Origin of the sequence: Nocardia sp. NPDC006630 (assembly GCF_040611495.1) — a bacterium.
GTDB lineage: Bacteria > Actinomycetota > Actinomycetes > Mycobacteriales > Mycobacteriaceae > Nocardia.
Map to the genome: position 1 here is coordinate 286,585 of NZ_JBEXOK010000004.1, position 228,142 is coordinate 514,726.

At 66.8% G+C, this 228,142-nt stretch carries 211 protein-coding genes, 3 tRNA genes and 2 pseudogenes (1 of these 216 cut by a window edge); 124 read left to right on the top strand and 92 right to left on the bottom strand.

Going from position 1 to position 228,142, the window contains the following annotated elements; translation table 11 throughout:
• Together ABZX86_RS13055 and ABZX86_RS13060 are read right to left on the bottom strand one after the other, a co-directional pair.
• Positions 1–668 carry the 5' portion of an ABC-2 family transporter protein gene (locus ABZX86_RS13055; RefSeq protein ID WP_355123085.1) on the bottom strand. Its footprint begins 148 nt before the window's first position, so only the first 668 of its 816 coding nucleotides appear in the window; its start codon is at positions 666–668; its stop codon lies off the left edge, out of view.
• On the bottom strand, positions 661–1,389 hold the full coding sequence (locus ABZX86_RS13060; RefSeq protein WP_355123087.1) for an ABC-2 family transporter protein: 729 nt from the start codon (positions 1,387–1,389) through the stop codon (positions 661–663). The genes ABZX86_RS13055 and ABZX86_RS13060 overlap by 8 nt, the downstream gene beginning before the upstream one ends.
• A 164-nt stretch (positions 1,390–1,553) precedes the next feature.
• Here ABZX86_RS13060 and ABZX86_RS13065 point away from each other — a divergent pair, with 164 nt between their 5' ends.
• The 5 genes from ABZX86_RS13065 to ABZX86_RS13085 all read left to right on the top strand — a co-directional run bounded on the left by ABZX86_RS13065 (position 1,554) and on the right by ABZX86_RS13085 (position 6,417).
• Positions 1,554–2,324 carry a hypothetical protein gene (locus tag ABZX86_RS13065; RefSeq protein WP_355123089.1) on the top strand — a complete coding sequence of 257 codons (771 nt, stop codon included), beginning with the start codon at positions 1,554–1,556 and terminating at the stop codon, positions 2,322–2,324.
• A 179-nt stretch (positions 2,325–2,503) separates the two neighbouring features.
• On the top strand, positions 2,504–3,766 hold the full coding sequence (gene ectB, locus ABZX86_RS13070) for a diaminobutyrate--2-oxoglutarate transaminase (protein ID WP_355123091.1): 1,263 nt from the start codon (positions 2,504–2,506) through the stop codon (positions 3,764–3,766).
• A gap of 283 nt (positions 3,767–4,049) precedes the next feature.
• Positions 4,050–4,967 (top strand): hypothetical protein, encoded by a 918-nt coding sequence (locus ABZX86_RS13075; RefSeq protein ID WP_355123093.1) that lies wholly within the window; start codon positions 4,050–4,052, stop codon positions 4,965–4,967.
• The gene (locus ABZX86_RS13080; RefSeq protein ID WP_355123095.1) at positions 4,951–5,718 is read left to right on the top strand and encodes a hypothetical protein; all 768 of its coding nucleotides are present in this window, start codon (positions 4,951–4,953) and stop codon (positions 5,716–5,718) included. Before ABZX86_RS13075 ends, ABZX86_RS13080 begins: the two co-directional genes overlap by 17 nt.
• Positions 5,719–5,799: 81 nt before the next feature.
• Entirely contained in the window at positions 5,800–6,417 is a 618-nt protein-coding gene (locus ABZX86_RS13085) for a hypothetical protein (RefSeq protein ID WP_355123097.1), read from the top strand.
• Between the two features lie 217 nt (positions 6,418–6,634).
• Here the strand turns inward: ABZX86_RS13085 and ABZX86_RS13090 are convergent, their stop codons facing one another.
• Together ABZX86_RS13090 and ABZX86_RS13095 are read right to left on the bottom strand one after the other, a co-directional pair.
• Positions 6,635–6,952 (bottom strand): DUF222 domain-containing protein, encoded by a 318-nt coding sequence (locus ABZX86_RS13090; protein WP_355123099.1) that lies wholly within the window; start codon positions 6,950–6,952, stop codon positions 6,635–6,637.
• A gap of 236 nt (positions 6,953–7,188) precedes the next feature.
• Positions 7,189–9,246 carry a serine/threonine-protein kinase gene (locus ABZX86_RS13095; protein WP_355123101.1) on the bottom strand — a complete coding sequence of 686 codons (2,058 nt, stop codon included), beginning with the start codon at positions 9,244–9,246 and terminating at the stop codon, positions 7,189–7,191.
• 214 nt (positions 9,247–9,460) lie between these two features.
• On the opposite strand from ABZX86_RS13095, the gene ABZX86_RS13100 reads away from it, so the two are divergent.
• From ABZX86_RS13100 to ABZX86_RS13120, 5 genes are all read left to right on the top strand, one after another.
• Entirely contained in the window at positions 9,461–10,285 is an 825-nt protein-coding gene (locus tag ABZX86_RS13100; protein ID WP_355123103.1) for an ABC transporter permease subunit, read from the top strand.
• Positions 10,258–10,992: an ABC transporter ATP-binding protein gene (locus ABZX86_RS13105; protein WP_355123105.1), complete on the top strand. Its 735-nt coding sequence runs from the start codon at positions 10,258–10,260 to the stop codon at positions 10,990–10,992. The genes ABZX86_RS13100 and ABZX86_RS13105 overlap by 28 nt, the downstream gene beginning before the upstream one ends.
• 1 nt (position 10,993) lies before the next feature.
• Complete coding sequence (locus ABZX86_RS13110; protein WP_355123107.1) at positions 10,994–11,995, top strand: ABC transporter substrate-binding protein; 1,002 nt, start codon at positions 10,994–10,996, stop codon at positions 11,993–11,995.
• A gap of 10 nt (positions 11,996–12,005) precedes the next feature.
• Positions 12,006–13,151, top strand: a complete 1,146-nt coding sequence (locus ABZX86_RS13115) for an LLM class flavin-dependent oxidoreductase (RefSeq protein WP_355123109.1) — start codon at positions 12,006–12,008, stop codon at positions 13,149–13,151.
• 118 nt (positions 13,152–13,269) lie between these two features.
• On the top strand, positions 13,270–14,955 hold the full coding sequence (locus ABZX86_RS13120; RefSeq protein ID WP_355123111.1) for a bifunctional metallophosphatase/5'-nucleotidase: 1,686 nt from the start codon (positions 13,270–13,272) through the stop codon (positions 14,953–14,955).
• A gap of 6 nt (positions 14,956–14,961) precedes the next feature.
• Here the strand turns inward: ABZX86_RS13120 and ABZX86_RS13125 are convergent, their stop codons facing one another.
• Positions 14,962–16,242: an oxygenase MpaB family protein gene (locus ABZX86_RS13125; protein WP_355123113.1), complete on the bottom strand. Its 1,281-nt coding sequence runs from the start codon at positions 16,240–16,242 to the stop codon at positions 14,962–14,964.
• A gap of 62 nt (positions 16,243–16,304) precedes the next feature.
• On the opposite strand from ABZX86_RS13125, the gene ABZX86_RS13130 reads away from it, so the two are divergent.
• The 4 genes from ABZX86_RS13130 to ABZX86_RS13145 all read left to right on the top strand — a co-directional run bounded on the left by ABZX86_RS13130 (position 16,305) and on the right by ABZX86_RS13145 (position 19,138).
• Positions 16,305–16,919: a TetR/AcrR family transcriptional regulator gene (locus ABZX86_RS13130; protein WP_355123115.1), complete on the top strand. Its 615-nt coding sequence runs from the start codon at positions 16,305–16,307 to the stop codon at positions 16,917–16,919.
• Positions 16,920–17,064: 145 nt separating this feature from the next.
• Complete coding sequence (locus ABZX86_RS13135) at positions 17,065–17,607, top strand: HD domain-containing protein (RefSeq protein ID WP_355123813.1); 543 nt, start codon at positions 17,065–17,067, stop codon at positions 17,605–17,607.
• 262 nt (positions 17,608–17,869) lie between these two features.
• Positions 17,870–18,778: a LysR family transcriptional regulator gene (locus ABZX86_RS13140; protein WP_355123117.1), complete on the top strand. Its 909-nt coding sequence runs from the start codon at positions 17,870–17,872 to the stop codon at positions 18,776–18,778.
• A 93-nt stretch (positions 18,779–18,871) separates the two neighbouring features.
• Complete coding sequence (locus ABZX86_RS13145) at positions 18,872–19,138, top strand: hypothetical protein (protein ID WP_355123119.1); 267 nt, start codon at positions 18,872–18,874, stop codon at positions 19,136–19,138.
• A gap of 21 nt (positions 19,139–19,159) precedes the next feature.
• Here ABZX86_RS13145 and ABZX86_RS13150 read toward each other — a convergent pair whose 3' ends face one another.
• A complete protein-coding gene (locus ABZX86_RS13150; RefSeq protein ID WP_355123121.1) occupies positions 19,160–19,732 on the bottom strand; it encodes a hypothetical protein in 573 nt (190 codons plus the stop codon).
• Positions 19,733–20,168: 436 nt separating this feature from the next.
• On the opposite strand from ABZX86_RS13150, the gene ABZX86_RS13155 reads away from it, so the two are divergent.
• From ABZX86_RS13155 to ABZX86_RS13170, 4 genes are all read left to right on the top strand, one after another.
• Positions 20,169–20,567: a hypothetical protein gene (locus ABZX86_RS13155; protein ID WP_355123123.1), complete on the top strand. Its 399-nt coding sequence runs from the start codon at positions 20,169–20,171 to the stop codon at positions 20,565–20,567.
• On the top strand, positions 20,564–21,337 hold the full coding sequence (locus ABZX86_RS13160; protein WP_355123125.1) for an ANTAR domain-containing protein: 774 nt from the start codon (positions 20,564–20,566) through the stop codon (positions 21,335–21,337). The genes ABZX86_RS13155 and ABZX86_RS13160 overlap by 4 nt, the downstream gene beginning before the upstream one ends.
• A gap of 53 nt (positions 21,338–21,390) precedes the next feature.
• On the top strand, positions 21,391–22,128 hold the full coding sequence (locus tag ABZX86_RS13165; protein WP_355123127.1) for a GAF and ANTAR domain-containing protein: 738 nt from the start codon (positions 21,391–21,393) through the stop codon (positions 22,126–22,128).
• Positions 22,129–22,365: 237 nt separating this feature from the next.
• Positions 22,366–22,647: a hypothetical protein gene (locus ABZX86_RS13170; protein WP_355123129.1), complete on the top strand. Its 282-nt coding sequence runs from the start codon at positions 22,366–22,368 to the stop codon at positions 22,645–22,647.
• Positions 22,648–22,671: 24 nt separating this feature from the next.
• Here the strand turns inward: ABZX86_RS13170 and ABZX86_RS13175 are convergent, their stop codons facing one another.
• Positions 22,672–23,028 carry a hypothetical protein gene (locus tag ABZX86_RS13175; RefSeq protein WP_355123131.1) on the bottom strand — a complete coding sequence of 119 codons (357 nt, stop codon included), beginning with the start codon at positions 23,026–23,028 and terminating at the stop codon, positions 22,672–22,674.
• Positions 23,029–23,238: 210 nt separating this feature from the next.
• On the opposite strand from ABZX86_RS13175, the gene ABZX86_RS13180 reads away from it, so the two are divergent.
• A complete protein-coding gene (locus ABZX86_RS13180) occupies positions 23,239–23,871 on the top strand; it encodes a TetR family transcriptional regulator (RefSeq protein ID WP_355123133.1) in 633 nt (210 codons plus the stop codon).
• Positions 23,872–23,876: 5 nt separating this feature from the next.
• Here the strand turns inward: ABZX86_RS13180 and ABZX86_RS13185 are convergent, their stop codons facing one another.
• On the bottom strand, positions 23,877–24,458 hold the full coding sequence (locus tag ABZX86_RS13185) for a TetR/AcrR family transcriptional regulator (protein WP_355123135.1): 582 nt from the start codon (positions 24,456–24,458) through the stop codon (positions 23,877–23,879).
• Positions 24,459–24,574: 116 nt separating this feature from the next.
• Here ABZX86_RS13185 and ABZX86_RS13190 point away from each other — a divergent pair, with 116 nt between their 5' ends.
• Positions 24,575–25,612, top strand: a complete 1,038-nt coding sequence (locus ABZX86_RS13190) for a beta-ketoacyl-ACP synthase III (protein WP_355123137.1) — start codon at positions 24,575–24,577, stop codon at positions 25,610–25,612.
• A 55-nt stretch (positions 25,613–25,667) separates the two neighbouring features.
• Here the strand turns inward: ABZX86_RS13190 and ABZX86_RS13195 are convergent, their stop codons facing one another.
• The 6 genes from ABZX86_RS13195 to ABZX86_RS13220 all read right to left on the bottom strand — a co-directional run bounded on the left by ABZX86_RS13195 (position 25,668) and on the right by ABZX86_RS13220 (position 31,378).
• Entirely contained in the window at positions 25,668–26,282 is a 615-nt protein-coding gene (locus tag ABZX86_RS13195) for a dihydrofolate reductase family protein (RefSeq protein WP_327144354.1), read from the bottom strand.
• A gap of 32 nt (positions 26,283–26,314) precedes the next feature.
• A complete protein-coding gene (locus ABZX86_RS13200; protein ID WP_355123139.1) occupies positions 26,315–27,214 on the bottom strand; it encodes an NmrA family NAD(P)-binding protein in 900 nt (299 codons plus the stop codon).
• A complete protein-coding gene (locus tag ABZX86_RS13205) occupies positions 27,211–27,666 on the bottom strand; it encodes a hypothetical protein (RefSeq protein ID WP_355123141.1) in 456 nt (151 codons plus the stop codon). Before ABZX86_RS13205 ends, ABZX86_RS13200 begins: the two co-directional genes overlap by 4 nt.
• A gap of 81 nt (positions 27,667–27,747) precedes the next feature.
• Positions 27,748–28,272: a MarR family transcriptional regulator gene (locus ABZX86_RS13210; RefSeq protein WP_355123143.1), complete on the bottom strand. Its 525-nt coding sequence runs from the start codon at positions 28,270–28,272 to the stop codon at positions 27,748–27,750.
• A 31-nt stretch (positions 28,273–28,303) separates the two neighbouring features.
• Positions 28,304–29,821, bottom strand: a complete 1,518-nt coding sequence (locus ABZX86_RS13215) for an ammonium transporter (protein ID WP_355123145.1) — start codon at positions 29,819–29,821, stop codon at positions 28,304–28,306.
• An 81-nt stretch (positions 29,822–29,902) separates the two neighbouring features.
• Positions 29,903–31,378 carry an MDR family MFS transporter gene (locus tag ABZX86_RS13220; RefSeq protein ID WP_355123147.1) on the bottom strand — a complete coding sequence of 492 codons (1,476 nt, stop codon included), beginning with the start codon at positions 31,376–31,378 and terminating at the stop codon, positions 29,903–29,905.
• 402 nt (positions 31,379–31,780) lie between these two features.
• Here ABZX86_RS13220 and ABZX86_RS13225 point away from each other — a divergent pair, with 402 nt between their 5' ends.
• Positions 31,781–32,494: a helix-turn-helix domain-containing protein gene (locus ABZX86_RS13225; RefSeq protein ID WP_355123149.1), complete on the top strand. Its 714-nt coding sequence runs from the start codon at positions 31,781–31,783 to the stop codon at positions 32,492–32,494.
• A 51-nt stretch (positions 32,495–32,545) separates the two neighbouring features.
• Here the strand turns inward: ABZX86_RS13225 and ABZX86_RS13230 are convergent, their stop codons facing one another.
• A complete protein-coding gene (locus ABZX86_RS13230) occupies positions 32,546–32,740 on the bottom strand; it encodes a hypothetical protein (protein WP_355123815.1) in 195 nt (64 codons plus the stop codon).
• Between the two features lie 413 nt (positions 32,741–33,153).
• Here ABZX86_RS13230 and ABZX86_RS13235 point away from each other — a divergent pair, with 413 nt between their 5' ends.
• Genes ABZX86_RS13235 through ABZX86_RS13245 form a run of 3 tightly spaced genes read left to right on the top strand, consistent with a single transcriptional unit; the run spans position 33,154 to position 35,833 of the window.
• Positions 33,154–33,972, top strand: coding sequence for a SigB/SigF/SigG family RNA polymerase sigma factor (locus tag ABZX86_RS13235; protein WP_355123151.1), 819 nt, complete (start codon positions 33,154–33,156; stop codon positions 33,970–33,972).
• A gap of 13 nt (positions 33,973–33,985) precedes the next feature.
• Positions 33,986–34,681: a DUF998 domain-containing protein gene (locus ABZX86_RS13240; RefSeq protein ID WP_355123153.1), complete on the top strand. Its 696-nt coding sequence runs from the start codon at positions 33,986–33,988 to the stop codon at positions 34,679–34,681.
• 9 nt (positions 34,682–34,690) lie between these two features.
• A complete protein-coding gene (locus tag ABZX86_RS13245) occupies positions 34,691–35,833 on the top strand; it encodes a N(5)-(carboxyethyl)ornithine synthase (RefSeq protein ID WP_355123155.1) in 1,143 nt (380 codons plus the stop codon).
• A 3-nt stretch (positions 35,834–35,836) separates the two neighbouring features.
• Here ABZX86_RS13245 and ABZX86_RS13250 read toward each other — a convergent pair whose 3' ends face one another.
• Complete coding sequence (locus ABZX86_RS13250; protein ID WP_355123157.1) at positions 35,837–36,802, bottom strand: YafY family protein; 966 nt, start codon at positions 36,800–36,802, stop codon at positions 35,837–35,839.
• A gap of 62 nt (positions 36,803–36,864) precedes the next feature.
• Here ABZX86_RS13250 and ABZX86_RS13255 point away from each other — a divergent pair, with 62 nt between their 5' ends.
• Together ABZX86_RS13255 and ABZX86_RS13260 are read left to right on the top strand one after the other, a co-directional pair.
• Positions 36,865–37,452: a DinB family protein gene (locus tag ABZX86_RS13255; protein WP_355123159.1), complete on the top strand. Its 588-nt coding sequence runs from the start codon at positions 36,865–36,867 to the stop codon at positions 37,450–37,452.
• A complete protein-coding gene (locus ABZX86_RS13260) occupies positions 37,449–37,841 on the top strand; it encodes a RidA family protein (RefSeq protein WP_355123161.1) in 393 nt (130 codons plus the stop codon). Before ABZX86_RS13255 ends, ABZX86_RS13260 begins: the two co-directional genes overlap by 4 nt.
• 157 nt (positions 37,842–37,998) lie before the next feature.
• Here ABZX86_RS13260 and ABZX86_RS13265 read toward each other — a convergent pair.
• Positions 37,999–38,072, bottom strand: a tRNA-Arg gene (locus ABZX86_RS13265).
• A gap of 291 nt (positions 38,073–38,363) precedes the next feature.
• Between ABZX86_RS13265 and ABZX86_RS13270 the strand changes: the two genes are divergently transcribed.
• The 8 genes from ABZX86_RS13270 (at position 38,364) to ABZX86_RS13305 (ending at position 51,650) form a co-directional block, all read left to right on the top strand.
• Positions 38,364–40,316: a cytochrome c oxidase assembly protein gene (locus tag ABZX86_RS13270; RefSeq protein ID WP_355123817.1), complete on the top strand. Its 1,953-nt coding sequence runs from the start codon at positions 38,364–38,366 to the stop codon at positions 40,314–40,316.
• Positions 40,313–41,272, top strand: coding sequence for a threonine/serine dehydratase (locus ABZX86_RS13275; RefSeq protein ID WP_355123163.1), 960 nt, complete (start codon positions 40,313–40,315; stop codon positions 41,270–41,272). Before ABZX86_RS13270 ends, ABZX86_RS13275 begins: the two co-directional genes overlap by 4 nt.
• Positions 41,273–41,388: 116 nt before the next feature.
• Positions 41,389–41,841: a single-stranded DNA-binding protein gene (locus tag ABZX86_RS13280; RefSeq protein ID WP_327144388.1), complete on the top strand. Its 453-nt coding sequence runs from the start codon at positions 41,389–41,391 to the stop codon at positions 41,839–41,841.
• 10 nt (positions 41,842–41,851) lie between these two features.
• Positions 41,852–43,528: an energy-dependent translational throttle protein EttA gene (gene ettA, locus ABZX86_RS13285; protein ID WP_355123165.1), complete on the top strand. Its 1,677-nt coding sequence runs from the start codon at positions 41,852–41,854 to the stop codon at positions 43,526–43,528.
• A gap of 370 nt (positions 43,529–43,898) precedes the next feature.
• A complete protein-coding gene (locus tag ABZX86_RS13290) occupies positions 43,899–48,800 on the top strand; it encodes an NAD-glutamate dehydrogenase (RefSeq protein ID WP_355123167.1) in 4,902 nt (1,633 codons plus the stop codon).
• A 65-nt stretch (positions 48,801–48,865) separates the two neighbouring features.
• Positions 48,866–49,291 (top strand): thioesterase family protein, encoded by a 426-nt coding sequence (locus tag ABZX86_RS13295; protein ID WP_355123819.1) that lies wholly within the window; start codon positions 48,866–48,868, stop codon positions 49,289–49,291.
• A gap of 16 nt (positions 49,292–49,307) precedes the next feature.
• Positions 49,308–49,985: a hypothetical protein gene (locus ABZX86_RS13300; protein ID WP_355123169.1), complete on the top strand. Its 678-nt coding sequence runs from the start codon at positions 49,308–49,310 to the stop codon at positions 49,983–49,985.
• A gap of 138 nt (positions 49,986–50,123) precedes the next feature.
• Positions 50,124–51,650, top strand: a complete 1,527-nt coding sequence (locus ABZX86_RS13305; RefSeq protein ID WP_355123171.1) for an LCP family protein — start codon at positions 50,124–50,126, stop codon at positions 51,648–51,650.
• 41 nt (positions 51,651–51,691) lie between these two features.
• Here ABZX86_RS13305 and ABZX86_RS13310 read toward each other — a convergent pair whose 3' ends face one another.
• Positions 51,692–52,009: an AzlD domain-containing protein gene (locus tag ABZX86_RS13310; RefSeq protein ID WP_355123173.1), complete on the bottom strand. Its 318-nt coding sequence runs from the start codon at positions 52,007–52,009 to the stop codon at positions 51,692–51,694.
• Positions 52,010–52,717 carry an AzlC family ABC transporter permease gene (locus tag ABZX86_RS13315; protein WP_355123175.1) on the bottom strand — a complete coding sequence of 236 codons (708 nt, stop codon included), beginning with the start codon at positions 52,715–52,717 and terminating at the stop codon, positions 52,010–52,012. It abuts the gene before it with no gap.
• Between the two features lie 75 nt (positions 52,718–52,792).
• Between ABZX86_RS13315 and ABZX86_RS13320 the strand changes: the two genes are divergently transcribed.
• Positions 52,793–53,365 carry an XRE family transcriptional regulator gene (locus tag ABZX86_RS13320; RefSeq protein ID WP_355123177.1) on the top strand — a complete coding sequence of 191 codons (573 nt, stop codon included), beginning with the start codon at positions 52,793–52,795 and terminating at the stop codon, positions 53,363–53,365.
• 15 nt (positions 53,366–53,380) lie between these two features.
• Here ABZX86_RS13320 and ABZX86_RS13325 read toward each other — a convergent pair whose 3' ends face one another.
• Entirely contained in the window at positions 53,381–53,902 is a 522-nt protein-coding gene (locus tag ABZX86_RS13325; protein WP_355123821.1) for an HNH endonuclease, read from the bottom strand.
• Positions 53,903–54,261: 359 nt separating this feature from the next.
• Here ABZX86_RS13325 and ABZX86_RS13330 point away from each other — a divergent pair, with 359 nt between their 5' ends.
• The 5 genes from ABZX86_RS13330 to ABZX86_RS13350 all read left to right on the top strand — a co-directional run bounded on the left by ABZX86_RS13330 (position 54,262) and on the right by ABZX86_RS13350 (position 57,795).
• On the top strand, positions 54,262–54,675 hold the full coding sequence (locus ABZX86_RS13330) for a globin (RefSeq protein WP_327144398.1): 414 nt from the start codon (positions 54,262–54,264) through the stop codon (positions 54,673–54,675).
• 166 nt (positions 54,676–54,841) lie between these two features.
• Entirely contained in the window at positions 54,842–56,452 is a 1,611-nt protein-coding gene (locus ABZX86_RS13335; RefSeq protein ID WP_355123823.1) for a glycoside hydrolase family 13 protein, read from the top strand.
• Between the two features lie 74 nt (positions 56,453–56,526).
• A complete protein-coding gene (locus ABZX86_RS13340; protein WP_327144399.1) occupies positions 56,527–56,805 on the top strand; it encodes a hypothetical protein in 279 nt (92 codons plus the stop codon).
• Complete coding sequence (locus ABZX86_RS13345; protein WP_355123180.1) at positions 56,792–57,259, top strand: DUF5130 domain-containing protein; 468 nt, start codon at positions 56,792–56,794, stop codon at positions 57,257–57,259. The genes ABZX86_RS13340 and ABZX86_RS13345 overlap by 14 nt, the downstream gene beginning before the upstream one ends.
• A gap of 89 nt (positions 57,260–57,348) precedes the next feature.
• Positions 57,349–57,795, top strand: a complete 447-nt coding sequence (locus ABZX86_RS13350; RefSeq protein ID WP_355123182.1) for a helix-turn-helix transcriptional regulator — start codon at positions 57,349–57,351, stop codon at positions 57,793–57,795.
• A 44-nt stretch (positions 57,796–57,839) separates the two neighbouring features.
• Here the strand turns inward: ABZX86_RS13350 and ABZX86_RS13355 are convergent, their stop codons facing one another.
• The 3 genes from ABZX86_RS13355 to pepN form a co-directional block, all read right to left on the bottom strand.
• Positions 57,840–58,430: an ATP-dependent Clp protease proteolytic subunit gene (locus tag ABZX86_RS13355; RefSeq protein ID WP_355123184.1), complete on the bottom strand. Its 591-nt coding sequence runs from the start codon at positions 58,428–58,430 to the stop codon at positions 57,840–57,842.
• Positions 58,427–59,032, bottom strand: a complete 606-nt coding sequence (locus ABZX86_RS13360) for an ATP-dependent Clp protease proteolytic subunit (RefSeq protein ID WP_355123186.1) — start codon at positions 59,030–59,032, stop codon at positions 58,427–58,429. The genes ABZX86_RS13355 and ABZX86_RS13360 overlap by 4 nt, the downstream gene beginning before the upstream one ends.
• 461 nt (positions 59,033–59,493) lie before the next feature.
• The gene (pepN, locus tag ABZX86_RS13365; RefSeq protein ID WP_355123188.1) at positions 59,494–62,085 is read right to left on the bottom strand and encodes an aminopeptidase N; all 2,592 of its coding nucleotides are present in this window, start codon (positions 62,083–62,085) and stop codon (positions 59,494–59,496) included.
• A 270-nt stretch (positions 62,086–62,355) separates the two neighbouring features.
• On the opposite strand from pepN, the gene ABZX86_RS13370 reads away from it, so the two are divergent.
• Positions 62,356–63,192 (top strand): phosphoribosylaminoimidazolesuccinocarboxamide synthase, encoded by an 837-nt coding sequence (locus ABZX86_RS13370; RefSeq protein WP_355123190.1) that lies wholly within the window; start codon positions 62,356–62,358, stop codon positions 63,190–63,192.
• Between the two features lie 175 nt (positions 63,193–63,367).
• On the opposite strand, the gene ABZX86_RS13375 is transcribed toward ABZX86_RS13370, so the two are convergent.
• The gene (locus tag ABZX86_RS13375) at positions 63,368–64,045 is read right to left on the bottom strand and encodes an NAD(P)H oxidoreductase (protein ID WP_355123192.1); all 678 of its coding nucleotides are present in this window, start codon (positions 64,043–64,045) and stop codon (positions 63,368–63,370) included.
• A 114-nt stretch (positions 64,046–64,159) separates the two neighbouring features.
• Here ABZX86_RS13375 and ABZX86_RS13380 point away from each other — a divergent pair, with 114 nt between their 5' ends.
• Entirely contained in the window at positions 64,160–65,125 is a 966-nt protein-coding gene (locus tag ABZX86_RS13380) for an AraC family transcriptional regulator (protein ID WP_355123194.1), read from the top strand.
• Here ABZX86_RS13380 and ABZX86_RS13385 read toward each other — a convergent pair.
• The 4 genes from ABZX86_RS13385 to ABZX86_RS13400 form a co-directional block, all read right to left on the bottom strand.
• A complete protein-coding gene (locus tag ABZX86_RS13385) occupies positions 65,100–67,361 on the bottom strand; it encodes a molybdopterin guanine dinucleotide-containing S/N-oxide reductase (protein ID WP_355123196.1) in 2,262 nt (753 codons plus the stop codon). The genes ABZX86_RS13380 and ABZX86_RS13385 overlap by 26 nt on opposite strands.
• A gap of 31 nt (positions 67,362–67,392) precedes the next feature.
• Complete coding sequence (locus ABZX86_RS13390) at positions 67,393–68,661, bottom strand: sigma-70 family RNA polymerase sigma factor (RefSeq protein ID WP_355123198.1); 1,269 nt, start codon at positions 68,659–68,661, stop codon at positions 67,393–67,395.
• 29 nt (positions 68,662–68,690) lie between these two features.
• A complete protein-coding gene (locus ABZX86_RS13395; RefSeq protein WP_355123200.1) occupies positions 68,691–69,092 on the bottom strand; it encodes a YciI family protein in 402 nt (133 codons plus the stop codon).
• 105 nt (positions 69,093–69,197) lie between these two features.
• On the bottom strand, positions 69,198–70,418 hold the full coding sequence (locus tag ABZX86_RS13400) for an FAD-dependent oxidoreductase (RefSeq protein WP_355123202.1): 1,221 nt from the start codon (positions 70,416–70,418) through the stop codon (positions 69,198–69,200).
• A 163-nt stretch (positions 70,419–70,581) separates the two neighbouring features.
• Between ABZX86_RS13400 and ABZX86_RS13405 the strand changes: the two genes are divergently transcribed.
• Positions 70,582–71,217 carry a DsbA family protein gene (locus ABZX86_RS13405; protein WP_355123204.1) on the top strand — a complete coding sequence of 212 codons (636 nt, stop codon included), beginning with the start codon at positions 70,582–70,584 and terminating at the stop codon, positions 71,215–71,217.
• A 76-nt stretch (positions 71,218–71,293) separates the two neighbouring features.
• Here the strand turns inward: ABZX86_RS13405 and ABZX86_RS13410 are convergent, their stop codons facing one another.
• Positions 71,294–72,328, bottom strand: a complete 1,035-nt coding sequence (locus tag ABZX86_RS13410) for a M48 family metallopeptidase (protein ID WP_355123825.1) — start codon at positions 72,326–72,328, stop codon at positions 71,294–71,296.
• Positions 72,329–72,492: 164 nt separating this feature from the next.
• Here ABZX86_RS13410 and ABZX86_RS13415 point away from each other — a divergent pair, with 164 nt between their 5' ends.
• Both ABZX86_RS13415 and ABZX86_RS13420 read left to right on the top strand, forming a co-directional pair.
• Positions 72,493–72,963, top strand: coding sequence for a ribose-5-phosphate isomerase (locus ABZX86_RS13415; RefSeq protein WP_355123206.1), 471 nt, complete (start codon positions 72,493–72,495; stop codon positions 72,961–72,963).
• A gap of 3 nt (positions 72,964–72,966) precedes the next feature.
• A complete protein-coding gene (locus tag ABZX86_RS13420) occupies positions 72,967–73,779 on the top strand; it encodes a DNA-formamidopyrimidine glycosylase family protein (protein WP_355123208.1) in 813 nt (270 codons plus the stop codon).
• Between the two features lie 28 nt (positions 73,780–73,807).
• Here ABZX86_RS13420 and ABZX86_RS13425 read toward each other — a convergent pair whose 3' ends face one another.
• Entirely contained in the window at positions 73,808–75,085 is a 1,278-nt protein-coding gene (locus ABZX86_RS13425) for a PQQ-binding-like beta-propeller repeat protein (RefSeq protein ID WP_355123210.1), read from the bottom strand.
• A gap of 314 nt (positions 75,086–75,399) precedes the next feature.
• Between ABZX86_RS13425 and ABZX86_RS13430 the strand changes: the two genes are divergently transcribed.
• The 3 genes from ABZX86_RS13430 (at position 75,400) to ABZX86_RS13440 (ending at position 77,015) form a co-directional block, all read left to right on the top strand.
• Positions 75,400–75,615, top strand: a complete 216-nt coding sequence (locus ABZX86_RS13430; protein WP_153806104.1) for a hypothetical protein — start codon at positions 75,400–75,402, stop codon at positions 75,613–75,615.
• Positions 75,616–76,041 (top strand): PIN domain-containing protein, encoded by a 426-nt coding sequence (locus ABZX86_RS13435; protein ID WP_355123212.1) that lies wholly within the window; start codon positions 75,616–75,618, stop codon positions 76,039–76,041.
• 455 nt (positions 76,042–76,496) lie between these two features.
• Complete coding sequence (locus ABZX86_RS13440) at positions 76,497–77,015, top strand: hypothetical protein (protein ID WP_355123214.1); 519 nt, start codon at positions 76,497–76,499, stop codon at positions 77,013–77,015.
• A 110-nt stretch (positions 77,016–77,125) separates the two neighbouring features.
• Here the strand turns inward: ABZX86_RS13440 and ABZX86_RS13445 are convergent, their stop codons facing one another.
• The gene (locus ABZX86_RS13445) at positions 77,126–78,628 is read right to left on the bottom strand and encodes an MFS transporter (RefSeq protein WP_355123216.1); all 1,503 of its coding nucleotides are present in this window, start codon (positions 78,626–78,628) and stop codon (positions 77,126–77,128) included.
• Positions 78,629–78,718: 90 nt separating this feature from the next.
• Here ABZX86_RS13445 and ABZX86_RS13450 point away from each other — a divergent pair, with 90 nt between their 5' ends.
• Complete coding sequence (locus tag ABZX86_RS13450; RefSeq protein ID WP_355123218.1) at positions 78,719–79,375, top strand: TetR/AcrR family transcriptional regulator; 657 nt, start codon at positions 78,719–78,721, stop codon at positions 79,373–79,375.
• A 172-nt stretch (positions 79,376–79,547) separates the two neighbouring features.
• On the opposite strand, the gene ABZX86_RS13455 is transcribed toward ABZX86_RS13450, so the two are convergent.
• The 5 genes from ABZX86_RS13455 to ABZX86_RS13475 all read right to left on the bottom strand — a co-directional run bounded on the left by ABZX86_RS13455 (position 79,548) and on the right by ABZX86_RS13475 (position 84,544).
• Complete coding sequence (locus ABZX86_RS13455; protein WP_355123220.1) at positions 79,548–80,918, bottom strand: 2OG-Fe(II) oxygenase; 1,371 nt, start codon at positions 80,916–80,918, stop codon at positions 79,548–79,550.
• A gap of 61 nt (positions 80,919–80,979) precedes the next feature.
• Positions 80,980–81,840 (bottom strand): metal ABC transporter permease, encoded by an 861-nt coding sequence (locus ABZX86_RS13460; protein WP_355123222.1) that lies wholly within the window; start codon positions 81,838–81,840, stop codon positions 80,980–80,982.
• Positions 81,837–82,733, bottom strand: coding sequence for a metal ABC transporter permease (locus ABZX86_RS13465; protein ID WP_355123224.1), 897 nt, complete (start codon positions 82,731–82,733; stop codon positions 81,837–81,839). Before ABZX86_RS13465 ends, ABZX86_RS13460 begins: the two co-directional genes overlap by 4 nt.
• Positions 82,730–83,557 carry an ATP-binding cassette domain-containing protein gene (locus tag ABZX86_RS13470; RefSeq protein ID WP_355123226.1) on the bottom strand — a complete coding sequence of 276 codons (828 nt, stop codon included), beginning with the start codon at positions 83,555–83,557 and terminating at the stop codon, positions 82,730–82,732. The genes ABZX86_RS13465 and ABZX86_RS13470 overlap by 4 nt, the downstream gene beginning before the upstream one ends.
• Before the next feature lie 48 nt (positions 83,558–83,605).
• The gene (locus tag ABZX86_RS13475; RefSeq protein ID WP_355123228.1) at positions 83,606–84,544 is read right to left on the bottom strand and encodes a zinc ABC transporter substrate-binding protein; all 939 of its coding nucleotides are present in this window, start codon (positions 84,542–84,544) and stop codon (positions 83,606–83,608) included.
• A gap of 111 nt (positions 84,545–84,655) precedes the next feature.
• Here ABZX86_RS13475 and ABZX86_RS13480 point away from each other — a divergent pair, with 111 nt between their 5' ends.
• From ABZX86_RS13480 to ABZX86_RS13490, 3 genes are all read left to right on the top strand, one after another.
• Positions 84,656–85,420: a hypothetical protein gene (locus ABZX86_RS13480; protein ID WP_355123230.1), complete on the top strand. Its 765-nt coding sequence runs from the start codon at positions 84,656–84,658 to the stop codon at positions 85,418–85,420.
• 110 nt (positions 85,421–85,530) lie between these two features.
• Positions 85,531–86,346: an alpha/beta hydrolase gene (locus ABZX86_RS13485; protein ID WP_355123232.1), complete on the top strand. Its 816-nt coding sequence runs from the start codon at positions 85,531–85,533 to the stop codon at positions 86,344–86,346.
• Positions 86,347–86,452: 106 nt separating this feature from the next.
• Positions 86,453–86,827, top strand: coding sequence for a DUF427 domain-containing protein (locus tag ABZX86_RS13490; RefSeq protein ID WP_355123234.1), 375 nt, complete (start codon positions 86,453–86,455; stop codon positions 86,825–86,827).
• Here ABZX86_RS13490 and ABZX86_RS13495 read toward each other — a convergent pair.
• The 3 genes from ABZX86_RS13495 to ABZX86_RS13505 form a co-directional block, all read right to left on the bottom strand.
• The gene (locus ABZX86_RS13495) at positions 86,791–87,981 is read right to left on the bottom strand and encodes a glycosyltransferase 87 family protein (RefSeq protein ID WP_355123236.1); all 1,191 of its coding nucleotides are present in this window, start codon (positions 87,979–87,981) and stop codon (positions 86,791–86,793) included. The genes ABZX86_RS13490 and ABZX86_RS13495 overlap by 37 nt on opposite strands.
• 115 nt (positions 87,982–88,096) lie before the next feature.
• Positions 88,097–89,398 (bottom strand): phosphatase PAP2 family protein, encoded by a 1,302-nt coding sequence (locus tag ABZX86_RS13500; protein ID WP_355123827.1) that lies wholly within the window; start codon positions 89,396–89,398, stop codon positions 88,097–88,099.
• Positions 89,399–89,774: 376 nt separating this feature from the next.
• Positions 89,775–90,773, bottom strand: a complete 999-nt coding sequence (locus ABZX86_RS13505) for a GGDEF domain-containing protein (protein ID WP_355123238.1) — start codon at positions 90,771–90,773, stop codon at positions 89,775–89,777.
• A 418-nt stretch (positions 90,774–91,191) separates the two neighbouring features.
• Between ABZX86_RS13505 and ABZX86_RS13510 the strand changes: the two genes are divergently transcribed.
• The 3 genes from ABZX86_RS13510 (at position 91,192) to ABZX86_RS13520 (ending at position 92,429) form a co-directional block, all read left to right on the top strand.
• A tRNA-Gly gene (locus ABZX86_RS13510) sits at positions 91,192–91,262 on the top strand.
• A gap of 41 nt (positions 91,263–91,303) precedes the next feature.
• A tRNA-Pro gene (locus ABZX86_RS13515) sits at positions 91,304–91,380 on the top strand.
• 218 nt (positions 91,381–91,598) lie between these two features.
• Positions 91,599–92,429 carry a hypothetical protein gene (locus tag ABZX86_RS13520; protein WP_355123240.1) on the top strand — a complete coding sequence of 277 codons (831 nt, stop codon included), beginning with the start codon at positions 91,599–91,601 and terminating at the stop codon, positions 92,427–92,429.
• On the opposite strand, the gene ABZX86_RS13525 is transcribed toward ABZX86_RS13520, so the two are convergent.
• Positions 92,426–93,112, bottom strand: coding sequence for a GntR family transcriptional regulator (locus tag ABZX86_RS13525; RefSeq protein WP_355123242.1), 687 nt, complete (start codon positions 93,110–93,112; stop codon positions 92,426–92,428). The two genes, ABZX86_RS13520 and ABZX86_RS13525, sit on opposite strands and share 4 nt — an antisense overlap.
• Positions 93,113–93,243: 131 nt before the next feature.
• Here ABZX86_RS13525 and ABZX86_RS13530 point away from each other — a divergent pair, with 131 nt between their 5' ends.
• A complete protein-coding gene (locus ABZX86_RS13530; protein WP_355123244.1) occupies positions 93,244–93,585 on the top strand; it encodes a hypothetical protein in 342 nt (113 codons plus the stop codon).
• A 233-nt stretch (positions 93,586–93,818) separates the two neighbouring features.
• Here ABZX86_RS13530 and ABZX86_RS13535 read toward each other — a convergent pair whose 3' ends face one another.
• Positions 93,819–94,649, bottom strand: coding sequence for a hypothetical protein (locus tag ABZX86_RS13535; RefSeq protein WP_355123246.1), 831 nt, complete (start codon positions 94,647–94,649; stop codon positions 93,819–93,821).
• A gap of 210 nt (positions 94,650–94,859) precedes the next feature.
• Between ABZX86_RS13535 and ABZX86_RS13540 the strand changes: the two genes are divergently transcribed.
• Entirely contained in the window at positions 94,860–95,339 is a 480-nt protein-coding gene (locus ABZX86_RS13540) for an NUDIX domain-containing protein (RefSeq protein WP_355123248.1), read from the top strand.
• Positions 95,340–95,442: 103 nt separating this feature from the next.
• Positions 95,443–97,386: a glycosyltransferase family 39 protein gene (locus ABZX86_RS13545; RefSeq protein WP_355123250.1), complete on the top strand. Its 1,944-nt coding sequence runs from the start codon at positions 95,443–95,445 to the stop codon at positions 97,384–97,386.
• A gap of 72 nt (positions 97,387–97,458) precedes the next feature.
• Here the strand turns inward: ABZX86_RS13545 and ABZX86_RS13550 are convergent, their stop codons facing one another.
• Positions 97,459–100,038 carry a polynucleotide kinase-phosphatase gene (locus tag ABZX86_RS13550; protein WP_355123252.1) on the bottom strand — a complete coding sequence of 860 codons (2,580 nt, stop codon included), beginning with the start codon at positions 100,036–100,038 and terminating at the stop codon, positions 97,459–97,461.
• Complete coding sequence (locus ABZX86_RS13555; protein ID WP_355123254.1) at positions 100,038–101,549, bottom strand: 3' terminal RNA ribose 2'-O-methyltransferase Hen1; 1,512 nt, start codon at positions 101,547–101,549, stop codon at positions 100,038–100,040. Before ABZX86_RS13555 ends, ABZX86_RS13550 begins: the two co-directional genes overlap by 1 nt.
• A gap of 185 nt (positions 101,550–101,734) precedes the next feature.
• On the opposite strand from ABZX86_RS13555, the gene ABZX86_RS13560 reads away from it, so the two are divergent.
• The 5 genes from ABZX86_RS13560 (at position 101,735) to clpX (ending at position 106,970) form a co-directional block, all read left to right on the top strand.
• Positions 101,735–102,298 (top strand): FKBP-type peptidyl-prolyl cis-trans isomerase, encoded by a 564-nt coding sequence (locus ABZX86_RS13560; protein WP_355123256.1) that lies wholly within the window; start codon positions 101,735–101,737, stop codon positions 102,296–102,298.
• Between the two features lie 166 nt (positions 102,299–102,464).
• On the top strand, positions 102,465–103,868 hold the full coding sequence (gene tig / locus ABZX86_RS13565) for a trigger factor (RefSeq protein ID WP_355123258.1): 1,404 nt from the start codon (positions 102,465–102,467) through the stop codon (positions 103,866–103,868).
• Between the two features lie 254 nt (positions 103,869–104,122).
• Positions 104,123–104,707: an ATP-dependent Clp protease proteolytic subunit gene (locus ABZX86_RS13570; protein WP_297617686.1), complete on the top strand. Its 585-nt coding sequence runs from the start codon at positions 104,123–104,125 to the stop codon at positions 104,705–104,707.
• Between the two features lie 34 nt (positions 104,708–104,741).
• A complete protein-coding gene (locus ABZX86_RS13575) occupies positions 104,742–105,413 on the top strand; it encodes an ATP-dependent Clp protease proteolytic subunit (protein WP_327144449.1) in 672 nt (223 codons plus the stop codon).
• A gap of 276 nt (positions 105,414–105,689) precedes the next feature.
• A complete protein-coding gene (gene clpX, locus ABZX86_RS13580) occupies positions 105,690–106,970 on the top strand; it encodes an ATP-dependent Clp protease ATP-binding subunit ClpX (RefSeq protein WP_355123260.1) in 1,281 nt (426 codons plus the stop codon).
• A 68-nt stretch (positions 106,971–107,038) separates the two neighbouring features.
• On the opposite strand, the gene ABZX86_RS13585 is transcribed toward clpX, so the two are convergent.
• From ABZX86_RS13585 to ABZX86_RS13620, 8 genes are all read right to left on the bottom strand, one after another.
• Entirely contained in the window at positions 107,039–107,611 is a 573-nt protein-coding gene (locus ABZX86_RS13585; protein ID WP_355123262.1) for a carboxymuconolactone decarboxylase family protein, read from the bottom strand.
• A gap of 87 nt (positions 107,612–107,698) precedes the next feature.
• Positions 107,699–108,313: a dihydrofolate reductase family protein gene (locus ABZX86_RS13590; RefSeq protein ID WP_355123264.1), complete on the bottom strand. Its 615-nt coding sequence runs from the start codon at positions 108,311–108,313 to the stop codon at positions 107,699–107,701.
• Between the two features lie 281 nt (positions 108,314–108,594).
• Positions 108,595–109,149, bottom strand: a complete 555-nt coding sequence (locus ABZX86_RS13595) for a hypothetical protein (protein WP_355123266.1) — start codon at positions 109,147–109,149, stop codon at positions 108,595–108,597.
• An 81-nt stretch (positions 109,150–109,230) separates the two neighbouring features.
• Positions 109,231–109,608, bottom strand: coding sequence for a nuclear transport factor 2 family protein (locus ABZX86_RS13600; RefSeq protein WP_355123267.1), 378 nt, complete (start codon positions 109,606–109,608; stop codon positions 109,231–109,233).
• 98 nt (positions 109,609–109,706) lie between these two features.
• The gene (locus tag ABZX86_RS13605; protein WP_355123269.1) at positions 109,707–110,510 is read right to left on the bottom strand and encodes a type II CAAX endopeptidase family protein; all 804 of its coding nucleotides are present in this window, start codon (positions 110,508–110,510) and stop codon (positions 109,707–109,709) included.
• 93 nt (positions 110,511–110,603) lie between these two features.
• Positions 110,604–111,416, bottom strand: coding sequence for a formate dehydrogenase accessory sulfurtransferase FdhD (gene fdhD, locus ABZX86_RS13610; protein WP_355123271.1), 813 nt, complete (start codon positions 111,414–111,416; stop codon positions 110,604–110,606).
• Positions 111,413–113,716, bottom strand: coding sequence for an FdhF/YdeP family oxidoreductase (locus tag ABZX86_RS13615; protein WP_355123273.1), 2,304 nt, complete (start codon positions 113,714–113,716; stop codon positions 111,413–111,415). The genes fdhD and ABZX86_RS13615 overlap by 4 nt, the downstream gene beginning before the upstream one ends.
• Before the next feature lie 141 nt (positions 113,717–113,857).
• Positions 113,858–115,198: an FHA domain-containing protein gene (locus ABZX86_RS13620; protein ID WP_355123275.1), complete on the bottom strand. Its 1,341-nt coding sequence runs from the start codon at positions 115,196–115,198 to the stop codon at positions 113,858–113,860.
• Between the two features lie 217 nt (positions 115,199–115,415).
• On the opposite strand from ABZX86_RS13620, the gene ABZX86_RS13625 reads away from it, so the two are divergent.
• Positions 115,416–115,838, top strand: a complete 423-nt coding sequence (locus ABZX86_RS13625; RefSeq protein ID WP_355123277.1) for a hypothetical protein — start codon at positions 115,416–115,418, stop codon at positions 115,836–115,838.
• 198 nt (positions 115,839–116,036) lie between these two features.
• Here ABZX86_RS13625 and ABZX86_RS13630 read toward each other — a convergent pair whose 3' ends face one another.
• Positions 116,037–117,593 (bottom strand): glycerol-3-phosphate dehydrogenase/oxidase, encoded by a 1,557-nt coding sequence (locus tag ABZX86_RS13630; RefSeq protein ID WP_355123279.1) that lies wholly within the window; start codon positions 117,591–117,593, stop codon positions 116,037–116,039.
• Positions 117,590–118,201 (bottom strand): TetR/AcrR family transcriptional regulator, encoded by a 612-nt coding sequence (locus tag ABZX86_RS13635; protein WP_355123281.1) that lies wholly within the window; start codon positions 118,199–118,201, stop codon positions 117,590–117,592. The genes ABZX86_RS13630 and ABZX86_RS13635 overlap by 4 nt, the downstream gene beginning before the upstream one ends.
• Positions 118,202–118,329: 128 nt before the next feature.
• Between ABZX86_RS13635 and ABZX86_RS13640 the strand changes: the two genes are divergently transcribed.
• On the top strand, positions 118,330–119,907 hold the full coding sequence (locus ABZX86_RS13640) for an FAD-binding oxidoreductase (RefSeq protein WP_355123829.1): 1,578 nt from the start codon (positions 118,330–118,332) through the stop codon (positions 119,905–119,907).
• Positions 119,904–120,830: a YegS/Rv2252/BmrU family lipid kinase gene (locus tag ABZX86_RS13645; protein WP_355123283.1), complete on the top strand. Its 927-nt coding sequence runs from the start codon at positions 119,904–119,906 to the stop codon at positions 120,828–120,830. The genes ABZX86_RS13640 and ABZX86_RS13645 overlap by 4 nt, the downstream gene beginning before the upstream one ends.
• Before the next feature lie 158 nt (positions 120,831–120,988).
• On the opposite strand, the gene ABZX86_RS13650 is transcribed toward ABZX86_RS13645, so the two are convergent.
• Both ABZX86_RS13650 and ABZX86_RS13655 read right to left on the bottom strand, forming a co-directional pair.
• Positions 120,989–122,278: a DegT/DnrJ/EryC1/StrS family aminotransferase gene (locus ABZX86_RS13650; protein WP_355123284.1), complete on the bottom strand. Its 1,290-nt coding sequence runs from the start codon at positions 122,276–122,278 to the stop codon at positions 120,989–120,991.
• Between the two features lie 25 nt (positions 122,279–122,303).
• Positions 122,304–123,464: a 2-deoxy-scyllo-inosose synthase gene (locus tag ABZX86_RS13655; RefSeq protein WP_355123286.1), complete on the bottom strand. Its 1,161-nt coding sequence runs from the start codon at positions 123,462–123,464 to the stop codon at positions 122,304–122,306.
• Positions 123,465–123,749: 285 nt separating this feature from the next.
• Between ABZX86_RS13655 and ABZX86_RS13660 the strand changes: the two genes are divergently transcribed.
• A complete protein-coding gene (locus ABZX86_RS13660) occupies positions 123,750–124,547 on the top strand; it encodes a helix-turn-helix domain-containing protein (protein ID WP_355123288.1) in 798 nt (265 codons plus the stop codon).
• On the opposite strand, the gene ABZX86_RS13665 is transcribed toward ABZX86_RS13660, so the two are convergent.
• Positions 124,548–125,339: an alpha/beta hydrolase gene (locus tag ABZX86_RS13665; protein WP_355123290.1), complete on the bottom strand. Its 792-nt coding sequence runs from the start codon at positions 125,337–125,339 to the stop codon at positions 124,548–124,550. It abuts the gene before it with no gap.
• Positions 125,340–125,708: 369 nt separating this feature from the next.
• On the opposite strand from ABZX86_RS13665, the gene ABZX86_RS13670 reads away from it, so the two are divergent.
• From ABZX86_RS13670 to proB, 9 genes are all read left to right on the top strand, one after another.
• Positions 125,709–128,426: a valine--tRNA ligase gene (locus ABZX86_RS13670; protein WP_355123292.1), complete on the top strand. Its 2,718-nt coding sequence runs from the start codon at positions 125,709–125,711 to the stop codon at positions 128,424–128,426.
• On the top strand, positions 128,423–129,865 hold the full coding sequence (locus ABZX86_RS13675) for a folylpolyglutamate synthase/dihydrofolate synthase family protein (protein ID WP_355123294.1): 1,443 nt from the start codon (positions 128,423–128,425) through the stop codon (positions 129,863–129,865). The genes ABZX86_RS13670 and ABZX86_RS13675 overlap by 4 nt, the downstream gene beginning before the upstream one ends.
• On the top strand, positions 129,862–130,278 hold the full coding sequence (locus ABZX86_RS13680; RefSeq protein ID WP_355123296.1) for a DUF4233 domain-containing protein: 417 nt from the start codon (positions 129,862–129,864) through the stop codon (positions 130,276–130,278). Before ABZX86_RS13675 ends, ABZX86_RS13680 begins: the two co-directional genes overlap by 4 nt.
• Positions 130,279–130,362: 84 nt before the next feature.
• Positions 130,363–130,779: a nucleoside-diphosphate kinase gene (gene ndk / locus ABZX86_RS13685; protein ID WP_355123298.1), complete on the top strand. Its 417-nt coding sequence runs from the start codon at positions 130,363–130,365 to the stop codon at positions 130,777–130,779.
• A 501-nt stretch (positions 130,780–131,280) separates the two neighbouring features.
• The gene (locus tag ABZX86_RS13690) at positions 131,281–134,472 is read left to right on the top strand and encodes a translation initiation factor IF-2 N-terminal domain-containing protein (protein WP_355123831.1); all 3,192 of its coding nucleotides are present in this window, start codon (positions 131,281–131,283) and stop codon (positions 134,470–134,472) included.
• 362 nt (positions 134,473–134,834) lie between these two features.
• The gene (rplU, locus tag ABZX86_RS13695) at positions 134,835–135,146 is read left to right on the top strand and encodes a 50S ribosomal protein L21 (protein ID WP_067568881.1); all 312 of its coding nucleotides are present in this window, start codon (positions 134,835–134,837) and stop codon (positions 135,144–135,146) included.
• A gap of 114 nt (positions 135,147–135,260) precedes the next feature.
• Entirely contained in the window at positions 135,261–135,527 is a 267-nt protein-coding gene (gene rpmA, locus ABZX86_RS13700) for a 50S ribosomal protein L27 (protein WP_327144477.1), read from the top strand.
• A gap of 162 nt (positions 135,528–135,689) precedes the next feature.
• A complete protein-coding gene (gene obgE, locus ABZX86_RS13705; protein ID WP_327144478.1) occupies positions 135,690–137,144 on the top strand; it encodes a GTPase ObgE in 1,455 nt (484 codons plus the stop codon).
• A gap of 21 nt (positions 137,145–137,165) precedes the next feature.
• Positions 137,166–138,299 (top strand): glutamate 5-kinase, encoded by a 1,134-nt coding sequence (gene proB, locus ABZX86_RS13710; RefSeq protein ID WP_355123301.1) that lies wholly within the window; start codon positions 137,166–137,168, stop codon positions 138,297–138,299.
• Here proB and ABZX86_RS13715 read toward each other — a convergent pair.
• Positions 138,289–140,682: a DUF6585 family protein gene (locus ABZX86_RS13715; RefSeq protein ID WP_355123303.1), complete on the bottom strand. Its 2,394-nt coding sequence runs from the start codon at positions 140,680–140,682 to the stop codon at positions 138,289–138,291. The two genes, proB and ABZX86_RS13715, sit on opposite strands and share 11 nt — an antisense overlap.
• A 362-nt stretch (positions 140,683–141,044) precedes the next feature.
• Between ABZX86_RS13715 and ABZX86_RS13720 the strand changes: the two genes are divergently transcribed.
• The gene (locus ABZX86_RS13720; RefSeq protein WP_355123305.1) at positions 141,045–141,563 is read left to right on the top strand and encodes a DUF4254 domain-containing protein; all 519 of its coding nucleotides are present in this window, start codon (positions 141,045–141,047) and stop codon (positions 141,561–141,563) included.
• 254 nt (positions 141,564–141,817) lie between these two features.
• Here ABZX86_RS13720 and ABZX86_RS13725 read toward each other — a convergent pair whose 3' ends face one another.
• From ABZX86_RS13725 to ABZX86_RS13740, 4 genes are all read right to left on the bottom strand, one after another.
• Positions 141,818–142,909, bottom strand: coding sequence for a methyltransferase (locus ABZX86_RS13725; RefSeq protein WP_355123307.1), 1,092 nt, complete (start codon positions 142,907–142,909; stop codon positions 141,818–141,820).
• 73 nt (positions 142,910–142,982) lie between these two features.
• A complete protein-coding gene (locus ABZX86_RS13730; RefSeq protein ID WP_355123309.1) occupies positions 142,983–143,390 on the bottom strand; it encodes a MarR family winged helix-turn-helix transcriptional regulator in 408 nt (135 codons plus the stop codon).
• Positions 143,391–143,405: 15 nt separating this feature from the next.
• On the bottom strand, positions 143,406–144,803 hold the full coding sequence (locus ABZX86_RS13735; protein WP_355123311.1) for an MFS transporter: 1,398 nt from the start codon (positions 144,801–144,803) through the stop codon (positions 143,406–143,408).
• A 44-nt stretch (positions 144,804–144,847) separates the two neighbouring features.
• The gene (locus ABZX86_RS13740) at positions 144,848–145,693 is read right to left on the bottom strand and encodes an NAD(P)H-binding protein (protein WP_355123313.1); all 846 of its coding nucleotides are present in this window, start codon (positions 145,691–145,693) and stop codon (positions 144,848–144,850) included.
• Between the two features lie 111 nt (positions 145,694–145,804).
• Here ABZX86_RS13740 and ABZX86_RS13745 point away from each other — a divergent pair, with 111 nt between their 5' ends.
• Complete coding sequence (locus ABZX86_RS13745) at positions 145,805–146,293, top strand: MarR family winged helix-turn-helix transcriptional regulator (RefSeq protein ID WP_355123317.1); 489 nt, start codon at positions 145,805–145,807, stop codon at positions 146,291–146,293.
• 155 nt (positions 146,294–146,448) lie between these two features.
• Here the strand turns inward: ABZX86_RS13745 and ABZX86_RS13750 are convergent, their stop codons facing one another.
• Complete coding sequence (locus ABZX86_RS13750) at positions 146,449–148,560, bottom strand: RecQ family ATP-dependent DNA helicase (protein ID WP_355123319.1); 2,112 nt, start codon at positions 148,558–148,560, stop codon at positions 146,449–146,451.
• Between the two features lie 261 nt (positions 148,561–148,821).
• Positions 148,822–149,424: a TetR/AcrR family transcriptional regulator gene (locus ABZX86_RS13755; RefSeq protein ID WP_355123321.1), complete on the bottom strand. Its 603-nt coding sequence runs from the start codon at positions 149,422–149,424 to the stop codon at positions 148,822–148,824.
• 70 nt (positions 149,425–149,494) lie between these two features.
• Between ABZX86_RS13755 and ABZX86_RS13760 the strand changes: the two genes are divergently transcribed.
• Together ABZX86_RS13760 and ABZX86_RS13765 are read left to right on the top strand one after the other, a co-directional pair.
• The gene (locus ABZX86_RS13760; RefSeq protein WP_355123323.1) at positions 149,495–150,241 is read left to right on the top strand and encodes an MBL fold metallo-hydrolase; all 747 of its coding nucleotides are present in this window, start codon (positions 149,495–149,497) and stop codon (positions 150,239–150,241) included.
• A 138-nt stretch (positions 150,242–150,379) separates the two neighbouring features.
• A complete protein-coding gene (locus ABZX86_RS13765) occupies positions 150,380–150,862 on the top strand; it encodes a hypothetical protein (protein WP_355123325.1) in 483 nt (160 codons plus the stop codon).
• A gap of 53 nt (positions 150,863–150,915) precedes the next feature.
• Here ABZX86_RS13765 and ABZX86_RS13770 read toward each other — a convergent pair.
• The 3 genes and pseudogenes from ABZX86_RS13770 to ABZX86_RS13780 all read right to left on the bottom strand — a co-directional run.
• Positions 150,916–151,185 (bottom strand): annotated as a pseudogene (locus ABZX86_RS13770) (RtcB family protein); the annotation flags it as partial.
• A gap of 42 nt (positions 151,186–151,227) precedes the next feature.
• Positions 151,228–152,079 carry a hypothetical protein gene (locus ABZX86_RS13775; RefSeq protein ID WP_355123327.1) on the bottom strand — a complete coding sequence of 284 codons (852 nt, stop codon included), beginning with the start codon at positions 152,077–152,079 and terminating at the stop codon, positions 151,228–151,230.
• A gap of 106 nt (positions 152,080–152,185) precedes the next feature.
• Entirely contained in the window at positions 152,186–152,740 is a 555-nt protein-coding gene (locus ABZX86_RS13780; RefSeq protein WP_355123329.1) for a helix-turn-helix domain-containing protein, read from the bottom strand.
• 84 nt (positions 152,741–152,824) lie between these two features.
• Here ABZX86_RS13780 and ABZX86_RS13785 point away from each other — a divergent pair, with 84 nt between their 5' ends.
• The 3 genes from ABZX86_RS13785 (at position 152,825) to ABZX86_RS13795 (ending at position 154,183) form a co-directional block, all read left to right on the top strand.
• Positions 152,825–153,253: a nuclear transport factor 2 family protein gene (locus ABZX86_RS13785; protein ID WP_355123331.1), complete on the top strand. Its 429-nt coding sequence runs from the start codon at positions 152,825–152,827 to the stop codon at positions 153,251–153,253.
• 97 nt (positions 153,254–153,350) lie between these two features.
• Positions 153,351–153,815: a MarR family transcriptional regulator gene (locus ABZX86_RS13790; RefSeq protein ID WP_355123833.1), complete on the top strand. Its 465-nt coding sequence runs from the start codon at positions 153,351–153,353 to the stop codon at positions 153,813–153,815.
• Positions 153,815–154,183, top strand: coding sequence for a DUF5313 family protein (locus ABZX86_RS13795; protein ID WP_355123333.1), 369 nt, complete (start codon positions 153,815–153,817; stop codon positions 154,181–154,183). Before ABZX86_RS13790 ends, ABZX86_RS13795 begins: the two co-directional genes overlap by 1 nt.
• A 6-nt stretch (positions 154,184–154,189) precedes the next feature.
• Here the strand turns inward: ABZX86_RS13795 and ABZX86_RS13800 are convergent, their stop codons facing one another.
• The 4 genes from ABZX86_RS13800 to ABZX86_RS13815 form a co-directional block, all read right to left on the bottom strand.
• Positions 154,190–154,606 carry a DUF4189 domain-containing protein gene (locus tag ABZX86_RS13800; RefSeq protein WP_355123335.1) on the bottom strand — a complete coding sequence of 139 codons (417 nt, stop codon included), beginning with the start codon at positions 154,604–154,606 and terminating at the stop codon, positions 154,190–154,192.
• Between the two features lie 92 nt (positions 154,607–154,698).
• Entirely contained in the window at positions 154,699–155,652 is a 954-nt protein-coding gene (locus ABZX86_RS13805) for an alpha/beta hydrolase (protein ID WP_355123337.1), read from the bottom strand.
• Between the two features lie 116 nt (positions 155,653–155,768).
• Positions 155,769–156,521 carry a glucose 1-dehydrogenase gene (locus tag ABZX86_RS13810; RefSeq protein WP_355123339.1) on the bottom strand — a complete coding sequence of 251 codons (753 nt, stop codon included), beginning with the start codon at positions 156,519–156,521 and terminating at the stop codon, positions 155,769–155,771.
• A 40-nt stretch (positions 156,522–156,561) separates the two neighbouring features.
• Complete coding sequence (locus ABZX86_RS13815; RefSeq protein WP_355123341.1) at positions 156,562–157,713, bottom strand: LLM class flavin-dependent oxidoreductase; 1,152 nt, start codon at positions 157,711–157,713, stop codon at positions 156,562–156,564.
• Between the two features lie 169 nt (positions 157,714–157,882).
• Between ABZX86_RS13815 and ABZX86_RS13820 the strand changes: the two genes are divergently transcribed.
• Genes ABZX86_RS13820 through ABZX86_RS13835 form a run of 4 tightly spaced genes read left to right on the top strand, consistent with a single transcriptional unit; the run spans position 157,883 to position 162,001 of the window.
• Entirely contained in the window at positions 157,883–158,638 is a 756-nt protein-coding gene (locus tag ABZX86_RS13820) for a glucose 1-dehydrogenase (protein WP_355123343.1), read from the top strand.
• 13 nt (positions 158,639–158,651) lie between these two features.
• A complete protein-coding gene (kstD, locus tag ABZX86_RS13825; protein WP_355123345.1) occupies positions 158,652–160,400 on the top strand; it encodes a 3-oxosteroid 1-dehydrogenase in 1,749 nt (582 codons plus the stop codon).
• A 9-nt stretch (positions 160,401–160,409) separates the two neighbouring features.
• A complete protein-coding gene (locus tag ABZX86_RS13830; protein ID WP_355123347.1) occupies positions 160,410–161,141 on the top strand; it encodes a glucose 1-dehydrogenase in 732 nt (243 codons plus the stop codon).
• A gap of 44 nt (positions 161,142–161,185) precedes the next feature.
• Positions 161,186–162,001, top strand: coding sequence for an SDR family NAD(P)-dependent oxidoreductase (locus tag ABZX86_RS13835; protein WP_355123349.1), 816 nt, complete (start codon positions 161,186–161,188; stop codon positions 161,999–162,001).
• Positions 162,002–162,108: 107 nt separating this feature from the next.
• Here the strand turns inward: ABZX86_RS13835 and ABZX86_RS13840 are convergent, their stop codons facing one another.
• Positions 162,109–163,725 (bottom strand): FadD3 family acyl-CoA ligase, encoded by a 1,617-nt coding sequence (locus ABZX86_RS13840; RefSeq protein WP_355123351.1) that lies wholly within the window; start codon positions 163,723–163,725, stop codon positions 162,109–162,111.
• 380 nt (positions 163,726–164,105) lie between these two features.
• Here ABZX86_RS13840 and ABZX86_RS13845 point away from each other — a divergent pair, with 380 nt between their 5' ends.
• Together ABZX86_RS13845 and ABZX86_RS13850 are read left to right on the top strand one after the other, a co-directional pair.
• Positions 164,106–166,268: a pyruvate, phosphate dikinase gene (locus ABZX86_RS13845; RefSeq protein ID WP_355123353.1), complete on the top strand. Its 2,163-nt coding sequence runs from the start codon at positions 164,106–164,108 to the stop codon at positions 166,266–166,268.
• Positions 166,258–167,058 (top strand): tyrosine-protein phosphatase, encoded by an 801-nt coding sequence (locus ABZX86_RS13850; RefSeq protein WP_355123355.1) that lies wholly within the window; start codon positions 166,258–166,260, stop codon positions 167,056–167,058. The genes ABZX86_RS13845 and ABZX86_RS13850 overlap by 11 nt, the downstream gene beginning before the upstream one ends.
• Before the next feature lie 62 nt (positions 167,059–167,120).
• On the opposite strand, the gene trpS is transcribed toward ABZX86_RS13850, so the two are convergent.
• A complete protein-coding gene (trpS, locus tag ABZX86_RS13855) occupies positions 167,121–168,161 on the bottom strand; it encodes a tryptophan--tRNA ligase (RefSeq protein ID WP_355123357.1) in 1,041 nt (346 codons plus the stop codon).
• A 244-nt stretch (positions 168,162–168,405) separates the two neighbouring features.
• Positions 168,406–169,497, bottom strand: coding sequence for a winged helix DNA-binding domain-containing protein (locus ABZX86_RS13860; protein ID WP_355123359.1), 1,092 nt, complete (start codon positions 169,495–169,497; stop codon positions 168,406–168,408).
• A 119-nt stretch (positions 169,498–169,616) separates the two neighbouring features.
• Here ABZX86_RS13860 and ABZX86_RS13865 point away from each other — a divergent pair, with 119 nt between their 5' ends.
• From ABZX86_RS13865 to ABZX86_RS13880, 4 genes are all read left to right on the top strand, one after another.
• Positions 169,617–170,459, top strand: a complete 843-nt coding sequence (locus ABZX86_RS13865) for a glycosyl hydrolase family 32 (protein ID WP_355123361.1) — start codon at positions 169,617–169,619, stop codon at positions 170,457–170,459.
• 92 nt (positions 170,460–170,551) lie between these two features.
• The gene (locus ABZX86_RS13870; RefSeq protein ID WP_355123363.1) at positions 170,552–171,970 is read left to right on the top strand and encodes an L-fucose/L-arabinose isomerase family protein; all 1,419 of its coding nucleotides are present in this window, start codon (positions 170,552–170,554) and stop codon (positions 171,968–171,970) included.
• A 1-nt stretch (position 171,971) separates the two neighbouring features.
• Positions 171,972–173,453 carry an FGGY-family carbohydrate kinase gene (locus tag ABZX86_RS13875; protein ID WP_355123365.1) on the top strand — a complete coding sequence of 494 codons (1,482 nt, stop codon included), beginning with the start codon at positions 171,972–171,974 and terminating at the stop codon, positions 173,451–173,453.
• Between the two features lie 208 nt (positions 173,454–173,661).
• Entirely contained in the window at positions 173,662–173,832 is a 171-nt protein-coding gene (locus ABZX86_RS13880; protein ID WP_327144512.1) for a hypothetical protein, read from the top strand.
• Here ABZX86_RS13880 and xylB read toward each other — a convergent pair.
• The 5 genes from xylB to ABZX86_RS13905 form a co-directional block, all read right to left on the bottom strand.
• Positions 173,823–175,211 carry a xylulokinase gene (gene xylB / locus ABZX86_RS13885; protein ID WP_355123367.1) on the bottom strand — a complete coding sequence of 463 codons (1,389 nt, stop codon included), beginning with the start codon at positions 175,209–175,211 and terminating at the stop codon, positions 173,823–173,825. The two genes, ABZX86_RS13880 and xylB, sit on opposite strands and share 10 nt — an antisense overlap.
• A 14-nt stretch (positions 175,212–175,225) precedes the next feature.
• Complete coding sequence (locus tag ABZX86_RS13890; protein ID WP_355123369.1) at positions 175,226–176,236, bottom strand: zinc-dependent alcohol dehydrogenase family protein; 1,011 nt, start codon at positions 176,234–176,236, stop codon at positions 175,226–175,228.
• Positions 176,237–176,330: 94 nt separating this feature from the next.
• A complete protein-coding gene (locus ABZX86_RS13895) occupies positions 176,331–177,356 on the bottom strand; it encodes a glycoside hydrolase family 172 protein (protein WP_355123371.1) in 1,026 nt (341 codons plus the stop codon).
• 156 nt (positions 177,357–177,512) lie between these two features.
• Positions 177,513–178,463: a tyrosine-protein phosphatase gene (locus ABZX86_RS13900; RefSeq protein ID WP_355123373.1), complete on the bottom strand. Its 951-nt coding sequence runs from the start codon at positions 178,461–178,463 to the stop codon at positions 177,513–177,515.
• A gap of 190 nt (positions 178,464–178,653) precedes the next feature.
• Positions 178,654–181,047: a PEP-utilizing enzyme gene (locus ABZX86_RS13905; RefSeq protein ID WP_355123375.1), complete on the bottom strand. Its 2,394-nt coding sequence runs from the start codon at positions 181,045–181,047 to the stop codon at positions 178,654–178,656.
• Positions 181,048–181,212: 165 nt separating this feature from the next.
• Between ABZX86_RS13905 and ABZX86_RS13910 the strand changes: the two genes are divergently transcribed.
• The 6 genes from ABZX86_RS13910 (at position 181,213) to ABZX86_RS13935 (ending at position 188,747) form a co-directional block, all read left to right on the top strand.
• Positions 181,213–182,721 carry an FAD-dependent oxidoreductase gene (locus ABZX86_RS13910; RefSeq protein ID WP_355123377.1) on the top strand — a complete coding sequence of 503 codons (1,509 nt, stop codon included), beginning with the start codon at positions 181,213–181,215 and terminating at the stop codon, positions 182,719–182,721.
• A 353-nt stretch (positions 182,722–183,074) separates the two neighbouring features.
• A complete protein-coding gene (locus ABZX86_RS13915) occupies positions 183,075–184,832 on the top strand; it encodes an alpha/beta hydrolase (protein ID WP_355123379.1) in 1,758 nt (585 codons plus the stop codon).
• A gap of 218 nt (positions 184,833–185,050) precedes the next feature.
• Positions 185,051–186,211: a 3-hydroxy-9,10-secoandrosta-1,3,5(10)-triene-9,17-dione monooxygenase oxygenase subunit gene (gene hsaA / locus ABZX86_RS13920; protein ID WP_355123381.1), complete on the top strand. Its 1,161-nt coding sequence runs from the start codon at positions 185,051–185,053 to the stop codon at positions 186,209–186,211.
• Positions 186,212–187,066: an alpha/beta fold hydrolase gene (locus ABZX86_RS13925; protein ID WP_355123383.1), complete on the top strand. Its 855-nt coding sequence runs from the start codon at positions 186,212–186,214 to the stop codon at positions 187,064–187,066.
• A 111-nt stretch (positions 187,067–187,177) separates the two neighbouring features.
• Positions 187,178–187,702, top strand: coding sequence for a DinB family protein (locus ABZX86_RS13930; RefSeq protein ID WP_355123385.1), 525 nt, complete (start codon positions 187,178–187,180; stop codon positions 187,700–187,702).
• Positions 187,703–187,754: 52 nt separating this feature from the next.
• Positions 187,755–188,747 carry a 2-dehydropantoate 2-reductase N-terminal domain-containing protein gene (locus tag ABZX86_RS13935; RefSeq protein WP_355123387.1) on the top strand — a complete coding sequence of 331 codons (993 nt, stop codon included), beginning with the start codon at positions 187,755–187,757 and terminating at the stop codon, positions 188,745–188,747.
• 17 nt (positions 188,748–188,764) lie between these two features.
• Here ABZX86_RS13935 and ABZX86_RS13940 read toward each other — a convergent pair whose 3' ends face one another.
• A complete protein-coding gene (locus ABZX86_RS13940) occupies positions 188,765–191,068 on the bottom strand; it encodes a LuxR C-terminal-related transcriptional regulator (RefSeq protein WP_355123389.1) in 2,304 nt (767 codons plus the stop codon).
• Between the two features lie 200 nt (positions 191,069–191,268).
• On the opposite strand from ABZX86_RS13940, the gene ABZX86_RS13945 reads away from it, so the two are divergent.
• Positions 191,269–191,685 carry a hypothetical protein gene (locus ABZX86_RS13945; RefSeq protein WP_355123391.1) on the top strand — a complete coding sequence of 139 codons (417 nt, stop codon included), beginning with the start codon at positions 191,269–191,271 and terminating at the stop codon, positions 191,683–191,685.
• Between the two features lie 9 nt (positions 191,686–191,694).
• Here the strand turns inward: ABZX86_RS13945 and ABZX86_RS13950 are convergent, their stop codons facing one another.
• The 6 genes from ABZX86_RS13950 to ABZX86_RS13975 form a co-directional block, all read right to left on the bottom strand.
• Entirely contained in the window at positions 191,695–192,663 is a 969-nt protein-coding gene (locus ABZX86_RS13950; RefSeq protein ID WP_355123393.1) for an alpha/beta hydrolase, read from the bottom strand.
• Between the two features lie 31 nt (positions 192,664–192,694).
• Complete coding sequence (locus tag ABZX86_RS13955; protein ID WP_355123395.1) at positions 192,695–193,417, bottom strand: hypothetical protein; 723 nt, start codon at positions 193,415–193,417, stop codon at positions 192,695–192,697.
• Between the two features lie 32 nt (positions 193,418–193,449).
• On the bottom strand, positions 193,450–194,670 hold the full coding sequence (locus tag ABZX86_RS13960; protein WP_355123397.1) for a bifunctional 3,4-dihydroxy-2-butanone-4-phosphate synthase/GTP cyclohydrolase II: 1,221 nt from the start codon (positions 194,668–194,670) through the stop codon (positions 193,450–193,452).
• Between the two features lie 142 nt (positions 194,671–194,812).
• Positions 194,813–196,537, bottom strand: coding sequence for an MFS transporter (locus tag ABZX86_RS13965; protein ID WP_355123399.1), 1,725 nt, complete (start codon positions 196,535–196,537; stop codon positions 194,813–194,815).
• Between the two features lie 73 nt (positions 196,538–196,610).
• On the bottom strand, positions 196,611–197,267 hold the full coding sequence (locus ABZX86_RS13970; protein WP_355123401.1) for a PadR family transcriptional regulator: 657 nt from the start codon (positions 197,265–197,267) through the stop codon (positions 196,611–196,613).
• 58 nt (positions 197,268–197,325) lie between these two features.
• Positions 197,326–198,162: an IclR family transcriptional regulator gene (locus ABZX86_RS13975; protein ID WP_355123403.1), complete on the bottom strand. Its 837-nt coding sequence runs from the start codon at positions 198,160–198,162 to the stop codon at positions 197,326–197,328.
• A 246-nt stretch (positions 198,163–198,408) separates the two neighbouring features.
• Between ABZX86_RS13975 and ABZX86_RS13980 the strand changes: the two genes are divergently transcribed.
• The 7 genes from ABZX86_RS13980 to ABZX86_RS14010 all read left to right on the top strand — a co-directional run bounded on the left by ABZX86_RS13980 (position 198,409) and on the right by ABZX86_RS14010 (position 204,882).
• A complete protein-coding gene (locus ABZX86_RS13980) occupies positions 198,409–198,921 on the top strand; it encodes a flavin reductase family protein (protein ID WP_327144533.1) in 513 nt (170 codons plus the stop codon).
• An 85-nt stretch (positions 198,922–199,006) separates the two neighbouring features.
• Positions 199,007–200,173: a Rieske 2Fe-2S domain-containing protein gene (locus ABZX86_RS13985; RefSeq protein WP_355123406.1), complete on the top strand. Its 1,167-nt coding sequence runs from the start codon at positions 199,007–199,009 to the stop codon at positions 200,171–200,173.
• A gap of 11 nt (positions 200,174–200,184) precedes the next feature.
• A complete protein-coding gene (locus ABZX86_RS13990; protein WP_355123408.1) occupies positions 200,185–200,430 on the top strand; it encodes a hypothetical protein in 246 nt (81 codons plus the stop codon).
• A gap of 57 nt (positions 200,431–200,487) precedes the next feature.
• Entirely contained in the window at positions 200,488–201,615 is a 1,128-nt protein-coding gene (locus tag ABZX86_RS13995; protein ID WP_355123410.1) for a ferredoxin--NADP reductase, read from the top strand.
• 18 nt (positions 201,616–201,633) lie between these two features.
• Complete coding sequence (locus ABZX86_RS14000) at positions 201,634–202,512, top strand: VOC family protein (RefSeq protein WP_355123412.1); 879 nt, start codon at positions 201,634–201,636, stop codon at positions 202,510–202,512.
• 122 nt (positions 202,513–202,634) lie between these two features.
• On the top strand, positions 202,635–203,849 hold the full coding sequence (locus ABZX86_RS14005; RefSeq protein ID WP_355123414.1) for an LLM class flavin-dependent oxidoreductase: 1,215 nt from the start codon (positions 202,635–202,637) through the stop codon (positions 203,847–203,849).
• Between the two features lies 1 nt (position 203,850).
• Positions 203,851–204,882, top strand: a complete 1,032-nt coding sequence (locus ABZX86_RS14010) for a zinc-binding dehydrogenase (RefSeq protein ID WP_355123416.1) — start codon at positions 203,851–203,853, stop codon at positions 204,880–204,882.
• Between the two features lie 73 nt (positions 204,883–204,955).
• Here the strand turns inward: ABZX86_RS14010 and ABZX86_RS14015 are convergent, their stop codons facing one another.
• The 3 genes and pseudogenes from ABZX86_RS14015 to ABZX86_RS14025 all read right to left on the bottom strand — a co-directional run.
• Positions 204,956–205,846, bottom strand: coding sequence for an SAM-dependent methyltransferase (locus ABZX86_RS14015; protein ID WP_355123418.1), 891 nt, complete (start codon positions 205,844–205,846; stop codon positions 204,956–204,958).
• 137 nt (positions 205,847–205,983) lie between these two features.
• A complete protein-coding gene (locus tag ABZX86_RS14020) occupies positions 205,984–206,364 on the bottom strand; it encodes a nitroreductase family deazaflavin-dependent oxidoreductase (RefSeq protein ID WP_355123835.1) in 381 nt (126 codons plus the stop codon).
• Positions 206,365–206,715: 351 nt separating this feature from the next.
• Positions 206,716–207,684 (bottom strand): annotated as a pseudogene (locus ABZX86_RS14025) (NADH:flavin oxidoreductase/NADH oxidase family protein); the annotation flags it as partial.
• A gap of 119 nt (positions 207,685–207,803) precedes the next feature.
• On the opposite strand from ABZX86_RS14025, the gene ABZX86_RS14030 reads away from it, so the two are divergent.
• Entirely contained in the window at positions 207,804–208,376 is a 573-nt protein-coding gene (locus ABZX86_RS14030) for a TetR/AcrR family transcriptional regulator (RefSeq protein WP_355123420.1), read from the top strand.
• A gap of 18 nt (positions 208,377–208,394) precedes the next feature.
• Here the strand turns inward: ABZX86_RS14030 and ABZX86_RS14035 are convergent, their stop codons facing one another.
• Positions 208,395–209,252: a ribokinase gene (locus ABZX86_RS14035; protein ID WP_355123422.1), complete on the bottom strand. Its 858-nt coding sequence runs from the start codon at positions 209,250–209,252 to the stop codon at positions 208,395–208,397.
• Positions 209,253–209,329: 77 nt separating this feature from the next.
• Positions 209,330–210,865: an MFS transporter gene (locus ABZX86_RS14040; protein WP_355123424.1), complete on the bottom strand. Its 1,536-nt coding sequence runs from the start codon at positions 210,863–210,865 to the stop codon at positions 209,330–209,332.
• A gap of 174 nt (positions 210,866–211,039) precedes the next feature.
• Here ABZX86_RS14040 and ABZX86_RS14045 point away from each other — a divergent pair, with 174 nt between their 5' ends.
• From ABZX86_RS14045 to holA, 13 genes are all read left to right on the top strand, one after another.
• On the top strand, positions 211,040–212,308 hold the full coding sequence (locus tag ABZX86_RS14045) for a glutamate-5-semialdehyde dehydrogenase (RefSeq protein WP_355123426.1): 1,269 nt from the start codon (positions 211,040–211,042) through the stop codon (positions 212,306–212,308).
• A gap of 25 nt (positions 212,309–212,333) precedes the next feature.
• Complete coding sequence (locus ABZX86_RS14050) at positions 212,334–213,218, top strand: MoxR family ATPase (protein ID WP_297627443.1); 885 nt, start codon at positions 212,334–212,336, stop codon at positions 213,216–213,218.
• Positions 213,219–213,222: 4 nt separating this feature from the next.
• On the top strand, positions 213,223–214,722 hold the full coding sequence (locus tag ABZX86_RS14055; RefSeq protein ID WP_355123429.1) for a VWA domain-containing protein: 1,500 nt from the start codon (positions 213,223–213,225) through the stop codon (positions 214,720–214,722).
• A gap of 10 nt (positions 214,723–214,732) precedes the next feature.
• Complete coding sequence (locus ABZX86_RS14060; protein WP_355123431.1) at positions 214,733–215,086, top strand: MmcQ/YjbR family DNA-binding protein; 354 nt, start codon at positions 214,733–214,735, stop codon at positions 215,084–215,086.
• Between the two features lie 111 nt (positions 215,087–215,197).
• Complete coding sequence (locus tag ABZX86_RS14065; RefSeq protein WP_355123433.1) at positions 215,198–215,380, top strand: hypothetical protein; 183 nt, start codon at positions 215,198–215,200, stop codon at positions 215,378–215,380.
• Between the two features lie 33 nt (positions 215,381–215,413).
• The gene (nadD, locus tag ABZX86_RS14070; RefSeq protein WP_355123434.1) at positions 215,414–216,055 is read left to right on the top strand and encodes a nicotinate-nucleotide adenylyltransferase; all 642 of its coding nucleotides are present in this window, start codon (positions 215,414–215,416) and stop codon (positions 216,053–216,055) included.
• Positions 216,052–216,486 (top strand): ribosome silencing factor, encoded by a 435-nt coding sequence (gene rsfS, locus ABZX86_RS14075; RefSeq protein ID WP_355123436.1) that lies wholly within the window; start codon positions 216,052–216,054, stop codon positions 216,484–216,486. The genes nadD and rsfS overlap by 4 nt, the downstream gene beginning before the upstream one ends.
• Positions 216,486–217,145 carry a histidine phosphatase family protein gene (locus tag ABZX86_RS14080; RefSeq protein WP_355123438.1) on the top strand — a complete coding sequence of 220 codons (660 nt, stop codon included), beginning with the start codon at positions 216,486–216,488 and terminating at the stop codon, positions 217,143–217,145. The genes rsfS and ABZX86_RS14080 overlap by 1 nt, the downstream gene beginning before the upstream one ends.
• Positions 217,135–218,007, top strand: a complete 873-nt coding sequence (gene octT / locus ABZX86_RS14085; protein WP_355123440.1) for a diglucosylglycerate octanoyltransferase — start codon at positions 217,135–217,137, stop codon at positions 218,005–218,007. The genes ABZX86_RS14080 and octT overlap by 11 nt, the downstream gene beginning before the upstream one ends.
• Before the next feature lie 31 nt (positions 218,008–218,038).
• Positions 218,039–218,881 (top strand): DegV family protein, encoded by an 843-nt coding sequence (locus tag ABZX86_RS14090; RefSeq protein WP_355123442.1) that lies wholly within the window; start codon positions 218,039–218,041, stop codon positions 218,879–218,881.
• Between the two features lie 150 nt (positions 218,882–219,031).
• Positions 219,032–220,237, top strand: a complete 1,206-nt coding sequence (locus ABZX86_RS14095) for a helix-hairpin-helix domain-containing protein (protein ID WP_355123444.1) — start codon at positions 219,032–219,034, stop codon at positions 220,235–220,237.
• 209 nt (positions 220,238–220,446) lie between these two features.
• Positions 220,447–221,904 (top strand): ComEC/Rec2 family competence protein, encoded by a 1,458-nt coding sequence (locus ABZX86_RS14100; RefSeq protein ID WP_355123446.1) that lies wholly within the window; start codon positions 220,447–220,449, stop codon positions 221,902–221,904.
• A 270-nt stretch (positions 221,905–222,174) separates the two neighbouring features.
• Positions 222,175–223,146, top strand: a complete 972-nt coding sequence (holA, locus tag ABZX86_RS14105) for a DNA polymerase III subunit delta (RefSeq protein ID WP_355123448.1) — start codon at positions 222,175–222,177, stop codon at positions 223,144–223,146.
• On the opposite strand, the gene ABZX86_RS14110 is transcribed toward holA, so the two are convergent.
• Both ABZX86_RS14110 and rpsT read right to left on the bottom strand, forming a co-directional pair.
• On the bottom strand, positions 223,143–223,871 hold the full coding sequence (locus tag ABZX86_RS14110) for a hypothetical protein (protein ID WP_355123450.1): 729 nt from the start codon (positions 223,869–223,871) through the stop codon (positions 223,143–223,145). The genes holA and ABZX86_RS14110 overlap by 4 nt on opposite strands.
• A gap of 248 nt (positions 223,872–224,119) precedes the next feature.
• Positions 224,120–224,383 carry a 30S ribosomal protein S20 gene (gene rpsT, locus ABZX86_RS14115; protein ID WP_327144554.1) on the bottom strand — a complete coding sequence of 88 codons (264 nt, stop codon included), beginning with the start codon at positions 224,381–224,383 and terminating at the stop codon, positions 224,120–224,122.
• Positions 224,384–224,721: 338 nt separating this feature from the next.
• Here rpsT and ABZX86_RS14120 point away from each other — a divergent pair, with 338 nt between their 5' ends.
• From ABZX86_RS14120 to ABZX86_RS14130, 3 genes are read left to right on the top strand one after another with little or no spacing between them, the layout of a single operon-like run.
• Positions 224,722–226,224 (top strand): circularly permuted type 2 ATP-grasp protein, encoded by a 1,503-nt coding sequence (locus ABZX86_RS14120; RefSeq protein WP_355123836.1) that lies wholly within the window; start codon positions 224,722–224,724, stop codon positions 226,222–226,224.
• A gap of 47 nt (positions 226,225–226,271) precedes the next feature.
• Positions 226,272–227,240 (top strand): alpha-E domain-containing protein, encoded by a 969-nt coding sequence (locus tag ABZX86_RS14125; RefSeq protein WP_355123452.1) that lies wholly within the window; start codon positions 226,272–226,274, stop codon positions 227,238–227,240.
• A complete protein-coding gene (locus ABZX86_RS14130; RefSeq protein ID WP_355123454.1) occupies positions 227,237–228,079 on the top strand; it encodes a transglutaminase family protein in 843 nt (280 codons plus the stop codon). Before ABZX86_RS14125 ends, ABZX86_RS14130 begins: the two co-directional genes overlap by 4 nt.
• Positions 228,080–228,142: the final 63 nt, after the last annotated feature.

Below are 228,142 nucleotides of genomic sequence, written 5' to 3' on the forward strand. Positions count from 1 at the left end.
GGCAGATAGGAGGTGAAGGCGACCGGAACGAGAAATCCGAAGATCAGCTTCATCGGTGCCGGGAACACCGAGGCGGGTTGCATGGAGGCGTAGGAGCCGCCGTAGGTGAAGGCATTGGTGAGCTCCGATCCGTCGATGAGGAAGAACTGCACCCCGGCCGCCGCGACGAAGAGTCCGGCGAAAATGGCGATGCCCGAGGTCAGCGTGAGTGCGAAGAGCGCCAGATGGGTTGCGGTCCAATCGATGTCATTGCGGGCCAGGCCGAACCCGAGCACAGTGGCGGCCACGCCGATGCGCGCCACCCGGCGCAGTGCGATATCGCTCGTCATGAGTTGCAGGAGCAGCGGTTGCGGCCGCAGATAGAACGCGTCCAGCTTGCCCATCCGGATATACGTGGGCAGCGTATCGGCGTGCCCGACCAGCATGTCGGCAATGCTGAAGGAGGTATTGCTCATTCCGAACACCAGCAGCATGGCGTTCAGATTCAGCCCGCCCAGCTGCGGCACATTGCGGAAGATCACCCACATTTCGGCGAACTCCACCAGCCCGATGAGGAAGGCGCTGAACACATCGGTGGCGAAGGACAGCGGATACGCCCGCTGCGCGCGCAATCGGGAGGCCAGTACCGCGCGATAGGGCGCCATGCGGGAGGGCCGGGTCTCAACCACCCTGCACCTCCAGCTTGCGGCGTCCCGCCCGCAGCAGCAGCTGGCCCAGCGCTGTCAGGACGGCCAGCCAGAAACATTGCACCGCCACCAGTCCCGCCGCCGCAAGCCCGGCGGTGCGCCCGGAGATCACATCGACCGGCCACTGCAGCATGGCCGGAAACGGGGTGGCGTACGCGATGGTCTGCAGCCAGCCCGGGAACAGATGCACCGGTGCGAACAGGCCGGCCAGGAAGGTGCCGCAGATCATGTGCAGCGCCCGCAGTCCGCGCGTCTCCACCAGCCAGAATCCGGACAGGCACACCGCGAACATGGACAGGAACGAGAGCGCGATGGCCAGGGCCAGGCTGATCACCCCCAGCACATAGGGTCCCGCTGAATTCGGCAGCGCCAGGCCGAAGGTGAGCGCGCCGATCGCCACGCTGGGCACACTGCGCGGCAGCAGGGTGCAGGTCGCCCGGCCGAGATATTCGGCGAGATGGGCGAATTGGACATCGATGGGCCGCAGGAAGTCGATGGCCACATCGCCGGTGCGAATGCGCTCGACGATATCGGGCAGGGTCCAGAAGGCGATGGCGCCCAGCAGCCCCTGCGACAGCCAGGTGTACGCGCCGATGGTCCCGCGGTCGTATCCGCCGAATCCGCTGTTGGCATGCACGGCGGCCATCAGCACCGAGGAGCGCACGAACCCGAAAACGACATTGGTGATCAGGCCCGCGACCATGGCGAGCCGATAATGTGACTGTCTGCGAAATCCGGCTCTGACAAGCTGCCAGTAGATCCCCGCGTCGGCACGCACAAGAGATTGACCCTACGTGCGAACGGGTGTGCGCGGCAAGGAAATTGCTTCACAGCGGTTTCTCAGCGGCTGTTTGGCACAGTGCCCTTGTGACAAAGCCTGCGACAGCAGCGGTTTCGCGCACGCGCCCGCTGCTTGCCAAAGTCCCCGAGATCACCGCCCTGTTCTGGGTGGTCAAAGTCCTTTCCACCGGCATGGGGGAGACCTTCTCCGATTTCCTGGTGGGCGGTTCGCAGCCCGAGATCGCCGTGCTCGGCGCGGGTGTGCTGCTTGTTGTGAGTCTGATCGCCCAGTTCCGGAGTCCGCGGTACGTGGCGTGGATCTACTGGTTCGCGGTGGTGATGGTGAGCATCTTCGGCACCATGGTCGCGGATATCGTCGATTTCGTCATCGGGATTCCGCTGGCGGTGTCGACGGCCGGATTCGCCGCGGCGCTCGCCGGGGTGTTCGCGCTCTGGTATCGCACCGAGGGGACGCTGTCGGTGCACAGCATCACCACGCGCCGGCGGGAAGCGTTCTACTGGGCGACGGTCATGGTGACGTTCGCGCTGGGGACCGTGGCCGGCGATCTGACCGCCACCACACTGCATCTCGGATATCTCCCATCGATTCTGTTATTTGCGATTGCTATTGCCGTGCCCGCCATGGCGTATCGGTGGGCGGGGCTGAGTGCGATCGGCGCGTTCTGGGCGTCGTATGTCGTCACCCGTCCGCTGGGCGCCTCCGCTACCGACTGGCTGGCCTCGCATCGGGCCGATGGTCTGGGGCTGGGCACCGGCTGGGTGAGCCTCGCGGTGACGATTCCGATGGTCGCGGGCATCGCGGTGCTGGCGCGGCGGAGGGAAAAGGTTGCTGCCTGAAGGGTGTGGTCCGGTCGGTTCGCTTCGGGTTATGCTTCCGGCGTTCCGGCCGAGATGCGCATCACGTCGTCTCACCTGACGGGAGTCTTTCGCGAGTTTCGCCGAAAACGTTCCGCTACCGCATCGGTCAATGGTAGAAACATCTTCGTTTCACTTTGCTCCGACGCTAGGACCCACCGATGACCATGGCCGAGACGACCGTTTTCGAGGCGCTCGAATCCAATGTGCGCGGTTACTGTCGGTCCTGGCCGACGGTGTTCGACACCGCGCGCGGCGCCTGGCTCACCGATGAGAACGGTAAGGACTACCTCGATTTCTTCGCCGGTGCGGGCTCGCTGAACTACGGGCACAACAATCCCGTTCTCAAGCAGGCCCTGATCGACTACCTGGTGGGCGACGGCATCACGCACGGGCTGGATATGTCCACCGTCGCCAAACGCCGTCTGCTGGAGACCATTCGCGATGTGCTGCTGATCCCGCGCGGGCTGGACTACAAGGTGCAGTTCCCCGGGCCCACCGGAGCGAACGCCGTCGAGGCCGCACTCAAGCTGGCGCGCAAGGTGACCGGCCGCACCACCATCCTGAACTTCACCAATGCCTTCCACGGTATGACGCTGGGCGCGCTGTCGGTCACCGGCAATGCGGCCAAGCGGGCCGGTGCGGGTGTGCCGCTGGTGCATGCGACTCCGATGCCGTACGACGGTTATCTCGAAGGCATGGACGAGCTTTCGTGGATGCGCCGGGTGCTGGACGACAGCTCCTCGGGCGTGGACAAGCCCGCCGCGGTGATCGTCGAAACGGTGCAGGGTGAGGGTGGCGTGAACGTGGCGCGCGCGGAATGGCTGCGCGCACTCGCCGAAATGTGCTCCGCGCGTGGCATTCTGCTCATTGTCGACGATGTCCAGATGGGCTGCGGCCGCACCGGCCCGTTCTTCTCCTTCGAGACCGCCGGCATCACCCCCGATATCGTGACACTGTCGAAATCCATTGGCGGCTACGGTCTTCCCATGGCTCTGGTGCTCATGAAGCCGGAACTGGACCAGTGGGCTCCGGGCGAGCACAACGGCACCTTCCGCGGCAACAACGCCGCCTTCATCACCGCCGAACTCGCCCTGCGCCACTACTGGTCCGACGATCGCATGGAACTGGCCACCCTCGCCAAGGGCGAGCGCATCCGCCGGCACCTGACCCTGCTCACCGAGGACTTCCACGGCCTGACAACCCGCGGCCGTGGTCTCGTTCAAGGCCTGGTCTTCGACGACGCCTCCCAGGCCGCCAAGGTCTGCCGCACCGCCTTCGAACTGGGCCTGCTCGTCGAAACCTCCGGCTCCACAGACGAAGTCGTCAAACTCCTCCCCCCACTGACCGTCACCGACGCCGAAATCTCCCACGGCCTGAGCATCCTCACCCGCTCCGTCGAAATCGTCCGCGGCGGTCACTGACCCCCAGATCTGTGCTCCTTCGGAGCACCCAAGCTGTCGTCACCGCCCACACCGGTGCCGACACGGTGCCGGGCTCCCAGCTGCGGAGGGAGCCCGGCACAACCTATTCCGCGTTCGGATCCGGAATTTGCTAGCGGGTGGGGTCGGGAGGGACGCTGTTCCCACGCCACCGAGGACTGCGAATGACGGGGACCGCTTGATGCACACCACGGAAGCCTGCATCGAAGACGCGAGCGCGGACGAACCGTGGAGCCGCATCGACCCCGGCCGGGTTCCCGTCCGCGTGCACGGCGTCGGCGTGTTCTACCGTCGCTTTTTCGACCTCGGTGCCGACCACTTCGGGCGGATTCGCGCGGAGCATGAATTCCAGTCCCTGACCGAGTCCACCAAGCCCGGGACAGCTCATCGCAGCGGAATCTATTTGACGCCTGTCACGCGCAGTGGCGATGAACTGCGTTTCCGCCTGCTCCGCTGCTCCACGAACCTCTCGGGGCCGACCGAGAATTTCCGCCCGACCGATACGAGCATTGTCGAGGCTCTGAATCGCGAGGCTGCCAGCATCTTCCGTGGCCAAGCACCGCTCAACCACGTTCTCGCCCAGATCTATCACAACACCCATGCCACGGCCGAGCGGAAGCAGTCCAAGGCCAAGATCTCGGCGCACGCCGATAAAACCAAGGACATGCCGGTCAACGGCATCATGGCCTTCTGCACCTTCTATGACGGGCTCGACAAGCTGCGGCCGCTGACCGAAGACGCTTTCGACTACGGCGTGAAGAATGTCAGCGGGCTGACCAAACTTCGCTTCCGCCTGAAGGATTCGGTCGAAGGGAACGCCGGGGGAGCACTCCCCGCGCAGTTCAGCCTGACCCTCTATCCCGGCTCCGTCTTCTTCATGCCGCTGTCCACGAACCGCCTGTACACCCATGAAATCCAGCCCTCGATGCTGGACGCCGAGTTGCTGCCGACCCGCCTGGGATATGTGGTGCGGTGCTCGAGCGCCGAAGCCGTACACAAGAACGGCCAGACGTTCCTTGTCAGGGCCGGAGACCTGGTGAAGCTGGGGCCGCCCACACCGGAGGGCATGGACGAGCTGCGCAAGCTGTACGCCGAGGAGAACAGAACCTCGTCCTTCATCGACTACGGCGACCGATTCCGCTTCAGCATGAACACGGGAGACTACGTTGCCCCCCGACCCTAGGATCTCGGGCGAGATCCTTTCGTACACACTGCCTTCCGAGCAAGACCTCTTCGCGGAGCTCTCCGCGTCGGCGCTCTTGGAAGACGTGGGTAAAGGCCGGCGCGGGGCCGCGCTCACCGAGACCGATGAGCTGGGCCGTGTCCCTCTCGTCCGCACCACCACTCGATACGGCAGCCCGGCGCAGCACTTCCGAGCGGTACACGACCGCCTGGCACGGCAGATTCAAACAGTCGTGGGTCTCCCGGTCGCCTTCAACAACGCTCTCATCGAGACCTACACAAACGCCTACGCCACCATGGGCAGCCACTCGGACCAAGCCCTCGACCTGGCCGACGAGTCATTCATCGCCATCTTCTCCTGCTACCGGCACCCCGAACCGATCCCGCCGCGGAAGCTCATCTTCACCCCGAAGGATTCCACCGAGAATTTCGAAATCCCCCTCGCCCACAACAGCATCGTCGCATTCTCCCTCGCCGCGAATCGTCGCCTCAAACACAAAATCATGCTGGACACCCCCGCCCCCGCACCGGAAAATCAATGGCTGGGCATGACCTTCCGAACGTCAAAAACCCTCCTCCACTTCCGAGAAGGCCACGCCCACCTCCCAGAAGGCGCGCCCCTCACCGTGGCCGACGAAGCCCAACAGCGCGAGTTCTACCAATTACGCCGCCGCGAAAACAACGAAACAAACTTCGCCTACCCGGCGCTGACATACACAATCAGCGAAAGCGACCTGATGCCACCCGCCTGACCCTGAGTGCCTAGCAATGGCCGTCGCTGTCTGCGATACACCCAACTCGATTCGTGGCCCTGTGGAAGTACCGTGAGCGGGGTGGAGGATGCCGAATCGCTCATCGCCGAATGGGAATCACGTGTCGACGTGTCGTGGGTGGCCTTCTGGGACCAGCTGAGTCCGATATGGCGACAGGTCCTCTCGGGCTCCACATCCGGTGTCGCACCTGCCGCGGGACCTATCCTTCGTCGTCGTCGGCTCACCACCGATTTGGCGTGGGTCGGGTATTTCGAGCCGGTGAAGTGTCTGCCGGCGGTGCGTGAAGCACTGCTGTGGGATGAGAACAGCATGGATCTCGGCCCGCTGACATTGACTCTGGAAGGTCACACTCGCTCTTGGGATCAGCTCCTGCTGGGGGGACCTGCTCGTGTAGATCTCGGGCAACTACGCGGTACGCCGATCCGGCACCTCGTTCTGTCCGTGGTGGATGTCGAGCAGGTCGACGCACTCGGTGAGATTCCTGGGCTCGAATCCCTCACGCTCGATCTTTACGGCGATTCGATAACGCTCCCAACGCTTTCCACCCTGACCGAGCTGAAACTGTACTCGGATACAGACATCGATAGCGCTGGTACACGAGCAAACCCGGCCCTGCAGATCACCCGGATCGCCAGTCCGTACTGGCCGCCGCCATTCGGACCGAACGACATTAATTGACGGTGCGTCCCCGAACGAGAGGATCACTCGCGCGTGCATCGCCCGGTCTCGGATCGCCACGGCTACCCGTCGCCGTCGATCCGGATCGAATTGGCTTGCGACCAATGCCCGTCTTGGCAGATCAGTACGTTCGTCCGGTCGAGATGAGCTCGGCTCGTTGATCTTTCAGTCCTGCCGCAGGGCCGCTCCGAACGGAGGTCGAGGCGGCTGGCTCGGTTCAGCTCGCCGGCGCCAGCACCCTCCATACCTTTCTGGAACGCGAGCGGACCTGCGGAGCCGCGTATTCGATTCGGCGGCGCGCTTCGTGGGTGCTGATCCGCAGCAGATCAGTCAATAGTTCGACGGTGTCCCCGTAGCCGGTGTCCGCGGCGAGGCCGCGACGCTCGGCTTCGGCGACGGCGGCGCGCATGGCGGCGTCAAGTCGCCTCCGGCGGCGTTCGGTTTCTACGAGGGTGCGCAGCAAATCGACATCGGCCAGATCCGGCCATCCCCGTGCTGGCGCATTCGGCGCCGGCGCGGTCGAATGTGTATTCACGCGAGCAGTGTAGCGCAGATATCGAACATATGTTCGACTATTCAACTTGTCGGACATGTCCGAGTCTCGGGCGCAATCGTGGTCTGCGCGGGCCGGTGATCCTCCGGTGGAGTTGGGGCTGATCAGGCGCGGTCGCGGAGCGTGGGAGCCGGGCTCTGCTGTGCGGGGTTGAGTCGTGGAAAAGGTTGCGGCGCAGTGATTTTGCCGCGCTCGTCGAGTGGTTGAAAACTACCGGTTCAAGAGGCGAATTCCTGTTGGAACCAGGTCAGGAGGGTGGCGTCGGTTTTGGGGCCGGTTTCTGGGCTGTCGGTGGGGAGGGCGCAGATATCGACTAGGAGGTGGAGGTCGTCGTGGACGGCTAGGAGGCAGGGCATGGGAGGGGTGGAGGTGGTGTCGGTGAAGCAGAAGTAGCGGCCTACTACTGTGCCGTTGGCTTTGCGCCAGACGTCGTCGGATCCGGCGGTACCGCCGCAGGATCGGCCGGGGAATTGGCCTAGGTCGGCCTGGTAGAGGACGTCTGCGGTGTGGTGGTCGGGGAGGCCGATGAAGCTGACGGCGGGGGCGCCCAGTTTGGTGGAGCAGTCGACAATGGAGGTTGCCAGGCTGCCGGGGGGATCGCTGTGGCGGCAGTTGACGGCTCGGTAGCCGTCGCCGGTGTGTGCCAGCAGGTCGCGGTCGGCGGGGGTGAATTGGTCGGGGTCCTGGGCGTTGTCGGGGGAGCGGAACTGTCCGCCGTTTACTTTCGCGCGGTAGTCCCGGAAGGGGGTGTCGGCGGGGGTGTCCCAGATGTAGACGGCCATGGCGGTGGCGGCGTCATTGGTCAGGATCAGGGTGGGCTTCGGCGCGTTCGGGGTTTCGGCCTTGTTCGCGAGGCAGGTTTTGCGGCCCGCTTCCTTGCCGTCGATCATGGCGGGCGCGTCGACGCCGGGCGGATCGCCGGGGCAGGCGGTGCCGTGCAGGCTGCCCAGCGCGATGGTCTTGTAGTAGTCGTGCAGCGCATCGGTGCTGCGGAAGCGCCAGAAGCGCGCTGCGGGAGCGGCGGCCGAGGGATTCGCGTCGCAGTAGAAGACGGCGGTCGAGTTGGCGTCCGGGTTCTCGTGCCGACAGTTGTGGCGTTTGTAGGCTGCCCCGTTGAGCAGGGAAAGCAATGCCACATCGGGTGCCTGCAGGGCGGTGTCGTTCGCGACCGCCACGCCCTTCCGCTCGCCCGAAAGTGCGGCCCATCCCGCGAAACCCAATGCGGCAGCCACTAATACGAGCACACCTGCCAGCGCTGCGAAACGACGTACTCGACCACTGCGTTTCGCGGAGCCCGTCGTACCGCTCCCACCGGTCCGGTCCGTCGGGTCGTCCGACCCCGTCGGCGCGACCGGTGCGTTCGAACCCGCGGGTTCGGACACTTGTGTAACCTGCTGCGGCCCAGTACTTGTCGGGACAGTCGCTGCCGCGGAGCCGGTGGGCTCTAGCGCGCTGCGGGCCGCGGTGGCCAACTCGCCCGCACTGAGATAGCGCTCCGCGGGATTCTTCGCCAAACCACGGGCGATCACCGGATTGAAGGTGGCCGGAACCGTGGAGCGCACCCGGCTCGGCTGCGGAATCGGATCGAACAGGTGCGCCCGCATGATCTGCGCATCCGTATCACCGGTGAAAGGCCTGCTGCCGGTGAGACATTCGAAGAGCACACAGGCCAGGGCGTATACATCGGTGGTGGGTGTCAGTTCACGGGAGCCGAAGCGTTCGGGCGCCATGTAGTAGAACGAGCCGACCGCGGAGCCGTCCCTGGTCAGCGAGGGGTCGGTGACGGATTGGGCGATGCCGAAGTCCACCAGATAGGCGAAGCCATCATGGGTGAGCAGAATATTGTCCGGCTTGATATCGCGGTGCAGCAGGCCGTCGGCGTGTGCCGCGTCCAAGGCGGCGGCAATCTGCTCGACGAGCGCCACCGAGCGCTCCGGTGAGCTCGGCCCGGCATTGCGCAGCAGCGCGCGCAGACTGTCGCCGTCGACCAGCCGCATATCGATGTAGAGATGGCCGTCGATCTCGCCGTAATCGTGAATAGGAATGACATGCGCCTCGCGCAACCGGGCCGCCGCATGCGATTCCCGCTGAAAACGCTGCCGGTACACCGGATCCTGGGCCAGGCGTTCGGGAAGCACCTTGATGGCAACAGTCCGGTCCTTGACGGTGTCGTAGGCCTGATAGACCTCGCCCATCCCGCCGCGCCCGATCAACCTATCCAGCCGATACGGCCCGAACCGGGACCCGACGCCGATCGGGTGATGCGGACTGCTCATAGCGCCCCCGGCTGTCTCATAGCGACCCCCGGCTGTTTCATAGCGGCCCGGGCTGTTCGTCGCGGCTCCATTGTGGCAGTCGCGGCTTGGAGTAGATCAAGAATCACACGGATTTCAAGGGGTGACGACCGGTGGACATCCCGGCAGGCTCGAACGAGGCGGTCGAGGGCTCGGCCGCCGTCGGTCCCCGTCCCCAACGCCCGAGGTGTTTGCCGTGTCTTCAGTTGCCGTGCAGGCCAGGCCTATCCCGGCCCGCCTGCGCTTCGCACGCTTACCGAGTGTGCCCATAGCCTGGGCGCGGCTCATCAGTCCACTGGTGTTGATCGCGCTCTGGCAGCTCGCCAGTGCCACCGGCGTGCTGTCCGAACGCAAGCTGGCCTCTCCGATGACGGTGGTCCACACGACCCGTGATCTCATTTCCGACGGCACGCTGACCACCGCGCTCACGGTGTCGCTGCAGCGGGCGGCGATCGGCTTTGTCATCGGCGCCGTCATCGGCCTGGCGCTGGCACTGGTCGCCGGGCTGAGCCGAGTGGGCGAGTACCTGGTGGATCCGCCCATGCAGATGCTGCGGACGCTGCCGTTCTACGGTCTGATCCCGCTGTTCATCCTCTGGTTCGGCATCGGGGAGCTGCCGAAGATCGTGCTTGTCGCCTTCGGCGTGGCGATTCCGCTGTACCTCAATACCTTTGCCGGCATCCGGAGCGTCGACGGCAAGCTCGCCGAGCTGGCACAGGTCCAGCAGCTCGGCCGCTTCGGCCTGGTCCGGCACATTGTGCTGCCGGGTGCGCTGCCGCAGGCGCTGGTCGGATTGCGCCAGTCCCTGGGTATCGCGTGGCTGGCACTGATCGTCGCCGAACAGGTGAATGCCGATGCGGGACTGGGCTTCATGATCAACAATGCCCGCGAATTCCTGCGCACCGATGTGATCGTGGTCGGCCTGCTGGTCTACAGCCTGCTGGGCCTGGTCACCGATTCGGCGGTCCGGTTGATCGAGCGGAAGGCACTGTCATGGCGACGCAGCTTCCTGGGAACGTAGTCGGTGCGGCCCGAGTTCGCGGGCTGGTCAAGGAGTTCGGCGATCGCCGGGTGCTGCACGGTCTCGATCTCGATATCCAGCGCGGCGAATTCGTAGCGCTGCTCGGGCGCAGCGGATCCGGAAAGTCCACGCTGCTCAGGGCATTGGCGGGCCTGGACCGGGAAACCGGGGGTGATCTGTCGGTGCCCGGTGAAGTGGCCGTCGCCTTCCAGGAGCCGCGCCTGGTGCCCTGGAAACGGGTGGCCGCCAATATCACTCTCGGTCTGCGACACCAGGATCCGAAGGCCGCCGGAAAGGCCGCGCTCGCCGAGGTCGGTCTCACCGGCCGCGCCGACGCCTGGCCGCTGACCCTCTCCGGCGGTGAGGCGCAGCGGGCTTCGCTGGCCCGAGCCCTGGTGCGCGACCCGGATCTGCTGCTGCTGGACGAACCCTTCAGTGCACTGGATGCCCTGACCCGCATCACAATTCACAATCTGGTGCTGGAGCTGTGGGCTCGGCATCGGCCCGGCGTACTGCTGGTCACCCACGATGTCGACGAGGCGCTGCTGCTCGCGGACCGGGCCCTGGTGCTGGCCGACGGGCGTATCGCCCGCGAACTGCGCATCGATCTGCCGCGCCCGCGCCGCCGCGACCACCCCGACTTCCTCGCACTGCGCACAAGCTTGCTCGCCGAACTCGGCGTGACTCCGGAAGGAACTGATCACTGACATGAACACCGTCACCAGACGCCTGTTCGCCGCCGTTGCGGTCACCGCTGCCCTCGTCACCGCGGCGTGCGGCTCGAGCGACAGCAACAACAAGGGTGTGAATGCGGACGGCTCGGTTGATCTGTCACAGGTCACGCTGCGGGTCGCCGATCAGAAGGGCATCGGACTGCAGGCCCTGCTCGAGGTCGCGGGCCAGACGAAGGACCTGCCGTACAAGCTCAACTGGTCCACCTTCACCGCCGGGCCGCCGATTCTGGAGGCCATCAATGCCGGGTCCGTGGATATCGGCGGCGTCGGCAATGCCCCGCCGGTATTCGCGGCGGCCGCGAAATCGCAGATCAAGATTGTCGCCTCGTACTCGTCCGGAGTGAAGGGGCAGGCCATCCTGGTGCCCAAGGACTCCACGCTGAAGGATCCGAAAGATCTGCGCGGCAAGAAGATCGCGGTCACCCAGGGCAGTTCGGCGCACTACCAGCTGCTCTCGGTGCTCTCCAAGAACGGTCTGAGCTTCTCCGATATCCAGCCGCAGTATCTGCAGCCCGCCGATGCGCTGGCCGCGCTGTCCACCGGTGCGGTGGATGCCTGGGCGGTCTGGGATCCGTATGTGGCTCAGGCACAGGCCGCCGGCAGCCGGGTGCTGGTGGACGGTGAAGGCTACGTACGCGGCGACAGCTTCTTCGTCGCCGGAACCAAGGCGCTGGACAACAAGGCCAGTTCGGCGGCGCTGCGGGATCTGCTGGTGCGCATCCAGAAGGCGCACGCGTGGATCAAGGCCAATCCCGAGCAGTGGGCCAAGCAGTCCTCCACCCTCACCGGCCTCACCTACGACGTCAGTCTGGTGGCCGTGCAGCGCGGGGTCTACGAGCACCATCCGCTCGACGCCCCGACGATTGCCGAGGAGCAGTCCGTGGCCGATGCCTTCAGCGCCGCGAAACTCATTCCGGGCAAGGTGAATATCAACGACTACGTGGACACCCGCTTCAACGACCGCTTCAACTCGTGAGGATTCTTCGATGAGCCTGACCTTCCACTGGTTCCTGCCCACCTCCGGTGACTCCCGCGGCCTGGTGGTCGGCGGGCACGGAACGCCCATGTCGGGTGATCGCCCGGCCTCGCTGCACTACCTCAATCAGGTTGCGGCAGCGGCCGAGACGAACGGTTTCGAGGGTGTGCTCACCCCGACCGGCTCGTGGTGCGAGGACGCCTGGCTGACCACCGCCATGCTGGCCGGCACCACCGATACGCTGAAGTTCCTGGTCGCGCTGCGCCCGGGGCTCATGAGCCCCACCCTCGCGGCGCAGATGGCGGGCACCTTCCAGCGGCATTCGGACGGGCGGCTGCTCATCAATGTGGTGACCGGTGGTGAACCGGCCGATCAGCGGGCCTACGGCGATTTCGCCGACAAGGAGACGCGCTACGCCCGCACCGGGGAATTCCTGCACGTGGTCAAATCGCTCTGGGAATCGCAGGAGCCGTTCTCGTTCACGGGCGAGCACTATCGGGTCGAGAACGCACTGCTGAGCAATCGGCCGAATCCGGTGCCGCCGGTGTTCTTCGGCGGCTCGTCCGCCCCCGCCGGTCCGGTCGCGGCCCGCTATGCCGACACCTACCTCACCTGGGGTGAGCCGGTGCTCGCCGTGAGCCGCAAGCTGGAGTGGATTCGCGGACTGGCGGTGGATCACGGCCGAAAGCTGGACTACGGCCTGCGGATTCACGTGATCTCCCGCGACACCTCCGAGGAAGCCTGGGGCGTCGCCGACAAGCTCCTGGCCGGCATCGATCCCGCCGATATCGCACGGGTGCAGGCCAGCCTCGCGAGCAGCGAATCCGAGGGTCAGCGCCGCATGGTGGAGCTGCACGGCGGCAGCCTGGATCGGCTGGAGATCGCGCCGAATCTGTGGGCGGGCGTCGGCCTGGTCCGCGGCGGCGCGGGCACCGCGCTGGTCGGCTCGCACGAAGAGGTCGCCGAGCGGCTGGTGGAGTACTCGAAGGTCGGCATCAACCACTTCGTGCTCTCCGGTTATCCGCATCTGGAGGAGGCGTACTGGTTCGGCGAGGGCGTGCTGCCGATCCTGGAGCGAAAGGGGCTGTGGCAGCACCCGAATCGCCGCCCGTACATTCCCGCCGTCACCCCGTTCGCCGGAGCGTCCAGCAGCTAGCGTCGCGCACCGGCTGCCGGCCCGCGCCGCAATTGCTTGCGCGGCGCGTCCGCGGGGTGCTGAGGAATTCACCGGGTCGTCGCGCGGAAGCCAACAGGGTCTGTCAGAGTCGAGCTCCATGAGCGGTCGACGGATCCTGGGGATGTGCGCGGCACTGCTGAGCGTGGCGCTGGTGGCCGGCTGCGGCTCCGGCGACAATGCCGCGCCGGGCGGTAAGCCCGGTGCGGTACCGCTGATTTCGACGAATGACCTGCCCGCGGCCCAGCCGGGTGAGGTGCATCTGTTCGCCATCAACGATCTGCACGGGAATCTGCAGCCGCCGAGCGGAAGCAATGGCACGATCGGCGATTACCAGGCCGGCGGCGCTGCGTATCTCGCGGCGCACCTGGCCAAGCTGAAGGCCGCGTATCCGGCCGACGCGATTCTGTCGGCCGGTGACAATGTCGGCGCCAGTCCGCTCATCTCGGCGCTGTTCCACGATGAGCCGACCATCGAGTTCATGAATACCGTCGGCGTGGCCGCCTCGTCGGTGGGCAATCACGAATTCGACCACGGCGTACAGGAATTGCGGCGGTTGCAGCAGGGCGGGTGCGCGGACGACGGCTGCTCGCCGGGAGATCCGTTCTCCGGAGCCAAGTTTCCGTATCTGGCCGCCAATGTCACCGACGGCAACGGTCAGCTGCCGCCGGGGCTGAAGGCGTGGACCATGCTCGATATCGGCGGGCACAAGATCGGTGTGGTGGGTACGGTCACGCCCGATACCGCGCATATCGTGATGCCCGAGGGGATTCGGGGCTACACCTTCGGTGACGAGCCCGATGCCATCAACAAGTACGTGCCGGAAATCAAGGCCGCAGGTGCGGAGACCGTGATCGCGCTGCTGCACGACGGCGGCGCACAGCACAGCGAGGACGGCGCGCAGATCGATTACAACGGTTGCACCGGAATAGATCCCGGTGTCACGGATCTGGCGAAGCGCACCGATGCGGCGGTCAAGGTCATGCTCACCGCGCACAGTCATCAGGCCTACAACTGCACCATCAACGGCAAGGTGGTCACGCAGGCCTCGTCCTTCGGCCGTCTCATCACCGATGTCACGCTGCGCTTCCATGACGGGACGGTCGATGCGAAAGCGGTGAACCGGGTTGTCACCCGCGATATCGCGCCCGATCCGGCAGCCACCAAGCTGGTCGATTTCTTTGCCGCACAGGTGAAATCGCGTGCCGATCGAGTCATCGGCAGTGCCACCGCACCGCTGCCCAGCGCCCCGGACCCGGCCGGGGATTCCCCGCTCGGTGATGTCATCGCCGACTCCATGCTGGCGGCGATGGCGCCGCAGCAGGTGGTGGCCGCCTTCATGAATCCCGGTGGGGTGCGGGCGGGTTTGACCGGCGGCGCCATCACCTACGCGCAGGCGTACACCGTGCAGCCGTTCGGGAATCAGGTCGTCGCCGTCGCGCTCACCGGCCAGCAGATCCTGAGTCTGCTGGAACAGCAGTGGGACAATGTCAGCAAGCCCGGCGTGCTGTCGGTGGCGGGCATTACCTACGCCTACTCCGATACCGCGCCCAAGGGGCGCAAGGTGATCGCCGACAGCGTCCATATCGGCGGCCAGCCGCTGAATCCCGTTGCCCTGTACCGAGTATCCACCAATAACTTCCTCGCCTCCGGCGGCGACGGCTTCTCGGTCTTCACTCAGAGCCGCGATACCCAGGTCGGCCCCATCGATCTGGACGCGATGGAGTCGTATCTGAAGAGCCGCGGCACCGTCGAACCGCCACCCGCCCGCATCGAGAAGCGCTGATCCGCGCTAGCGGCGGAACTCCTCCACCGGTGTGAATTCGGCATCCCGGTCGCCGACTTCATTGCGATACCACTGTTCTCGGCGGTGGCGCTGCACCCGGTCGGCGACCGCATCGAGACCGGGAACGGTGCGGCGCAGCGTTTCCGCGCCGAAGACCAGAGGCGCCTGCATGATCGGATGCAGCACCCACGGGAACCGGCGCGGCATATGGTGGCGCGCGTAGGTGGCCGGCGGTAGCCAGAACGCGGTGTATCCGATCTGGACCCGGTAGTTGAACTCGTCGCGAATCCGTTTGGGCCACGGCGTATTCGGCTTCGGCTCGAAGGCCGGAAGATAGGACTCGACCAACTCCTCGCCATCCGCGCCCGCGGTGTACGCGCGCTTGACGAAGGCCGCGAACATGAGCTGCACCGACTCCCGGAAGTTCTGCGGATACCACGCGGGCTGCACGCCGAGCAGATGACCCACATAGCGCCAGAAGTGCAGTGTCGCTTCGATTTCCCGGATCGTGGTCTGATGCCCGATGCTCCACAGCGCCAGGCCCGGCACCACACTGCCGCCCATGAGGGTGAGCGTCGCATCGCCGATGCTGATCGGCACACCCCAGGCGGCGGTATCCCATTCGGGGCGCTGCATGAGCTTGCGGCGAATGAAGACGTGCATGATCCGGACCCGCATGGCGGTCTGCCGGCCGCGGGCGCCCGGGGCGAGGCCGCCGGGTTCGGACACATCGATCCAGAAGCGGACGGTCTCCAGCTGGCGTTTGTGCGCCTTGTCCCCGGCGTAGCCGCCCGCGTACGAGAGCGGTTTGGTGATGGAGCTCTCCGAGTACATCTCCAGGGTGCTGGTGGTCGCGAAGCTGAAAACCGAAGTGCCCCAGCGGCGGAACACCGTGGCGCCCCGTGCGACGAGGTCCGGGTCCAGCCACGCCGGGGCGGATTCGAACTCCTCGAACAGGCGGATGAGCGTCGGCGGTGCGTCCGGCACCGAGTCGATGCCGTGCGCCAGGGCCCGATCCAGCAGGGCGCGGCCCGCTTTCGGCCCGATGTCGCTGAGATAGACCTCGTCGACAAACGCCTCCGCCACCGGATCGGCCTGGTAGTAGGCCTCGCCGAAGGCGCGCACCAGCTCGTCGGACGGCTGGGGATCGAAGCGGAACACACGGCGCCAGGCGCGGCGGGCCCGCTGTATCCGCGGATCGTCGCGCCGCTCCCAGTATCGGAATTCGGTCGGAATCGTGCCTGCCGCAGCGACTTCCATGGTCGCCGGAACCTTAGCGCTGGTCATCTCCGAAGAGTAAGGTGAGTAGATGCTCACTTCCTACTCACTTTTGCGGCGGCGGGCTGCTCATGGCTGAAACACCCGCTGTCCGGCGCAAGAAGCCGAGCCAGGAGCGCGCACGGGAGACCCGGGAGCGGATTCTCGACTCGGCCGCTCAGCTTTTCGCCGAGTACGGAATTGCCGAAACCTCCACCAATCGCATCGCCGCGCACGCGCATATGAGCATCGGATCGCTCTACCGCTACTTCGACGACAAGGCCGCCATCGTCGAGATACTGCGCGGGCGGCTGCTCACCGAATTGGAGGAGTGCTTCACAGAGGCGGTACTCGGCAGTCTGGGTCTGCCGCTGCGTGAATCGGTCGCCGGCAGCCTGCGCGCGATCATGCGCGCACTCACCGAGCGGCAACGATTGGTGCGCGCGCTCGCCGCCGAGGCCACCGTCGCGTGCATCGGCTTCGGCGGACTGGAACGCCGTCTCCTGCTCCTCACCCGTGCCTACCTGCTGCAGCAACTCGGGCCGCGCCCCGACGACGAACTCGATACCCGCGCCTTCGTCATGGTGAACGCGGGCCTGGCCGCGAGCCTGCGCATCGCCCTGCAACCACCGCAGGGCCTCGACCCCGACCGCCTCATCGACGAAACCGCGAATATGTTCGCCGACTGGCTCAGCGCGGGAGCCTGAGCGGGCCGTCCGCAGGGTGGGCGGGTGCACCGCACGAAGACGGGCGCGCCGCACGAATCGGGTCGAAAGTGTGCCGCAGATGGCCTGACGCGCGGCTGTCATGCGCTGTTCACGATCGTCCCCGACAGTGGATCGGGTGACGACTATGACGACCGTCGAGGACCTCATGACCCTGCTGGCCGACTGCGAGGACGCCTGGGACATGCCCGACCGTAGCGGCGACCCGGTCGATATTCTCGACCACGACCGCCAGTGCGCCGAACTGCTGCGTCAGCAGTTTCCGGACGATGAGGAACTGCAGGTCGCCGGGCTGGTTCACGATATCGGCCACGTGCTGGTCCCCGGCGACGATGCCGGGCACGGCCGCCACGGCGCGAACGCCGTGCGCGGCCTCCTCGGCCCCCGGGTCGCCCGACTCGTCGAACTGCACGTCACCGCCAAGCGCTATCTGGCGGCCACCGATGCGGTGCACACCGCCACCCTGTCGGAATCGAGTCAGCGCACCCTCATCGCGCAGGGCGGCCCGATGACCTCCGAGGAGATCGCGACCTTCGAATCCGGCCCCGACTTCACCGCCGCCCTGGCCCTGCGCCGCGCCGACGATGCCGGCAAGGTCATCGGCCTGACGGTGCACTCGCTCGATTCATGGCAGCCGGTAATCGCCCGGGTCGCAGCAAGGGTGGGATAGCTGCCGATCCCTGAGCTGTCCCCGCTGGGATCGACCTTCCCTGCTGCATTGCGGGCGTGGAACCCGGGCAGATGTTTCATGATTGCGGGGCGACAGCCTGCTTGACGGTGTGAATCGACAACACTTCCTGCCGCACTGTGGGCGGCGAACTCGGGCGGAGCATGCGTGATGCGGATGCGCCACCGTTCGACGGGTGCGGCCCGGACGTGTCAGTCGTGGCGTGGTGGTGGGCGGTCGTGGCGCCGGCACATAGAGTTGATCTATGTCGCTATCACCCCGGGTGCCTGATCTTGCCGCGCTGGATCTGCTGCTCTCGGTGATCGAGCTGGGGAGTTTGGGGCGGGCGGCGAAGGCGCACGGGATCAGTCAGCCGTCGGCCAGTTCGCGGATCAGGTATCTGGAGCAATTGGTGGGTATGCCGGTGCTGGAGCGGACCACGCTGGGGTCGCGGCCCACTGCGGCGGGGGCGCTCATCGCGGAGTGGGCGCGGGATGTGGTCGATGCGGCCGCCCGGTTGGATGCGGGCATCGATACCCTGCGGACGCAACGGGATTCACGGCTGCGCGTGGCGGCCAGTCAGACCATTGCCGAATACCTCTTCCCGAAATGGCTGATGGCCCTGCGCACTCGAATGCCGGACACCTCCATTGCCCTGGAATCCGGGAATTCGGCAGAGGTGGCGCGGGCGGTGCTGGACGGTCGCGCCGGAATCGGTTTTGTGGAGAGCCCGCAGGTGCCTGCTGAGCTGGAGAGTCATCTGGTCGCGCGCGATCGTCTGGTGGTCGTGGTGGCCGCCGGACATCGCTGGGCGCGCGGCGGTGCGGTCACCGCGGAGGAGCTGGCGGGTACGGCGCTCATCTACCGCGAACCCGGTTCCGGCACCCGAATCTCGTTCGAGCGAGCCATGACTCGCGTTATTCCGGGGTGGGAACCCACCGTGGCACTGGAGCTGTCCTCCACCCAGGCCATCAAGACCGCTGTCGCCGAGGGTATGGCTCCGGCGGTGCTCAGCTCGCTGGCGGTGGCACGGGAACTGGCCGAGGGCGTGCTGGTATCGCCCGAAGTGACCGGTTTGGACCTGCATCGGGACCTGCGGGCGGTGTGGCCCAGGGGGCAGCGCCCCACCGGTCCCGCCCGTGATCTCTACGCGATCGCGAGCCGTCCGGTCTGACTTCTTTTACCTCCGCTCCAGAGCTTGCGCACAGCGAAGGCTCAAGTGCGCCAACGGCTCCCGCCCGGGTCACGGAGGGGTTATGGTCACGATATGGTGCGAACAGCCGTCGCCGCCGCCGACCCGGACGAGCCCGACTCTCCGATGTCGGCTCAGCGTCCTCATTTGGAGGTTGTTCCGGGAGAGGCCGAGGCAGAGCCGCCGGAACCACTGCCGCTCGGTGCGAATCCGCTGGCAGCGGTGGACCTCGAGCGGCTGTCCGCGGCGGCCCGGCATCGAATCGCGGCTTTCATTCATCTCCAGATCGCCGCCCTGGAGGAAATGCCCGACCCACTGCCGGGCGGCGACGTCAATCCCTAACCGCCCCAGCGCGGTTGCGATTCAGGCGCAGAAGTAGCAGGTGCCGCCCACGGGTAGCTGAATGAAGCACTGCGAGCAGACCGGCGCGCGCACCGGCTCCGGCGGGGCTTCGGGGGCCACCGTGGTCATGGTCATGCGGCGCTTGGCGGCAACCTTCGGCGTGAGCGGCGGCACACCACCGTCGGCCGGAATCGCGGCGCCGTAGAACTGGTAGCACTGCCAACGGGCATAGGCGGCATGCAGTTCGAGATCCTCCGGAATCGGCAGTCCGGCCAGCTCGAGAACGTACTTGTAGGCGTCCCCGACGGTGTGGTTCTGCCGCACGCACAGCGACGGCAGCGGCGGCTCGCCCGCACGGTGGCAGCGCCGGGCCACCTTGCGCAGGATGGCATCCATCCAGGTGCGGGTGGGCGCCTCGGTGTGTACGCCGGACACCTCCTGCACGCGCTCGGCCAACTCGTTCACAGTGACGAAATGTCCATACCCGGTTGCGGTTTCGGCCAGTTCGGTATGCGCGGCCAGCGCCCATGCCACCGTCGCCTCACGGAACGGCACCGCGGTCCCGTCACCTGCACGCCATGCTCCAACCGTCACAGCTACGGAATCGTTCATCACCTGTCCAAGTTATCGCGTTGCGTGCCGCACAAGCCAATAGCCTCCCGCGACGACCGGACCGGGTGCGGCGGTGACCCGAGCGGACCCGAGTGGGGAAGTCGAAACCGCATACCGACCGGTGTGTGGTGAGTTTAACTGTGCGACAACGAGTTTTACATCGGTGTTCAGACTACAGCGATAGAATAAACGAGGTTCGGCCTCGCACCTACTCGTAATTTTTCAGCGATCCGGGTGGGCTGAATTACTTCCGCTCCAGACCCCGGCGGTTCGATCGTCACTCGAACCTGCGCAAGGGGGCGTGATGTACAGCACCGAAAACAGCGGTGTCCCTACGAGATCGGGCGAGCATGCAACCAGAGTGCTGGCGTGCGACCCGTCACAGCCGCCTGCGGCGAGCGGTCTCACCGCCGGTGCCATGCGCGCTGATCAGGCCGATGATGATGCCATCGGCGGTGATGCCTTCCGGCAATGGACGGTGGTGGCCGTGGTCGTCGATGCCGACCGCGTCGGTCTGCTGCCCATCGGGATGGTGATGGCCGCCGATCTCGAATTGGCCGCGGACCAGGTCTGTGAACGGCTGCCCGCACCGGACGGGGGCGCCGGCGCGCGCTATCTGGTCGCGTCCCCGTGCACGCTCGAGGTGGATCTGCGCATGTGCCGCGTTGTCACCGTGCCGCAATTGACCTGGGTCAATCGCATGCACTGGTGCGATGACGCCTGGGCGCTGGACGAATGGGTGCCCGCCGAGGGCGGCCTGCGCATGCTGGACCCACAGCGCTGGCGCGCCTCGCAGCGCCGTAGCGCGGAATCGTGAGGATCGCGCATACCGCGGTCGCCCAATTCCTGTCCACCCTGCGGGAGCTCGACGCCGGCCCCGATGCCGCGCTGATGCACGGTGATCGTTTGAGCGCGGCCTGTGTGCGCGTACTTCTGGCGGACGAAGCGACGCTGGCCCTGTCCATGCCGGGAAACCGCTGGGAGGTGCTCGGCGCGGCAGGCGATACGGCCGCGCGATTGGCCGACGCCGAGGCCGCGACCGGTGAGGGACCCGGACCCGACGCGCACACCGGCGGTGCTCCGGTCCGCGTGCCGGACTTCGGGAGTGCCGTGGCGGCGGGTCGCTGGCCGCTGCTGGCGCACTGGGATCGACTGCCGGAGTCCGTCGGTTCGATCTGTTCGATTCCGCTTCGCCTCGGAGCAATTCGCGTCGGATTCCTCGACCTGGTCGGCGCCGACCGGGTGATCCGCGAAGTCGAGGCGTATACCGATGCCCTCCAGGTCGCCGACATGATCGCCACTTTGCTGCTGGCGGCCGTCACGCCGCCGGTCAATCGCGGCTGGGACAGCACCGGGACCGCATTGGGCGCCTGGTGGGAACAGCCGATCTCGGCGCGGGAGATCCATCAAGCCACCGGAATGGTTGCTGTACAACTGGATTCGACGCTCGCCGTGGCGTACGCGCGCTTGGTCGGACATGCTTTCGCCACCGGCCGAACGCTGAGTGAAACCGCCGGTGCGGTAGTCGCCCGCCGGCTTCGTATCCCGGCCGATTACGACTCGGGTTCCGGGGCAACCGAGCATTGAGGCGCGCAGGTAGCGCGTTGGGGAGTGCGACGAGAGAAGAGATGAGTGGGCAGATGACAGGCCGAGACGGTGCGTTGACCGCTGCCATGATCCGCATGGTCGACACTCTGGTGGTCGACTACGACCCGGTGGAGCTGACCCAGGAGCTCGTCGACACCAGTGTCGAACTGCTCCCGATCGATGCGGCCGGGCTGTTGCTCGCCGACAGAAACGGCGAGCTACAGGTATTCGCCTCCACCTCGGAGGAGACCCGGCTGCTGGAGCTGCTGCAGGTCGAATCCGCGGCCGGGCCCTGCCTGCAGGCCTATCGGACCGGAGAGCAGGTCCTCATCGGGGATCTCGGCGAGGGGATGCAGCGCTGGCCGGCTTTTGCCGAACGTGCGGGCCTGGAGGGCTTTCGCGGCGTCTGCGCGCTGCCTTTGCGATTGCGCGACGACCGGCTCGGCGCGCTGAATCTGTTCACCACCCGTGTCGGGGTGCTCGGGCCGGACGATGTGCGGATCGGCCAGACCCTCGCGGATTTCGCCACCATCGGCATACTGCATGCCCGCATACTCGCCGATTCGATGGTGGTGAACGATCAACTCGGCATCGCCCTGAACACCCGGGTGGTCATCGAACAGGCGAAGGGCATGCTCGCCGAACGCGCGCACCTCGATATGGATTCGTCGTTTCAGCTGCTGCGCAAGTACGCCCGCGACACCAATCAGCGGATGGCCGATGTCTCACGCGGACTGGTGGAGCGCTCGGACCAACTCGAAGTAATTCTCAATCACCGGCTCCGGAAATGATTTTCGGCCACGACCGAGGGCTCGCTGAGAATGCCTCGGATCGGGACCGGCGCGCGTAGAGTCGTCAGGGCACGTCTAGCTGCTCCGGACCTCGGTGGTCGACCTGCGTATGGCATGGCTATCAATTGGCACCAGCCGACGCGAAATGGAGTACCACAATGAATGTCCGGCCGCTCGAACCGATTCCCGCCCGCAGAGAACTCCTGCCCCGTCACGCCGCGTGAACCGGGTGCGATCGTGACCATCTCTCGGACATCGTATTTCGATGCTGTGGACGTTGCCGGGCTCTCCGACAGCGCCGAACTCGCCGATGCCGGTGACCGCCTGGTGCGGCATCTCTTCGACGTCGGATTGCAATTACACGCTCTCCGTGTGGTTTTCGAGCAGTGCGGCAACAGTGACCTGGACCGGCGGGCCGCCCGGGATGCCATCACCGGCATGCTGGACGATCTGGATCTGCTGATTCGCGACAGCAATCTGGCGATGCGCGCCGCCGACGGCGGTGCGGAGCGCGAATGATGCGGGGGTATCGCGAATAATGTCTCAGTGCCGGTGTTTACGCAGCACCGGACCGCGTATCTGCAGTTCGGTCATGACGAAGCGATCGCGGGCCAGTGCCAGCATCGCCCGGCTGGTGTCGTGGATGAGCTCGTCGAGATCCTCGATCACATCCGAGACCGCGACACTGGCGGCGAGCACCTGCGCCTCGGTGGAATCTCGGCGGTCGAAAATATCACGTAGCTCATGTAATTCGATGCCGACGTCGAACAGCTGGCGCACCAATCGTTCGCTGGATCTGGCGAACATCGCTGTCGCCAAAGAAGATTCCGTCGCCGGTGGGTTGCCGGTGGGTTGCGACGACACCGGCGCTTCCGGGAATGACGCTCCAAGGTCGGACATTTCGACCTCCTGGGTCGATTTCGCGAGATCCCGAGCGACGCTGCGGAACTCGGCGCGAAAGCACCTTCACTGTACGCCTGTCCGTGGTCCGGGTACCGGCCTGGTGCAGGGTTCCACCATCTCGGTACGGTTCCGGACCCTTCCCTCTGTAAACGTAGAGTCGGTGGCATAGTGGACGTCTGTTGGGTAGCAGTACGTAGGGGAGGCGCAGTGGCTCGCAATGCCGACGGCAGATCCACCTCGACCGGTGAGCTTTCGGCCCGGCGCGAGGCCATCTGCGCCGCCGTGCTGGATCTCGCCGCCGCGGGCGGCAATCGCGCGGTCACCCACCACGCCGTCGACGACAGACTCGGCATCGCCCGCGGCTCGACCTCCTACTACTACCGCACAAGGCAGGAGCTGTTGCGGGCGGCGGTGATTCACCTCGCCGCCACCTCCCGGCGGGAATTCCAGGCGGCGCAGCAGTCCGGCGAACGGCAGCCGGTATCGATCGACCGCGCCGCGGATCTCATTGCCGGACAACTCGATCTGCTGCTCGGCGCGCGCCGGCGCGATGCGCTCGCGCGCTATGCCCTGGCCGCCGATGCTGCGGAGGACGAGGACCTGCGCGATGTCCTCGCGCGCTGCCTGTTCTCGGTGCCCGCGGCCACCGCGCTCATGGCGACGTCGGGCGTACCGGATCCGGAACAGGCCGCGCACGATCTGATCAGCCTGCTCGAGGGGCTGCTGTTCGATCGGTTGTACGGCAGTCGCTCCCGGCTCGGTATCGCGGCCGGCACGCCCGCCGGTGTGGCGGATCTGCGTGCTCCGGTCCGGCGCTGGCTCGGCGTTCTGCGGGGGTAGCGCCGCTATCGAGCCTGCAGGTGGTGGCGCAGCAGCACCGCGAGCTGGTTGCGGGCGTCGTCGAAGGGGTGGCTGGATTTGAGGGCGCGGCTCTGCACGATGGCGCCCTCGATGACCGACAGCAGCAGTCCGGACAGTGAGCAGGCGACGCCGCGTTCGATACCGGCCGCTACGAGCCCGTCGGCCAGGCGGGCGGTCCATTCGGCGAAGGCCTGGCCGGCGGCCGACTGCAGGGACGGATCCAATTCGTCCAGGGCGGCGGCCATCATGAAGGATCCGGCACGGTAATCGCTGGATTCGAGTTCGGTGCGCCAGAAGGCGAGCAGTTCGTCCAGCCAGCGTTCGGGGGAGGGCGCGGCGGGCAGGGCGTCGGCCATGCGGCTGACGTGCGAATACACCACCCGCGACACGATTCGTGCCGCCGCCTCCATCAATTCGCCCTTGCCGGACGGGAAGTGCTGATAAAGCGAATTGCGCGAGGCATTGCTGCGTTTGAGCAGTTCACTCAACCCGGCGGCGTGCACGCCGTGCTCCTGCACCGTGGCGATGGTGCTCGCGATCAATCGAGCACGCGGTCCCGCCGTCATGGAAGTTCCTCCAACCCTTGCTGCTCTTGCTCGTGCTGCTCTCACTCTTGCGTGTACCGATCGGTTCATGTTAGACCTATGCTTGTGAACCGATCGGTTCATATCGAGAGGATGTCATGCCCGCCCAAATCACCACCGCCGCTCCGGTCGCCCACGCCGCGCTTCTCGGTCTCGGTGTGTACCGGCCGCGCCGGGTTGTCCCCAATGCCGAAATCGTCGATCGCATCGACTCCTCCGACGAATGGATCAGAACCCGCTCCGGCATTGCCGCGCGCGGGTGGGCCGACCCCGACGAAACCATCGTCGCCATGAGCACCGCCGCCGCGCGGGACGCGCTCGCCGCCGCCGGGACACCCGCCGAGCAGGTCGACGCCGTCATTCTGGCCACGTCCTCGCAGATGGTGCTGGGACCCTCGGCCGGCGCCGTGGTGGCCACCGAACTCGGCATGCAGGACACCGCCGCCTTCGACGTCTCGGCCGGCTGCGCGGGCTTCTGCTACGCCCTGGCCAATGCCGCCAATCTGGTGCGCGCGGGCCAGGCCCGGAACGTGCTGGTGATCGGCGTCGAACGGCTGTCGGATCTGCTCGATCCGACCGACCGGACCTGCGCCTTCATCTTCGCCGACGGTGCGGGCGCGGCCGTGGTGGGACCGTCCGAGGTCGAGGGCATCGGCCCGGTGGCCTGGGGCTCCGACGGCAGCCAGACCTCGGCCATCAAGCAGGACAAGGACTTCGCGCAGTACTTCGCCGAGGTCGCGGCGGCCGAGGCGAGCGGCGGCACCACCGAGCGTCCGTACATCCGTATGAACGGCACCGCGGTATTCCGCTGGGCCGTCACGTTTTTGGAGAAGGCATGCCGTGATGCGCTGGACCGCGCGGGCGTCGGTGTCGAAGATCTCGACGCCTTCGTACCGCATCAGGCCAACAGCCGCATCACCGATGCGCTGACCCGGGCGCTGGGAATGCCCGACACCGTGGCGGTGGCCCGGGACATTGTCGAAACGGGAAATACCAGTGCCGCTTCGATTCCCATGGCGATGGAGCAGCTGCTGCGCTCCGGGGAAGCCAAGGCAGGCGATACGGCGCTGCTGCTCGGCTTCGGCGCCGGGCTGGCCTATGCGGGTCAGGTCGTGCGATTGCCCGCCATCGGCTGAGCCGGACGACTCCTGCTCGCCGCAGTGATACCCAGGCGAGCAGGAGTGGGTGCGCTTACTGCTCGTCCTGCGGCAGCTGGCCTTTCACGGCGTCGTAGGCGACCGGTGCGGGCGCGGCCGTCGGGCCGTACACCAGGTGCAGGACGCCCGTCTCGAACGCCTGCGAGGAGATCAGGCGCAGGGGGATGGACTCGCCCTCGCCGAACAGTCGCAGACCGCTGCGCAGCGCGACCGGGTGCACCAGCAGATGCAGTTCGTCGATCAGGCCGGCGGCCAGCAATTGCACGACGATGGACGGCGAACCGCTCATGCCGATATCCGTCGCACCCGGCTGCTGCTTCAGCTCGGTGACGGCCTCGACCAGTTCGCCCTTCAACTGCTCGGAATTGCGCCAGGTCAGTTCCAGATCCTGATGTGAGACAACGATTTTGCGGGCATCGCCCAGTGCCGCTGCCATGCCCGCATCCGCGCCGCCCGCGGCCTCCCGCTCCGGCCAGGAGTCCGCGAAGCCCTCATAGGTGGTGCGGCCCAGCAGCAGTGTGTCCGCGCCCATCAGCTGAGCGCCTACCGCCGCGCCCATCTCGTCGTTGAAATACGGGAAATGCCAGTCCTGGGGCTCGCCGATAACACCGTCGAGCGAGATGAACAGTCCAGCCGTGATCTTGCGCATCGAATCTCTCCTGTTTCGTACCGTTTGTACTGTCACAGGTAAGACGGCGGCCGATCCGGAAATTCATCGCGCTCGAACAGGCCCGATTCCCGGCTTTCGGTGAGGAAGGCCTCCAGAGTGCGCGGCGGCCGGCCGAGCAGGCGGGTGACGGTATCGGTGGGGTGCTCCGGGCGGGTGCGTGCCAGCTGCTGGATTTCCATCACGTGCGTGGCCAGCCAGAGTGGCATATGGGCATGGTCGAGGAGCGTCTGCCGGAAGTCGGTGGGTGGCAGGTCCACGTAGTGGATCCGCCGGTCCAGCAGGCGGCTGAGCAGCTCGGCCAACTTCGGGTGGCTGAAGGTCTCCGAACCCGTGAGTGTGTATGTGCCCCTGCTGATCTCGGGACGCGTCAGCACCTCTGCGGCGACATCACCGATATCGCGGCAGTCGATGTAATTGCATGCCGCATCGCGCATTGCGCCGACGATGATCCCCTGCTGGATGGTCGGAGCAAGGGTGAGCAGCTTCTGCATGAAGGCGTAGGGCCGCAGGATCGTGTGATCGATGCCCGACCTGAGCAGGTGCTGTTCGATGGCGTAGTGCCAGCGCGAGATGACAACGGGGGAGTCGGGTTGGGCGGCGGGCGCGGAGATCTTCACAATGTGCTCGATACCGCAGTGTGCGGCGAGATCGATGACACGGCTTTCGAATTCGACCTGCCGGGGGCTGTTGGTCATGGTGAGGAACAGCTGCCGCACATCGGTGAAGGCGTTGCGCAGGGAGGCCGGATCGGCGGCATCGGCCCATCGGACATCCACTGGGATTGCCGCCGGCAGTTCCGCGCGCAGGCGTTCCGGTTCTCGGGTCAGTGCGCGGCACGGCACGCCGAGGTCCGTCAGCCGCCGCAGTAGCGCACCGCCGGTGCTGCCGGATGCTCCCATGATCGCGATCATGACTTTTCCTTTCGATGAGCCGGTTTGCGTTGTGCCGGTCTGGTTTTCGGCGTCTGCGCCGCACTCCAGCGCCAGGTCGTGATGAGGGCTGCCAGTGCCGCGGCGATCGGGAAGTCGATTCGAATCCGGTCGGGTAGGAGCGGCCACGAGTGCGTCGCGAACAACGCGCTCAGCTCGGCGAGCGCCGCCGCGGTGACCGTGAACCCCGCGACCAGGCCCACTCGCGGGAGGCGCAGCAGCCATGGACGCCGGGATCCGAAGCGCTGCAACCAGGCTCCGGCCAGTACGGCGACGAGCGCCGAGGCGCCCGCGATCGAGGTGAGTGCCGCGATGACGAGATCGGTTCGCCCGGTGGCGATTCCGCCGATGCCCGCGCACAGGGCCGGGGCCGCGTAGGCGAAGAGGGCTTCTTGCCACAGCCGGAAGCGGGGTGGGGCCATAACCTCGATCATTTAATTAGGATCCTAACTATATGGGCATGATTCGGGCGGGGATTCTCCATGCGGTGTACCGGTGGGGAATGCCCGCTCAGTTCAGGGGGCGGTCAGCGCGCCGATGCCCTCGGTGATGCGGCCGAGCAGTTCGAGGAAGGTCGTGCGCTCCTGCGGGCTGAGCCCGCTCACCATGGCTTGCAGGCGGCCGAAATGTTCGGGCGCGATATCTCTCATCTTCTGTGCGCCCCGGGCGGTGAGGACGACCACCACGGCGCGGCCGTCCTCGGCCGAGGGTCGCCTGAGTACGAGCCCCTCCTGTTCCAGGCTGTCTATCAGGCCGGTTACCGTCGCCCGGGTCACCCCGAGGCTCGCCGCCAGCTGCGACGGCGACTTCTCGCCGGCGCTGTCCTCGAGATCGGCGAGCATCCGATAGCGTCCGGTGGACAGGCCGAACCGGGCGAAATGCGCCTCGGTGGCCTGCCCTAGCCGGGCGCCGGCGGCCAGCAGGCGCACCGCGACGAGCACCGCGCGCGGGTCGGCCTCGGACTCCAGTCCATAGCGCCGCAGCTGCTGCCGGGCCTGGTTCAGAGTGGGTGTGTCGATACCCGCCGCTTCGGTCGCCATGAATCTAATATGGAGACTAACTATCCTGCCGTCAAGCTTCGGCCCGGCCTTCGTGGTGCGGCTCATAATCGCCCCGGAGTCGTCCCGGCCACTCCGGTTCGCGGCCGTCGCCCATCATCGGACGGACCGGCAGTCGCGGAGTGTTCATACCGGGCGGAGGGGCGACGCGCTGCGCCGGATTGCGCGGCGGAGGGTTCCGCGGTGCGGGAGGGACGCGCGGCGGGGGAGGGGTGCGCGGCGCGGTCGGCGTCAATGCCGGGGACGGCGCCGGGAAACCGAGATCGTAGGCGGATTCGGCATGCTCGGCCTCGTCGATGCCGCTCGCCTCGGACTCGTGATCCACGCGGAAACCTATGAGCTTGTTGATGATCCAGCCCAGAATGTACGTGGCGACGAAGGAATACCCCAGCACCGCGAAGGCGGCGATCGCCTGCCGCTGCAACTGGGTCCAGCCGCCGCCGAACAGCAGGCCGTTGCCGCCCCCCGAATTCACCGAGGCATCGGCGAAGAATCCGATGAGCAGCGTGCCCACCAGTCCGCCGACGAGATGGACGCCGACGACGTCGAGCGAATCGTCATAGCCGAAGATGAATTTCAGTCCCACTGCCAGCGCGCAACACACACCGGCGGCGATCCCGATCGCCAGTGCGCCGATGCTGCCGACGAATCCGCACGCGGGGGTGACCGCGACCAGTCCGGCCACCGCACCGGACGCAGCGCCGAGGGTGGTCGGCCGGCCATCACGCAACTGCTCGACAATGATCCAGGCCAGCGATGCCACGCCCGTGGCAATCGTGGTGTTCGTGAAGGCGGTTGCGGCGAGATCGCCTGCGGCCAAAGCCGATCCGGCATTGAATCCGTACCAGCCGAACCACAGCAGCGAGGCGCCGAGCAGGGTGAAGGGCACATTGTGCGGCCGGGGAATGCTCCGCGGCCAACCGTGCCGGTTGCCGATCACCAGCACCATGGCCAAGGCCGCCGCACCGGCATTGATGTGCACCGCGGTACCGCCCGCGAAGTCGAATGCCTTCAGCCGGTTGTCGATCCACCCGCCCACATCCGAGGAGTTTCCGGCGCTGTCGGTGTTCGTGAACCCGCTCGCACTGAAAACCCAGTGCGCCACCGGGAAATACACCACGGTGGTCCAGGCCACGATGAACACCATCCACGCCCAGAACTTCGCCCGTCCCGCGATCGCGCCCGAAATCAGGGCGGTCGTGATGACGGCGAACATCAACTGGAACATGACGAACGCCATGGTCGGAATCTGATGCCCGGCGGGACCCGACAGCGTGCCCTGCGTATTTCGCAGGAACGCATGCGACATCTGCCCCACCAGGCCCTGATACGCATCATTTCCGAACGACTCGCTGTAGCCGTACAACAGCCACAGCGTCGTCACCGCGCCCAAACAGATGAAGTTCATCATCAGCATGTTCAGGACGCTCTTGCCGCCGACCATGCCGCCGTAGAAGAAAGCCAGCCCCGGCGTCATCAGCATGACGAGTGCCGCACTTGCCAGCACCCACGCCGTATCTCCCGAATTCACACTCGTACCTCATTACTCAACGGGATTCGCGTGAAGCATCGAGAGTGACTGTTTCGCGCAGGCGGCCGATCGTGTTTCGGCTCAGTGAATTCCCGCCGCGTCCGAATTTTCGCCGATTGGCACCACCTCGACCGGAGCCTGGGGCCGGGCGCCAAGCAGCAGACACGAGACGATTCCGATCACCAGGATCGCCGAGGGCAGCACCATCGACTGCGCCAGAGCCGTACTGAAAGCGTGCTGCACCGGCCCGAGCAGTGGCCCGCTCGCGCCCGCCTCGACCGACGGAATACCGTGCGCGGCGAGCCGGGCCGGAATCAGCGCACCGATACCGGCGCTGCCGAGCACCAGCCCCACCTGCCGCGCGGTGTTGTACACCCCGGCGCCCACACCCGCCTGCTGCGGTGGCAGGCCGTAGGTGGCGATGGCGGCGAGCGGGGACCAGATGCAGGCATTCGCCAGACCCATGCAGGCGAGCGGAAGCAACAGCTGCCACAGCGGAGTGTCGGGCTTCATAGCGAAGCCGAACCAGGCGATGCCCACGGCGAAGCCGGCGAATCCGGCCACGGGGACGGCCCGCGGATGCACCCGGTCGACCAGTCTGCCCACGATCGGCGAGAACAATGCGGTGAGGAAGGCCATCAGCACCCACACCGTCGCGGCCCCGGTCGGCGAATAGCCCCGCACATTCTCGAGATAGAAGTAACCCGGCAGCATCATGCCGGTCGTGGCCACACCCATGGCGGTCATGGCCAGCGTGCTCAGCGCGAAATTCCGATCCCGGAACAGCGACAGGGGAACCAGCGGCTCGAGGGAGTTACGGGATTGGTAGACAACAAATCCCGCGAGCAGCGCCAGCCCCGCGGCAATGCACAGCCAGATGCGCCCCGACCAGTGCTCGGTATTGCCCTGCTGAATCCCGAAGACCACCAGGAACATTCCGGCCATGCTGAGCGCCACCGAAAGCAGATCGAAGCGATGCCGATGCGTCTGCAGCGAGGGCATGAAAATCACGGCCAGCACGAATGCGATCACCCCCAGCGGCACATTCACCAGGAAGATCCACTTCCAGCCCAGACCGTCCACCAGCACACCGCCGATGATCGGCCCCACCAGTGAGGCCACCCCCGCAATGGACCCCCACGCCCCCATCGCCGCACCCCGCTTGTCCGGCGGGAAGATTCGGGTGATCACCGCCATCGTCTGCGGCGTCATCAACGCCGCGCCGATGCCCTGCACACCGCGCGCGAGGATCAACATCGTTATGCTCGTGGACAATCCGCACGCCAGTGAGGCGAACGTGAAAATCGTGAGCCCGATCAGATAGACGTTCTTCGGCCCGAACTGATCACCCAGCCGCCCGGTGACCAGCAGCGGCACCGCATAGGCCAGCAAATACGAACTCGTCACCCACACCACGGTGCTCAACCCGGTGTGCAGCTCGTTCATGATCGTCGGATTGGCCACCGCCACAATGGTCATATCGACCAGAATCATGAAGAACCCGACGCACAATGCCCCCAGCGTCGCCCACGGACCAGGCTCTGTTCGGATCGCCATACGTTCCCACTCCCTTGGAATGGCCGGAGCCACAACAGTTTCGCAGATCCGGAATGATTTTCACGGAGCCGTTTCGGACCTTACGATCCCGTCGGAAGAATCGAAAACGCTGTGCGCGTGGATCGTGACCGGCGGTGCTGTGTGCGTCGGCGGAATTGCCCTGCAGTGCTGGTCAAGTCCAATGCGGGGAGAGTTTCAGGTGTTACGAAATGCTCGTTCATCATCGAAATGGGGGTTACGGAACAATGATTCGTGACAGACGTGTGGCCGCAATCGCCGGTGCGTGAGAATATCGATGGAGCACGACCTTTGGCGCCGGAGGAGGTCACAGATACGATGCCGACCCGAGATTCACGTAGCTCTACCGTGCCTCGTTTCGCGCCACGCGCCGAGGCGAAGGCTATGCACGCGCGGGTGCTGGAGGTTGCGCGGCAGGCGTTCGGTGAGCAGGGCGACTCGGTATCGCTTGCCGAAATCGCCCGGCGGGCCGGGGTCGGCGCGGGCACGGTCTACCGCTATTTCCCCACCAAAGCTGTTCTGCTGGAAGCAGTTCTGGAGCAGCGCATCGAGCGGCTCACCGTGTCGGCGGTAGGCCACCTCAAACACCCGGACCCTGGGGTCGCGTTCTTCGAGTTCTGTGTCGAGGTGATCGCCTCCGAGCCCATGGCGGATGCCCCCTGCGATCTGCTGACGCTCGCCGACGGCTGGCCGCGGGCGCGAGTGCACGGCGCTGGCGTGCGATTTCGGCAGGCGCTGACCCTGCTGCTGGCGGCCGCGCAGCGTGACGGCGCGGTTCGGCCGGACATCGTCGTAGCCGATGTGGTCGCCATCTTCACCGCCTGCGTGACCGTCCAGCGCCTGCACGATCAGGCTGCGCCGATCGGCCGGACCACCGCACTCATCCTGGATTCGATGAGGACCGAAAGGCCCTCGGCCACGACGCTCGATGTGACTTCCACCCCGCGATCCCCGGCTGCCGGCAGCTGTCAGAGCTGCGGCTGCGAACTGTCACGGGCGGGGACCGGGCGGCGGCCGCGGTACTGCTCGCCGGCCTGTCGCCAGCGGGCGCACCGCGAGCGCGCGCGGCTGGCAGCACCCTCCGCTACCGTTGCGTGACAGCGGGTTTCGGGTGCGGTCGGGTGCTACCGGCTCGGAAGGGTTGCCGGATTACGGACTCGGCTGTGGCACATTCACGTGGCAGTCGCCGATCTTGGGATTCATGCCGAGGTAATTGAGCGGCCCGGCGAGGATGGTCACCGCGATGGTGCCTGTGCTCGCGCAATTGGTGGGCGCGCTGTCGTAGTAATGGCGCTGGCCGCCGGCGATGGCGCCGACGATGAGCCAGGCCAGGACCAGCACCATGAAGATGCTGCTCACTCCCGATCGACTGGCTCCACGCGCGCGCCAGCCATCGTTTGCGTATTCTCTCATTTTCCCAACTCCGGGTAATCGAATGTTGTACCGCGAGTGCCGATTTCGAAGATCGAAATCGGCACTCGGCGCATACTCCGGACCCTGTGATCCCGATATGAGCGGGGGCGGATCTGCTACCTCCCAAGTAGACGCCCCCGGGGACGTGGTGTCAACGGTGTAGGTCTACATCTTGGAGTATTGCTTCAACGATGTAGGTCTACGGTGTTGACGTACCGTTGTCAGGGGCGTCTACTGAAAGGTGCCACCGATCCGAGCGAAGGATTCGTGGACCGCGATGTTCATCACCGTTGATGTTCGGGTACTGGGCCGCCGCCGATTTCCTCTGGATCGAGGCACCACCAATGACCTCTCAGTCGACACTCACCTCCCCGTCGCGGGCGCCCCGCACCCGCCGCGGCTCCGACAGCTACGACAATCTCGAACCGCTGTTCGCTCGACTCGCGCAGCTGAGCGATGGCGACCCCCGCCGAAAACCCTTGCGGGACGACCTGATCGAGCGTTGCCTGCCTCTGGCGGAGAACATCGCCCGCAAGTACGCCGGCCGCGGCGAGAACTACGAGGATCTGCTGCAGACCGCCCGCGTGGGCATGGTGGTGGCGATCAACCGATTCGACCCCGACTTCGGCGCATCGTTCCTGTCCTTCGCAATACCCACGATCATGGGCGAGGTACGCCGCCACTTCCGCGACTACACCTGGGCGGTCCGGGTACCGCGTCGGCTGAAAGAGCTGCAACTCACCATCGGCCTCGCGATCGACCGGCTGTTCCAGCGGCTGGGCCACGTTCCGACCGCCGCGGAAATCGCCGAGGAACTCGGCGCCGACCCGGCCGAGGTCATGCAGGCGCTGATCGCGCGCAACGGCTACCGCAGCTCCTCGATCGACGCCTGCCTCGACAATGACAACGACTACACGCCGATATCGCTACTGGACGCCCTCGGCTCCGAACAAACGGACTTCCGCTTGGTGGAGGACCTCATGGCGGTGAAGCCGCTGATCGAGGCGCTGCCCGAACGCGATCGCCAGGTGCTGATCATGCGATTCTTCGACACCCAGCCCCAAATCCGGATCGCCGAGACCCTCGGCGTCTCGCAGATGCAGATCTCACGCATCTTGTCCCGAGTTCTGAACTCGTTGCAAGAGCAGGCATTACGCGACTGATGCCTTGATTGCCTTGCAGCGCAACGTCGATGGAACCGCCGGCATAGTGGCCCTGGCCTCTCGGCCGCTCCGGCACACCCTCGCCGCCTTCGCGTGGACGCTGACCTTCGCGTACATGGCGGCCGAGCTCACCACCGCCATCGCCTGGAAGACGGGCTACAGCTTTCGCTACGACACCATCAGCGATCTCGGTGTCACCGCCTGCACGCCGAGCATGTGCTCGCCGCTGCATCTGCTCATGAACGCGACCTTCGTGGCGCTCGGATTGCTGACCATCCTGGGCGCCATCGGATTTCGCGACTACATCCCGCCCGGCCGGCGTCAGATATGGATCGTCGCGCTCGCGGTCGTCATCGGACTCAGCACCGCCGCGACCGGAGTATTTCCCTCCAACGACGGCATAGTCATTCACGGCCTGGCGGTGCTGCCCGCACTCGTCTCCCGGCATATCGTGCTGATCCTGCTGTCGATCTGGTTGTGGAAACAACGTCCCCTCGTCGCGGTCTGGTCGGCCGTCTGCGCCTCGGCGGGAATCACCGGCACGGTCCTGCTCATGATCGGTCTGCAGGTCGGCATTTCCGAACGACTCGTCTTCTACCCGCTGCCGGCCTGGATGGCCGTCACCGGCGCTGCCGTGGGGTTGCACGCAATCCGGAGAGCAATCTCACCGCTGTGGAACCCGGCGGAGCGCGCTCCCGTGTACGGGTAGGCTCAATAGGTGAAGCAACTAACCATCGGTGTAGTTGCGACCTCCCGCAAAGAGGACGAGCACCGACTGGCGATCCATCCCGCACACTTCGACCGGATCGACCCAACGCTTCGCAACCGTGTCTTCCTCGAGCACGGTTACGGTGACCGATTCGGCTACACCGACGAGCACCTGGCGCCGCTGGTAGGCGGCCATCGCACCCGCGAAGAACTGTTCGCCGAGTGCGACGTCCTGCTGCTGCCCAAGCCTTTGGCCGCGGATCTCGAGAACCTCCGCGCCGGACAGGTCGTCTGGGGGTGGCCGCACTGCGTTCAGGACGAGCAGATGACCCAGCTCGCCATCGACCGCGGGCTGACGCTGATCGCCTGGGAGGCGATGAATCACTGGACCAAGGAAGGCAACTTCAACGTCCACGTCTTCCACAAGAACAATGAGCTGGCCGGCTACTGCTCGGTCCTGCACGCACTGCAATTGCGTGGATCCAGCGGGGACTACGGCCGGCGGATGCGGGCGGCCGTGATCAGCTTCGGCGCCACCGCCCGCGGCGCGGTGCGCGCACTTTCGGCGCTCGGAATCAGCGATGTCACGGTGCTGACACAGCGCAGCGTGTCCGCGGTCGCCTCACCTTTCGCGTCGGTGCGCATGCAGCACTTCGCGCGTGATCCCTCGAATCCCAGCCGCACGCTCGCCCTGAAGGCGCCGGAACCCGGACCGCTCGCGGAAATGCTGGCCCAGTACGACATTGTCGTCAACTGCATCCTCCAGGACACCGAGGAGCCGCTGATGTTCGTCATGAACGAGGATCTGCCGCTGTTCGCGCGCGGGACGCTCTTCGTCGACGTCTCCTGTGACGAGGGGATGGGATTCGAATGGGCGCGGCCGACTTCGTTCACGGATCCGATGTTCACCGTCGGCGACGATCTGCACTACTACGGGGTGGACCACAGCCCGTCCTACCTCTGGAACTCCGCCACGTGGGAGAACTCCGAAGCGCTGCTGGAGTACCTGCCGATTGTGATGTCCGGTCCCGATGCCTGGGACGGCAACGAAACCGTGCGGCGCGCAATCGAAATCCGTGAGGGCCGGGTGCAGAATCTTCGGATTCTGTCTTTCCAGCGGCGGGCCGCGGCGTACCCCTACGCGGTCGCCTGACGGTCAGTTGTCATCCGGAGTTGTTGCGGCGCAAAGCAATCGCTCCGCCAGCTCGCGGCAGCGACTCCGGAGTTCCGGCGGATCGAGTATTTCGAAATCGTGGCCGAGCAGGATCATGTGCATGAGCACTGAGTCGAGGTTCTCGGCGCCGCTGATCACTTCGCAGTGTTCGGTTCCCCGTGGTCGTACGACGGCCGCGGACGCTGGAATCTGCTCGCGCACAATATCGTTCGGGGCATGCACCAGGAAGTGCGCCTGGTGCGGGTACACCCGGCTGGCCACGCCCTCCTGCACGTAGGGCGCGGCGTCGGGCGCCGCGCGCGGGTGGAAATGCCAAGTGCGGGAGGAGACTTCGGTCATCCTGTCGACTCGGAAGTTGCGCCAGTCGTCGCGATCGAGGTCGTAGGCGAGCAGATACCAGCGCCGGTCGGAGGCGACGAGGCGGTAGGGCTCGACCCGCCGCCGGGTCTGGCTGCCGGAGGGATAGTCGAAGCCGGTCTCGACCCGATCGCGGCAGGCCCGGGCCAGCGTCATGAGCGCCTCGGGGTCGACCAGCGCGCGGCCGCCGCCGAAGGACTCGACCGAGCCGGACAGCGCGCGCACCTCGTGCCGCAACCTGATCGGCAAAACCTGGTCGAGCTTGGTCAGCGCCCGCAGTGCGGCATCACCCGCCCCCGCGACCGCACCACCCGCACCGGCCAGCAAGGAGACCGCGGTGGCAATCGCCTCCTCGTCATCGAGCAGCAGCGGTGGCAACTCCTGCCCCCGGCCGAGTTGATATCCGCCGCCGACGCCCTGACAGGCATGCACCGGATAACCGAGCGCCCGCAGCCGCTCGACATCCCGCCGCACCGTGCGCGGCGTGATGTCCAGCCGCGCGGCGAGCTCCGGTCCGGTCCAGACCTGACGCTGCTGCAGCAGCCCGAGCAGCGTGAGCACCCGCTCCGTCGTCCCGTGCTCGCCTCCCATATCGCCCACATTGCCAGAAATAGCGGACCGATGCTGTCCGCATTCGGTGTGAGGGTGGCTGCATGGACATCGACGAACTCGACTGGAACCGGACACTGCGCGAGCAGTTCGAGTTCCACTGGAACCACCAGCTCCGGGCCCGCCTCGACGGCCTCACCGACGACGAATACTTCTGGTCACCCGTGCCCGACGCCTGGAGCGTGCGCCCGCGCGGCACCTCGACAGCACCCATGCAGGCGGGCGCCGGCGACTTCACTGTGGATTTCGGCTACCCCCAGCCGATTCCCGCTCCCTTCACCACCATCGCCTGGCGCCTCGGCCACGTCATAGTCGGCGTGCTCGCCACCCGCAACGCTTCACATTTCGGCGGGCCGGAGGTCTCGTACGAAACCTGGAAGTACGCCGATTCGGCATCCACCGTGCTCGACCAGCTCGAGGAACAACTCGACCTCTGGCTGACCGGAGTCCGCAGCCTCGGCGAGTCCGGTCTCCACATCCCGGTCGGCGCGAAAGAACCCTTCCCGGAACTGCGCATGGCCGACCTGGTCCTGCACATGCACCGCGAACTGATCCACCACCTGTCCGAGGTCTGCCTCCTCCGCGACCTCTACCTGCACACCGACCCCAGCACCCGTGGAGAACACCGATGACCGAGAAACCGATCCACCTGGACCCCGCAGACCTCCACTACAACCCCGCCTTCACCCAGGGCGTTATAGCCCCCGCCGCCCGCACCCTCTACGTCGGCGGCCAACTCGGCACCGACAGCACCGGCGCCGTGCTCGAAGGCATTGCCGCTCAAACCGTTCAAGCCATGAAGAACGTCCTGACCGTTCTCGCAGCCGCCGGTACCGGACCCGAAAACGTCGTCAAACTCAACATCTACCTCGTCGCCGGCGTCGACGTACAAGCGGGATTCGCTGCCTCCCAATCAGTCTGGGGCAACCACCGCACCGCCATCACAGTCATCTCCACCGCAACCCACGCCCGCCCCGGCGTACTGGTGGAGATCGACGCGATAGCAACCATCCCCGAATAGGACAAAACCAACAGAGACCACGATCCGCACGGTGATACCGAACCTCGGGCAGGCAACGCCCCGAGGTTGCACCTACAACAATCCCGAGCAGTTTGGCTCCGTCGTGGTGTGGGTACCACTGAACCTGGCGACTACGTCGCAGGTCAGGGTGGAGAGGCGCCCCCGGCAGGAATCGAACCTGCGACCTAGGGATTAGAAGGCCCTTGCTCTATCCAACTGAGCTACGGAGGCAGTGCGGGGCATCGTGGGCGATGCGGCCACCAAACACCTTGACCCATATTGATCGTGGTGTCCAGCGCGATAAGTATAGCGAGCGTCCAGATCGTGATTGCTCGGTTGCCTAGCAACCGTTCGGCGCGTCGGGCGGGTAGTGCAGACCAGAAGACCGTAAACCCCCGGGGAGTCCGGACGCTTACTCCGAACTACCCTGGGCGTATGTCGTCACCGCAGGACCCGCCCGCAGCTACTGACGCCTCAGCGAATCGGACGAGTTCTGGGGTGACATTCACGGCGATCGCCGCCATGGGTGGCGCGATCACCGCGGTGGTGGCGGCGATGGTGGTCGGGCTTTCGGCGTCGCAGGCGCTGAGTCTGCTGGGCATTCCGGATCCGGGGCCGCTGACCACCTACGGACTGCCTGCCGTGCGGGCCGTTGCTGATCTTGCTGCGGCCGTGACCGTCGGGTCGCTGCTGTTCGCGGCGTTCTTCGTACCGCCGCAGCCGAACGGACTGCTCGATGTCGGCGGGTATCGCGCGCTGCGACGGGCGGGGAACGCGGCGCTGGTGTGGGCGGCTGCCGCGGCATTGCTGGTACCGCTGACACTGTCGGACACCACCGGGCAACCATTCCAGAACTCGCTGCGCCCGGAAGCGGTGTGGCGCGCCGCCGATCAGGTCGATGTGGCCGGGTCTTGGCGCTTCACAGTGTTTTTCGTGGTGGCGCTCGCGGTCGGCTGCCGGGTGGCACTGCGCTGGGGTTGGACGCCGCCGCTGCTGCTGCTCGCGGTGGTGTCGCTGCTGCCGGTTGCGCTCACCGGGCATTCCTCTGCGGGCGGCGCACACGATATCGCCACCAATAGTTTGATCCTGCACCTGCTTTCGACCTGCTTCTGGGTGGGCGGATTGTTCGCGGTGCTGGCCTACGCGCTGCGCGAGGGCAAATACACCGCGCTGGCCGCCCGCCGATTCTCGAAGGTCGCCACTGTTTCCTATGTGATGATCGCCATCAGCGGTGTGATCAATGCCTGGATCCGGGTGCCGTGGGCGGATCTGTTCAGTACTACCTATGGCCGGCTCGTCGTCGCCAAGGCGACCGCGTTGATCGTGCTCGGCATCATCGGGTTCCTGCAGCGGCAGCGTGCGCTGCCCGCACTCGAGAAGGATCAGAACGATCGCGGCGCGCTGATTCGATTCGCGGGCGTGGAGGTGCTGATCTTCGCGGCCACCATCGGCCTCGCCGTCGGCCTGGGCCGCACGCCGCCGCCGGATCTGCGCAAGATCCCGACGCCCGCCGAGGTGGAGATCGGCTACAACCTGGCCGGACCGCCCAGCATCATGCGTCTCGCGTTCGACTGGCGCTTCGATCTGATGTTCGGGACGCTCGCGATCGTGCTGGCCGTCCTCTATCTCTTGGGCGTGCGGCGGCTGCGCCGGCGCGGTGACGCGTGGCCGGTGGGCCGGACCATTTCCTGGATTTCCGCGTGTGCGGTGCTGTTGATCGCGACGAGTTCCGGCATCGGCCGCTACGCACCGGCCATGTTCAGCGTGCATATGGGCCAGCACATGATGCTCTCGATGCTCGCCCCGATCCTGTTCGCGCTGGGCGGTCCGGTGCTGCTGGCGCTGCGCGCCCTGACCCCGGCCGGTCGTGATGCGCCTCCGGGACCGCGCGAGTGGATTCTGGCAGCCGTGCACAACCCGGTGTCGCGCTTCATGACTCAGCCGGTGGTGGCCGCGGTCTTCTTCGTATCCGGTTTCTATGTGCTGTACCTGGGCGGCGTCTTCGATCAGTTCGTCGGCTCGCACGGCGCGCACATTCTGATGAATGTGCACTTCCTGCTCAGCGGCTACCTCTTCTACTGGGTGGTCATCGGCATCGATCCAAAGCCGCGGCAGGTGGAGCCGCTCACCCGGCTGGGCATGGTGTTCGGATCGCTGCCCTTCCATGCTTTCTTCGGTATCGCCCTGATGAGTATGGAAACCGTGCTGGGCGGCTGGTTCTATCGGGCGCTCGGCCTGGGCTGGAACACCAACCTGCTAGAGGATCAGCACACCGGCGGTAGCCTCGCCTGGGCCAGCGGTGAAATCCCGCTGGTGGTGGTGATGCTGGCACTGCTCATCCAGTGGTCACGCAGCGATAAGAAGCTGGCCACGAGGATCGACCGTGCCGCCGACCGCGACGACGATGCGGAACTCAATTCGTACAACGCCATGTACGCCGAGCTCGCCCGGCGTGATCGAGAGGTACGTAAGTGAGTGACGTCGCCCAGGCGACCGGGAGTATCAAGCGGCTCTATCGATCCGATGTGCGGCGGGCGCGCCGCCTGCTCTACGGGCAGATCCGCAAGACGCCCGTGTTCCATACCGAGATCCTGGGCCCGCGCGGCCCGGTCCCGGTCACCTTGAAGCTCGAATATTTGCAGCACGGCGGCACCTTCAAGGTGCGCGGCTGCCTCAATGCGCTGCTGCAGGCCCGGGCCGGCGGCGGCAGCGTGGTGATCGCCTCCGGCGGCAATGCGGGTATCGCTGCGGCACTGGCCAGTTCGCTGCGCGGCCTGTCGTGCACGGTGGTGGTGCCGGAGTCGGCGCCGCATACGAAGGTCGCGGCCATGTGGTCGCACGGCGCCGAAGTGCTGTGGCACGGAACGACTTACGCCGAAGCGCATCGCTATGCCAGCCAGCTGGCCAAGGAGCGCGGGGCCATGCAGCTGCACGCCTACGATCTGCCCGAGATCGTGGCAGGTGCGGGCGTGGTCGGGCTGGAGATCGAGGAGCAGGTGCGGGGCCGGCCGCCGGTGCTGGTCGCGGTCGGCGGCGGGGGACTGGTTGCCGGGATCGCGGTGGCATTGGGCCTGCGTGGCCGGGTGATCGGGGTGGAACCGCAGGGTGCGCCGACCCTGCACGCCGCGCTGGCGGCGGGGCGTCCGGTGGACGTCGATGTGTCGAGTGTGGCCTCGGATGCGCTGGGCGCCAGCCGGATCGGCGATATCGCCATGGAGGTGGCGCAGCGGTACGCGGTGCGGTCGGTGCTGGTCAGCGATGATGCGATCGTGATGGCGCGCGAGTATCTGTGGCGCGAATTCCGGATTGTCGTCGAGGCGGCCGGAGCTACGGCGCTGGCCGCGATTCAAAGTGGCGCGTACGTGCCCGCGCCGGGGGAGCGGCCGGTGGTGGTGCTCTGCGGCGCGAACACCGACCTGACGACGCTCTGATTCTCCGCCTGTTCACATCGCCCGAAGTTATCCACAATCGCGGAATTGCGCTGGTGCGCAGGTCGTGCGCACGTCACGCTTGAAGAGGAAGAGGGGACCGCGAAAGAGCAAGGGGGATGGCGATGTACGAGGCGAACACCGCGGTGATCGGTCGGGTGGTCACCCATCCGACACGACGCGAACTGGCGAACGGCGAGCAGGTGCTCAGTTTCCGGCTGGCGAGCACCAGTCGCCGATTCGATCAGGCCAGCGGCGATTGGGTCGATGGCGGGACGCTGTATCTGACCGTCAGTTGCTGGCGCAAACTGGTGGAGGGTGTCGAGGCCTCGCTGCAACGCGGCGATCCGATCATCGCCTACGGTCAACTCCGCTCGAACGAGTACACCACCAGGGACGGTGCGGAGCGCAGTGATCTCGAGATGCGCGCCCTCGCCCTCGGCCCCGACCTGGGCCGTTGCAGCGCCCCGGTGCTGCGCAAACACTTCGGCCGCAGCGACCGCCCCGAGGCGCCGCCGCAGCCTGCCACCGATGCCGACCGCGCCGGAGATCCGGCAACCCAACACAGTTAGGCTTGCCCATATGGCTGAGTTCATTTACCAGATGATTAAGGTTCGAAAGGCGCATGGCGACAAGGTCGTGCTCGACAATGTGACCTTGAACTTCCTTCCGGGCGCGAAGATCGGTGTCGTCGGCCCGAACGGTGCCGGTAAGTCGAGCGTCCTGAAGATCATGGCGGGACTGGACCAGCCGAATAATGGTGAAGCCTGGCTGGCGCCCGGTGCGACCGTCGGCATCCTCATGCAGGAGCCGGAACTCAATGAAGAGAAGACCGTTCGCGGCAATGTCGAGGAGGGCCTCGGCGAGATCAAGGTGAAGCTGGATCGCTTCAACGAGATCGCCGAGCTCATGGCGACCGATTACTCCGATGAGCTCATGGAAGAGATGGGCAAGCTGCAGGAGGATCTCGATCACGCCGATGCGTGGGATATCGACTCCCAGCTGGAGCAGGCCATGGACGCGCTGCGCTGCCCGCCGCCGGACGAGCCGGTCACCAACCTCTCCGGTGGTGAGCGCCGCCGCGTCGCGCTGTGCAAGCTGCTGCTGAGCCAGCCCGATCTGCTGCTGCTCGATGAGCCCACCAACCACCTCGACGCCGAATCCGTGCTCTGGCTGGAGCAGTTCCTGGCCAAGTACCCGGGCGCCGTGCTGGCCGTCACTCACGACCGGTACTTCCTCGACAATGTCGCGGAGTGGATCCTCGAGCTCGACCGTGGCCGCACCTTCCCGTACGAGGGCAACTACTCCACCTACCTGGAGAAGAAGGCCGAGCGCCTCGAAGTTCAGGGCAAGAAGGACCAGAAGCTGCAGAAGCGCCTCAAGGAGGAGCTGGCGTGGGTCCGGTCCAGTGCCAAGGCACGTCAGGCCAAGAGCAAGGCGCGTCTGACTCGCTACGACGAGATGGCCGCCGAGGCCGACAAGATGCGCAAGTTGGACTTCGAGGAGATCCAGATCCCAGCCGGCCCGCGTCTGGGCAATGTGGTCGTGGAGGTCGAGCACCTCGACAAGGGCTTCGGCGATCGCCAGCTCATCAAGGATCTGTCGTTCACCTTGCCGCGCAACGGCATTGTCGGCGTGATCGGGCCCAACGGTGTGGGTAAGTCGACGCTGTTCAAGACCATTGTCGGCCTCGAGCAGGCGGACAGCGGCGTTGTGCGCGTCGGCGAGACGGTCAAGCTGAGCTACGTCGACCAGAACCGCTCCGGCATCGACCCGCAGAAGAATGTGTGGGAGGTGGTTTCCGAGGGTCTGGACTTCATCCAGGTCGGCAATCAGGAAATGCCTTCCCGCGCTTATGTTTCCGCCTTCGGCTTCAAGGGCCCGGATCAGCAGAAGAAGGCCGGTGTGCTCTCCGGTGGTGAGCGTAACCGCCTGAACCTGGCGCTGACCCTCAAGCAGGGCGGCAATCTGATCCTGCTCGATGAGCCCACCAACGACCTCGACGTCGAGACTCTCGGCTCACTGGAGAACGCGCTGGAGAACTTCGCCGGCTGCTCGGTGGTCATCTCCCACGATCGCTGGTTCCTGGACCGCACCTGCACGCACATTCTGGCGTGGGAGGGCAATGACGACAACGACGCCGCGTGGTTCTGGTTCGAGGGCAACTTCGAGGCCTACGAGGCGAACAAGATCGAACGGATGGGCCAGGAGGCGGCGCGCCCGCACCGCGTCACCCACCGCAAGCTCACTCGCGGCTAGGTTCTACCGCAGCTGTCCTGCGGGTGTACGTTGCCGCAGGACAGCTTTCGGACCGCCCGCTTCGATTTGTTAGCTGACGGCTCGCTGTTCATCCGGATGAGCACCTGCGCACTCCCGGATGAACGGCAATCGAATAGCGAATTCAGCAGTTTCGCGAATGCATAAATGCGTGAAAACTGTTTTGGTGCAAGGTTTGTCGTACGTCACCTGGTGATTCCGGTCAGTTCTTGCCTACGCCGTACCGCCCGGTTTGCCCGAACCGTGCGACGCGGCGTGGTATTGAGGGGAATTCAGCCCGGCGCAACCAGCGTCCAGCTACTCTCGGACCGGCGTCGCTTGGGTACGGAACCTAATCCGAGGAGTTGGCGAAATGACGGTGTCGTCCGAATTGTCTAGCGCGGCCTGGGCTGCGAGTTTGCCCGCGTCGCTGCGAGGCGATCTGGTATCGCTCGAGGAGGCGTATTTCCGCCACGTCGATGCCGGTGATGCGGACTGCGCGGTACCCGCGACTTCGACCCAGATCTTCCGCTGCCATGTGGATCTCGCGATCAAGCGCACACCCGGTACCGCCAATGTGCGGGTCTACCACCACGATGACGACACCGATCTCGGTGCCGCGGTGCAGATGGTCACCGACGATATGCCGCTGCTGGTGGAATCGGTCACCTCATCGCTGACCCGCATGGGCATCAGCGTCAGTGAGGTGGTGCACCCGGTTTTCGAGGTCACGCGCAATGCGGACGGCCTGCTCGAAGCCGCAGTCCCGCACGAGGTAGACGGCAATGGCGGCACCGGCCTGCGTGAATCCTGGATGCATCTGCAACTGCACCCCTCGACCAGTCGCGAGCTGCTCGAGAAGATCGAGACCGCGCTCCCCGACGTGCTCACCGATGTGCGCCAGGTCATTTCGGACACCGAGGCCATGCGCGCGGCGCAGCAGCGGGTGGCCGATGAACTCGACGTGGCGGTCAAGGGCGAGAAATCTCCTTTCGCCGCAGCTGATCTCACCGATTGCGCGAATCTGCTGCGCTGGCTGGCCGACGGCCACTTCACCGTGCTCGGTTACGCGCGCTACGAGCGCACCACCGTGGACGGGCAGACCAAGTCGACCATCATGCCCGGCACCAGCCTGGGTGTGCTGCGGCCCAATGTCGGCACCGATTTCCGGGTGCCCGACAACAGCGGTGACCAGCCGCTGCTCATGCTCACCCAGGGGCTGGTGCCGGCCACCGTGCACCGCGCGGTCTACCCGTACTTCGTCGGCGTCGCCGAAATCGACGAAGGCGGAACGGTTCTCGGTGAGCACCTGTTCATCGGTGTCTTCACCGTCACCGCACTGCATGAGAATGTGCTCGATATCCCGATGATCGAACGCCGGGTGCGGTCGGTCATCGAGGCCAGCGGCTTCGATCTGGAATCCTTCTCCGGGCAGGAGATGCTCGAGGTCATCCAGTCCTTCCCGCGCACCGAACTGTTCTCCTCCGACAGCGCCACCCTGCGCCGCACCGCCGGTGCGGTGCTGAATGTCGCTATGCGCCGCCAGGTTCGGCTCTTCATGCGCATGGACGGCTACGGCCGCTTCGTCTCCTGCATGGTCTATCTGCCCCGCGATCGCTACACCACCCGGGTGCGGCTGGAGATGCAGGACATTCTGGTCCGCGAACTGGGCGGCGTTTCCATCGACTATTCGGCGCGGGTCTCCGAGAGTGATCTCGCCAGTGTGTATTTCACCGTCCGCCTGCCCGATGAGGGCGGTGCGGCTGATTCGTCCGAATCCAACCGGCTGCGTCTGCAGAATCTGCTCGCCGAGGCCAGCCGCACCTGGGAAGACCATCTGCGCGATGAGGTCGCCACCTCGACCGTGCTGGATCCGGCTGTGGTGCAGCGCTATACCGATGCGCTGCCCGAAAGCTACAAGGAAGACTTCGAATCCGGGCGCGCGCTGGCCGATATCGTCCGGCTGCAGCAGCTGCAACCGGGCAGCATCGACCAATACCTGTACCGCCATGCCGATTCCACGCCCGGCTCCTGGCGGTTCACCCTCTATGTCGGCGGCAGTGGCATCTCGCTGAGCCAGGTGCTGCCGGTGCTGCAGAGCCTCGGTGTCGAGGTGATCGATGAGCGGCCGCATCAGCTCGACTTCGATCACGGCCCCGAACAGTGGATCTACGACTTCGGCCTGCTGGCCCGGCCGGAGCTGATGCGCAGTGCGCTGGACCGGAATATGGACGCCGAGCTGGTGGAGTCCTCCGCTCGCCTGGACGCGCTCGACGATCAGGTGCGCGGTCTGCGCGAGCGGTTCACCGCGGCGTTCGAGGCGCTCTGGTACGGCCGCGCCGAGGCGGACAGCCTCAATGAGCTGGTGCTGCGGGCCGAATTGAACTGGCGCACCGTATCGATTCTGCGCGCCTACGCGAAATACCTGCAGCAGGCCGGTTTCCCGTACAGCCAGGCCAATATCACCCGCGTGCTGCTCGCCTATCCGGACGCGGCACGCATGTTCGTCGATCTGTTCGCCGCACTGTTCGACCCCGATTCCGCCGATGACGAGCACGCCCGCGATCTGGAAGGTGCGGTGCGCCACCGCATCGACGAGGTGGTGAGCCTGGACGCCGACCGCATCCTGCGCGCCATTCTCGGGCTCATCAAGGCCACCCTGCGCACCAACTACTTCGTCACCGATGCCGAGGGGCAGCCGCGGGAGTACCTGTCGTTCAAGGTGGAACCGCGGGAGATCGTCGAATTGCCCAAGCCGCGGCCGCAATTCGAGATCTTCGTCTACTCGCCCCGGGTCGAGGGTGTGCACCTGCGCTTCGGTCCGGTCGCGCGCGGTGGGCTGCGCTGGTCGGATCGCCTGGAAGACTTCCGCACCGAGATCCTGGGCCTGGTGAAGGCCCAGGCGGTGAAGAACGCGGTGATCGTCCCGGTCGGCGCCAAGGGCGGTTTTGTGGTGAAGCAGGCGCCGGCCGCCACCACCGATCCGGTCTCGGATCGGCAGTCACTGCAGGCCGAGGGCATTGCCTGCTATCGCACCTTCATCTCCGGTCTGCTCGATGTCACCGACAATGTGGACCGTGCCACCGGCCGGGTGGTTCCGCCCGCGCGGGTGCGCCGTCTCGACGGTGACGACACCTATCTGGTGGTCGCCGCGGACAAGGGCACCGCGACATTCTCCGATATCGCCAATGATGTTGCCGGACAGTACGGTTTCTGGCTCGGCGATGCTTTCGCCTCCGGCGGTTCGGTGGGGTACGACCACAAGGCCATGGGCATTACCGCCCGCGGCGCGTGGGAGAGCGTGAAGCGGCACTTCGCCGAAATGGATATCGATACCCAGACCCAGGACTTCACCGTTGTCGGCGTCGGCGATATGAGCGGTGACGTCTTCGGCAACGGCATGCTGCTGTCGCGGCACATCCGCCTGGTCGCCGCGTTCGACCATCGCAATATCTTCCTGGATCCGAATCCGGATCCGGAGGTCTCGTTCGTCGAGCGCGAGCGCATGTTCGCGCTGCCGCGCTCCTCGTGGGCGGATTATGATCGCTCGCTCATCAGTGCGGGCGGCGGCGTCTACGACCGGACCGTGAAATCGATTCCGGTCAGCGAGCAGGTCCGCGAGGTGCTCGGGCTGGCAGCCGAGGTGACGGCGCTGTCCCCGCCGGAGTTGATGCGCGCCATTCTGAAGGCTCCGGTGCAGCTGCTCTGGAACGGCGGCATCGGCACCTACATCAAGGCCGCGAGCGAGACCAATGCCGATGTCGGCGACAAGTCCAATGACGCGATCCGCGTGAGCGGAAACGAATTGCGCGTCAAGGTGATCGGCGAGGGCGGCAATCTCGGCGCGACCGCGCTGGGCCGAATCGAGTTCTGCCGCAATGGCGGCAAGATGAACACCGACGCCCTGGACAATTCGGCCGGTGTGGACTGCTCCGACCATGAGGTCAATATCAAGGTCCTGCTCGACGGTGTGGTCTCCAGTGGCGAGCTGCCCGAGGCCGAGCGCAATCCGCTGCTCGCGTCCATGACCGATGAGGTCGCCGCACTGGTACTGCAGGACAATGTCTCCCAGAACTACCTCATGGGCATGTCGCGGGCCGAGGCGCCGCGCATGCTGAATGTGCACAAGCGCGTCATCGAGGAGCTCGAGGTGCGCCGGGGCCTGGATCGCGAGCTCGAGGCGCTGCCCAGCGAGATCGAGATCAAGCATCGTCTGGAGCAGGGCACCGGTCTCACCTCCCCGGAGCTGTCGAATCTGATGGCACACGTGAAGCTTTCGCTCAAGACGGATCTGCTGGCCGGCGATCTGCCCGACAGCCCCTACTTCTCCTCGCGGCTCACGCACTACTTCCCGACACCGCTGCGCGACCGCTTCGGCGCCGCCATCAAGAAGCACCGCCTGCGCCGTGAGATCACCACCACCATGCTGGTGAACGAGGTGGTCGATCTGGGCGGCATCACCTACGCGCATCGCCTCAGTGAGGAGATCGGGGCCACCGCGTCGGATTCGGTGCGCGCCTTCACCGCCGCCACCCAGATCTTCGATCTGCATTCCATCTGGGAGCGTATTCGCGACGCCGAGGTGTCCACCGGCATGAAGGACACCCTCGAACTGGAGACCAAGCGCACGCTGGACCGTGCCTCGCGCTGGCTGCTCAACAACCGCCCGCAGCCCATCGCGGTCGGCGCCGAGATCCACCGCTACGCCCAGGAGGTGCGCGGGCTCGCGCCCAAGGTGCCGGGCTGGCTGCGCGGGCACCACATCGACACGCTCAACGAGCAGTCGCAGGCGCTCATCGGCCAGGGCGCGCCGTCGGAGTTGGCGACCGAGGTGTTCGGGCTGCTGAATCTCTTCCCGCTGCTCGATGTGATCGATATCGCCGATATCACCGATCGCGAGGGTGACGAGGTGGGTGCGCTGTACTACGCGCTCAACGATCACCTGAAGATCGATTGGCTGTTGCAGGCGGTCAGCCACCTGGAACGGGGTGACCGCTGGCATGCGCTGGCCCGCCTCGCGCTGCGCGACGATATGTACGGCTCACTGCGCTCGCTGACCCTCGATGTGCTCTCCGCCGGTGACCCGGAGGAGACGGCCGAGGAAAAAATTGCATACTGGGAGTCGAAAAACCAGTCCCGTCTGGGTCGTGCTCGCGCGGCCCTGTCGGAACTGTTCGAATCCGGAACCCACGACCTGGCCACGCTGTCGGTTGCGGCGCGGCAGGTGCGCAGCATGGTGAGCGGGGTGGGCGCCCAATCGGAGGTACCGCGTTGACGAGTGTCGGTTCGCTGAACGGCCATGGAAAGGCGCCTGCGCTCAGCGCGGGGGACGACCCTGCTCTGCCCGGCTCGAAGCGCTTCCACACCAAGGTCGAGGTGCGCTGGTCGGATATGGATGCCTTCCAGCACATCAATCATGCCCGCATGGTGACCCTGCTGGAGGAAGCCCGTATTCCGTGGCTGTTCACCGATGACCGGCCCACCGTGCGGTTGCGGTCCGGCTGCGTGCTCGCCGATCTGCGGGTGCAGTACAAAGGCCAGCTGCGGCACGAGGATTCACCGCTGGATGTCTCCATGTGGATCGAGCGACTGCGTGCGGTGGACTTCACCGTCGGTTACGAGGTGCGCGCCGGCGGCGCCGATCCCGACTCCCCGGCGGCGGTGATCGCCTCCACCCAGCTCGCCGCCTTCGATATCGATACGCAGCGACTACGCCGCCTCGACCCGGCCGAGCGAGACTATTTATCGCTGTGGCTGGCTGACTGATCCGAGTTCGACGACAGTGACGTCTGGAGAACTCACCCTGCACATTCCGGATCCGGCGGAACGGGAGAACCTCGCCACCTTCCTCTCCCATACGATCCGCCTGGATCCGGCCGCGGTCGTCCGCCTGCGCCGGCGCGGGGACCGTTATGTATCCGCGTGGGCCGGAACCGGTTTCGAAGCCCTGGCGGTGCGCACCGTGGTGGCCGATCTCGGCATGGACGATATGACGGTGGCCGCCGATGCGGTGCTGTCCGGCCTGCACGGGCCGGGCGCGGGTGACCCGTTCACCCCGGGCTACGCCATGGATTCGGCCTGGCGCTCCGCGCTGCCACCGGAGTCCGGCTTTGTCCACGTGGACGATGTCCCCGCCCGCATGCTCGTCGAATTGGCCGAGCGCGGCGCGCAATTGGCGCAGGACCACGGCAGCAGCCACGGTCCGCCCGCCGCCCTGCTGGAGCAGACGGTGCTGACCGTCTCCGGCGCCGGCGAAACCGTCGAGGTGCCCATGCGGGTCGTCTTCGCGCTCGCCGCAATGGATTTCATTCCGCACGGCGGTGAGAAGACCGAATCCCGTCGCATCTCCGCCGACGAGATCGTCCGCGTCCGCACTGCCCGCACCTGGCTGCGCCTCGATGCCCGCTACGGTTCGGTTGCCCGCCGCCGCGGGCCGGCCCTGCCGCTGCTAGCGCGCTGAAGAACACCTGGAAAGTAGCCGATGCCGGATCACCGTCGACACGCTCGCAAACCCGCGCCGCGCCGTCAACCCACCCGATCTCGCCGTGCGAGCGCGCCGCGCAGTACCTCCGAGCGCCGGCTTCGATTGGCAGGCCGCGTGTTTGTGGCACTGCTGGCACTGGTCGTGGTGATCGGAACCGGAGCGGCGTGGCGCGGGTACCACGATGTCGTCGCGGGCGTGACCACCTCGGGCGCCCTGGGTGATGCGCCGAAGTCGGACGGCAAGGACCAGAACATCCTCATCATGGGGCTGGACAGTCGCCTCGACGAGCAGGGAAAGCCACTGCCGCAGGACATGTACGACGCGCTGCACGCCGGCGATGACAGCGTCGGCGGCTACAACTCGAATGTGCTGATCCTGATCCACATTCCGGGTGACGGCTCGAAGGCGACCGGCATCTCCATTCCCCGCGACGACTATGTGCAGCTGGCCACCGCCGCATGCGCCCAGGCGCCTTGCAAGGGCAAGATCAAGCAGGCGTACGGCCTGGCCTACGACCTGGCCAAGACCAAGCTGGAGGCCGCCGGCGTCAAAGACCTGGACCTCGAGCAGCAGGCTCGCGAGGTGGGCCGCAAGGCCGAGATCGATACCGTGCGAGCCTTTCTCGGCGGTGTGACGGTCGACCATTTCGTCGAGGTGACGCTGGTGGCGTTCTTCCAGCTCGCGCAGGTGGTGCAGCCGATCACGGTCTGCCTGAACGAGAACACCTCCGATAATTTCTCCGGGGCCGACTTCAAAAAGGGCAAGCAGGATATCGACGCCTCGCAGGCCATGGCCTTCGTGCGGCAGCGCCGTGATCCGGACCCGGATCTCAATTTCACCGATCTCGATCGCACCCGGCGGCAGCAGGCGTTCATCGTGTCGCTCATGCACAGCCTGCAGAGCTCCGGGGCCATGTCCAATCCGAGCCGACTACGCGATCTGCTGAATGTGGCCAAGCAGAACATCGCGATCGACGACAAGCTGGATCTGGCGTCGTTCGCTCAGCACGCGTCCGCGCTGACCTCGGGCGGAATATCGCTGTTCACGCTGCCGGTCAAGGACTTCGGTACCGACGACGCGGGTGAGGACATCAATATCGTCGATGTCAGCGAGATTCGCGCCATCGCGCACAATCTGCTCAGCGGGTCCGGTTCGGGCACAACCACGAGCACCACGACAACATCGGCCACGCCCACCAATATCGCCGCGGCCGCCGGGGTCACGCTGAACGTGGTGAACAGCACCGGCACAACAGGCCTGGCCGCTCGCGTCGCGGATTCCTTCACCGCCTTGGGATTCACCCGCGGCACGGTGGAGACCGGCGCGAATCTCAGCAACAGCACCATCACCTACGGTCGTGGCGCCGATGCCGCGGCGTCGGGACTCGCCGACAAGCTCGGCATCACCGCGACCAAGTCGGCCTCGGTGGACTCGGGGACGGTGCAGCTGACCATCGGAACCGATCTGACCAGCTCGGGGCCGATCGCCGATCTGGCCAAGTCGACCGATGACAGCACGACCGCCACCACGACCACCGCACCGCCGCCGCCTCCGGTGTCGGCCACCGCGACCGGCAGCAAGGCGCCCGCTCCCACCGATCTGTCCAATATGGACGCGGACGGCATTCCCTGCGTCAAGTAGCGCCCGTTTTCGCGGAGCTGTTGCGGGACCGAGCACTTCGCTCAGTGCACGCCGAGCATGCGCAATCCGGCGGTGACCACGGCGGCGGCGAGAATTACCAGCAATAGTGGCGCGCGCCGCCAGGCCAGCACCGCGGCGACGAGAACCCCTGCGGGGAGCGCGAATCCGATCTTGCCGGTGCCGGAGGGCATGAGCGTGGTGACGGCCAGTGCGGTCAGCAGCACGATGGAGGCGATCTCCAGCAGCTTGATCGTCCGCGGCGAAATCTGCACGCGTTTGCGCAGTGCGGGCCCCGCGAATCGGAATGCGAAGGTGCCCACGGCAAGTGCGCAGACACCGGCGAGGAGTGTGCTCGTCATCTACGCGGCCTCTACGGCATTCGCGGGGACGCTTTCGGCGGCGCCGGCGCGCCGGACGACCAGCAGCACCGCGGTCAGCGCCAGCAGTACCGGCAACCCGGCTCCCAGGAAGGGTGTGGTCACCGCCGCGACGGCAGCACCGGCGAGAGCGGCTGTGCGGGTGAGGGGTTCGCGCAGGGCCGGGAGCACAAGCGTGACCAGCACCGCGGGGAAGACCGCATCCAGCCCGAAGGCGCTGGGATTCGGCACGACCGAGCCGAGCGCCGCACCCACCGCGGCTCCCACCGGCCACGCCGTCAGCACGGCGAGCCCGCACAGCCAATACGCGGCCCGGCGGCGCGGACGGTCGGGCTGGGCCAGCGCCATGGCCACGGATTCATCGTTCATGACATGCGTGCCGAGCAGCCGCCGCCACCCGGTGCCGACCACATCGGGTACGGAAAGCCCGTAGGGGAGGTGCCGTGCATTGACCAGCAGCCCGGCCAGCACCGCGGCGACCAGACTGCCGCCCGCGGTCAGAATGCCGATGAAGACGAACTCCGAGCCGCCCGCGACCACGGCCACACTGAGCAGAATGGGTAGCCAGGTCGGAAATCCGGAGGTGACGGTGGTGGCGCCGTAGGAGACGCCGATCATGGCGACTGCCAGGCAGATCGCCGCAATACCGGTGAGAGCACCCCGATCCAGTGTTCGCCATATCGAACGCATGTTGTCTATATTGAACGCATGTCGCCCGGTTAGTCAAAGGGGTGGCGGTCCCGCCGGGTACTGTGTGAATCCGATATGACCGTGTCCGACAGCTCCCCGTCCGCATCCCCGCAGGAGGCGATAGCCGCCGCCCTGCGCCGTGAACGCGCCCGCTCCGGGCTCTCGCTCACCGAGGTCGCGCGCCGCGCCGGAATCGCGAAATCCACACTGTCGCAACTGGAGTCGGGCGCGGGCAATCCGAGCATCGAAACCCTGTGGGCGCTGTGCACCGCGCTCGACATTCCGTTCTCGCGACTGCTCGATCCGCCGCGCCCGGCGGTGCAGGTGATCCGGGCGGGTGAAGGCGCGCAGCTCGCCTCCTCGCAATCGGAGTACCGGACCACGCTGCTGGCCGCATCCCCGCCCACGGCTCGGCGCGATATCTACCGCATTACCGCCGAACCCGGCCATCCCCGGGACTCGGATCCGCACAGTCGCGGCGTAGTCGAGCACATTGTGCTGGGTGCGGGCCTGGCCAAGGCCGGTCCCGCCGATGCTCCCGTGGAACTGCAGCCCGGCGACTACATCTGCTATCCCGGTGATATGCCCCACGTTTTCGAGGCGCTGGTTCCCGGCACCTGGGCACTGCTCGTCAGCGAATACAGCTGATCTGAACGCTCGGGGCTAGGCCGCGCCCTCGCCGAGATACTGCAGCCAGGTGGGATCCAATTCCGAACTGGCAGTGAGCAATCGCCAGTGCGGGCCCTTGGGCGACACCAGCTGATGGTGCAGGGTCCAGCCCAGTTCGCTGAGCATCTTGTCCGCCTTGCGGTGATTGCACGGCGCACAGGAGGCGACGCAATTTTCCCAGGTGTGCGGGCCACCACGACTGCGCGGAATCACATGGTCGATGGTCTCGGCTTTGCCGCCGCAGTAGGCGCAGCGATATCGATCGCGATGCATGAGCGCGGCGCGGGTCATGGGCACGCGGGCGCGATAGGGGACGTGCACGTAATTGCGTAGTCGAATCACCGAGGGCAGCGCGACCGAGGTGCCGGCGGAGTGCACAACCGGGCCTTCGGGATTGTCGTGCACGGTCTGGGCTTTGTCACAGATCAGGAGCACGACCGCACGGCGCGCGGAGAGTGCGGTGAGGGGTTCGTACGTGGCGTTCAAGAGCAGAACGCGGCTCTTCGACCAGCTCATGCCGGGCGGGGCTTCGGGCGGCTGATGCGTGTGGTCAGCATGGGCGCCCGAGTGATAGTCGGACAAGATGTGCAGCGGAGTAGCCCCCGACCCACGATTGTGGACGTCGGCGGGCTGGAGTTGTCGATGAGTGCGCGCCTCGTGCCGGGCGCTGTGCCGCTGCTTCATGGGCCTACCCCGCGTTCGTGTTCGTCCGATGGTGTGGTATCTCGGCAGACTGCCACCCAGTTGACCATGGAATCGCGCACATTGCACGGTGATTTCGCACATTGTCGGGCACAAACGGATGAACGGGACGTGACGGTATGGAACGGTCCCGAAACCGGCCCGTGCGGCCGCTCCGGCGGGGCGAGGGCAGAATGGACGCCGTGACTTCGGGCGAGCAAACGACAACATCTTTTTACGAGGCCGTGGGCGGGGCTGAGACCTTCCAGCGGCTGGTTGCTGCGTTTTATCGCGAGGTGGCGGCGGACGAGGTGCTGCGGCCGCTCTACCCCGAAGCGGACCTGGGTCCGGCCGAGCGGCGGCTGCGCATGTTCCTCGAGCAGTACTGGGGCGGCCCGCGCACCTACGGCGAGGAGCGCGGCCATCCGCGGCTGCGCATGCGGCACCATCCGTTCACCATCGGCCCGATCGAGCGGGACGCCTGGCTGCGCGCCATGCACATCGCGGTGGCCGAAATCGAGCCCGCCGTCCTCGATGACCAGCACCGCAGGCAGCTGCTCGACTATCTGGAGATGGCCGCCAATTCGCTCATGAACTCGCCCATCTGAATTCGTTTCGCAGAAGCTGTAGGCCCCCAGAGCCTTTCCGGTCCGACCAATCGCCCGCTGATCATTTGCTGAATCTGGACAAGTGTCGCCGTCGGGCATACCGACAGCGTCATGCTTTGGCACCATTACGGCTGTGACCGACAACTCCGCCGCCCTGCCCGGCGCTGTGCAACCTGCCGTGCCAGGCCCCGCGCCCCTCCCGGCGCCGTGGTGGCGATCCGCTGTGTTCTATCAGGTCTACCCCCGATCCTTCGCCGACTCCGACGGTGACGGCATCGGTGACCTGCCCGGTTTGCGGGAAAAGCTCGGATATCTGGAACTGCTGGGGGTTGACGCGCTGTGGATTTGCCCGGTCATGCGCTCGCCCATGGCGGACGGCGGCTACGACGTGGCCGACCCGCGCGATATCGATCCGCTCTTCGGCGGCCTGCGGGCCATGGACGAGCTGATCGACGAGGCGCACCACCGGCATATGCGGGTCACGATGGATCTGGTGCCCAATCACACCAGCGATCAGCATGCGTGGTTCGTGGCCGCGCTGGCCGCCGGGCCGGGCAGTCCGGAGCGCGACCGGTATTACTTCCGCGACGGCCGGGGCGCGGATGGCAGTGCGCCGCCGAACAATTGGCCCAGTATCTTCGGCGGCCCGGCCTGGACCCGCATCACCGAGGCCGACGGCAGACCCGGGCAGTGGTATCTGCATATCTTCGCCCCGGAACAGCCGGATTTGAACTGGGAAAACCCGGATGTGCCCGCCGATTTCGAGCAGACCATGCGTTTCTGGCTGCGCCGCGGTATCGACGGATTCCGTATCGATGTCGCGCACGGTATGGCCAAACCCGCTGGTCTACCGGATATGGAAGTACCGCAGCGCCCTGTCGACGATACCCATCTGGTGGTGCACGACGACAATGATCCGCGCTTCAACAACCCGGCCGTGCACGAAATCCACAGACGTCTGCGCACTGTCATGGACGAGTTTCCGATCGCGGTATCCATCGGCGAGGTGTGGGTCGACGACAACACCAGATTCGGCGACTATGTCCGCCCCGACGAGCTACATCTGGCGTTCAATTTCCGATTGGCCGAGACGCCTTTCCATCCCGACAGAATCCGTGACGCCGTGGACAATTCGCTGCGCGCGGTCGCGGCGGTCGGCGCCAGTCCGACCTGGACACTGTCCAATCACGATATCGAGCGCGAGGTCACCCGCTACGGGGGCGGCGATATCGGGCAGGCGCGGGCGCGGGCCATGATCATGCTGGAGTTGGCGCTGCCGGGCGCCGTATTCATCTACAACGGTGCGGAATTGGGTCTGCCGAATATCGACGACCTGCCCGAGGCGGCGCTGCAGGATCCGACCTGGGAGCGCTCCGGGCATACCGAGCGGGGCCGGGACGGCTGCCGGGTGCCGCTGCCGTGGGAGGGCGAGCAGCCACCGTTCGGCTTCACCACGGGGCGTCCGTGGTTGCCCATGCCGGCGTGGTGGGCGACGGCGACGGTGGAGAAACAGCTGGAGAGATTGGACTCCATGCTTTCGCTGTATCGGATGGCTATCGAATTGCGGTCGGTGCGGCCGGAATTCGGCGGACCAGGGCTGGAGTGGTACGGAAGTCCGCCCGGCTGCCTGGCTTTCCGGCGGGACGGCGGGTTGTTGTGCGTGCTCAACGCGACGGATGCGCCGATAACTCTGCCCGCGGGTGAGGTGCTGCTGACGAGCACTCCGATTACCGCTGGAAAACTTCCGGCGAACTCCGCGGCATGGCTGATTCAGTAAGGATTCCGACGACACGTGCGCGCGCACGGTTACCAGTCGGCATGGACGATCCGGGCATCCATTAACGTTGAGCCGTGAGCATTCTCCAGACAGTGCTGATCTATGTCGGCATCCCGGTGGCGATCTATCTGGTGATCGCCGGATTGTCGTTCCTCGGCAGCCCGCTGCCCGGCAAGAAGCCGGACCACTACGAACTCGGCGCGAAGTGGACCCAGCCTCCGGTGCTGTGGAGCGCTACCGACGAGGTGACCGGTGCCGGGCACCACGATGCTGAGTCGGCGCATGGCAATCATGCTGCTATCGAATCCGCCGCGGCGGACCTGATCGGAGGCCGGGCAAGTGGCAAGTTCTAATTGGCCTGCGGTGAACGAGGCCGACCTACCCCACGGTTATGCCGTCACCACCAGTGGTCGCGTCTCCGGTGTGCACGAGGCCGGCGATGTGTTCAGCGAGGTGCCGTTCAGCGACCATGAGCGGCTGCTCATGGACAATGCGCTGACCGACGCCACCCGTGCCACCAAGGTGCGGTTCAACATCTACATCGGCGATCTGGGCGCGGATTCCGGCGCGGGCGCGGACGCCGTCTTCCCGGCGACGCCCGAGTCCACCCGTTCGGTGCTCATCGCCGTCGATCCGAATGCCAAGGCCATCGAGGTGCGTTCCGGCGCCGACGTCGCCGAGCGTGCGAACGATCGGGTCTGCCAGCTCGGTGCGACCGCCGCGCTGAGCTCCTTCCGCCAGGGCGAGCTCATCGACGGACTGGTGTCCGCGGTGCGCGTCATGGCCGCCGCCATCGGCCGGGTCTAAACGCCCCACAGGCGCCGCGACGGTGCGCCGTTTTCCGCTCTGAGCAGAACGGTGCGCCGCGCGCGGGCCTGCCGCCTTACGCTCGGACCATGTCCGAGCAGCCGCGCCTTCATTCGATTCCCGGTGGACGTGTCGATCGCACCGATGCGCCACGGCCGCACCCGGTTCGCGAACCGCTGGCCCGCCCCGGCTCCCGCACCGCGCCCCCGGCCGCTCGTGAGCCGCTGTGGCGTGAGGTGCTGGGCGCGCGATTGCGCACCCTGCGGCAGGACCAGGGCGAGAAGCTCACCGAAACCGCTGCCCGCGCGGGCATCTCACCCCAGTACCTCTCCGAGGTCGAGCGCGGCCGCAAGGAACCCTCCAGCGAGATGATCGCCGCCCTGGCCGGCGCCCTCGGCACCACCCTCGCCGACCTCACCGCCCAGGTAGCCGCAGCCCTGCACCGCCAGAGCCTCGCCCTCACCAGTTCCTCCCCCCAGCGCATGGCAGTACCCGCCTCCCAGCGCATCACCGGCCCAGTCCTGCTGGCCGCCTGAGCCTCTCGTCGTTGTTCTGACGAGAGGCGCTGCTCGGCGCTGAATCAGTCTCGGGGGTCGAGGATTCGGTCTATGAGGCCGTAGGCGAGGGCGGACTGGGCGGTGAGGACGCGGTCGCGGTCGGTGTCGCGGCGGAGGTCCTCGAGGGGTTTGCCGGTGTGGTTGGAGAGGATCGCTTCGACTTCGGCGCGGAGGCGGACCACCTCGTCGGCTTGCAGGATCAGGTCGGGGATGGTGCCGCGGCCGCTGATCGCGGGCTGGTGCAGGACGACTCGGGCGTGCGGGAGCATGGTGCGGCGGCCCTTCGCGCCGCCTGCCAGCAACACCGCGCCGACCGCGATGGCCTGGCCGACGCAGGTGGTCGCGACCGGGGACGAGATGTGCTGCATGGTGTCGTACACGGCGAGCATGGAGGTGAGTTCGCCGCCCTCGCAATTGATGTAGAGGTTGATCTCCTGGCCCGGGCTGTCGGCGTCCAGATGCAGCAGCTGCGCGATGAGGGCATTGGCCACCCCGGAATCGATGGGGGTGCCGAGGTACACGATGCGCTCGGCCAGCAGATGCGAGTAGACGTCCATGATGCGTTCGCCGCGCGGATGCTGGGCGATGACATTCGGAATCGTGTAGCTGGTCATTGCGAGATCCCCACCCTGTGCCGTTGCGGAACGATCTGCCAGAAGGATTCGACGATCCCGTCGATGAACCCGTACTCCTGCGCCTGCGGTGCGGTGAACCACCTGTCGTGCAGCGAATCCTCGTAGACCTGGTCGAAGGGCTGTCCCGTGTCCTCGGCGATCAGCCCGAGCACGGTCTGCACGGTGTAGCGCAGATCATCGGCCTGCACCTCCACCTCGACCGCACTGCCGCCGATCCCGGCCGACCCCTGATGCATGAGAATCCGGGCGTGCGGCAGCGCGAACCGTCGCCCCGCCGTCCCGGAAGACAGCAGGAATTGCCCTGCGCTGCAAGCCAATCCGAGCGCGAGCGTCGACACCTCGCAGGGCACCAGCCGCATGACGTCCCGAATGGCCAGCATGGCGGGCACCGATCCGCCCGGCGAATGAATCCACAGCGAGATCCCCGCCTCGGAATCCTCCGCCGCCAATTGCAGCATCTGCGTCATGAGCAGTGCCCCATTGTCATCATCGAGTGGCCCGTCCAGCACCAGAATCCGCCGGCTGAACAGCTGTTCCCTAGTGCGCCAGTTGAACATCGGCGCCTTGTCGTCTTGTGCCATGTCCCCACCGTGCCCCACGCCCACCCCGGTTTCCGCCGGTGCTGCCCACAGCGGATCTGCTCACAGCAGCACGCCCACAGAGCCCATGTCTGTCCCGCACAACGCCTCTCAACGCTGCGCCGATAGGACACGAGCTGTGCCGCGGATGCGAATGCTGCGTCCGCCCCCGAACTGCGCTGCGTCCGCGTTCAGGGGTCGGTCGGAACGCAACAGCCCGTGTCCTGTCCGCACAACCCCTGTGAGGTCTGTTCGGATGGGACACGGGCTTGTGTGGTCCATGCGGACGCTGCGTCTATCTCCTCGGCGCGCTGCGTCCGGGTGCGGAGCGGCGGCCGGAAAGCAACAGCCCGTGTCCTGTCGCCGCAACCCTTGTGGGGGCTGTTCGGATGGGGCACAGGCTGTTTGGTTCGGTGGGAGGGCGCAGCCACTGCCTTTATGGGCGGAGGGGCTGCGGGGTGGGGTTACTGCTTGTCGAAGGCGCGGGCGCGCAGCGAGCGTTCGATGCCGGCCTTGCCTTCGACCACGAGGCGGCGCAGGGCCGGCGGGTGGTCGTCGGCGAGGAACTTGTCGGCTACGGCTACTGCCTCTTCGGTGATGGCCCAGTGCGGGTACAGGCCGACGACTACGGTTTGTGCGACCTCACTGGAGCGCCGCTCCCAGACCGAGGCGATTTCGGCGAAGTAGCGTTCGACGTACGGCGTGAGCAGGTGGGATTGGCCCACCGGCGCGAAGCCGGCGACGATGGCGCGGGCGGTGATATTGGGGACGGAGTCGTCTTCCATGACCGTTGCCCAGGCCTTGGCCTTGACCGGGATCTGCGGGCGCGCGGTGGCGGCGGCAGCGGCCTGGCGGCGGCCGGCAGCGGTCGGGTCGCGCTCCAATTCGGCGTCGATGACCGGGGTTTCGATGCCATTGGCATCGATATCGCCGTTCGCGGCGAGGGATTGGATGAGTCGCCAGCGCAGGTCGGTGTCAACCTCCAGGCCGGGGAGCCCGGCGGCATCGGCATCACCCTCGAGGACCTGGCGCAGCGCCTCGATGTGGCGGACCGACAGGTGCGCGCCGGTGAGCGCGTTGGCGAATGCCAGCTGCTCATCGGAGCCGGGTGCGGCGGCCCGGGCCAGCTGCAGCAGGCGGTCGGCGAATTCGGGCCAGCCGGTGTCGGTGGCCCAGTTCGGGTCGGCGTAGGAGGACAGTGCGGTGTGCGCCTGCATGAGAAGGCGCTGCACCACACCGATTTCGGTCTCCGCGCCCACGCCGCGCTGCACCAGCGCCACGAAATCGCGGGCCCGCATCTCGGCCTGCCGGGTCATTTCCCATGCGGCCGACCAGGCCAGGGTGCGGGGGAGCGGTTCGGCGATATCGGCGATGCGGTCGAGCACGGTATCGAGGGATCCGGCATCCAGGCGCACCGAGCAGTAGGTGAGGTCGTCGTCATTGACCAGGACGAGCTTGCCCTGCGCGATGCCGACCAGCTCCGGTACCTCGGTGCGCTCGACGGGATTCACGTCGAGCTCGATGCGCTTGGTGCGCACCAGCTTTCCGTCCTGATCGTCGTAGACGCCGATGGCCAGGCGATGCGTGCGGCGCTCACCCGCGCCCGGCGCCGCGCCGTCCTGAAGGACGGTGAAGGAGCTGTACTTGCCCTCGGCGTCCACCTCGAACTCCGGGCGCAGGATGTTCAGGCCGGTGGTCTTGAGCCACTGCGCACCCCAGTCGGACAGATCGCGACCGGAGGCCTTCTCCAGCGCGCCGACCAGATCGTCGAAAGTGGCGTTGCCGTAGGCGTGCTGGGTGAAGTAGTCGCGCAGACCCGCCAGGAACGGCTCCTGACCGACATAGGCGACCAGCTGCTTGAGCACCGAAGCGCCCTTGGCATAGGTGATTCCGTCGAAGTTCACCTCGACCGCGTGCAGGTCCGGGATATCGGCGGCGATCGGGTGGGTGGAGGGCAGCTGGTCCTGGCGGTACGCCCAGGACTTCTCGACATTGGCGAAAGTGGTCCAGGCATTGGTGTATTCGGTCGCGCCGACCTGGCAGAGTACCGAGGCGAAGGTGGCGAACGATTCGTTCAACCACAGGTCGTCCCACCACTTCATGGTGACCAGATCGCCGAACCACATGTGCGCCATTTCGTGCAGCACCGTCTCGCAGCGGCGCTCGTACGAGGCGCGAGTCACCTTGGAGCGGAAGACATAATCCTCGAGGAAGGTGACCGCGCCCGCGTTTTCCATTGCGCCCGCGTTGAATTCGGGGACGAACAGCTGGTCGTACTTACCGAAGGCATACGGCACACCGAAATTGGTGTGATAGAAGCCGAAACCCTGCTTGGTCTCGGTGAAAAGCCGTTCGTGGTCCATGTATTCGGCCAGCGACGCGCGGCAGTACAGCCCCAGCGGGATCTCGCCGTGCTCGTCGCTGAAGCTGTCGGTCCATTTGGCGTACGGCCCGGCGATGAGCGCCACCAGATAGGTGCTCATTCGCGGCGTGGTGGCGAAGGTGTGCTCGACCACGGCGCCGACGGTGCGGGTCGCGATGCCCGCGCCATTGGAGATGACCTCCCAGTCGGCCGGCGCGCTGACGATCATGTCGTAGGTCGCCTTGAGGTCCGGCTGGTCGAAGCAGGCGAACATGCGCTTGGCGTCGGCGGTTTCGAACTGCGAGTACAGGTACACCTTGTTGTCGGTGGGATCGACGAACCGGTGCAGGCCTTCGCCGGTGTGCGAGTACTCGGCGTCGGCCTCGATGACCACCTCATTGCGCGCGGCCAGGCCGGTGAGCGTCAGGCCCTTCGACTCGTCGTAAGCGCTGACGTCGACGGGGGCGCCGTTCAGGACGGCCGAGCGCAGGCCCGCGCCCACGAAGTCGATGAAGGTCTGTCCGCCCGGTGTCGCCGTGAACGTCACCGTGGAACGTGAGAAGAAGCGATCACTCGTCGCGGCCTCGGCGCTGGTGGGTTGTCCGGTCAAATCCAATTCGACGCGGTAGTTCTCCACCTGGACCGTTGCTGCGCGTTCGATCGCCTGCTCGCGGGTGAGATTCGGTGCGGACAAGGGGGCTCCTTCGCTCTGAAGAGAACTGTGCGTTGCGGCGAACCGCGGTGCCGCGGGCCACGCTGCCCGCCGCCGTGCGCCCGTACCGGCAGGTCGAGCGGACCGACCAATTCTCCGCTCACCGCCGGGCTCGGGGCGCGACCTTGCCCAGAATGCCACGCCGGGCGATCGGATGGCGGCCACACCGGGCAGGGGTCTGCCGGGGTGCGAGGCGGCGAACCCCCGTCGGTAGGCTGTGCGGCGGCAGCAATCCCAGTATGAGGAGGACAGTTGAAGCACATCCACGCCGGTAAGGTGCGCGACCTGTACGAGGACGGCGATTCGCTGATCCTGGTCGCCTCGGACCGGGTGTCGGTCTTCGACGTGGTGCTGCCCACTCCGATTCCGGAGAAGGGGGCGATGCTCACCCAGCTGTCGAACTGGTGGTTCGACTTCTTCGGTGATGTCCCCAATCACATTCTCTCCACCACCGATGTGCCTGCCGAGTTCGCGGGTCGCGGGGTGCGCGTGAAGCCGCTGAAGATGCTGAAGGTCGAGTGCATCGCCCGCGGTTATCTGACCGGCGGTGGCCTGGCCGAGTACAAGCGCAGCGGCACGGTGTCCGGCATCGCGCTGCCGCCCGGCCTGCGGGACGGCGACAAGCTGCCCGAACCGCTCTTCACCCCCACCACCAAGGCCGATGAGGGCCACGACGAGCCCATCTCCTTCGCCGATGTGGTGAACCAGGAGGGCCGCGAGGTCGCCGAGCAGCTGCGTGATCTGACCCTCGCGGTGTACTCCCGGGGCGCCGAGCACGCCGCCGGGCGCGGTGTCATCATTGCCGACACCAAGGTCGAATTCGGCTGGGACGATGACGTTCTCACGCTCGGCGATGAGGTCCTCACCTCCGATTCCTCGCGCTTCTGGCCCGCCGACGACTACGAGCCCGGCCGCCCCCAGGCCTCCTTCGACAAGCAGTACGTCCGCGACTGGTCGGTCTCCACCGGCTGGAACAAGGAATACCCCGGCCCCGATGTCCCCGCCGACGTCATCGACGTCACCCGCCAGAAGTACATGCAGGCTTACGAACTCATCACCGGCAACCCCTGGACCGGCATCTCCCTGTAGTCGCGTACGGGTTCGCATCCCGCGCGTGGAGTAGCGGGCGATTTCGCCCATCGCGCACGAGCTTCGCCCGCGCTTGGCAGGTGCGTTCGCACTCTGCGGTTCGTGGCGCACAGGTTCGCATCCCGCGCATGGAATGTGGGCGATTTTCTCGCGGGGGAGGGAAGAGTGCGCGGGATCAGGCAGGTATGCCGGCGGGTGTGAGGAAATCTGCGACGTATTCGGCTGCCCTGCTTTCGAATTCGGCGAAGTGGGTGTCACGGGCCGCGCCGGTGACGGGGTCGCCGATGTGGAGGGTGCCGTGGGCGTCCAGGCGCTGGGGGCGTTCCTCGGCGTCGGGGAGTAGCGCTATGCGGGAGTCGGAAAGGCCGCAGTAGTAGGCGATTCCGGCGCTGAGCTGGGTTTCGAGCATGGTGTGCATGACGGGCAGGATCTCGTCGTCGGCGGTGGCGCCGGCCAGGCCGATCCACAGCATGCGCTTGCCCGCGAGCTTGGCTTTGCTGCGGCCGTAGGCGAATCCGTAGTTCCAGACGCGGTCGATCCAGCCCTTGAGCAGGGCGGGTGCGTAGGACCAGTACACGGGGAAGACCGCGATGATCAGGTCGGCGGCGAGAATGCGCCCCATATGGTCTTCGACCTCGGGGGAGTAGGACTTGTCGCGGTCGTTCCAGTCGGGCTGGTCGGCGGTGTTCATGCGCGGGTCGAAGCCTTCGGCGTGTAGATCGAGCAGATCGACCCGGTAGCCGGCCGATTCCAGCTGGTGCACCGTCCGGCGGGCGATGTGCGCGGTCAGCGAATCCTGCCGATGGTGGGACAGGACGACGAGAGCGGTGCGCTGGGCTGCGTTGTGCGACAAGGGAAATCCTCCTGGGTCTGCGGTGCTGCCTTGTCTGCCCAGTACATCGTGGATTCCGTAGACGATCCATGGGTGAGAAGCTCCTGTGGATAGGAATTCGTCTACGCTCGAAGCGTGGATCCCTTGAGTCAGCTGCTGGGCGGTATTCGCGCCGAAGGTTCGGTGGTCACGCATGCGGTGCTCGCCGCCCCGTGGAGCATCCGTTTCCCCGACCGCGCCCCGCTGACCATGGTGACCGTGCTGCGCGGCGGCGGCACGCTCGTGCTGGCCGATGGCGCCTGCACCGAACTGATCGCCGGTGATACCGCGATCGTGCGCGATCTCGAACCCTTCCACTTCGCCGACCACCCGGACTCGCTCGGCCGCCCGCATACCGAGTACGAGATCGCCTGCTTCGCCGAGGAAGCCGGTGAGACAGGTGATTTGAGCGGCATCGCCTGGGGCGACGACTCCGAGAACGCGACCGTCCTGGTTGTCGGCGCGTATCACGCCCCGGCCCGCCGCCACGAACGTTTGGTGCGTGCCCTCCCGCCGGTGCTGGTGGTCGCCGATGACACCGATCTCTGCCCCTGGATGGAGGCGGCCGCCGCGGCCGCCGTCGGGCAGAGCGCCGGATCGCAGGCCATGATGGATCGCCTGCTGGACTGGGGCCTGGTGTGCACCCTGCGGAGCTGGTTCGAGAAGGCGGGTGCGGAGGCGCCGAGTTGGTATCGCGGTGTGAACGATGAACTGGTCGCGCCCGCACTGCAGGCCATGCATGCCCGCCCCGGGGTGCCCTGGACGGTGGCCTCCCTCGCCGCCACATCCGGTGTCTCGCGGGCGTTGTTCGCTAAGCGCTTCGCCGCCGTCATGGGCCGCCCACCCCTGGCCTACCTCACCGAATTTCGCATGGACGAGGCCGAAGAGCTGCTCTGCACAACGGATCTCACCGTAGTCCAGATCGCCAAGTCACTCGGCTATGCCGACGCCTTCGGATTCAGTGCGGCTTTCAAACGCCATAGGGGCATGAGCCCCAGCGTCTTTCGCACCTCGACCGTCGCGCCGGCCCCGCGTCTCATGCCGTCGCGGGCGGGCGGCTGACAGCCAGTTCCGGGACTTCGCCGCGATGGGCCTGGATCTCGACGAGAGTCAGCTGCCCGGTGCAACCCTGGCTCAAGGTCGACGAAGGGCGGTCCGCCGTCAGCACATTCGGATTGCCGTGGCGGCAGAAACTCGCATCGTCCGGGTCCGGGTCGTACCAGGCGCCGGTGGACAACTGGGCCACACCCGGGCGTACCGCATCGTCGACGATAAGACCGGCCAGACAGGAACCGTGATCATTGGCGATCCGCACGATGTCACCAGCGCGCAGCCCGCGCGCGGCCGCGTCCTGCGGATGCAGCCGGACCGGTTCGCGCCCAGCGATTTTCGTGGACTGACTGTGTGCGCCGACATCGAGCTGGCTGTGCAGTTTCGAGCGCGGCTGGTTGGCGATCAATTGCAGCGGGAATCTCTGCGCCGCAGGACCGCCCAGCCACTCCGCAGGTTCCAGCCAGACCGGATGGCCGGGACAGTCGGAATAGCCGAAACTGTCGATGGTTTCGGAGAAGATCTCAATGCGACCGGTCGGGGTGGTGAGCGGATGCTGTTCGGGATCGGCGCGGAAGTCGGCGAACAGCACCTGCTCGGCCGCCACCGGAAGTTCGAGTCCCTCGCCCGCCCAGAAGGTGTCGAAGTCCGGCAGCCCCTCGGGTCGCCACTCGTCGTAGAGGTGGCGCAGCCACTCCTGGGCGGTGCGCCCCTCGGTGAATTCCTTTGCGAAACCCAGCTTTTCGGAGAGTTCGGCGAAGATCGCGTAGTCGTCGCGGGCCTGGCCGTGCGGACGGGTCAGGGCGGGCATCGGCACGAACAGCGGATCGTTCTCGCCCGCGCCGAAATCGTCGCGTTCGATCGTCATGGTCGCCGGGAGCACGATATCGGCATGGCGGGTGGTGGCCGTCCAGAACGCGTCGTGCACAACAATCGTGTCGGGCCGGGCGAACGCGGTGCGCAGCCGGGCCAGATCCTGGTGGTGATGGAACGGATTGCCGCCCGCCCAATACACCAGGCGGATATCGGGATACCGCAGGTGCAGGCCGTTGTATTCGTACGGCGCACCGGGGTTCAGCAGCATATCGGCGATGCGCGCGACCGGGATGAACGTCTCGATCGGGTTGCGGCCCTGTGGAAAACGCGGAATCGACAGGTCGCGGGCCGGCTCGCCCACCATGCCCGCGGAGCCGTAGCCGTGACCGAAACCGCCTCCCGGCAAGCCGATCTGGCCGAGCATGGCCGCCAGCGCCAGGCCTGCCCATACCGGCTGTTCGCCGTGGTGGGCCCGCTGCAGCGACCAGCTCACGGTGACCAGGGTGCGCGCGCCGGCCATTTCGAGTGCGAGCGCACGGATGCGCTCGGCCGGTATGCCGGTGATCTGTTCGGCCCACTGCGGATTCTTGACCACACCGTCGGTCCGGCCCCGCAGGTATTCCGCGAAGCGCTCGAATCCCACCGTGTACCTGTCCAGAAAGGGCTTGTCCGCCAACCCTTCCGCGTCGAGAACCTGAGCCAGCGCCAGCATCAGCGCCGCATCGGTGCCGGGCCGCGGCGCCAGCCATTCCGCATCCGCCTCGGCGGTGATGTCATCGCGCAGCGGTCCGACCGAGATGAAGCGGCACCCGCGGGCGTGAGCCGCCGCGACCCATCCGCGGCTGTGATGCCGCGATACTCCACCGGGTGTCACGGCACTGTTCTTCGGGGACAGCCCGCCGAAGGCCACCACCAGTTCGGTGTGCTCGGCGATCACCGTCTTGGTGGTGGAATGACCGATCATCCAGTGCAATTCGCCGAGGATATGCGGCATCAGCACGTTCGAGGTGCCCATGCTGTAGCTGTTGACATGCCGGACGTAACCGCCCAGGCAATTGAGAAACCGGTGCACCTGACTCTGCGCATGATGGAACCGGCCGGCACTGGCCCAGCCGTACGAGCCGCCGTACACCGCTTCCGCGCCGTGCTCGTCATACACCCGCCGCAGCTCACCCGACAGCAACTCGAGCGCCGTCTCCCACGACACCGGCACAAACGGATCGTCACCGCGCCCCGGTGCACCTGGACCATTGTCCAGCCAGCCCTTACGCACATGCGGTTGCGCAATCCGGGTCCGATGATGCTGCGCTGAAGCGATATTCTCGATCAGCGGCATCGGCTCCGGATCGCCACGCCACGGCCGCACCGCCGTGAGTCTCTCTCCGTCACTGACGGATTCGAATGTTCCCCAGTGCGTCAGATGCGTCGCCACACTTCCACCGTAGCGCGCTGCCCACGGCGAATCAGAGGTTGCGGAGGCGGGCGGCGCGGAGGGTGAGGTAGTCGCGCTCGGGGACGCTGGTGGTGCGGCGCGCGGCGGCGGTATAGGCGGCGATGGCGGCGGGCCGGTCGCCTGCCATTTCGTGGAGATGGCCGCGGACGGCTTCGAGGCGGTGCGAGCCCTTCAGGGTGTCGTCCAGAGTATCGGCGAGATCGAGGCCGGCCTGCGGGCCGTGGACCATGGCGAGGGCGACGGCGCGGTTGAGGGTGACCATGGGATTGGGCGTGAGACGTTCGAGTCGGCTGTACAGCAACAGGATTCGATCCCACTCGGTGTCCTCGGCATGCCGGGCCTGGGCGTGCAGCGCCGCGATGGCCGCCTGGATCTGATAGGGCCCGGTGAGTCCGCCGGGGAGCGTGGCGGTCACCAGCCGGATGCCCTCGACCATGGTGGCGCGGTGCCAGCGGCCGCGATCCTGTTCGGCGAGCGGGATGAGTTCACCGTGCGGCCCGGAGCGGGCGGCGCGGCGTGCATCGGTGAGCAGTAGCAGCGCCAACAGGCCGGTGACCTCGGAGTTCTCCGGCAGCAGCCGGTGCAGAGCGCGGGCCAGCCGGATCGCCTCCGCGGAAAGATCATTGCGGCGCAGTGCGGAGCCGGTGGTGCTGTGCCCCTCGGTGAAGATCAGGTACAGCACGTGCAGAACCGCCCCGACCCGATCCCGCCATTCCTCCGGATACCCGGATTCGTCCAGGGCCGCAGGGCTTTCGGCGCCGGGCAGGGTGAAGGGGCGATCCACGGCTGCCAGCCGCTTCTTGGCGCGCGAGATGCGTTGCGCCATAGTCGCTTCCGGCAGCAGGAAGGCGCGGGCGATCTCATCGGTGGTGAGCCCGCCGACCGCCCGCAGCGTCAGCGCGATCGCACTCGCGGGGGAGAGCACCGGATGGCAGCACAGGAAGAACAGTGTGAGCGTGTCGTCCCGATCCTCCAGTCCGTCGGACAGATCGACCGGCGTCGCGACTTCCCGCAGCGCGGTGGCGGTTTCGCGATTGCGCCGCGCCACCTCGGCCCGGACGGTGTCGACCAGTCGCCGCTGCGCCACCTGGATCAACCAGCCGCGCGGATTCTCCGGCCGCCCCTCGGCGGGCCACTGGGTCGCCGCCGCCAGCATGGCCTCCTGCAGCGCGTCCTCGGCGGTGTCGAAATCGCCGTAGCGCCGAGTCAGCACGCCGAGCACCTGCGGCGCGAGTTCGCGCAGCAGGTCCTCGATCTCGTACCGAGGTAGGTCGGTCATATGCGTCTCGGGTTCGTCGCCACGCGGCCCTATGCGTCGCTGGCGGGTGCCGACATCACCGCGCGAACCTCGATGAATTCGCCGATCGGCTTACCGCCGGGTCCGGGCGCGGCCGAGGCCTGCGCGGCGATCTCCAGGGCACGCTCGGGACTTTCGACATCGACGATCCAGTATCCGGCGAGGAATTCCTTGGTCTCCGGGAACGGCCCGTCGGTCACCACTGCGGCGGACCGCCCGTCCGAGCTGACCAGTCGCGCCTCGTCCGGCCCGGCCAGGCCCTGGGCATCCACCAGCTCACCGGATTTGGCCAGCTCAGCGCCGAGTGCGCGCTGAAAGTCGATGTGCGCCTCGATCTCCTCGGGGGTCCACTCATTGATCGGGGTATCGCAGTAGGCGGCGGGGCTGTAGGTCTTCAGCAGCATGTACTTCATGGTCGGCTCCTCGATATCCGGTGCGCCGCGGTGGCGCGCTCGCGGATAGGTCGGAGCCTGACCCGCGATTTCGACACACTTCGGGATCTCAGGACGTGAGGGTCGTCACAGGGGTGTGCCGGTATCGGCCAGGCGGTCCGGATCGACGGCTTCCCCGCTCAGGATCAGCTCCTTGATCCGATCGGTCACATCCCACACATTCACATTCATTCCGGCGAGCACCCGGTTTCCGGAGTCCAGCCAGAACGCCACGAACTCGCGCTTGCCGAGATCGCCGCGCACGACCACGCGGGCGTCCTGGTTCGCGCCGACATATCCGGTGTACTCCATGCCGAGGTCGTACTGATCGGTGAAGAAGTACGGCAGCCGGTCGTATACGGCGGGCTTGTCGAGCATGGTCGCGGCCGCGACGGCCGGCTGATTGAGCGCATTCGCCCAGTGCTCCACGCGAATTCGCCGTCCGAGCAGCGGATGCTGCTGATCGGCGATATCGCCGACGGCGACAATATCCGGATCGCTGGTGGCCAGGCTCTCGTCCACCAGTACGCCCTCGTCGGTGGCCAGACCGGCGTCGACGGCCAGGTCGATATTGGGTCGCGCGCCGACCGCGACCAGCGCCGCATCGGCCTCGATGACGGTGTCATCGGCCAATCGCACGCCGGTCGCCCGCCCGTCCGCGGTGGTGATCTCGGCCACCTTGGTCTCGAGGCGCAGGTCGACGCCGTGTTCCCGGTGCAGGTCGGCGAAGACCGCACCGATCTGCGGGCCGAGCGCGGTCTGCAGCGGCACGGCCAGCGTCTCCAGGACGGTGACCTCGACCCCGGCCGCACGTGCCGCGGCGGTGACCTCCAGGCCGATCCATCCGGCTCCGATCACCACCAATCGCCCTGCGGTGCCGAACATTTCGAGCAGTGCCAGGGAATCCTCGGCGGTGCGCAGGGTGTAGACCCCCGCGGCATCGGCGCCCGGAATCGGCAGGCGGCGGGGCCGAGATCCGGTGGCCAGCGCCAATTTGTCATAGGGCAGCGTTGTACCGTCCGGCAGCGCAATGGTTTTGGTGGTGCGGTCCAGCGCGGTCACCGTGGTGCCGAGCAGCACCTCGATATGGTGGTCGCGGTACCACTGTGCGGGATCGACAGTGCAGTCTTCCGGCGTCTTCTTGCCCAGCAGACACTCTTTCGACAGGGGTGGCCGCTCGTACGGCAGCCGCTCCTCCGCGCTCACGAGGGTGACAGTTCCCCCGAAATCATTGGCGCGCAGCGCTTCCGCGAGCTTGGCGGCTGCCAGCCCACCACCTGCGATGACGAACCTGGAACCCGTGGTCATAACCATGACCTCCCTGCGCCGCACATCCGCGGCTGCCGACGACGAGGCTGATAACCGACCCTAACGCGCGGCCGGGCGCCTAGGCGGAAATAACGGCAACAAGGTGCATTGTTGCCCAAGGGGGACGGCCGCTTCCGGCCGACGATTGCGAAAGGGACTACCCGTGAGTGACACCAAGAAGGACCGGGTCGACTTCTGGTTCGATCCGCTGTGCCCGTGGTGCTGGATCACCTCCCGCTGGATCCTCGAGGTCGAGCAGGTCCGCGATATCGAGGTGAACTTCCATGTCATGAGCCTGGCCGTGCTCAACGAGGGCCGCGAAGGCCTGCCCGAGCGGTACGTGGAGATGATGAAAACCGCCTGGGGTCCGGTGCGCGTGGCCATTGCCGCCGCGCAGGCCAATGGCGACAAGGTGCTGGCCCCGCTGTACACCGCGCTGGGCACCCGCATCCACAATCGCCGCGCCGAGTACGAGAACCAGCCCGACTTCCTGAATGTGATCGTCGCCGAATCGCTGGCCGAGGTCGGCCTGCCCGCCGATCTCGCCGCGGCCGGCACCAGTGGTGATTACGACGAGGCGCTGCGCCTTTCGCATCACGCGGGCATGGACAAGGTCGGCCCGGATGTCGGCACCCCGACCATCCATATCAATGGCGTCGCCTTCTTCGGCCCGGTGCTCTCGCGCATTCCGCGCGGCGAGGTCGCCGGCAAGGTGTGGGACGGTGCGGTCGCGCTGGCGTCCTACCCGCACTTCTTCGAGATCAAGCGCACCCGCGACGAGGACCCGGTCTTCGACTGAGTGGTCGCGCGACTGCCCTGAGCAATGCGAACGGGCCTGCCTGCGGGCAGGCCCGTTCGTGGCTGGACACGATGGCTCAGCGTGGTCCGAACTGTGTTGTCGGATCCCCGTATCCGCCCTGATAGGGCTGCGGCGGATAGCCGCCCTGCGGTGGGTAACCACCCTGGGTCGGGTAGCCGCCGTAGGGCTGGAAATTCGCCGGGGGCTGCATGGCCGTCGGCGCGGAGGGCCGCAGGAAGAGCTTGCCGTGCCGGCTGCGGTCCCGTAGCGCCCACATGCGCCAGGTCAGCACCGGATGACTGGACATCGCATTGACGATCCAGACGAAGAAGCCCTTCTCCTGCGGAGCCCGGTCCGCCATCTCGTCGAAGCCGACGAGCGAATTCAGATACTTGCCGCCCGCGAGGGTCTGCATGGCGGTCGGCGCGCCCGCATGCCGATTGCAGAAGCCGTGATTGTCGGCCGTGTACTCCTGGGCGCGAATGAGCGAGTTGCCGAGCAGCGGCAGGAACGGGCCGAGGAACATGCCGAGCTGCCGCCAATAGGAGACGTGCCCGGCGGCGATATGCCCGACCTCATGGCCGATGATGAAGGCGAGCGCGTCGGGTTGCCGTGCGGCGCCGCCGATTTCGAACAGATCGGCGTAGACGACCACGAACCGCCGGAAGCCGTGACCGGAGGCGAAGGCATTGATCTGACCATTGCCGAGCACCACATACGCGTCCGGCACCTTGGCCATGCCGAAGCGACCGGCCGCCTCCTGGACCATGCGGTAGCCCTCGGGGAACTGGGTGGGCGACATCTTCACGCCATTGACCCGCTGGGCCGAGAAGGTCATACCGCGCTGGGCCCACAGCAGCAGCGGCGCGAACGCCAGCAGCAGCACGTACTGGTTGACGCTGCCGGTCACCAGCAGCAGTAGTGCCAGCAGATACGCCAGCGCCGTCGCGACGACCACGACGACCAGCAGCGGGATCTCCCAGCTGTGCCGGGCGGGCATACCGAACGGGGACAGGCCGCGGGTCTGATCGTGCGGCGGAATCTGCGGCGGCGAATACGGTTGCTGCTGCGCCCATCCGGGCGGGCCGGTCTGCGGATTCCATCCGGCCATACCTGTGACCGGATTCCATTCCGGATAGCTTCCGGACGGTGTTCCCCCCATATGGGCGTTCGGCGGTGGTGACTGATCGTCGGACGTCATGCTCAGAACTCTAGGTGCCGGACGGGGTCATCCCCAGGTGAGCCGGTCGGCGGCGGCCTGACAGAATCGCAGCCATGCGCGTATACCTGGGTGCCGACCATGCCGGCTTCGAACTGAAGAACACTGTCAAGGCTCACCTCGAGGGCCAGGGCCACGATGTCGTCGATGTCGGCGCGCTGGAATACGACGCCCTCGACGACTACCCGGCCTTCTGCATCGAGGCCGCTCGCCGCACCGTTGCCGACCCGGGCAGCCTGGGCTTCGTCTTCGGCGGTTCCGGCAATGGCGAGCAGATCGCCGCCAACAAGGTGGCCGGCGCCCGCTGCGCACTCACCTGGAGCGTGGAGACCGCGCAGCTCGCGCGCCAGCACAACAATGCCCAGCTGGCCGGCATCGGCGGCCGCATGCACACCGCCGAGGAAGCCCTCGCCATCGTCGACGCGTTCGTCAGCACCCAGTGGTCCGAGGAGCCGCGCCACCAGCGCCGCATCGACATCCTCGCCGAGTACGAGAAGACCGGTATCGCTCCGGCTCTGCCGAACTGACCTGTGCCCGAAGGACATACGCTGCACCGCCTGGCGAAGCTGCACCACAAACGCTTCGCCGGCGGTGAAGTCCGGGTATCGAGCCCCCAGGGCCGCTTCGCCGACGGCGCCGCCCGCCTCGACGGCCAGGTGCTGACCCGCGCCGAAGCCTGGGGCAAACACCTACTGCACCACTACGATTCGGGCCTCATCGTCCACATCCACCTGGGCCTGTACGGAAAATTCACCGAATCCCCCTTCCCCCTGGGCGAACCGGTAGGCCAGGTCCGCATGCGCCTGATCGGCGCCGGCCGCACCGGAGACGTCTTCGGCACCGACCTGCGCGGCCCCACCGCCTGCGAAATCCTGCTCCCTCCCGAGGTCACCGCCCTCACCGACCGCCTCGGCCCCGACCCCCTGCGCAAAGACGCCGACCCGGACCGCGCCTGGCACCGCATCAGCCGCTCGCAGCGCCCGATCGGCGCACTGCTGATGGATCAAAAAGTCCTCGCCGGAGTCGGCAACGTCTACCGCGCCGAAATCCTTTTCCGCCACGGCATTTCCCCCGACCGCCCCGGCACCCAGCTCACTTACGAAGAGTGGCAAGCCATCTGGTCCGACCTCGTCGACCTGATGAAGGTAGGCGTCCGCCGCGGCGTCATGGTCGTAGTCCGCCCCGAACACGACCACGGCGCCCCCTCCTACGCCACCGACCGCCCCCGCACCTACGTCTACCGCCGCGCGGGCGACCCCTGCCGCCTCTGCGGCACCACAGTCCTGCACTCGGTCCTCGAAGGCCGAAACCTGTTCTGGTGCCCCACCTGCCAGCCGGGGTAAGTCGGGTGGTCGAGGTCGCGCTCGTTAGCTACTTCGCGGGCAGGTAGATTCCGTCCTTGGTGACGCCCAGGTATTTGTCCACCCAGGTCGGTGCGATCACGGGAGCGTCGGGTAGGTCCTGTCCGGAATTCGCATCCAGGGAAACCGCCTGTGTTCTGTTTCCGCCGGTTGTTCCATAAATTATTCCGTGGTACGCCCCGGTGATTTCGGGGGCAATTCGGCTGCTGTCGGAGGACAGTTGCCAGATTGTCCCATTAGCGGAGCGGATGTCTATGGAGACTATTCTTCCATTTGCGATTTTCTCCTGGCACGCAAGTGTCGTGGATTGATCGAATACGCAATCCCAACCAGGGCCGAGGTCGGTCTTGATCTTTCCTTTGTCGGTGTAGAGTGCTGTTCCGGAAGCTGGGTCGAGTAGGTTCAGGTCGGCGCCCCCGCAAGTGCCGGTCACCGCGAAATCCGAAATTTCCGGGCGCAGAAAGTCTGTCACCTCGCTGCCGGCAACTTTTTCCCACATCGCACTGCCGTCCGCCATGGAAAGACCGGTCACCGCGGTGTATTTCACATTGTTCTTCAGCGTGATGACGTTTCCTGATACCACACCTTTGCCGACGTGGCCTGCCAGGAATTTATCCTTCTTCCACCGGATCTGCTTGGTTTGCAGATCCACCACCCACGTCGCCGCCAAGCTATCCACCCATCCGCAGAAAGTAGCTTCACCTGCAGAAATGACGATGGTATCGTCGGTCATCCCAACAATCTTGAGTTGGCCCGTCGGTGCCGAGCCGATATCGACGACGCTGTTCCAACGCTGCTTTCCTGTTGATGGTTCGATAGCGATTATCTCAAGTGACCGCTGGTCCCGAGCGGTTCTGCTGGCCTCGCGCACACCGCTGAACGCGGTTATCACCAGATCGCCGGATCGCACCGGTGCCGCCGGGCTCCAACTGCCGCCCGGGCCCGCATTCCTATCAGGGGACAATTGAGTCTTTGTGATCCACTTCTGCTTGTCGCCAGAGGGGTCGATGGCGGTTGCGGTTCCTGCTTCGGAAGCGCAATAGACGAGACCGTCGCCTGTTGAACATGCGCCCAGTCCGGTCCCCTTGCTCAACGGGCTCTTTTTAGAAATCGGTGCGGCGTTGAAGACCCGTGGCGGGTCGAAGGGCTTCTTAGCGCCGACACTCGCTGCCGGTGAACTCCCCGGTCGTTCGGGCAATTCGGTCTTGCTTTCACCATTGCCAGTCGAGCAACCGGTTGCCAAGGCAAGCGATATCGCAAGTATCGCCATGTGTTGCCGCAATGCCACTGCCGTCACTCTGTACCCCCAACGGTCGTCAATCTTAACAACGATATGGCCCCGGATGACCTCATGCAACCTGAGATGTCAACGCGCACAACGGTACTGGCCCGAAATGGAAGGTTTATCCGGTACGTGACATGCATGAGGATCGTCGGGGAAATTCGGGGCTGCGGAGCGCGGCCGACCTATCTGGTGCATGTCGGTGCTCTATTCGCTGGCTCCATCGGCTATCGCCTGGTGTATCGATACGTTGGCTGCTCGGGGGCGCGAACGCCCGTCGGGCTGCGGGACTACCGAAGGTATGTCGGTATACTCGTGGTATGTCTGATATGACCACCATCAAGGTGCCCAAAGCGGTCCGAGATCGCCTGCTCGAGGTCGCGGCATCGAACGGGCTAACTCTGGGGCAGGCGCTCGATCATCTGCTCGGCAAGGTCGGCGCGCGGCCGAAGCCTACCGTGGGGGGCTATCGCAGTCAGCGTCCACTTTCGGCCGAGGAGATCGACCGAGAGCTCGGCCAGGGTTTCGGGGCCTAGATGACGATAATTGTCGACACGAGTGCAATCCTCGCCTTGTTCGACGAGGCGTACCCGGAGCACAAGCAACTGGCGCGAATCATCGCTGAAGCTGATGAGCGACTTGTGGTTTCGCCGATGGTTGTTGCCGAGGCGGACTACATGCTCTACACCCGGCTCGGGTCCCGCGCTGCGCACGACTTCGCTTCCGACGTGGCGGGGGGCGCGTATGACCTGGCGGCGTGGACATCCAACCACCACGCTGCGGCTCTGGCCATCCTTGACCGATACAATCAGGACTACGTCGGCATCGCCGATGCCTCGAATGTGGTTATCGCTGATCGAGAACGCACCAACCGAATGATGACGCTCGACCAGCGTCATTTTCGGACGCTACGTCCGCTGTGGGGTTTCGATAGCTTCGTTCTCTTGCCATATGATTCCTAGCCGAATCAATGTTGGCCGGGGTGAACGCGCGGAAATCCTTTTCCGCCAAGGAACTTCCCTCGAACGTCCCGGCACGCATCTCACTTACGAAGAGTGGCAGCCATCTGGTTCGACAACTGATTGTCGCGTCGCCGCAACAAACTGAGCGAGAGTGCTTTTGCCTGACTGACGTTCGTCGTCTAGGGCAGTATTGGTCGATCATGTTGCGGTCCAATCGGTTCCGCACAGCGTCAGGTGACTCGATTCGTCGTTCCGGTAGGTATTGAATCTGCGGGTTCTTATCGATGGACGGTGGGATGGGTGTCTCCCTAAGTTGGTCACACGCCCAGGTGATCTCTGGTGGCTCGAGTTCCCGCTGGTGCGAGAGGTATTGAGGTGCTGCGTGCACGACGATGCGGGGGATGCTTGTCGGGGATCGCCGGGGTGGAATATCCCCACACGAGAGCAGCTATTTCATGCGAAACACCCTTTTGATCACCGGTTTCATCGGTATCGCACTTGCCGTTGGCGCTGGATCCGCTGCGGCGGAGCCGCTTTCGGTGGACGATGCGAGTGCGGCACCGGCTGACACCACTACCGTTGCGGCCCTGCCGCCGGGTGAGGCTTGCGCGCAGAGTTTCCTCAGCGGGTGGGCCAGGTCGGCGGTCACCGGCTCGGCCACCGGTTCGGCGACCGGCTACCTCGCCGGATCCTCCGCCGGGCCCCAGAGTGGTTCCGCCAGTGGACTGGCCGCCGGGATTTTCGCGGCGCTGGCCAGCGGGTCCGGAGGGGGGCTCGCCAGCTGCGCCCTCGGCGAGCTGGGCAACGATCTGCCCGGCACCGCCACCGGCTCGACCAGCGGGCCGGGGCGCGGATACCTGACCGGCTCTGCCGCCGGCTTCGCGGCCGGCTCGAGTGATGGCTTGCCGAGTGGGCTGGGGCGCAGTGTCCTGGGCGGGCTGTTCGGTGTGGCGACCAGCGGTTCGAGTCAATAGTTCGCACTGGCCGCAGGAAGATGGGCGGTGACCCCGGCGTGCGTGAGCACAGGTCGGGGTCACCGCCGCACCCGAAAGCCTTGTGGCGCTGCTACGTAGCGGCGCTCGGGTCAGAGACTCGTTGAGGCTGTGGCGAATTCGCCGGCGCTCGCCAAGGCGCTGTCTTCCTCGATCTCGTGCTGGGTCAGGCGGCGGCCGGTGTGGCCGAGGCCGAATCCGGCCAGTAGTGCGGCCAGTGCGAAGAAGACTGCGCCGGTGAGGAAGGCGATGCGGTAGGCGCCTTCGGCGGGCAGGGCCACGACCGCGCCGTTGGCGAGGGTGTGGCGCAGGGTGTCGCTGGTGAGGATGGTGACGACCAGGGCGCTGCCGATGGCGCCGCCCACCGTGCGCATGATCGAGTTGATCGAGTTGGCGATGCCGGTCTCGTGCGGCGCCACATTGGCGACGAGCAGTGCGGGCATGGCGGAGTAGGCGATGGCGATCGCGGAGTTCGCGATGACCAGTGCGACAACAACTTCCACGCTCGTGGTGTGGAGCACCGCCAGGGCGGTCAGGGCGCACAGGCCGAGGATGCTGGCCAGCAGCAGCACAAAGCGGGGGCCGATGCGCCCGACCAGGCGTCCGGCGATCGGGCCCATCAGCACCGAGGCGACGGCGCCGGGCAGCATGAAGGCCACACTGGTACGCAGCACCGAGGCGTCGAATCCGAACCCGGTCAGTGCCCGCGGCGTCGCCACGAAGTAGGTCGCTCCCAGGAACACGCTGAACATCGCGAAACCGACGCAGAAGCTGGCCAGGTTGGTCACCGCGACCGGGCGATGTGCCAGCAGCGATGTCGCCACCAGCGGCTCTCGCAGCTTGGACTGCAGCAGCAGGAATCCGATCAGTACGACAATCGCGGCTACGAACAACCCGATGACCTTCGCACTGCCCCAACCCCATTCGTGGCCCTGGGAGATCGGCAGCAGCAAGCAGGCGAGGCCGAGGCCCAGTACCGCGGCACCCACGTAATCGACTCGGCCGCCCTGTCCCGCGCGGCGCGGCAGGGTGATGAACGCCAGCACCAGCACGACCGCTGTGAGTACAACGCACAGCCAGAAGATGCGACGGTAATCCGCGCCGCCCTGCGTCAGCAGACCCGTCGCCACCAGGGCGACGCCGCTGCCCACACCCAGGGTCGAGGCGGTGACGGCCAATGCCCCGGTCAGGCGCTCGGCCGGAAGTTCGCGCCGCAGCACGCTGATCGCGAGCGGGAACAGGCCGAAACTGGCGCCCTGCAAAGCCCTTCCGACGATGAGCAGATCGATGCTGTGTGCCGAGGCGGCCAGCAGGCTGCCGGCCAGTGTCACCACCAGAGTCGCCAGCACGACCGGCTTGTGGCCGTAGACATCGCCGAGGCGTCCGAGCAGCGGCGTGAACGCCGAGGCCGCCAGCATCGTGGCGGTTGTCACCCATCCGACGGTGGTGGCCGAAACGCCCAGTTGCAGGCCGATCTGCGGCAGTGCGGGCACGGGCAGTGTCTGGACCAGGGCCAGCAGAAACACGGTGCTGGCCATGGTCAGCACGATCGCGGTCGGCGAACAGGTGCGCCGAAGCTCGAGCGGGGAGGTCATTCGAGGGACCCTACGCCGGAATCGACACAGTGTCGATTATGATAGACGCCACGTCCACTATCGGAATGGAAATCGCTCTATGGTGTGGTCATGGCGCAGCAGGGCGGACCCAAGGTGAACCAGGCCCGAGACACGACCGAGGGAATCCGGCGCCGGGGCACGCTCTCCAAAGGCGATCAGCGCGAGGCCCAGATCCTGGAGGCGACCCGCCGTCTGCTGATGAAGAAGCCGATGGCCAAACTGACCGTCGACGACATCACGCACGCCACCGACATCTCGCGCACCAGCTTCTACTTCTACTTCCCGTCCAAGCAGGCAGTCCTCGCGCGCCTGATGGAGGACGTGAGTGACAGCTACGCCCAAACCCATGTCTGGCTGCCGTCCACCGGCCCGCAGCGCGACCTGCTGCACGCCCAGCTCATCGGGGCGGCTGAGGTCTGGCACGACAACAGTGCGATCCTGGTCTGCTCACTGGAGGGTTACGACAGCAGCTATCCGCCGCTGACGGAATTCATCGCCGCTATCCAAGCCCGATTCACCAGCGCGCTGTCAGCCAAGATCGACCGCGACCGCGCGGCCGGACTCGCGCCCGAGGGGATCGACTCGGCAACCCTCGCGACCCTCGTCGCCCTGATGCGCGACGCTCGCCTCTCCCAGTTGTCCGCGGCGTCCACGAACGACGTGACTCAGGGCATCGACGACCTCGCCGAGGCGATCCTCCGCCTGATCTACGGCCGACTGGATTGACGGAACTGCGGGTCGGACCGAGGCGGATCGGAACAATCCGGCCTGTGCGGTCAAAGATCCCGCCCTATAACGGTCGGCCCACCCATCGTCAATGCTCGCAGAGCGAAGACTCTCCGGGCGGCGCGACCGGCATGCCGTGGGATGCGATGAACGGCAGTGGAAAGCGGATAGCTCAGTCTTTGTCGCGAACCCCTTGGGCGGCGGGACGGACGACGAGCGCGGCGCGGCGATACCAGCGGTCCACCGTATTGCCTTCGTTGCCCAGGTAGCCCTCGGTTTCGACGGCGAACGGTTGTTGGTCCGCTCCTGTTGTACCCGTGCACATTTCGTCGTCAGTGACCCGTGCCGTCATCGGGCTGGCGCTGCCTGATCGGTCGATCCACCAGGTTAGTTCGATATTCGAACCCCACTGCTCGTCGAGGCTGTCCGGGCTGAGCCGGTCGGGGTGGTCTTTGGGCGGGCTGTCGGAATCCGACTCGTCCTCGAAAGGCTCTTCCTCGTCGTCGATCGGGGCCCATGTCTCGCCGACGAGCGTCCATGTTCCGTCGACCAGCTCCCAGCGGCGACGCCGGCCGCACATCCAGTCCTCGTCCTCGAAGTATTCGCAGGCGTAGGACTTCTGAATTTCCGCCAGTACCAGCGCTGCTTCACATTCGGCGTGGTCGGCCGCCGCGATGAGCGCAGCGGCACGAGCGGCGTCGGCGCCTTTGAGCTGTTCCCAGCCGAATCCGCGTTGGGAGTACTGGTGATCCAGTAGATAGACCAGTTGGGCTGGCGGCTTGCTTGCGGGGCCGCCATTTCGGAGCCAGGCCGGTACCGGTACCGGCCTGGCGAAGTGCTCGCGCAGGTGTGCGGCGAGCGTCGCTGATACGTCCCCGTCCGGGGAATCGGTGTTCGGAACTGCGCGGTTACCCGCGATCAGGTTGTAGGTCAGTGTGATCCGATAGCCGTCGGTCACCGGCAGTACCTCGTGATCGCAGTCGGCGTAGAAGGCGATGAAGCCGAGATCATCGGGTGAGCCGGTGCCGATCACCCGCTCGCTGCCATGCTCGACCACCAGATCCCCACCGGCGAAGGCCGAGGGCAGGGTCACCACCAGGGTGCCGATCATGCCGTCGGCCTTCTCCGAATCCTGATGGCGCCGAAAGAATTGCCCTGCCTCGTACACCAGCAGGGAATGCCGTTGCGCTGTCAGTTCGCAGTCTGCCGGTAGTCCCAGGTCGCGCCGCACCACGTCGAGCATCGGTCCCAGAGTCTGCTGCCAGCGCGGCTCGTCGACGGTGATCCGGTCGCGCGGAACCTCCCAGGTATTACGAACATTCGGATCCAGCAGAGTGTGTTCCCCCTGCCCGAATCGGGCCAGGCGCGCAACATCCCGCAGCTCTCGGGCCTGCTCGGGCGTCACCGGCCAGCGCAGCGGCCCCACCCCGTCCACCGTGACCGCCAGATCCCCGGCCGCCGCGGTACCCCGCACCGCGAAGGAACCTGCCGGACGGATCGAGCCCAAGAGCTCACCGATGGTCCGCAAGGTTTGCTCTGACATTCCCATCCCCACATCTCGCCGACAGCCCCGCCGGCGTCGGTCTCGCCGTCGTAGACGACCCTCAGCAGTATTGCGGACCCGACCGACAGGCTCTCGGCGGTCTGAATCGGTCGAAGAGGGTCGCGGCCAGGTAGCCGGAGGTGGCGACGGACGTGATGGTGAAGCTGGCGGGGGCGGCGGCGAAACGGTAGGAGAGGGCGATTCCGGCCCATACGGCGCCGACGGCCAGTAGTGCGGATATCCAGAATGCTCGCCATGGGCGGTTCGTGAGCCGTGCGGCGGTGGCGGCGGGGGCGGCCAGTAGCCCGAGAACGACTATGGCGCCGACCAATTGGGTGGCCTCGGCCACCGTGGCACCCACGATTCCCAGGAACACCGCGCCCAGGATGCGGACCGGGATGCCGGCCGCGGCCGCGACGCCGGGATCGATGGTGGCGAACAGCAGCGGCCGCGAGATGACCAGCAGCACTGTGATGGCACCGCCCGCGATCAGAGCTGCGGTCAGCGCGGCGGAGGCGCCGATCCCGAAGATGCTGCCGAACAAGACATTCACGTTCGCGCTGCCGTTTCCGCCGCTGCGGTGGGTGGTGTAGTAGGCCAGGAACAGCACGCCGAGTCCCAGTACCCAGGAGAAGAACGAGCCGATCACGACCTCGTCGGTGCCGCCGCGCACGCCGCCGACCCCGAGTGCCAGGCCGACCGCCACCGTCGCTACGAAAAGCCCTGCGCGCGGGTTGATTCCAGCGGCGAGCGCCGCCATGGCACCGGTGTACGCCACGTGTCCGAGCGCGTCACCGGCGAAGACCTCGCCGCGCTGCACGACGAAATAGCCTGTCAGGCCGCACAATATGGCCACCCCTGTTCCGGCGAGCAGCGCATGGTCGATGAACGGATGTGCCAGCATCCTCGCTACGGCGTTCACGCGGGCACCCCCGCGCAGCGGGGCCGGTGAACCTGTCCGCGCCGATCGAGCCACGCTCTCAGGCCTGCGCTTACCAGGTAGCACGCGAACGCGAAAGTGCTGACCCAGAACCCGATCGGATACGGGGAGAAGTACGCGAATCCCATGCCCAGCCACGTCACCGCGACGGCGATCGCGACCGAAACCGCGACACCTCGCCCGGGATGGCTGGTGAGCCGGTGCGCGGCGGCCGCCGGTGCCACCAGGAGTGCGAACACCAGCAGGCTGCCGGTGACCTGGCTGGTACCCGCCGCCGCGATACCGAGCAGCAGCATGAACGCCGCTGCGACCAGTTGCACCGGAACACCCTGGGCGGCAGCGGTTTCCGGGTCGAGCGAGGCCCACAGCAGCGGCCGCCCGAGTAATGCCAGTACCAGCAGGCACGGCACGGCCGCGATCAGCAGCACGGTGACCTGTTCCGAGGTGATGCCGGCGATGGTGCCGAACAGCAGATTGGTCAGGCCGGACAGGAAGCCCTTGTAGAGGCTGACGAACAGCATTCCCGCAGCCAGCGCGAACGCCTGCACGGTGCCGATGACCGCCGACTGCTCGCCGGTGCCGCGCGAGTGAGCGGCCCGGGGGAGTGCCGCGATCACCAGTGCTGTCCCGATGCAGGCCGCGAAATAGCCGTAACCTGCGGCGATTCCGAGGCAGGTGGCCGCGGCCGCGCCCGGGAATCCGACCACGGCTAAGGTGTGCCCGGCGAAACTTTCCCGCCGCAGCACCATCATCCAGCCGATCGCACCGGCCACCACGGCGACGATGGTTCCCGCCCGCAGTGCATTGACCATGAACGGGTAGGACAGCAATTGCCGCAGATCCTCGACGAGGTTCCAGGTCGCCACCGGGTTCATCGGGTGGGCCCCACAGCAGAATCCGCGACCGTGTGCCCGGGCGGCACTTCGGGCTGCCCGACCACGAACAATCGCCCGGTGCTGTCGCGCAGCACCTCGATCCGAATGCCGTACAGCGCCGAAAGTTTCTCCCCGGTAATCACTTCCGCGGGTGTGCCGCTCAAAGCCTGTCCACGCGCCACGTATACGAGGCGATCGAGGTACGGCAGGATCGGGTTCACGTCGTGGGCGACCATGACAACCGCGACGTGTTCCCGTCGGCAGATATCGCGGATCAGCGCACTGATACCGGCTTGGCTGGGCACATCCAGACTGTCGAGAGGTTCATCGAGCAGCAGCAGTCGCGGTCGCCGGATCAGGGCCTGCGCGATGAGCAGCCGCTGCTGCTCGCCGCCGGAGCACTGCCCGATCGGGCGATGCGCGTACGGCTGCGCTCCGACCAGCTCGATCACCTCTCGCAAGCGCTGCTGTCGAGCCCGATATCGTTCGGGTGTAACAAGTTTCGACAGCCAGGGCAGCGGTGTTCCCCAGCGTGCGCCGTCCAGGCCGAGGCGCACGATATCGATGCCGCGAATCCGCACGCTCGCATCGAAGGCGCGTCGTTGCGGCAGGTATCCGATGCGGGCATTGTGTTGCCCCGCAGGGCGACCGAGCACTTCGACGGTGCCCGCGACAGTCGAGTTCACCCCGAGAATCGCCTTGATCAGCGTGGATTTGCCCGCACCGTTCGGGCCGAGCACGGCAATGAACTGCCCGGGTGCGACATCGAGAGATACGTCCGACCAGATGGTCCGTCCACCGATCGCCGCCGTGGACCCCCTCATGCGGACCACGGGAGCGGGGGCGGAATCCGCTGGCGGACTACTGGACATCTACTTGCCGGTCGCCTGGTGTAGCGCGTCTTCCAACGCCTGCAGCTGACCGGTCTGCCAATCCTGGAACGTGGCGTTCTCCGGGGCCAGGGTTTCGGTTACCGTCGTCTCCTCGATGCCCTGCTTCTTGACCGCATCGACCTGCGCCTGCACATCCGGGGTGCTGTTCTGGCTGTTGTAGATGTACACCTTCAAGGCCTTCGCCGCGATCTGCGCATCGATGGCCGACTTGTCCGCCGGTGCGGGATCGGTGCCCTCGCTGATCGCCTTCAGGAAGGTGGCCGGAGTGATCAGGGTGAGCCCCAACGCATCCGAGAGCGGAGAGAAGATCGACTCGCTCGCACCCACCGGGGTGCCCGCGTACTTGTTCTTGATATCGGCGATGAGGCCCTTGTACTTCGACAGCGTCACATTCAGGAAGGTGGCCCGCTGCGTATCGAAGTACGCGGCATCGGCCGGGTCGGCCTTCTTGTAGTCGTCCGTGATCGCCTCGACCACCTTGGTGACCGAATCCGGTGAGTACCACTGGTGCGGGTTGCCGTCGTCGGCGACGCCGAGCTGCTTGCCGACGTTGAGCTCGATACGGTCCTTGCCCGGATTGGCCGCCAGCAGCTTGTCCGACCAGGCGTCATAGCCGATCCCGTTGGCTATCACCACTTGTGCGCCTGCGATCGTGCGTGCGTCCGCGGGTGCCGGTTCGTAGGCGTGCGGATCGGTGTCCGGGTTGGTGATGATGCTCGTCTCGCGCACCTTGTCGCCGCCGAGCTGGGCCGCGATGCTGCCCCAGGCGTTGATCGTCGCCACCACTTCGACTTTGCCGCTGCTGCCGCCGGTATCGGAGGAAGTGTCCGAAGAACTGCACGCGGTGGCGATCGTGGCGATCGCAACGGCCCCCAGTGCTGTGGCGATCACGCGCTTGCTGTTGCCCGGTTGAGCCATCGCATATCCCTCATCAGATTTTGAAACTGGAAATCATTGTCGTTAAGGTAACAGCCGGATCGCCGATCGTCCAAGCGAGCTTGACGTGTCCCAGCCGAAGAAAGAGTCCTGATGAAGTTCCGCACTATCGCCGCGGCCACCGCCATCGCCGCCCTGTCCGTCACCGCCATCACCGCGAATGTCGCCTCCGCGCAACCTGATTCGTCGAGCAACAGCTCCGTCGCCACGGATATCGCGCCCGGAATCCATTACCGGGCGAACATTGTCGATCACTCGGTTGTCATTGCCACTGACGTTGGTTCACTGGCAGTCAAGGACAACAAGGTCCAGATCGTCGACGGTTCCGGTGCGGCCGTGGCCACGGTGCCGCTGAGCTACCAACGCGACGGCAAATCCTTCCCCATCGCGGCGCAGATCGACGGCAATACCGCCACGCTTACCCCGAACACCGATCCAGCTGCCGCACAACCGATCACGCCCGGCAGCCCGGTCATCAAACAGGTCGACGCCACCGCCAACGCCAACTTCAACCAGGCCCTGAGCAACCTTACGAACGAGGTCACGGTCGGTGTGGCGATCGGTAGCCTCATCGGCACCGTGATCGGTGCGGGTATCGGTTGCATCGCGGGCGGCGCCATCCTCGGAGCCGGTGCGACGGTCGCCACCATCGGCACCCTGACCATTCCCGGCGCCATCGGCGGCTGCCTGGTCACCGGCGCGGCCGCCGCCGCCATCGGCCTGGTGGCCGGCACCATCTTCATCGGCGGACCGGTCGCGGCCGTAGCTGTGTTCCAGTTCTTCAACGACCTGGCCACACCGCCCGCCCCGGCGAATGCCACTGCTCCCGCCGATGCCGCCGCGGCCCCCGCTGCCTGAGTAGTCCACCTGCCGGTGTCACTGGGTGCGCGTCGGGTGCCCAGGATGAGGGCCACCACGTGTCAGGTCGGGATCAGGTCCATATCAGCGGGGGTCGCGACAGTAGTCCTATGCGAAACACAGTGAAGAACTCGACCGACTCGATCTGGACCGGCATGGTCCCCGTTGATGACACGGCTCTGGCCGTCACCGATACCGGCGGCCCCGGAATCCCGGTGCTCTACCTCAATGGCCAGTTCGCCACTCAGGGCTACTGGAAGAAGGCCATCGCCGACCTCGGTCCCGGCTTCCGGCACATCACCTTCGACGAGCGGGCTCGTGGCAAGAAGTCGCAGAAGTCGGCCGACTACTCCTTCGAAGCCTGCCTTCGTGACGTCGATGCGGTGCTCGCGGCCCGAGGCGTGGATCGGGTGCTGGTGGTGGGCTGGTCCTACGGGGCCTTCGTCGCGGCACACTGGACCAGCCGGAATCCGGACCGGGCCATCGGCGCGGTGCTGGTCGACGGTGCCCAGCCGTTCGACTGGATGGACGAGGCCATGGAACTGCGGATCCGCAAGCTGTTCAAGCGGTTGAGCTGGTTCACGCCGCTGGTGCGTCCCACGGGCCTGACCCCGCGACTGAGTGCCGAACAGATGGCGAACTGCAATATCGAACTCGGCTGGATCTCCCGTGCGGATGCGCTGGGACCGGTGATGGACGATATCGCCGTCCCGACGCGGTACGTGCTCGCGTCGGGTTCGTCCTTCGGCAGTAAAGGGGACGAGCAGGAACGCATCCGCGCCGGCGTCGAAACGGTGACCGCCCGCAACCCGAAGATCCAAGTCAGCGCGAAGGTCGCCAGTAACCACGGCGCGATCCTGAAAAAGGACTTCCACGCTGTTGGGAACGCCGTCCGCGAGGTCGTCGCAGCGTCCGTGGCCGTGTGATGGAGACCGGGTGGGCAATTCGACGGGGACGGCCATCAGGAATGGTGACAGTCCCCGCCGGGTTCCACCTGATTACCGGTTGAGCCACCACGAGCAGGAGTAAGCCATGACCGCACGCGAACCCAGAATCCCCGGACCCGACCATCCGATCACCGTCGAGAAGACGGGTCAGCGCGTTATCGCGCGAGTCGGCGGACACGTGATCGCCGATTCCAGTAGGGCTTTGACATTGCGGGAGGGGAATTACCCACCGGTTCAATACATCCCGATCGAGGATGTCGACCGGACGCTGCTGGCGGCCAGCACCGCGCAGACGTACTGCCCGTACAAGGGTGACGCGTCCTACTACAGCATCACCCTCGCCGACGGAGACCTGGCCGACGTGGTGTGGTCCTACCGCGAGCCGTACGACGCCGTCGCGGCCATCGCGGACCACGTCGCCTTCTACACCGATCGGGTGGACGTCGTAGTCGGGGACTGACTCTCGCGGAAGCGCAGTGTGAACACTTGCCACAGGCCCACCGCGAGCAGGGCGACGGTGGCGATGATGTAGGCATCGCCCGGAAGATGTTGCCACCAGGACCAATTGAGCTCGCGGTGTTTGCCGTTGGGCACGAGTCCCGGGCCGATCATGAACAGGATGGCGAACCCGGCGATGGCGGCGTACGGCGCGAAGCGCGGGTTGGTGGTTGTCCATGCTGCCGCCGTGACCAGGGCGGGCGCGACCCACACCCAGTGATGGGTCCAGGACACCGGTGAGATCAGCAGCAGCACTGCGGCATTCACCAGCAGGGCGGTGACCGACAGCACGGTGACGGGTGTGGTGGGTTCGGCGGCCGCCTTCTCGGCGGTGAAGAGGTGCCGCATCAGCACCACGCCCGCGCAGACGACGGCCAGGCCGAGGCCGAGCCATACCGCGGTGGCGGCCGAATGTGTCAGTCCCATACGGAAAACCGTGCCCTTGATGGACTGATTGCCCACGTAGTCGGGCGAGCCGATGCGGTTGGTATCGCTGACGGCGTGGAACCAGTACTGCCGCGATTCCTTGGGGAACAACAGGAATCCGGCTCCGACCACGGTCGCCGCGGTGGCCGCCGCCGTGCCCGCGGCCTTCCAATCCTTGCGAATCAGGAAGTACAGGATGAAGGCCGCCGGGGTCAGTTTTGTCACCGCCGCGATGCCGATGAGCACGCCGCGCGGCCAGCGTGGCTTCACGGTCAAGCAGTCGAGGGCGACCGCCGCCATGAGAACAAGGTTGATCTGCCCGAACCACATGGTGGTCCGGACGGGTTCGATCGCGAGCATGAGGGCGACCGCGGCCCCCGTCAACATGACTTTGCCGCGCAGTTCCAGATCCGGCCGAACCCGCGACAGCACCAGCCACAGCGTGACCGTGAGACAGGCCAGCGAACTTGCCGTTACCAGCAGCTCGGCCAGCCAGAGCGGCACCACCGCCAGCGGAACCATCAAGAGCGCCGCGGACGGGGGATAGGTGAACGGCAGATCGGTGTGGCCGCGCACCGGCAGCGTCGGGCCGTACAGTCCGCCGTGATGCAGCCAGCCCAGTGTGCCGACCCGATAGACCTGTAGGTCCAGAAAACCGTGCAGCGCCGTGAACAGAAGTGTCAGCGCCACCGATAGCAGAACTCCGACCACGATCGGAACAACGGGAAAGTACCTTCGGCCGTCGGACTTAGGTTGACGCAGCAAGCTTCGCTGCCCCGTCCGCATCGTGATCATCAGGCAGACACTAACCTTTCGGCTTTCGCGCGAGTTGTCCGGATTGCACTGTGGGAGTGGCCAGTAGATGGCTGGAGTCTGTCGTACTCCGGCCGCCCCAGTGCCCCAAACGGCTCTCGGCCGAGGCGAACCAGGTCGCATAGAAGACGAGCGAAACGGTAGCTAACGCACCCAGTACCGCAACCCCGGCGAGCACCGGATACTCGGCCATGGTCACGGCCAAGAATCTGTACGACAGCAGCAGCCCGGCGAGCGTCGTGACACCGAGCGAGACGATGCGCACACGGTAGCGGTGCCAGCCGCTGTCCGGATCGCGCAGTATCGATTCCACCGTCAGGCACAGGACCACACCGGCCACCAGATCACTGCCGTAGTGGTAGCCGAAGCCCAGCGTCGCGAGCAGCGTGCACACCAGCCACAGCGCACCGGCCCAGCGCAACCAACGCGGTGCGTGGCGGGAGTGGATGAACAGCGCTGTCGCCCAGGCGGTATGCATCGACGGCATGCAATTGCGGGCGGTGACCGCGTCGAACAACATCGGTTTCGGCGCGGATGTCAAGGCGGGCAGCGCATCTGGCCAGTTACCGAGTTGCAGGCCGTGACCCAGCGGTCCGTAGGCGAAAACCGGTCCGACCACGGGGAACAGCACGTACCCGATCGGGCCGATCACGCCCAGCGCCAGGAAGGTGCGCAGCAGGCTGTGCTGCGGCCAGGGACTCGTCGTCACATTGCGCAGCTGCCACACCGCGACCACCATCGCCGCCACCGGCAGCTGGATGTACACCACGTGCAGCACATGCGACGGTATGGGGCCGAGGGCTTCCAGCGCGCGGCCGACCAGCCAGGCCGGCTCTCCCAGCGCCCGATCGGCGAGCTGAACGTATTGGTCGAGCACCTGCGGACCGGCGATGATGCTGACCATCAGCCAGGTGTCCGCGACCTTCGAGGCCATGATCAACAGGACGCCGAATGCGATGGCGTGCAAGGCCGTACGCCGCTGTCTGCCCTGCCACCGGAACGCCGTCACCGTCAATGCGGTCAGGGCCAGCGTCGGGCCGGTGCCGATCGACACATGCCAGCCGCACAGCACCTGCAACCCCAGTGTCATCAGATCCGAGATCGCCGCCGCGGCCAGTGTGACAACCCTCGCGCGCGCGGGCACGCCGACACAGGCCAGCCCCAGCCCCGCCCAGGACACGGCCGCCGACTGCGGATTGCCCAGGTAGTCGTCGACCAGGCTGCGTAGCGGACCCATCACCTCGTGCGTCGAGGCCCACACCTGAACGACCACCAGCAGCACCGCCGCCGCGATCACTCCGGCAGCGGGTATGACCCGAGAACCGACCCCGTCGCCGGACAGCGACGAGCCGGAAACCTTAGCCTCATGGTCGACCAGCACTGTAAATCGATAACACAGGTTAAACGGAGGCACAACTTCCGGTTACCGAAAGCTGTCCAGTATCCATCCAGCAAATGTCATCGGCAACCCCGTCCGACATGCCCCGGCAGCCCCCGAGAGCCTATGCCCGCGGTCGGACAGCTCCGGCGGCTCAGGTAGTAGTCGGGGGGTGTGGTCCGACGGGGTGGGGGAGGCTGCGATGGTGCGGCCGTCGTAGTCGACGGTGCGGGGTTCGGTCGCGCAGCGATTGCTGTTCAATTGCTATGCATTAGCCGGTAGGGGACTGTCCTCACCCGGCGACGGCGGCGAATCGTGGACCCGGGGCGTCTGAATCGACCTCCTCGGGGTCGAGCTCGGACACGGCGAACTGTCGCTTCCCCGCCGTTTTCGCCGAGTACATGGCGCGGTCGGCGCTGCGCAGCAGATTCGGGAAGTCGCAATCGCGCCCGGGCGGGCAGAAGGCGGTGCCGACACTCGCGGACGCCGGGACCGGCCCGGCCGCCGTGTAGACGGGTTCGCACAGCGCCGCCAGCACGCGCATGGCCAGCTCACCCAGCGCATTGCGGCGTGCGGGCAGCGCGACCACGAATTCGTCGCCACCGTAGCGGGAGATCACCGTTTCCGGCGGGCAGGTGGCGCGCAGCCGCTGTGCGATGGTGACCAGCACCTCGTCACCGACCGAATGCCCGTAGCCGTCATTGATCTGCTTGAAGTCGTCCAGATCGATGAGCAGCAGCCCCACCCCGCGCACCGGATCGGTGGCCATCAGCCGCACCCGCTCCTTGAGCAGTGAGCGATTGGCGAGATCGGTCAGCGCATCGTGCGTGGCCTCGTGCCGCAGCCTGGTCTGCAGGGCAGCGATTTCCTGCACCCGCACCGAGACCGCCTCCGAGAGACTGCGTTCCTGCTGCGCGAGCGCCCGCTGCTGCAGGGCTTCGGCATAGCTGTCGATGGCCTGACTGGCGATGAACGGCCAGCGGGTGGCGATCAGTGATCCCGGTTCACCGGGTGCGAGACCCAGCAGGGCCCGGCTGGCCGGTGCGAGCATGCGCGTGCGGTCGAACGGTGATTCCGCGAGCCGGCGGCCGATGGCGCGGGCAGCGGGTACCGGGAACGGTTCGGATCCGGCCAGTTCCAGCAGTTCACCGATGATTCGGGTGAAAATGCGTTCCACTTCCGCCGGGCCGAGCGCCGGCACGGTGGTGCCGCTCGGGTGCACTGCTCGTGCCCACTCCCGGATGGTGGCCCTGACGATGGTGCTGGTTCGGCTGTCGAGTCGGATGGGCATGCGCGCTCACCCGGCGAACGTGATGTCTGTGCCAGCGGCGAGGCCGATGACGCGGGCGCTGCCTGCGCCCGTGGTGCCCTTCGAATCGAACTCACTAACTCGCGGTCGGCATGTGTGGTGCACGCTCACCGCCCCCTTTCCAGATACCCCCGTCCGGACAAAAAGGATCCTAGCAAGCCACCCGGCATCGAAAGACCCTGTTTCCGAACGGGTTCCCGGTGCCTCGCGAATGGCGATCGATGTCTGATCGCTTTCGCACACTAGGCGTTACACCCAATTTCCGCGAGTCTCCCCGACGCGCCGAAGAGTCCGGCGGGACCGGCGGCAACGTGGGCGAATGCGGCCCGATTGGCATTGGCGGAGCGAGGTTCGGTAGAGTGCTCAACGCATGCCGCACCGGGCTTCCGGTGCGCGGTACGCGGGTGTAGTTCAATGGTAGAACTTCAGCCTTCCAAGCTGATAGCGCGGGTTCGATTCCCGTCACCCGCTCTTCTCCCTGCTGGGAGCCTCGGCCACGGCCGAACAGGTCACGGGGTGTAGCGCAGCTTGGTAGCGCATCCGCTTTGGGAGCGGAGGGTCGCAGGTTCAAATCCTGTCACCCCGACCATCTTTCGATTCCTTTTCACCCGATTCGGGTCGTATAGCCCGCTGGCACAACGGGACTGACCGGTTCGCTGTGGCCCTCCGAATGTGACGGACGAGTCAAAATCACCGAGCCGGGTCCGGCGTGTCCGCGGTGACGATGTGGGCTGTGGCAGACCCATGGCGGACATCGAGTTCGGGAAGCCCCTGTGCAATCGCGCCGGCGGGGCGAAAATCTAAGGCGTGACGGATCTTTCGCTGAGCGCTGCGCGCCGGGAGCAACTGGCCGCACTACTGGGGGATGAGCAGCGGTTGCGGGAGGAGTATCCCAGGGTCGCGGATTATCTGGATACTGCGCCGTTGCTGGCGGGAAGCGGGGATGCCCGGGCCGATGCGGCCTTCGATCTCCGGTTTGTGCACTTCATGATCGGCGGCGACGAAGTCGGCGGGAATCCGTACTGGGACATTGTGGGGGATTCGGTGTCCGAGCAGGAGGGGCGGCGAGTGGTGAACGGCGGGCGGGCGCGGGGCAGTGCGCGGCTCGGGTACGCACAGACGATTCTGCAGGCGGTGTACGCCTATGCGATTCCCGCGCCGGAGACGCTCGCCTGGGCGGCCGCGTTCTGCGCGGGCGGCCCGGTGGTGGAACTCGGTGCGGGGCGCGGGTATTGGGCGGCGCAGCTGGCGGGTGCGGGGCTCACGGTGGCGGCCTACGATTCGGAGCCGCCGGATCGCCTCGGGAATGTGTCGTTCCCGGGAGCGGCCGGGCAGCGGGATCTCTGGCATCCCGTCGGTGATCTCGCCGCCTGCGCGGCCCAGGATCGCGCGGGGCAGGTGCTGCTGCTGTGCTGGCCGCCGGGCTGGGGTAGCGCCATGGCCTCGCAGGCGCTCGCCGACTTCGCGCGGGCCGGGGGCGAGCGATTGATCTTCATCGGTGAGCCGAAGGGCGGCAAGACCGGCGACGACGCCTTCTTCGACGCGCTGGCCGCGGGCTGGGAACTGGAATCGGAAGATGAGCGGTACGTCTCGTGGTGGAATCTGGCCGATGTGGCCCAGGGCTGGGTGCGCCGCTAACCGGTGCGGGCGATCTGTGGATCGAGGGTCATGCGGAAGACGAAGGCGCCGTACCGATCTCGCGGATAGGAGACGTCGCAGACCATCATGACGCGCTCGTCGGGTGCGAGAAAGCGCTGGTGCACGGTCTTCACCAGATCACCGGCGGGGGTATTGAGCCAGCTCGCGTGCGTCGAGCTCGGAAGTCGGTCGGCGACGGTCTCTTCGAGGAAGGCGGCGCCCTCCGTGCCATCGGTGCCGACCGGCTGGTACGAGTCCGAAATGGAGATCGGCCGCCCGGCTTCGCTCGCGCGGGTGATCACATGGGTGATCTCGGCGCCCGGATCGAGTCCGAGGATCTCGGCGAGAATATCGGGGGCGGACATGCGCTTACTGTTGCGCTCGACGCGCACCTCGTGCTCGGATTCCTGGCCGAAACTGGTTTCCGGGCTCTCCAATTGGCGTTCGGGCGCCACTCGCACCAGGTCGAGATGATCGGTGACGAAGGTGCCGCGCCGCTCGACGGTGCGCACCAGACCCTGACTGAGCAGCAGTTTGACGGCATGCCGAATGACGATCTGCGAGACCCCGTTCCGCTCGGCGATCTCGGCGAAACTCGGTAGCTGCGTGCCGGGTGGGAGCGCCCCGGTGCGGATCTGTCTCGCGTATTTCCCGGCGATGGCGACGTAGGCCGGTTCTGCCATGGGTTCGCTCCCTTCGAATCATGTTGTCCCCGTACAGGCCATCGTATTCCGTATACGCAGTTGTGGATGTGCACTCCATGCATATACTCAGATGCGTATACGCTACATAGTCTTAGCGATCAGGGGTGGTCATGAGGTTTCGCCCGACGGCGGTCGGATATTTGCGGAGCGATGTCAGCGGCATTCGCCAAGCGTGGGACGAGGAACAGATCCGTAGCCGGGCTCGGCGGCTGGGCTACGACTTCGCCAAACTGGTAGTGGCCGACGGCCGCTCGGGCCGGCATCTGACGGCCGCGCTCAAATCCGCCATTACGCGCTTGGATGCGGAGGCGGTCATCGTGCCCGATGCCACGCATTTCGAAGGGCATGTCATTCCCGACGATCTGGTGAAAGCCGCCGATGTGATCACCGTCGATCCGGACGAAACCTATGCGCGCTGGGGCATTCCGCCCATTCCTGACAATCCGGCCTGACGGATTGTTCCCTCAATTGTCACCGTCGGTAGCGCGGCCGCTCTCCGAGGCGGCGGCCTGCGTGCGGTGCGGTCGGTGGCGGCGCGGGGATCGATGAGGGATGCCCCGCCGCCTTCCGGCGTTCGTTGCCGTTGCCGCGAACGAACTACGAGTGCGCATCCGGGGTGATTCCCGGACGCACACTCGTAGTGCCGGACATGGTCGCGAATGATGTTGCCGCGAACCGGGTTACGCTACTTGGGCTGGTCGGCCGACTGCGCCGGGTCCGGCTGCGCAGCGGGCTGAGCGGCGGGTGCGGGCGGGGCGGCCGGGGTCGTCGTCTTGGGGTCGGCCCACTTGGTGGTGCCGTCGGCGGCCTGCATGGTGGTCAGCAGGTCGACGCCATTGGCGATGAGGGCCGGGCCACCGACGGTGATGCTGCCGATGATGCCGCCCACAGCGGCACCGGTGGTGAGGCCGGGAATGCAGCCCGCGACCAGGGTGACCACGCAGCCGACGGCCGCGCCGATCGCCGTGCCCACGAAGGTGCCGATGGTGGTGGCCAGGCCGAACTGCGAGCTGAAATCACTGAGTGCGCGCGAGTTCTCGGTCGCCGAGGCAATGGGCTTCGCCGCGAGCGGTTGACTGATATTCAGAGTGGCCGGTTTGTCCGGGGTCAGCGCGAGGACGGTGCCGTCCTTCTGGACCTCCGGTTTGACGGGGAGGCTGATATCGCCGACGTGGAAATCGAGCGGCAGGGTGAGCAGTACACCGCCCTGACCGTCCTTCACATCGACCACATTCACCACGGTGGCCGGGTCGACGGGTTTGCCGTCACGATCGACGGCGACACCGTCCTTCACGGCCAGTCGATCATTGCCGCCGGCCGCCAGTTCGGTGCCGAGGGCTTTGGAGAGCTCGAAGGTGCCGCCCCGGAGCGTAGTGATGACCGTTTTGTCCACCATTTTCGCCGAATAGGCGATATGCGGCGGAGCGGCGGCGGGCTCGGCATGTGCCGAGCCGGTAGCCACGGTCAGTGCACCGATCAGGAGGGAGGCTGCCGCGGTGGCGCTGCGGAACTCCATGCGGAATCCAATCCATCATCAGGGGTGGTCATGTCCAACCAGCGAAGCTTAGTGGAAGTCACAGGGGCCGATCACTTTTGGGCCTAGCCGGACGCAGCGGAGATTATCCGGAAGTGATCGAAAAATTATCGGCTACCCGGTCTGCTGAAGCGTCGCCAACTGTAGCGCCCCGAATGCGCGCATGTGTAGCGAACGAGGCAGACTGCGCACATGACGCTCAGGTACAGCGCGGGAGTCCTGCTCTTCCGCCGCACCCCGGCCCTCGAGGTACTGATCGGACATATGGGCGGACCGCTGTGGGCGCACAAGGACGCCTCCGCCTGGTCCATCCCCAAGGGGGAATTCGATCCCGCGCAGGAGCGGCCGCAGGACGCCGCCCGCCGTGAATTCACCGAGGAGCTGGGGCTCCTGGTTCCGGACGGCGAGTGGCTCCCGATCGGCGAGGTCGAATACGGCAGCGGTCGCAGCCGTAAACAGGTCACCGTGTGGGCGGTCGAGGGCGACCTCGATCCGGCGCTGGTGGTGCCCGGAAACTTCGAGATGGAATGGCCGCCGCGCTCGGGCCGCATCCAGGAGTTTCCGGAGATCGACCGGGCCGCCTGGTTCCCGCTCGATATCGCGCAGGAGAAGCTCGGCAAGGGCCAGCGCCCGTTCCTCGATCGCCTCGGCGAACTCGCAGCTCGGTCTTGAACCGCGGTCCGAGTGCCGGCTTCCCGGTGCGGAATCCCGCTCACAGCTATCTCCCAGTGCAATCGCAGCGCCGAGTGTGGTGCCGTCTTGGAGGTTGGCCTGCATGATCGATACAGCGATGACGTCGCCGGAGGCGCGACCCGGTGATCCGCGGCCGATCGCGGGGCGGGCGACCCGCGGCGAGTACGCGGGGCTCGCGGTGCTGCTGGCCGGCACCGCCGCCGCGTACCTGTGGAGGCTGACCGCCAGTGGCTGGGCCAATTCGTTCTACGCCGCCGCCGTGCAGTCCGGGGCCAGATCGTGGAAGGCGTTCTTCTTCGGCTCCTCGGACTGGGCCAATGCCATCACCGTCGACAAGACGCCCGCGTCCTTCTGGCCGATGGAGCTCTCGGCCCGCCTGCTGGGCTTCAGCAGCTTCAGCATGCTGCTGCCGCAGGTGCTGCTCGGCGTGGCCTCGGTGGGGCTGCTGTGGGTGATCGTGCGGCGGTACTTCGGTGCGCCGGCGGGACTGCTGGCCGGACTGGTGCTGGCGCTGACTCCCGTTGCGGCACTGATGTTCCGGTACAACAATCCGGACGCCTTCCTGGTCTTCCTGATGATCGCGGCGGTGTGGGCCATGCTGCGCGCGGTCGAGGAGGGCCGCTGGCGCTGGCTGCTGCTGTGCGGGCTGCTGGTCGGATTCGGTTTCCTGGCAAAGCAATTGCAGGTGATGCTGGTGCTGCCCGCGCTCGCGGCGACCTATCTGTTCGCCGGGCCGCCGAAGCTGGGCACGCGCATCGTGCAGCTGCTGGCGGCCGGTGCGGCCATGGTCGCCGGAGCCGGCTGGTGGGTGCTGGTCGCTCAGCTCTGGCCCGCCGATGATCGGCCGTATTTCGGTGGTTCCCAGCACAATTCGATAATCGAGCTGACCCTCGGATACAACGGCCTGGACCGGCTCAGCGCCGATCGGGGTTCGGGGGGTTTCGGCGGGGATATGCCGGACCGGCCGCACGGCAATTTCAACCCGTTCGGCGGTCAGGCCGGTCTGCAGCGACTGTTCAACGAGACGGTGGGCGGTCAGATCGCGTGGCTCATCCCGGCCGCACTGGTGCTGCTGGTCGCGTCGATCGTACTGTGCGGCAAGGCTCCTCGAACCGATCGGCCGCGGGCCGCGCTGCTCCTGTTCGGTGGCTGGGGGCTGGTGACAGGGCTGGTCTTCAGCCTCATGAGCGGAATCTTCCACGAGTACTACACGGTGGCATTGGCTCCGGCGCTCGCCGGTGTGGTTGGCATCGGGGGCGTGCTGCTGTGGCAGGAACGGCGCCGGGGCTGGGTGCGCGGCGCACTGGCGCTGAGCATGGCGCTCACCGCGCTGACGGCCTGGGTATTGCTTTCGCGCACCACGGATTTCGTGCCCTGGCTGCGCTGGGTGATCGTCGGTGTCGCAGTGGTGGCCGTACTCGGACTGCTCGTCCGGACCGGCCGCACGCTGACGATCGTGACCCTGTCGGCCGCACTGTTCGCCGGACTGGCGGCCCCGGCCGCGTATGCGGTGGAAACCCTGCGCCTGCCGCACACCGGCGGGATCGTGCGGGGCGGTCCGCATCCCGATCCGGTCTTCCCGAACTTCGGGAATATGGGCGGCGGTGCCGAACCGGATGCGGATGCGCCGGCGGACAAGGAGCCTGCCAAGGGGTTCCCGGGCACCACTCCACCCACCGATAGGGTGCTGGCGCTGCTGCAGAGCAATGGCAACGCCTACACCTGGGTCGCCGCCACCATCGGCTCCAGCGATGCGGCCACCTATCAACTGGCCGCGGACTTCCCGGTCATGGCCGTGGGCGGATTCAGCGGTGGCGATCCCGCGCCGACGCTGGAGAAATTCCAGCAGGACGTCGCCGAGAGCCGGATCCACTACTACATCGCGACCGAGGAGCGGCACGGTCCGCCGCAGCGGCAGGTCTCGGAGGGTTCGAAGATCACCGGCTGGGTAAAGGATCATTACACGGCCACCACTGTGGACGGGGTCATCCTGTACGACCTGACCGTTCCGCGCGTGACCGGGTAGTGAGGGGCGGTGCGGGCCGGAGCCGGATGTTCCGGCCCGCACCGACGCTTTCGGCGTTGCGGCTGTGGAGCTTTACAGCCGTGGGTCGATCGGCTCGGTCTCCAGGGCCAGTACCGCGAACACCGCCTCGTGCACGCGCCACAGCGGTTCCCCGGCCGCGAGACGATCCAGCGACTCCAGGCCCAGCGCGTATTCCCGCAGTGCCAGTGAGCGTTTCCCGCCCAGCCCGCGCTGCCGCAGGCGGCGCAGGTTCTCCGGGCGCAGATACTCCGGTCCATAGATGATCCGGAGGTATTCCGGACCACGGCATTTCACGCCCGGCTGCACCGGACGGCCACTGCGGGTACCGGTTCCGGTGACCAGTGAGCCGACGGGTTTGACCACCATGCCCTCGCCGCCCGCGGCGGTGAGCTCGCTCCACCAGGTCGTCGCCGCGGCTTCGCCCTCGGCATCGGCAAGATCGACGAGCACCCGCCGGGTCGGCGTGAACAGGCCGGGATCGGCGGCGACCAGGCGGTCGAGGCGCTCCAGGTGCCAGTTGTGTTCGCGCACCGCATAGTTCGCGCTCTGACCGGCGAGGATCTGGAACGGCGCCAGGCGGACGCCCGCCAGTCCGTCGACCGGCCAGCAGTAGCGGCCGTATGCGGTGGTGAACGCCTCCGCGTCCGCCTCGCGCGCCAGGGTGCGCTCGGCCAGATCGGCTACGTCCAAACCCCTTTCCCGCACGGCCGCCAGTATCTGTGCGGCCGTGCCCAGGGAAGCGCGCGCTGCCGCCCCGACCGCCGCGTACTGATTGCGCAGCAGGCCCAGTGCCTTGGCCGACCACGGCAGCAATTCGGTATCGAGCGCCAGCCACTCGGTATCGAGTTCCTCGAACAGCCCGGCCTTTTCGGCCGCGATGCGCACGCCCTCGAGCAGTGCTTCGGTCTGAGCGGTGTCGTCGAAGAACGGACGGCCGGTACGGGTGTACACCGCTCCGGTACTGCCGTCGTCCACGCCGAAGCGATCGCGTGCGGCGTCCGCCGAGCGTGCCACCACCACGACAGCGCGCGACCCCATGTGCTTCTCCTCGCACACCACGGTCTCGACGCCTTCGGAGCGGTAGTACTCGAAGGCCTGTGCGGGGTGCTCCAGCAGCCCCTCCGAAGTCGAAGTGGCACAGGGCGACATGGTGGGCGGCAGATAGATCAGCCAGCGCGGGTCGACGGCAAAGCGGCTCATCACCTCCAGCGCGGCGGCGGCCGCGTCCTCCTGCACGCCGACGCGGCCGAGGTGACGGGTCTCCACCACGCGGCGGCCGATCACATCGTCCAGGTCCAGCACGCCCGGATCGCGGTGCACCACACCGGTGCCGGGCACCAGGGTGGCGGGCTGCAGCGGGCGGGTCGGTTCGTACCAGACCTGTTCCGCCGCAACGGCGACCGGCTCGCGCTCCGGATAGCGCAGCGCGGTGAGCTGCCCGCCGAACACCGCACCGGTATCCAGGCAGAGGGTGTTGTTCACCCACACCAGATTGGACATGGGCGTGTGCCCGTACAGGACCAGCGCCTGACCTCGGTAGTCATTGGCCCACGGGTAGCGCACCGGCAGACCGTATTCGTCTGTCTCCCCGGTGGATTCGCCGTACATGGCGAACTCGCGCACCCGGCCGGAACTGCGGCCGTGAAACTCCTGCTTCAGACCGGCGTGCGCGACGACCAGTTTGCCGCCGTCCAGCACATAGTGGCTGACGAGACCGCGCATGAACTCCTGTGCGGTCTTGCGGAATTCCGCGCTCTCGGCCTCCAGCTGCGCCAGCGATTCGGCGAGGCCGTGCGCGACCTTCACCTTGCGGCCGTCGAGTGCGCGCACCAGCTTGAACTCGTGGTTTCCGGTGACGCACAGGGCATTTCCGGAACCGACCATGCCCATGACGAGGCGCAGCACACCCGGTGTGTCCGGGCCGCGATCGACCAGGTCGCCGACGAATACGGCGGTACGGCCCGCCGGGTGGTTCGCGCCGACGGCCCGGCCGGCGGCGTCGCGGCTCAGGACATAGCCGAGTTCGCCCAGCAGCGTCTCCAATTCGCTCCGGCAGCCGTGCACATCGCCGATCACATCGAACGGCCCGGTGAGCTCGCGCTTGTCGTTCCACAGTCGCTCATCGATGACGGTCGCAGCCTCGATCTCCGCGACCCCGCGCAGCACATGCACCTTCCGGAAGCCTTCGCGCTCCAGGAATTTCAGGCTGCGCCGCAGGTCCCGGCTGTGCCGGGCCACCACGTGCGGACCCAGATCCGCCCGATCCGGCCGCCCCGCATTGCGTTCCACGCAGATCTGGTCCGGCACATCCAGCACAATGGCCACCGGCAGCACATCGTGCGCCCGCGCCAATTCGATCAGCTGCTGCCGTGCTTTCGGCTGCACATTGGTGGCGTCGACCACCGTGCGCAGCCCACGCCGCAGCCGCACTCCCGCCACATGGTGCAGCAGTGCGAAGGCGTCGGCCGTGGCCGACTGATCGGACTCGTCATCGCTGACAATGCCGCGATAGGCATCCGAGGACAGGACTGCCGTCGACGGAAAGTGCTTGTGCGCGAAGGTCGATTTCCCGGAACCGGTGCTGCCGATCAAGACGACCAGCGACAGCACCGGGACAGCCAGCTCCGCCATTACGCGGCCCCCATTTCCTCGGTCGTCCTGGTGAATACGGCCAGCTGAGTGGAGGCGCCCAATTCCGGATCCTCGGGACCGACGGGCTCGAATCGCACACCGTAGCCGTACGTTTCGCCGACCCGTCCGGCCCACTGCGCGAATTCCGCACGGCTCCATTCGAATCGGTGATCCGAATGCCGGAACGTGCCCGCTGTCAAGGTTTCGTACAGCGCGTTGTACTCACTGTTCGGCGTGGTCACGATCACCGCCCGCGGCGCCGCCGCCCCGAACACCGTGTGTTCCAGCGCCCCCAGCCGAGGCGGATCCACATGCTCGATCACCTCCATGAGCACCGCGGCGTCATACCCTCGCAGCGACGCATCCGCATATGTCAGCGCCCCCTGCCGCACACTCACCCGCTGCGCCTGCCGCTCCGGCAACCGCCGCATCCGCCGCTGCGCAATCCGCAAGGCCCGAATCGACACATCCACCCCCACAATCTCACTGAAACCGCTGTCCGCCACCAACTCCCGCAACAATGCTCCCTCTCCACACCCGAGATCCAGCACCCGACTCGCCCCGGCCCCGCGCAACGCCCCGATCACCGCCGCCCGCCGCAACACCGCCAGCGACGGCCCCCGGTCACCCACAGATTCCCCAGTGGCCTCACCCACGCCCGCCACGGGTCCGAGCGCGAATCCCGCAGTGGCCGAGGCCAGCTCGGCGGCCAGGTCATCGCTGTTCTCCTCGACAGCGCCGAGCTCCTCCGGCTCGCGGTCGTCGAGTTCGGCGAGGCGGGCGAGTGCGGCGTGTACGAGGGAATGCCGCCGGGCCAGGTATCGCCGGGTGATCCAGGTGCGCTCGGGATGCGCTGCCAGCCAGCCCGCGCCGAAGCGCAGCAGTTTGTCGATCTCGGCGGTATCGAGGAAATAGTGCTTGCTGCCGTCGAGAACCGGGAGCAGCACATAGAGGTGGGCCAGCGCGTCGGCCAGCCGCAGCGTGCCGCGAAGTTCGAGCCGCAGATAGTGCGAGTCGCCCCATTCCGGGAACGCCGGATCCAGCGGCAGGGGAGTGGCATCCACCGTCCAGCCCAGCGGTGCGAACACGCGCTCGGCCTCCGCCGCACCACCCCGGCACGGAACGGCGGGCAGCTCGATCCGCAGCGGCAGCGCGGTCTCGGCCAGCTCCGGCCGCTGCGCACACCGCCCGTGCAGGGCCGAACCGAAAACGGTCGAGATGGCCACCGATACCAGCGAAGACGCCGCATAGGGCCGATCGTTCACATACTGCGCGAGACTGAATTCCGGTGCGCCCCTGGACTTTCCCCGCACCAGCCGCACCGGATCGATCTCCAGCAGCAGCGCCGACGTGCACCGCTCCTCGGCAGCCTGCGGGTACAGCACATGCGCGACACCGTACGACTGCTCGAAAGTCTGTATGCGCGAGGGATTCTTGTGCAGCAGAAAGCCCAGATCGGAGGCCGGCCACGCGGCGCCCTCGGGTCGCGTACAAGAAATCGTCAACAGCATCTTCGGATGCTCCCGCATGCCCACCACCCCGGCAAACCAATTAGCGTCTCGTTCGCACCCCTCCGACCGGCGGCACGATCACCGGCGGGTCCGTGCCCTCGACGCGGGGAAACAGTACCGACCGTGTAGTTTCGGCCCGGTGCCGCAAGTCTTTGCGGCCGTCCGAGACTCGGTGAGGAGCGGGAATGCGGTTGTTGGGCAAGGTCGGATCGATCGGCGCGGTTGCGGCGGCGGTGCTGTTGATGGCGGGCTGCGGAAGCAGTAGCGACACCAAGGCGGATTCGACGACCACCGCCGCGAGCTCCGCCGCGCAGGCCACGACCGCCGCGCAGAGCACCGGTCGCGAGTGCACCGCCGACGACGTCAAGGTCGACGGTGGGTTCGGCACCGCACCCAAGATCACCATTCCGACCGACTGCGATCCGCCCAAGACGCTGATCGTCAAGGATCTGGTCGCGGGCAGCGGTCCGGGCGCGCAGGCCGGGCAGCAGCTGACCATGAACTACACCCTGATCACCTGGTCGGACAAGAAGAAGCTGGACAGCTCCTTCGATCGCGGCGAGACCTTCCCGCTCAACCTGGGCGCCGGCGAGGTCATCAAGGGCTGGGATCAGGGCCTGATCGGCGTCCAGCAGGGCGCCCGCCGACTGCTCATCGTGCCGCCGAACCTCGGCTACGGCGCGGGCGGCCACGGCATCAAGCCGAACGAGACGCTGGTGTTCGTCACCGATGCGGTCAAGGTCGGTTAGCCAGGGCGCGAGCGCTGTACCAGGGCGACTGGGCTTCGGACCAGTCGCCGGGGCGGCGTCTGCCCTGACCGGTTACCCGCCTTCGGCACCGGTCAACTAACCTGGTCGGGATGCGATCGGGGGGACCGAACATCAGACCACTAATACGAATGCAAGGAGCATGTCCGTGAAGAGCACCGTCGAGCAGCTGAGCCCGACCCGGGTCCGGATCAACGTCGAGGTGCCCTTCGAGGAGCTGAAGCCGGACTTCGACAAGGCATACAAGGCGCTCGCAGGGCAGATCAAGATCCCCGGCTTCCGTCCGGGTAAGGCCCCTGCCAAGCTCATCGAAGCGCGCGTCGGCCGTGGCGCGGTCCTGGAGCAGGTCGTCAACGACGTGCTTCCGAAGCGCTACAGCGATGCTGTGATCGCCACCGAGGTCAAGGTCATCGGCCAGCCCGAGATCGAGATCACCAAGATCGAAGACGGCGACGAGCTCACCTTCACCGCCGAGGTGGATGTGCGCCCGGAGATCACCCTCCCCGACTTCTCGACCATCGCCGTCACCGTCGATCCGATCGAGATCAAGGACGAGGACATCGAGGAGCAGCTCAGCTCGCTGCGCCAGCGCTTCGGCACCCTCAATGCCGTCGAGCGCGAGATCCAGGACGGCGACTTCGTCTCCATCGACCTGTCGGCCACCGTCGACGGCGTCGAGGTCGAAGAGGCCTCCACCACCGGTCTGTCGCACGAGGTCGGTTCCGGCCAGCTCATCGAGGGCCTCGACGAGACCCTGATCGGCCTCAAGGCCACCGAGGCGAAGGACTTCACCTCGAAGCTCGTCGCCGGTGAGCACGCGGGCCAGGATGCGGTCATCACCGTCACCGTGCAGTCGGTCAAGGAGCGCGAGCTGCCCGAGGCCGACGACGAGTTCGCCCAGCTGGCAAGCGAATTCGACACCATCGACGAACTGAAGGCAGACCTGAAGACCCGCGTCGAGCGCGTCAAGAAGGTCGAGCAGGCCGGCGCCATCCGCGACAAGGTCCTCGAGACCCTGCTGGAGACCGTCGAGATCCCGCTGCCGGAGAAGGTCGTCCAGGCCGAGATCGATGCCGTGGTCCACGACGCCGTGCACGGTTTCGACCACGACGAGGCCAAGCTGGCCGAGGCGCTCGAGGCCGAGGGCTCCTCCCGCGAGGAGTTCGACAAGGACACCAAGGAGTCGGCCGAGAAGTCGGTCAAGACCCAGCTGCTCCTGGATGCCGTCGCCGAGGCGGAGAACACCCAGGTCGGCCAGGACGAGCTGTACGAGCGGATCATCTTCCAGGCGCAGCGCTACGGCATGTCGCCCGATCAGTTCATCCAGCAGATCCAGCAGGCCGGTCAGCTGGGCGCCGTGTTCGCCGATGTGCGCCGCGGTAAGGCGCTCGCCGGTGTGGTCGTCGCCGCGACCGTCACCGACACCGACGGCAACACCGTGGACACCGCGGAAATGTTCGGCAACCCTGCCGAAGAGGCCGAGGAAGTTTCCGCCGAGGAGCTGGCCGAGGTCGCCGACGCGACCGAAGCCGTCGAGGCCGAGGCCAAGTAATACGATCGAAAGGCCCGCGCCAGCTGGGGATTCGAGGGTGTGAACCCCGAGAGTCCCCCCGAGGGGCGGGCCGCGTCAGCGCCCACGTAAGTTTTGCGCTGTGAGCGAAGCAGGGCGGTACCGGGAGTTCGGTACCGCCCTGCTTCGTTAGGGTTTGTGTCAGCGCTGCAACTTAAGTGATCAGTAGGGCTTGGTGGGACCGAGCCGGTGAGAGAGGGCAGGTATCCGTGACAAATAATCAGGCAGGGGTGCAGATGACATCCGCGACTGCTGGTCTGAACCTCAGTGATTCGGTCTACGAGCGCCTGCTGCGCGAGCGAATCATCTTCCTGGGCAGCCAGGTCGATGACGACATCGCCAACAAGTTGTGCGCGCAGATCCTGCTGCTGTCGGCCGAGGATCCGGAGCGGGATATTTCGCTCTACATCAACTCGCCCGGTGGTTCGGTCACCGCGGGTATGGCCATCTACGACACCATGCAGTTCGCCGAATGCGATATCCGCACCGTCGGTATGGGTTTGGCTGCGTCCATGGGTCAGTTCCTGCTCGCCGCGGGTGCGAAGGGCAAGCGTTTCGCGCTGCCGCATTCGCGCATCATGATGCATCAGCCGTCCGCCGGTATCGGTGGTTCGGCCTCCGATATCGCCATCCAGGCCGAGCAGTTCTCGTACACCAAGCGGGAGCTCAATCAGCTGCAGGCGCTGCACACCGGCAAGTCCGTGGAGCAGGTCACCGAGGACGCCGACCGCGACCGCTGGTTCACGCCGACGGAAGCCCTCGAATACGGCTTCATCGACCAGGTGGTCACGCACGCGCGCCAGGCCAACGGCGCCAGCTAGATCACTGCCCACCACACAGACTTTGGAGACGCATATGTCATTCGATCCGCGTGATGCGGGCATTACCTTCGCCGCTGCCGGTGCTCAGCTGCCGCAGTCGCGCTACATCCTGCCCCAGTTCACCGAGCAGACCACCTACGGCGTCAAGACGTCCGACCCGTACAACAAGCTGTTCGAGGAGCGCATCATCTTCCTCGGCGCCCAGGTCGACGACACCTCGGCGAACGACATCATGGCGCAGCTGCTGGTGCTGGAGTCGCAGGACCCCGACCGCGACATCACCATGTACATCAATTCGCCCGGTGGTTCGTTCACCGCGCTGATGGCCATCTACGACACCATGCAGTACGTCCGCGCCGACGTCGTCACGGTGTGCCTCGGCCAGGCCGCCTCCGCGGCCGCCGTGCTGCTCGCCGCCGGCGCCCCCGGCAAGCGCGCCGCACTGCCGAACGCCCGGATTCTGATCCACCAGCCGTCCACCTCGGGCGGTATCCAGGGTCAGGTGTCCGACCTGGAGATCCAGGCCGCGGAGATCGAGCGCATGCGCCGGCTCATGGAGGCCACGCTGGCGCTGCACACCGGCAAGGACGCTGAGACCATCCGCAAGGACACTGATCGCGACAAGATCCTCACCGCCGAGCAGGCCAAGGATTACGGCATCGTCGACACGGTCTTCGCGTACCGCAAGCTCAGCGCCCAGAAGTGACGCGCGGGGGTGGCGGGGGCGTGCGACCCCGCCACCCGGGCAAGGGTGAGTCGACGCACATGTCCGGTGAGAAACGTGCTCAAGTTGTCGACCTCGGTCGCGAGAAACAGGTACGGTCACTCTAGGGACCTTGGCTCGTGGTTGTCGGCCCGCTTTTGATTCAGCCGAAACGCCGTATCCCCCCATCTTGGGGAGACGGCTACGCTTTATAGGTGGCACTTCGCCGGCAGCCAGGACAGACGGTTGCACGCGGACAAGGAAGTAGGGACCCAGGAGATGGCGCGCATCGGTGATGGCGGCGATCTGCTCAAGTGCTCTTTCTGCGGGAAGAGTCAGAAGCAGGTCAAAAAGCTCATTGCGGGACCAGGGGTGTACATCTGCGACGAGTGCATCGATCTGTGCAACGAGATCATCGAGGAGGAGCTCGCCGAAAGCAGCGAGGTCAAACTCGACGAGCTGCCGAAGCCCGCGGAAATCCGCGACTTCCTCGAGCAGTACGTGATCGGGCAGGACGCTGCAAAGAGAACCCTGGCTGTCGCGGTGTACAACCACTACAAGCGAATTCAGGCCGGCGACAAGGGCCGCGACTCACGCGGCGAAGCCGTCGAGCTGATGAAGTCCAACATTCTCATGCTCGGCCCGACCGGCTGCGGTAAGACCTATCTGGCGCAGACACTCGCCAAGATGCTGAACGTGCCGTTCGCGATTGCCGACGCCACCGCGCTCACCGAAGCCGGATATGTCGGTGAGGATGTCGAGAACATCCTGCTGAAGCTGATCCAGGCCGCTGATTACGATGTGAAGCGCGCCGAGACCGGCATCATCTACATCGACGAGGTCGACAAGATCGCCCGCAAGTCGGAGAACCCGTCCATCACCCGTGACGTTTCCGGTGAGGGCGTGCAGCAGGCGCTGCTGAAGATTCTGGAAGGCACCCAGGCTTCGGTACCGCCGCAGGGCGGTCGCAAGCACCCGCATCAGGAATTCATCCAGATCGACACCACCAACGTGCTGTTCATCGTTGCCGGTGCGTTCGCGGGCCTGGAGCGAATCGTGCAGGATCGAGTCGGCAAGCGCGGCATCGGTTTCGGCGCGGAGGTCCGGTCCAAGTCGGAGATCGACACCGCCGATCACTTCGTGGATGTCATGCCCGAGGATCTGATCAAGTTCGGTCTGATCCCCGAGTTCATCGGCCGCCTCCCGATCGTCGCCTCGGTTACCAACCTGGACAAGGAATCCCTCGTCCGCATTCTGGCCGAGCCGAAGAACGCACTGGTCAAGCAGTACGTGCGCCTGTTCGAAATGGACGGCGTGGACCTGGAATTCACCCAGGACGCCCTGGAAGCCATTGCGGACCAGGCGATTCTGCGTGGCACCGGCGCTCGTGGCCTGCGCGCCATCATGGAGGAGGTCCTCCTCCCGGTCATGTACGACATCCCCAGCCGCGACGATGTCGCCAAGGTCGTCGTCAACGAGGCCACCGTGAACGACAATGTGCTGCCGACCATCGTGCCGCGCAAACGCCAGTCCCCGGAGCGCCGCGAAAAGTCGGCGTAGCGGTTTTTTCGGAACGGCCCCGCGAGAGTTTCCCTCGCGGGGCCGTTTTCGTTTGTCGCGGGGATTGTCTACTGTGCCCAGGGCACGCGGCACGAATCCCTGCTGAAGCCCTGATCGGTGATGCCGAGGGCGTGGTACGCGCGGGCGCGGGAATTCTCCAGGGCGATCTGGTAGGTCAGCTCCGTGACGCCTTTGACGCCGAAGCGCCGTTCGAGATCGGCGACCTGTTCGTCGGTGACGGTGAGGGGTGTGGCGGTCATGGCGTCGGCATAGGCGATGGCAGCGCGTTCATCGGCGCTGTAGGCGGGGTTGGACTCGTAGTCGTCGATATAGCGGAGCTTGTCGACATCCAGGTCGGACAATCGCATGAGCATGGTGCCGAAGTCCACGCACCAGGAACAGCCGACGGTTCGGGCAGTTCGGTAGACGGCGATCTCGCGGATATTCGCCGGCAGCGCCGTGCACGCCTTCTCGGCGAGACCCTCGTGCACAGCCGAGGCCATGAAGACCCCCGGATGATTCGCGAGAACGGCGAAGGGCTCGGGGACCTCACCGAGGCGGCGCTTCAGGTACCGGTAGATGACTCGGGTCAGTGGCCCGGCCTGCTGCGGGCTGACGACGGGGAGTCGGGTGGCGCCCATGGTGGTCTCCTTCGATCCGCGTGGGTGCTTGCACCCCTTGGACGAGATACCGCCACCCGACGTGACGCGCCGGGGGTATGTCGCGTGTCACTCCGTGGTGAGGTCGCCGTATGTCGGTGCGCCCGCCTTGCGGTAGGTGCTGATCACGACACCGGCAGGTGTGCTGCGGGTTTCGGTGAGAGTGAGACCGGCCGGTTGTGCGCCGTCGGCGAAGAAGCGCTTGCCGCTGCCGAGGAGGACCGGGAAGGTCAGCACGTTCAAGGTGTCCACCAGGCCGAGGGCGAGCAGTGACTGTGCGAGATTGCCGCTGCCGTGCACCTGCAATTCCTGTCCGGGGCGGGCCTTGAGTTCGGCGACCTCTTTCGCGAGATCGCCCCGCAGCAGTTCGGTGCCCGACCAGTCGGCATGGTCGAGGGTGCTGGTCGCCACGTACTTGGGCAGCGAATTGAGCTTGGACGCAAGGGGATCGGCCGGGTCGTCGTGCAGCGGCCAGTACGAGGCGAAGATGTCGTACGTGCGCCGGCCGAGCAGGAAGGCATCGACCCGATCGAAGACCGAGACCATGAACGCTCCGAAGGCCTCGTCGCCGTAGGGCGCCGACCAGCCGCCGTGGGTGAACCCGCCGCTGGGATCCTCCTGCGGCCCGCCCGGCGCCTGGTACACGCCGTCGAGGGTTATGAACTCGGTGACCGAGAGTTCCATGGTGATCTCCTGCGCTGTCGTCCACCCGCCTGATGCGAGCGCTTCACCTGTCCTGACGGACCTGGCGCCGCGAACTCATCGGTCGGATGTGGACGATCAACCCATCGGTCCGCTGTCCGGTAGAGCTGTTCTCCTGTGTGGATCGGTGACAATCGATGTCTCGATCGCGCCCTGAGCGGGGATCGCCATTGATCCCCCTGGTTCGCCGTTGAACCTTTATCCCTTTACTGGAAAATCGGTGCCCGCACTACACCTGTTACGACGGTGCGCGGCAGCGAAATTCATCGTGGCGGCCGCGTGCGGGAAGACCCGCCGCGACGTGGGAATCTCAGGGTGAACGGCGCCAACTCGGGCACGGGGCGGCGTTCACGCGGGGCGACCAGTATGCAGGCCAGGCCGAGCGCGGGCAGGGCGATGGCGGCGGCAATGCTGAGCCCGTAGCTCACGCCGCTCATGCCGTCGGGGTGGTGGAAGGTGTGATAGATCAGGTGCGGTACGCCGAAGACCAGCCAGCCCAGCCCGGCCACCCGGGCCAGCAGACTGTCCATGAAATACAGCGCGGCCGCGGTGAAGGCCCCGACCGCGAGGAAGAACGCACCCACGTCCGAGGCGAGATGATGGTTGTAGGGGCCGTCCATGCTGATCCACTGCATTCCGAAGCCCGGAAAACTGGTGTACCAGGAGTGCGGTGCGCACACCGCCCAGGCGCCGATGATGAAGGCCTGTGCCGTCAGTATGCCCAGCATGATCTGCAGCGCCAGCCACCGTCGCCGGTTCACCTCCAGGCGCATGCGCACCCGGATGCCATCCCCCGTGCCGTGCAAAGAGATTCGCACCGGCCCTCCCGTCCCGCCGTCGAATCGTCAAGTGCTGTCACCGTAATTCGACGAACGGAACGGGGCAATAGGCGAAAAACGCTACTGCTGCTTGGTCAGTGCCATATCGTCCTGGCCCCAGTAGGCGCGCATGGAGACGATCTTGCCCTCGTCGTCGAATTCCATGATGTCGATCGGCGACAGCGTCATCTGCTGATCGCCGAACTTCGTCACGAGCGTGAACGATACGGCCGCATGCTTTCCGGCGACCTTCAGGGTGTGGATTTCGGTCTGCCGCTCCGACACGTGCTCGAGCGCCGCGTACAGCTCCCGAATGGCCTCGTGCCCGCGCCGGGGCTCGCTGCCGATGGGATCCTCCACGACCGCGTCCGCCGCATACAGCTTGACGATGTCGTCGGTGGGCCCGGTGGCCACCAACTTCACATACTGTTCGACCACATCACGGGGCTGCGCTGCCATGGAATCTCCCAAAAGAATTGACACGTGTTCTACCGCGCGAGCCTAACAGCAGCGGGCCCGGATCGGACCCGTCCGCTTCACTCTCCGGGACTGGGTTCTCAGGCGATCAAGGCGCTGTTCACCAGCACCGCCTGGGTGAACAGGGCCCAATCATTGATGATGTGCGCGCCCGAGGAGACCCAGAGATTCTTGGTGCGGATATAGGCCAGGGTGAGAACCAGCCGGGCGCCGCCGATGACAATGAACGCCTGCGCGAAATTCCAGTCGTAGGTGGGCAGATGGGCCGCGCCGAACCAGACGGCGCTGACGAGCCAGGCCAGGACGATGGCGGTGCGGCGGGACAGCTGCACCCTGCCGAGGACGAAGGACATCAGCGCGAGGAAGGGCAGCATGGTGAAGACCTCTTCACCGACCAGCTGGATGCCGGTGCCCACATAGAACGCGGCGGTATCGAGTGCGGTGCCCTGCCCGGCGTCCTCCATCACCTCGTTGGAGGCGACGCCGAACAGTGCGCTGACGATCACGGCCAGCACGAAACTCACCACGATATTGAGCAGCGCGAACCCGAACATGGTGCGAACGTCGCGGCCGCGCACCTCGCGGAACAGTGCGCGCCAATGGTTCCGGGTGATCAGTGCCAGTGTGAGCAGTGGAATGCCGACGAACAGCGCACGCGGAAGCAGCGCCACGAAATTGTTCGGCTGCGGGATGGCGACCAGTGCCACGAACCCGGCCACGACCGCGATGACCGCGACGATCCACTGCCGAACCGTCAGCGCCACGGGGACGCCGTTGTAGAACGGGAAGTCATCCCCGTCGCTGCGCTCGATCAACCGGCCGAAGCGGTCATCGGCGGCCGTGCTGTCCGGTGCCGGGAGCGCCCGGGTGTGGTGGGTGTTCATGCCGCTCCTGCCGTTCGACCTGCACGAAGTGTCATGGTCGCAGCCCCTTGTTACAGGCGGTGACAGGTGTGCGGTCGAACGGTTACGGCCAGGTCAGACCTTCAGCCGGTGGATGCCGGTGTAGGCGTTCATGGTTTCGCCGCGCAGGAAACCGACCAGGGTGAGATCGGCTTCGGCGGCCAGATCCACGGCCAGCGAACTGGGAGCGGAGACCGCGCCGAGGAACGGGATTCCGGCCATCACCGCCTTCTGGACGAGTTCGAAGGAGGCGCGGCTGCTGACCATCAGCAGCAGTTCGTGTGCGGGGAGCAGGTTTTCGCGCAGGGCCCAGCCGATGACCTTGTCCACGGCATTGTGGCGGCCCACATCCTCGCGCACCACCAGGGCCTCACCGTCGAGGGTGAACAGGCCCGCGCCGTGCAGGCCGCCGGTGGCGTCGAAAAGCGTTTGCCGGGAACGGAGTTCGCCGGGCAGGCCGGCGAGGGTGTCGAGGGAGATCGAGATGCCGTGCGCGGGCAGCGGGTAGCGGGTGCGCGTACGGACCTCGTCGAGCGCGGTTTTCCCGCAGAGGCCGCAGGAGCTGCTGGTGAGAAAGCTGCGCGGGGTGACCGGGACAGGGTGCCGCAATTGCACGTCGAGCACGTTGTAGGTGTTCTGGCCGTTCTCGTCGGTGCCGGCGCAGTAGCGGGCGGTGACGATGTCCTCGAGCTCACCGATAATGCCCTCGGCGAAGAGGAAACCGTGGATGAGGTCGATATCGGCGCCCGGTGTGCGCATGGTGACGGTGAGTGATTCACCGCCGGTGCGGATCTCCAGCGGCTCCTCCACCACCAGGGTGTCGGGTCGCTGGATATTTCCGGCGGGGGAGATGCGCAGGGTGGGGCGGCGGGCGGTGACTCGGCTCACGACGTCCTATGGGTGTGGCGTTCCAGGCGGATGGTGACCGCCTTGGAGACGGGTGTATTCGACCGCAGCGCAACATGATCCAGCGGGACCAGCGGATTGGTCTCCGGATAGTAGGCGGCGGCGTTACCGCGCGGCGTGGCGTAGCCGACCAGGCGGAAGCCTTCGACCCGGCGCTCGGTGCCGTCGGTCCACTCGGAGATCACGTCCACGAGTTCGTCCTCCGCGAAACCGAATTCGGCGATGTCCTCCGGATGCACCAGGATCACACGGCGGCCGTTGTGGATACCGCGGTAGCGGTCGTCCAAGCCGTAGATGGTGGTGTTGTACTGGTCGTGGCTGCGCAGCGTCTGCAGGATCAGGCGGCCCTGCGGGACCGGGAGCCAGTGCAGATCGTTGGTGGCGAAATTGGCCTTGCCGGTATCGGTCCGGAATTCGCGGGAGTCCCGCGGCGGATGCGGGAGCTGGAAACCGTTGCGGCCCCGCACCTTCGTGTTGTAGTCGGCGCAGCCCGGCACCACGGCGGCGATGGCATCCCGGATCTTGTCGTAGTCGCGCTGGAATTGCGCCCACGGCACCGAATGCGCCGGCCCGAACAGCGCCTGCGCCAGCTCGCACACAATGGCGACCTCGCTGCGCAGTTCGGTGCTGACCGGCTTCAGGCGACCGGTCGACAGATGCACCATGGACATCGAATCCTCGACCGAAACCTGTTGGCGCGCATCGCCCTGCATATCCTCATCGGTGCGTCCCAGGGTCGGCAGGATCAGTGCCGTCCGGCCGTGCACCACATGACTGCGATTGAGCTTCGTCGAAACCTGCACGGTGAGATCGCAATTGCGCAGGGCGGCCTCGGTCACCTCGGTATCCGGGGTGGCGGAGACGAAATTGCCGCCCATGCCGAAGAACACCTTGCCGATGCCGTCTCGCATGGCGCGGATGGAATTGACTGTGTCCCAGCCGTGTTCACGCGGGCTGCTGATGCCGAACCGATCGTCCAGGGCGTCGAGGAAGGCGTCCGGCATCTTCTCCCAGATGCCCATGGTGCGATCGCCCTGCACATTCGAATGCCCGCGCACCGGGCAGACGCCCGCACCCGGCTTGCCGATCATGCCGCGCATGAGCAGCAGATTGGTGGCCTCCTCGATGGTGGCCACACCGTGCAGCTGCTGCGTCAAACCCATTGCCCAGCAGATGATCACGGCCCCGGACTCGGCCAGCAGGGCGGCGGTGCGATCCAGATCCGCGCGGGTCAGGCCGGTGGCCTCCTCGACCACGCCGAGATCGACCGCGCGCATCTGCTTCTCGTATTCGGCGAAACCGGCGGTGTGCGCATTCACGAAGTCGTGATCGACCACGGTTCCCGGCTTGCGGTCCTCGGCCTCGAACAGCAGTTTGCCCAGGCCCTGGAACAGCGCCATATCGCCGCCGAGCCGGATCTGCAGGAAGTCGTCGGCAATGCTGATGCCGCCGGTGAAGCCCTTGAGCGTCTGCGGATCCTTGAAGCCGATGAGCCCGGTCTCGGGCAGCGGGTTCACGGCGATCACCTTGGCGCCGTGCGCTTTCGCCTCACCCAGCGCCGACAGCATGCGCGGATGGTTGGTGCCGGGATTCTGCCCGGCCACGATAATGAGATCGGCCTTCTTGAAATCGTCGATCGTCACCGAACCCTTGCCGATGCCGATGGAGGCGGTCAGCGCGGTGCCCGAGGATTCGTGGCACATATTCGAGCAGTCCGGCAGATTGTTGGTGCCGAAGCTGCGCACCAGCAGCTGATAGAGGAACGCTGTCTCGTTGGCGGTGCGGCCGGAGGTGTAGAACACCGACTCGTCGGGGGAGGCCAGGGCGCGCAGGTTGTCGGCGATCAGCCGGTAGGCGTCGTCCCAGGCGATGGGGGAGTAGTGGGTGTCGCCGGGGCGCAGCACCATCGGATGGGTGATGCGGCCCTGCTGCCCGAGCCAGTAGCCGGACTTGCCGTCCAGGTCCGCGATCGAATGCGCGGCGAAGAATTCCGGGGTGACGGTGCGCAGCGTCGCCTCCTCGGCCACCGCCTTCGCGCCGTTCTCGCAGAATTCAGCGGGTCGGCGGGCGCCGCTGGGTTCCGGCCAGGCACAGCCCGGGCAGTCGAACCCGTGCCGCTGATTGACCCGGGTCAGGGTGCGGGCCGTGCGGACGACACCCATCTCCTCGACGGCGCGCTCCAGGGCCACGGTCACCGCTTTGACGCCCGCTGCCGCGGTTTTCGGCGCGGTCACGGTCAGCGCGGCCTCATCGATGTCTTTTTTCGGCGCGGCACGATGCATAGCGACCATTCTCCTCTGCGGCGGGCGGGGTGTCCCAGTAGGTCCTCCGCATCGTAGGCAGAGCGCGGCGGTGCCCGCGCACGCCCCGCGCTCTGTCACCGGCGGGTGTCAGCAGCGGTCACCGCGGGCGGAGGGTGGCCGTCAGCGGCGGCGGTCCTGGTGGTAGGTGAGAATGCGGTCGCCGACGCGGACACTCCAGCCTGCCTTCAGTTCGGACGGGCGCTGGCCCACGCGTATCCAGTCCTTGCCCGGGGCGGCCACGAAGGTGCCGCCGGGGGTCGCGGCATCGCGCACGAGGACCATGCCGTTCTCGATGAAAACATAAGCGTGGATGCGGGATACGTGGCGGTCGCGCGGGATCACGATCGGGACGGCCGTGCCGCGGCGGACCGAATCGTCGATCATGGGATCGCGTCCGATCACGTAGCGCCGGTCCATCGGATAGATGGCGCCGTCCACGGTGATGAGCGCGCCGTGGGGCGGACCGAGCTTGTCGGTCTCCGGTTCCGGCGTCGCCGCGAGCGGCATCACCCGTGGCGCGGCCGGCTGCGCATCGGGCGAGGCAGGTCTCGGGTCCGCCGCGGTCGAGGCTGCGCCGGGTGCCCCGGCCTTCTCGGTGGGTGGGTCGAGAGGGTCGACGGCCGCCGGTGTGCCCCCGGCTTCCTCTGTGGCCGCGGCTTTCGAGTTGAATGCTGCCGTCGGCGGCTGGTCTGCCGGGTCGGGTCGCGGTTCGGCGCCGGGGGACGCGCGCTCCGGCACGCTGTCACGCTGCGGCTTCTTGGTGAGATCGAGCGCGCCCGCCGGTTGTTTCTCCGGCGCAGCGGATTCGCGGCGGAGCGGTTCCGCACTACCCGCGCTGGAGAACCGCGTATGTGATGGAGTGGGCACCGCAACACGCTTGGTCGCATCGCTGGGCGGCACCCCGGAGGTGGGCGTGGCCGGATGAGTCTCGGGTTGAACAGCTTTCGACGATCCCGTATTCGTGGTTCGCAGCGGCGGGGTGACGCCGGTGCGCGGTGCATGCAGCACGAACCCGCCCGCGGCCGCCACACCCGAGCGCAGATCGGTATGCGGAATCTCGGCGCCGGCCTCGGTCTCGCCGACCACGGTCACCCGCCGCACCGGATCCCGCAGAATCTCATCGACCCAGGTCATAGCGCGCACACCGGACAGCTGCCGGGTGCCTTCCGGGCCGTCGACCACCGCCCGTACCGCGCCACGCAGCAGCACCAGCATGCCGCCGGTCGTCGGCGCGACCACCCCGAACGCCGGTGGCTGCGCATTCCCGCTGCTGAACACCGCGGCAGCCAGCCGCTGCGCAATGGCCACGCCCGGATCGGACGCGGTCGACGCCGTCTCGGCCGCCCCGAGAATTCTTTCCGTCGACGGACTTTCGGCGGCCAGGAAAATAAGCACACTTCCGAACCGCGCGACCAGCCCTGGCCCGCGTGTCAATCCGACAGTGGTCGGAATCCGCCCCATCCGCGCCTCCTACTCCGGCGCTCATTACATCGTTGCCAAGCATAGGACCGTTCACACGCGCGTGGGATCTGTCCGGAATCGGTGCATTGTGCGGAGCTGCGGGGTGCGGAACACGCCAGATTCCGGCAATAGTCCCCGAAGCGCCGGATCGCGAGCGAGGATCGAGGCAATGTGCCGGTGCATTCGGTTCCGGCAGTGCCGATGAGGACCGCACCCTATGGGCATCAGCAAGAGGAACAGGCAGGCGGCACCGGTGGCCGCCGCACTCGGCATGGCCGCGGCGCTCACCGTGCTGGCCGCACCCGCCGGGGCCACCGCCACCCGGGTGGGCGTCGAGCCCGCCCTCAGCTTCGGCTCGGCGACGAACTACGGCACCGGCTGCACCTACCCGGTCGACGCCTACGTAGACGACCCCTCCACCCCGGTCGGCTTCTACGACAACGGCATCCGCTTCGGCGTGGCCACCCCCTCCGGCAGCCTCGCCATAGCGAACTGGACCCCCGCCACCCCCGGAGCCCATCGCCTCCAGATCATCCAGCAGACCCCGGCCCGCGGCGGCGACGTCGTCCCCTACATCGACCTCACCGTCGGCACCGGCTTCAGCACCGGCTCCGGCTGCAACGTCGTCGGCGGCGGGTAGCCCCGCCCCGCCACCGACGGCGCGGTGACCAGAGCGGTTCGGAATGCGGCCGCGCCACGTGTGGCCCTCCAGCATCGAGACGATGCGAGCGCGACCACTGGATCGGGGGCCGCCTCCGATCCGATCGCCCTTCCCGCGCACTGAATCATGGTGGGTTCGTTCGCGGGCTGTGTCATCGCGCGTGAGCGCGCGGCGACGCTACTCGGCTCGGGCGGGGCGGGTGAAGGCGGCTTCGGCGGCCGGGGTGGCTGCTGTGCGGTCGGAGTCGACGAGGCCGATGCGGGTGCGGCGGTCGAGGAGATCGTCGGGGTCGAGGGCGCCCTCGTGGGTCGTGGCGAAGGCGAATTCGGCTGCTATGACGTCGATTCCGGGGGCCACAGGCTCGGCCAGTTCCGGATGTTGCCGGGCGAGTTCGAGAATGGTGGTGGCTTCGCTGCCGTAGCGCTCGACCAGGCGGGTGGGGGCTTCGATGCGGTCGCGGGCCGCGCCGGAGACCGCGCCGATCAGGGGGAGATCGCGGGTGCGGCAGGGGGCGGCGGTGAGGTGGGCGTGCGCGATGGCGGCATCCACGGTGTCCTCGGCCATCTTGCGGTAGGTGGTGAGTTTGCCGCCTACGACGGTGATAAGGCCGGTGGGGGAGGTGAGGACGGCGTGCTCACGGGAGATATCGGCGGTGCTGTTGTCACCCGTGCGCAGCAGTGGCCGCAGGCCCGCATAGGTGCCGCGAATATCGTTGCGGGTCAGCGGCTCTCGCAGCACCGTATTGACGGTGTCGAGCAGGAAGTCGATTTCCGATTCGGTGGCATGCGGCACATCCGGCACCGGGCCGGGCGCTTCCTCATCGGTGAGGCCCAGGTACACGCGATTGTGCGCGGCGGGGAAGGCGAAGACGAATCGACTGGTGCTGCCCGGAATCGGCACCGTCAGCGAGGCGGTCAGCCCGCCGAAGGCCGCGGCATCGAATACCAGGTGGGTGCCGCGCGAGGGCCGCAGCTCGATGCTCGGATCCACCTGATCAGCCCACACCCCGGTCGCATTGATGACGGAACGAGCTGTGATGGAGAGGGTTTCGCCGGTCAGCCGATCCAGCAGCGTCGCCGTGGTGCCGCTGACCTCGCTCGCCTCCACCCGGGTGAGGATCGACGCGCCGTGCAGCGCCGCCGTACGCGCGATCGCCACCACGAGCCGGGCATCGTCCACCAGCTGCCCGTCCCAGGCGAGCAGTCCGCCGCGCAATCCGGCACGCCGCACCGTCGGCGCGAGCCGCAGCGCCTCCGCGGCCGCCACTCGCCGCGACCGCGGCAGCACCGACGCCGCCGTACCCGCGGTGCGCCGCAAGACGTCTCCGGCCAGGAATCCGGCGCGCACCAGGAGCTTCTGTGCCACACCGATATTCGGCAGCAGCGGCACCACCTGCGGCAGCGCGCGGGTCAGATGCGGTGCGGTCCGGGTCAGCAGAATATCGCGCTCGACCGCACTCTCGTGGGCGATGCCCACCCCGCCGCCGGCCAGATACCGCAGCCCGCCGTGCACCAGTTTTGAACTCCACCGGCTGGTCCCGAAGGCCAGATCATGCTTCTCCACCAGCACGGTGCGCAGTCCGCGCGAGGCGGCATCGAGCGCCACACCCACACCGGTGATCCCACCGCCGATCACCAGCACGTCGATGGTCCCGCCCGCGCCGAGCGCGAGCAGTTCCCGCTGCCGCCGACCGGCATTGAGCGCCGAGCTGGACTGAGCCGAAATGCCGCTCATGAGTAGACCTTTCGCTGAGATTCCGTGGGACCCGGCGCCAGATATCCGTCGATGGCGCGGGTGAGTTCGATATCGAGATGATCGGAGTCGAGGAAGTCGACGACGGTGCCCGCCGACTGCACCGCCGATTGCGCCAGCAGCAGGAGCATGGCGGCCTGCCGTTCGGCATCGCCGTGCCGAATGGACCCGTCGCGGTGGCCCTCTCGAATGCCGTCGGCGAACATCCCGATGAGCGCCCGCTGATTGCGCCCGAGTCGCTCGAACACATAGGTGAGCATGACATCGGCATCGGTCCGGAAGATCTTGGCGAACAGCGGATTCCGCCGCATCATGGCCCCGCCGCCGACAATCGCGGCCACCAGCCGGGCCCGGGCATTGCCGCCCGCGGGCACGGCATCGGCAATGATCTCGTGCAATTCGCGCACCAGCAGATCCGCCACCAGCGACCCGGTATCGGCCCAGCGCCGGTACACGGTCGGGCGACTGACGCCCGCTCGGCGCGCGACCTCGGTGAGCGTGGTGCGCCGGACGCCGAATTCGGCCACGCAGGCGCGCGCCGCATCGAGAATCGCCCGGTCGACGGCGGAGGACGGTTCGGTCGAAGCCATGGATGCCACCATCGGTAGGGAGGGTTCGTTACTGCTTGACATTCTATGTCAGACTGTAACGCATGGTCGACACACGAGCAGCATCCGCTTCGTCGGGAAACCCGGGCGAGCCGCAGGCCCGCGCGAGTATGGTGTGGGACGCCTGGGGCGACCCGTCCGGACACAAACCGCTGCCCGAAACCATTCGGGGATTGCTCACGCAGGTATTCGGGGTGTCCGCGGACGCGGCGACCCGTCGCGATGAGGGCGACGTGCCGCTACGTGAATCCGCGCTCTCCCCGGATCAACATGCCGGGCTAGTCGCGGTGGTCGGTTCCGAGAACGTATCGCTCGACCACCGCGATCGGCTGCGCCACGCGGGCGGCAAGAGCACCCCCGATCTGCTGCGCCGCCGCGCCACCGAGCCGCAGGACGCTCCGGACGCCGTGCTCTTCCCCGGCGATCACGACGAAGTCGCCGCGCTGCTCGAATACTGCAGTGCCGGAGCGATTGCCGTGGTCCCCTTCGGCGGCGGCACCAGCGTCGTCGGCGGACTCGACCCGGCCCGTGGCACTTTCGCCGCGGTCATCGCCCTGGATCTGCACCGCCTGGACACCCTCACCGAGGTCGACGCGATCAGCGGCACCGCCACACTGGGCGCGGGCATCACCGGCCCGCGTGCCGAGGAACTGCTTGCCGAGCACGGACTTTCGCTCGGGCACTTCCCTCAGAGCTTCGAATTCGCGACCATCGGCGGGTTCGCCGCCACCCGATCCTCGGGCCAGGCGTCGGCCGGTTACGGGCGCTTCGACGATATGATCCAGCGCCTCCGAATCGCCACGCCCAGCGGCACTCTCGACCTCGGCCGCGCCCCCGCCTCGGCCGCCGGACCCGATCTGCGCGAGCTGTTCTCCGGCTCGGAGGGCACCCTCGGCATCATTACCGGAGTCACCCTGCGCGTGCACCCGATCCCGGAGACCACCGCCTATCGCGCCTGGTCGTTCCCCGACTTCGCCACCGGCGCGAACGCGCTGCGCACCGTCATCCAGGCGGGCGCGAACCCCACCGTCATGCGACTGTCCGATGAGGCCGAGACCGGACTCAATCTGGCCCGCGCCGGCGATATCGGCGGCGGTACGGTCGGCGGCTGCCTGGCCATCACCACCTTCGAGGGCAGTGCGTCACATGTCGCGGCCCGCAGCACCGAAGCCTCCAACCTGCTCGCCGCCGCCGGTGGCACCGCACTCGGCGAAACGCCCGCCCGCGAATGGGAGCACGGCCGCTTCTCCGCCCCGTACCTGCGGGATGCGCTGCTGGACGCCGGAATTCTCTGCGAGACCCTCGAAACCGCCACCAGCTGGTCCAATCTCGGCAATCTCAAGGCGAAAGTCACCGCCGCACTGACGGATTCACTCACCGCGCAGGGCACCCCCGCCCTGGTCATGTGCCATATCTCGCACACCTACCAGACCGGCGCCTCGCTCTACTTCACCATTGTCGCCAAGCAGGCCGACGATGCCATCGCCCAATGGGCGCAGGCGAAACGGGCCGTGGGCGATGCGATCGTCGCCGCCTCGGGAACCATCACCCACCACCACGCCGTCGGCGCGGACCACCGCCCGTGGATGACCGCCGAGATCGGCGACCTCGGCGTCGAGGTGCTGCGTGCGGTCAAACTTGCCGTAGACCCCGCCGGAATCCTGAACCCTGGGAAGCTGATTCCGTGAGAGAGATCCACTCGATAGTGCTCGTGACCAACCCGCTGTCCGGTCACGGCAAGGGCGTACAGGTCGGGATCGACGCGGCGGACCGGTTCGCGGCGCGCGGTGTCAATGTCACCGAGATCCGCGGCAGTTCGGCGGCCGATACCGAACGGCAGGTTCGGGACACCCTCGCCAATCCGGAGACCCGCCCGGACGCGGTGATCGCGGCGGGCGGCGACGGCCTGACCTGCGTGGTGCTGCAGGCTCTGGTCGGCACCGGCGTACCGCTGGGACTGGTGCCCGGCGGCACCGGCAATGACCTCGCCCGCGAGGTCGCCATCCCCGACGACACCACCGCGGCCGTCGATGTAGTACTCGGCGGGCGGACCCGGACCATCGACCTCGGCACCGTACAGGCTGAGGACGCCACCGTGCCCATGTGGTTCGCCACGGTCACCGGCACCGGTTTCGATGCGCGAGTCACCCTGCGCGCCAATGAATTGCGCTGGCCGAAGGGCCCCATGCGCTACACCGTCGCCGCCCTGCTCGAACTGGTCGGCAAACTCGCCGTCCCGTACCGCGTAGAACTGCACGGCTCCCCGGACCACCCGGACGGCACGATCGTCGAACTCGACGCCATCATGGTCGCGGTCGGCAATACCCGCACCTACGGCGGCGGCATGCTCATCTGCCCCGACGCGGTCATCGACGACGGCCTCCTGGACCTGACGGTCGTCGGCGCCATGTCCCGCCTGGACCTGCTCCGCCTGCTCCCCGCCCTCTCCTCGGGCAAGCGCATCGACCACCCCGCCGCCACCCAGTACCGCGCCGCCAGCTTCACCCTGACCGCCCCGAACGCCCCCGCCACCGCGGACGGCGATCCGGCGGGCCTGCTCCCCGCCACCTTCCACGCCCATCCGGGAGCCCTCGAAATCCTCGTTCCCTGAGAACAGGCGTCGTCCGAACGGTCGCAGCGCTGTGCCCCTGCCGAAGGGCAGGGGCACAGAGGTCGTCGGGGACCACCGCGTGCCTCCGGACGCCATAGCATCTCTCCACGTCGAACAGCCCTGATATGTGTTGCGTGCTCCTGACATGGCTGTGCCGATTACGTAGTTGGGATTGAGGTGTCAGCTGGTGTGAGGGTGTGCGCGAGGGTGCGGACTTTGTCCAGGGCGGTGAGGATGTCGTGGATGTCGCGGGGGTCGCCGAGTAGGACGCTGTGGTGCATGAGGAGGGTGTGGTCGCAGTAGTGGTCTGCGCCGGGGAAGGGGCGGTCGGTGGCGCGGGCGGTGTTCCACGTGGCGGCGAAGCGGGGTTTGGTGTGGGGGCGGAGGAGATTGCTGCGGGGCAGGGGGATTCGGGGTGGGTAGACCCTGGTGTGCAGTTCGGCGGTGAGGGCTGCGGCGACCCGTTCGATGGGGGCATTGCCGAAGGTGCCGGGGTCGAAGCGGAGCCCGTACTCGTAGACGGCGCGCCGATTCACCTGTGCCGGAACCGGAATCGGCGTCAGGCCCGGGATCGCGGCGAGTCCGGCCTCCAGCTGCCGTGTCCGGGATTCGCGGTGCGCGTGCTGGGCGTCCAGCCGTGGCAGCTGATCGAGCAGTACCCCGGCGGTCAGCTCCGACATGCAGTAGTTGCCGCCCATGATCTCGCCGAGCTCGACCAGTTCGTATTCGCCGGGCAGCGGATCGTGCGCGCTGTATCCGCGCGAATCGGCGCGCAGCATGAGCATGCGCCGGTACAGCTCCGGACTGTCGGTGATCGCCGCCCCGGCCTCACCTGCCGCGAGGGTTTTGGCCGCACCGAGGCTGAACACCCCGATATCGCCGAAGGTGCCGACGGCCCGGCCCGCCCACTGCGCCCCGTGCGCCTGCGAGCAGTCCTCGATCAATGCCAGGCCCATTTCGCGGGCCAATTCGGCGAGCTCGTCGATCGGCGCCACGGTGCAGGCCAGATGCACCGCGATCACGGCCCGGGTGCGCCCGGAAACCGCCGCGTACACGTGATCGGCGGTGAGACAGCCGGTTTCGGGATCGACATCGACCAGCACCGGCAGCGCCCCGGCCCGCAGCACCGCGGTGGCTGGCGCGACCCAGGTGACGGCGGGCACGATGACCTCATCGCCGGGGCCGATGCCCAGGGCCTCCAGTGCGATGACCAGCGCACTGGAACCGTGGTCGACACTGACCCCGAACGCCGCACCGTTGTACCGGGCGAACGCCTCCCCGAACAGCCGCTCCCGGGACTTCCCGCCCGCCGGGCTGTACCAGCTCACCGACCAGCGCGAAGAGCGCAGCGCGGCAAGCAGTTCCGCCTCGGTATCGGCGTCGTACTGTGGCCACTGCGGCCACGACACCCCGCCACGCACCGGCGCCCCGCCATGAACAGCAAGCATGGAATCTCCTACCGAGCTCGCCGAATCAGTGGATGCCGACCGCGGGGGAGGCGGGGGAGGGCTGGGCTATGACCTCCAGCGCTTCGCGGATCTCCGCTACCGAAACCTGTACCAGCGGCAGGCTTCCGGTCGTGGCCGGCCGACCCAGGCTGCGCAGCAGTACGAACGGCACCGAGCCCGGCCGCGCGTCGAGATAGCCCTTCTTGTTGTCCTCCTCCACCACCCCGAGCACATCGGCCACCTGCACCGTGGCCGGCAGCCACGGCTCGACGCCCAGCCCGGCGACGATTTCGTAGTGCACGCTCACCTCGTCGTCGGACAGCCACCCGCGCGCATGCGAGATATGCGCTGCCACCAGCATTCCCACCGCAATCGCGCCGCCGTGCGTAATACCCGCCGCACCGCGCACCCGGTGATCGCAGATTTCGATGGCATGCCCGACGGTGTGGCCGTATTCCAGGACCAATCCGGCGCGGCGCTCGAACGTATCATCCTGTGTCACCGCGGATTTGGCATCGATGCTCGCATCCAGCAGCCAGGTCAATGCCTTCGGCGCGGCCAGGGAGCCGGAGGCGATGATGGCGCGCAACGGTTCCAGCGCCGCCGGCCGAATGGCAAGGCAATTCTTCGCCATTTCGCAGAAGCCCGAACGGAGTTCGGCCTCCGGCAGCGTCTCGAAAAGCCGCACATCGGCATACACGGCCGTCGGCGCGTAATAGGTGCCGATGTGATTCTTGCCGACCGGGCTGTTGATCGCCTGCTTCAGTGACAGCACCGAATCCATGGCGGCAATGGTGGTGGTCGGCACATGCACCAGCCGCACCCCGCGGAACAGCAGATTCGCCATGAGCCCGGCCAGATTTCCGGGAACGCCACCGCCGAAGGCCACCACCATCGAGCGCCGGGTCATCCCCGAGCGCAAGGCCTTCTCCATATGTTCCGTCAGGCATGCGAGCGTCTTCATGGATTCACCCGCACGATGGGTCAGCGTGAAGGACGGAGTATCACCGGCCAGCCGCTCGATGACCGTTCGGTACAGGCCCAGCACCTGATCGTCGGTCACGAAAACCAGTTTGTCGGCCGCCATTCCGGCAATGCCCTCCGCTATTTCAGCGAGACAATCCTCGCCGAAGGAATACGGATAGGACTGCTCGCCGATCCGAATGGTGCGCGAAGTGATGGCCATTGTCTTGCTCCTGATTCTGCGGCGAACTCGCTCCGAACTTCACTGCCAGCGCCGGTGCTGCCTCGCCGTGCAAATATCGAATGGTGAGTCGCCCTTTGGCAACCGGTGGGATACCCCAGTCATGGGCTGTGCCCCGGGCCGCAACCACTGGCCGGGGCAGCGCCGCGCGCCGGTGCCACTGTCAGGGGTACCGGCGCGGGTGAACTCGGGTGTGGCGGCGGGCCTCCGACCGGTACTGTGCTACTCGAGCCGGGTGGCCCGAACCGGCAGTCGATCGGAGAACCGTTGTCCGACAATGAAATCGGAGTACCGACCGCACAGTTGCTGCGCGCGCCGACGCTGGCCGAGTTCATTCGCGAGCGCCGCACCCGGGGCACCACGCGACATCCGGCCGGCCTGACCCGCAAGCAATTGGCCGAGGCCACCCACGCCAGTCTCGGTTATGTCGCCAAGATCGAACAGGGTGATGCCCTCAATCCGGGTCCGGCCATTCTGGATTCGCTCGCGACCGTGCTGTGCCTGGACTCGGCCGAACGCGTCCACCTCTACCACCTCGCCCAGCAGCGCCCCATCCCGCCGACCCCGGAGCCGCTGCGCCGCGACAGCGCCGCGGCGGCCACCGTGCGGACCACCCTGGACGCGCTGCTGCCGCATTTGGCCGCCGCGCTCGACGACGGCTGGCATGTGGTCGACTGCAACAGCGCCTTCGACGAGGCCTTCCCGGGCCTGCGCCGCAGCGGGCACGTACTGCGCTGGATTTTCACCGATCCGCGTGCCCGCATGGTCATCGAGGACTGGGAGCGCGAGGCGCGGCTCATGGCCGGACGTTTCCGCGCCTACGCCGCGCACGCCGCGGACCGCGAGGACATCGACCTGCTGCTGCGCGAACTCGGCGAGTACGCCGATTTCCGCCGCCTGTGGGAGGACGCGCACGTATCGATCGGCCGCCCGGACTCCGCCTTCCAATTGCGAAATCCCAAGACGGCCACCGTATTCGACGTGGTGGTGCAGCGGTATCGCAGCACCACGCCCGAATCCGCCCATCAGCTGTTCATCGGATTGGTCGGGCGTGATGCGCGGTGATCAGGCGGGCAGGCCGTCCATGAATGCCCGCAGGAGCGCATTGACCTCATCCGGATGTGTCAGGTTCGCGGCGATGGCGGCGCCGGGAATGGTGTGCGTCTCGGCCGTCCCGCCGAGCGCCCCGGCCAGCTCCAGCATGTCCTCGGGGCTGGTCGCCTGATCCCCGACACCGCGCAGAATCATTGCGGGACAGTCGATATCACCGAGCAACTCCAGTACCGAATCGCGGTTGATCACGCAGTCGGCCGCCTGCCGAATGCGCCCGCGATCCTCGGCCAGCCATTTCTCGCGCCACGGCCGCCGGTCCTCCTCGGTCCCGCCGATGGTCAGCGCCGACACCATCTTCATGACCGGGGCGGGCAGCACGTACCCGGTCCAGAAGTCGAGGACCTCGCGATAACCCGCCCGCCGCTGCGGGGTCATGGCCGTGGCCGCCGAGCCGATCACGATCAACCCGCGCGTGCGCGGCCGGGCCAGCAGTGTCATCCGCAGCGCGGTGCACGCACCGTGCGCCACGCCGCCGGCCACCACCCGCTCGAGGCCGAGGTGATCGGCCACCGCCCAGGCGTCGCGTGCCAGGTCCCAATAACTGAAGGGCGTCCCATCGTCCTCGGTGCGGCCGTGTCCGCGCGAGTCGATGCAGACGAGGCGAATCCGCTCGCCCAATTCGGCCCGCTGTAGCTCGAACATCTCCTGGTCCATGAGCATGCTGTGGCTCAGCACAAGTGCCGGTCCTGTCCCTCCCGTGTCGGTGTAGTGGATCTTCGCTCCCCCACGAGCAACGAACGGCATTCTGGGACTTTACGACGTCATCCGGCGCCCGGGTATGTGAAATGCAATTCAGTCACACATGAAAAGCCCTGTATGCCAGCAGAATCCGGGGCTTGTCCGGAAAGGTATTCCACTTGCGCAGCTGAACTGCGGGTCGTGGAAGCAGTGCGGCCCACGCAACGTGAATGCAACGAAATGTGGCCTACCCTGGCCCATTTGGGCCAGAACCTGAGAATTGCTTATGGATCCGAGAGAGGCGCCGCAATCGGCGGTAGGCTTACCTTCGAAGGCGGGGCCTTCGGTGTCCCTCATCCGCCGAAAGCCCCGCCCTTCGGCTTTCTCCGGCACCACCGCGGTCGGCGCCGATTCCCGGCCATCTAGAATCTCACGGTGACCAGCACAGCCTCTGAGAACTCACGTAATCGTGCCGATGCCCTCCCCAAGAACTGGAATCCCAGTGAGGTAGAGGGTGACATGTACGAGCGCTGGGTAGCCGCTGGTTACTTCCAGGCCGACGCCACCTCCGCCAAGCCCCCGTACTCGATCGTGCTGCCCCCGCCCAATGTGACCGGCAACCTGCACATGGGCCACGCTTTCGACCACACCCTCATGGACATCCTCACCCGCCGCAAGCGCATGCAGGGTTACGAGGTGCTGTGGCTGCCCGGCATGGATCACGCCGGCATCGCCACCCAGTCCGTGGTGGAGAAGCAGCTCGCCGTCGACGGCAAGACCAAGGAAGACTTCGGCCGCGAACTGTTCATCGACAAGGTCTGGGATTGGAAGCGCGAATCCGGCGGCGCCATCCAGGGCCAGATGCGCCGCCTCGGCGACGGCATCGACTGGAGCCGCGACCGCTTCACCATGGACGACGGCCTGTCCCGCGCCGTGCAGACCATCTTCAAGAAGCTCTACGACGCCGGGCTCATCTACCGCGCCGAACGCCTGGTGAACTGGTCGCCGGTACTGCAGACCGGCATCTCCGACCTCGAGGTCACCTACAAGGACGTCGACGGCGAACTGGTGTCGCTGCGCTACGGCTCGCTCAACGACGATGAGCCGCATGTGATTGTCGCCACCACCCGGGTGGAGACCATGCTCGGCGATACCGCGGTCGCGGTGCATCCCGAGGACGAGCGCTACCGGCACCTGGTCGGTACCACGCTCTACCACCCGATCACCGGCCGTCAGATCCCGATCGTCGCCGACGACTACGTCGACCCCGAATTCGGTTCCGGCGCAGTGAAGATCACACCCGCGCACGACCCCAACGACTTCGAGCTCGGCCTGCGACACAACCTGCCGATGCCGACCATCATGGACAAGACCGGCAAGATCGCCGACACCGGAACCGAATTCGACGGCATGGACCGCTTCGAAGCCCGGGTCAAGGTGCGCGAGCGGCTCGCCGAAGAGGGCCGCGTGGTCGCCGAGAAGCGGCCCTACAGCCACAGCGTCGGCCACTCCGAGCGCTCCGGCGAACCCATCGAACCGCGCCTGTCCATGCAGTGGTGGGTCAAGGTGGAAACCCTGGCCAAGGCCGCCGGTGACGCGGTCCGCAACGGCGAGGTCAAGATTCACCCGGCCAGCCAGGAACCGCGCTGGTTCGACTGGGTCGACAATATGCACGACTGGACCATTTCCCGGCAGCTGTGGTGGGGCCACCGCATCCCGATCTGGTACGGCCCCGAGGGCCAGGTCGCCTGCGTCGGCCCGGACGAGCAGGCCCCCGAGGGCTGGGTGCAGGACCCGGACGTCCTCGACACCTGGTTCTCCTCCGGCCTGTGGCCCTTCTCCACCATGGGCTGGCCGGACTCCACCGCCGAACTCGAAAAGTTCTATCCCACCAGCGTTCTCGTCACCGGCTACGACATCCTGTTCTTCTGGGTCGCCCGGATGATGATGTTCGGCATGTTCGTCTCCGACGACCCGGTGCTCATCGAGGGCAAGGATCCGCAGCAGAAGCAGGTGCCGTTCCAGGATGTGTTCCTGCACGGCCTGATTCGCGACGAATTCGGCCGCAAGTACTCCAAGTCCAAGGGCATCGGCGTCGATCCGCTGGTGTGGATCGACGAATATGGCGCCGACGCAACACGATTCACGCTCGCCCGCGGTGCGCAGCCCGGCAGTGACCTGTCGGTGGGCACACCGCACGTGTCGGCCGCGCGCAACTTCGTCACCAAGCTGTTCAACGCGAGCAAATTCGCTCTGATGAACGGCGCCGAGCCGGGCACGCTGCCGGACCGCGCCGATCTCACCGATACCGACCGCTGGATTCTCGATCGGTTCGAAGAGGTTCGCGCCGAGGTGGATTCGAATATCGACCGGTACGAATTCGGCAAGGCGTTCGAGGCGCTCTACCACTTCACCTGGGACGAACTGTGCTCCTGGTACCTGGAGCTGGCCAAGGTGCAGTTCGCCCACTCCGAGGAGCGCGCCGCGAACACCCGCGTAGTGCTCGGCAATGTGCTCGACGCCGTCCTGCGACTGCTGCATCCGGCCATGCCGTTCGTCACCGAACAGCTGTGGCAGGCCCTCACCACCGACGTCGCGGGGGTGCGGACGGGCGGCGAATCCATCGTCATCGCGGAGTGGCCCACCAGTTCCGGCATCGCCACCGATGAGGTTGCGGCCCGCCGCATTTCGGACACCCAGCGCCTCATCACCGAGATCCGCCGGTTCCGCAGTGATCAGGGCCTGGCCGACAGTCAGAAGGTGGCCGCCAAGCTGATCGCCATCGACACCGCCGATCTGGTGGCACAGCAGGCCGAGATCACCAACCTGGCCCGCCTCACCGAGCCCGGCGACGATTTCGCCGCCACCGCCTCCCTCGAGGTGCGGCTCACCAACGCCACCGTCACCGTCGAAATCGATACCTCCGGGACCATCGACCTCGAGGCCGAGGCGCGCCGGCTGGAGAAGGACCTGGCCGCCGCACAGAAGGAATTGGCAGGCACCACCGCCAAACTCGGCAATGAGGCCTTCCTGGCGAAGGCTCCCGACGAGGTGGTCGCCAAGATCACCGCGCGCAAGGAGATCGCCGAATCCGAAGTCGAGCGCATCGGCGCCCGGCTCGCCGAGCTCGAGAAACTGGCGGTGCGCAAATGAATGCCGAACCCGAACCGCAGTACAACGATGCCGGCCCGCTGATCACCTCGCCGGTGGATCTGGCCGAAATGGCGCTGGTCGAGGCCGAACTCGACAAGCGCTGGCCGGAAACCAAGATCGAGCCGTCGCTGACCCGCATCGCGGCGCTCATGGATGTGCTCGGTTCACCGCAGCACGGCTACCCGGCCATCCAGATCGCCGGCACCAATGGCAAGACCTCGGTCACCCGCATGATCGACTCGCTGCTCACCGCGCTGCACCGGCGCACCGGGCGCATCACCAGCCCGCACCTGCAGCTGGCCACCGAGCGCATCGCCATCGACAATGCGCCCATCACGCCCGGCCAGTACGTCGAGCTGTACCGCGAACTGCTGCCGTTCCTCGAGATGATCGACAAGCAGTCCATCGCGGCCGGCGGCCCGGCGCTGAGCAAGTTCGAAGTGCTCGTCGCCATGGCCTACGCGAAATTCGCCGAGGCGCCCGTCGATGTCGCGGTGGTCGAAACCGGTATGGGCGGCACCTGGGACGCCACCAATGTGATCGACGGACAGGTCGCCGTCATCACCCCGATCGGCCTGGATCACACCGAGTATCTCGGACCGGATCTGACCTCCATCGCGGGGGAGAAGGCCGGAATCATCAAGAAGGCACCGGTCGACGAACTGGTCCCGCGTGACACCGTCACCGTCATCGCCGAGCAGCAGCCCGAGGTGATGGAGGTGCTGCTGCGCCGCGCCATCGAGATGGATGCGGCTGTGGCACGCGAGGGTTCGGAGTTCCGGGTGCTCTCGCGCCGGGTCGCCATCGGCGGCCAGGTGCTGGAACTGCAGGGCCTCGGCGGCGTCTACGACGACATCTTCCTGCCGCTGCACGGCGAGCACCAGGCGCACAATGCGGTGCTGGCGCTCGCGGCGGTGGAGGCGTTCTTCGGCGCGGGCGCCTCGCGCCAGCTCGATATCGATGCTGTGCGAGCCGGATTCGCCTCCGCCGTCAGTCCCGGCCGCATGGAGCGCATGCGCAGCGCGCCGACCATCTTCCTCGACGCCGCGCACAATCCGCACGGTGCGAAGGCCCTGGCCGCCACGCTCACCAGCGAATTCGAATTCCGCAAACTGGTCGGAGTGGTTGCGGTACTGGGCGATAAGGACGCCGCGGGCATCCTCGACGCGCTCGAACCGATCTTCGACGAAATCGTCGTCACCGAAAACGGTTCTCCCCGCGCCCTGCCCGTCGAGAGCCTGGCCAACCTGGCCGTACAGCGCTTCGGTGATGAGCGGGTGGCCGTCGCCACCGATCTGCCCGATGCCATCGAGACCGCCATCGCCCTCGCCGAAGAAGGCGAGAGTGGCGAACACGTCTCCGGTGCGGGCATCGTGGTCACCGGATCGGTCGTCACCGCCGGGGCGGCCCGCTCGCTGTTCGGAAAGGATCCCGCATGAGTGAGGACCAGCCTCTGGTGCCCGAGGGGGTGCCCGCCCCCGCCACCGACCCGTGGAAGGGCTTCCGCGGCGTCATGGCCGGGACGCTCGTCCTGGAAGCCATCACCGTGCTGCTCGCGCTACCGGTGGTCGCGACCGTCGGCGGCGGGTTGAAGTGGTGGTCCGTGCTCTACGTGGTCGGCCTGGGTGTGCTGATGTTCCTCGGCGCCGGCGTGCAGCGCCGCCCGTGGGCCATGGCCTACAACCTCGGCCTCCAGGTAGCCCTGCTGGCAGGCGGGTTCATCCACATATCCATCCTGGTCATCGGCGTGGTCTTCGTCGCCGTCTGGCTGTTCATCCTCTTCATCCGGGCGGATGTGAAGAAGCGCATGGAAGCGGGCACATTGCCCAGCCAGCGCATGTCCCAAGCCTGAAATCCGGTCGAACCGGGCGTGGCCGGGGTATGCGCCCCGGCCATCGGTTTTTCCGCAGGCCAACTTCCCAGCTACGGTATGCGCGTGACTGAGCAGACGTTGGTACTCATCAAGCCGGACGGCGTGGCCCGGGGCCTGATCGGGGAGATCATCACCCGGATCGAGCGCAAGGGTCTGAAGTTCGCGGCGCTCAAGCAGGTGAACGTCTCCGAGGAGATCGCCGCGGAGCACTACGCCGAGCATGCCGAGAAGCCTTTCTTCGGTTCGCTCATCGAGTTCATCACCTCCGGCCCGGTCGTCGCGGCCGTACTGGAAGGCCCCCGGGCCATCGCCGCTTTCCGCCAGATCGCGGGCGGCACCGACCCGGTCGAGAAGGCCGTTCCCGGCAGCATCCGCGGCGATTACGCCCTCGAGACCCAGTACAACCTGGTCCACGGCTCCGATTCGCCGGAGTCCGCCAAGCGCGAAATCGCGCTCTGGTTCCCCGAATTCACCCTCTGAGCAAACCTCACGACAGGTCCCGGCGCCCTGTACCGGTCGGTACGGGGCCGGGTCCGGCTGTGCTCCGATCCGCGACGCGTGACGCCCATAAGGGGTTCGTGGGCGCGGCGCTCCGAGGTCATGTGGGATACTGGCATCGGAAGTGGCCGCTGCCCGCCGTTTGCGGCAGGTGAGGGTCACATCTGATTGACACCACGGCACGACGGACGATCATCGCTGCCGCCGACGGCTTCAAAGACTCGGCTGTCGGGCGGCCCGCTGGATGAACGCTCGTGCTGTGGGGTTGAGCCAAACCACCCAGGCGCCACGTGACCAGTTAGCCCGAACGACGAAAAAATAGGTGATAACGGGCACGCGGCGCGCAGACCACTGATCTCGCGCCCATGGGCGCGAGGCGAAGACAGCGCCCCCGCGTCGGCCGCGTCACTCTCTCGAGGGACGCGCCCGGGGGCCCAAGGAGATTTCGTGGCCGAAAAAGAGCCGCAGGAAGCAACAACACAGGTGAACGCCGCAGGGGAGGCCGCGGACACACCCCCGGCTGCCGAACAGTTGCCGGAACGGATCCGCGTGCACGCACTGGCGAAGTTGCTGGGAGTCACCAGCAAACGAATCCTGGCCCACCTGACCGAGATGGGCGCCCAGGCCCGCAGCCCGCAATCGAGCCTGGATCGCACCGTCGCCGAGACCGTCCGCGACGCCTTCGGGCCCAGAGCCGTCGATCCGGCCCCCGCCACCGTCGACGAGGCCATCGTCAAGGGCGATGAGCTGGCCGCCGACGAACTGGCCGCCGAAGAGGTCGAGGTCGCGGAAGCCGCCGTGGTCTCCACCCCGCGCAAGCGCGCCCCCAAACTTTTCACCAGCCCGTTCCAGCAGCCGGAGCTCCCGGTCGAGGAGCCGGTGCAGTACCAGCCGTCGGGCCTGGTCGCCCAGCCGCTGTTCCAGTCGCCGGACTTCGCCGCCGCCGAGGAGGCCCGCCGCAAACTGCGGGCCGAGCGCAAGACCAAGGTCGAGGACAAGCCGAAGGCCGAGAAGGTCCAGGCCGAGGACAAGCCGCGCACCGAGGACAAGCCCCCGGCCGAGGAGAAGTTCCAGGCCGCCGAGAAGACCCGCGTCGAGCAGAAGACCAAGGTCGAGGCCAAGGTCGCCGAGGACAAGGCTGCTGAAGACACCTCTTCCGAAGAGGGCGACGACGAGCAGGACTGGGACGGCGAACAGCGCGGTGACGGCGCTTCGCGTCGCCGCCGTCGGGGCCGTCGCGGTCGTGGTCGTGGCCGTGGCGAACAGCATCCGGATGACGAGTCGGGCGAGATCGATCCGGAGATCGAGGATCAGATCCGGGCCGACGCCGAGGCCGAGGCCGAAGACTCCGAGGACGAGGACGACGATTCGGCCGTGCCGGAGGGCTCGAGCAGCCGCCGTCGCCGTCGCCGTCGTCGCCGCAAGGGTGGCGAAGAGGCCGAGCCCGAGGCCGCCGTCTCCGAGGACGATCCGCCGAACACCGTCGTGCACGAGCGGGAGCCGCGCAGCAAGCGCCGCGCCGCCGCCACCAAGGATGTCGACGAGGTGCAGGGCATCAGCGGGTCCACCCGCCTGGAAGCCAAGCGCCAGCGTCGCCGGGACGGTCGTGAGGCCGGTCGCCGTCGTCCGCCGATCCTGACCGAGTCCGAATTCCTGGCCCGCCGCGAGTCGGTGGACCGGGTGATGGTGGTGCGCGAGAAGCACTTCCAGGACCACCCGACCTCCACCACGCAGGTCGCGGTGCTCGAGGACGGCGTCCTGGTCGAGCATTTCGTGACCAGTACCGGTTCCGCGTCCATGGTGGGCAATGTCTACCTGGGCAAGGTGCAGAACGTGCTGCCGTCCATGGAGGCGGCGTTCGTCGATATCGGCCGCGGCCGCAATGGCGTGCTGTACGCGGGCGAGGTGAACTGGGAGGCAGCCGGTCTCGGCGGCCGGGAGCGCAAGATCGAGCAGGCGCTGCGCCCCGGTGACACCGTGCTGGTGCAGGTCTCCAAGGATCCGGTGGGCCACAAGGGCGCTCGCCTGACCACGCAGATCAGCCTGGCCGGTCGCTTCCTGGTGTACGTGCCCGGTGGCACCTCGACCGGTATCAGCCGCAAGCTGCCCGATACCGAGCGCAAGCGGCTCAAGGAGATCCTGCGCGATATCGTGCCGCAGGATGCCGGCGTCATCATTCGCACCGCGTCCGAGGGTGTCGAGGAGAACGAGCTGGCTCGCGATGTCGAACGGCTGCAGCAGACCTGGCGCACCATCGAGGAGCAGGCCAAGGGCGGCTCGGGTACGCCCAAGACGCTGTACGAAGAGCCGGACCTGCTGGTCAAGGTGGTTCGCGACCTCTTCAACGAGGATTTCTCCAAGCTGGTCATCGAGGGCGATCGCGCCTGGACGACCGTGGAGAACTACATCCGCACGGTCGCCCCGGATCTGCTGGTCCGCGTCGAGAAGCACGACAACCACGGCGTCGACGTGTTCGGCAGTCTCCGCATCGACGAGCAGCTGGCCAAGGCGCTCGACCGCAAGGTGTGGCTGCCCTCGGGCGGCACCCTGGTGATCGACCGCACCGAGGCCATGACGGTGGTCGACGTCAATACGGGCAAGTTCACCGGCGCCGGTGGGTCGAACCTGGAAGAGACCGTCACGCGCAACAATCTGGAGGCGGCCGAGGAGATCGTCCGCCAGATGCGGCTGCGGGATATCGGCGGCATGATCGTCGTCGACTTCATCGATATGGTCCTGGAGTCGAACCGGGATCTGGTGCTGCGCAGGCTGACCGAGGCCCTGGGCCGCGATCGCACGCGTCATCAGGTCTCCGAGGTCACCTCGCTGGGCCTGGTCCAGATGACCCGCAAGAAGCTGGGCACCGGTCTGGTCGAGGCGTTCTCCAGCACCTGTGAGCACTGCCACGGCCGCGGCCTCATTGTGCACAACTACCCGGTGGAATCCGCACCGGTGGAGGAGGGCGCCGCCCGTCGCGAGGGTTCGCGCCGTCGTCGCAAGGACCGCGGCAATGCGGCTCCGGAGACTCCGGCCGTGCCCGAGCCCGCCGCGCCTGTTGTCGTCGAGGAGACCGCGGAGAGCAAGGAGAAGGCCGCCGCCCGGCGTGCCCATCCGGTCGCGCTCGCCATGGCCTCGCATCACGATGAGGACATGGACGACGCCACGTACGCCGAGCACGCCCTGGCGAATGCCGCGGCCGCGGGTGCGGAAGCCGTGGCCGAATCGGCCGCGGCACGCTCCGCCGAATCCGAGGCGGTGCGTCCGGCCGAGCCCGCCAAGGCTTCGACCAACGGAACCTCCTCGCACACAAGCGAATCCGAGGCCGCCGCGGATGCCGTGGTCGCCGAGGATGCGGTCGTGGCCGCCGCCGAGGCCGCGGTGCAGGTCTCCGAGGCACAGGCCGCGGCTCCGGTCACCCGGGCGCCCGAGCCGGCGCCGGAGGTGGCCGAACCCGCGCAGCCCGCTCGCCGGGCGGGCCGCCGCCGGGTCGCTCGTGCGGTGACAGCTCCGGCCTCCGCCAGCGAGGGTGCGGTGTTCGTGCTCTCCAGTGCGGATCAGCCGCAGACCCCGGGCCTGTCCCTCGCGGATCTGGCCCCGGCCGAGGTGGCTCCGCGAACTCGTCCCCGCCGTCGGGCCGCTGGTCGCCCTGCGGGCGCTCCAGAGGGCGAGAACTGATCATCTGAGTCCGATCCCGGACTCTGTCGTGGCCCCGCCCGTACCTACGGCGGGGCCACGGCTGTTCCCCAGGCCAGGCCGGTTTCGTGAGTGTTCGTGCGCCCGGAACCCCCGGTTTGGACGCCCCGGCCGTGTCCTGTACTCTTGGACAGTCGCTGCCCCCGGCGACAGCGCTTGCTGTGCGGCATTATTCAGCCAGTAGCGCTGTGAGAACGAGGGCCGGTTCATGTGTGAACCACTGGCCCGAGGCGGCGGTGAATACCAGACCAGTCGTACGGCGGTTTCCGGTGCGAGCCGGAGGATCAGCCGTGTGAACACAGTGTTGATACAGCACTTGTAACAGGAAGAAGGGCAGCCGACCGATGGCAACGTACGCAATCGTCAAGACCGGCGGAAAGCAGTACAAGGTCGCGGTCGGTGACCTGGTGAAGGTCGAGAAGATCGAGGGTCTGCCGGGCACTTCCGTGTCCCTGGCGCCGGTGCTCCTTGTTGATGGCGCCGAGCTGACCACCGATGCTGACAAGCTGGCGAAGGTCTCCGTGTCCGCCGAGGTCGTCGAACAGACCAAGGGCCCGAAGATCCGCATCCACAAGTTCAAGAACAAGACCGGCTACCACAAGCGTCAGGGCCACCGTCAGAAGCTGACGGTCCTGAAGGTCACCGGCATCAAGTAATCCGACTTGGGGTTCGTCACCCCCGATATGAGCGGTCAGGCCCGGAGGCGGCAGCCTGCGTAACCATGTAGGGCCCCGCTCATATCGCAAAATACACTGCACGAGGAGTTTGACATGGCACATAAGAAGGGTGCATCCAGCTCGCGCAATGGTCGCGATTCGAATGCGCAGCGACTCGGCGTCAAGCGTTTCGGCGGCCAGGTCGTCAAGTCCGGCGAGATCCTGGTTCGCCAGCGTGGCACGCACTTCCACCCCGGCGTGAACGTCGGCCGTGGCGGCGACGACACGCTGTTCGCCCTCGAGGCGGGCTCGGTGCAGTTCGGCACCAAGCGTGGTCGCAAGACCATCAACATCGTGGTTCCGGAGCCGGTGTCGGCCTGAGCCGCACTGGAGCTAATCCACACGCACTTCGCGACGCGGGTCAGGGTGATCAACCCTGGCCCGTTTCGTTATTTCCACACCGTGCTGTTTTCAGAGTCACACGTCGGCCACCCTGGCCGTGCGATAGCGATCCGACTGTCCTGAAGGAGGATGATCACCGATATGTCCAAATTCATCGACCGTGTCGTATTGCACGTACATGCGGGCAAGGGTGGGCACGGATGTTCCTCGGTACGCCGAGAGAAGTTCATGCCGCTCGGCGGACCCGATGGCGGTAACGGCGGTAATGGCGGGGATGTGATCCTCGAGGTCGACGGCAATATCCACACCCTGCTGGATTTCCACTTCCATCCGCATGCCCGTGGTGGCAACGGCAAGCCGGGTGAGGGCAACGACCGCAGCGGCAAGCGCGGCGAGGGCCTGGTCCTGAAGGTGCCGGACGGCACGGTCGTGATGAGCGCCGACGGCGAGATGCTGGCCGATATGGTCGGCGTCGGCACGCAGTTCGTCGCCGCGCTGGGCGGCCGGGGCGGGCTGGGCAATGCCGCGCTGGTCTCGAAGGCGCGCAAGGCGCCCGGTTTCGCGCTGCTCGGCGAGGACGGGCAAGAGCGGGATCTGGTTCTCGAGCTCAAGTCGGTCGCGGATGTGGGCCTGGTGGGCTTCCCGTCGGCCGGTAAGTCGTCGCTGGTTTCGGTGCTGTCGGCCGCCAAGCCGAAGATCGCCGACTACCCGTTCACCACACTGGTGCCGAATCTCGGTGTGGTGCAGTCGGGTGACACCACTTTCACCGTGGCCGATGTGCCCGGTCTGATTCCGGGCGCGAGCGAGGGCCGCGGTCTGGGACTCGATTTCCTGCGGCATCTGGAGCGCTGCGCGGTGCTGGCCCATGTGGTGGATTGCGCCACCATGGATCCGGGCCGTGATCCGATCTCCGATGTGGATGCGCTCGAGGCCGAGCTCGCCGCCTACAAGCCGGCGCTGAAGGCTGATGCCGAGCTGGGCGATCTGGCCGATCGTCCGCGCGTGGTGATTCTGAACAAGTCCGATGTCCCCGATGCGGCGGAGCTCGCCGAAATGGTGACCCCGGAATTCGAGAAGCGCGGCTGGCCCGTGTTCGTCATCTCTGCGGTGAGCCGGGATGGCTTGCGGCCGTTGACCTTCGCGCTGGCGGACCTGATCAAGGAATACCGCGAGCTGCACCCGAAGGCCGAGGCGAAGCGCGCGGTCATCCGCCCGATCATCAAGGGCGACACCGGTTTCACGGTCATTCGCGATCCCGAGGTCGAGGGTGGCTTCCTGGTCAAGGGCGAGCGCCCCGAGCGCTGGGTCGCGCAGACCCAGTTCGACAACGAAGAGGCCGTGGGCTACCTGGCCGATCGCCTGGCTCGCCTCGGTATCGAGGAGGAGCTGGTCCGGCTGGGCGCCGAGCCGGGCGCCCCGGTGACCATCGGCGATTACTTCTTCGATTGGGAACCGCAGATCTCCGCCGGTGTGGAGGTCATGATGACCCGTCGCGGCGCGGATGCGCGCCTGGATCAGACCGAGCGCATCGGTGCGGCCGAGCGTAAGCATGCTTCGCGTGCGCGCCGTGGCCTGGTGGGCGACGAAGACCAGTAGTTCGAACAGAGGTGTGGTGCAGTGAGTTCGAGTATCACGCGGGTGGATTCGGGGCTCAGTGATGCCCGCCGCGCGATCGCGACGGCGCGCAGTGTGGTCGTCAAGATCGGGTCCTCCGCGCTGACGAGTCTCGAGGGCGGGCTGGAGACCGACCGCCTCGATCGGCTGGCCGATGCGGTGGAAGCCCGCATGCGCGCCGGATCCGATGTGGTGGTGGTCTCCTCGGGTGCGATCGGCGCGGGTATGGCGCCGCTCGGATTGTCCAAGCGCCCAAAGGATCTCGCGACCAAGCAGGCGGCGGCCAGTGTGGGTCAGCTGGCTCTGGCGCACGCCTGGGGCAACTCCTTCGCCCGCTACGACCGGGTGGTCGGGCAGGTGCTGCTGAGCGCCGGTGACTTCGGCCGGCGCGAGCATCACCGCAATGCGCAGCGCACCCTGGATCGGCTGCGCTCGCTGCACGCCATTGCCGTGGTGAACGAAAACGACACTGTCGCAACGGAAGAGATTCGCTTCGGCGATAACGACCGGCTGGCAGCCCTGGTGGCGCACCTGGTCGGCGCGGACGCGCTGATCCTGCTCTCCGATGTGGACGGCCTCTACGACGGCGATCCCCGCAAGGGTGCGGCCACTTTCATTCCGGAGGTGCGCAGCAGCGCCGATCTGGATGGCGTGATCGCCGGTAGCGGTGGCGCTCTGGGCACCGGCGGCATGGCCTCCAAACTCTCCGCCGCCCGGCTGGCGGCCGATGCCGGTGTGCCGGTACTGCTCGCCGCCGCCTCCGATGCCGCCGCCGCCCTCTCGGGTGCGACCGTCGGCACCGCCTTCGCTGCCCGCCCGGTTCGCCTGTCCGCCCGCAAGTTCTGGGTCCGGCACGCCGCCGACAGTCACGGCGCGGTGCACATCGACGCGGGTGCGGTGCAGGCTGTCGCCGACCGTCGCCGCTCTCTGCTGGCCGCCGGAATCACGAAGGTGGACGGCCGCTTCTACGGTGGCGATGTCATCGATCTCATTGCGCCGGAAGGCCGTATCGTCGCTCGCGGTGTGGCCGCCTACGACAGCGATGAGCTGGAATCGATGAAAGGCCGTTCCACGAGCGACCTTTCGGACGGCATGCAGCGTCCTGTCGTGCACGCCGACGATCTGGTCAAGCTTTAGCCGAAACTCGTAGCCGCTCCGCGATTTCCAGGAAGATGAAGACGTTCGGAATGGCGCTCACAGTCACCTTCGTCAGCGAAAGCCACTGTCCGGCAACGCGGATCGAGACGAATCCCTTCTGAACCCGCACTTCCTGGATATCGCGCCACGGTACCGCTTGCCCGTGTGCGGTCACCGCGTTCCGATTCAGCGTGATCGACCCGAAGGTGAGTGTCTGACCGGCATCGGCGGCCGCGAGCGCGCCGGGTAGTTGTGCCGCGGTCACCCGGTCCTGGATTGCCGGGCCCCACTGTGCGGCATCGGTGAAGTCTCCGGTGACCAGATAGCTGTCACCGCCTGGATCGGTCAGCTGGTAGCGGTAGGTCATCGAAACGCCGGTTTCGGTCCCGTACATCTTGTGCGAGGTCCGGACGATGTCCTGGAGCACCGTTACCGTGTCCCAGCGAAAGACGCTGGTGTCGGCGCGGCTGAGGATCACCACGCCGTGCTCGAAAAGGCTCAGCTTGGCATCTTTGAATCCGGTGCCCGTGGTCTTGCTTCCTGCGTATTTCGCACGCGCCACCGTATGTCGTGGCGCGGTGATCAAGCGCTTCACCTTGGCGAATACGATCACTGCGGCGAAGAGCGCCAGGACGGCGAGTGCTCCTGTCACGCCGTTCGTCACGCCGCTCGCGATGACGATCCCCGCCACGATGGCGATCGGAATGCCGTAGATCCATACCGGTGAGCCGCCGTGCCAGCGGTGCGGGTGCGTGGAGAGATGCTGTCCGAGTCGGTGATTCGCGGCCGCTGCGGTGATCAGGTCGGAAGGCTGTTGGCGTGGAGGCAGATTCGATGTTCGGGGTGGGGCAGCGCTGGACTGCCTCTCCCGGCTGGTTCCGGTGTCCTGGTCCGGGTGCAGTTCGATCTCGGCCGACAGGCCGAGGGGCTTCGGAATCGGGGAAGGGTGCTCACCGCCGACGGTCAGCGATTGCTCCAGTCCTGATCCGGGATCTTTTGCGGTGACGACAATTTGGCCGTTGGCGTCGATATCGGTGATGATCTCGATGCGAGGTGTGCCGCGTGGCGCGGGTGCCAGACCTTCGAGGCGCAGGACGCCGAGCGGCTGATTGCTCGCCGCGCGTTCCCGCTCGGCTTCGAAGATATCGATGGATACGGAGGTCTGACCGTCGGCAACCGTGGTGACGAAGGCCGAACTCTTGGTGGGGAGGGTGGTGTTGGCCAGGAGTATCTCGGCGAATCCGCCTCCCCGGGTGGTGATTCCGAGGCCCATCGGAAGGGCGTCCAACAGGAGCCGGTCCCTGACCGCACCGTTGCGGATGCCGGCCAGGACGGCCGCGCCGATGGCGACGGTCTCATCGGGGTGCATCCCGCGGAACGGGTCCCGGCCACCGGCCAATTCCGTGACCAGTGCGGCGAAGGCGGGCATGCGGCTCGCGCCACCGATCGGAACTACACGGTCGATGTCGTGGAGCGTAATGCGCGCCTCCGCCAGCACTTTGGTGATCGGTACGCGGCACCGATTCAGCAGATCGGCGGTGAGCTCGAGCAGCTCGGAGCGATTCAGCGTCTCCGAGAGGAAAACGTGATTGCCCTGGGTGTCGGTGGTGATGAACGGTAGCTCGACCGTAGTGCTCGAGATGCTGGAGAGTTCGACCTTCGCGCGTTCTGCTGCCGTTCGGAGCCGTTGCAGTGCAAGTGAATCGGTGCTGAGATCGATTCCGGTGCTCACCCGGAACTTGTGCACGAGGTGTTCGACGATGCGCTGGTCCCAGTCGACCCCGCCGAGGAAGTTGTCGCTCGCGACTGCGCGCACTTCGACGACACTCGCACCTATCTCCAGCACTGCGACGCTGAAAGTACCTGCGCCGAGGTCCAATACGAGCGTCGTCTCGTCTCGTGGGTCGGTCTGCACGGCATAGGCGAGTCCGGCCAGGCCCGCCTCGCCGACGATTCGCGGTGCGCCCAGTCCCGCCAGCGTGCAGGCTTCCGCGGTGGCCCGCCGTTCGGCCGCACCGAAATAGGACGGCACCGAGATCACCACATCGCTGATCTCCTCACCCAGTTGGGCTTCCGCGTCGCGCTTGAGTTTCATGAGCACGCAGGCGGCGATTTTCGGTGCGCTGAAGGTTCGACCCCGGTCGGTGAATTGCCATGTGGAGCCGAGGTGCCGGCGCACCGAAGCGACTGTGCGACCGGGGTTCAGCACGGCGCGGTCGACAGCCTGCCGCCCGACGAGCACCCTGCCGTCATCGGTGAAGCTGACCACCGATGGTGTGGATTGCGCCCCCTCCGCGTTCGCGACAATCCTGGGCCGGCCGTTCTCGAGGACGCAGACGACCGATGTGGACGTACCCAGATCGATTCCCACCGTGCGCGCCATAACTGCCCCCTGTGCCAGTGATCTTGTGCGACAGCGACTGTGTCACAGATGGGAACGGGGCGACAACGCGAGAATGCGGCGGGCCAACAGGTGACCATCGCGGACCGGTCGGTCTCCTTTATCACCTTTGACCGCGTGTCGGGGCGGCGCGGCGCGCGAGGGGCACCGGAAGGCCATGGAAAGGGCAGTGGGCGGGCGCGATTTGCGGGGCATTCTGTAACTGCACCCGGCGCCGCATCGAGATGTGCCCTTCGCCGATAGCGGTTGCCTGGATCCGGCGCGGTCCGCCCTTGCCGCGCCGGGCTCGCGGTCCAGTGGCCGCCCGCGGCGCCGGGTGCGCCCGCACCGCCGTGGAGGTACGCATGTACATACCGCAACCGGACGACAGCCGGCTGTCGTGGGCGAATGGCCGTGACAATGTCTTCGTACCTCGCCCCCTACTCCCGGACTGGCATGAACTGCTGGCCGCGTTCTGCGGCCACATCGGGGATCAACCCGACGATCATCAGGTGACCCGCTGGGCCCGGGGCCTCGCCGAATTGCATCTGGAGCGCCGGGAACAGCCCCGGGACGCCGGCGGCATCGACGAGCTCCGCGCGCAGACAGTCACTTTCATCGACGACTGGGTGGCCAAGCGGGCGCGGCGCGGAGTAGTGCGCGGCGAATCGCTCGGCGCCGTCGTCGATGTGATGGCCGCCGCGCATGTGCACGCCGTGTCTCTGCTCAAGACGGCGGAGAAGGTGTCCGATCACGAAGTGCACGCGGCCTGGTACCGGCTGGCGAAGATGGCGGACGGCTGGACCGATCAGGCCGTGCGGGTCCTGGGATCCCAGGAACGCCGAAACTCGCCTGCCTACCCACGACTTCAGCGTCCGGCGTGAGAGCGACCCTGCGCTGCCTCGACTTCAGTGACCTGCGGTGTATTCGCTTCTGAGCTGCGCGCGCAAGGCAGCGACGGGAGCTGTGGGGATGAGCGGCCCGGTGACTTCGGAGTGCCGGGTCGGGTGCGGTGGCGTGGTGCTGGAACCCTTTGGTGCGGCGGTTATCCGAGGATTCCGGTGCTGTGCCGATCGTGCCCATACGAGCGGTGATCGGCGCAAGGGGGCCGATCACCGTTCGGGGGTGGGGATTTCGGTCAGGGTGCCGGGCGTGCCTCGAGGATGACATCCGGTGCGGCGGTGGGGACAACGCGGGTGAGGGTGAATCCGCTGCGGGCCAGCAGATTTCGGAAGTCGGCCTCGGTCCGTTCGCGGCCGGTGGCATTGACCAGCATCTCCAGATCGATGAACTTTCCGGCATGCGGGCGGTGGTGTTCGGGCAGCACGATTTCGATGATCAGCACGCGGGCAGCGGGTTCCATGGCGCTGCGCACGGTGCGCAGAATACGTTCGGCTTCCTCGTCGGACCAATCGTGGATGATGTGCTTGAGGATGTAGGCGTCGCCGCCCTTGGGCACCGACTCGAAGAAGGATCCGGTGTCGACGGTGAGCCGATCCGCCAGTCCCGCACGCTGTACCGGCAGCGCCGTCACCACCGCGGGCAGGTCGAAGATGACGCCCCGGGTCATGGCACTGCGCTGCAGGATCTCGACGAGCAGGCTGCCCTCGCCCCCGCCGATGTCCACGAGCGTCCCGAAGCGCCCGAAATCGTATGCGGCGAGCAGTGGTTCGGTGGACAGCGTGCTGATGCTGGTCATGGCGCGGTCGAACAGTTCGCCGATATCCCGGTGCGCGGCGGCGTATTCGAAGAATCCCATCCCGTCCAGCGCCAGGCCGACCGCGTGGCCGGTGCGCACCGCATCGGCGAGGTGCGTCCAGTGATTGCGGTGGTACTCGGATCCGAAGAACAGGAACAGGTCTCGCAGCGTCACCGGGGAATCGCTGCGCAGCGCCTGGGACATCCCGGTGAGCGCATATGACCCGTCCCGCTTCTGGGCGAAGATATCGAAGCTGATCAACAGCCGCATCAGCCGCCGCAGCCCGTCCTCGTTCACCTCGATCGCACGGGCCAGCTCGGCCGGCGACCGCGGCCCCTCGACGAGCGCGTCGGCAATGCCGAGCTGGGCGGCGGCGTGGATCGCCTGCGTCAGGAATCCGGTCATCTGCAGTTCGAGAATGGCGATATGCCCGGGCACCAGCCGTCGATGCAGCGCGGCCAGCCCGTCGCGGAACAGTCCCAGTGCCCGCAGCAGGGGCAGTGGCGGAATCTTGGATAGTGCGGACGCCATGGTGGACTCCAGCGGTAGGCGGCAGCGCGGATAGCTGGAGCCTACGCGGGTGCGCAGGCTCCAAGCGCGTTCACTATGCGCGCGATTCGAGGTTCTGGGTCATGCGTTCTAGGACCGAGACGGCGGTGCGGTATTCGTCATCGGTGATGCCGGTCAGGGAGACCTCGCGGAAGGTGTTCACCTGTGCGGCGATCTTGACGAGGCGATCGCGGCCTTCGTCGGTGAGGGCGAGGTGATCGGGCGAGGGGCGTTGCGCCCAGCCGTCGGCGAGCACGAGGGCGATGGCGGTGCTGCGATCCGCCTCGGGCGCATTGGCGAACAGCACCGAGTGGACCTCGGTATCGGGCACCTCGCCGCCGTCGCCGACGACATTGAGAACCTGCCAGGCGAGCCGGGTGAGACCGAACTCGCCGAGGGTGTTCTGCATGTAGTGGGTGATGGCGTGGTCGGTGCGATTGAGCCAGTAACCGATGGGCTTCATGAGAGTCATTCTCCTTCAGTGGGTTTCGATGGGGGCGTGTTGCGGCAGGAGCCGGAGCAGACCGCAGCAGACCAGGGTGAGGGCGGCGACGACGGCGAGACTGGTGGCGGCTCCGCCCGCGGTGTGGAAGTAGACGGTGGTGACGGCGGCGGCGCCGAGGCTGTTGGCCAACTGCTGCACCGCGGTGAGCGAGCCGCTGGCACTGCCGGATTCGGCCGGATCGATATCGCCGAGGGTGACCCGGTAGATGGTGCCGAAGCAGGTGCCGAGCCCGAGGCCGGTGAGGAAGACGGGGGCGATGAGCAGCCAGGTCGAGAGATCCGTGCCGGAGAGTTGGACGAGGGCGAACAGCGTCAGGACGCCGGTCAGGGTGAGCAGCAGCCCGGCCAGCACAAGGGTGCGCCCGAAGCGGTGGAGCAGCCGGTAGGTCGCGATGGAGGCGGCAATGATGCCGACCGACAGCGGGACCAGGGCGATCGCGGTCTGCAGCGGGGTGCGGTGCAGATCGTTCTGCAGGTACAGGGCGAGCACGAAGAGCAGCCCGGAGGTGGCGGCGAAGTACACCAGGCCGAGCAGTAGGCCGGAGGTGAAACCGCGATTGCGCAGCAGGGAGGGTTCGAGCAGCGGATCGGCGGCATGCCGCTGGCGCAGGCAGAACAGCGCGAAGAAGAGGAGACCCGCGATGAGGGCGAGGATCGGCCGGGCGGTCCAGCCATTGGCCGAGCCGTCGATCAGGCCGTAGAGGACGCCGAGCATGGCCGCGCCGAGCAGGGCCGAACCGAGTCCGTCGATGGTGACGGCGCGGTCACCAGGATCGCGGGGCAGCAGCCGGACGGCGAGTGCGGTGGCGAGTCCGCCGAGCACGATATTGATCAGGAAGATGGCGCGCCAGCCGAGGCCGAAAAGGTTTGCGTCGATGAGGAATCCGGCGAGGGTGGGACCGCTGACGGCGGAGAGGCCGAGCACGGGGGCGAAGACCCCGAACGCCTTGCCGAGCTGATCGCGGGGGAAGACCGCGCCGAGAATGCCGAACCCCTGCGGGATGAGCAGCGCACCGAAAGCGCCCTGTATCAACCGGAATGTGATGAGTGCCGCGGGATCTGCGGCGAGGCCGCAGGCGAGCGAGGCGAGGGTGAAGCCGGTAATCCCGACCAGGAACAGCCGGCGGCGGCCGTACTTGTCGCCGAGGCGGCCACCGACCACCAGCAGCACCCCCATAGCGAGAGCGTAAGCGGCGCCGAGCCATTGGATGAGTGCCTCCCCGCCGCCGAGATCGGCGGCAATGGTCGGGGCGGCGAGAGTGGTGATGGTCGAGTCGAGCAGATCGAGAATAGCGGCGAACAGGACAATCGCGAGGATGGCCCAGCGGGCGCGGGCGGTGCGGTGTGCTTCGGAGACCAGCGGCGAGGACATGAGATGCCTTGGGGGAGAAGGGCCTCGCCGGGACGAGGCCGTGTTCAGGAATGTGTGAAAACGGGGGCGTTTTCCTGCGCCCACTGGTGGAAGGTGCGGGCGGGCTTGCCGAGCAGGGTCTCGGTGGTGTCGGCGATGGTCTCCGGACGCGCGGTGGCGGCGGCCCAGTTGGTCAGCAGCGATTCGGCGATACCGGCGGGCATGTAGGCCGACATCTGTTGCAGCGCTTCGTCATGCGTGATGGTGGTGACCGGGATATCGCGGCCGATGGCGTCAGCGAGGAGGGCGATCTGGGTGCGGAAGGTCAGTGTCTGACCGCCGGTGAGGGTAAAGGTGCGACCGCGCAGTGCGGTGGCGCCGGTGAGGGCGGCGACGGCGATATCGGCGATATCGGCGGTGTGGATGGGCGCGATGCCCGCCTCCGGGTAGGGGTGTTCGATCGGCTGGTCATTGCCGATGGATCGGGCCCAGCCGAAGGAATTGCTGGCGAAGGCGCCGGGCCGGAGCACGGTGGCGGTGATACCCGAAGCGGTGAGCGCGTTTTCGACGGCGAAGTGCTGTGCGCCGATCGGATGTGTTGCGGCGTCGGGGGATTCGACCGAGGAGGAGGACAGCAGCACGATGTGCTCGACGCCGGCGGCGCGGGCCGCGGTGAGGAAGGAATCTACACCGGCGTGGGCGGCGTAGAGGAAGACCTGGTCGACACCGGTGAGGGCGGCATCGAAGGTTTCGGGGGCGTCGAAGCGCAGCGCGACGGCCTCGACTCCGGCGGGAACGGTGAGAGCGGCCGGGTCGCTGCTGGCGGCGCGGACCGGCTGTCCGGCGGTGTGCAGTGCGGTGAGGACGGCGTGGCCGATCTTGCCGCGAGCGCCGGTGATGAGCGTGGTCATGGGGTTCTCCAGGGGATCGATGTTCTGTGCTGTTGTACATATGCATGTTGTCATGCACACGTTTGAGAGTCAACACATGTATTCGTTCTTTCATGGATATACGATGTGCATATGACTGTGAAGGACTCGCGCACCGCCGATGAGCTGCTCGATGCTGTCGGTCCGGCATTCGGGAAGCTGCGCCGGACCGCGCTGCTGGAGGTCGAAAACCCCATCTCGGCAAAGGATTTGAGCCGAACGCTGGTGCTCAATCTGATTCGGGAGCACAACCGGGAACCGGGCTCCGAGGTCACCGTCGGCAGGGTCGCCGAACTACTCGGCACCGACCCCTCGGTGGCAAGTCGCATGGTCAGCGACATCATCAAGGCCGGTTACCTGGTGCGCGCCGCCTCCCAGCTGGACGGCCGCCGCACCGTGCTCGAGCTCAGCCCCCAGGGCGAGGAGCTGATGACCCGCTTCCGCAAACATCAGCGCGACGCCTTCGACTACATCACCGCCGACTGGTCCGACAGCGACCGCCTCGACTTCGCCCGCCTCATGCTCCAGTACGTGGATTCACTGGATGCACTCAAAACTCGAGGACTAGCCAAAGACGCCTGAAGGGCAATCCGGCCTCGTCATCCCGGCATGCGTTTTGCCGGGATCCCCGGCGCGGCCCAGCATCGACGCCGTGTGGAACCCGGCCAAACGCGCCGGGATGACGGGTGTCCGCTGGGAAGGTGAGTATCGGCGGGGAGTCGTGCGACGGGGACGACCTAGGAGGGGGTGGCCAGGGCGAAGGGGAGGATGGCGTCGGCACCGGCGGCGCGGAGGGCGCGGGCGGCCATGGTGAAGGTCCAGCCGGTGTCGGTGAGGGCGTCGACCAGGAGGATGGGGCCCTGGACGTCGGTGAGATCCGGTGTCTCCCAGGCATTGTTGAGCGCTGCCACGCGGTGGGCCGAGTTGACGGCGGAGATCGGGGGCAGGTCGGGGCGCAGGTGCAGGATGCCGAGGTCGCGCAGGCGGCCGATTTCGGCGAGGCGGGCGGCCAGCGAGGTGGTCAGCAGGCGGCGGCCGGGGGAGTCCAGGGCGATGACGGCGGTCGGCCGCTCGTTCCAATCCCATTCGCGCAGCACGGTGGTGCAGGCCTTGAAGACCTCATCGGGCACCGGGGCATCGGGTGCGTCGAGCAGGGCGCGCAGGCGCTGACCCCAGCCGAGGTCGCTGAGGCGGCCGAGTACCCGGCCGACCTCGGGGGCGTCGGAGATCTTGCCGGACAGGGAGATTCCGAGTTTCGCCATACCGGTGGGCCACTGCTTGCGCGGCGCGAGGTCGATGCCGGGGCGGTCCAGCCGGGCCCGGATGGCGGCCAGATCAGTGGCGTCCACAGCGGTGTTCTGGCGGTCGCCGGTGCAATTGTCGCAGCGGCCGCAGCCGGGGGCGCCCGGCAGCAGATCCGGATCGTCGAGCTGACCGCGCAGGAAGTTCATCCGGCATTCGGTGGTCGACTGGTAGTCGATCATGGCCTGTTGCTCGGCTTCCCGGGCAATGGTCAGGCGTTCGTAGCGTTCGGTGTCGTACTCCCAGGGCTGGCCGGTATTGAGCCAGCCGCCGCGCACCCGCTGCACCGCGCCGTCCACATCGAGCACCTTGAGCACCATTTCCAGGCGTGAGCGATTGAGCTCCACCAGCGGCTCCAGCGCGGCCGTCGAGAGGGCGCGGTCGGTGCCCAGCGCCGCCAGCACCGAGCGCACGATGTGCTCGCGCGGGAAGGCCACCGAGGCGAAGTAACTCCAGATCTGGCGATCCTCCGGCCCGGGCAGCAGCACCACCTCGGCGCGGTCGGTGCCACGGCCGGCACGGCCGACCTGCTGGTAGTACGAGATGGGCGAGGACGGCGCACCCACGTGCACCACAAAGCCGAGATCGGGTTTGTCGAAGCCCATGCCCAGCGCCGAGGTGGCGATGAGCGCCTTGACCTCATTGGCCAGCAGTGCGGTTTCCAGAGCCTCGCGCTCGGACGGATCGGTCTGCCCGGTGTAGGCGGCGACATGGTGCCCATGCGAATTGAGCACATCGGCGAGATCGTGCGCGGCGGCGACGGTGAGCGCGTAAACGATGCCGGAGCCCGGCAATTCGTGCAGCCGCCTGCTGAGCCAGGCGGTGCGCTCCACCGCATCGGGAATGCGCACCACCGACAGGTGCAGCGATTCGCGATCCAGCCCGCCGCGCAGAACCAAAGTGTCGGTGCCGATCTGGGTCGCCACATCGGTGACGACGCGATCATTGGCGGTGGCCGTGGTGGCGAGCACCGGCACATCCGAGCCGAGATCGGCGATGAGCGTGCGGATTCGGCGATAGTCGGGCCGGAAGTCATGGCCCCAGTCCGAGACGCAGTGCGCCTCGTCGATCACGACGAGCCCGGCATCGGCGGCCAGCTTGGGCAGCACCGCATCGCGGAAGTCGGGATTGTTCAAACGCTCCGGACTGACCAGCAGTACATCGACCTCGCCCGCGGCCACCTGCGCATGGATATCGTCCCATTCGGTGACGTTGCCCGAATTGATCGTTGCCGCAACAACTCCGGCTCTTTCGGCCGCGACAACCTGGTTGCGCATGAGCGCCAGCAGCGGTGAGACGATGACCGTCGGCCCGCGCCCCGCCGCCCGCAGCAGCTTGGCCGAGATGAAGTACACCGCCGATTTACCCCAGCCGGTGCGCTGCACTACCAGTGCCCGCCGCCGCTGCACCACCAGCGCCTCGATGGCAATCCACTGATCCTCCCGCAGCCGCGCCTGCGGCCCGGCCAGCTCGCGCAGCAGCCGTTCGGCGTCCTCCCGCAGGTCGGTGGAGAGGGTGCTGGTCGGGGTCGCGCCGGTCGAGGTCACGCGCTCCATCGTGCCTCACCGCACCGACACCACGAAGCTCCCATCGAACCTCGCACCCCGCCGCGCCGTCGACCGCCCGCGAGCCGCAGGACACGCGCGGCGCCTCAGCGGCCGCTCACCGCTGGATTCGGCCACGGGAGGGGCCGCTCGGCTGCGCCGTGGCCGTGTGCCACCACGAACGCACCGCCGTTCTTCACCGCGTCGGGTACCGACGGATGTCAATGTTCCCGAGTGACGGTTACCGACGTTCCCGAGTGACGGTTACCGTGCCGCCGCGAGGTGCGCGTTCACCATGGTGTCGACCAACGTGTCCAGGGCCGGCCAGGGGAAGCTCGGACGGTCCTGCCGCAGCGTGATCAGCCCGTGCATCCCGGCCCACAGGCAGGTCGCGGTGGCGGTGGGATCCGCGCTACCGCAGGCAGCGGCCGCGTCGACGAGCAATTGCAGGGTTGGCAACCCTGGCAGCTGTCCCGCGCTGGGCTCCCACCCCGGTGTGCCGGCGGTGCCGAAGAGCACGCGATAGTGGCCGGGATGCCGCGTGCCGTACTCGACGTAGGCTCGGCACACTGCCGAAAGTCGTTCACCGGCAGCGTTTTCGGGCGCGGAGTCGCGCGCGAACTCCAGTGTGGCGCGTAGTTCGTTGAATCGCACCCGATACACCGCCGTGAGGAGTTCGCGCCGATCGGTGAAATGCAGGTACACGCTCTGCGGCGCAATCCCGGCCGCCCGAGCGACCGCCCGCAGCGAGAGCGCCTCCTGGCCGTCCAGATCTTCGAGCAACGTACTGGCGGCAGCCACCAGCTCATCCCGCAGCCGCGCGCCTTCACCACGGCGATTACGGCTGCGAACAGGTTTGTCGGACACCTTGACAGCATAGCAAGACAGCCGTCTACTTACAGACGTAAGCAGACGGCTGTCTTGTTAGGAAAATCCCATGCTCACAGTCACCCGCGTTGTCCACGCCAGCGTCCTGCTCGATTTCGGCGGAGCCCGCATCCTCACCGATCCCTGGCTCTCCGAACGCCGCTTCTACTACCAGGGCGAGCCGCGCAGTATCGCCACCGCCGCCGACCTGCCCGAACTCGCGGGCATTGTGATCAGCCACGGTCACTACGACCACTGCGATCTCGACGCCCTTATCGAATATCCGGACAAGACAGTGCCTTTCGCGGTGGTCCCGGGGCTCGCGGGAAAGGTCCGGGCGGCGGGTTTCGCCAATGTGGTCGAGCTCGCGCCATGGCAGTCGGCCCGTCTCGGTCCGATCGAGGTGACCGCCGCGCCGGCCAGTCACGGCATCCCTGAGGTGACCTTCGTCCTGCGCGCCGACGGTCATACGGTCTATTTCGGCGCCGATACCCTTCGAATCCCCGAGCTCGACGAGATCGCCCGTCGTTTCCCGGAGGTGGATCTGGCCCTGCTGCCGATCAATGGTCTGCGGATTCGGCCGCTGCTCAATCATCAGGTGGTCATGGATGCCGTCGAGGCCGCGGATCTGACACGGGCGCTGCGCCCGCGCCTGGCTGTGCCCATCCACTACGCGTTCACCAGTGGACCGCTGGGTGACCGGCTGATGACCAAGTCGGACAGGAATCGGCCCGATCTCTTCCGTGCTGCCGCAGCGGATCTCGCGCCCGACACCACTGTGCACATTCTGGACACAGGCCGGTTACTGGCGGTATAGAAAGGCCGCTTTGGTGGGCGAAATCTGCTGGTTGTCCGCCTTGGATTGCGGTGCGGTCAAGATCGCGCAGAAACCCCGGCCGCAGCGGACAATGGGGTACCGGAAGCCGCTCGGCCTCCGGTGAGCAGGGAGACGGTGATGCCGGAGAAGTTTCCGTCGCCCGCGGGGTGGACTCCGCCGGGGGCGCAGTTTCGAAGTAGTGGAAACGTTTCGCGGACCGTGGTCGGGTCGGTGATCTGCCTGGTGGCAACGCCTATCGGAATTGCGTTCTCCGCCAACGGCGCGGCCGATACCAGACAGTGGGTGATTCTCGGGGACTTCTCGGATCGGCTGGGCTCGACCCTGCAGATCCTCCTGGGTGCGGCTCTGTTCCTGCTGGTGGCGGCGCTGGCCGCCTATTCACCCGTGGGAACCATTGTGGCGGGCCTGGTTTGGGGTGTGCTGCCCGGACTCATTCACATGATCTTCCCGAACGACACCTTCCGATTGATCGGCGAAATCCCATTGGTTTCAGACGATATGCACGTGGCACTGTTCCAGTGGCTGCAGACAGGCTTCCCGCTCGTCGTCGGCATCCTCTTGATCGGCGCCGGCGTGGCGGCCACACTGCGTCGGCGCTGACACTCACACAATATTGGACCGTCGCACCCAAAGTGGGTGCGACGGTCCAATATTCACCCTTTCACGCACAGCACCTGCCGCAGCGTGGCAACCACATCCACCAGATCACTCTGCGCCGCAATAACCTGATCGATGTCCTTGTAGGCCGCTGGAATCTCATCGACCACCCCCGCATCCTTCCGCGACTCCACCCCCTCGGTCTGCGCAATGAGATCCGCCACCGTGAACTGCCGCTTGGCCGCATTCCGGCTCATCCGCCGCCCCGCCCCATGCGAAGCGGACTGGAACGAGGCCGGATTCCCCTTCCCCCGAACCACATACGACCACGCATGCGTCCATTCGGATGAGCGTCCCGAAGCGAAGTCTTAGGTCCTTGCGTCTCTAGGCTGCCACTCACCGCGGGTGCGCCACTTGGCGGTATGTGCTGGGTGGTTTCGGCCAATTCCTGGATCCCGCAGTCTCCACCGACGCATTGACACGCTCTGGACTGTACGGCCGAGCAGTTCTGCGGCCTTCTCGACCGAGTTGCTCGACACCACCGCGTCTTCGTCTGCTGTCCAGGCCTGGCGGGCGTGGCCATATCGAGAGCTAGGCGGCTTCCACTGGGCGATCTCGAGCGCAGCATTGTATTTGCGTTGGATCGCCAATGAGCCCGGCGGGTAGCACCAACCGGCTAACAAGGCTGCTGCACAGCTCATCACCATGATGTTGAAAACCCCGTCCCGACTATTGGGGCGTGCAGTGCGTCTGACGCCGCATACGTCGGCTACTTCGGCACAGAAGTGCTGGGCGATGAACGGACTCGCGGTGACGATCCCTACGAACGGATACCCCCGCGCAGTGAACCCGACAGATCCGTCTCCGTCGATGATCCCGCGTAGGTAATCAGGGCGTGAGAAGGCCTCGGTCGGTGGCTGAATGCTGTCGGACTTCTTGCCAACCGGTACGCCGAACCGCTCGAACTCGGTGCGTACTTCCTGACTGCAAATGTTTAGGCATTGGCTGGTGTACGCCTTTTTGAAATTTGTGTCTCGGGTGCGGGTCTTGATGTTTGAGTGATAAGGGATGAGGCGCTGAAGTTTTGGCAGAATGTCGGCGTCCCGCTCCGATATCTCAAGGGATAGCCGGCCCTTTCCCGCTGTGCTGCCGTAGTGTGAGCCATCGGATTGGAAGAGGCCGACCATGTAGGAGACCTCGGGAGATGTGAGATCAAACATGGTGGAAGCCTAGCGATATCGAACGTACGTGCGAATGTAAGCGCGAAAAGTCGTCCGGTTCATGCCCTTTCGTCCGGGTGTCATGGTGCAAACCGCCGTGTTCAATTCAGCGCAGGCGGAGTCCGTCGGTGATAACGGCGAAGGCGCGTTCCTGGAGGCCGGAGTTCGCGTTGTCGATGTGGACGGCGACGAAGAATCCCTTGAGGATTGTCATGAGGTCTTCGAGGCCGATATCGGTGCGGACGGCGCCGGCCTGCTGGGCGCGCGAGAGCAATTCGCCGATGACGGTTTGCAGTTCGCGGGCCAGGCCTTCGTAGGCGTTCGCTCGCTGGGGGCCGAGCGCGTCGACGAGATCGCGCTTGACCCCACCGCCCGCGACCATGTGCTGCAGGAAGTCGAAGAATGCGTCCCCGGCGTCGTCGGCGGTCAAGGCCTCGCGGGCGCGGCCGGTCATCCGCTCGACGCGGTCCACCATGGCGGCCTCGAAAAGTGCTTCCTTGGTGGGGAAGTGGCGGTACACGGTGCCCGCGCCGACGCCGGCGCGCCGGGCTATCTCGTCGAGGGGTACCGAAATGCCTTCGGCGGCAAAGGCTTCCTGGGCCGCGGCCAGTACCCGCTCGCGATTGCGGCGGGCATCGGCGCGTAGCGGGCGATCCGGCACACCTGGCAGCCTACCCGCCCATTGACAAGCGGGGCGTACGCCCCGAATATTAAGCGGGTTATACGTTCCGTTTCAGGAGGCATGATGTCCACTTCCGTAGAAACCCCTCGTGAGCTGGTGGAACGGCTCTTCGAAGTGCTGCCCGACCGCGATGCCGAAGCGTTTGCCGCACTGTTCGCCCCGGATGCCGTCTTCGAGATTCCGTTTGTGATTCCCGGCTTTCCGAACCGGTTCGAGGGCCGCGAGGAGATTCGTGCGCACCTGGAGCGCTGGTGGTCGCCGCAGCGGCTCTCGGGTGTGGTGGTGCACGGCGTCCACCCGACCATCTATGAGACGTCCGATCCCGAATTGTTCTGGGTGGAAAACGATGTCGAGCTGACCAGGCCGGGCGCCGAGCGCGCCCGGGTGCGCACGTCGGTCAATGTCGTCGGCGTGCGCGCCGGGCAGGTGGTGCTGTTCCGCGACTACATGGATACGAATCGCGTCGCCGGGATGATCCAGCTCATGCAGTGAGTGTGACGGGACAGACTCCGCGGATCGCGTGCCAACAGTTAGTGCATTAACTATTATTGCCCTAACGATAGCGATCGAGGAGGGCTGAGCTGTGGAGCTGGATATCGAGGATCCGCTGCGGTTGGACCGGCAGGTGTGTTTTGCGCTCGCGGTGGCCAATCGCTCGGTACTGGCCGTCTATCGGCCGCTGCTGGAACCCATGGGGCTGACGCATCCGCAGTATCTGGTGATGCTGGCCCTGTGGGGTGAGGCGCCCATGTCGGTCAAGGACATCGGCGAGGCCATCCAGCTCGATTCGCCGACACTGTCACCGCTGCTCAAGCGGCTCGAGGCCGCCGGGCTCATCACGCGGCGCCGGGATACCCACGATGAGCGCAATCTTGTTGTCGATCTGACCGCCGCGGGCCGGGAGCTGCGCAATGACGCGGAGCGGATTCCGCCCGCGGTGGTCGAGCGGCTCGGTGTCAGCCTGGCCGATCTGGAAGACCTGCGCGATGTGCTCAACCGCGTGAACACCGCGGCCCGCCGTGCGTCGGCCGACACAGCGAAGGGAGTCCGGTGATGAAGCGTCCCAATCCGATTCAGTGGGTCGGCTACTCCATGGGCGCCCGGCTTCCGGATTCGCTGCAGGAGTGGGTCCGCAACGACCTGACCGGAAAGTTCGCCGTACCAAGGCATCTGGTGCGCGGACTGTTCCCGCTCACCCCGATCTTCGCCGCGTTCCTGCTCTTTCCCGGTGAACTGTGGCTGCGCGGCGCGATGGTCCTGCTGGCCGTCCTGCTGGCGGGCTTCTACATCATCGCCTACATGCCCATGAACAGGGTGCATCGACTGGGAAAGCACGGTCTCCCAGCGGATTTGGAGAATCCCGTCCGGGCCGGCCGCCGGGCGGCCGAGCGCGCCGCCTACGAGGCGCGCTACGGACGCTGAGCGCGACTACTGAATGTTCGGGGTGCAGGCCGAGGCGACAATGTGTGCCGCCTGCGGGCTGGCGCTGCCGAGGTCCGGGAACGGCGGGTTGCTCTGGCCGAGTCCGGTGATCGCGGCCTGCTCGGCCTCATCGCGGGAACCGGCTGCGGCCCAGCCGAAAGTGCCGTCCGCGCCCTGGGCGACCGCACCGCAGCCGTCGGTGAAGCGCAGTACGAGATTGCAGTCGTAGCTGGCGCAGTCGCGAATGGCGTCGGCATCGGCCGACACCTTGCTCCGATCGGTCGAGACGACGGCGGCATTGCGGATCTTGGAGACGGCGATGGTGCCGTAGTACTGCGCGGCGGCCTCGGCATTTCCGGCGGCAGCCAGGGCGCAGGCAGCGGTCACGGCGGCGGTCAGGGCGGTGGTGCGTACAACCGACAAGAGAATTCCCGATGTTTCAAACAAATGACGGACGTCCGCGATGCTAGCCGCGCCTCGGCCGCCCGGCCAGGAATTCGCCGATCGAGATGTGGTCAGCGAGTGGGGATCCGGGTCAGGGCCCGGCGCAGTGCGGCGAAGGCGGCGGCATTGGCGCGCTGGGTTTCCGGCAGGTGCCAGGCCATGGACATGAAGCCGTGGATGGTGCCGCCCCAGCGCTGGATCTCGGTGTCCACCCCGGCCTCGCGCAGCAGCCGGCCGTAGACCTCGCCCTCGTCGCGCAGCGGATCGAATTCCGCGGTGGCGATGTAGGCGGGCGGGAGGCCGGTGAGATCCGCGCCCAGCGGAGTGGCGTATGGGTCGTCCGCATCGGCGGCGGTTTTCAGGTATTGCTCCCAGTACCAGCGCATTTGGGGTGCGGTGGTGAAGTAGCCGTCGGCGTTCTCGGTATAGGAGACGCTGTCGCAGGCCGGGTCCAGCATGGGGTACAGGAGCAGCTGGAAGGCGATGTCCGGACCGCCGTTGTCCCGGGCCTGCAGGGCGGCGACGGTGGCGAGATTTCCGCCCGCGCTGTCACCGGCCACCGCGACGCGGGCCGGATCGCCGCCGAGGGATTCGGCATTGTCGGCGACCCAGCGCAGCACGGCGTAGGCATCGTGCGCGGCAGCGGGGAACCGGGCCTCGGGGGCGCGCCGGTAGTCCACCGAAATCACCATCACCCCAGCCTCATTCGCCATGGTGCGGCAGAACCGATCGTGGCTGTCCAGGCTGCAGAGCACAAATCCACCGCCGTGATAGAAGACCACCACGCCCGGTGTCTTCTCGGCATCCAGCGGCCGGTAGAGCCGCACGGGGATCTCGGGGGCATCGACGGGTCCGGGAATGAGCCACTCTTCCACTCCGGCAACGGGAATGGGTTCGACCACCGGTGCGGGGCGGGCGGCGAGGAAGGCGCGCGCTTCGGCGGCGTCGGTCACCTCGGTGCCGAGGGCGGGGAAGGCGGCGGCGGCCGCGTCGACGAAGACCTGCCATTCGGGTGACAGTGGCATCGCGGACTCCTCAGGTGGACAGGTGATTTCGACTGGAATGGCGCGCCGCCCGCCTCGCAGGTGCGGGCGGCGCACCGACCCGTGCGGAACGTCCGAGAACAGCTCCGCACGGATGCCTACATGCCGCGCGGAATGAACTTGCCCGCGGCGAGCCCGCCGTCGATGGCCACCTCGGCGCCGGTGATGTACCCGGCGGCATCGGAGGCGAGGAAGGCGACCAGTTCGGCGACCTCCTCGGGCAGGCCGGAGCGCTCCAGCGGCAGGTTCGGGAAGCTGCCCGGACCGGTGGTCAGATAGGGGACCATCGGGGTGGCGATGGGGCCGGGGTACACCGAATTGACGCGGATCTGCGACAGCCCCAGCTCCAGCGCGGCGACCTTGCTCAGCCCGCGCAGACCCCACTTGGAGGAGCCGTAGGCGGCGTGGTTCATCAGGCCTTCGAGCCCGGACTGCGAGGAGATATTGACGATGGAGCCGCCGCCCGCCTCGATCATGGCCGGGACGACGGCCTTGATGCCGTTGAACGCGCCGATGAGGTTCACCTTCAGAATGCGTTCCAGCTCATCGGAACCGGTCTCCATGAGCGGCTTCATGGTGTAGATGCCGGCATTGTTGACCAGGACGTCCAGCTTGCCGAAGGCCGACACCGCCGTGCTGACCGCGGCAGCCCAGCTGTCGGTATCGGTGACGTCGTGACGCACGAACAGGGCTGCGCCGCCGAGCGATTCGGCGAGCTCCTTGCCCTCGGTCTCCAGCAGATCGCTGATGATCACCTTCGCGCCGCGCTCGACGAACAGGCGTGCCTCGGCAGCGCCCTGACCGCGGGCGGCACCGGTGATCAGTGCGACTTTGCCGTTCAGATCGACCATTTCGGATTCCTTCTACTCGTTTCGACAGTGCTGGTTCGCATTACGGCTGTTTCGTCTGACGACTGGGCGTATTACGGAAGTGGGGGATGACCTTCTCGCCCCACTGGCGGATGGTCTCCATGCATGCCTCCTGCGGCACCGTGCCCATCTGGATGAGGCACAGGATTTCGTCGGCGCCCGCGGCCTGCAGGCGCTCCACATAGGCGATGGCGTCCTCGGCATTGCCGTACGCGTGCTCGGTATTGAAGATGGCGGTGGACCCGGACTTCACCGGAATCTTGGCCTCGTGCAGGTAGGCGACGTGCTCCTCGGCGGCTTCACGGATTCTGGCGACCTCGTCGACGGCCGGATCCACGGCCTCGTCGGGTACCGGCCCCGCACCGTAGTAGTGCTTGATGGCCTGCGCGAAGAACCGCTGCCCGCGCGCCCCGATCTGCCGGGCCTGCTCGCGATCATCGAGCACGATGGTCGGGCACAGTGCCGCGAAATGATCGTTGACCACGGTCGAGACGAATCGTTCGCCGGTCCGGGCCGTAATGGCGGCGTCGTAGATGCGCCGCAGTTCCGCGATCTCCTCGACCCCGGCGAATCCGAGCACCAGTGCTCCGATGCCGTATTCGGCGGCCAGCTTCAGCGTGTCCTTCCTGGTGCACGCCATGAACAGCGGCGGATGCGGGCGCTGCACCGGACGCGGCAGCAGATGATGCGGATCGATATCCAAAAGCTCACCGTGATAGGAGAATTCGCCCTCGGGATCCTGCCATGCGCGCGCGATCAGGCGCAGCGATTCCTCGACCTCCTGATAGGTGCGGGCGGGATCGACGCCGCACATGGAGGTCTCGACGGCGGTGGCCCCGCGCCCCGCGCCCAGATTCACCCGCCCGCCCGACAGCACATCGAGCATGGCGGCGCGTTCGGCGGCGCGCACCGGATGATTGAAGTTGAACGGCATGCAGACCACGCCGTGCCCGATGCGAATCCGCTCGGTCCGCGCGGCCACCCAGGTCAGGAAGATCTCGGGTGCGCTCATATGCGCGTACCACTTGAGCCCGTGGTGCTCGACCGCCCAGACGGTGTCGAAGCCCATCCGATCCGCGAGCACGGCCTGCTCCACCGAGTCGCGCAGCACCTGGGCCTCGTGCTCGGCGGTGGGATTCGCCATCTGTGCTTCGAAGATCATCGAGAACTTCATCCGGGGCTCCCTACCAGCGGCAGGCTCGTCCGGCCGCTATGCCTAACCGGAATACTTCAGGACCCATAGCCTCAGGTCATTCGGTTGTCTCAGTGGCCGGGACCACACCGTGCCGCCGTGCATCCCCGGTCTTAGCGTCGGTTCAAACGCTGAGGAAGGACGGGAACCGGTGGGACAGCTGGACGGGAAGGTCGCCCTGATCACGGGTGGTGCGCGGGGTATGGGTGCGGAGCATGTGCGCCGGTTCGTCGCCGAGGGCGCCCGCGTGGTGTTCGGCGATTTGCTCGATGACGAGGGCAAGGCCCTGGCGGCCGAGCTCGGCGCCGCCGTCCACTATGTGCATCACGATGTCACCGATGAAAGTGACTGGCAGGCAGCGGTTTCCGCGGCCGTGGCCCAGTTCGGCCGCCTGGATGTACTGGTCAACAATGCCGGCATCCTGCGGTTCAAGAAGCTGCTGGAGATGAGCCTGGATGAGTGGAACCTCATGCAGAACATCAATGTGACCGGCTCGTTCCTCGGTATCAAGACCGCCGCGCCCGCCATGATCGACTCCGGGGGCGGCGCCATCGTCAATGTCTCCTCGGTCGAGGGCTTTGTCGGCGCGGCCGGGCTCTCCGCCTACAGCGCGAGCAAATTCGCACTGCGCGGGCTCACCAAATCCGCCGCCCGGGAGCTGGGGCACTCGGGAATCCGGGTCAACTCCATTCACCCCGGCGGTATTGCCACACCCATGACCGCGTCCGTCGCGGGTGCGACCGGGCTGGACGGCAATAGTTTCTTCTCCGATCTGCCCATTCCGCGCTGGGGACAGCCCGTGGAGGTGTCCGAAGTGGCGCTCTTCCTGGCTTCCGACGCCTCGAGCTACTGCACCGGCGGCGAATTCGTCGTCGACGGCGGCATGCTCACCAGCTGCGGCTACTAAGGACTGATACTCAATGGAATTCGAATTCGACGTTGTTGTCGTGGGTTCCGGCGCCGCCGGTATGACCGCCGCGCTGACCGCTGCCTACCGGGGCCTGTCGGTGACCCTGATCGAGAAGAGCCGGCTCTTCGGCGGCTCCACCGCGCGCTCCGGCGGCGGTGTGTGGGTGCCCAATAATCCGGTGCTGCAGGCGGCGGGCGTGCCCGACAGCCCCACCATGGCCCGCACCTACCTGAAAGCCGTTGTCGGCGATCGGGTTCCGGAGGCCAAGCAGAACGCCTTCCTGGACAACGGCCCGGAGATGTTCTCCTACATCGGCGCTCGCTCCAAGTACTGGGAGTTCGTCTACGACCGCGGCTATTCCGACTACCACCCGGAGTTCCCGGGCGGTCTGGCGCAGGGTCGCAGCATCGAGCCCGCAGTCATCGACGGACGGCTGCTGGGCGGCGATCTGCACAAGATCAACCAGCCGACCATGTCCGCACCCAAGGGAATTGCGATCACGGTCAGCGATTTCCACGACCTGAATATGATCGCCCGCACCTGGAACGGCAAGAAGACCGCCATGAAGGTCGGTGCCCGCACGGCGCTGGCCCTGGCCAAGGGCGCGCTGCCGCTGAGCCTCGGCAAAGCCCTCGCGGCCCGGCTGTGGCTGTCGCTGCGTGATGCGGGTGTGCCGGTATGGCTGAATACGCCGCTGACCGAACTGATTACGGAGAACGGTGTCGTGGTCGGCGTGCGCGCCGAGCACGAGGGCCGCCCGGTGGTCATCAAGGCCAAGCGCGGTGTGGTGCTGGCCGCGGGCGGGTTCGAGCACAACCTGGAAATGCGCAAGAAGTACATTGCCGGCCCGCAGTCCACCGAATGGACCGTCGGCGCCATCGAGAATGTCGGCGAAGGCATTGTGGCGGGCCAGAACATCGGCGCGGCAGTCGATCTCATGGATGACGCCTGGTGGGGTCCGTCGGTGCGCAGCCCCGAGGGCCGTCCGCCGTTCTTCTGCCTGGCCGAGCGTTCGCAGCCCGGCGCGATCATGGTGAACAACAATGGTGAGCGCTTCGTCAACGAGTCCGCGCCGTATGTGAATGTCGTGCACAAGATGTACGAGGACGAGGCGGCGGGCACCGGCAGCATTCCGGCGCACTTCATCTTCGATCAGAACTTCCGCGACCGGTACCTGTTCCTGGGCAATTTCCCCAAACGCCCACTGCCGCAGGCATATTTCGACAAGGGCATTATCAAGCAGGCCGATACGCTCGAAGAGCTGGCCGCCAAGCTCGGCGTTCCGGCCGACAAGCTGACCGCGACCGTGCAGCGCTTCAACGGTTTTGCGGCGAACGGCCGCGATGAGGACTATCTGCGCGGCGACTCGGCCTACGACCGCTACTACGGCGATCCGACGGTGAAGCCGAATCCGACCCTGGCTCCGCTGGAGCGCGGGCCGTTCTACGGCGTCGAGATGGTCCCCGGCGATCTCGGCACCAAGGGCGGCCTGGTCACCGACGAGCACTCACGCGTGCTCGACGAGAGCGGCGCGGTGATCGCGGGTCTGTATGCGGCGGGCAATAATTCGGCCGCCGTCATGGGCAACGACTACGCCGGTGCGGGCGCGACCATCGGTCCCGCCATGGTGTTCGGCTATATCGCTGCCAACCATCTGGCCGATCAGGAGGCCGTCGAATCGGCTCCGGTCGCCGAGGCCGCCCCGGCCAAGCGCAATGCCCGGCGTGCTCCGGCACCGAGCGCCACCGCGCAGAACTAGGAGGGTGTCATGGGACGCGTAGCGACCAAGAACGTCATCGTCACCGGTGGCGCCCGGGGGATGGGCGCGGCCTTCGCGCGCAAGCTTGTGGCCGAGGGCGCGACGGTGGTCATCACCGATGTGCTCACCGCCGAGGGTGCCGCGCTTGCGGCCGAACTCGGCGACTCCGCCCTGTTCCTGCCGCTCGACGTCACCGATGAGGCGGCCTGGAATGACGTTGTCGCACAGGCCGAAGTGACATTCGGACCGGTCTCCGGTCTGGTCAACAACGCCGGCATCGTGCACGTGGATCCGATCGAGAAGCTCTCGGAGGCGGATTACCGCAAGGTGATCGACGTCAACCAGGTCGGCGTATTCCTGGGCATGAAGGCGGTCATCGGCTCCATGCGCAAAGCCGGCGTCGGGTCGATCGTGAATATCTCCTCGACCGGCGGGCTGATCGGCTACTCGAACATTCTCGGGTACGTGGCGTCCAAGTGGGCGGTGCGCGGTATGTCCAAGACCGCCGCGCAGGAGTTCGCCGCCGACAATGTGCGTGTCAACTCCGTGCACCCGGGCATCATCGCCACCGAGATGGTAGCGACTTCCGCACGCTCCCAGTCGATTGCGGCCAATCAGCCCATTGCCCGGCCGGGCACGCCCGAGGAGCTGGCCAACCTGGTGCTGTTCCTCCTCTCGGACGAATCCTCCTACAGCACCGGCTCGGAATTCATTGCCGACGGTGGCTTCACCACCCAATAGCAGTGCCACCTCTGTAATAAAGCTGCGAGACAAGGAAATTGGCAATGAAGGACTTCCACGGCAAAGTCGCCGTCATTACCGGCGCCGGTGCCGGCATCGGCCGGGCCCTCGCCCTCGAACTGGCCCGCGGTGGTGCGCAGCTGGCGCTGTCGGGCCGCAATCTCGAGAGTGTGGCCGAGACCGCGGCACTGTGCGAGAAGCACGGTGCGAAGGCCCGCGCCTACAAGCTGGACGTCACCGACCGGGCTGCGGTCTACGCGCACGCCGATGAGGTGGTCGCCGACTTCGGCAAGGTCAATATCGTGGTCAACAATGCCGGAGTCTCGTTGACCGCCAATATCGAAGACGTCTCGTGGGAAGACTTCGAGTGGATTTTCAATATCAACTTCTGGGGCACCGCCAATGGCACCAAGGCGTTCCTGCCGCATGTCATCGCCTCCGGTGACGGGCATATCGCCAATGTCTCCAGCATGTTCGGCCTGGTGGCCTGCCCGAGCCAGAGCGGTTACAGCGCGTCGAAGTACGCCATGCACGCCTTCACCGACGCCCTGCGCCAGGAAATGATCATCGCGGGCCACCACGTCGGCGTCTCCAGTGTGCATCCGGGCATGATCAAGACCGAGATCGCTTGGAAGGCAAGGGCTTCCGCCAATCGTGACCGCGACGCCCTGGCCGCCAACTTCGACGGCCTGGCCAAGACCTCGCCCGAACAGTGCGCCCAGATCATCGCCAACGGCATGAAGAAGAACAAACCCCTCATCCTGATCGGCACCGACGCCAAGGCCATGAACTGGATGCGCCGCCTCCTCGGCGCCGCCTACATGAAGCCCCTCACCGCGCAGATGCGCAAAGAGATCTAGCTCCGGCCGCCGCCGCGATCAGCGGCCGGAGCTGCACCCGGTAGCCCTGCACACCCCTAGGTGCGGGGCTACCGGCGTTCCGCCGCGTTCGCGCGGATGGTGCGCGGTCAGGCCGGGTTGCGGAGTTGGCCCTTGATCACCTTGCCGCCGGCGTTTCGGGGGAGGTGGTCGGTGAGGACCACCTCTCGGGGGACTTTGTAGCCGGCGAGGCGGGTGCGGGACCATTCGATGACGGCGGCTGGGTCGAGGGTGTGGTCGGTGGTGACGACTACGGCGCGGCCTACCTCGCCGAGGCGGGGGTCGGGGATGCCGACTACCGCTACTTCACGAATGTCCGGGTGTTGCAGGAGGACTCGTTCGATTTCGGCGGGGTAGGCATTGAAGCCGCCGACGATGAACATGTCTTTCAGGCGGTCGGTGATGCGGAGGTAGCCGTCGTCGCCGAGGGTTCCGATATCGCCGGTGTGCAGGTAGCCGTCGGTGTCGATGACGGCGGCGGTGGCTTCCGGATCATCGAGGTAGCCGAGCATGACATTGGGGCCCCGGACGATGATTTCGCCCGGCTCGCCGGGTATCACATCGGTGCGGTCCCGGTCGACGATGCGAATCTCGGTGTCGGGCAGCGGTTTTCCGACCGTTTCCGCGAGTAGTTCGGCGGGGGCGTCGGGTGGGCACACCGTGACCACGCCCACCGATTCGGTGAGACCGTAGGCCGTGAAGACGTAGGGCACGCCGAGGTCGGAGCGAATGCGCTCCACCAGTTCTGCGGGAATGACCGCGCCGCCGGTGCCCGCGAGCCGGAGCGAACCGAGGATGTGGTCGCGGTGGTCGGCGGCCAGCAGATCCGTGAACAGGGTTGGCGGACCGGCCAATACGGTGACGCGTTCACTCTCGATCAGGCGCAGCGCCCGCTCGGCCTCGAAGCGTTCGACCGGAACCATGGTGGCCGTGCGCAACAGGCAGGCGATGATGCCCGCCTTGTATCCGAAGGTGTGCGAGAACGGATTCACCAGCAGATATCGATCGCGCGGCCGCAGCGTCACCGCATCCGACCAGCGGCTGAACACCTCCAGGGTCTGCCGGTGCGTGGCGAGCACACCCTTCGGCTCGCCCGTCGTGCCGGAGGTGAAGAGTATGTCGGACAACGATTCCGGATCGACGCTCGCCGCACACTCCCGCGCGGTCGCCGGGGGCACCACCGTCCCCGGCGCGAGAAAGCCTGCCCAGGAACTGATATCCCAGCCGGGCGCGGCCTCCCCGACCGAATCATCGAGCAGGATCAGGTGTTCCAGATTCGAGAGCGCCGGGCCGGAATCGGCCAGCATCGACGGATAGTCGTATCCGAGGAACTCCTGCACCGTGCAGACCGCCTTGGCCCGGCTGCGCCGCAGAATCTCGGCGGTCTCCGGTCCGCGCAGCCGAGTGCTGATCGGCACCAGGGTGGCCCCCGCGCCGAGCATGCCCAGCGCGGTCACGATCCAGCGATCGCTATTGGGCGCCCACATGCCGACCCGATCGCCGACCTCGATGCCCGAGGCAATGGCGGCGCGCGTCACCGCCCCGACCTGCTCCGCCAGCTCGGCGTAGGTCACCCGCCCGCCCGGACCGGCGATCGCCACCGCATCCGGATAGCGCCGCGCTCGATCGGCCACCAGGGCCGGAACGGTCGAAACCGGGACGGACGCAGCACCGCCGCCGATGGATGCCGCATACCGCCGATCCATGCCGCCCATCCTGCCGCAAACCCCCGTCCCGGATGCCCGTTTCACCCGTGCCATCCCGCTGACCGGGCGTGCCGTGTTGAATTTGCCCTCCGCTTCGCTCCGGTCGGGTTCGCGGCCCTGCTAGCTCGGTCTTCCCTCCTCCGCTCCTCCGCTTCGCTCCCCTGCTCCGTCAGTCCAGACCGAGCCGGGCCGTGAACTTGGGGTGGATGCCTATTCGGAATATGTCTAGTGGGCAATCCGCAGCTCTATGTGTTGTCAGGTTCCGCTGATCGGGATCTGTGTTGGGGGTGAGGGCCGTCACGCGGCACGCTCGATAGCAGGTTCCCAGAGGGTGCGGGACGAGGCGGGGGCGGATGAATTCAGAACTTCGAAGGAGTGACATGACCGCCGGAGCGGAGCTTGCGCAGCGACCCGATGTGGCGGCCGACGCCGTGACCGTCGTCGAACTCGACGGCGCTTGCGGGCTGTCGCGGCAGCAGATCGGCGGCAAGGCGTGGAGTATCGATCACATGCGGGCCCTCGGGCTGCCGGTGCCGCCCGCGTTTGTCATCACCACCGAAGGCTGGGCCGATTACACCCGGCGCGGCGCGATCGCCCCGGGGATCTGGGAGCAGGTGCGCGCCGGGATCGCCTCCATCGAGCGCGGTACCGGGCGCACGTTCGGATCGCCGGATCGGCCGCTGCTGGTCTCGGTGCGCTCGGGTGCGGCCATCTCCATGCCTGGCATGATGGACACCGTCCTGAACCTCGGCATGACCGATGCGGTGCAGCAGGCGCTGGCCGAGCAGACGCAGAATCCCCGCTACGCCGGCGACACTCGGCAGCGCTTCGTGCACCAGTACCGCGAGACCGTGCTCGGTGATCCGAACGGTGCGGTGCCGCTGGACCCGTGGGATCAGCTGCGCGGCGCCATCGAAGCGGTGTTCCGTTCGTGGGATTCCGCCCGCGCCAAGACCTATCGCCGTAATCGCGGTGTGCCGGACACGCTCGGCACCGCGGTCACCGTGCAGGCCATGGTGTTCGGCAATCTCGATGAGCACTCCGGCACCGGCGTGCTGTTCAGCCGCAATCCCAATACCGGCGACGGCCCCGTGTACGGCGAATGGCTGGTCGGCGGGCAGGGCGAGGATGTGGTCTCCGGCCGCCTCACCCCGCGACCGCTCGACGAGCTGGCCACGACCCAGCCGCAGGTGCACGCCCGGCTGATCGCCGCCACCGAACTGCTCGAACGGGACGGCCGTGACCTGCAGGACATCGAGTTCACCGTCGAGTCCGGCACGCTGTGGATGCTGCAGTCGCGCTCGGCCAAGCGGTCCGCGCGGGCCGCGGTGCGCACCGCCGTCGCCATGGTGGCGGAGGGTTTGATCAGCGCCGATGAGGCCCTCGATCGCATCACACCCGATCAGGTGCGCGAGGTGCTGCGCCCGGCGTCCGGTGTCACCACCGGGCAGGAACCGCTCGCCCGTGGCGAATCCGCCTGTCCCGGACTGGCTTCCGGTGTGGTCGTCACCGATCCGGATGAGGCCGAAAGGCGTGCGGAAGCCGGTGAGGACGTCATTCTGGTGCGCCCCACCACCAGTCCCGACGATCTGCACGGCATGATCGCCGCTCGCGCCATTGTCACCGAATTGGGCGGCACCACTTCGCATGCCGCGCTGGTGAGTCGTGAACTCGGCCGCCCCTGCGTGGTCGGCTGCGGACCCGGTGTGGTCGCGGCGCTGGTCGGCCGGACCGTCACCATCGACGGCGGGGCCGGGCTGGTGCTGGCGGGCGAGATCGTCGCCAAGCCGGTCGAGCAGATCATTCTCGACGATGTGGCGCAGCTGGCCCAGTGGGCGGGCGCGGACGCCGCGCAGCTGGTGCAGCGGCTGGAAGAACGCGCCGCCGCTCCGGAAAGCACCGAGCAGGAGGAGGTTTCAGTGGACAGTCCCATCACCGAACTGGCACTGCTGCGGCTGGTCGGCATCAAAGGCCGGGTGAACGCCGACAATCTGGCACTGAGTCTCGGCGCGGACGCGGGCGAAATCGCCACTCACTGTGAGGGTTTGGTGACCACAGGGGTGTGCGCCACCACCCCGGCCGGTTTCCGGCTCACCCCCGAGGGTCGTGCTCGCCTCGAGCAGCTGCTCACCGAGGAGCGGGCCACCGTGGACGCCGCCGCGCTGACGGCCGCCTACGACGAATTCTGTGTCTACAACGCCGATCTCAAGGTCATCATCACCGACTGGCAGATGAAGGACCCGGCCACCGTCAACGACCATGCCGACGCCGATTACGACGGTGCGGTCCTGGGCCGTCTCACCGGCACACACCAGCGCCTGCGCCCCCTGGTGCAGCGCCTGGGCGCCCTGGCTCCGCGCCTGGTCCGCTACACCGACCGCCTCGACCGCGCCGTCGAGCGCATCGCCGAGGGCGACCACACCTATGTGGCCCGCCCCATCATGGACAGCTATCACACCGTCTGGTTCGAACTCCACGAGGATTTGATCGGACTGTGCGGCCTCACCCGCGCCGAAGAGGCAGCAGCCGGCCGTGCCCACTGACCCGGCGGTGTCCCGCAGTCATTCACTTGCCGCGCAGCGCTGGATCGACTTCGCCGAGATCGACAATGTTCGTGATCTCGGCGGACTGCCCGTAACAGGTGGTGGCACAACCCGTTTCGGCATGGTGTTTCGCTCCAGCACATTGCAGCAGGCCACCTGCGAGGATCTGACGCAGCTGCTGGAACCGCTCGGCCTGCGCACGGTCATCGATCTGCGCCTGCCGGACGAGGTGGAACGGGAGGGCTACGGACTGTTCGCCGATGCGGCCGTCCACATCGCCAACCTGCCGATTCGCAAGTCGGCGCAGTCTTCGCTGGCGGCAAGGGATCTGGTGCCCGATAAGACCCGGGTGGATCTGACCGACCTCTACGGACAGCTGCTGGCCGGCAGCGGTGACCACATTGTGGCAGCGGTCCGGCTGATCATCGATCCGGCGCGCCGTTCGGTCCTGTTCCACTGTGCCGCAGGCAAAGACCGCACCGGCGTGCTCGCCGCGGTCCTGCTGGACGCGGTCGGAGTCACGGCCGCGGCCATTGCCGACGACTACGAGATCACCAACCAGCGTATGCAGCGAGTTCGCGACCGCTTGGACGCGCTGCCCTCGTATACCGGTCTGCCGCAGGCGAATACCGGCATTCTCGCCATCAGCGCCGACGTCATGCTCCGATTCCTGGAGAACCTGCACGCCGAACATGGTGGCGCGGGCACCTGGCTGGTCTCCCAGGGCCTCACCGAGGCGGAATTGCACCAACTCCGTCAGACCCTGGTAGAACTCCCCGCGAGTAACTGACGCGCGCACATGACGTCCCGTCATCCCGGCGTGCTTTCGGCCGGGATCCACACGCGCAGAGATCAATACACCGTCCCCATCGCGGACCGCACCTCGTCGAGGGTGCGGTCCGCGATCTCGTTCGCCCGCCGATTTCCCTCGCGCAGCACCGTGTGCGCGAAATCCGGATCCCGTGCCAGTTCGGCGCGGCGGCGGCGATGGTCGGCGAAAAAGTCGTTCACCGCATCGGTGGCGAGCTTTTTGAGCGCGCCCGCACCGCTGTCGCCGATTCGATCCGCCAGCACCTTCTCATCGACGCCGGTGCACAGGGCGGCGGTGGTCAACAGGGCGGAGACGCCCGGCCGGAGTTCCGGATCGAAGCTGATCCGCCGCTCCGAATCCGTTGGCGCACGCCGGATCAGCGCCGCCGTCTCCTCCGCGGTCATGGCCAGTGTGATGGCATTCCCGTAGCTTTTGGACATCTTCCGGCCGTCCAGACCCGGCACCTCCGGGGCTGGTGTCAGCAACGCCTCCGGTTCCGGAAAGACCTGCCCGTAGCGCTCATTGAACCGCCGCGCGATCACCCTGGTCAGCTCGACATGGGGGAGATTGTCCTTGCCCACCGGCACCAGATTGCCCTTGCAGAACAGAATATCGGCGGCCTGATGCACCGGATAGGTCAGCAGCAGCCCGCTCAAAGCCCTACCGGCAGCGGCGTGTTCGGCCTTGACCGTCGGATTGCGATGCAGCTCGGCCTCGGTCACCAGACTGAGGAACGGCAGCATGAGCTGATTGAGCGCCGGCACCGCCGAATGCGTGAAGATCGTCGCCCGGCTCGGGTCGATGCCCGCCGCCACATAATCCAGCACAGCGTGAAAGACGTTGTCCCGCACCGGCCCCAGGCCGTCCCGATCGGTGATTACCTGGTAATCAGCGAGAATGACAAAGGTCTCCACGCCGAGATCGTGCAGTCGCACCCGCTCCGAAATCGTCCCGAAGTAATGCCCCAGATGAAGCTGACCCGTAGGCCGCTCCCCGGTGAGAACACGGTACCGCCCGGGGTTTTCCGCAATATCGGCGCCGAGCCGATCACTGCGCTCGCGCGTAGCCGAAAAAGAATCCATCGCACAGTTCCTATCTCTGAGGGACTGCACGAACCTCGCTCCGCACCACGGAACCCACAGGCTGCGTACAGCCCATGAACATGATCAATCGGGCTGCGGGCGCAGCCACCACCATGCCTGTCGGAGGTTCATCACCCCGCCACAATATCAACCCGCCCACCTGCGGGCGAAAGGAATTCCGCCACAGCGCCACCCGTGCGCCCCGGCGCGGCCATGACCGGTTCAGTCTCGGGCACATGCTGGGTCAGGGGCGGTTGATGAGGATTTTGATGTCCTGGCCAGGGGCCATGAGGGAGAGCAGGCGTTCTGCTTCGGTGTGGACGGCGGCCTCATCAGCCGCGGAGAGGGGGTGCCACGGGGTGATGTGGAGGGCGGTGTCGGTGCGGGACCACTGCCCGTGGACGAACCCGTCGACCAGGTACATCGGGACGCCGCCGGAGGCGACCTTGGCAATGCGGGCCCGGTCTGCGTCGCTGATCACGCGGGTGCGGTCGTGATGGCCCAGCAGGGCATTGTCGAAGGCGGGCAGTAGGCGGACCGGGGCGGGCAGATCCGGATCGGCCAGGGTCGCGTCGGGGAGGTCGAAGAGTTCTCGGCCGGATTCGTCGCGGTAGACCCGCAGTTGGGGACGCAGGCGTGCGACGACTTCGGCGAGGCGGGTGGTTCCGGCCCATGCCTGGATGTCCGCGACGGTGGCCGGGCCGAATGCTCCCAGGTAGCGAAGGACCATGGTCTCCGGCTGCGGCGACTCCGCGAGGGGTGCGCCCAGCCATTCGTCCGCGAGGGTGACCGAGACGCGGCGATTGCGCCAGCCGCCCCACACCCCCGCCTCGGGATTGTGCACCACCGGCAGCATGACGCCGAGCGCCTGGGCGAGCCTGCCGGGATACGGGCTCGGGAAGCGGTCCGCGAGCATTCGCCCGAGCTCGATGCGGGACAGCGTCCGGCCGGTGAGCAGTTCCTTTCCGGCAGTAGCGAATTCGACCGGATCAACTCCGTCGATCGCCTCCCGGAAGTAGGCCGCCTGCAGTGCTGCCTCGATCACCGGCCGCACCGTCGGATACAACCAGCGATAGTCGGCGGCATCGGCCAGATGTACGGTCCGGCGAATCATGGTGGACCGCACCACACTTCGATCGTGCAGCAGCGCGGCGAGCTCTTCGTGCCGGAAATCGGCCAGCCGGGTCCACAACCCGACGTACGGCCAATTCGCCTCCTGCCCCTGCACCGCGATCAGATGGCGGATGAGATCGCCCGCGGGCATGGAAACCCGTTCGGCCAGCATCTGGCGCACGAGCAGGGTCCGATTCAGCCGGCGCAGCGATATTTCCGTCATAACCCCATTGTCGAGTAGAACTAGGACAGATTCTGTCCTATCTTGCACCGCATCTCCGGTCCGCTCTGTATGCGGCTCGAATCGCTGTCCGCACGGCGCTGACCGCGCACACTCGGGGGATGAGCGGGTTGGTGCGGGCGGGGGCGTTCCGTCGGGTGTTCGAGCCTCAGGGGGAGGGTGGGCGGTGGTATGTCAACGACCACACGGTGATTCGGGCGGGGGATGGGCGGTGGCATTTGTTCGGGATCACGCATCGGGAGCCGGCGGATCCGTTCGATGAGACGGTGTTCGGGCACGCCACCGCAGCGGAATTGGCTGGGCCCTGGGTGCAGGAGTCGCCGGCGTTGACGGTGGACCGGGAGTATGGGGAGACGCATCTGTGGGCGCCGTTCGTGGTGCGGCATGGGACGCGGTACTTCATGTTCTATGACGGTGGCGGGGCGGATCGGACGGCCACCGGGATGAATCTGGCCACCTCCACCGATCTGTTCGAGTGGACCCGGCATCCCGGCGGCCCCTTGTTCCGGGACGGGTACGACGCCCGCGATCCCATGGTGCTGCGCATCGGCGAGTGGTGGGTGATGTACTACTGCGCCACCGGTACCCGTACAGGCGGCAATCACGTGGTCGCCTACCGGACGAGTACCGATCTGGTGCGGTGGGGCCCGCGCCGCATCGCCTATACCGATCCGACCGCCGGAACCGAGGCGGGCAATACCGAATCGCCGTTCGTGGTGCCGTACGGCGGTTACTGGTACCTGTTCATCGGCCCGCGCCCGGAGTACGTCGGCACCGAGATCTTTCGCAGTACGGACCCGTTTCACTTCCAGCCGCAGGACCGTGTGGGCCATATCGCCGCACACGCCGCGGAGGTGGTGGCGGACGGCGATTCGTTCTGGATCACCGCCGCCGGCTGGGGGCAGGGCGGAGTCCGGCTGGCTCCCTTGCACTTCCCGGGCTGAGCCGATCTTCCTCATTCGGGCGTGCCCGGCGCGGCGAACTGGGATTCTGGAGTGCGAGTCGAGAGTCCACCCACGGTCGGGAGGCAAGGCAAATGGCCCGGATCGGCGTTATCAGTATTTCCGATGGCCGTGACTACGTGCACGGGGGAATTGTCGGATTCATTCGTACAGTGGAAGATCGGCTCGTCGCCGAATTGACCGCGGCCGGTCACACCGTGGTGCGCGGGCGCGAACCGGTGGCGAGCAATCAGCAGGCCGTCGCGGTGGCGCGGCGGGTGCAGGCCGCCGGGGTCGATCTCACCGTGCTGCACTATGCGGTGTGGGCCTTCCCGCACTTCACCATGCTGGCGGCGGGACAGCTGACGAGTCCGCTACTGCTGCTGTCGAATATCGATCCGGTGCAGCCCGGAATGGTGGGCATGCTGGCGGCGGGCGGTGCGCTGGATCAGATCGGGCGCGCGCACACCCGGCTCTGGGGTGATCCCGCGGACCGCGAGTTGATCGCGGCCATCGGGGTGCGGGCACGCGCCGCCGCCGCGGTGGCGAGTCTGCGCGGCAGCACCTTCGGGCGGATCGGCGGGCGGCCGATGGGCATGAATACGGCGGTGGCCAATACCGACCAGTGGCAGCACACCTTCGGGATCGATGTGGAGGAGATCGATCAGTGGGAGATCGTGCGGCGCGCCGAGCTGGCCGATGCGGGGGAGGCCAAGGGCGCCCGAGAGTGGTTGGAACGCAATACCGCCGGGGTGCACTACGACGGCAGCAAACTCACCCCGGAACTGCTGGAGCGGCAGATCTGCTCGTATCTGGCCATGCGGGATCTGATCGCGGAATGGCATCTGGACTTCTCCGGCATCAAGGGCCAGCCGGAACTGACCCAGTACTTCGCGACCATGGATATCACCGAGGCCTTTCTCAACGACCCGTACGACTGGAACGGGCCGAAACAGCCGCACGTCTGCGCCACCGAGGCGGATATGGACGGTGCGCTCACCATGCAGCTGCTCAAGCAGATCTCCGGCACCCCGGTGCTTTTCGCCGATGTCCGGCACTATCACGCCGACCGCGATATCTGGGATCTGTGCAATTCCGGGCAGCACGCCACCTGGTTCGCGGCCCGCAGCGACGATCCCGCCGAGAACCTCGCCCGTGTTCACCTCTATCCGGAGGTGTTCTTCTTCCCCGCCGGTGGTGCGTCGGTGCATCATCTGGCCGCGCCCGGGCAGATGACCTTCGCCCGGCTCACCCGTAAGAACGGTGCGTACCGAATGCAGTTGATGCTCGGGGATTTCGAGACCTACGACGAGGCCACCAATGAGGCGCTGATGAATCAGTCCACCAGGGAATGGCCGCACGCCTTCGCCCGCCTGGACGCCGAGGCCCCGGATTTCCTGTCCCGCTTCGGCGCCAACCACATTCACGCCGTCCCCGGTGACCGCAGACCCGAGGTGCGGGCCGCCTGCGAGCTACTCGACGTCACCCTCGACGAATTCAGCAGGGCGAGCTGACATGCTGCTCGGCATCGATATCGGAACCTCCGGATCCAAGGGTGTGCTCGTCGATCACCACGGCATGGTGGATATGAGAGCCGAACGGCCGCACCGGGTCTCGACTCCACGCCCCGGCTGGGTGGAGCACGATGCGGAGACGGTGTGGTGGTCGGATTTTGTCGGCATCGCCCGGGAGCTGGTGGCGGCCGCGGACGGCGCGCCCCTCGAGGCGCTCGCGGTGAGCGGGATCGGGCCGTGCCTGCTGCCCGCCGATGCTGACGGGCGGCCGCTGCGGCCCGCGATTCTGTACGGCGTCGATACCCGCGCCGGGATCGAAATCGAGGAACTGACCGCCGAATTGGGCGCGGACACCGTGCTGGAGCGGTCGGGTTCCCCGCTCACCAGTCAGGCGGTCGGCCCGAAACTACGCTGGCTGGCCCGGCACGAGCCGCAGGTCTGGAAAGAGACCCGAATGCTGTTGATGGCCAGCTCCTTTCTGGTCCATCGCCTCACCGGCCGCTATGTGCTCGATCATCAGTCCGCCAGTCAGTGCGTGCCCATGTACGACCTCATGGCCCAGACCTGGGCCACCGATTGGGCCGGTTCGGTCGCGCCCGGGCTGCCGCTGCCCGAATTGGCCTGGCCCACAGAAATAGTCGGGCGAGTGACGGCCGAAGCCGCTGCGGCGACCGGACTTCCGGTGGGACTGCCCGTCACCACCGGCACCATCGACGCCTGGGCCGAGGCCGCCGGTGTCGGCGTCCGGGAACCGGGCGATGTCATGATCATGTACGGCACCACCCTGTTCCTCACCCAGGTGCTCACGCATCCGCATCCGCACCCCGGTCTCTGGACCACCTGCGGAACCTGGCCCGGCACATACACATCCGCCGCCGGCATGGCGACCTCGGGCGCGATCACCGACTGGTTGCGCGCCCTCACCGGCAGCGATTTCGGCGATCTGCTCGACGAGGCCGCAGACGTTCCGCCCGGCAGCCGCGGCCTGCTGGTGCTGCCCTACTTCGCCGGGGAGCGCACGCCGCTCTTCGACGCCGACGCCCGCGGCATGATCGCCGGACTGACCCTCACCCACCAGCGCGCCGATATCTACCGCGCGGTCCTGGAGGGCATCGGCTACGGCGTCCGCCACAATCTCGAAGTCATGGCCGCCGCGGGCGGCGAGGCCCGCCGCCTCATCGCGGTCGGCGGCGGCACCAAGGGCGGCCTCTGGACCCAGATCGTCTCCGATATCACCGGCCTCCCACAGCAACTGCCCGCCGACACCATCGGCGCGGCTCTCGGCGACGCCCTTCTCGCCGCCGAAGCCATCGGCCTGGACACTTCCACCTGGAACCCGCTCACCACCACCATCGACCCCAACCCGTCCCGCACCGTCCACTACACCCCCTACTACCGCCACTACCGCTCCCTCTACGAATCCACCCGCACCACAGCCCACTTCCTGGCAGCAGAACAACACCGCGCCGCCGTGCGTCACTGACTGCCCGTCATCCCGGCATGTTCTTGGCCGGGATCCACACCGGCAGCGCCGCAATGGGTTCAGTGGATTCCGGCCAAGAGCGCGCCGGAATGACGGGGGAATGGCCAGGGGGAGGAGAGGGTCGCCAGCCCTACCGGCGGGTATGTGACGGTTGCCCGGCGATCGCGGAACCCAGGACAATCCGGACTTCAGGTGGTATTACTTTCGCGTGGCATGGACGTTGCGGCTCAGCGAGCACGAAGAGGCTGCGCTGTGCGCGCAGGCGGTACTGGAGGGGCGGTCGAAGCAGGAGATCACCCGGGATGCGCTGCGCACCTATCTGGAGCGTCATCGTGCCTGGGAGGGCTTCCTGTCCGACGATACGGTCGTCTACGGGTAGTAGGTGTCCCGAATGCGGGCGTAGCGCTCGCGTATCGCCACGCCGACTCCGGGCGCGATCGGGTGGAATTCCGTCGGCGCCAGGGTCGGCCAGCGCGGCGGCCGCGCCCCGCCCCGCAGCGCCCACGCGGCCTGCCGGGCCGCCCCGAGCGCCACGTACTCACTCGGATTCGGCACCGAGACAGTCTGTCCGAAGATGGTCGCCGCCGCATGCGCGATGAGCCGTGACCGCGCCGCCCCGCCGATGAGCAGAATCCGCTTCGGCGTGGTCGGCAGGCGGTCGAACGCCTCGGCGATATTGCAGAGCATGCCCTCGATCGCCGCCCGCGCCAGATGATGCGGGCGCATGGTCTCCGGGCGCAGGCCGTGCAGACTTCCGGTGGCATGCGGCAGATTCGGCGTGCGCTCCCCGGTGAGGTAGGGCAGCAGCGTCAATCCGTCGGCGCCCGGCGGTGATTGCGCGGCCAGCACCTCCAGCCCGGACAGATCGGTGCCGAGCAGGGTCGCGGTGGCGTCCAGGACGCGTGAGGCGTTCAGCGTGCACACCAGGGGCAGGAACGCCCCCGTCGCATCGGCGAAACCATTGACCGCCCCGGAGGCATCGGCACTGGGCTGCCCGGAGCGGGTGAAGACCGTCCCGCTGGTGCCCAGCGACACCACCACATCACCGTCCCCGATCCCCAAACCGAGTGCGGCCGCGGCATTGTCACCGGTTCCGGCCGCCACCAGCCGCCCGCCCGGCGTGCGCCCCGCCACCTCCGCCGGGTTCAGCACCCGCGGCAGCGCCGGGGTGCGGCCGCGGAAGGCCATCGACAGCAGATCGGTGCGATAGCGCCCCGAGGTGGGCGACCAGTATCCGGTGCCCGAGGCGTCACCGCGGTCGGTGGTGGTCTCGTCGTGCGGATCACCACCGCGCAGCTGCCAGGTGAGGTAGTCGTGCGGCAGCAGCACCCGCACGGTGCGGTCGGCGAGCTGCGGTTCGTGATCGGCGAACCAGCGCAGTTTGGCGACGGTATGCGCCGCGAGCGGCACACTGCCGACCGCATCGGCCCACGCCTGCGGGCCGCCGAGCTCGGCGACCAACTGGGTCGCCGCCTCCGCCGAGCGAGTGTCGTTCCACATCAGCGCGTCTCGCACCGGGTGACCGGCGGCGTCGAGCGCCACCAGCCCGTGCTGCTGACCCGCGACGGCAATGGCCTCGACATCGCGCATCATCCGATCGCAGGCCTGTCTCAGCGCGTCCCACCAGATCGACGGCGCGATCTCCGTGCCGTCCGGATGCGGTATCTGGCGCTGCCGCAATACCGTTCCGGTATCGGCGTCGCACACCACCAGCTTGCAGGATTGAGTCGAAGAATCCACTCCGGCAACGACCGTCATTGGCCTGCCCGTCTCTAGCGTGCCGTGACCCGTCCGGGCCGCAGCTGGATTTTGCGGCCGGTGCCCGCGCGGAAAGTCCGCAGGGCATCACCGAATTCACCGAGCGCGAAATCGTGGGTGATCATGGTGTCGGCATCGATGACGCCTTCGCCCATCAGATCCACGGCTCGCCCGAAACTGTGCAGGACCGCCATCGAACCGACAATGGTGATCTCGTCGTTGTAGATGCGGAACGGTGAGATGGCCGCGCGCGCCTCCGCCGGCGCGACCCCGAATTGCTGATAGGTGCCGCCGCGCCGAACCCGCGACAGCCCGTCCTCGATGGCGGGAATCGTTCCGCTGCAATCGATGACGATCTCCCAGCCCTCCGGCCGATCCATATCGTCGGCGGCGATGGTGGCCGCGTCCGCGCCGAGCATGCGCGCGACCGCCAGTCGATCGGGATTGGTGTCCACCACCGATACCGAGGCCGCGCCCGCCGCACTGGCCAATTGCAGCATGAGCAGCCCCATGGTGCCCGCACCGTAGATCAGATAGTGCGCCCCGAGTTGCCGTGGCAGCACATCGAATCCGTGGACGGCGCACGAGAGCGGTTCCACCAGTGCACCGTGCACGGCCGAGAGATGCCCGGGTAGCCGATAACAGTTGGCAGCCGGGACTTTCACGAACTCGGCCATCGCCCCGTCGACCGTATCGCCGATGGCGCCCCAGTTCTCGCAGAGATTTCCGCGCCCGATCGCGCAGTAATGACAGCGGCCGCAGAACAGCGAGGGATCGACCGCGACCCGATCGCCCACCCGCACCCCGGCGGTATCGGCGCCGAGAGCCACGATCTCCCCGGCGAATTCGTGCCCCGGGATGATCGGATAGGGCGTGGGCGGGAATTCACCCTCGACAATATGTATATCCGTGCCACAAATTCCGACCGCGTCGACCCGCACCACCGCTTCCCCCGCCCCCGGCGTGGGATCGGGCACCGTATCGACCGAGAACTGTCCAGGCTTCTCGACAACCAGCGCGCGCATACAAATACCATGCACCCGAACGCGGTTCACCAAGTGCGTTTTACCCAATAGAAATCACAACGGTGATGTTCCCCGGCCCTGTTCGCGGGCGGCATTAGGGGAGCGGGGCGCTCGGCGGGTGTGATTGATACCAAAACGCGGTAGTCGCGACATGCGCGTGTTCCAGCGGAAGATAGTGCCCGTCCTCGCGCCAGCCGAGCGCCTGGATGGTGGCGCTCAGACTGTGCTCGAAACAGATCGGATCCGGAATGTGCCAGCGGTACATGCCGAATCGCTGCTGCGGTTCGTAGATGCGCTCGCGCGGTTCCACCTGCACCAGCCCCAGATAAGGCGTCGAGTAGGGCACTTGCATACCGCCCAGATCGAAATTCCAGGCCCCGCCGAAATAGTCCTCGGTCCCGGTGCCGCAGATGGTCGGGAATTCGGTGTCATCGTCCAGATAGAACTTGAGCTCGCCCTCGCCCCACCAGCCGGGCGCGCGCGGTTCGATCGCCAAATAGGTGCCCACATAGCGGCCCGGCCCGCCGGTGACTTCGACGAGTGGATGGACGGCGGGGGAGCCGAGTGGATCACTGCAGCGCCAGCAGGCATGCAGAAGTCCGGATGATTCCGGCACATCCTCTTCCGTATAGGTGATCTGGTAGTAGACAGGTGCGGCGCGCTCGGCGCCATTGTGCAGGGTGATGAGCGCATGCGTACCGAACGGCATGGGCCAGTAGCTGTTCAGGCCGCCCGCCGGCGCGACCACCACCATCTGTGAATTGACCAGCGCCAGTTGGTCCCAGCCATTGCAGAAGAAGTCGCCCAGCGGCACCGCGACGGCGGGTTCGGGTGCTCCGTCCCAGTACATCTGCAGGGTGAAGTGCTGCAGCAGACTGCGATCGGTGGTGAGCCAGAAGTGCCGGATCACCCCGGGTCCGGCGATATCGGCGAGGGTGATCGTCTGTCCGGGTTCCAGATCGATCGACGGCGACACCTTCCAGCCGCGGCCGAGGCCCGCGGCCGCGAACGCCCCGGTCCCGGCGATGGCCCGCCCGCCCGCGCCGGGCTCGCCGGTGGGGTTCTCCGGACTGATCGAGCGGGTGCGCCGCCCGTCGAGATGCCAGATCTCCTGCACCATGCGAATTTTCGCACGGTGCCGCCCGGCGTGTCCCCGACATGCTGCAACGGGGTGCTCCCGGAATGCAAACTGGTCGGCTTGCAAAACGCGACATGCCGGCGTCCTCCCACACGGGGCGCCGGCATGTCGAGAGCGAGTTATGTCAAGCGGTCGGTACTAGCTGCCGAACGATCCGGTGGAGATGCCACCGGTCTTGATCAGCTTGTCCTGCAGCGCCTTGTAGGTGCCGGCATCGATGCCCAGCTTCTGCGTGATGTAGTTCGACACCGAGCCGGAGGCCGCCGTGGCCGCGGCGAAGGCCGCGTCCAGGTAGTCCTGCTGCACACCCAGCACCGGACCGAACAGCGACGGATCGGTCACCAGGCCCCGGGCCACCAGCGCATCGAGGGTGGCCTTGTTGCTGGCCGCCAGGCGATCGTTGGACGCCAGGTAGTTCGCATTGATCTGGCTCTGCGGAGTGCCCAGGATGGTCATCAGGAACGCGGTCATCATGCCGGTGCGATCCTTGCCCGCGGTGCAGTGGTACAGCACCGCGCCGGAGGAGTTGGCGATCTCCTTCAGCGCCGCGCCGAACTGACCCTGCGAGGTCGGATCATTGACAACCCAGGAGTAGTAGTCGCGCATGTACTGCGCGCCCTTGCCGTCGCCCAGCGCCGCCTGCTGCGCGGCCGGGCCGCCCTGCACGAGCTTGCCGAAGAACACGTAGAAATCGTTGCTCGGATCGTAGATCGGCAGCTGCACGGTCTTGATCGAGGCAGGCACCTTGTCCGGGCTGGCGGCCCGCTCGGTGGGGCTGCGGAAATCGATGACCTCGGTGACGCCCGCGGCGGTCAGCGTCTGCTGATCGGCATCGGTCAGATTGTTGAGTGCGTCGGTGCGGTACACCAGACCGGACTTGATGGTCCCGTTCTGCGCCGTAACCCCGCCGATATCACGGGCATTCGGTGCACCTGCGAGCTTGAAGTCCGCGCCGATCGGAGCCTGGTGCAGGATCGAGATATTCGGGGCGGCGAGCGCGGGGGTGATCCCCGCCGCCGGGAGTACGGCGATGAGCGCGGCGGTTACACCGGTCAGTAGGGTGCCGCGTACTGCGCGCGAAATCGTCACTACAGGTATTCCTTTCAATCACGAGCCGAACAGTGGGTTCCCGGCCCGGGCTTCAGCAGCCGGGCGGCCGACGAGATGTCCTCGGCCGCACGACCTTCGGGACACGCCCCAGCGGTCGCCGGGTGCGTCCCGCACGATGACCCGCCGGGCTGCGGCGGGCATCTCGCGCGAAGTGCGTTGTGGTGCGGTGCTACTCGGCGTCCGACAGCAGCGTGATGGTGCCCGCCGCGCCGTCGACCCGGACCCGCTGTCCGTCGGCGAGGCCGGTGCTGGCGGTCTTGGTGTCCACCACGCAGGGGACGCCGAACTCGCGCGCCACAATGGCGGCATGGGAGGCGGCGCCGCCGATATCGGTGACCACCGCGCCCGCATAGCCGAACATGGCGGTGTGGCCGGTATCGGTGACCGCGGCGACCAGAATGTCGCCGGGCTCGATATCGTCGTCGATCGACAGCACCCGCTTGACGGTGCCCTCGACCACGCCGGGGCTGACGCCGAGACCGGTCAGGACGCCGCCGATCGGCAGCGCGCCGGAGATCTCCTCCGGCTCCCATTCGCCATTGATCACATCGGGCATGCGGACGCCCTGGTAGCGGGTGCGCTCGGCGCGGCGGCGGGCCACGCGCTCCTGCAGATCGGCGGGCGCCCAGAGGATTTCGTCGAGGGTCAGGAAGGCCGAATCCTCGATCTCGGTGAGCTTGCCGACCTTGACCAGGCGGGCCGCGCGCTCCTGGGTGGCCATGCGCAGGCCGTTGGTGACCCGCACGACGGCATCGCGGGCACGCTCGCGGTAGACGGTCGCGCCGACCGCCATCTTGGCGGTGCGGCTGGTCGGCTCGGCCACCGGTTCCCGGTGCGGGGCAGGCATTTCCGCGGCCCGGCCGGCGGCGGTCACCAGCAGCTCGGGGCGATCGCCGAAGGTGGCGTTGATGAGCTCGCACTCGCCGGGGCCACGGTGGCCGATCCGGTTCAGCTCCTCGGCCAGGGCCTTGGCGAACTCCGGCGACTTCTCCCGGGCGGCCGCCACATCACCGCTCTTGGCAATGGCCTGCAGCCCGGAATCCCTGCGGCACAGTGCCGCCAGTCGCTCGACGGCCAGCATGGTCTTGGCCGATTCCAGCCGCTCGAGGTTGATCTTCACCTCGCCGTTGTGCGCCGCGGTCGCCGCGCCGGTCATCATGACGCCGATGGAGGCGGCCTGCCACGCCTGGTTCAGGCGGTCGCGCCACAGCAGCGCACGGGCGTGCAGCTGCTCATCGGTGAGCTCGGAGATCTGTTCCCGGGTCAGGGCTTCCGCGTGCGAGGCGGCATTGATCAGCTCGGCGGTCTTGCGGTAGCTCAGGGCGGTGGCGCCTACGCGGCCAAGCGCCTTGAAGGTGCCCAGGCGGGCGGCGAACCCGGTCGACATGGACGGGCGGCCCTTCGGATGCAGCTCCACATCGCCGATCGCGCCGTAGACATCGCGGCGCACGCTCTCCTCGTCCCAGCCGGGCATGTTCTCCGCGGAGAACACGCCGATGGACGCATTGATGTACATGTGATGGCCCATGACGCCGGTGACGCGGGAGACCCAGTGCTCCAGCGCGATTCCCTCGATGGCGATCATATGACCCATGGCCTCGTTGCCGAGCCGGATCGCACCCGCCTGCAGATCGATGGTCAGCGGAGTGAGCGGGCCGGGCAGCGCCTCGGAGGTATTGGTCGCGGTGAACACCGGAATGCGATCGTCGAGCAGATCGTCGAACTCGCCCTGAAGTCCTTCGGGCGCAGACACTTTCAGTGTGTACCCGTCGGAGGTCGGCGCGTTCTGCGGCACCACGTGCGAGGGCAGTGGGATCGCGCCACCGCGAGTGCGCAGTCCGGAGCCGTCGGCTTTGCGGCCGTGCAGACCGCGCACCACATCGGCGACGGTTTCGCGGGCGGTCCAGCCGTAGCGGAAGCCCCACTCCTCGCGGGCGCCGGTGGTGTCGACCTGGGTGCCGCTCGGGGCCGAACGGTGCAGCCACGCAGCGTATTTGACGCCGGCGTCCTTGAGTGCGCGGCGCATGTCGTCGCCGGAGACCTCACCGGGAGCGGCCAGGCCCACGACGCCGCTGCGCTGCGAGAGCGCGGCCAGCACCAGGAAGCGCTCGAGGTCGTCGTAGTGCAGCACCTGCAGGGCGGTATTGCCGCGCGCGCCGGCCAGATTCTCCAGCGTGCGCCAGCTGCTGCTGTCGACGCGGCGGCCGGCGACCAGTGCGGTGCGCACGATGAGCGCATCGACGCCACTGCTCGCCACAATGCGTTCCGTCGTCGAATCCGTACCCGCCGCAACGGGAACCACCAGTCGCGCACCGGCTTCACGAGCCGCCGAGACGATTCCGGCGATCGCGCGCCCGGCCAGATGCACCACGACATCCACGCCCGCGACGGCCCGGGTGCAGAGCTGCGTATCGGCCGGATCGCCGACGGTGACCACGACGCGCGGGTCGACCAGACGATTGCGTTGCCGGTCCAGGCCGACGACCTCGTGCCCGGCCGCCAGCAGCATGCGCGCCACGGAACGTCCGCTGGGCTCGGTGACTCCGGTGACCAGAATCCGCATTGACTCTCCTCCTTGAAAGGCGACCCCAACCACAGTGACGCCGTTCACACACCATCCCCAGTGCACTGCCGGGGGACCGGTCACAGTCCCGGTCAACGGGATCGGAGAGTCGGTGAGCAAGATGGGGCGCTATGCCCCGCCGGTGCCAGCGGGCACCGTGCAGGCATGACAGCGCGGAATTCGGTGACGCCACGGGCGGCCGGCGAGGTGAACCACTACGACATCGACACCGATGTGGTGATCGTCGGTTACGGGGCGGCCGGGGCGGCGGCCGCCTTCGAGGCCGCGCACACCGGGGCCAAGGTGCTGGTGCTGGAGCGCTCCGGCGGCCCGGGCGGAGCCTCGGCCATGTCCGGCGGCGAGATCTACCTCGGCGGCGGCACCCCGGTGCAGGTGGCCTGCGGGTTCGAGGACACCCCCGAGGAGATGGCGGCCTTCCTGAAGGCGGCCATGGGCGCGGGCGCGGATGCGGCCAAGATCGAGGAGTACAGCGCGGGCAGCGTGGAGCACTTCCACTGGCTGGTGGACCGGGGCGTGCCGTTCAAGCCGACCATGTGGGACGCGCCGACCTGGGTGCCGCCGACCGACGACGGGCTGATGTGGCTGGGCGAGAACAGCTGGCCCTTCACCGAATTGGCCAAGCCCGCGCCGCGCGGGCACCGGCCGACCGCGAATGACTTCGGCGGCAAGCTGCTGATGGAATGTCTGTCCGGTGCGGCCGAATCCGCCGGTGCCACAGCGCTGTTCGATGTGTACGTCACCACGTTGATCGTCTCCGGCGACAATACGGTGGTGGGAGTTGTTGCGCGGCAATACGGTAAGGAGCTCACCATCCGGGCCCGCCGCGGCGTGGTGCTGACCACCGGCGGATTCGTCGACAATGACGCCATGCTCGCCGCGCACGCCCCCGAGTTACTCGGTCACACCAAGGTCAGTGCGGGCACCGATGACGGCAGTGGCATTCGCATGGCGCAGGCGCTCGGCGCCGGGGTCCGGCACATGTCCGCCGGTCAGGTGGGCATGTCGCTCATCCCCGGTCTGGCCGCGCGCGGCATGGTCGTCAATGCCCGTGGCCAGCGCTTCATGAACGAGGACACCTATCCCGGCCGCATCGGCCAGGCCGCGCTGTACCGCCAGAACATGGGCGGCAGCTGGGCGGGCAAGGACACCGCCATGTGGGTCATCGTCGACGAGGCGGGTTTCGAAGACGTCCCCGAGCCCCAGCGCTGGGGCGTCCAGCCCACCCATGTCGCCGAAACCGCCGCGGAGCTGGAACAACTCACCGGCCTGCCCACCGGCTCACTCGCCGACACCCTCCGCCGCTACAACGAATTCGCCACCGCCGGAGCCGATCTCGACCTCCACAAGTCTGCCCGCTGGCTCCGCCCCCTGACCTCCCCCCTGGCCGCCATCGACGTCAAAGCAGGCATCCGCCCACCCGCCGAAGCCGGCGACCGCCGCGGCACCGGCGCCTCCGTCTTCACCCTCGGCGGCCTGCACACCGACCTCGACGGCCACGTCCTGAACCTCGACAACACCCGCATCCCCGGCCTCTTCGCCGCCGGCCGCGCCACCAACGGCCTGCACGGCATCGGCTACATCTCCGGCACCTCCCTCGGCGACGGCACCTTCTTCGGCCGCCGAGCCGGAACCTCCGCCGCCCGAACCGAATAACCGGTCACCGCACTGCCCGTCTCGCAGCCGCACAGCCCTGATGGAGCCTGTGCGGCTGAGACAAAGCCTGTGCGGTCGACGAGCGGCGCGTCTGCCGGTTCGACGCGCCGTGTTCGCGCGCTGTGCCGCGACTGAGCCTCTCGCGCAGCCGGCCTCTGATCGCCACGGCCCTCTCCAAGGGTGTGCGGCTCAGGTGCGAGCTGTTCTCTCGACAGAGGCAGCGTCAGGTGCGGGGTCGCGCTGCCCGCCGATGCGGAGGAGGCACGGGCTGCGCTCGAATCGCTGGCCGGCTGGGTGGGGGCGTGCGCGTGTCGTGGGCGAGGTCGTGGCTAACTGCGGGCGACACTCGGGATATGACGGGTGAGCCACCACGTGGGCGGTCTTTCGGAGCGCAGGTTGCTGAGGCATTGCGGGCTGCTGATCGGGCGGTGCGGCCGAATTATGTCGGCGTTGTGGTCGGGGCGATCTTTTTCGCGTGGTCGGTATCGCCGTCGCTGGTGCCCAGGGAGTGGATGTTTCAGGGGCTGGTGAGTGGGATCAGTGCGGTCATCGGGTACGGGGTGGGGTGTGTGCTGGAGTGGGTGGTGCGGCGGTGGGTGTGGCCGCTGCTGCCGGAGCCGGCGACCGAGTGGCTGCTGCGGTGGCGGCTGTCGGACCGGGCTCGGGAGATCACCAAACTGGTGATCATGGTGGGTGCTGCGGTGGGGGCGGCCGCGATTCTGGCGCGGTCGGCGCGGTGGCAGCGCGATCTGGAAGTCCTCATGGGGATGAAGCCGACAACCACCTCCAGCTATCTGCGGGCGGAATTGCTGGCGGCGGCGACGGTGGCGCTGGTGATCGGGGCGTACCGCGCGGTGCGGTGGTTGCTGCGCTGGATCATTCGAGTGCTCAATATCGACTGGCGGATTCCGCGGGCCATTGCCGCGCCGGGAGCGGTAGTAGTGGTGCTGGTGCTCGCCGTGCTGCTGTTCCAGGGTGTACTCGCGAAAGCCTTCTTCTCCGTGGCGAATTCGGCGTTCAGTGTGCGCAACGGGCACACCTCGGCATCGGCGGTGCAGCCGACGCTGGCCGAGCGATCCGGCAGTCCCGAATCGCTGGCTCCGTGGAAGACGCTCGGGTCGGAGGGGCGCTGGTTCGTCTCGTATGCGCCGACCGCCGAGCGAATCACGCAGGTGACGGGAAGGCCTGCGCGCGAACCGATTCGCGCCTATGCCGGGCTGGAGTCCGCGCCGACGGCGGAGGATGTCGCCAATCTTGTGGTGCGCGAACTCGATCGCACCCACGCCTGGGATCGTCAGGTCGTGGTGGTGGTGACCACGACCGGCACCGGCTGGGTGGACTCGACCACGGCGGCGGCCATCGAGTACATGTACGGCGGTGATTCCGCCATTGCGGCGACCCAGTACTCGTATCTGCCGAGCGTGCTGTCGTTCCTGTCGGACAAGCAGAAGGCCGCCGATGCCGGGCGGCTGCTGGTGCACGCGGTGCACGAGCGCTGGGCCACCCTGCCGCCGGAGCACCGGCCGAAATTGCTGGTGTACGGCGAAAGCCTCGGCTCGCAGGGTTCGGAGGCGGCCTTCACCGGGCTCGATGACATTCGCACCCTGGTCGACGGGGTGTTGTGGGTCGGGCCGCCGAACTCGAACCGGCTCTGGAGTCAGCTCACCGAGCGCCGTGATCCGGGTACCCCGGAAATCCTGCCCATCTACGCCGACGGTCTCATCGTCCGCTTCGCCGCGGACGCCGAGAATCTGAATCGTCCGGACCGGCAATGGATTTCGCCCCGCGTCGTCTACCTCCAGCATGCCTCCGACCCCATTGTCTGGTGGTCGCCGGATCTGCTCTTCACCCAGCCGGACTGGCTGAAGGAGCCGCGCGGCGCGGATGTCTCCCGGTCGATGCGCTGGTGGCCGATCGTCACCTTCTGGCAGGTGAGTGCGGATATGGCACACGCTCAGAAGGTCCCCTCGGGCCACGGCCACCGCTACGGCACCCTGTGCCTGGACGGCTGGGTCGCCGTCGCCCAGCCCGCCGACTGGAATCCCGACCTCGCCGGCCGCATTCGACAGGCCCTGGATGAGGACATCGACTGGGAATACGCGCACAAGTAGCGGGATCGGCGGTCCACGCGGAGCTGTGCGCGCGGCTGCTCCCGCTCGGCCCAGCGCCCTCGTGCTGCCCTCCCGCTGCCGCCCCACTGCCTGGCCGTGGGGCGGCAGCTCTCCTCTCACCGGGATGAGATTCCGTTGACCGGGACTTTTCCGGCCACCGGGTGTTCTGGGCCATAGCGTCGGGTGCAGGAACCACTGCACGAGGAGGAAACACCCGCATGACGAACAAGGTGCTCGATCAGGTTCGGGATCTGCTGCCCGCGATCCGGGAACGGGCGGTGCAGGCCGAACAGCAGCGGCGGGTGCCCGACGCCAGCATTGCCGAGTTGACCGAAGCCGGTGTGTTCCGCATGCTGCAGCCCAAGCGCTTCGGCGGCGCGGAGGCTTCCCCGGTGGACTTCTACCAGGTGGTGCGCGCCATCGCGACCGCCTGCCCCTCCACCGCGTGGGTGACCTCGGTGCTCGGCGCCCACCCGTGGCAGCTGGCGCTGTTCGACGATCGCGCGCAGCAGGATGTGTGGGGCGAGGACCCGGATATCCGGGTGTCGTCCTCCTACGCGCCGACCGGCAAGCTGACCGCCGTCGAGGGCGGGTTCGAGATGTCCGGTCGATGGAGCTTCTCCTCCGGCTGTGATCACGCGCAGTGGGTTTTCTTGGGCGCGCTGCTGCCCACCGACAAGGGCATGGACTACTTCACGGTGCTGGTTCCGCGCACCGACTACCGCATCGAGGATGTCTGGCACGTCTCCGGACTCTCGGGCACCGGCTCCAATGACATCGTCATCGAGAAGGCCTTCGTCCCGGCCTACCGCATGTACTCCGCCACCGATCAGGCCAATCTCATCGGCCCCGGCCAGGAGGTGAATACCGCTCCGCTGTACAAGATTTCGTTCGGCAGCGTCTTCTCCAACACCATCACCGCGCCGATCATCGGCGCGGCCGAGGGTGCGTACGAGGCGCATATCGAGCGGCAGCGGGAGCGTGTGCGCCTGTCCTACGGCGGCCAGAAGGTCTCCGACGATCCGTTCGCGCATGTGCGAATCGCCCGCGCCGCCAGCGAGATCGACGCCGCCATCCTGCAGATGGAGCGCAATACCTCCGAGCAGCTGCGCTATGCCGAAGCGGGCGAGGAGATCCCGTTCGAGGTCCGCCTGCGCACCCGCCGCGATCAGGTGCGCGGCACCGAACGCGCCTTGGAGGCAATCGATCTGCTGTTCAAGAACTCCGGCGGCCACTCCATCAAGCAGCCGAATCCGATCGAGCGGCACTGGCGTGACGCCCACGCCGGCAGTGTGCACGCCATCAATGACATCGAGCGCGCGCTGGCCATGTTCGGCAAGGGCGCCATGGGCCTCGAGGTCACGGATCGGATGCTGTAAATGACTCTCACCGTGGAGAATACGGAGCGCTGGGTCACCGTCGACGGCCATAAGCTGCGCTATCACGAGGCGGGCTCCGGTGCGCCGCTGGTGCTGCTGCACGGCTCCGGTGCGGGCGTCTCGGGCTGGGCCAATTTCGGCAATAATCTGCCGGTGCTGGCCGAGCACTTCCGCTGCCTGATTCTCGATCAGCCCGGCTTCGGCGCCAGCGAACGCCCGGAGGTGTACGAGCGCAACTACCTTCGCATCGCCGCCGACGCGGTGATCGGGCTGCTGGATGAGCTCGGCATCGAAAAGGCGCACCTGCTCGGCAATTCCATGGGCGGCGGCGTGGCCGCCATGCTCGCGCTGGACCATCCGGGCCGGGTGGACCGCGTGGTGCTCATGGCGCCCGGCGGCGTCGGCGTGAATGTGCTCGGACCCGAACCGTCCGAAGGCATTCGGCGGCTGATGGAATACAACGCGGCCCCCTCCGACGAACGCGCCATGGGCTTCCTGCGCGCCATGGTGTTCAACGAGGCCACGCTCACCCCGGAATTGGTGGCGACCCGCCTCGAGGCCGCCGCCGATCTCCGCGGCCAGGCCGCGCTGCGCGACGCCTACGCCACCTTCTACAACCCGAAGTTCGCCGAACCGCTCCCGCTGTGGGCGCGGCTCAAGGGCCTGCAGCACGAGGTCCTCATGCTGTGGGGCCGCGATGATCGCGTCACCCCCGTCGAGGGCTCGCTCTTCCCGGCTCGGCAGCTGCCGAACTCGGATCTGCGCATCTTCTCCCGCTGCGGCCACTGGGTGCAGGTGGAGCGCAAGGACGCCTTCGAACGCTCGGTGATCGATTTCCTGAACAACGGTCTGTAGGACACCGACTCGCGCGCCCGTCCCGTGCCCGGAATCCGGGCACGGGGCGGGCGCGAAGTCGTCTGCGCAAAGTCGGTTTCGCGCCACCGCCGCCACAGGTAGGTTCCGACTATGACGTGGACAGCGCCCGAGATCCAACGCACCTCGCAGCAGCTCGTCGGTGACGAGCGCGCCATGCTCCAATCCCTGCTCGACCGCGGCCGCAATGTACTGCTGTGGAAATGCCAGGGCCTCAATGGAACCCAGCTCGCCACCCGCAGCGTAGAGCCCTCCTCGATGTCCCTGCTCGGCCTGCTGCGCCATATGACCGAGACCGAGCGCGGCTGGTTCCGCAAAAGAGCGGCCGCCGAAGACCTCGACTACCTCTACTGCGCCCTCGGAACCAACGAGGACGGCGACTTCGACGACACCGAGGCCGCCGCGGCCGAGGCGGACTACGCCCGCTATCTCGATGAAATCGCCGTGTGCGACAAGGCCGTTGCCACCCTGCCCCTGGACCACACCGTCACCCACCCCCGCACCGGCACCGACCTCTCACTGCGCTGGATCTACCTCCACATGATCGAGGAGTACGGCCGCCACGCCGGCCACGCCGACCTCCTCCGCGAACGGATAGACGGCGCAACAGGGTACTGACCAGCATCGCCTGAGACATCGCACGCCTCGATCGGGGCCTAGCATCGCTGCTATGCGATACATCATCATCGGCGCGGGCGCGGTCGGCGGCGTCATCGGCGGGAGACTGGCTCAGAGTGGCAATGACGTGGTGCTGGTTGCTCGGGGTGCGCATCTTGCCGCACTGAGAGAGAACGGACTGCGGCTCGTCACCCCTAGCGGGACCGAAACATTGGCGGTGTCCGCGATCGGCGATCCTGCCGAACTCGGTGAACTGCGGGCCGATGATCTGCTGGTGCTCGCCGTGAAATCGCAGGACACGATGGCGGCGGTGGCGCAGTGGGGTCGGGCGCCGGTGGCCGGTGGCGGTATCGCCGCGGATCGGCTGGCTCTGGTGTGCGCGCAGAACGGCGTCGAGAACGAGCGGGTCGCCCAGCGGGTTTTCCGGACCGTCTACGGGCTGTGCGTGTGGTTGCCCGCGACGCATGTGGAGCCGGGGATCGTGGTGGCGCACAGCGCCCCGATGAGCGGCATTCTGACCGTGGGCCGGTATCCGCACGGAAGTGACTCCGTAATAAGTGAATTCGGAAAGCGGTTGTCGGCGAGCAACTTCGACGCACCCATCATCGAGGATGTGATGCGCTGGAAGTACGGCAAGCTTCTCAACAATCTCGGAAATGCCTTGCTGGCCTTGCTCGATACCAGCACCGACCCGGCGGCCGACCTGTGGCAGGCCTGCCGGGCCGAGGGCGAGGCGGTCTTGGACAAGGCGGGTATCGCGTACAACACCGAAGCCGAACGTCAACTGGTGCAGGGCGACCGGATGACTGTGCAGCCCATCGAGGGCGCGGCTCGGAACGGCGGCTCGACGTGGCAGAGCCTGGCCCGGGAAACCGGTTCGGTGGAAACCGATTACCTCAATGGGGAGATCGCCCTGCTCGGGCGGTTGCACGGTGTGGCGACCCCGGTCAACGACCTGCTCCAGCGCCTGGTCACCGAACATGCCCGGGCCCGCCGCAAACCCGGCGACCTGCCCCCGAGCCGACTGCGCGAGATGCTGGGCTGACCCGGTATATCGGGGACTCAGAGGGCGTGTTCGTGGGCCCAGGCGGCTACCTGGGTGCGGGAGGTGAAGCCCAGTTTGGTGAGGATGTGTTCGACGTGGGTTTCCGCGGTGCGAATGGAGATCACCAGGTCGGCGGCTATGCGCTTATTGCTGTGGCCGGCGGCGACCAGGCGGGCCACGTCTTTTTCGCGGCGGGTGAGGACATTCGTTTCCGAGGCCGCCACGGCCGATTTGCGGGCGACCCGCTTGGGTGCGGCGGACTCCGGTTCGGGGGCGGGTGCGGCGGTGCGGCCGAGGGCGTAGTCGATGGCCTCGCTGAGGGGCATATTCGCACCGGCGCCGAAGGCGGCGCGGAAAGCGTCCTCGCCCAGCGCATCCCGCATCTTCAGGCGCTCCTTGTCGCCGACGGCGACGGTGATGGCGTGCGCCAGGCGAATGGTGCTGCGCTGCAGGGATTCCGCCGCGCCGAGCAGGGTGGCGGCGCGGAGGTGGTCGCCGTTCGCCGAGACGGTCCAGGCCAATCCCTCGAAGGCCGAGGACAACCAGACGCAGCGGTCGAACAGTGCGAGCTGTTCGATGGCGCGGCGGTGGAATTCGGCGGAAGCCTCCAGATCGCCCAGCCGCCAATGGTCGATGCCGACCGTCCACAGCGCCAGCCCGCCGAGCAGATGTGATCCGCTCGCGGTGGTGAGTTCCAGGAACCGGTGCGCCAATTCGGTGCGGCCGGGGGCCTCCAGCACCATGGCCGCCATGAACGAGAAGGCGTGACTGTCCATTTCGATGGCGTGCTGCCCGTTCTCGGCCGCCAGCGCGATGGAGGAGCGGCCCAGATCCAGGGACCGCTGGCGGTCGCCGGTGGCGAAGGCGAGCAGCGAGCGGTCCAGTGCGGCCTCCGCCATGATGTCGGAATTCGGCAGTGTCGCAGCCAATTCCAGACATTCGGTGACCAGTCTGGCCGCCGACTCCTGATCGCCGAGCAGGGCCGCCAGCGAGGCCGCCGAGGACAAGGCCTTGGCGCGCTCCGCGGTCGGTTCGGGGTTGCGGGCCAGCGCATCGGTGAGCCAGCGATAGCCCTCCGACAGGAAGCGATTGTGCTCCCAGAACGGCCGCAGCACCGTCACCGTCGCAATGGTCTCCAGCGGATCGTCCTCCAGCCCGGAGCGCAGGGCCGCTCGCAGATTCGGGTGCTCGCGGGTCAATTCGCGGAACCACACCACATCACCGGATGTCCAGTACGCGGTCTGCCCGCGCATGGCCAGCTCCCGATAGTGCTTGCGATGGCGGCCGCGCACCGCTGCTGCGTCGCCGCGCTCCCGGAGCCGGTCCGCGGCGAACTGCCGAATCGGCTCCAGCATCGAAAACCGTGCGGTATCACCGTCATAGCGCTGCATGACCACGGATTTGTCGACCAGCCCGGTGAGCGCGTCGATGAGCGATCCGGAGCCCAGTTCGCAGACCGCCTCCGCGGCCTCGATATCGAATCCGCCCGAGAACACCGAAAGCTGTTCCCACAGCCGCTGTTCGGCGGGCGTGCACAGGTTGTAGCTCCAGCGAATCGCGCCCTCGATGGTCTGCTGCCGCTCCGGCGCGGTACGCGGGCCGGCACTGAGCAGACCCATGGTGTCGTCGAGCCGGTGCAGGATCTGCTCGGGGGTGAACATCCGCAGTCGCAGCGCCGCCAATTCCAGTGCCAGCGGCATACCTTCGAGGCGGCGGCAGATCTCGGTCAGCACCGCGCGATTGCCCGCGGTGAGGGTGAATTCGGGGTTCGCGGCGCTGGCGCGTTCGATGAACAGCTGCAGCGCATCGCTGTCGCCGGGCACCCCGTGATCGGGCACGGCCAGCGGCGGCACCGGCATCACCTGCTCACCCGGAATCCCGAGCACCTCGCGGCTGGTGGCCAGCACCCGCACATCCGGTGTGGTGGCGATGATCCGGCCGACCAGCGTGGCGCAGGCCTCGATCAGATGCTCGCAATTGTCGAGAATCAGCAGCAGCCGCTTGTCGGCCAGGAATTCGGTGAGCCGGGGGAGCGGCGCGGTGGTCTCATCGCTCAGATTCAGGGCCTCGGCGACGCTGAGGGTGACCAGACTGGGGTCCTGCAGATCGGCGAGCTCGACCAGCCACACGCCGTCGGGAAACGCGCGCGCCACCAGCTGTCCGATCTGCCGGGACAATCGCGTCTTCCCCATACCGCCGGGACCGAGCAGGGTGAGAACCCGAGTGGTGGGCAGCAGTCGTTTCGCGGTAGCCAGCTCGTCGCGACGGCCCACAAAACTGGTGACCTCCGCCGGGAGGTTTCCATTGACACGCCGCGCCATGAGCACCAACCTATGTGATCCGTGACGCTGATTGCCACCGGCGGTGGCATAAACGCAGTTCGCGTCGTTCTGGTAGTGCTTGCCAAGCACTGTGCCCCCGCTTACAACTCGGAGGGCGCCGAGCAGGGGGAGCCCCGCTCGGGTGTCCGAATTGTCGGTACAACCCATGTGCGGAGCGAATAAGTAGTTAAGCTCGATTCGTGTCGAACAGACCGCGCCGCGCCCGCCTCGAGGATGTGCACGAACTGGCCGAGGCCATGCCGCACGTCACCGTCGAACAGGGCCCGGCCGGTAATCCGGTGTACCAGGTGGGCCGCAAATCCTTCATCTTCTTCCGCACGCCCCGCCCCGATGCCTTCGATCCGGATACCGGCGAGCGCTATACCGATGTCATCGTCTTCTGGGTGCCCTCCGAATCCGACAAACTGGCCCTCGTCCAGGATCCGGATTCACCGTTCTTCACCACACCGCACTTCCAGGGTCATCTCTCGGTCCTGCTACGCGCCTCTCGCCTGCGGGAACTGACGGTCCGGGAACTGGCCGAGGTGATTCAGGACGCCTGGCTCTCCCGGGCGTCCCCGGCCCGGGCCCGCCGGTGGCTGGCTGAGCACCCCTGACCGCGCCGGCTAACCGGACTCACCTGCGGCGCACCGCTTCTCGGCCGCCAGCGCGTCGCACAGTGCCGCGATGATCACAGCGCGCCCGGCCCGGCCCTCGGGTGTCGGCGTCAAGGGATAGACGTGCACCAGCCCGGTGCCCTCGTAATAGTCGGTCTGCACACCGGCCGCCCGCGCCTTCGCCACCAGCAGCCGCACATCCGGCAGCACAATGTCCCGGGTGCCGCTGAAAATCGTCAGCGGGCCCAGGCCGCGCAGGTCGGCGGCCAGGGGACTGACCCGGGGATCGGACAGGGACAGCTGCCCGCGCCAATGCTCGATGAAGACCCGTGTGCCCTCCTTGCCGAGCCACGGATCATTCGGCAGCACCACATCGATCTCCGGATTGCTCAGCGACAGATCGACCGCGGGCGAAATCAGCACTGTCCGAGGCACACTCAGCTGATGCTCATCGCGCAGCACCACGGCGGTCGAGAGCGCGATCTGCCCGCCCGCCGAATCCCCGGCCAGGCAGACCTCGCCGTACCGGGCCCGATTGTCCAGCACCAGCCCGGCGATCTCGTCGACCACCTCCAGCGCGGTCCCGATGGGAACCAGCGGATAGATGGGAACGGTGACCGTGGTGCCCACCCGGGCGGCGATCTCCGCCGCCAAAGCCCAATGCTGCGGCGCGATTTCATTCACCCACGCGCCGCCGTGCACGTACACGACATTGCCGCGCACCGGACCGCCGCGCGGCACGATCGTGTACACCGGCCAGCCCAGGCTGTGATCCACCGACACCACCACATCCGAGCGCAGTCGCCGCGGCGGGCCGTAGCTCTTGGGCCGCAGGCTGCGCTCCCGAAGATGCTTGCGTGCCGCTTCCGGTCCGAGGAACGCCCGGTTGGCTCGAATTACGCGCAGGTACGCGGGGATGACCCAGCGGCTGGCGAAGCTCGGCATCATTGCCTCCTGCGAAGAGTCGTACGCCGTCATCTCGCGACCCTACCGTCGCCGGGCGGCACTGCTATCCGAACAGTGTCTTGATGTCGCTGACCAGCCAGCGACCGTTCGATTGTTCCTGCAGCGTCATGAGCATCGGAACGACTGTCGCGCCCGGCGTGGGATTGGTCGCGGTCGACCTGGTCTGCTTGGCGCTGACCAGCACCTCCGCATCGTGTGCGGTCAGCGAGCTGACGCCGCAGTGCAGGTCGGTGACGGAGCTGCGCACCTGAGCCTGGACCATCGCCGGCCGCAGCCCGGCCGAGCTCTCGGAGAAGCTCTGATGCCAGGAGCCGGTCGAGCCGTTCAGCACCGCGGTGAAATAGGGGTCGAGATCGGTGTACGAGTAGGTGGACATGGCCGTCGCGTAGTCACACGCCGCGCGCCGTACCACCGCTTGCCGCCCGTCCACATCCGAAACCTGCTGCCGCATTTGCGCTATGGTGCTGCCCCGCTCCTGCGCGGTGTGCCGCTGCTGGGTGTACATGACGAAGAAGGTGGCGGCGATGGCCACACACAGCACCGCCAGCGCCGCCGAGATCACCGGAATCATCGTCACCGCCCGCGACCGCGGCGGCGCGATCGGCGGCGGCATCGAATACGACTGGGGTGGCATCGAATACGGCTGCTGCTGGATCGGCTGCTGCGGGGAGGCGGGGCCCGGGGGAACGCGCTGCTCGGCCGGCATCACGTGCGGCTGCTGCGGCGATACGGAGTGCGGCTGCGGTACGTCGTCGGGCGTCGACACTGAATCCCCCTCGCGATGACTGTGCGCAGATGCTATCCCGCCGCGTCGACCTCGGTGAGCTGGTGGCTCATCCGATCACGTTTGGTGCGCAGATAGTGCACATTGTGTTCGGTGGGCAGCGTCTGCAGCGGAACACGGCGCCGCACCGCGATGCCGTGCGCCTCCAGTCCGGACTGTTTGGCGGGGTTGTTGCTCAGCAGCAGAACGGAGTTCACGCCGAGGTCGGTGAGAATGCGGGCGGCCGCGCCGTAATCGCGGGCGTCGATGGGGAGGCCGAGCTGTACGTTGGCGTCCACGGTGTCCGCGCCCTGATCCTGTAATTCGTAGGCGCGCAACTTGTTCAGCAGGCCGATGCCCCGGCCCTCCTGGCCGCGGAGGTAGATCACGACGCCGCGGCCCCGTGCGGCCACCGCCTCCAGCGCGGCATCGAGCTGTTCGCCGCAGTCACAGCGCCGGGAGCCGAAGGCATCGCCGGTGAGGCATTCCGAGTGCACCCGGGTGAGGACTTCGTCGCCGGCGGGATCACCGTAGACGAGGGCGAGATGCTCTGTGCCGGAATGCTCATCGGCATAGCCGACCACCCGGAAGTCGCCGAAGCGAGTGGGCAGCCGGGTCTCGACCACGCGCGAGATGCCGTTCTCCAGGCTCTTGCGGTACGCGATCAGATCGGCGATGGAGATGATCGGGATATCGTGCGCGCGGGCCATGACCAGCAGTTCGGGCAGCCGCGCCATGGAGCCGTCGTCATCGACGACCTCGGCGATCACTCCGGCCGGCCGCAGTCCGGCCAGCCGCATGAGGTCGACGGCGGCCTCGGTATGGCCCGGACGGCCCAGTACGCCACGGGGATTCGCGCGCAGCGGGAAGACGTGCCCGGGGCGGGAGAGCTCCTCGGGCCCGGTGCGCGGATCGGCGAGCAATCGCATGGTGCGCGCGCGATCGGCGGCCGAAATCCCGGTGCTGACACCGGAAATCGCATCCACGGACACGGTGTACGCGGTTCCCTTGGGATCCTGATTGACTGCCGTCATGGGCGGCAATTGCAGCCGATCGAGGTCCTCGCCCGCCATGGGCACGCAGATCACGCCGCTGGTGTAGCGCACCAGGAAGGCGATGTTCGCGGGCGTCGCCTTCTCGGCGGCGAGGATGAGATCGCCCTCGTTCTCGCGGTCCTCGTCGTCCACCACGAGCACCATGCCGCCGGCCGCGATCGCGGCCACCGCGGTCGTAATGCTGTCGAGTTCACCGGTCATCGTCGACCACCTCCTCTGGGTATTCCTAATAGAAATATGCGCAGCGCGGAACAACGAGGTGGGGTCCCGCTCACCGGAAAGAAAAGCGGAAAGAAAAGTGGCCCGGAGGCATGCTGCCTCCGGGCCACTTCCATTCAGTCGATCAGTACGCCGTACCGCCGGTGGCGGGTGTGCGACCGGCCTTCATGATCACCGCGCCGATGAGCGCGATGATCGCCGCTCCCGCGATGAAGTAGAAGCTGATCTCGTATCCCTTGTCGGCGAACAACATCGGGATGTCCTGGGTGACAGTGTTCGGGCCCTTCGGAGTCAATACCGTGACCTCCGCCTTGACCGGGTTGGCATTGAGGAAGGCCGTGGCCACCGCCAATCCGATGCCCGCGCCCATGGATTGCATGACGCCGAGCATGCCCGCGCTGATGCCCTGCTGTTCCGCGGGCACCGCCTCCACCATGAGATTCGGTGTGGCCGCGTAATAGAGGCCGAAGGCGATACCGAAGACCGCGCTGATCAGTGCCTGCATACCCCAGCCATGCGAGGTGGTCGCATAGGCGATCGCCGCGCCGACGAAGATGACGAGTGCGAACACCAGTGGCTGACGCCCGCCTCTGCGGCGAATCCAGAGACCACCGAGGAAGCCGAAGAGCATGGCGATGATCGACTGTGCGACCGCGAGATGCGTGGCGTACTTCAGCAGGCTGAAACCATTGCCGTAGGTATAGCCCGGATCCAGTTTCACATCGACCATATTCGGCGGCAGCTGCGAGTAGACGGCCTCCGGCGGCACCTTGACCGCACCCGGCGGCAGTTCCACGCCGGGCGGCAGCGCTGCCTTCGCCTGTGCTTCGGCCCCGGCCTGTGCCTGCTGCAGCGCGCCGGCCTTGACCTGATCCCAGGTGGCGGTCTTGACCTGATCGACGACCTCGGCGGCCGGCGGGGACTGGGTCATGTAACCGGTTGCGTAGGACTGGTATCCGATCATGAGCGAGGCCAGCAGTGCGATGAACAGCAGCACACTGACCCGCGGTGTGAACAGCAGCTTCATATCCATGATCGGGTTCTTGACGCGCATTTCCACGATCGGGAAGAGCGCCAGCAGCACCAGGCCGCCGAGGAGCCATGCCAGGGTTGACGGCTTGCTCCAGCCCCAGTCCTGGCCGTTGTCCAGGTAGATCAGGGTGAACACCAGGCCGGCGCCGAGCAGAATTGCGCCGACGAGGTCCAGCCGCTGCGGGGTGCGCAGCTTGGATTCCGGGACGATCGCGATCACCAGGGGAATCATCACCACGGTGAAGGCGAACAGGAACCAGAAGATGGAACGCCAGCTGTAATGATCGACAATGAAGCCGCCGATCAGCGGGCCGGCCAGCGCCGAGACGCCCAGACCGGTGGAGGCGATGCCCAGGCCGATCGGAACCAGCTTGCGCGGCATCAGGTCTCGAATGAGGCCGTAGGAGATGACCGCGGTCGCGATGGCCGTCGCCTGCAGGCCGCGGCCCAGCAGGAAGAGCATCCAGTTGCTGGTGATCGCGCAGATGGCGCAGCCGATCATGAACAGCACGCCGCAGACCAGGAACATCCGCTTCTTGCCGACGATATCGCTGAGCTTGCCGATGACCGGTGAGGTCGCGGCGCCGACGACGCCGAAAATAATGATGGCCCAGTTGATATTCGCGCCGTGGGTCGGGAAGGTGGGCGCGATCTGGCGCAGTGCCGCGGAAACCATGACGTACTGCATGGGTGCGACCTCGGTGAACAGCACGATCACGGCGAGGACGGAGAAGATCCGAAGCTTCGAGGCCCCGTCGAGGCGGCCGGTGTTGTCGTCGGCGCTGGGGGGCGCCGTGGTATCGACGGAGGTAGACATGTGGCGTCCTCCAGATTGGGTGGGTAACACGGTGACGTGAACCGTGTCACAACCCGGGGGCGCCGACTATGGACTAGTCCGTTGAGTGGGACTTTTCTGAATTTGATCGTTTCACATTCTTGCGGCGGCTACGCTGCCTCGCTAGTTTGTCCAGATCAGCCAGGAGATCGGCGGCGAATTCGCGCTCGGCCTCGTAATGCTTGACGCACCAGCGCAATACCGCGCTCGGGTAGGCCCAGTCCGGATTGGCGTCGGCCCCGTCGGCATCGATCTGCGCCCGGCGCTGCATGCGCTCGGCGTAATCGATGTGCTGGGTGAGGATTTCGCGCATGCGGTCCGGTTCGGCGAGATGGCCGAGCCAAGCCCGCAGCATCACACTGTGTTTCAGGACGGGGGCCTCGACGGGGGAGTTGTTCACCCAGTGCGAGGCGGCCTCCCGCCCGCTGTCGGTAATGGCGTACATGCGTTTACCGCGCATGCCGTCCTCGGAGACCACGGTCCGCGAGGTCGCGTAGCCGTGCTTCTCCAGCCGTTTGAGCTCGGCGTAGATCTGGCTGAACGACGGACTCCAGTAGAAGAACTGCAGACTCCAGTCCGCCCACTTCTTCAGGTCGTAGCCGGAGAGTTCGTCTGCGTGCGAGAGCATTCCGAGCACGGCCCAGGCGGTGGTGGGCAGATCCGGGATCGGCTGTTCCTCGCCGTGGGCGGGGCGCGCAGCGCCATCGGTCATAGTCGAACTGTATCGCTCTCGCACGCGCGTTCCTTCTGTGTCCGGTTCGAACATTCGGTCAGCGCCAGTGCGCACGACGCGGGAACAGGGTGCGCCCGGCCTCGTGGGCGACCTCGAGCACAACGCGGGCCAGCCGGTCGTAGCTCATGCCGTCGGCGCGACCCGACAGTGACAGTGCGGCCGGTGCGGTACCGCGGCCACGCAGCGGCGCTGCGACACAGGCGATTCCGACGACAGCTTCCTCGCGGTCGATGGCCACGCCCTGGCGCAGGCGGATCTGCGCGAGTTCCCGCGAGAGCGCGTCCGGTTCGCAGATGGTGCGCGGGGTCAGGCGCGGCAGCCGCACGCGCAGCGCGGCCTCGGCGATATTGGGCTCCAGACAGGCGAGCATGGCCTTGCCGACACCCGTTGCGTGCGCGGGCATCCGGCCGCCGAGGCGGGTGGGCAGGCTGGAGGCGAAGCGGCCGCCGGCCTTGTCCAGGTAGACCACATCGCGGCCGTCGAGCACCGCGAGGTGGCCGACCATGCCGGTGCGCTGGCTCAATTCGTGCAGCAGCGGGCTGACGGCATCGCGAATCTCGTTGTGATCAGCGGTGAGTCCGCCGAGTTCGAGAGTGCGCATGCCCAGGCGGTAGCCGCCCGAGGTGTGCGCCAGCCAGCGCAGCTTGATCATCTGATCGAGGATGCGGTGCACGGTGGAACGCGGCAGCCCGGTGCGCTCGACCAGGCCGAGCAGGGTGAGCGTGGGGGTGGAGGTGTCGAACGCGTCCAGGATCAGGGTCATCCGCTCGATCATCGAGACGGGGACTTCGGCGCTGGCGTTTCGATTCTGGTTGGCGCGCATGGGGGTATGAGGGTTTCGAGCTTCCGCGGAGGGGAGCAGTGCGACGGACATTTGAGCCTCCGTTGGTTCCGACATCCAGTCTAGGGATATTCCGATTAGGCATGTGCCGGGTTCGGACCTTGTGCTACCCATCACAGTGCCCTGCACCACACGCTGGGGAATCGGGAGAACTACGTAGCTTTTGTCCCGTTCTACGGATTCATGTCTCGGTGACCGAACCATCATATTGACGCCTCCTCGTCCTGACCTGCTGTTATGACTGACAGCCATATTTCGAACCGAAATAAAGGAGGCGCCGTGGAACCGGTGCTGGAGGTGGATCGCATGCCTACGGAGATCGACCCGACCGCTTTCAAAGCAGTGCTCGGGCGGTTCGCCTCCGGGGTCACTGTGATCACCGCCATTGACGAGGGGGAGCCGGTCGGCTTCGCCTGCCAGTCCTTCGCATCGCTGTCCCTCGAACCGCCGCTGGTGAGCTTCTTCCCCGCCCGGACCTCGAGCACCTGGCCGCGCATTCGGCGCGCCGGGCGGTTCTGCGTGAACATCCTGGCCGATCATCAGACCGAGATCTGCCGCCAGCTCGGCCGCCCCGGCGCCGACAAGTTCGCGGGCGTCGAGTGGACCGGCTCGGAGAACGGGTCGCCACTGCTCACCGGGGCCCTGGCAACGATCGACTGCGAACTGCACGACGAGGTCGACGGCGGTGACCACACGGTGGTGATCGCCCGGGTGACCGGCTTGAACGAGCACTCCGAGGCGGCACCGCTGCTCTTCTACCGCGCGAGCTTCGGACGTCTCGCAGACCGATAGCAACCTCCCGGCCAGTGGGACAGCCATTGTCATCGGCGTCACATCGGCCGCAACCATCAATACAAGGCAAGGGAGAGGAACTCACATGACCACCACGGATGGTGCTGTCACGGAAGTGCGAGTCATCGATGCGGGCGCGCCGCCCACCCGATTCGCGCGCGGCTGGCACTGCCTGGGCCTGGCCGACACCTTCCGGGACGGAAAGCCGCACACCGTCAAGGCGTTCGGCACCGAGATCGTGGTGTTCGCGGCCGAGGACGGCACCCTGAACGTGCTCAACGCGTACTGCCCGCATATGGGCGGAAACCTCGCCGACGGCACCGTCAAGGGTGATTCGCTGGCCTGTCCGTTCCACGATTGGCGCTGGAACGGCAAGGGCAAGTGCACCGGCATTCCGTATGCGCGCCGGGTACCGCCGCTGGCCCGCACCAAGGCGTGGCCGACCATGGTCGAGAACAAGCAGCTGTTCGTCTGGAACGATCCGGAGAACAAGCAGCCGCCGGCCGAGGCCGCGATTCCGCGCGTGGACGCCGCCTTCGACGAGCAGTGGACCGACTGGACCTGGAACTCCATGATCGTCGACGCCAACTGCCGCGAGGTCATCGACAATGTCGTGGATATGGCGCACTTCTTCTATGTGCACTACGGCTTCCCGACCTTCTTCAAGAATGTCTTCGAAGGCCATATCGCCAGCCAGTACATGACCTCGGTCTCGCGCGAGGACATGATGGGCGCGACCGCGAAAGCGTTGGGCGGCAAGAACGTTCTGCAGTCGGAGGCCTCCTACTACGGGCCGTCCTACATGATCGACTACCTCAAGAGCGAGAGCGCCAACGGGCTCGTCGTCGAGGGTTACCTCATCAACTGCCACTACCCGATCAATGAGAACCAGTTCGTGCTCATGTACGGCGCCATCGCCAAGAAGCCCGAGGGCGTCTCGCCCGAGCAGGCCGCGGAGATCGCGGAGAAGTTCGTCGGCGGACTCGGCAAGGGCTTCGAGCAGGACGCGAATATCTGGAAGCGCAAGTCGCGCATCAACAATCCGCTGCTGTGCGAGGAGGACGGGCCGGTCTACCAGCTGCGCCGCTGGTACGAGCAGTTCTACACCGACGCTGCCGACGTCACCGAGGAGATGACCACCCGGTTCGAGTTCGAGGTGGACACCACCCGCGCGGTCACCGCCTGGGAGGCCGAGGTCGCCGACAACCTGGCCAAGCGCGCCGAAGCCGACGCCGCCGCGGCGCAGGCCTGAGAGGCACTGTCATGGAACAGGTTTCGTGCCGGTCCTGCGGGACCTGCGTGCTGGTGGAGAAGTTCAGCCCCCAGCACACCAGCGTGCAATGGAACAACGCCGCCGTCGCGGCCTGCACGGAGCTCTCGACCACCGGTTTGAAGTCGCACACCTGCAATGCCTTGCGCGCCAGCATCGACGAGGCCGTCGCCTCGGGCGCGCTGAGCTCCAGCACGCGCGACGTGGATGTGCGCACCCGCGGCCGGACCCTGACGTAGACGGCCTGCCGCCGCACTGATCGAAATAGACAGCACAGGAATGGAACTGGTGGAGCGATGACCGTGACAGACATCGAACCTAATGCCGCGTCGCTCGACCGCGAAGCGGTAGAGCTCGAGGTCGATGCCGTGCTGGAGTCCGCGCAGGCGAGCGGGATCGCGTCGGTGCGGGTCGTGCGCGTGGTGCGGGAGACCGCGGATGCGGTGTCGATCGAGCTGGCGCCGGAGGCGGCGCATGCCGAGCGGTTCTCCTATAAGCCGGGCCAGTTTCTGACGCTGCGCATTCCGAGCGAGCTGACCGGGTCGGTGAGCCGGTGCTATTCGCTCTCCAGCGCGCCGCACGAGGACGGGCCGCTGAAGGTCACCGTCAAGCGGACGGTCGAGGGCTACGGCTCGAACTGGTTGTGCGACAACGCCGCCGAGGGCATGTCCCTGGATGTGCTGCCGCCCGCCGGACTGTTCACACCGGGCTCCCTGGACACCGATCTGCTGCTGTTCGGCGGCGGCAGCGGTATCACCCCGGTGCTGTCGATCCTGAAGTCGGCGCTGGCGCAGGGCTCCGGCCACGTCACGCTGATCTACGCCAATCAGCACGAGAACGCGGTGATCTTCCGCGAGGAATTGGCGGAACTGGCCGCAGCGCACCCGGATCGGCTGCTGGTGCTGCACTGGCTGCAGTCGGTGCAGGGCCTGCCGCGCGTGGAACAGCTTGCCGCACTGGCGAAGCCGTGGGCGGCACGCGAGGTGTTCGTGTGCGGACCCGGACCGTTCATGGACGCGGTCAGCGCCGCCATGACCGCGCTCGGCGCGGACCGCAAGCGCGTTCATATCGAGAAGTTCGTCTCGCTCTCGGGCAATCCGTTCGAGACCGATGCCGCGGTCGATATGGAGGCTGCCGCCGAGGCCGGTGACAATGCCACCGTCGAGGTCGAACTCGATGGCGAAAACCACGAAATCACCTGGCCACGGCAGCAGACACTGTTGGATGTGCTGCTCGCCAAGGGGCTGGAAGCGCCCTACTCGTGCCGCGAAGGCGCGTGCAGCGCCTGCGTGTGCCGGGTGGTCTCCGGCGAAGTCACCATGCGGCGCAATGAAGTTCTCGAAGACGCCGACCTGGAAGACGGCTATGTGCTGGCCTGCCAGGCAGTTCCGGTGACCGACAACGTCTCCGTCACCTATTCCTGATTCCAAGGAGTGTTCACCATGGCTGCTTTCAGCTCTCTCGGCTACGTCCGGGCCCGCATCGCGGATGTCGAGGCCTGGCGTAGGTTCGCCTTCGACACCATCGGTTTCGCCGAGGGGACCGGGCCCAATCCGGACTCGATCTACCTGCGCACCGATGAGCACACCTACCGGCTGGAATTGGTGCCCGGTGAGCGCGACGAGGTCATCGCGGTCGGCTGGCAGGTCGCCGATACCCGCTCGCTGAGTCTGGTGCGCGAAACCCTCGAGAAGGCCGGCGTCGCCGTCACCGCACTGTCGGTGGCGGAGGCTGCGAACCGGCATGTCGAAGAGGCCATCAGCTTCGTCGACCCGTCCGGCTTCACCGTCGAGGTCTTCCACGGCCCGCTGCTCGATCACACCCCGGTGCTGACCAAGTACGGTGCGCGGTTCGTCAATGGCGATCTGGGTCTCGGTCATGTGGTGCTGCCGGTTCGCGATATCGAAGACGCCCGCCGGTTCTACACCGAGGTACTGGGTTTCGCCTCGCGCGGCTCGTTCCGCGTCGGCCCGCCCGACCATCCGATCTGGATTCGCTTCATGGGTGTGAACCCGCGTCACCACAGCCTCGCGCTGATTCCGGGTACCCGCGCGGACGGCCCCGGCATCGTGCACATCATGGTCGAGGTCGACTCCCTCGACGATGTGGGCCGGGCGCTCGACCGCGTCACCAAGGCGGGCTACCACCTGTCCTCGACGCTGGGCCGCCACACCAACGACAAGATGATCTCCTTCTACGTCCGCACCCCCGGCAACTGGGATATCGAATTCGGTTGCGAGGGAGCGCTTGTCGGACCCGACTATGTCGCGGAGGAGATGACCGCGGACAGCTACTGGGGCCACGAATGGGCCCGCGGCTGACCCACCCGGACCAGGCCCGCCGTCCTCGGTGACGGCGGGCCGCCGCGTACCTGCCAGAGCCCCGGCGGGCATGCGGCGAAGATCGGAGCACAACTGAATATCTCGCAAAGGAGCGACGAACATTGAACCAGCCCAACGCGACACCTGCCGGACCCACTCGCTTCGGCTTCTTCATCGCGCCGTATCACCCGCTCAACGGCAATCCCACCCTGCAGATCCAGCGGGATCTGGAATTGGTGGAACTGGCCGATCGGCTCGGCTACGCCGAAGCCTGGGTCGGTGAACATCATTCCGCCGGAATGGAAATCATCGCCGCCCCCGAGGTATTCCTGGCTGCCGCCGCGCAGCGCACCCAGCAGATCCGGCTCGGCACCGGCGTGAATTCGCTGCCGTACCACCAGCCCATGATGCTCGCCGACCGGCTCGCGCTGGCCGATCATCTCAGCAAGGGCCGCATGATGATGGGCATCGGGCCCGGGCAGCTGGCCTCCGATGCCGCCATGATGGGGGTGCCGCCGGCTCGGCAGCGCGAGATGATGCACGAATCGCTCGCGGCGCTGGCGCCGCTGCTGCGCGGTGAGGTGGTCAGTGCCAAGACGGACTGGTTCGAGCTGAACGACGCGCGTCTGCAACTGCTGCCGTATCAGCAGGACGGCATCGAACTGGCTGTGGCATCGACGATTTCGCCCTCCGGTGCGGTGCTGGCAGGTAAGCACGGTGCGGGGTTGCTCTCGCTGGCGGCGTCCGACCCGAGCGGGTACGAGGCGCTCATGCCGAACTGGAAGGTCTACGAGCAGACCATGGCTGCCAACGGCCATACCGTGGATCGCGCCAAGTGGCGGCTCGTCGCGCCCATGCATATCGCGGAGACGCGCGAGCAGGCCCGCCGCGAAGCCGAATGGGGCGTAGGACATCTCGTCGATTACATGAAGCGGCTCAGCGGTATGGACATGCCGTGGGGCGATACCGCCGCCGCGGCCGTCGAGCAGTGGACCGGGCCCGGTTTCCCGTCCTTCGGCCGCGCCACCATCGGCACACCAGACGATGCCATCGCCGCCATCGAGGCCCTGGCGCAGCAGTCCGGCGGTTTCGGCACCTTCCTGGTGCTCGGCCTCAATGTCGCGGACTGGGATGCCACCCAGCGTTCCGCGCGGCTGTTCGCCGAACACGTCATCCCGCATTTCACCCGCGCCAACCGCAATCGTGAGGCCTCGCTGAACTGGGCCAACGAGAACAGCGAACGCTTCATGACCGGCCTGCGCGCCGGCATCGAAGCCGCGTTCGTCACGCACAGCCAAGCGCTCGCCGATGCGCTGCAGCCCGAGGAAGGAAACTGATATGCGCGCGGTAGTCATGCGCAACCGGAAGCTGGTTGTCGACGAGGTGCCCGATCCCGTTCCCGGGCCCGGTCAGGTGCTGGTGGAAACCATTGCCTGTGGAATCTGCGGATCCGACAAGGCCGCACTGGATTACACCGACGACTTCCTGCAGGCGTCGCGGGACAGCGGTGTTCCCACATTCTTGTTCGACCCGTGCCGCGATATGGTCATGGGCCATGAGCTGTCCGCCCGCGTCATCGGCGCGGGCCCCGACACCCCATTTGTCGAGGGGCAGAACGTGGTTGCCCTGCCGTGGGCACTGGACACCGCCGGTGGAATCCACGGCGTCGGCTACTCCAACGACTTCCCCGGCGGCTTCGGCGAGCGCATGGTGCTGCAAGCCATGGCCCTGGAGCCGATTCCCGAACACGTGCCCCCGCATGTGGCCGCCATGACCGAACCGCTCGCCGTCGGCTTCGGCAATGTGGCGCGCACCGGCATCGGCCCCGAGGGCACCGGCATCGTCATCGGTTGCGGCCCGGTCGGTTTGGGTGCGGTCGCGGCCCTTGTCGAACGCGGCGTCGCCCCGATCGTGGCCTCCGACCCGTCCAAACTGCGCCGCGAAGCAGCACTGCGGCTGGGCGCGCACCGGGTCGTCGACCCGGCCGTCGAAGATCCGGTCGAGGTATGGGCCGAACTGGCCTCTCCCGGCCAGCAGTTGCACGTCTGGGTCTGCGCCGGCGTCCCCGGCCTGCTCAACGACCTCATGTACAAGGTCCCGCGGGAAACGAAGATCCTGCAGATCGGCTCGGTCATGACCGACGACGTCATCCGCCCGATCGTCGGCATCTACAAGGACATTTCCCTCCAGATGTGCATGGTCTACCCCCACGAGGAATACGCGAAAACCCTGCACCGCATAGCAGATGGCGTCATCGACGCCGAATCCCTCGTCACCACCCAGGTCGGTTTCGACGGCGTAGCCGACGCCATAGAATCCCTCCGCCACCCCGACGACCACATCCAAATCCTGGTCCGCCCCCACCTCTGACCGCCCCCACATGTCCTCGCGACACGCCGTATCGGTGCTGGACGAACGATCAGCGGGCTCTGGTGGAGGAAGTTCACGGCGTGTCGCCACCACCAGAGCCCGCTGAACGTGTTCCAGCGGTGTGGGGTTGGTGGAGGACTGCGCGGGTCAGGCGGCAGAGGTCTGCGGGGTGGAGGGGGTCGGTGCGGTGCCAGAGGGTGGGAGGGACGGAGTCTCGCTGTGAGATGTGCTCGGCCACAGTGAATCCGTGACCGGTGAGGATCGTGGTCAGGGTGGCCGGGGTGAAGAAGGTCAGCCAGGGCTCGCCGCGTTCGGCGGTGGCCGGCAGGGCGAATTCGGCATAGGCGGCGCCGTATTCGTCGCGGAGTTCGGGTGGGAGGGCGTATTCCATGATGAGTTCGGTGCCCGGTGCGAAAGTGGCCAGAATGGCGAGGGTCGCGGTTATCGCGGGTGCGGTCAGGTACATGCTGACGCCGAGCCAGCTCACCAGGGCGGGGCGGGTGGGGTCGAATCCGCGCGCGGTCAATTCGCTCGCCAGATTGTCGTGTTCGAAATCTACGCCCACGAAGTGTGCTGTGGTGGTATCTATTCCGGCGGCCGCCAGCAATTCGCATTTCCACCGCTGCGTGGCGGGATGGTCCACTTCGTAGACGGAGACCTGCCGGGCCAGTGGGGATCGGTACGCGAAGGTGTCCAGTCCCGCGCCGAGGATCACATATTGGGTGAAGCCTGCGGACAACCGTGCCTCGGTGTAGTGGCTGCGGGCGTTGACCTGCGCGCGCGTACCGCTGAGTACCGGGTGATCGCCGTATTCGCGGTGATATGCGATGAGTTCGGCGGCCCGTTCGCCCAATAGTGTCGCGGCGACGGTGTCCTGGAAGAGGTATGGCTCGTGGTCTACAACGAGATGCGCCGCGCGACCGGCTGCCGCCATCATCGCGGTCTGGCTCGGGCCCTGATCCATGGAATCTCCCTCTCTAGGCATCGTGAAAGCCGATGTTAGACAGGGAAATTAGGATTTGCATTCACCATATCAGAAGAAAATAAATTCCCGATAACGGAAAAGGGGCCACGGTGCCGGCGGCCCCTTTTCCATTGCGGTCAGCGGTCGGTGAAGGTGATTCGTACGGTGACCGGGGTTGTTTCGAGGGCGGCGAAGGCGGTGCGGGCGAGCGGGGCGAGGAGGGGGTGGGGTGCGAAGGTGCGGGAGCGGGCATCCACGTCGTCGTCCGGGAGCAGGACGGCGGTGCCGGTGCGCCACCGATTGCCCTGGCGGACACGGACATTCGGGTCTGCGGAGATATTGAGGCCCCAGCCGGAACGGAGGCCGTGCTGGCAGATGCCCCAGGCGCCGGATTCGTCGAAGAGCAGGGAGATGGGGACGATGCGGGGTTGGCCGGATTTGCGGCCGGTGGTCTCGAGCTCGGCGGCCAGGGCGGTGCGGACGCCGATGCGGCCGAGGGCGCGGACGGCCGGGTTCATGACGTAGCGGCCGAGGGCGCGTTCGCGCTGGAATTTGCGGGCCTCGCGGGCGGTCGCATTGCGCGGGGCGGGGGAGCGCTTGCTGCGGAAGGCGTCGAAACCATTGCGGCGCACCATGGTGACGGCGGTGCGCCAGGGCGAACGATCGGGGTCGGGGTCATTGCCCGCGCCGAGAATGTGCAGCTGGTCGGTGTGCCACTGCAAATCGAGTGCGCCGTCGAAGGCCTTCAGGCCGGAATTGGCGGCCAAGCGCGGGGGCAGGCCGAGCGTAATGGCCGGGGGCCGCAGCGTTTCGGTGCCATTGGTGAGCAGATCCGCTGCGGCAGTGGGGAAGACGGCCGTCGGGCGGCCGAGGCCGACCATGTCACAGGTGGCTTTGGCCACCGCTTCCGACATGGCTGCGCGCGAACGGAATCCGCCGGTGACGGCGATCGGTACGCTGCCCGCCGCGGCACGCGCCGACTCGGCGTAGTCCAGGAAGTACGCCTCGCGCGCCCGCGTGCTGTCCGACACCGTGCTCGGACGGTCCAGCATCGCGGGGGATTCGTAACTGCCGCCGCTGATTTCGATCATGTCCACGCGTTCGGCGGACAGCTGCTCGATCACGGCGCGCGACTCGTCCTCGGTGAAGCCGCCGCGCTGAAAGTCCGCGGAATTGAGCTTGATGCCGAGACCGAAGCCGGGACTCACCGCATCGCGGATGCTGCGCACCACCTCGAGTACGAAGCGCATGCGGCGCTTGGGGTCGCCGCCCCAGTCGTCGGTGCGCTGGTTGGAGCGCGGCGACAGGAACTGCGACACCAGGTATCCGTGGGCACCGTGAATCTGCACGCCATCGAAACCGGCAGCCTCCGCAATTCGGGCGGAGGTGCCGAAACGCGTGATGATGTCGAGGATTTCATCCTCGGTCAGCGCGCGCGGGGCGGGTATGCCCGGAATGCTCACGCCGATGGCCGACGGCGCCACCGTGCGGGTCCGGGTGACGAGCGGATTCGCCTGGCGGCCCGGGTGATTCAGCTGCACCCACACCTTGCTGCCACCCGCCTTGGCGACCGTGGCCCAGCGGGTGAGCGCGCCGAGGTGCCGTTCGTCCTCCATGGCTATATTGCCCGGTTCACCGCAGTGCCGGCTGTCCACCATCACATTGCCGGTGACGATCAACCCGTACCCACCGGCGCTCCAGCGCGCGTAGAGTCGTTCCAGCCGTTCGTCGGGGGCATTATCGGGAGTGCCGAGCCCCTCGCTCAGGGCTGATTTCATAATCCGGTTCGGCAGTACCTGGCCACTGGCCAGCGGCAGGGGATCGTGCAGGGTCGTCACGGCTGGGCCCCGATCGTCGTCGAGTGGGTTGGGCGGCGGTCTACACTCGGCGGTAGACCAATCGGTATATCGGAACGGTAGTACACCGATCGGTATACAGCAAGGAAGGGAATACCCCCATGGGAGCGCGCGACCGCCTCATCGACAGCGCCATTGCTCTCATGCGCTGTAAAGGCATCGCCGGGACCGGCATATCGCAGCTACTCGAGCACAGCGGCATCTCGCGCCGCTCGGTCTATCTGAATTTCCCCGGCGGCAAATCCGAACTCGTCGCCGAGGCCACCCGGACCGCGGGGCAAGCCTCCAGCGCGCTCATGCGCACCCTCACCGCGGGCGCGGATCTGGCCACCGTCATCGCTGCCTTCCCGGCCATGTGGCGGGAGGTCGTGGTCTCCAGTGATTTCTCGGCCGGGTGCCCGATCGTGGCCGCGGCTTTGGGACGCAGCGAATCGCCGGAGGCGGCGGATGTGGCGGGAACGACATTCCTCGAGTGGGAGGGAATCCTCGCCGATCGGCTCGAAGCCGAGGCCGTCGAACCCGATGCGGCTCGTTCGCTCGCCACCACCATTGTGGCGGCCGTCGAGGGCGCGGTCATCATGTCGCTGGCCACCCGCTCGACCGATCCGCTCGAGCGCGCCGGGAAGCAGATGGCGGAACTGGTCGGCATGTACACCGGCAAGCCCGTCGCCTGAATCAGCGCGACAGCCGAGTCAGCGCGACAGCAGCCGTTCGATCTCACTGCGGGTCGGAATCGATGCGCTGGCACCGAGTTTCGTAGTCGCGAGGGCGCCCGCGGTACTCGCCCAGGCCAGTGCGATCTCCGGACCCTCGTGCCAGTGCGCGGCGAGCGCTCCGGTGAATGTGTCTCCCGCAGCGGTGGTATCGACGACATTCACCCGCACACCGGGCTGGGGCAGCGTAATGCCGTCCGGTCCACGGTAGATCGCGCCGTCCGCGCCGAGCGTGGTGATCACATGCGGCACCGCATCCAAGGCCGATCCGAGCTGTGCCGCCTCACCCTCATTGACCACCGCGATATCCACCTCGGCCCACAATTCGGCCGGAAGCTCCTGCACCGGTGAGGGATTGAGCACCACCGCCGTGCCATTGGCGCGCGCGTGCCGGGCCGCGGCCACCACGGTCGGCACCGGAATCTCCAACTGGCACAGCAGCACATCCGCCGCCGCGATGGCTTCGAGGTCCGCGTCGTCCAATTCGGTCATCCGAGAATTGGCCCCGCCCACCACGATAATGCTGTTCTCACCATTGCCGTCCACCACGATCGCCGCGACCCCGCTGGGCCCGTCCACCCGCCGCAATCGCGAAACCCGCACCCCCGCATCGTGCAGCACCCGCCGCAGTTCCTCGGCGAACACGTCATCGCCCACCGCGCCCACGAACGTCACCTCGGCCCCGGCCCGCCGCGCCGCAATCGCCTGATTCGACCCTTTCCCGCCCGGTACCAGCGCAAACCCCTCACCGGACATGGTCTCCCCGGGCTCGGGCCGTCGCCGCACGGTTGTCACCAAATCCATATTGATGCTGCCCACCACCACAATCCGCGCCATAACCGCGACCCTAGACGAGCGCCCTCCGATCCCCGCCCGCCGCGAGTGTGTCGCCCGCGAGTTCAGGACCAGCGGGCCTACTCGGGTGTGTTCGGTGCTCTCGCTTCGCCGCTTCCCGGCACCACGTGGTCGGGCTCGAGAGGTGGGGCGCCGATGGCGCAGTGCACCTTGCACTGTGGGGCTGCCGACGGCGGGGCGGTGCTCAGCGCGTCGTCGCGAACGGTGAGGAAGGCGAGGACGGCGGCGGCGATCATGAGGGCGGCGCAGGTCAGCAGGGCCATGCGGAAGCCGTGTTCGAACTTCGAGGGGTTGGTGTAGGCGTCGCCGGTGAGGCCGGCCAGGGGCGGGATGGCCGCTACCGCAAGCAGTCCCGCCGCGCGGGCGACCGCATTGTTGACGCCGCTGGCGACGCCCGCGTGGCGTTCGTCGGCGGTGGCCAGGACCGTTGCGGTCAGCGGGGCCACCGCGAGGGTCAGGCCGATGCCGAAAACGATGGCGGCGGGCAGCACAACCCCGACATAGGAGGAGTGCGGCCCGATTCGAGTCATGAGCAGCATGCCCGCGGCGGCCAGCAGTACGCCCAGGGTGATCGGCTTGCGCGGTCCGATCCGCTGGGCCAGCGCGCCGGAGCGGGCCGAGAAGAAGAGCATCAGCACCGTGCCGGGCAGCATGGCGGTGCCCGCCGCGATCGGACTGAAACCGCCGACCACCTGCAGGGTGAGTACCAGCAGGAAGAACACCACGCTCATGGCGCCGTACATGACGAAGGTGACCGCATTGATCGCGGTGAACTGCTTGGAGCCGAACACATCCACCGGCACCATCGGCTGCGGCCCGTCGTCCCGGGCCGACCGCCGTCGCTCGACCAGGACGAAGACGACGCCCGCCACCACGCCGACTATCGCACTGCCCACGACCAGCGCCCGGCTGGAATCCTGCTCCGACATCATGGTGAGCGCATAGGTGATTCCGGCCAGGCACAGCGCCGCCATCGCCGCGCCCAGCACATCGAACCTGCCGTGCGCGTTGGCATCCCGGGTCTCGGGCACATGCCGCGCCGTGACCGCGACCACCACCGCCGCCAACGGAATATTCAGCAGGAACACCCAGCGCCACCCGGCGTACTCGACCAGCCACCCGCCCACGAACGGCCCGATGGCTCCGGCCACGCCGCCCAGACCCGACCACGCGCCGACTGCTCGCGCGCGATCCCCGGGCAGGAACGAGGCCTGAATGATCGCCAGCGATCCGGGCGTCAGCAATGCGCCGCCGACCCCTTGCAGGGCCCGAGCCGCGATGAGCATCGAAATATCCTGCGCCGCACCGCACAGCGCCGAGGCGATGGCGAACCACACCACCCCGATCAGGAACATCCGCCGGCGCCCGAACCGGTCCCCGAGCGCCCCGCCCAGCAGAATCAACCCCGCGAGGGTCAGGGCGTACGCATTGATCGTCCACTGCAGCCCGGCCATCGACGATCCGAACTCGTCGGCGATCTTGGGCAGCGCCACATTGACGACGGTCGCATCCAGCATCGCCATTCCGGATCCGAGGACGGTGGCCAGCAGAACCCAACGTCCGGCAGCTGAAGACAGCCTGATGCTCGCGGTCATCTCTGCACCGTATCCCGCCGGTGGGCGGTGGGTACTTCGATCGAATCCGGTGAGCCCTGCGGATTCCGGGGCCCCACTGCCGCGCATTGTTCCTTCCGGGTGATGATGCAATGGCGCGATAGCGTCACCGAACTCGCCGAATGGCCGGTCCGACTCGGAAAGTAGGCTGTACCCATGACAGCTTCGACCACCACTGAACTGGACAACGTCCGCGAGGTGGTGCACGCCGCGGCGCGCCGGGCCCGGGTGGCGTCGCGCACGCTCGCCCAGCTCACGACCGCACAGAAGGACGCCGCGCTGCACGCCGCGGCCGATGCGCTGCTCGCCGCCAAGGATCGGCTGCTGGCCGCCAATGGCGAGGACATCGAGATCGCGCGCGCCGGCGGCACCGCGGAGGCCCAGCTGGACCGGCTGCGGCTGACCGAACCCCGCATCGACGGGATCGCGTCGGGGTTGCGTCAGGTCGCGGGTCTGCCGGATCCGGTGGGCGATGTGGTGCGTGGTTCCACGCTGCCGAACGGCCTGGAAATCCGGCAGGTGCGGGTGCCGCTCGGCGTGGTCGGCATGGTGTACGAGGCGCGCCCGAATGTCACCGTCGATGCCTTCGGGCTGACGCTCAAGTCCGGTAATGCGGCGCTGCTGCGCGGTTCGTCCTCGGCGGTCCGATCCAATGTGGCGCTCGTGACGGTCCTGCGGGAAGCGCTTGCGGCGCAGGGGCTTCCGGAGGACGCCGTACAGCTGCTGCCCGCCGAGGATCGTTCCAGCGTCACGCATCTGATCCAGGCGCGCGGGCTGGTGGATGTGGTCATTCCGCGCGGCGGCGCGGGGCTCATCAATGCCGTGGTGCGCGACGCGCTGGTGCCGACCATCGAGACCGGTACCGGCAACTGCCATATCTTCGTGCACCGGGACGCCGATCTCGCGATGGCCGAAGCCATTCTGATCAATGCCAAGACCCGCCGCCCGAGCGTGTGCAATACCGCCGAGACGGTGCTCATCGACGCCGCCGTCGCCGAGACCGCGGTGCCGCGGCTGATCAAGGCCCTCGAGGACAAGGGCGTCACCATTCACGGTGACCTGCCCGGCCTGGTGCCCGCCACCGAGACCGACTGGGCCGACGAATACCTGTCCCTCGATATCGCGCTCAAGGTCGTCCCCGATCTGGATGCCGCGATCGAGCACATCAATCGGTGGGGCACCGGGCACACCGAAGCCATTGTCACCGGCGATCTGAAGGCCGCCCGCGAATTCACCGACCGGGTGGACGCCGCCGCCGTTATGGTCAACGCCTCCACCGCCTTCACCGACGGCGAACAATTCGGGTTCGGCGCGGAGATCGGCATCTCCACCCAGAAATTGCACGCCCGCGGCCCCATGGGCCTGCCGGAACTGACCTCCACCAAATGGATTGTGTGGGGCGACGGCCACATCCGGGCTGTCTAGAACATACGAAGAAAGGGCAGCACCCGTGGCTCCTACCGCAGCACCCATCCAGGAGCCGATCTTCTCGTCGGTCGACGATGTGATCGAGCGCCTCGCCGGAACCGGCTACCTGGCCGACAAGGCCACCGCCACTTCGGTTTTCCTCGCCGACCGGCTCGGCAAGCCGCTGCTCATCGAGGGCCCGGCCGGTGTCGGCAAGACCGAACTGTCCAAGGCCGTGGCCGAGGTGGCCGGCGCCGAACTGGTGCGCCTGCAGTGCTACGAGGGTGTGGACGAGGCGCGGGCCCTCTACGAGTGGAATCACGCCAAGCAGATCCTGCGCATTCAGGCCACCTCCGAAAACGATTGGGCGGAAACCAAAGCCGACGTTTTCACCGAGGAGTTCCTGCTCTCGCGGCCGCTGCTGACCGCCATCCGCCGCACCGAGCCGACCGTGTTGCTCATCGACGAAACCGATAAGGCCGACGTCGAGATCGAGGGCCTGCTGCTCGAGGTTTTGAGCGACTTCTCGGTCACCGTGCCGGAATTGGGCACCATCACCGCCACCCGCAAGCCGTTCGTGGTGCTGACCTCCAATGCCACCCGCGAGCTGTCGGAGGCACTGAAGCGCCGCTGCCTCTACCTGCACATCGACTTCCCGGACGAGGATCTCGAGCGCCGCATCCTGGCCAGCCGGGTGCCCGAGCTCAAGCCCGCCATGGCCGCCCAGCTGGTGCGGATCGTGCATGTGCTGCGCGGTATGCAGCTCAAGAAGCTACCGTCGGTCGCCGAATCCATCGACTGGGCAAGGACTTTGCTCGCCCTGGGCGTCAAGGATCTCGACGACAAGACCGTGCGCGCCACGCTCGGAGTGGTGCTCAAGCATCAGGCCGACCACGTGCGCGCCCAGTCCGAGCTGAAGCTGGCCTGAGGCCATGGCCGGCGGTGGATCGAACAAATCCCGCGGGCTGGTGTCCGCGGCCAAACGCGCCGTGATCGCGGGCGCACCCGGGAGCAAACCCGCCGCTGTGCCCGGGCCGGCCGCCGAGTACGGGATCTCCGGGCATCTGGTCGGTTTCGTGGAAGCCTTGCGCGCCAGGGGAATTCCGGTGGGGCCGTCCGAAACGGTGGATGCCGCACAGGTGATGACCGTGCTCGATCTGATGGATCGGGAGGCGCTGCGCGAGGGACTGGCCTGCGCGGTGCTGCGCCGCACCACCCAGCGCGCCACCTATGACGGGCTTTTCGATCTCTGGTTCCCGGCCGCGCTCGGTGAGCGTCTCGGGGCCGAGGAAGTCGAGATTCCGTACAAGCCGGACGGCGCGGTCGACATTATCGAACTGCGGAAGATGCTGGCGGAGTTGCTCGTTCAGAGTCCCTCGCCGGAGCAGGAACGGCAGCTGCAGGCGCTGGCCGCGCAGATGGTCGAGCAGATGGGGCAGTACCAGGGCGCCAGCGGGGAGTCCTTCTCCGCATACCAGGCGCTCAAGGATCTGCAGCCCGAGATTCTCGTCGCCAAGCTGATCGCCGGGCTTACCGCGGGTATGGACAATTCCGATTTCGATACCGAGGTCGCCCGCCGCACCGCGCGGCAGCGCATCAAATCGTTCCGCGGCACCGTCGAGGCCGAAACCCGGCGCCGGGTCGCCGAGCGCATCGGGCGCGAACGTGTCGCCACCTACGGCGTCGCCCGCCAAGCCGAGGACGCCGACTTCCTGCGCATCTCGCAGAACGAACTCGACGATCTGCGCCGCAGCAGTCAGCGCCTGGCCCGAATTCTGGCCTCGCGCCTGGCTTCTCGCCGTCGCCGCTCCCGCCGCGGGGAAATCGACCTGCGCAAGACACTGCGCAAATCCATGTCCACCGGTGGCGTACCCATCAATCTGATCACCCGCAAGCCCCGTCCGGGCCGTCCCGATCTGGTGCTCTTCTGCGATATCTCGGGCTCGGTGGCCGGATTCTCCAGCTTCACCATGGTGCTGGTGAACGCGCTGCGCGAACAGTTCTCCCGCGTCCGCATCTTCGCCTTCGTGGATCGCGCCGACGAGGTCACGCAGCTGTTCGACCCCACCACCCCGCTCGATCAAATAACGCGCCGCATCTTCACCGAAGCCGACGTCGTAGGCATCGAAGGCCACTCCGACTACGGTTCGGCCCTCGAGGGTTTCGCCGAGAAATTCCCCGACGCCATCACCAGCCGCACCTCCCTGCTCATCCTCGGCGACGCCCGCAACAACTACCGCGACCCCGCCCTGGCCACCCTCGAACAGCTGGTGAGCGTAGCGAAACACGCCTACTGGCTGAACCCGGAAGCCGAGAAAATGTGGGGCACAGGCGATTCCGCCGCCAAGAAATACGCCGAAATCATCGAAATGCACGAATGCCGCTCCGCCCGCCAGCTGACCGCCGTAGTAGGCCGCCTACTCCCCGTCTGAGGAGCATCCGATGGCAGAGTTCTTCAACGAAGACATCCTGGCCTACTGCCTCGCCAAACCCGGTGCCTGGCAAGACGAACCCTGGGAAGGCGACGTAGTCGCCAAAGTAGGCGACAAGGTCTTCGCCTTCCTCGGCAACGGCGAATCCATCGGCCTCAAACTCGGCCGCACCCGCGAGGAAGCCGACGAACTGGTAGCGGTCTACCCCGAAGACGTCACCCCGTCCTCCCATATCGGCCGCTTCGGCTGGAACAGGGTGAATATCGGCGGCAAAGTTCCCCTGGACGAACTGCACGAACTGATCGACGCCTCCTACGAAGCGATTCGCAACAAACTCCCCAAATCCAAGCGCCCACCGGTCTGAGCTGTGAATCCGCTGGTCACTACCAGCGGGCTTTAAGGAAACCGTAGGTTTCGGGCTCGACACTTAGGGAGTCGTCGAGGTTGTTCGGCGCATTGGTGTTTCGGAGCCGACATGATGCGAGAGTTCATTGCTTATCTGTTGATCGCGCTGGCGTTCGTCGCGCTCATGATGGGTGCGGGGACGCTGGTGGCACGGGCTGACACGCCGTCCGCGGGTGCCGGTGTGGCGGCGCACAGCGTTGTCGTGGCAGGGGTTTCGGGCGCGGTGGCGCCGAAGTGGACCGCCGCCGCGTAACACTGGGATTCGCCCCCGGTAAGCTCGTTTTTTGTGCATACGACAGGGCGCCGCAAGTTGGGGGTGATGGGCGGCACCTTCGACCCCATCCACCATGGACACCTGGTCGCGGCCAGTGAGGTTGCCGATCGGTTCGAGTTGGACGAGGTCCTGTTCGTTCCGACGGGCCAGCCGTGGCAGAAGGCCGACCGGTACGTGAGCCCCGCCGAGGACCGCTATCTGATGACGGTCATCGCGACCGCGTCGAATCCGAGCTTCTCCGTGAGCCGCGCCGATATCGAGCGCGGGAAGAAGACCTACACCGTCGATACCCTGCGTGAGCTGCGAGAACTATACGCGGACGCGGATCTGTACTTCATCACCGGTGCCGACGCGCTCGCCAGCATCCTCACCTGGCAGGATTGGGCGGAACTGTTCGAGCTGGCGAAATTCGTGGGAGTGACCCGGCCTGGGTATGAATTGAACATCGACCACCTGGCCGAACACCTCAGCGACTTCCCCGCTGACGCCATCACCATGATCGAGATCCCCGCACTGGCGATCTCCTCCAGTGAATGCCGGCGGCGGGCGAGCGAAGGCCGGCCGGTCTGGTACCTCGTCCCCGACGGGGTCGTGCAATACATATCCAAGCGGCACCTCTACGTGCCGGAAAGCAACGGGAAGGTAGCAGGGTGAGCGCAACCGTCGAAGCCGTGAAGATGGCTACGGTGGCCGCATTGGCGGCCGACGAGAAGCTGGCAACGGACGTAGTGATTCTGGACGTTTCGGAGCAGTTGGTGATCACCGATTGCTTCGTGATCGCCTCCGCGCCGAACGAGCGCCAGGTCAACGCGATCGTTGACAATATCGAGGACCGGCTCCGCGAAGCCGGGCACAAGCCGGTGCGTCGCGAGGGCACGCGCGAGGGCCGCTGGGCGCTGCTCGACTACACCGACATCGTCATCCACATCCAGCACAATGACGAGCGGGATTTCTACGGCCTCGATCGCCTGTGGAAGGACTGCCCGCAGGTGCCCGTCGAAGGACTCGACGATCAGCGCGCCAAGGCTCAGGCGACCGACACCGATGCTCTCGAGGCCGGAGACGACGAGGCCGGGGCCGAGTAGTGAGCAAGCTTGCCGGCGTCCGCCGGTTGATCCTGTTGCGCCACGGGCAAACCGAATGGAATGCCACCGACCGCATGCAGGGCCAGATCGACACCGAACTCAGTGAAGTCGGCCGGCGCCAGGCCAAGGATTGCGCACCCGAGATGGCGACCAGCGATGTCATCGCCATTGTCGCCTCGGATCTGCGGCGGGCTCACGACACCGCGCTCTGCGTCGGCGAACACGCGGGTCTCCCGGTTGTCACCGACACCCGGCTGCGCGAAACCGACCTCGGCCAGTGGGAGGGTCTGACCCACCACGAGGTCGACGCCATCTCCCCGGGCGCTCGCAAGGAATGGCGGCTCGACGCCACCTTCACCCCGCCCGGCGGCGAATCCAAACTGCAGGTCGGCGCTCGCGCGCTGCCCCTGGTGCAGGAATTGCTCACCGAGCGCACCGACTGGCCCGGCCGTACCATCATCCTGGTTGCGCACGGCGGGTTGATCGCAGCGCTGACCGCGGCGCTGCTCGAACTCCCGCCGGTGAACTGGCCGGCCCTGGGCGGGCTAGCCAACACCAGCTGGGTGCAGCTCACCAGCCACGGTCCGAGCATCGATCGGCCCGGCTGGCGCCTGGATGTGTGGAACGCACTGGCGAAGGTAGCTCCTGATGTCCTCTGATAATCCCGAACGGCAAGTCTCCGACGAACTGCTGCGGCAGGTCTCCGAGGGGACGAAGGTCCGGGCGGTGCCGGACACGCTTTTCGGCGCACCCGCGGCTGCGGAAAGCAGCGAGCCGGTCGAGGCCGAACCGGCTCAGCGGCCGGTGTTGCTGGTCATCGCCGACTCACTGTCCTACTTCGGGCCCAAGGGCGGACTGGCCGCGGACCATCCCCGCATCTGGCCGAATCTTGTTGCGGCCGAACTCGGCTGGGAGGTGGAGCTGGTCGCGCGCATCGGCTGGACCTGCCGGGATGCCTACTGGGCGCTCATCGGCGATCCGCGGGTCTGGGCGACCGTGCCGCGCGCCGGAGCCGTCGTATTCGCGACGGCCGGTATGGATTCGCTGCCCTCGCCGCTGCCGACCGCGCTGCGCGAGCTGATCCGTTATGTACGACCGTCTTCCGTGCGGCGGCAGGTGCGCAACGTCTACAACTGGGTGCAGCCCAAGCTTTCTCCGCTGGGCTGGCCGGTGGCGCTGCCGCCGGCGGTCAGCGTCGACTACCTCGAGCAGTCGCGAAATGCGCTGGCGGGGTTGCGACCCGAGCTGCCGATGATCGCGGTGCTGCCGTCCGTGCACCAGTGTGATGCGTACGCGCGTCACCACAGTGGGCGCGATCCCATGGTGCGGGCCGTGCAGGCCTGGGCCGACGAGAAGTCGATCCCGCTGGTGGATCTCGGTGAAGCCGTGTACGACAACGTCTTCAACGGTGAATCCAACCCGGACGGCATCCACTGGGGCTGGGAGGGCCACAGCGCCGTCGCCCGCGCCATGGTCAAGGTGCTCTCCGAGGTTTCCGCCCGCGAGGTCCGGACTGTATGAAAGGCGTTGTGCGCGAGGGGTCTGCCGGCCGATGACCGTGGTGGTTGTCACCGACTCGTCGGCCAGTCTGCCCGCCGATCTCGTCGCCGAACTGGGTGTGCTCGCGGTACCGCTGCACGTACTCGTGGACGACCGGGAAATCCGGGAGGGCATCGACGATTGCGATATCGACTACGGTTCCTCCACGGTCACCACCTCGGGCGCCTCGCCCGGTGATCTGAAGGCCGTGTACGAGCGGGCCTGGGAGCTGAGCGAGGGCGATGGTGTTGTCGCCGTGCATATTTCGCGGCAGCTCTCGGGTACGTGGGAGGCGGGCCGGCAGGCGATTCGCGATATGGACGCGGGGGACCGGGTGCGCCTGGTGGATTCGCTCAGCGCGGGGCTGGGTACCGGGCTGCCGGTGCTGGCCGCCGCACGCCGCGCGCGTGGCGGTGCGGTTCTGGATGTGGTGTACGACGCGGCGGTGGCCGCTGCCGCTCGTGGTCGCGCGTTCATCGTGGTCAATCGGACCGAACAGCTGCGGCGGGGCGGTCGGCTGAGTTCGGCTGCGGCATTTTTCGGTACCGAGCTGGTCACCAAGCCGATTCTGCAGATTGTCGAAGGCCGGCTGGAGTTGCGGGAGAAGGCGCGGACTCGGTCCAAGGCGTTCGCCAAACTTATTGCCGCAGCGGTGGATGCGGCGGGTGAGGACGGCGCCGCGGTCGCGGTTCAGCACCTCGGCGCCGAGGAGTCGGCCAATACCGTCGCGGCGCAGCTCCGCGATCTCATTCCGGGTATTCGCGAGCTCATCGTCGCCGAATTCGGTCCGACTCTCGGCGTGCATCTCGGGATGGGCGCTGTCGGGGCGCTGGTTGTTCCCGGCGGCTGCGGCTGATCAGCTGACGGTGCAGGTCAGCGCGATCTGCCGGTGCGGAGCGCCCGGGCGGAATCTGGTTGTTCACAACCACTTTCGTTATCCACAGGCTCGGCGAAAGCCCAGGTCGGCGTCGTCGGCCGAACTCGCTCCGGTCATACCGTGGGCCCCATGCCACGAACCGACGAACGTACCGAGGTCCGCCGCCGTCTCGGCGGCCTGTCCGAACCGTCCGGCGCCGGCCCGGAATTCAGCCCGGATGCGGCGCATCCGCCGCGCTGGGACGCGGAATCGCTCGATCCGCCGAGCTCGGCGCCTGCCTCGGCAGGTTGTCGCGCGGACGGGTTCGAGCACGATGCCGCCGACACCGAGCCGGAACCGCCGCGCGAATCGTCCACGCCCGCTTGGTTGTCGGAGCCATGCGGCAGCGTCTCACTGTGGCACGAGCGATTGGTGCCGGAACGCTTCCGGGGTACCAGATGGGATCCGGGCCCGCGCGGAGTGCTGATCCTCGCGGCCGTTGCGGCGCTCGTTGTCGTGCTGACGGCCCTGATGTCGTATCAAGAAAGGCCTGTGACACAGGCGGTTCCGCCGATTGCGGTGGCCGGGGAGAGCGCGGGGGCAGAGCCGGAGTCAGGGTCGGGAGAAGGTGCGGCAAATCCGGCACCGGGGGCCGCGTCGAAAAGCGCTGTGCCCAGTAGCGCTGCGCCTGGCAGTGCTGCGCCTGGTAACGCTGCGCCCGGCAGTGCTGCGCCCAATAGTGCTGTGCCCGCTGGCGTCGCGCCGACCGGCCGACCGAGTTTGCCTGGAGGGGCACCGATTCCGGAGGCATCCGCCGGTGACCGGGGACCTGCCGGCGTTGCGCCGACCGATATCAACGGACATCCGGCATCGTCCGGCGAACTTGTTGTCAGCGTTGTGGGTCTGGTCGAACACGGCGGTCTGCGCCGCTTCCCTTCCGGAGCCCGCATCGCCGATGCGATTCGAGCGGCCGCACCGCGCCCCGAAGCCGACCTGTCCGGCCTCAACCTCGCCCAGCACCTCTGCGACGGCGACCAACTCATCATCGGCCGCAACGGCCCCCGCCCGGGCCAGCAGCAGGTCGGCAGCACCGTCGTCAATGCTGCCGGACCCGCTCTCGCCACCGTGACCGCCTCAGGTTCACCCCGCCCCTCCGGTCCCGCCCCGAAGGTAAACCTCAATACCGCCACCGAAACCCAGCTCGACACCCTCCCCGGCGTAGGCCCCGTCACCGCCCGCGCCATCCTCACCTGGCGCACCACCCACGGCCGCTTCACCTCGGTCGACCAACTCGCCGAAATAGAAGGCATAGGCCCCTCCCGCCTCGCCCGCCTCCGCACCGCGGTGACCATATGACCGCCCAGCCGACTCGCTCACGGAGATCGCCTGAGGATCGGAGGCCGCCTGAGGATCGGAGGCCGGGGGAGGATCGGGGGCCGGTGGAGGTGCCCGAAGAGTTGGATGCGCGGTTGGTGCCTTCGACGGTGTGTTGTTGGGGGGCAACGATTGTTGCGGTGATTGTGGGGTGGCGGGTGGGGGTGGTGTTGGCGGTGGGGTGTGGGGTGGTGGCGGTTGGGTTGTGGGGGTTGGTGATTCGGCGGGCCGCGGGTGGGCGGAGTGCGCGGGGAGTGTGGGTGGTGCTGGCGGCGGTGGTTGTCGGGGCGGGGTTCGCGGCGGCGGGGGCCTGGCAGGAGTACCTGGTGGCGGGGCATCCGCTGCATGAGGTGGCGAGCGGGCGGCGGGTGTGGGTGCGAGCGGTGGCCTCGGATGATCCGAAGGCGCTGGCGGAGAAGCGGTTCGGTGGAAAGAAGGTTATGGTGCGGGCCGAGTTGGTGGAGTTTCGGGAAGGCGGGGACGTGGTTCGGGCCGGGGGAGCGGTGGTGGTGATGGCGCCGGAGGCGGGGTGGCGGGGGTTGTTGCCGGGGCAGGAGGTGGAATTTCGGGCGAAGGTGAGTCCGCCGTGGCGTTCGGATTTGACGGTGGCGGTATTGCGGGCGGACGGGCCGCCGGTATCGGTGGGGGAGCCGCCGTGGTGGCAGCGGATGGCGGGGCGGGTGCGCGGTCACTTTGCCGATGCGGCTCAGCGGGCGCTGCCCGATGATGCGGCGGGACTGCTGCCGGGTCTGGTCATCGGTGATACGTCGCGGCTGACCGAACGGGTGCGGGAGAACTTCGAGGAAACCGATCTGGCGCATCTGACGGCTGTCAGCGGTGCGAATATCACGATTCTCCTTGGGGCGGTGCTGGTTTCGATGCGGGCGCTGACCGTCGATCCGCGTGTGGGCGCGGTGGTGGCGGGACTTGCGCTGGTGATGTTCGTGATTCTGGCGCGGCCTTCGCCGAGCGTGCTGCGGGCGGCGGTCATGGGTGCGGTGGCGCTGCTCGCCCTGTGTACGGGCCGCCGGAAACAGGCGCTGCCCGCACTCTGCACGGCGATCATCGGATTGCTCGCATGGTCGCCCGCGCTGGCGGTGGATGTCGGATTCGCACTGTCGGTCCTGGCCACCGCCGGGCTGATCGTGCTCGCGCCCGGGTGGTCGGATTGGCTTCGGGCACACGGGTGGTGGCGCATTCCAGCGGACGGTCTCGCCGTCGCGGCGGCGGCATTCGTGGTCACCACGCCGGTCGTCATCGCCATGACCGGGCACCTCAGCCTGGTCGCCATAGGGGTGAATGTGCTGGTGGAACCGGTCATAGCGCCGATCACCGTGCTCGGCGCGCTGGGAGCGCTACTGGCCTGCCTCTGGGCACCGCCGGCCGCGTTCGTCCTGCACTGCACATCACCGCCACTGTGGTGGCTGCTCACCGTCGCAGATCGGGCAGCCGCACTCGGCGCCTCGGTCGCTCTACCCACCGGAATCCGCTCCGGCCTCATCACCGCAGTGCTGTGCGCCCTCCTGATCACGGCACTACGCCCGCGCTCGCACGGCACGACCATCGAGTCCGGTCCCGCAGTCGAGTCCGGCCCGGCGATCGAGTCCGACTCGGCGGGCCGGACACGATCGGGTCCGGCTGAGCGGTGACTCGGTCCGGCTGGGGCACCCTGGTCCCATCCGGCGGTGACTCGGTCGGGCGGGGGCGCTCTGGTTGCGTCGGGCGGTGACTCGGTCTTGGCGGGGCGCCTCGTCCGATTGGGGGCGCTGGGTCCAGAGTTGGGGGTGGGCGGTGGCTTGGCCCAGTCGGGTGGTGACTTGGCCCAGTCGGGTGGTGGTTCGGCAGGATTGGGATGGGACTCGGAGCGCGGTGGTGTGACGGGTGCGGGAGTTGTCGGGGCGGGCTCGTAGGATCGGGGCGTGAGCCAACGACCCGCACCACTGCATCTTGTGCTCGGCGATGAGGAACTGCTGATCGAGCGGGCGGTATCGACGATTGCCGCGCAGGCGCGGGCCGCTTCCGAGAATCCGGATTCCATGCCGGTGGATCGGTTGCGGGCCGGCGATGCCAGCACCCCGGAACTCGCTGAGCTGCTGAGCCCGTCGCTGTTCGCCGAGGAGCGGGTGATCGTGCTGGAGTCGGCGGCCGAGGCCGGTAAGGATGCGGTGGCGGTGGTCCTGGACGCCGCCGCCTCACCCCCGGAGGGTGCGGTGCTGGTGGTGGTACACACCGGTGGCGGTCGCGCCAAGGCCATGGTTCCCGCACTGCAGAAACTGGGCGCGGTGGTGCATCAGGCCGCCAAGCTGACCAAGGCGGGCGAGCGAGTCGAGTTCGTGCGCAATGAATTCCGCGCCGCGAATGTGCGCGTCTCATCCGATGTCGTCCAGGCGATCATCGAATCGGTCGGTTCCGAACTGCGCGAATTGGCCGCGGCCACTTCCCAATTGGCCGCCGACACCGGCGGCAAGATCGATGTGGCCGCCGTGCACCGCTACTACTCGGGCAAGGCCGAGGTGACCGGTTTCGACGTGGCCGACCTCGCCGTCTCCGGCGATCGTCCGGCCGCCATGGAGGCATTGCGCTGGGCCACCGACCGCGGTGTCCCCGCGGTCCTACTGGCGGATGCCCTGGCCGATTCCGTGCACACCATCGCCCGCGTCGGCTCCGCGGGCCGCGGTGATCCGTTCAAACTCGCGGGCGATCTCGGCATGGCGCCGTGGAAGGTCAAGAAGGCGCAAGCTCAGGCCCGCGGCTGGACCGGCGTCACCATCGGTGCGGCCCTGCAGATCGTCGCGGGCCTGAACGCCGACGTCAAAGGTGGTGCAGCCGATACCAACTACGCCCTCGAACACGCGCTGGCCCGCATTCTCGACCTCCGCGAATCCGCCTAGCTGTCCGGCGACCAGGTGATTTTGCCGCCGCTGAAGTCCTGGGCCTTGCCGCCCTTGTAGTCGTATTCGTCGCCGGTCGGGTAGCCGTAGCGCCCGTTCTCGGCGCCGTTGCGGACCCACTCGTCGCGAATGGCGCCCCAGGTGATGTGCGTGCCGGCCTTCTGCGAGGAGTAGATGGCGCCGCCCTCGAACATCATGTAGCGGGCATCGCCCTTATTGGTATTGGCCTCATCGGAGATGGGGAAGCCCAGCGGGCTGTTCTCCCAGCCGACGGCCGCGTACTTGTCGCGAATGGTGCCGTTGATCATGTGGGTGCCGGACCCGATCGACCAGTAGATCGACCCGCCCTGGAAGTGCTGGAAACGGCCGGGCTTACCGGTCGCGCCCTCATCGACGGTCGGGTACTTCAGCACCCCGGACTCGGAGCCCAGCGCGCGCCACTTGTCGCGGATCGCGCCGCCGATCGAATGCGCATCGGTCGCCGGTGTCCAGTAGATGGAGATGCTGTTGGTGAAGTCCTGCTTCTTACCGCCGGCCGCGGCATCGCTCTCCGGACTCGTCGGATCGCCGAACATGCCCGGCCCCCCGGCCTGGTCGTACTCGACCTCGATCGCCCCGCCCACATCGAACGGCCCGATCGGCCGCGCGGCGGCCGTACCGCTCATACCGACAGCGGCAACCCCGAGCCCGGTCGTCAGCGCGACCGCGACCGCTCCGGCGGCCACAGCACCACGGTTCCAAGACGATTTCAAGCGGCGTACCGATGACAAGAGAACTCCCAACGCAGGTGGTATCGAATGCCCCCCGACAGTCGCAGCCATCCTCCCGGGAACCGCCCGACTCAGCAAGTTCCCAGAGCAAATGTCACACCTACAACAAAAACCGCCGTGGTCGTCAAAGCCACGGCGGCTGTTCGAAGCGATATTTGCCCGATATGTATACCGGGGTTGTCAGCTGACCTTGTAGAAGGAAATCAGCCGAGCTTGTTGACGGCCAGCGACAGCGCCGACTTCTTGTTGGCGGCCTGGTTGGCGTGGATGACGCCCTTCGAGGCAGCCTTGTCGAGGCTCTTGCTCGCGGACTGCAGCAGCTCGATCGCCTTGTCCTTCTCGCCCGCAGCAGCGGCCTCGCGGAACTTGCGGATCGAGGTACGCAGCGCGGACTTGACCGACTGGTTACGCAGACGCGCATCCTCGTTGGTGCGGATCCGCTTCATCTGGGACTTGATGTTGGCCACGCGTGTTTCCTCGTGTTCCTTCGTTTGGTGGTTTATGCGGGAAGCAAAGTCTCCGGGCGCACTACGCAGTCGTAGCGCAGCACCGACGAACGAGGTTACCAGGCAACGACTCGGGCATGAAATCGACCCCGTTCGCAATGGGGCTGATGCGAGAAATTTACCCCGGTCCAACTGCGTGTTGCTCCTGCGTGATGGACCATTTTGGCATGACCCCCGCTGCAGCCGCACGATCGGCCGCGGCCGCTCACCATTCGAACGGCCGTGTCGAGACCGACGATGCGGCGGTGGGTGTCTTCGCGGGATACCGGCCCGGCCGCTACGCCCAGGCTTATGACGAAATGTTCGATCCCACGGGACGGGCGCGCGCTCCCTACAAGGGCATCTATGCCGCCCTGGCCACCATCGACGCATCCGATCTGGCGGCCAGGGCCGAGGCGCTGGCCCGTGCCTTCGTGGACCAGGGCATCACCTTCTCGCTGTCCGGTCAGGAGCGGCCGTTCCCGCTCGATCTGGTACCTCGGGTAATAGCCGCCACCGAATGGACCAAACTCGAGCGCGGCATCAAACAGCGCGTGCGGGCGCTCGAGGCGTTTCTGGCCGATGTATACGGCGAGCAGACCATCCTGCGCGATCAGGTCATCCCCAAGCGGCTCGTCACCTCGTGCGCGCATTTCCACCGCGAGGCCACCGGCCTGGTGCCGCCCAACGGTGTGCGCATTCACGTCGCCGGCATCGATGTGGTCCGCGATGAGCACGGCGATTTCCGTGTGCTGGAAGACAATCTGCGTTCCCCGTCCGGGGTGTCGTATGTGATGGAGAACCGCCGCACCATGGCGCGGGTGTTCCCCGATCTGTTCGCGTCCCACCGGGTGCGGGCCGTCGGCGACTATCCCAGCCATCTGCTGCGCGCCCTGCGCGCGGCCGCCGCGCCCAATGAGGCCGATCCGACCGTGGTGGTGCTCACCCCCGGCGTCTACAACTCCGCCTACTTCGAACATTCGCTGCTGGCCCGCCAGATGGGCGTGGAATTGGTCGAGGGCCGAGACCTGTTCTGCCGTGACAGCACCGTCTATATGCGCACCACGGCGGGGGAGCGGCAGGTCGATGTCATCTACCGCCGCATCGACGACACCTTCCTCGATCCCATGCAGTTCCGGCCGGATTCGATGCTGGGCGTCGCGGGCGTGCTGAATGCGGCGCGCGCGGGCACGGTGGTGCTGGCCAATGCGGTCGGCAACGGCGTCGGCGACGACAAGCTCGTCTACACCTATGTGCCCGCGTTCATCGAGTACTACCTGGGCGAGAAACCGATTCTGCCCAATGTGGATTCATATCGCTGCTGGGAACCGGACGAGCGCGACGAGGTGCTCGACCGGGTCGCCGAACTGGTGGTGAAACCGGTGGAGGGCTCCGGCGGGTACGGCATTGTCATCGGCCCCGACGCCAGTCAGAAGGAATTGGATGCTGTGCGCCGCAAGGTGCGCGCCGATCCGCGCGGCTGGATCGCCCAGCCGGTGGTCCAATTGTCCACGGTGCCAAGCAAAATCGGTGGCCGACTGGCGCCCCGGCATGTGGATCTGCGCCCCTTCGCGGTCAATGACGGTGACGATATCTGGGTATTGCCGGGCGGTTTGACCCGTGTCGCGCTGCCCGACGGTTCCCTGGTGGTGAATTCCAGCCAGGGCGGCGGCAGTAAGGACACCTGGGTCCTGGCCCCGAGAACCTCTGTGGAAGAGCGCGAACTGGCCGGCACCCAGCTGGTGAGCGAACAGCACATCTCGCGTGATCGTGAGCAGTCGCGAGAACCCTCGCCCACTCGGGCAAGTCAACAACAGCAATAGCAACGGCGCTGCTGAGCAGGTGAAGTAATACGTTAGGCGGTCGAATTATGCTGGCGCGCAATGCCGAATCTCTTTTCTGGATCGGTCGTTACGTCGAACGCGCCGAGTACACGGCGCGCATCCTGGATGTGGCGGTGCATCAATTGCTCGAGGAGGCGACGGTCGACCCGGATCGAACATCCCGGGTGCTGTTGCGGGTACTCGGCATCGAATCTCCCGAAGAGGAACTCGATGTGTGGTCGGTGACCGAGCTGGTCGCCTTCGGCCGGGAGCATGACGGCTCCATTGTCGATTCCGTCAGCCGGGCCCGCGAGAATGCCCGGGGCGCAAGGGAAGTCGCCTCGACCGAAATGTGGGAATGTCTCAATTCCACCTATAACGGCCTGGCCGCGGCCGAACGAGCCGCGCGGGCGCTCGGCCCGCACGAGTTCTGCCACTACATCACCGACCGCGCGGCCATGTTCGCCGGACTCTCCGATTCGACGCTGAGCCGCGACGACGGCTACCGCTTCCTGCTCCTGGGCCGTTCCATCGAGCGCGTCGATATGACTGTGCGCCTGCTGCTTTCGCGCGCCGGAGACCGCACCTCCTCCCCGGCCTGGGTGACCGTGCTGCGGTCCGCCGGTGCGCACGATCCGTATCTGCGCACCCAGCGCGGTGTGCTCGATGCCAATCAGATCGCCGAATTCATTCTGCTGGACCGGCTTTTCCCGCGTTCGGTGTTCCATTCCCTGCGGGTCGCGGAAACCTGTCTGCAGGAACTGGATCAGCGCCCCAACAGCCGATTCGCGGCCCGGCAGGAAGCTCATCGACTACTCGGCCGGGCCCGCAGCGAACTGGAGTTCCTGCCGGCCACGGTACTGCTCGAGGATCTACCGGCGCGGCTGCTGTGGTTGCAGGAGACCTGCCGGGAGGTCGGGGAAGCAGTGGCGCTGCAGTACTTCCACGCCGAAACCTGGGTGGCCTGGACCGGTCTGCACGGCCGTAACGGCGTCCTGGTGGAGGAGACGATATGAGCTGGCGGATGCGGGTGGTGCACACCACCGGTTATGTGTACGACGCGCCGGTCTCCCGCTCGTTCAACGAGGCGCGGCTCACCCCGCGCGCGGACAGCCGGCAGAACGTGATCCTGAACCGGGTGGAGACCGTGCCCTCGACGCGCTCCTTCCGTTACGTCGACTACTGGGGCACCGCGGTGAGCGCCTTCGATCTGCACGCTCCGCACAGCGAATTGGAGATCACCAGCGCGTCGGTGGTGGAGACCGAGCCGTTCGCGGGCCCCGCCGAGGAGCTGTCCTGGGAGGAGCTGCGCGGCGACGACATAGTCGACCGATTCGACGAATTGCTCTCGCCCACCGAGTATGTCCCGCGCGAGCGCCGGCTGTCCCCGATCGCGCGGCAGCTCTCGCGCGGCGTTCCGCCCGCCAAAGCCGTTGTGCGCGCGGCGGAATGGGTTCATCAGGAAATGACTTATCTGGCCGGCAGCACCTCCGTGCACACCTCGGCCGTACAGGCTTTCGCGGAAAGACAAGGCGTATGCCAGGACTACGCGCACCTGACCCTGCTGCTGTTGCGGACCATGGGGATTCCCAGCCGATACGTCTCCGGCTATTTCCACCCCGATCCCGCTGCCGAAGTGGGCAATACCGTCGCCGGGCAGATGCACGCCTGGGTGGAGGCCTGGACGGGGCAGTGGTGGGGTTACGACCCGACCAACAATATCCCCGTCACGGAGCAACACGTTTCAGTTGGCGTCGGGCGTGATTACGCGGATGTGCCGCCTCTGAAAGGTATCTTCAGCGGGAGTGGCTCGACCGATCTCGAAGTCGTAGTGGAGATCACCAGGCTCGCATGACCGTAAGTCGGCAGGACACAGATGCTCTCCGCGGTAGGCGGGGACGATCCCGGAAGGTGGCTG

Excerpts from the sequence above, each read along its gene's own strand:
- ABZX86_RS13060 (WP_355123087.1), bottom strand. The coding sequence starts at position 1,389 with ATGGTCGCGGGCCTGATCACCAATGTCGTTTTCGGGTTCGTGCGCTCC.
- ectB (WP_355123091.1), top strand. The coding sequence starts at position 2,504 with ATGACCATGGCCGAGACGACCGTTTTCGAGGCGCTCGAATCCAATGTG.
- ABZX86_RS13095 (WP_355123101.1), bottom strand. The coding sequence starts at position 9,246 with ATGAGCAGTCCGCATCACCCGATCGGCGTCGGGTCCCGGTTCGGGCCG.
- ABZX86_RS13105 (WP_355123105.1), top strand. The coding sequence starts at position 10,258 with ATGGCGACGCAGCTTCCTGGGAACGTAGTCGGTGCGGCCCGAGTTCGC.
- ABZX86_RS13110 (WP_355123107.1), top strand. The coding sequence starts at position 10,994 with ATGAACACCGTCACCAGACGCCTGTTCGCCGCCGTTGCGGTCACCGCT.
- ABZX86_RS13115 (WP_355123109.1), top strand. The coding sequence starts at position 12,006 with ATGAGCCTGACCTTCCACTGGTTCCTGCCCACCTCCGGTGACTCCCGC.
- ABZX86_RS13120 (WP_355123111.1), top strand. The coding sequence starts at position 13,270 with ATGAGCGGTCGACGGATCCTGGGGATGTGCGCGGCACTGCTGAGCGTG.
- ABZX86_RS13125 (WP_355123113.1), bottom strand. The coding sequence starts at position 16,242 with ATGACCAGCGCTAAGGTTCCGGCGACCATGGAAGTCGCTGCGGCAGGC.
- ABZX86_RS13130 (WP_355123115.1), top strand. The coding sequence starts at position 16,305 with ATGGCTGAAACACCCGCTGTCCGGCGCAAGAAGCCGAGCCAGGAGCGC.
- ABZX86_RS13135 (WP_355123813.1), top strand. The coding sequence starts at position 17,065 with ATGACGACCGTCGAGGACCTCATGACCCTGCTGGCCGACTGCGAGGAC.
- ABZX86_RS13140 (WP_355123117.1), top strand. The coding sequence starts at position 17,870 with ATGTCGCTATCACCCCGGGTGCCTGATCTTGCCGCGCTGGATCTGCTG.
- ABZX86_RS13145 (WP_355123119.1), top strand. The coding sequence starts at position 18,872 with ATGGTGCGAACAGCCGTCGCCGCCGCCGACCCGGACGAGCCCGACTCT.
- ABZX86_RS13155 (WP_355123123.1), top strand. The coding sequence starts at position 20,169 with ATGCGCGCTGATCAGGCCGATGATGATGCCATCGGCGGTGATGCCTTC.
- ABZX86_RS13165 (WP_355123127.1), top strand. The coding sequence starts at position 21,391 with ATGACAGGCCGAGACGGTGCGTTGACCGCTGCCATGATCCGCATGGTC.
- ABZX86_RS13175 (WP_355123131.1), bottom strand. The coding sequence starts at position 23,028 with ATGTCCGACCTTGGAGCGTCATTCCCGGAAGCGCCGGTGTCGTCGCAA.
- ABZX86_RS13185 (WP_355123135.1), bottom strand. The coding sequence starts at position 24,458 with ATGACGGCGGGACCGCGTGCTCGATTGATCGCGAGCACCATCGCCACG.
- ABZX86_RS13190 (WP_355123137.1), top strand. The coding sequence starts at position 24,575 with ATGCCCGCCCAAATCACCACCGCCGCTCCGGTCGCCCACGCCGCGCTT.
- ABZX86_RS13195 (WP_327144354.1), bottom strand. The coding sequence starts at position 26,282 with ATGCGCAAGATCACGGCTGGACTGTTCATCTCGCTCGACGGTGTTATC.
- ABZX86_RS13200 (WP_355123139.1), bottom strand. The coding sequence starts at position 27,214 with ATGATCGCGATCATGGGAGCATCCGGCAGCACCGGCGGTGCGCTACTG.
- ABZX86_RS13205 (WP_355123141.1), bottom strand. The coding sequence starts at position 27,666 with ATGATCGAGGTTATGGCCCCACCCCGCTTCCGGCTGTGGCAAGAAGCC.
- ABZX86_RS13210 (WP_355123143.1), bottom strand. The coding sequence starts at position 28,272 with ATGGCGACCGAAGCGGCGGGTATCGACACACCCACTCTGAACCAGGCC.
- ABZX86_RS13220 (WP_355123147.1), bottom strand. The coding sequence starts at position 31,378 with ATGGCGATCCGAACAGAGCCTGGTCCGTGGGCGACGCTGGGGGCATTG.
- ABZX86_RS13225 (WP_355123149.1), top strand. The coding sequence starts at position 31,781 with ATGCACGCGCGGGTGCTGGAGGTTGCGCGGCAGGCGTTCGGTGAGCAG.
- ABZX86_RS13230 (WP_355123815.1), bottom strand. The coding sequence starts at position 32,740 with ATGGTGCTGGTCCTGGCCTGGCTCATCGTCGGCGCCATCGCCGGCGGC.
- ABZX86_RS13235 (WP_355123151.1), top strand. The coding sequence starts at position 33,154 with ATGACCTCTCAGTCGACACTCACCTCCCCGTCGCGGGCGCCCCGCACC.
- ABZX86_RS13250 (WP_355123157.1), bottom strand. The coding sequence starts at position 36,802 with ATGGGAGGCGAGCACGGGACGACGGAGCGGGTGCTCACGCTGCTCGGG.
- ABZX86_RS13255 (WP_355123159.1), top strand. The coding sequence starts at position 36,865 with ATGGACATCGACGAACTCGACTGGAACCGGACACTGCGCGAGCAGTTC.
- ABZX86_RS13260 (WP_355123161.1), top strand. The coding sequence starts at position 37,449 with ATGACCGAGAAACCGATCCACCTGGACCCCGCAGACCTCCACTACAAC.
- ABZX86_RS13270 (WP_355123817.1), top strand. The coding sequence starts at position 38,364 with ATGGGTGGCGCGATCACCGCGGTGGTGGCGGCGATGGTGGTCGGGCTT.
- ABZX86_RS13280 (WP_327144388.1), top strand. The coding sequence starts at position 41,389 with ATGGCGATGTACGAGGCGAACACCGCGGTGATCGGTCGGGTGGTCACC.
- ettA (WP_355123165.1), top strand. The coding sequence starts at position 41,852 with ATGGCTGAGTTCATTTACCAGATGATTAAGGTTCGAAAGGCGCATGGC.
- ABZX86_RS13290 (WP_355123167.1), top strand. The coding sequence starts at position 43,899 with ATGACGGTGTCGTCCGAATTGTCTAGCGCGGCCTGGGCTGCGAGTTTG.
- ABZX86_RS13310 (WP_355123173.1), bottom strand. The coding sequence starts at position 52,009 with ATGACGAGCACACTCCTCGCCGGTGTCTGCGCACTTGCCGTGGGCACC.
- ABZX86_RS13315 (WP_355123175.1), bottom strand. The coding sequence starts at position 52,717 with ATGCGTTCGATATGGCGAACACTGGATCGGGGTGCTCTCACCGGTATT.
- ABZX86_RS13320 (WP_355123177.1), top strand. The coding sequence starts at position 52,793 with ATGACCGTGTCCGACAGCTCCCCGTCCGCATCCCCGCAGGAGGCGATA.
- ABZX86_RS13325 (WP_355123821.1), bottom strand. The coding sequence starts at position 53,902 with ATGAGCTGGTCGAAGAGCCGCGTTCTGCTCTTGAACGCCACGTACGAA.
- ABZX86_RS13330 (WP_327144398.1), top strand. The coding sequence starts at position 54,262 with ATGGACGCCGTGACTTCGGGCGAGCAAACGACAACATCTTTTTACGAG.
- ABZX86_RS13350 (WP_355123182.1), top strand. The coding sequence starts at position 57,349 with ATGTCCGAGCAGCCGCGCCTTCATTCGATTCCCGGTGGACGTGTCGAT.
- ABZX86_RS13355 (WP_355123184.1), bottom strand. The coding sequence starts at position 58,430 with ATGACCAGCTACACGATTCCGAATGTCATCGCCCAGCATCCGCGCGGC.
- ABZX86_RS13360 (WP_355123186.1), bottom strand. The coding sequence starts at position 59,032 with ATGGCACAAGACGACAAGGCGCCGATGTTCAACTGGCGCACTAGGGAA.
- ABZX86_RS13390 (WP_355123198.1), bottom strand. The coding sequence starts at position 68,661 with ATGACCGACCTACCTCGGTACGAGATCGAGGACCTGCTGCGCGAACTC.
- ABZX86_RS13395 (WP_355123200.1), bottom strand. The coding sequence starts at position 69,092 with ATGAAGTACATGCTGCTGAAGACCTACAGCCCCGCCGCCTACTGCGAT.
- ABZX86_RS13400 (WP_355123202.1), bottom strand. The coding sequence starts at position 70,418 with ATGACCACGGGTTCCAGGTTCGTCATCGCAGGTGGTGGGCTGGCAGCC.
- ABZX86_RS13410 (WP_355123825.1), bottom strand. The coding sequence starts at position 72,328 with ATGGCCGGATGGAATCCGCAGACCGGCCCGCCCGGATGGGCGCAGCAG.
- ABZX86_RS13415 (WP_355123206.1), top strand. The coding sequence starts at position 72,493 with ATGCGCGTATACCTGGGTGCCGACCATGCCGGCTTCGAACTGAAGAAC.
- ABZX86_RS13430 (WP_153806104.1), top strand. The coding sequence starts at position 75,400 with ATGTCTGATATGACCACCATCAAGGTGCCCAAAGCGGTCCGAGATCGC.
- ABZX86_RS13435 (WP_355123212.1), top strand. The coding sequence starts at position 75,616 with ATGACGATAATTGTCGACACGAGTGCAATCCTCGCCTTGTTCGACGAG.
- ABZX86_RS13440 (WP_355123214.1), top strand. The coding sequence starts at position 76,497 with ATGCGAAACACCCTTTTGATCACCGGTTTCATCGGTATCGCACTTGCC.
- ABZX86_RS13445 (WP_355123216.1), bottom strand. The coding sequence starts at position 78,628 with ATGACCTCCCCGCTCGAGCTTCGGCGCACCTGTTCGCCGACCGCGATC.
- ABZX86_RS13450 (WP_355123218.1), top strand. The coding sequence starts at position 78,719 with ATGGCGCAGCAGGGCGGACCCAAGGTGAACCAGGCCCGAGACACGACC.
- ABZX86_RS13455 (WP_355123220.1), bottom strand. The coding sequence starts at position 80,918 with ATGTCAGAGCAAACCTTGCGGACCATCGGTGAGCTCTTGGGCTCGATC.
- ABZX86_RS13465 (WP_355123224.1), bottom strand. The coding sequence starts at position 82,733 with ATGAACCCGGTGGCGACCTGGAACCTCGTCGAGGATCTGCGGCAATTG.
- ABZX86_RS13470 (WP_355123226.1), bottom strand. The coding sequence starts at position 83,557 with ATGAGGGGGTCCACGGCGGCGATCGGTGGACGGACCATCTGGTCGGAC.
- ABZX86_RS13475 (WP_355123228.1), bottom strand. The coding sequence starts at position 84,544 with ATGGCTCAACCGGGCAACAGCAAGCGCGTGATCGCCACAGCACTGGGG.
- ABZX86_RS13480 (WP_355123230.1), top strand. The coding sequence starts at position 84,656 with ATGAAGTTCCGCACTATCGCCGCGGCCACCGCCATCGCCGCCCTGTCC.
- ABZX86_RS13485 (WP_355123232.1), top strand. The coding sequence starts at position 85,531 with ATGCGAAACACAGTGAAGAACTCGACCGACTCGATCTGGACCGGCATG.
- ABZX86_RS13490 (WP_355123234.1), top strand. The coding sequence starts at position 86,453 with ATGACCGCACGCGAACCCAGAATCCCCGGACCCGACCATCCGATCACC.
- ABZX86_RS13505 (WP_355123238.1), bottom strand. The coding sequence starts at position 90,773 with ATGCCCATCCGACTCGACAGCCGAACCAGCACCATCGTCAGGGCCACC.
- ABZX86_RS13525 (WP_355123242.1), bottom strand. The coding sequence starts at position 93,112 with ATGGCAGAACCGGCCTACGTCGCCATCGCCGGGAAATACGCGAGACAG.
- ABZX86_RS13530 (WP_355123244.1), top strand. The coding sequence starts at position 93,244 with ATGAGGTTTCGCCCGACGGCGGTCGGATATTTGCGGAGCGATGTCAGC.
- ABZX86_RS13535 (WP_355123246.1), bottom strand. The coding sequence starts at position 94,649 with ATGGAGTTCCGCAGCGCCACCGCGGCAGCCTCCCTCCTGATCGGTGCA.
- ABZX86_RS13540 (WP_355123248.1), top strand. The coding sequence starts at position 94,860 with ATGACGCTCAGGTACAGCGCGGGAGTCCTGCTCTTCCGCCGCACCCCG.
- ABZX86_RS13545 (WP_355123250.1), top strand. The coding sequence starts at position 95,443 with ATGATCGATACAGCGATGACGTCGCCGGAGGCGCGACCCGGTGATCCG.
- ABZX86_RS13550 (WP_355123252.1), bottom strand. The coding sequence starts at position 100,038 with ATGGCGGAGCTGGCTGTCCCGGTGCTGTCGCTGGTCGTCTTGATCGGC.
- ABZX86_RS13555 (WP_355123254.1), bottom strand. The coding sequence starts at position 101,549 with ATGCTGTTGACGATTTCTTGTACGCGACCCGAGGGCGCCGCGTGGCCG.
- ABZX86_RS13560 (WP_355123256.1), top strand. The coding sequence starts at position 101,735 with ATGCGGTTGTTGGGCAAGGTCGGATCGATCGGCGCGGTTGCGGCGGCG.
- ABZX86_RS13570 (WP_297617686.1), top strand. The coding sequence starts at position 104,123 with ATGACATCCGCGACTGCTGGTCTGAACCTCAGTGATTCGGTCTACGAG.
- ABZX86_RS13575 (WP_327144449.1), top strand. The coding sequence starts at position 104,742 with ATGTCATTCGATCCGCGTGATGCGGGCATTACCTTCGCCGCTGCCGGT.
- clpX (WP_355123260.1), top strand. The coding sequence starts at position 105,690 with ATGGCGCGCATCGGTGATGGCGGCGATCTGCTCAAGTGCTCTTTCTGC.
- ABZX86_RS13585 (WP_355123262.1), bottom strand. The coding sequence starts at position 107,611 with ATGGGCGCCACCCGACTCCCCGTCGTCAGCCCGCAGCAGGCCGGGCCA.
- ABZX86_RS13590 (WP_355123264.1), bottom strand. The coding sequence starts at position 108,313 with ATGGAACTCTCGGTCACCGAGTTCATAACCCTCGACGGCGTGTACCAG.
- ABZX86_RS13600 (WP_355123267.1), bottom strand. The coding sequence starts at position 109,608 with ATGGCAGCGCAGCCCCGTGATGTGGTCGAACAGTATGTGAAGTTGGTG.
- ABZX86_RS13605 (WP_355123269.1), bottom strand. The coding sequence starts at position 110,510 with ATGAACACCCACCACACCCGGGCGCTCCCGGCACCGGACAGCACGGCC.
- ABZX86_RS13615 (WP_355123273.1), bottom strand. The coding sequence starts at position 113,716 with ATGCATCGTGCCGCGCCGAAAAAAGACATCGATGAGGCCGCGCTGACC.
- ABZX86_RS13620 (WP_355123275.1), bottom strand. The coding sequence starts at position 115,198 with ATGGGGCGGATTCCGACCACTGTCGGATTGACACGCGGGCCAGGGCTG.
- ABZX86_RS13625 (WP_355123277.1), top strand. The coding sequence starts at position 115,416 with ATGGGCATCAGCAAGAGGAACAGGCAGGCGGCACCGGTGGCCGCCGCA.
- ABZX86_RS13630 (WP_355123279.1), bottom strand. The coding sequence starts at position 117,593 with ATGAGCGGCATTTCGGCTCAGTCCAGCTCGGCGCTCAATGCCGGTCGG.
- ABZX86_RS13635 (WP_355123281.1), bottom strand. The coding sequence starts at position 118,201 with ATGGCTTCGACCGAACCGTCCTCCGCCGTCGACCGGGCGATTCTCGAT.
- ABZX86_RS13640 (WP_355123829.1), top strand. The coding sequence starts at position 118,330 with ATGGTGTGGGACGCCTGGGGCGACCCGTCCGGACACAAACCGCTGCCC.
- ABZX86_RS13650 (WP_355123284.1), bottom strand. The coding sequence starts at position 122,278 with ATGCTTGCTGTTCATGGCGGGGCGCCGGTGCGTGGCGGGGTGTCGTGG.
- ABZX86_RS13655 (WP_355123286.1), bottom strand. The coding sequence starts at position 123,464 with ATGGCCATCACTTCGCGCACCATTCGGATCGGCGAGCAGTCCTATCCG.
- ABZX86_RS13665 (WP_355123290.1), bottom strand. The coding sequence starts at position 125,339 with ATGCCGTTCGTTGCTCGTGGGGGAGCGAAGATCCACTACACCGACACG.
- ABZX86_RS13675 (WP_355123294.1), top strand. The coding sequence starts at position 128,423 with ATGAATGCCGAACCCGAACCGCAGTACAACGATGCCGGCCCGCTGATC.
- ABZX86_RS13680 (WP_355123296.1), top strand. The coding sequence starts at position 129,862 with ATGAGTGAGGACCAGCCTCTGGTGCCCGAGGGGGTGCCCGCCCCCGCC.
- rplU (WP_067568881.1), top strand. The coding sequence starts at position 134,835 with ATGGCAACGTACGCAATCGTCAAGACCGGCGGAAAGCAGTACAAGGTC.
- rpmA (WP_327144477.1), top strand. The coding sequence starts at position 135,261 with ATGGCACATAAGAAGGGTGCATCCAGCTCGCGCAATGGTCGCGATTCG.
- obgE (WP_327144478.1), top strand. The coding sequence starts at position 135,690 with ATGTCCAAATTCATCGACCGTGTCGTATTGCACGTACATGCGGGCAAG.
- ABZX86_RS13715 (WP_355123303.1), bottom strand. The coding sequence starts at position 140,682 with ATGGCGCGCACGGTGGGAATCGATCTGGGTACGTCCACATCGGTCGTC.
- ABZX86_RS13720 (WP_355123305.1), top strand. The coding sequence starts at position 141,045 with ATGTACATACCGCAACCGGACGACAGCCGGCTGTCGTGGGCGAATGGC.
- ABZX86_RS13725 (WP_355123307.1), bottom strand. The coding sequence starts at position 142,909 with ATGGCGTCCGCACTATCCAAGATTCCGCCACTGCCCCTGCTGCGGGCA.
- ABZX86_RS13730 (WP_355123309.1), bottom strand. The coding sequence starts at position 143,390 with ATGAAGCCCATCGGTTACTGGCTCAATCGCACCGACCACGCCATCACC.
- ABZX86_RS13735 (WP_355123311.1), bottom strand. The coding sequence starts at position 144,803 with ATGTCCTCGCCGCTGGTCTCCGAAGCACACCGCACCGCCCGCGCCCGC.
- ABZX86_RS13740 (WP_355123313.1), bottom strand. The coding sequence starts at position 145,693 with ATGACCACGCTCATCACCGGCGCTCGCGGCAAGATCGGCCACGCCGTC.
- ABZX86_RS13745 (WP_355123317.1), top strand. The coding sequence starts at position 145,805 with ATGACTGTGAAGGACTCGCGCACCGCCGATGAGCTGCTCGATGCTGTC.
- ABZX86_RS13760 (WP_355123323.1), top strand. The coding sequence starts at position 149,495 with ATGCTCACAGTCACCCGCGTTGTCCACGCCAGCGTCCTGCTCGATTTC.
- ABZX86_RS13765 (WP_355123325.1), top strand. The coding sequence starts at position 150,380 with ATGCCGGAGAAGTTTCCGTCGCCCGCGGGGTGGACTCCGCCGGGGGCG.
- ABZX86_RS13775 (WP_355123327.1), bottom strand. The coding sequence starts at position 152,079 with ATGTTTGATCTCACATCTCCCGAGGTCTCCTACATGGTCGGCCTCTTC.
- ABZX86_RS13785 (WP_355123331.1), top strand. The coding sequence starts at position 152,825 with ATGTCCACTTCCGTAGAAACCCCTCGTGAGCTGGTGGAACGGCTCTTC.
- ABZX86_RS13795 (WP_355123333.1), top strand. The coding sequence starts at position 153,815 with ATGAAGCGTCCCAATCCGATTCAGTGGGTCGGCTACTCCATGGGCGCC.
- ABZX86_RS13805 (WP_355123337.1), bottom strand. The coding sequence starts at position 155,652 with ATGCCACTGTCACCCGAATGGCAGGTCTTCGTCGACGCGGCCGCCGCC.
- ABZX86_RS13810 (WP_355123339.1), bottom strand. The coding sequence starts at position 156,521 with ATGGTCGATCTGAACGGCAAAGTCGCACTGATCACCGGTGCCGCCCGC.
- ABZX86_RS13815 (WP_355123341.1), bottom strand. The coding sequence starts at position 157,713 with ATGAAGTTCTCGATGATCTTCGAAGCACAGATGGCGAATCCCACCGCC.
- kstD (WP_355123345.1), top strand. The coding sequence starts at position 158,652 with ATGGAATTCGAATTCGACGTTGTTGTCGTGGGTTCCGGCGCCGCCGGT.
- ABZX86_RS13830 (WP_355123347.1), top strand. The coding sequence starts at position 160,410 with ATGGGACGCGTAGCGACCAAGAACGTCATCGTCACCGGTGGCGCCCGG.
- ABZX86_RS13835 (WP_355123349.1), top strand. The coding sequence starts at position 161,186 with ATGAAGGACTTCCACGGCAAAGTCGCCGTCATTACCGGCGCCGGTGCC.
- ABZX86_RS13840 (WP_355123351.1), bottom strand. The coding sequence starts at position 163,725 with ATGGATCGGCGGTATGCGGCATCCATCGGCGGCGGTGCTGCGTCCGTC.
- ABZX86_RS13845 (WP_355123353.1), top strand. The coding sequence starts at position 164,106 with ATGACCGCCGGAGCGGAGCTTGCGCAGCGACCCGATGTGGCGGCCGAC.
- trpS (WP_355123357.1), bottom strand. The coding sequence starts at position 168,161 with ATGGATTCTTTTTCGGCTACGCGCGAGCGCAGTGATCGGCTCGGCGCC.
- ABZX86_RS13860 (WP_355123359.1), bottom strand. The coding sequence starts at position 169,497 with ATGACGGAAATATCGCTGCGCCGGCTGAATCGGACCCTGCTCGTGCGC.
- ABZX86_RS13865 (WP_355123361.1), top strand. The coding sequence starts at position 169,617 with ATGAGCGGGTTGGTGCGGGCGGGGGCGTTCCGTCGGGTGTTCGAGCCT.
- ABZX86_RS13870 (WP_355123363.1), top strand. The coding sequence starts at position 170,552 with ATGGCCCGGATCGGCGTTATCAGTATTTCCGATGGCCGTGACTACGTG.
- ABZX86_RS13875 (WP_355123365.1), top strand. The coding sequence starts at position 171,972 with ATGCTGCTCGGCATCGATATCGGAACCTCCGGATCCAAGGGTGTGCTC.
- xylB (WP_355123367.1), bottom strand. The coding sequence starts at position 175,211 with ATGACGGTCGTTGCCGGAGTGGATTCTTCGACTCAATCCTGCAAGCTG.
- ABZX86_RS13890 (WP_355123369.1), bottom strand. The coding sequence starts at position 176,236 with ATGCGCGCGCTGGTTGTCGAGAAGCCTGGACAGTTCTCGGTCGATACG.
- ABZX86_RS13895 (WP_355123371.1), bottom strand. The coding sequence starts at position 177,356 with ATGGTGCAGGAGATCTGGCATCTCGACGGGCGGCGCACCCGCTCGATC.
- ABZX86_RS13905 (WP_355123375.1), bottom strand. The coding sequence starts at position 181,047 with ATGCGGATTCTGGTCACCGGAGTCACCGAGCCCAGCGGACGTTCCGTG.
- ABZX86_RS13910 (WP_355123377.1), top strand. The coding sequence starts at position 181,213 with ATGACAGCGCGGAATTCGGTGACGCCACGGGCGGCCGGCGAGGTGAAC.
- ABZX86_RS13915 (WP_355123379.1), top strand. The coding sequence starts at position 183,075 with ATGACGGGTGAGCCACCACGTGGGCGGTCTTTCGGAGCGCAGGTTGCT.
- hsaA (WP_355123381.1), top strand. The coding sequence starts at position 185,051 with ATGACGAACAAGGTGCTCGATCAGGTTCGGGATCTGCTGCCCGCGATC.
- ABZX86_RS13925 (WP_355123383.1), top strand. The coding sequence starts at position 186,212 with ATGACTCTCACCGTGGAGAATACGGAGCGCTGGGTCACCGTCGACGGC.
- ABZX86_RS13930 (WP_355123385.1), top strand. The coding sequence starts at position 187,178 with ATGACGTGGACAGCGCCCGAGATCCAACGCACCTCGCAGCAGCTCGTC.
- ABZX86_RS13935 (WP_355123387.1), top strand. The coding sequence starts at position 187,755 with ATGCGATACATCATCATCGGCGCGGGCGCGGTCGGCGGCGTCATCGGC.
- ABZX86_RS13940 (WP_355123389.1), bottom strand. The coding sequence starts at position 191,068 with ATGGCGCGGCGTGTCAATGGAAACCTCCCGGCGGAGGTCACCAGTTTT.
- ABZX86_RS13950 (WP_355123393.1), bottom strand. The coding sequence starts at position 192,663 with ATGACGGCGTACGACTCTTCGCAGGAGGCAATGATGCCGAGCTTCGCC.
- ABZX86_RS13960 (WP_355123397.1), bottom strand. The coding sequence starts at position 194,670 with ATGACCGGTGAACTCGACAGCATTACGACCGCGGTGGCCGCGATCGCG.
- ABZX86_RS13965 (WP_355123399.1), bottom strand. The coding sequence starts at position 196,537 with ATGTCTACCTCCGTCGATACCACGGCGCCCCCCAGCGCCGACGACAAC.
- ABZX86_RS13970 (WP_355123401.1), bottom strand. The coding sequence starts at position 197,267 with ATGACCGATGGCGCTGCGCGCCCCGCCCACGGCGAGGAACAGCCGATC.
- ABZX86_RS13975 (WP_355123403.1), bottom strand. The coding sequence starts at position 198,162 with ATGTCCGTCGCACTGCTCCCCTCCGCGGAAGCTCGAAACCCTCATACC.
- ABZX86_RS13985 (WP_355123406.1), top strand. The coding sequence starts at position 199,007 with ATGACCACCACGGATGGTGCTGTCACGGAAGTGCGAGTCATCGATGCG.
- ABZX86_RS13990 (WP_355123408.1), top strand. The coding sequence starts at position 200,185 with ATGGAACAGGTTTCGTGCCGGTCCTGCGGGACCTGCGTGCTGGTGGAG.
- ABZX86_RS13995 (WP_355123410.1), top strand. The coding sequence starts at position 200,488 with ATGACCGTGACAGACATCGAACCTAATGCCGCGTCGCTCGACCGCGAA.
- ABZX86_RS14000 (WP_355123412.1), top strand. The coding sequence starts at position 201,634 with ATGGCTGCTTTCAGCTCTCTCGGCTACGTCCGGGCCCGCATCGCGGAT.
- ABZX86_RS14010 (WP_355123416.1), top strand. The coding sequence starts at position 203,851 with ATGCGCGCGGTAGTCATGCGCAACCGGAAGCTGGTTGTCGACGAGGTG.
- ABZX86_RS14015 (WP_355123418.1), bottom strand. The coding sequence starts at position 205,846 with ATGGATCAGGGCCCGAGCCAGACCGCGATGATGGCGGCAGCCGGTCGC.
- ABZX86_RS14020 (WP_355123835.1), bottom strand. The coding sequence starts at position 206,364 with ATGAACCCGGCCGTCCGCGCCCTCGGCCGCATCGGCGTCCGCACCGCC.
- ABZX86_RS14030 (WP_355123420.1), top strand. The coding sequence starts at position 207,804 with ATGGGAGCGCGCGACCGCCTCATCGACAGCGCCATTGCTCTCATGCGC.
- ABZX86_RS14035 (WP_355123422.1), bottom strand. The coding sequence starts at position 209,252 with ATGGCGCGGATTGTGGTGGTGGGCAGCATCAATATGGATTTGGTGACA.
- ABZX86_RS14040 (WP_355123424.1), bottom strand. The coding sequence starts at position 210,865 with ATGACCGCGAGCATCAGGCTGTCTTCAGCTGCCGGACGTTGGGTTCTG.
- ABZX86_RS14045 (WP_355123426.1), top strand. The coding sequence starts at position 211,040 with ATGACAGCTTCGACCACCACTGAACTGGACAACGTCCGCGAGGTGGTG.
- ABZX86_RS14055 (WP_355123429.1), top strand. The coding sequence starts at position 213,223 with ATGGCCGGCGGTGGATCGAACAAATCCCGCGGGCTGGTGTCCGCGGCC.
- ABZX86_RS14060 (WP_355123431.1), top strand. The coding sequence starts at position 214,733 with ATGGCAGAGTTCTTCAACGAAGACATCCTGGCCTACTGCCTCGCCAAA.
- ABZX86_RS14065 (WP_355123433.1), top strand. The coding sequence starts at position 215,198 with ATGATGCGAGAGTTCATTGCTTATCTGTTGATCGCGCTGGCGTTCGTC.
- octT (WP_355123440.1), top strand. The coding sequence starts at position 217,135 with ATGTCCTCTGATAATCCCGAACGGCAAGTCTCCGACGAACTGCTGCGG.
- ABZX86_RS14090 (WP_355123442.1), top strand. The coding sequence starts at position 218,039 with ATGACCGTGGTGGTTGTCACCGACTCGTCGGCCAGTCTGCCCGCCGAT.
- ABZX86_RS14095 (WP_355123444.1), top strand. The coding sequence starts at position 219,032 with ATGCCACGAACCGACGAACGTACCGAGGTCCGCCGCCGTCTCGGCGGC.
- ABZX86_RS14120 (WP_355123836.1), top strand. The coding sequence starts at position 224,722 with ATGTTCGATCCCACGGGACGGGCGCGCGCTCCCTACAAGGGCATCTAT.
- ABZX86_RS14125 (WP_355123452.1), top strand. The coding sequence starts at position 226,272 with ATGCTGGCGCGCAATGCCGAATCTCTTTTCTGGATCGGTCGTTACGTC.
- ABZX86_RS14130 (WP_355123454.1), top strand. The coding sequence starts at position 227,237 with ATGAGCTGGCGGATGCGGGTGGTGCACACCACCGGTTATGTGTACGAC.